Source organism: Plantactinospora endophytica, from assembly GCF_016862915.1.
GTDB lineage: Bacteria > Actinomycetota > Actinomycetes > Mycobacteriales > Micromonosporaceae > Plantactinospora > Plantactinospora endophytica.
In genome coordinates, this window is sequence record NZ_BONW01000005.1 from 1 (window position 1) to 230686 (window position 230686).

The window sequence follows — 230686 nt, forward strand, 5'->3', positions numbered from 1 at the left end:
GTCGGCCCATGGCATTTCGTGGTGTCGGGCCGGCTGCCTGGCGTCTCGCGGTGTCGGGCTGACTCGCGGCACCTCGCCGCGTCTCGCCGGGCCTGACCGTCTCTGGGAAATCTCGCCGCGACCGTCGCGGTTTGTGGATGACCTTGTCGCCAGCCCCCACACTCTGCGCCGGGGTGTCATGTGCCGTTCCGCTCGATCGGCCCGCCGGGCGATGAGTCGGCTCGTCGCACCGGTTGGCCGGCGGGAGCACGGCCGGACCGGGTGGCGGCCGGCGCGAGTAGGTATCCGTCGTCGCGGCGGACGACCAGACCCATTTGCTCCAGCAGGGAGAGCTTGCGCAGGGTGGTGCGCAGGTCGAAGCCGGTCCGCGCGGAGAGGGCGTCCGGGCCGAGTGGGCCGCGTCGCGGAACCAGTTCCAGGACCAGCGCGGACTCGTCGTCCAGGGCGTCCTGCGGCCGGGCCGGGCCACGCACCGGCGGAGCGAGGTCGGCACCGATTCGCCCGACCTCCTCCAGCACGTGTGGCACGCCGGTGACCAGCCGCGTCTCGGGGTATTCGCGGAGCAGTTCGTGTGCACCGACCGACATGGCGGAGGTTACGGGTCCGGGCACCACCATCGACGGTCGCTTCATCGCCAGGGCGCGACGCAGCGTCTGGGTGGCTCCGCTGCGGGCCGCCGCCTCCACCAGCAGGGTGCCGGCGGTGGCTGCGGCGATCACCCGATTGCGGATCAGGAACCGGGGCCGCAGCGGCTCCGCTCCGGGTGGCCATTCGCTCACCAGCAGGCCGACGTCGGCGATCCGGTCGAAGAGGGCGGTGTTGCCCATCGGATAGGGCCGGTCGACGCCGCAGGCCAGAACCGCCACGGTCAGGCCATTGGCGTTCAGCGCGCCCCGGTGCGCCGCCGCGTCGATGCCGAACGCTCCGCCGGAGACGACGGTCCAGTCCCGTTCGGCCAGCCCGTAGGCGATCTCGGTGCCGACGTGCAGCCCGTACGGGGTGGCGGCCCGGGAACCGACCACGGCCACCGAGCGTTGGAACGCCTCGCCGAGCGACGCGGCACCGCGTACCCAGAAGCAGAGCGGCGGTGCGGTCTCCTGGTCGACCCTGCGGTCGGCACTGGGCAACGTCAGCTCGTGCAGGCCCTGTAGCCGGGTCGGCCACTCGGCGTCGGCCGGCGTCACCAGGCGCGCGCCGAGCCGTTCGGTCTGCGTGGCGGCGGCGTCCGCGACCTGCCACGGGTCGCCAGCGGCCAGCCGGGCCTCGACCGTTGCCCGCAGCCGATGGTCCGGCACCTTCGCGGCGAGCAGTCGGTGCAGTGCCCCGGCCGCGCCGAACCGCTGCACGAGGCGGTACACCGCTCGGGTGCCGGGCTCGAACAGCCAGTTCAGCGCGATGCGTGCCAGCCGGTCCTCGTCCAGCCGAGCCGGGTCGCCCAGCCCGAAAATCGGCTCGACAGCCGCCTCCGGTGCTGTCTCAGCCCCGGCTGCTGCTGTCTGAGCCCCGGCTGCGGCGTCGGCATCCGGACCAGGCTGGTACGCCGGTTTGCGGCGGTCCGCCGCGACTGCCGATGGGCCGGGGGTGACGGAGTTTGGGGCTGTTGGAACAGGGCGTGCTGATCTGGTCATGTGATGCTCCCGGTGCGCAGTTGGGTCGCTTCGTCCACGTCACCGCTGTCGGGCCGGTCGCGACCGTCGAGGTCGGCGATGCTCCAGGCGACTCGGATCACCCGGTCGAAGCCACGGGCGGAGAGCGCGCCGCTGTCGAGGAGTCGGCGCAACGCGTGGGTGTCGTTCGCCGGCAACCGCCAGCGGGGCTGTCGCAGTTGCGGGCCTGGTACCTCGGCGTTGACCCGCCATCCGCCCACGGCCCAGCGGGCAGCGGCGGCGGCACGGGCCTTGCCGACCCGCTCGGCGACGACGACGGACGACTCGACGGTCTGCTCGGCGGCCATCAGCTCCGCCGCGCGTAGCGGGTTCACCGTCACCTGTAGGTCCAGCCGGTCGAGCAACGGACCGGAGAGTCGGTTGAGATAGCGGCGGCGAGCCAGCGGCGTGCACTCGCACGAGATGTCGCCGGAGGGCCTGGCGCAGGGGCAGGGGTTCGCAGCCACCACCAGTTGCACCCGGGCGGGGTACTCCGTGCCGCCTCGGGCCCGGGTCAGCACGATCCGGCCGCTCTCCAACGGCTGGCGAAGTGCCTCCAGCGTCCCCCTGGCGTATTCCGGGGCCTCGTCGAGGAAGAGCACTCCGCGATGGGCCAACGACACGGCTCCGGGCCGGGCCAGTCCCGACCCGCCGCCGACCAGCGAAGCGACGGTCGCCGTGTGGTGCGGCGCCTGGAACGGTGGCCGGCGCAGCAGTTGCCCGTCCGGGGGCAGCAGCCCGGCGATCGAGTGCAGTGCGGTGACTTCCAACGCGGCGTCGTCGTCCAGTTCCGGCAGGATCGAGGGCAGCCGCTCGGCCAGCATCGTCTTGCCCGCCCCGGGCGGGCCGAGCAGGGCCAGATGGTGGGCACCGGCGGCGGCCACCTCCACGGCGCGTCGCCCGAGCCCCTGACCGGCGACGTCGGCGAGGTCGGGGCCGGACCAGGGTGGCGCCGCACGCTGGGCCGGCGGATCGAGCAGCGGGGCGCCGTCCCGGATGAACGCCACGAGCCGGTGCAGGGTGTCGACCGCCCGGACCCGTACGCCGGGTACGACCGACGCCTCGGCGGCGTTGTCGAGGGGTACGACCACCCGGGTGATGCCGGCTCGGGCCGCCGCCGCGACCATCGGCAGTACGCCCCGGACCGGCCGGACCGTCCCGTCCAGTCCCAGTTCGCCGAGGACGGCGACCTGTTCCAGCGGAGCGAGCGGCATCTCGCCCGAGCCGCCCAGCAGGGCTGCCGCGATGGCGAGGTCGAATGCCGAGCCGTGCTTCGGAAGGGTCGCGGGCAGCAGGTTCACGGTGATCCGACGGTTCGGCCAGCGTTGCCCGGAGTTGACGATGGCCGCCCGGACCCGGTCGCGGGCCTCGTTGAGCGCGGTGTCGGGCAACCCGGACAGTACGACGGTCGGCAGGCCGGTGGCCAGGTCGGCCTCGACCTCGACGAGGTGTCCGGTCACCCCGACCAGTCCCACGCAGAGCACCTTGGCGTAACTCATCGCCGGGGCCCGGGGGAGGTGTCTCGCGGTATCGGCATGCGTTCGACCGTGCCCGGAACGGGTGCGGCGGGCAGGCCCGACGGACGGGCCTGTGGACAACCCGGCACCCTGTGGACGTCCGGACGATCAAGGGGTAACTGTGCTATGCCCGGGCAGCCCGGCCGGGTGGACCGACCCTGCGCGCGGGTCAGCCCGGCTCGACCGACCCGGCCCCGACGTCGAACGGGCGGTCGACCGCCGCCTCCAACACCACGACGGTCCGGGTGCCGGTGACCCCGTCGATGCCGAAGATCTGCTGGAGTACGCCATGGAGTGCCCCCGTGGTGGCGGTTCTGACCTTGAGCACCTTCCGTGCCCGACGTGATCACCGCGCGGTTCCATCTGGTCGACCAGCGGTTCGCCCGCTGCGACGGCGACTTCGTCGTCCAGCGCCTGCACACCGGCCTGCGCAAGGCGGAGGGCCGGTCTACTTCCCGCGCCTGCACACCGGCCTGCGCAAGGCGGAGGGCCGGTCTACTTCCCGGCCGATCGCTACCCGGTCTGGAGCGACACCCCGAACGACCGGCTGCTGCGCTGGGACGAGACGACCGGCTGCTGCGCTGGGACGAGACGACCGGGGTGGTAGGGGTGTTCCGGCAGTCTTCCGGGCATGCCAACGGCAACACGGTGGACCGGCAGGGCCCGCCTGGTCATTTGTGGGGACACCTTGGCCGAGTGCGACTTCGGCCGCTTCGACGGCATCCGGCTGGACGGTGCCGGGCGGGTCTGGGCAGCCGCCTGGGACGGGCTGCACTGTTTCCATCCGGACGGCAACCTGCTCGGCAAGCTCCTGCTGCCGACGGGGTCGCCAGCCTGACCTTCGTCGGTCCCCGTCGCAACGACCCATGCTGCGCGCCTTTGGACCCGGGTTCGTCGCGGCCTCGACCTCGCTGTAGGCCATCCGCCTCACCTGCAACGGCGCCCGCTATCCCGACTGGCCCTGCACAGGGTCGGAGTCAGGTCCGGGATCGGGCCGACCCGGGCCGGGTTCGAGGCCGGACCCTGGGTTCATCGTGGGGAGGCGGCCAGGGTACCGCCGCCTGGCTAGCTGCGGGACTGTCCCGACCCGGCCCGGTCGAGCAGTTCGTGCAGTAGGGCAACCACCTCCTCCGGTGCGAACGCCATGGCCTGCTCGCCCACCGTGACCTCGAAGCTGCATCTCGCCGGATCCGGCCCGGAGAGCACCCGTGCGAATAGCTGGACGCCGCGCTCGGCGATCATCTCCTCGCCGGCCCGCTCGACGTCCTGTTTCGACGCGGGCAGGTGGATGTGGAAGATCGGCGTCTGGGGCGGGTCGGGCCATGCCAGGGCCACCCCGTCGGCGTTGATCGCCGTCGCGAGCGTGATCGCGTGTTCCCGGAACGCCGGCATCCGGGGCAGCAGGTTGTCGAGGCCGGCGAGACCGGCCAGCGCCAGCGGCCAGGCGTCGTGGATCGCTCCGCCGAGGCGGGCACGCCACGCCGTCGCCTCGGCGACCGTCCCGGCGTCGGCGGCGAGGATGGCACCCCGGATGCCCAGCAGCGACTTGTAGAGCGAGGTGTAGACGGTGTCGAACAGCCCGGCGATCTCCGCGAACGGGCGACGGTAGTAGGTCTGCGCCTCCCACAGCCGGGCACCGTCCAGGTGGGCCGCCGCACCGCGCTCCCGGACGGCCGCTACCTGCCCGCGCAGGTCGTCCCATTCCGGCAGTTGCCCACCGATGTCCCGCTGTGGCAACTCCCAGACGACGGCGGCCAGCGGCTCGCCGACCGCCGCCAGGTCCGCCCCGGTCAGCAGACGGTGGCGGTCTCCGACCGGATGGAACCGCAGCCCGTGCACCACGTGGTAGCCGCGCTGCTCCCAGACGTCCAGGTGACTCTGCGGATGCGCGGCGAACGCGTGCCGGCCGTGCCGTTCGGCGTGGATCCGCAGGGCCACCTGCTGGGCCATCGTCCCGGTCGGGAAAAAGAGCGCCGATTCCGTACCGAGCAGGTCGGCGATCCGCCGTTCCAGCCGGGCGACCGGCGCGTCCGGGCCACCCGGGGGCGTGTCGTCGTCGACCTGATCGAGTAGTTGCCGCAGGACCGTCCGGGGCATCCGGTGGATCGGCGAGTGCAGGAAGAGGGACCGCCGGATCGGCGAGGCGCCGGTGGTGGGCGGGCGGGACTCGGAGGGAGGCATGTGGACGAGTCTCACCTTGTTGCCATCTCTTGGCAACAAGGAGATCATCGTGCTCAGAACGCGGCCCGGAGGTGCTCGACCCGAGCGGGGCCGCGCCGTGCCGGGTACACCTCGACGACGTCGAACCGGACCTGCTCCGGATGTGCACCGCTGGTCCTCAACCACTCGGCGGCCAACCCGCGCAGCCGCTGCGCCTTCCGGCCCACCACCGCGTCGGCGGCGCTGCCGAAGGTGTCACTGCGCCGGGTCTTCACCTCGCAGAAGGCGAGCACGTCGCCCTCCCAGGCGATGATGTCGATCTCGCCGTCGGCGCACCGCCAGTTGCGGGCCACCACCCGCAGGCCCGCCTCCACCAGGTGTCGTACGGCACACCGCTCGCCGTACGCGCCGACCGCCTGTCTCGCTGCTGTCATGGTTGGACCCTGGCTCTGCTGGGATGGCGGGGCAATCCCGGCAGTCCTCGGCTGTGGATATCCAGGGGTGCTGTGGACAGTCGGACGATCACGTCGTCCGGCTGCTATGAACGCCACCTGACGTCGCCGCCGCGCCGGCCGACTGGCGGGCACCCCCGCAGGTCACATACGGTGCGTGGCCGTGGAGCAGCAACCCAACTTCCCGACGGACCAGACGCCCGGCTGGCGGGCCGGCGACCGTGGTTACCCCGACCAGCAGTGGAACGGTGGCCAGGACCGCTACCCCGGTACCGCCCAAACGCCCACGCCCACGCCGACCCAGCCCGGTCCGGCATCGGACGACCGGTACGGCCTGCCCTTCGACGCCGGCACCGCGCGGTACGCCGAGCCGGCCCGTTTCGGCGTACCGCGCGGTGCCGCCACCGACGGGTACGCCGCACCGGACCCGCGCGCCGGGAACCACCTGGACGGCGGCGGGTACGGCGGCTTCGCCCCGACCGGCGTCCCGGACTCGACCCGACCGGCCCTGGAAGTGCCGTTGCCGAACTTCGGCACGGGCCCGATCGGCACGGGCCCGATCGGTACCGGCCCGATCGGTACCGGCCCGATCGGCACCGGGCCCGGCTATCCGCCTGCTGGCTGGAGCGGTGACCCGGGCGGGCAGTCGCATCCCACGGTCCAGAGCACCGCGCATCCCCTGGCGCCCGGCGTCGCCGACGTCACCGGCCGCGTGCCGATCGCGGAAGACCCCGGTCGGCTCCCGGCCGGAGCCGGGCAGGGGGCCGTGCCCACCCCGCTCGACGAGGGCCCGGGCGCGGGACGGCACGATTCCGCCACCACCGGACCGGAGGAGGGCCTGGGCGCCGGTCGGCACGACGCCGGCCCGCTCGCTGCGGCGGAGGGCTGGAGTATCGGCCGGCACGGTGCCGCGCCGGGCGAACCGGGTCAGCCGGCCCCCGCCGCGCCGGATGCCGGTCGGGCGGATTCGGCCCGGTCACCGCTGAGCGGGTACCCGATCGTGCAGCCGGGCCGCAACGCCGACCAGGCCGGCGTGCTGGACCAGCCGACCAACCTGGTGCCGCAGGTCGACGCGCGGCCCGGCGCGGGCGGCGCGGCGGTCGGTGCCGAGGCGTCGAGCCGGCACACCGAGGCGCTCGACCGGTCGGCACTGCACCGGCCGGCCGCGCCGACCGCGCCGGGGCAGCCGGTCCCGGGGCTGCCCGGCGGACTCGTCCCGCCGGCCGGCGACGGCGTGTACCGGACCCGCCGACCCGCCGTGGCCGTGGCCCTGGCCGTGCTCGCGGTGGTCTTCGAGGTGCCGGCGGTACGTCTGCTCGTCGACGGGACGCTCGGCGATCCGGTGCTGCCCTCCGCCGTGCTCTCCGGGCTCTTCCTGGTGCTGGGGCTGCCGATCTTCGCCGCCGGGCTGTACGGGCTGGTCACCAGCGCCGGTGCGCTCGCCGACCCGGTGCGGGCCTGGCTCCGGCCGCCCACCGGATATCTCACCATCGGGCTGGTGCTCTTCGTCGCGGCGGCCCTCGCCGCGGGCTGACCGGCGTGCCGCGCTCGACGGCGGTACCACCTGTGCCGGATGGCAGGGCCGGCGCCACCGGGTCCGGACCATCGTCGCCGAACATCCCGAACCGAACACCTGGGGCGAAGCGCCGTGAACAGAACGGGCATGTACCCCGAACGCACGGTCGGCCACAGCGCCCCGGACCCGACACGGCGGCCGGTACCCGACGGTCGGGTCGCCGGTCGACAGCTCGGACAGGCGCGGCCAGGCAGGGAGCACCAGGGCCAGCATTGCCGCCCGCCCGGGCTGACCGATCTGCCGGTGAGCGGTGGTGGGTGGGGGTTTGTGTGCTGCTGGGTACGGCGGGGCGTACACTTGGCGATTGGCGACCGCCTCGCGCGGTCGACCTCGCGTGCCCTCTTCACGGTCCGCCCGTGGAGCGACGGCCCCCTGGTCCCGATCTTGATCGGGTCCGCCATGGCCGGCGATCAGGCGCCAGGACGCCAGGCCGCCGGCCCGGCGTGACAACCAGGGACAGTTAGGGAGCACCCCACCATGGCCGTAGTGACCATGCGCCAGCTGCTGGAGAGCGGTGTCCACTTCGGGCACCAGACCCGGCGCTGGAACCCGAAGATGAAGCGCTTCATCTTCACCGAGCGCAACGGCATCTACATCATCGACCTGCGGCAGACCCTCGACTACATCGAGAAGGCGTACGAGTTCGTGCGCGGGACCGTCGCCGAGGGCGGCAGCATTCTCTTCGTGGGCACCAAGAAGCAGGCCCAGGAGGCGATCGCCGAGCAGGCGACCCGGGTCGGCCAGCCGTTCGTCAACCACCGCTGGCTCGGCGGCATGCTGACCAACTTCCAGACGGTCTACAAGCGGCTCCAGCGGATGAAGGAGCTGGAGGCGCTCGGCGACCTGTCCGGCACCGCGCAGGGCTACACCAAGAAGGAGACCCTGCAGCTCTCCCGCGAGAAGGACAAGCTGACCCGTACCCTGGGCGGCCTGCGGGACATGCAGAAGGTTCCGGCCGCGATCTGGGTGGTCGACACCAAGAAGGAGCACATCGCCGTCGACGAGGCCCGCAAGCTGGGCATTCCGGTGATCGCCGTGCTCGACACCAACTGCGACCCGGACGAGGTCGACTTCCCGATCCCGGGTAACGACGACGCGATCCGCTCCGCCGAGCTGCTGACCAAGGTCATCGCGGCGGCCGTCGGCGACGGCCTGATCGCCCGCTCGGGCAAGCGCCGGGGCACCGACGAGAAGCCCGAGCCGGGTGTGGTCGGCGCCGACGAGCCGCTCGCCGAGTGGGAGCGCGAGCTGATCGAGGACAACGAGAAGAAGGCGGCCGGCGAGGCCGAGCAGAAGGCCGCCGAGCCGGCGGGCGTCGCCGCCGAATGACCTTCCCGTCGGATTCCGCCGGCTGATCACCGGCCGGCGGGATCCGATCCGGTACGAGGCACCGCGGATCGCCCGCTCGGGGCGATCGGGCGATCCGCAGAAGACCACGAATCAGCCGCGTTACACACCGAAGAGAGAGTCATGTCCAACTTCACCGCCGCGGACGTCAAGAAGCTCCGGGACCTCACCGGCGCCGGCATGATGGACTGCAAGAAGGCCCTCACCGAGTCCGAGGGCGACTTCGACAAGGCTGTCGAGGTCCTGCGCGTCAAGGGCGTCAAGGACGTCGGCAAGCGGGCCGGCCGGACGGCCGCGAACGGCCTGGTGGCGCACTCCGGCAAGGCGTTGCTGGAACTCAACTGCGAGACCGACTTCGTCGCCAAGAACACCGACTTCATCGCGTTCGCGCAGCTCCTGGTCGAGCACGGTGCGCAGATCGGTGCCGCCGACGCCGAGGCGCTGCTCGGCAGCACGCTGCCGGACGGCAAGAACGTCGCCGACGCCGTACAGGAGCAGTCGGCCAAGATCGGTGAGAAGCTGGTGCTGAACCGCTTCGCCCTGGTGGACGGGACCGTCGCGGTCTACCTGCACCGCAAGGCGCAGGACCTGCCGCCGCAGGTCGGCGTGCTGGTGGAGTACACCGGCAAGGCCGACGAGGCGGCCGACGCCGACGCGCGCGGGGTCGCCATGCAGATCGCCGCGATGCGCCCGAAGTACCTCTCCCGGGACGAGGTCCCGGCCGAGACCGTCGCCTCCGAGCGGCGGATCGCCGAGCAGACCGCCCGCGAGGAGGGCAAGCCCGAGGCCGCCCTGTCCAAGATCGTCGAGGGCCGGGTCAACGCGTTCTTCAAGGACTACGTCCTGATCGAGCAGTCCTCGGTCGCCGACAACAAGAAGTCGGTCAAGCAGGTGCTGGCCGAGGCCGGCATCGAGGTGACCCGGTTCGTCCGGTTCGAGGTCGGCCAGGCCTGAGCCGGTTCCGCGAGCCCGGATCGCCGCGAGCCGGGCCTGCGGCGCAGTGACACGGACGGGAGGCCGCTGGTGTACGGAACGGACACCACGGCCTCCTCGTCACGTAGGGTCAGCAGCGGCAGGTTGGCTGAACTGGGCGCCGGCGTTCCGGCGTGGGAAAGGCGGGTCGGATGACGCAGGTTGTGAGTGACCGGACCCTGGCGGCGGACGACCCGACGGCACCGCCGCCCGGGCGGGCCCGCAGGGTGGTGCTCAAGCTGTCCGGCGAGGTCTTCGGCGGCGGGGCGATCGGCGTCGACCCGGACGTCGTCCAGGCCATCGCGCGGCAGATCGCCACCGTGGTACGCCGGGGCGTGCAGGTCTCGGTGGTGGTCGGCGGCGGGAACTTCTTCCGGGGTGCGGAGCTGCAGAAGCGCGGCATGGACCGGGCCCGGGCCGACTACATGGGCATGCTCGGCACGGTGATGAACTGCCTCGCACTCCAGGACTTCCTGGAGAAGGAGGACATCGAGACGCGGGTGCAGAGCGCGATCACGATGGCCCAGGTGGCCGAGCCGTACATTCCGTTGCGGGCCATCCGGCACCTGGAGAAGGGCCGCGTGGTGATCTTCGGCGCGGGCGCCGGGATGCCGTACTTCTCCACCGACACGGTTGCCGCCCAGCGGGCGCTGGAGATCCGCGCCGACGTGGTGCTGATGAGCAAGAACGGGGTGGACGGCGTCTACACGGCCGATCCGCGTACCGACCCGAACGCCAGCAAGCTCGACAAGATCACCTTCTCCGAGGTGCTGCGTCGCGGCCTCCGGGTCGCCGATGCCGCCGCGTTCAGCCTCTGCGAGGAGAATGGCCTGCCGATGCTGGTGTTCGGCGCCGAGGGCGACGACACCATCATCCGGGCGGTCGCCGGCGAGCCGATCGGCACGTTGATCACGACGTGAGTCGGGCAGGGGCCCGGGCCGGCGGGTGGGGGCCGGGGTGCAGTATTTCGGGAGCAGCATCCAGCAGAGGGAGGCGAGGGAGCAGGTGATCGACGACACCCTCCTCGAGGCCGAGGAGAAGATGGAGCGCGCGGTCGAGCACGCCAAGGAGGAGTTTGGCGCCATCCGTACCGGGCGGGCCACTCCGGCGATGTTCTCCAAGATCATTATCGACTACTACGGCAGTCCCACCCCGCTGACCCAGATGGCCTCCGTCGGGGTACCCGAGCCGCGGATGGCGATCATCAAGCCGTACGACGCGTCGCAGATCCAGGCGATGGAGAAGGCGATCCGCGACTCCGACCTCGGCGTGAACCCCAACAACGAGGGCAACCAGCTCCGCATCCTGCTGCCGCAGATGACCGAGGAGCGACGCCGGGACATGATTAAGGTGGCCCGGCACAAGGGTGAGGAAGCCAAGGTGGCGATCCGGAACATCCGCCGCCGGGGCAAGGAGGAACTCGACCGGATCGTCAAGGACGGCGAGGCGGGCGAGGACGAGGGCCGACGTGCCGAGAAGGAACTCGACGACCTCACCCACAAGTACGTCTCGCACGTCGACGAGTTGGTGAAACACAAGGAAACCGAGTTGCTCGAGGTCTGATGTCCCACGTCGACCCCTACGGCGGTAGCGCGGAGCCGCGTGGCTGGCAGCGGCCGGAGCAACCACCTGGCCCGGAGTGGTCCCGTGGCCCGGGGCGCCAGGACGGGCCCACGGGCCGACGGCGGCCGGCCGGCGACGACGACGCCTGGGCTCGGGCGCGGCACGGCGGTGCCGCGCCCGACGCCTATTCCGCCCCGACCGATTCCTATCCGGTCACCTCGGAGCCCCGCCCGGCCACCCCGGGGGCGTACCCGCCCCCGGTCGGCGCGTATCCGGGTGCACCGTCCCCGGCCGGACCGGCAGAGACGTATCCGGGCACGCCCGGTGGCTACCCGGGGCCGGGGACCGGTTATCCGGGACCAGGCAACGACTATCCGGGACCAGGCAACGACTATCCGGGACCAGGCAACGACTACCCGGGACCAGGGAACGGCTACCCGGAGCCCGGCAACGACTACCCGGCCGGGCCGGCCGACGGCTTCCCCGAACCTGCGAACGGCTATCCGGCGGGGCCTGCGAACGGCTATCCGCGTGGACCCGCGAACGGCTATCCGGCGGGGCCTGTGGACGGCTACCCGCCCGGACCCGCGAACGGCTATCCGTCCGGTGCGATGGACGACCGTCCGTCCGGGCCCGTGGACGACTTCCGGGGGGCGGGGGAGGGCTATCCCGACGCCGGTCGCCGGGCGGGCGGATCGACCGGGCACCGCAACGGGCACCTGGCCGAGGGCGTACCGGATCCTACGGCGGAGTGGCGTTCCGCCGAGTCGGCCGGCGACCGGCCGGGGGGCCCCGACGACGGCGTGCAGGCGTACCGGAACGGTGCCGGCCGGCGTGACGGCGGTGACCGGCGCGACGGTGACGACCTGGTCGGTGCCGGCCCCGGGGTGGATCCGCCGACCAACCCGGTCGGCTGGCCGCTCGTCGACCCGGAGCCGGAGCCGGATCCGTCCGCGCGGCGGGGCCCGGGACGGCGCCGGGCGACCCGGTCCGGCAAGCCCGCCGGCCAGTCCCGGGCCGGCCGGAACCTGCCGGCCGCGATCGGGGTCGGACTCGGGCTCGGCGCGGCGATCGTCGTCCCGCTCTTCCTGTTCCGCCCGGCCTTCCTCGCCGTGGTCGCGCTCGCGGTCGGCATCGGCATCTGGGAGATGACCCGGGCGGTACGCCCCGCCGGAATGCACCCGCCGCTCGTGCCGCTGGTCGGCGGTGGCCTGCTGATGGTCGGGCTGGCCTGGTGGGCCGGTCCGGACGCGCTCAGCCTCGGGCTGCTGGTGACGGTGCTGGCCACCATGGTCTGGCGGCTCGGCGACGGGCCGGCCGGCTACCAGCGGGACATGATCGCGGCCACCCTGATCGCGGTCTACGTGTCGTTTCTCGGCGGGTTCGCGGCCCTGCTCGCCGCCGAGCCGGCCGACGGTGAGCTGCGGGTGCTGGTCACCCTGGTCGCGGTGGTCCTCTCCGACACCGGCGGGTACGCCGCCGGGGTGGCCTTCGGCAAGCACCCGATGGCGCCCTCGGTGAGCCCGAAGAAGTCCTGGGAGGGCTTTGCCGGCTCGGTGCTGGCGGCTGCCGTGGGCAGTTCCGTGCTGCTGGCGCTCCTGCTCGACGTCGAGTTGTGGTGGGGGGCCCTGTTCGGGGTGGCGGTCTCGGTGGCGGCGGTCCTCGGCGACCTGGCCGAGTCCATGATCAAGCGGGATCTCAAGGTCAAGGACATGAGCAACCTGCTGCCGGGGCACGGCGGGCTGATGGACCGGCTGGACTCGATCCTCTTCGCGGTGCCCACCGCCTACCTACTACTGGCGATCTTCGTCCAGCCCGGCTGAGAGGTGCGATGAGGCGGCACATCCGGGGCGTCCGGCCCTGGTCACGGGTTCGGCACCTCCGGCCAGGTGCGTTGTCGCGCCGACGTGGGAGACTGGACGGGCCATGACAAGCCTGCCCTTGATCCAGATCGCGCCGGACGACCCGACCGGGTCTCCGTCGCGTCGCGCGGCGATGCCACCCCGACACCTCGCCGACCTCGACCTGTCCGGGCGGCAGGCGGCCGTCGCCGAGCTGGGCGAGCCCGCGTTCCGGGCCCGGCAGATCTCCACGCACTACTTCGGGCGGCTGGTTCGTGACCCGGCGCGGATGACGGACCTGCCCGCCGCCAGTCGGGACCGGATCGCGGCCGAGCTGCTGCCACCGCTGCTCACCCCGGTACGCGAGGTCGCCACCGACGACGGCGCGACCCGCAAGGCCCTGTGGCGGCTGCACGACGGATCGCTGGTGGAGAGCGTGTTGATGGGTTACCCGGACCGGGTCACCGTCTGCATCTCCAGCCAGGCCGGCTGCGGCATGGCCTGCCCGTTCTGCGCCACCGGTCAGGCCGGGCTGACCCGCAACCTCTCCACCGCCGAGATCGTCGACCAGGCGGTCTACCTCGCCGGGGTGGCCGCCTCCGGCGCGATCGCCGGGTCACCGTCCCGGCTGTCCCACGTGGTCTTCATGGGCATGGGCGAACCGCTGGCCAACTACGCCCGGGTGGTGGCCGCCGTACGCCGGCTGACCGCACCGGCTCCGGAGGGGCTCGGCCTCTCACAGCGGCACGTCACCGTCTCCACGGTCGGTCTGGTCCCGGCGATGCGCCGGCTGGCCGACGAGGGACTGTCGGTGACTCTTGCGTTGTCGCTGCATGCACCCGATGATGACTTGCGCGACGAACTGGTCCCGGTCAACCAGCGGTGGAAGGTTGCCGAGGTGCTGGACGCCGCATGGCACTACGCGGAGTGTACGGGGCGTCGCGTGTCCATTGAATACGCGATGATCAGAGATGTGAACGACCAGCCGTGGCGCGCTGACCTCCTCGGTCGGCTGCTGGCCGGTCGATCGACCCACGTGAACCTGATCCCGCTCAACCCGACTCCGGGGAGCCGCTGGGACGCGAGCCCGAAGCCGGTAGAGCGGGAGTTCGTCCGGCGGCTCCGCGCGGCCGGCGTCTCGACGACCGTTCGGGACACCCGGGGGCGCGAGATCGACGGTGCGTGCGGCCAACTGGCCGCCGCGGCGGTGACGCGGTGAGCGACCGGGTCGACAGGCTTAGTAGTGCCGCTTGCGGCGCCGACGCGCGTGGCGGGGCGGCGGCGTGAGCGAGCGAAGCGAGCGAGCGAACCAGGAGACATAGTGGCGAGTCAGGGTCAGCGTTTCCGGCGCAAGGCGCTCCGGCGGGGCTACAAGGTCGATGAGGTGGACACGTTCCTGGATCGTGTCGAGGCCACGCTCGCCGGTGAGCCGCTGGGCGCGCCCGTCGCCTCCCAGGAGGTGCACGACGTCGTATTCCGGGTGCGTTTCGGCGGCTACGACGAGTGGCAGGTGGACCTGCACCTCGACCGCGTCGAGCGGCAGATCGCCGAGCTGGAGGAGCGCGGCGGGAGCGGCGGAGGCAGCGGCCGGGGCGGGGATCCTCGGCTGGCCGACCGGGGCGCGCCGGACCGGATGGGTCCGCCCGACCGGCTCGGCCCGCCGGACCGGATGGGGCCACCCGATCGGATGGGTCCGCCGGACCGGATGGGTCCGCCGATGCGCGACGATCGCAGCCTGCCGCCCGGACCGTCGCGGCCGATGCCGGCGCAGGCCGGTCCGCCCAACGGCCCCAACGGTCCCTACGGCCAGTACGACGAGCCGACCGGCACCTTCGGCGGAGGCTTCGGCGGCCAGCGGGGTGGCTTCGACCAGCAGCGTGCCGGAATGGAGCCGCCGCCGCGCGGTGGGTTCGACCCGCAACGGGGTGGCTTCGAGGGGCAGCGGGGCGGCTTCGACCCGCAGCGCGGAGGCTTCGAGGGGCAGCGGGGCGGTTTCGAGTCGCAGCGTGGTGGATTCGACCCGCAGCGGGGTGGGATGGAGCCGCCGCAGCGGGGCGGGTTCGACCCGCAGCGCGGTGGTCCGCCCGAGCCCTCCCGGGGTGGCTTCGACCCGCAGCGGGGTGGGATGGAGCCGCCGCAGCGGGGTGGCTTCGAGCCGCAGCGTGGGCCGGGGGCGGGCGCGCCGCTGCCGCCGCGTACCCCTGGTGGACCGGGGGGTCCGGCCGGCGGGTTCGGGCCGGACGAGCGCTTCGACGGGTTCGACGCGGGGCGGCCCGGCAGGGCGGACATGACGGCCGAGATCCGGATGCCGGACCGGGACCTGCGCGGCCCGGGACGTGGCATGGGGGACGCCCTGCCGCCGATGCCGGCGCCGGCCGGTGGGCCGCCGCCGATGGCCGGCCCGCCGATGGGTGGTCCGCCGGCAGCCGGCCCCGGGCTCGGTGGCGGTCCGCCGCTGATGGGTCCGCCCGGTAGCGAGATGGCCCGGATCGACCACATCCGGCGCACCTTCCAGGTACGCCGGTTCGGCAGCGGCTACGACCCGGACCAGGTCGACCGGCTGTTCGAGGGGATCCTCGGCAGCATGGCGGGGCGCGGGCCGATGCCGGTCAACCCGGTGGACCTCGACACCACCCGGTTCGGTCTGGTTCCCGGCGGCTACTTCGAGGCCGAGGTCGACGCCGCCCTCAAGGAGGTCAAGGACCTGCTGCTCGGCCAGTGACCGGTCCCGCCTCGCCCGGCGGGCGGGTGCGGACAGGTGCGGCCGGCGCCGATCAGCGCCGGCCGCCGCCCGTGGCGTCGGGTCGTAAGGTCAGTCGGTTCGTGCGGTCAGGAGCGCAGGCCGTTGCGGCGCAGGATCGCGTCGCCGACGACGGCGAGGACCAGGAACGCGGCGATACCACCGAGCCAGAGCTTCTCGATGCCGCTGACCTCGTTGTTGTTGAACATCATCAGCACCAGCGCCGCCGCCGAGAGGATCGCGCCGATCCGGCCCGCCCTGCGGGGCCCCGGCTTGCGTTGGTCGGGTGACGTCACCGGCTCGCTTCCAGCCACTTTCCGGTCCTTCCTCACGATCGGATGCTGGTAAGTCTGGCATGGGCCGCCCGGCCCGCACCGCACGGGCCGGGCACTGCGCCACCGTCGCACCGTGCCTGACGGCGGGCTCCGGCGCGATCGGGTGCGCAACCCGGCGTCGCGGGTCGACCGGTACGGGGCCTCCGGTAGCGTTTGGGCGTACGCCTGTGATCGCCTGGGGCGAGGGACGAGATAGGGGGACCGTGCGGTGCGACTGACCGGTACGGGGCACGCGAGCATGCGGATCGACACCGGTGCGGGCAGCATCCTGTGCGACCCGTGGGTCAACCCGGCCTACTTCGCCTCATGGTTCCCGTTCCCGGACAATTCACAGCTCGACTGGGAGACCCTCGGCGACGTCGACTACCTCTACGTCTCGCACCTGCACCGGGACCACTTCGACGCGGCGCACCTGAAGCGCTTCATCTCGAAGAAGGCCACCGTGCTGCTGCCGGAGTACCCCACCTCCGAGTTGGAGGACGAGCTGCGGGACCTCGGCTTCACCAGCTTTCTGCGTACGAAGAGCGAGGAGGTCGTCGAGCTGGACGGCGGCCTCAAGGTGATGATCCAGGCACTCACCAGCCCCACCGACGGGCCGATCGGCGACTCCTCGCTCTGGGTGGAGTACGACGGCGTACGCCTGCTCAACCAGAACGACGCCCGCCCGACCGACCTCGGGGTCTTCGCCGAGCTGGGACACGTGCACGCGCACCTGCTCCAGTTCTCCGGCGCGATCTGGTACCCGATGGTCTACGAGCTGCCCAGCGCGGCCAAGACCGCCTTCGGCAAGCAGAAGCGGGACCGGCAGATGGACCGGACCATCCGCTACATCGACGACCTCAAGGCGTCCTGGGTCTTTCCCATCGCCGGCCCGCCGTGCTTCCTCGACGACGAACTGTGGCAGTTCAACGACATCCACGGCGACGAGGGCAACATCTTCCCCGACCAGCAGGTCTTCCTCGACCACTACAACGGGCTGGGCTACGACAACGGGGTGATCCTGCTGCCCGGCAGCGTCTCCGAGATCGGCACGGAGAGCGTGCACACCACGCACCCGGTGCCGGACGTGCGGGAGTTCTTCGACCGCAAGGAGGAGCACCTGCGGGCGTACCAGGAGCGGGCGCGGCCGGTGATCGAGGCGGCGAAGGCGTCCTGGCGGCACCCCGAGATCGACGTACTGGCCGGGATGAAGCGGCGGATCGAGCCGCTGCTGGACGAGTCGATCTACCTCGCCAAGGGGGTCGGCGGACCGGTCCGGTTCGACCTGGTCGGCTACGACGGCGAGTCCGTCGAATCGATCCTGGTGGACTTCCCCGGCAAGGAGGTCCGGCCGTACGCGGACGAGAAGGTCCGCTACCGGTTCCGTACCGAGCGGGCGCTGGTCGAGCACCTGCTGCACATCGAGGAGGTGGACTGGGTCAACTCGCTCTTTCTCTCCTGCCGCTTCTCGGCGGCCCGGATCGGCCAGTACAACGAGTTCGTCTACGCCTTCTTCAAGTGCCTCTCCGAGGAGCGCCTCCAGTACGCCGAGGGCTGGTACGACGAGCACGAGCGGAGCACCGACGCCGAGGACATCACCATCGGCGACTGGGTGGTGCAGCGGCGCTGCCCGCACCTGAAGGCGGACCTGACCCGGTTCGGCATCGTCGAGGACAACCAGCTCACCTGCCAGTTGCACGGTTGGCGGTTCGACCTGGCCAGCGGGCGCTGCCTGACCAGCGTCGGCCACTCGATCCGGGCGCACCGGGCCGACGAGGCTCCGGCCACCGTCCCGGTCGAGGCCGAGGCCGAGCCGGCCGGCTGAACCCGGCGCCACCACTGCCACGCGTCCCGGCGCCACCACTGCGCTGTCACGCGTCCCGGCGCCACCACTGCGCCGTCACGCGTCCCGGGCCGCCCGGGACCGCCGGGCCGTGCTCGGTGTGCAGGTCAACGGGATCCTGGAGACGCGTGACGGCGGGACTCAGGCGACCGGGCCGACCCGGCCGAGGTCGGTGAGGATGCGTCGGGCCGCGTTGTGTCCGGCGGCACCGATCACGCTGCCGGCGGGATGGCAACCGGCGCTGCCGGCGTACAGGCCGTCGACGCCGGTGGCGTAGGGCATCCGGTCGGTGAACGAGACCGTGTTGTCGACGTGGTGGATGTGCCCGCCGGTGATGCCGAAGTGCGCCTCGATGCCGGGCGGGGACAGCGGTACCGCGTCGGCGACCAGTTCGGTGGTGCCGGGGGCGTACCGGTCGCAGATCTCCAGCAGCCGGGCGACGTACCCGGGCAGCAACTCGTCCCAGGAGCCGTCGACCGGGGCGTACGGGACGGACTGCACGAAGAGCGCGGACGAGTGGTGTCCGGCCTCGTCGGACAACGACGGGTCGACGGTGGTGTGCAGGTACCACTCGATGGTCGGCTCGTCCGGCAGCCGGCCCGCCTGCACGTCCGCCCACATGCCGCGCAGGGCCGCCATCGGCGAGTCCCCGGCCGAGGCCGGCAGCAGGCCGCCGGAGCCGGGCAGCAGGTGGATGGTGGCGCCGAACGGGCTCGGCGAGCCCTCGGGCAGGCAGGAGAAGTCCGGCAGCCCGGCCAGCGCCAGGTTGACCTTGAGTGTGGTGCCGGTGCGCCGGACCGCTGCCATCCGTTCGGTGAGCGCGGCCGGCAGGGCGCCGTCGGGCACCAGTTCCAGCAACCGGTACGGGTCACCGGCGCCGAGTACCACCTCGGCGGCGACGCTCCGCCCGTCGGCGAGTACGACTCCGCTGGCCGCGCCGCCGTCCAGGGTGATCGCGGCGACCGGCGTACCGGTGAGGATCTTCGCTCCGGCGGCCCGGGCGGCGTCGGCGAAGGTCCGGCTGACGGTCCCCATCCCGCCTTCGACGATCATCCAGGTGCCACCCGCACCGGGCAGCCGGCACATGTTGTGGGCCAGGAAGTTGTATCCGGTACCCGGGTCGTCCGGGCCGGCGTTCAGCCCGGAGAGGCCGTCGGTGACCGCGTACATCGAGACCAGCAGTTCGGAGCGGAAGTCGAACCGGGCCAGGTAGTCGGCGACGGAGCCGCGTACCAGGTCGACGAAGACCTCGCGCAGCGCGGGCCGCACGTAGCGGTCGGCGGTCTCGGGCACCGGCAGCGGTTCGGCCAGCCAGGCCGGCGCCAGGTCGTCGCGGAGCGCGGCGAGTTCGGCCTGCATGGCGTCGTCGGCCGCCACGTCGGCCCGGGAGAAGAACCGTTCCATCTGCTGCCGGGTCGCCTCCCGGTCGGCGCCGAAGAGCAGGTACGGCGAGCCGGGGCCGCCCGGGGTGGGCAGGAAGTAGTGCGGATCGCGGCGCAGCACCGGCAGCTCGACGCCGAGCAGCCGGATCAGCTCCGGCGGCATCAGGCCGAGCAGGTACGAGCCGGTGGAGTGCCGCAGCTCGGGCACCTTCGGGAACGGGTTCTCGGTGCGGGCGGCGCCGCCGATCGTTCCGGTGGCCTCCAGCACCAGCACGTCGAGGCCGGCGCGGGCCAGCAGGATCGCGGATACCAGGCCGTTGTGGCCGGCGCCGACGATCACGACGTCGGCGCGGGAGGGTAGCTCGGCGGTCATGCTCGGCAAGCCTAGTTCGGTTGGCCGCTCGCGGTGCGGGCTTGGCCGCCGCCGACACCGGGCGTGCTGCCGATGCCGGCCTCGGTGCCGGTGGCGGGCGTGCTGCCGATGCCGGGCTCGGTGCCGATGCCGGATTCGGTGCCGGGCGTGGCGGCAGTGCCGGGCGTGGTGCCGGTGCTGGTGTGGAGTTGCTGGAGGAAGGCGGCCAGTTCCGCCTCGAAGAGCGCCTCCGGGTCGGTGACCGCCCACCGGAGCTGGGCGTAGACCTCCATAGACACCAGCCCGTACAGCATGGTCCAGCCGGAGAGCATCAGGCAGGCGACCTCGACGGGCAGCTCGGGATGCTTCTCCCGCAGCGGGGCCAGCGAGTCGGTGAGGCGGGAGTCGACCTGGCCGGCCAGCGGCACCGGGTACGGGTTCCGGCGCCAGAGTTCGACCAGCGGGGCGAGGAAGACGTGCCCGAGTCGGGCGCCCGGATCCTCGTCGTTCGCGCAGTTGTCCGGGAAGGCGTCGATGCCGGGTACCACGCTGCCGAAGACCAGGCCGAACTCGACCGGGTGCCGGACCGACCAGCACCGGAAGGCCCGGGCCGCCGTGACGAGCTGGTCGAGGGGTTCGTCGCCGGCCGTGTCGCGGGCCGCTTCGAGCTGCTCGCAGAGCTCGTCCAGCAGATCGCCGGCCAGCTCGACGATCAGGGCCTCCAGACTGGGGAAGTACCGGTAGATGGCGGGAGCGGTCATACCCATGTCGCGGGCGATGGCGCGCAGCGAGATGGCCTGCGGTCCGCCGGTCACCAACAGTCGCCGTGCCCCGTCCTTGATCTCGGAGACGGCGGCGGTGCGCAGGCGTTCCCGGCGGGTCGGTGCCGTCATCGCGAACCCCCTTGACCAAAAGAAACGCTGTTGCGATAGTAAACAGCGTTCACTCATTTGACGCCTTGTTACGGCTAAGACCTTAACGGCTGACGGGAGAGCAGGCGATGTTCGCGTGGTGGGGAAGGGCGGTGGTCCGACTCCGGTGGGCGGTGCTCGCCGCCGGCCTGGTGCTGGTCGCGGTCGGCGCGACCTGGGGGACCGGGGTGTTCGGCTCGCTGACCGGCGGAGGCTTCGAGGACCCCGGCAGCGAGTCGGTCCGGACCGACCAGCGGATCAGCGCCGAACTCGGTAACCAGGGCGCCGACCTGCTCGTCCTCTATTCCAGCGGTACCAGCACCGTGGACCAGCCGGCCTTCCGGGACCCGGTCACGGCGACCCTGGCCCGGCTCCGCCAGCATCCCGAGGTCGCCAGCGTGACGAGCTGGTACGAGACGCAGGCGCCGGCACTGCTCGCCAACGACCGGCATGCCACGTACGCGGCGGTGCAGTTGCGGGCCACCGACCCGGACGAGCAGGCCGAGGCGTACCGGGAACTGCGGCCGGCGCTGGACGCCCCCGGGATCACCACCGAGGCCGGCGGCACCGTGGCGTTCCTGGCCGAGGCGAACGAGCAGACCACCGAGGACATCACCCGGGCGGAGACGCTCTCCCTGCCGATCCTGCTGGTGCTGCTGATCCTGATCTTCCGAGGGCTGGTCGCCGCCGCCACCCCGCTGCTGGTCGGCGGGCTGGCCATCCTCGGCGCCTTCGTCGCGGTCCGGCTGCTCGGCATGGTCACCGACATCTCCGTCTTCGCCATCAACATCATCACGCTGATCGGCCTCGGCATGGCCGTCGACTACGCGCTCTTCATCGTCAGCCGGTTCCGGGAGGAACTCGCCGCCGGCCATCCGACCAGCGAGGCGATCCGGCGCACCATGAGTACCGCCGGCCGGACGGTGATGGTCTCCGGGCTCACCATCGCGACCGCGCTGGCCAGCCTGCTGATCTTCCCGCAGTCGTTCCTCCGCTCGATGGGGCTGGGCGGGATCGCCGCCGTCCTGGTCGCCATGCTTGCCTCGCTGACCGTGCTGCCGGCCCTGCTCGCGGTGCTCGGCCCGCGGATCAACGCGCTCGCCGTACGCCTGCCGTGGCGGCGCCGGACGGACCGTTCCCGGCCGGACGGCACTGCCGCCACCGGTACCGGCCCGGCCGGCGTCGGCGGCTCCGGGGCCTGGGCACGGCTGGCCCGCAGCGTGATGCGGCGCCCGGTGCTCTACCTGCTCGGCGTGGTCGCCGTGCTCGCCGTCTTCGCCGCCCCCTCGCTGCGGATGGAGGCCGGCGGCTTCGACGAGCGGGTGCTGCCCGCCGACGCGGTACCTCGGCTGGTGGCCGAGCGGATCGCGTCGGACTTCCCGGGCGGCAGCGTCGGGCCGGTCGAGGTGCTCGTCTCCGGCGCGTCGGCGGCCGAGGCACAGCGGTTCGGCGACGAGCTGAGCCGGATCTCCGGGGTCAGCGGTGTGCAGGTGACGGCGAACCGGGGGGACTCGACCCTGCTCTCGGTGACCTATCCCGGCGAGCCGACCGGCCCGGTCGCGGAACAGGTGGTCCGGGCCGTCCGGGACGTGCCGGCACCGGAGGGTGCGGAGGTGCTGGTCGGCGGGCGGCCGGCGTTCGACGTGGACCTGTTGGACAGTCTCACCTCGCGGCTGCCGTGGATGGGCCTGATCATGGCGTCGGCAACCCTGGTACTGCTCTTCCTCGCCTTCGGGTCGGTACTGCTGCCGATCAAGGCGGTGCTGATGAACCTGGTCTCGATCGGCGCGTCGTTCGGCGTGGTGGTGTGGATCTTCCAGGACGGGCACCTCGCCGACTGGCTCGACTTCACCCCGACCGGGTTCATCGAGCCGAGCAACCCGATCCTGATGCTGGCGGTGCTGTTCGGGCTCGCCACCGACTACGAGGTCTTCCTGCTCTCCCGGGTACGCGAGGAGTGGGACCGGACCGGCGACAACACCGCCTCGGTGACCGCCGGGTTGCAGTACACCGGCCGGATCATCACCGCCGCCGCGCTGCTGCTGATCGTCGTGGTCGCCGGCTTCGCCACCGGCGGCGTGGTCTTCGTCAAGCTGATCGGCATCGGGATGATCGTGGCGATCGTGGTCGACGCGACCCTGGTACGGGCACTACTGGTCCCGGCCACCATGCGACTGCTGGGCCGCTGGAACTGGTGGGCGCCCGGGCCACTCGCCCGGGTCTACCGCCGCTACGGCATCCGCGAGTCACCGACCGATCCGACCGATCCTGCTGATCCCGCTGCTCCGGCCAATGCCATCGATTCTGCCGGTCCTGTCGATCCGGCCGATTCTGCCGGTCCGGCCGACCCGACCGGTTCGCCCGGCACCGGTCCGCAGGCCGGATCACGGAAGGCGGTCGAGAGCGCCAGGCGTTGAGATCTCGGCGCCGGTCGCCGACCCGGGCGTCCGTCTGCTGCTCGGACGCCCCGATCGAGTCGTCGGCCCGGTTCGTAAATGTGCTGGCCCTCCTCGCCCCCGGGTGGCTAGCATCCGGGCCCGTGACCATCTACGAGACCGAGCGGCTGCTCGTTCGCGACTGGACGCAGGAGCCGGACGACCTGGCCCGGGTCCTCGACACGTACTCCCGGCCGGAGGTCGTCCGGTTCCTCAACGCGCCGATGTTCCCGCTGCGCGACCCGGCCGGCGCCGACGAGCTGGTACGCCGCTGGCACGCCCGCAACGCCCAGTTCGCCGCCGGGTACGGCATCTGGGCGGTGCAGCGCCGGGACGACGGCCGGGTGGTCGGCACGGTGATGCTGAAGCCGCTGCCCGGACCCGACGAGCGGGAGTTGACCGAGGACATCGAGGTCGGCTGGCACCTGCACCCCGACTCGTGGGGGCACGGCTACGCCAGCGAGGCGGCCCGGGGTGCGGTCGAGCGCGGCTTCGCTCTCGGCGTGCCGGAGATCTACGCCGTGGTGGCGCCCGGCAACGAGGCGTCGATGTCGGTCGCCCGGCGCCTCGGCATGACCTTCGTCGGCCGGCGCACCGACTGGTACGGCGGCGAGGAACTGGAGACCTTCCGACTGTCCCGGGCGTAGGGGCTGTCTCGCCCGGGCGGGCCGTGCCCGGTCGTCCGATTGGGTAGGGTGCCGCCGTGCGGATCGAATACACCACGGTGCGGGACGCCGGGTACGGGGCACTCTCAGCGGACGCCCAGGAGCGGTCGGGGAGAATGGCCCGGTGAGCTCTCCCCGTGAGATCGTCCTGCTCGGTTCCACCGGCTCGATCGGTACCCAGGCGATCGACATAGCCCGCCGCAACCCGGACCGGTTCCGGGTGGTCGCGCTCGGTGCCGGTGGCGGCAACGTGGCCCAGCTCGCCGCCCAGGCCCTCGAACTCGGCGTCGAGGCGGTCGGGGTGGCCAGAGCCTCCGCCGCCCAGGACCTGCAACTCGCCTTCTATGCCGAGGCGGCCAAGCGGGGCTGGACCAGCGGCGACTTCAAGCTTCCCAAGATCGTCGCCGGGCCGGACGCGATGACCGAGCTGGCCGAGTGGCCCTGCGACATCGTGCTCAACGGCGTCGTCGGCTCGCTCGGGCTGGCGCCGACCCTGGCCGCGCTGCGCGCCGGGCGTACCCTCGCGCTGGCCAACAAGGAGTCGCTGGTTGCCGGCGGGCCGGTGGTGCGGGCCGCGCTACAGCGGCCGGACCAGATCGTGCCGGTCGACTCCGAGCACTCGGCACTGGCCCAGTGCCTGCGCGGCGGCAGCCGGGCCGAGGTGCGCCGGCTGATCCTCACCGCCAGCGGCGGGCCGTTCCGGGGTCGGCGCCGGGACGAGTTGACCGAGGTCACACCCGAGCAGGCGCTGGCACATCCGACCTGGAACATGGGGCCGGTGGTCACGATCAACTGCGCCAACCTGGTGAACAAGGCGCTGGAAGTGATCGAGACCCACGAGCTGTTCGGGGTGCCGTACGACCAGATCGACGTCGTGGTGCACCCCCAGTCGGTGATCCACTCGATGGTCGAGTTCGTCGACGGATCGACCCTGGCCCAGGCCAGCCCGCCGGACATGCGGCTGCCGATCGCGCTCGCCCTCGGCTGGCCGGACCGGGTTCCCGACGCCGCCGCGGCGGTCGACTGGACCGCCGCGCCCACCTGGGAGTTCAGCCCGCTGGACGAGTCGGCCTTCCCCGCCGTACGGCTGGCGAAGCAGGCCGGTGCGGCCGGCCACTGCCGCCCGGCGATCTACAACGCGGCCAACGAGGAGTGCGTGGCCGCGTTCCTGGCGGGCCGGCTGCCGTTCCTCGGCATCGTCGACACGTTGCAGCGGGTGTTGGAGGCGGCCCCGGATTTTGCCGAACCGGGTAACGTCGAGGAAGTGCTCGCCGCCGAATCCTGGGCGCGGGCACACGCCCAGGAGATCATCGCGGAAGCGGTGGAAGGAGCCTGATGCTGTACCTGCTCGGGGTGGTGGCGTTCGCCCTGGGGATCCTGATCTCGGTGAGCCTGCACGAGGCCGGGCACATGCTCGTGGCCAAGCGGTTCGGGATGAAGGTGACCCGATACTTTGTCGGCTTCGGCCCCACGATCTGGTCGTTCCGCCGGGGCGAGACGGAGTACGGCCTCAAGGCGATCCCGCTCGGCGGCTTCTGCAAGATCGTCGGGATGACCCCGCAGGACGACGACGTCGACCCGGCGGACGAGCACCGGGTGATGTGGCGGTACCCGCTCTGGAAGCGGACCGCGGTGATGGCCGCCGGCTCGGTGGCGCACTTCACCCTCGCCATCGTCACGCTCTGGTTCGCCGCGATCTTCATGGGGCTGCCCAACCCGGACTACCCGACCAACACCGCCGAGATCCGCAACGAGCCGGCCCGGATCGAGCTGGCGCCCTGCGTGGTCCGGGAGAACGCGGCCAGGGCCTGCCAGCCGGGCGACCCGGCGAGCCCGGCGGCCCAGGCCAACCTGCGCAGCGGTGACGTGATCACCGCTATCGGCACCATCCCGGTGGCGAACTGGGGGCAGATGCTGGACGCGGTACGGGCGACCAAGCCGGGCCCGGCGCAGGTGACGTACCTCCGCGACGGCGCGACGCAGACCGCCCAGGTCGACCTGGCCGAGGTGCAGCGCCCGCCGCAGGACCAGGCGGACGGTCCGGTCGGCCCGGTCTCGGCGCTCGGCGTCGGCCTGGGTACTCCGGCGACGGTCACCTACAGCCCGATCGGCGCCTTCGGCGCCACCGCCGACTTCACCGGCGACATGGCGGTCAACACCGCCAAGGCGATCCAGCGGATCCCGCAGAAGGTCCCGGCGCTCTGGGCGGCGATCACCGGTGAGGAACGTGACGTCGACACCCCGATCAGTGTGGTCGGGGCGAGCCGGCTCGGTGGCGAGGCCGTCCAGCACGGCCTCTGGGAAGTCTTCGTACTGCTCTTCATCTCGCTGAACTTCTTCATCGGCGTCTTCAACCTGCTCCCGCTGCTGCCGATGGACGGCGGGCACATCGCGATCGCCTGGTTCGAGCGCGTCCGGTCCTGGCTCTTCGCCCGGTTGGGCAAGCCCGATCCCGGACGGGTCGACTATTTCAAGCTGATGCCCGTAACGTACGCCTTGATCCTGATCGGCGGCGCGTTCACGCTGCTTACCGTCACCGCCGACGTGGTCAATCCGATAACCCTGATTCAGAGGTGAGGACAGAGTGACCGCAGTCAGTCTCGGCATGCCCGCCGTACCGCCGCCGCCGCTCGCGACCCGTCGGGCCAGCCGACAGATCAAGGTCGGCTCGGTGCTGGTCGGCGGTGGGGCACCGGTGTCGGTGCAGTCGATGACCACCACGTTGACCGCAGACGTCAACGCGACGCTCCAGCAGATCGCCGAGCTGACCGCCTCCGGCTGCCAGATCGTCCGGGTCGCGGTGCCGTCCCAGGACGACGTGGAGGCGCTGCCGGCGATCGCGAAGAAGTCGCAGATCCCGGTGATCGCCGACATCCACTTCCAGCCGAAGTACGTCTTCGCGGCGATCGACGCGGGCTGTGCGGCGGTCCGGGTGAACCCGGGCAACATCCGGCAGTTCGACGACAAGGTCAAGGAGATCGCGGCGGCGGCATCGGCGGCCGGGATCCCGATCCGGATCGGGGTCAACGCCGGTTCGCTGGACAAGCGCCTGCTGGCCAAGTACGGCAAGGCCACCGCCGAGGCGCTTGTCGAGTCGGCGCTCTGGGAGTGCTCGCTCTTCGAGGAGCACGGCTTCCGGGACATCAAGATCTCGGTCAAGCACAACGACCCGGTGGTGATGATCCGGGCGTACCGGCAGCTCGCCGAGCAGTGCGACTATCCGCTGCACCTGGGGGTGACGGAGGCCGGGCCGGCGTTCCAGGGCACCATCAAGTCGTCGGTGGCCTTCGGCGCGCTGCTCGCCGAGGGGATCGGCGACACCATCCGGGTCTCGCTCTCCGCGCCGCCGGTCGAGGAGATCAAGGTCGGCAACCAGATCCTGGAGTCGCTGGGCCTGCGTGAGCGCGGCCTGGAGATCGTCTCGTGTCCCTCCTGCGGCCGGGCCCAGGTCGACGTCTACAAGCTGGCCGAGGAGGTCACCGCCGGCCTGGAAGGGCTGCCGGTGCCGCTGCGGGTGGCGGTGATGGGCTGCGTCGTGAACGGTCCCGGTGAGGCGCGGGAGGCGGACCTCGGCGTGGCCTCCGGCAACGGCAAGGGGCAGATCTTCGTCAAGGGCCAGGTGATCAAGACCGTGCCCGAGGGTCAGATCGTGGAGACCCTGATCGAGGAGGCCGTCCGGCTCGCCGACGAGATGGGCGCCGAACTGCCCGAGGAGCTGCGCGAGATGGTCAAGCCCACCGTCACGGTGCACTGACCGACGCGTCCCCGAAGACGCCGACGGCCCCGGCCGCCGGGGCGGAGATCTCCTCCGCCACCGGTACCGGGGCCGTCGATCGTTTCTCGTCCGCCGAGGTGGAGGTGGCCTCGCTGGCCGACACCACGCTCGTGCGCCACGGGTGGTTCGTCGCACCGGGGCGCCGGGTCGCGGTCACCCGCTCCCGGCGGTCGTGGCTCACTCCGACTCGGCGAGGATGGCGTACAGCTTGCGCCGGGTCTCGTCGAGCACCTGGGCGGCTCGTTCACGCTGGTCGTCAGTACCGGTCATCATCACCTGGCGCAGCGCGTTCATCGCCTGGAATCCGGCCTCCCGGATGTCGTGCCAACTGTTGATGGTGTCCTGGGCGAACTCGGCCCACGGCGGCTGTGTGGCGGCCTGGGCGGCCTCCGCCTGCCCGGCCTCGGTGAGCCCGAAGCGCCGCCGCCCGCCGCCCGACTCCTCGGTGCTGCTGGCGATCAGGCCCTCGTCCTCCAGGAGTTGCAGGGTCGGATAGATCGACCCCGGGCTCGGTCGCCAGGCGCCGCCGGTGCGCGAGTCGAGTTCCTGGATCATCTCGTAGCCGTGCATCGGCCGCTCGGTCAGCAGTGCGAGCACCGCCGCCCGGACGTTCGGCCGCCGTCCCCGGCCACCGCCGCGTCCCCGGCCACCACCCCGGCCGTGTCCGTGCCCGTGTCCGTGACCGGAACCGGGCGGCGGAAAGCCGAAGCCGCGCATTCGGGCCTCCTGCATGGCGTGGAAACCTCGGTGAAAACCCATCTGGGCCTCCTTAAGACTGTCGTTGATAGCTCAACGATATATCGGGAAACTATCGACGACAACCCGCCGATCCCGCTGCCTGATTCCCCGGAGTGACCCGGCTCACACCGACGGCGCCGGCCCGGAAGCCGGCGCCGTCAGCGGGCGGTCAGGACGCCGTACAGGTGGGGGTGGGCAGGCTGTTGGTGCCGGTCCAGCTTCCGATGAACCCGAAGGTGGTACTCGCACCGGCACCGAGCGCCCCGTTGTGTGCCACGTTCGTCGCGGTCACCGCCGCGCCGCTGCTGGTGACGTTCGCCTCCCAGGACTGGTTGACCGTCTGGCCGTTGGCGAACGTCCAGGTGACCCGCCAGCCGGTGATCGCCGCCGAGCCGGCGGTGACCCGTACGCTGCCCTGGAAGCCGCCGGTCCACTGCCCGGCGACGCTGTACGCGGCCGTACACGTCCGGCCCGACGCCGGTGGAGTGGTGGCCGGCGGGGTCGGCGGGGTGGTGGTCGGCGGAGTCGTCGGTCCACCACTGCCCCAGCCGCCGGTGGTGTCCAGCCAGGCCGCCCGCTGGAACATCCAGTCCCGCATGAACTGGACCTGCCCCGGCCAGGTCGGCGAGGTCGGGGTGACGAACGGGCCGAGCATCCGGGTGCTCAGGTTCGGCCAGCGCTGGAAGTTCCGCCCGGCGGCGGCGGTCAGCGGCGCGGTCAGCCGGTCGATCCGGGCCTGGAGCTGGGCGTTGGAGAGTACGCCCCGGCGCAGCTCCTGCCAGCGCGCCTTCACCCGGTTGACGAACGCCGGGTCCAGCAGCAGCCGCTGGAACCAGTCGTTCGCGCTCGGGCTCCGGGTCTGCTGGTGCTGCCAGCCGGCGATCTGGTCGTTCTGGAAGTAGCCGCCGACCCCGAACGTCAGGTCGAAGTCCCAGAGCGGCCCGGCGACGATCTTGCCGTCCCGGTCCTTGTGGAAGTACGCGCTGCGCAGGTACGCGTCCATGCCCCGGCTCAGTTCGTTGACGATGAGCTGGTCTACGAAGGAGTCGACGTCGATGAAGCTCGGATAGCCGGTCACCGGGTCGGCGAAGCCGGGACTGCGCAACAGGTCGTGGAACTGCTGGAGGTGCCCGCGCAGCCACTCGGCCTGGGCCGGTTGCAGCGGATCCGGGTCGACCACCTCCAGGTAGTGCCAGCAGGTCGCGTCGGCACCCTGGCAGGGCAGGGTCGGCTCCTCCGCCGCCAGCCACTCGAACTTGAAGATGTAGCCACCGGTCAGCTTCGGCAGCGTCACGTCGTCCTCGTCGAGCTGCTTCAGGTCGAGCCGGTTCTTCGAGTTCTTGATGGTCTCGACGATCAGGTACACCCCGAGGTAGTCGTTCGCGGCGACCGCCTGGGCGTCGGTGTTGACGTACACCTCGGCGAAGGCGAAGCGCGGGGCGTGCAGGCCGATGTCCTGGCCCAGGCCGTGCATGAAGGCGTCCCGGATCAGCGCCTTGTCGGTGTACGGCCCGCGCAGCACCCAGTCCGAGTCGGCCGGCATCCCCAGCAGCGGCAGGTCGACGTCGTCGTCGGCGTTGTCCCGCAACTCCAGCCGGTACGGCGTCTTCGGGAACGTCGCACTGGACTGCCCGCGCAGGTGGAAGGCACCCCGGCTGACCAGGCTCGGTGCGGCCGACAGCGAGGTCGTCCCGTTCACCGGCGAGAACTGCATGACGGCGGTGTCGACGTAGTCCCGCCCCGGTGCACCGCGCCCGTACGCGTCGAGCAGCAGGACCGGCAGGTCGTGACTGGTGTTCACCGCACGGGCGATGTACATCGCGGTGCCGGGCTCGCCGGTCGCAGTGCCGTTCAGGTACGCCTGCGCCCTGACCTGGGTGGTGCGGGTGAACCGTAACGGGGTGCCGGAGTAGACCGGCGAGGTGGCGCCGGGCGGCTGGCCGTCGGTCGAGTACCGGACCTGCGCTCCGCTCACGGTGCTGCCCAGCGCGACCGAGACCTCGCCCTGGAAGGTGCCGCTCGGCACCGAGAACGTGATGTCGCCGGTCGGGTCGGCCTGGGCCTGCGCCGTGGTGTCGGCGGTGCCGTCCGCCGGGGTGACGGCGGTGTCGGTGTCGGTGTCGCCCCGTGCCGCCGTCGGGTCGTGGGCGACCGCGACGGGCCGGCCGGCCGAGTCGTCCCGGTCCGGCGCGGGGGCCGCGGCGGGGCCCAGTGCGGCGGCGACCAGGACACCCGCCAGGTAGTAGCCGAGGGTTCGCATGATCCTCACTCCGTTCCAGAGTTGGTCGGTGGGTGGACGGCTGCGGCCACGAGGCGGGAGGCGGGCGCGCCGAGGTCGAGGTGGGACCGGTGGCCGTGGCGGACGCCGGTGTGCGGGAAGTGCCGGCGCAGGGTGCGCCGCCACGGAGCGGCGGGCAGGTCGGGGCGGAGCGCGGCCAGCCCGGTCGCGTACTTGGAGATCCGGATCGGCCGGTACCCCCGGGCCCAGAGCAGCCGGTCCACGTCCGACGCGGTCGAGCCGGTCTTGGTCTCGACCACGGCCAGGTCCGGCAGCCGGAGCGGACCGGTGTCGCCCTCCCAGGTCAGCTCGGTGTCGATGGTGACCCGACTGGCCGTCGCCGCGAGGAGGAGCGTGCTGCGCCGGTAGCGGGTGACGAGGACGGGGGCGAAGAAGCGGTCACCCAGCTCGATCGACTCCCTGGCCAGGACGTCGTCGACGAACTGCCGGCCGGGGGAGAGGCTCGTCTCGTGATCCGGCCGGTACGGCAACCGGTCCTTCACGGTGCTGCCCCGGGGGCCCTGCGTCTTCACCTCCAGCCAGCATTCGGCCGAGTCGAGATAGGTCCGGGTGCGTACCTTGAACCGGCGGCGTCGGCGCTGCGCCGTGAGCAGATAGCTGGTCAGGTCCGGGGTGTCGAAGTAGGTCGACCGGTAGCCGAACGAGCGGCGCCCGTCGATCTCCAGGGCCAGGGTGTCCGGCCGGACCTGGGTGACGACGGCCCGCGCCTCGCCGATCGGCAGCACGTACTTGCGGTCCACCCTGGTCTGCAACGCGGCGCGCTCGGTCAGCTCGGCCAGGCCGATGGGTGCGAGGTGCGCGGGTAGGGCGCAGTCGACGGCGGTCGCGGTCATCGGGCCACCCCGCCGGTGGCCACCGCCACCGGCCGGACCGCCCGCTGCACCGACGGGTGCGAGTAGCGTACGTCCACCAGGGTGGTGTCGTTGACCAGGTCGAGGCGTTGCACGCTGGCCGAGTGCACCCGGGCGCCGAGCGTCTGTTCGAGATAGGCGACCAGCGCGACGTGGTCGGTGTGGACCGAGTCGAGGAACATGCTCTGCCGTCGGTAGCTGCGGAACAGCCGGGGATGGTCGCCGACGAACATCACCACCAGGATCAGCGCCATCATGGCCGGTACCTGCCAGGCCGGGCCGCCGCCGAGCGCGGAGAGGATGCCGAGGGCCAGCGCCGAGAAGTAGTACGCCACCTCGTGCTGGTCGAGTTCGGTGGAGCGGAGCCGGATGATGGAGAGCACTCCGAAGAGCGCCAGACCGAGACCCAGGCCGGTACCGGCACTGCTGGTGCCGAGCGAACTCGCCACCGCCATCACCCCGATGTTCACCCCGAGGTACGCGGCGACGAGGTCTCGACGCCGGTGGCGTGGAAAGTAGAGCCCGAACACGAGCAGGGTCACTGCGACGATGTCCGCCGCAAAGAGGGCGAGTGGGGGCATGGGTCCTGTCCTCCTGGATGTCATCCGGTGGCCGGTGGGTAAACGGACGCCAACTACCAGGTTACATCGAAGGACATCGATCCCTAGGGACGAGTAACGCTAACAGCTTGTAACGGGTTTTATTTACGACTATCTATCTTATGGCGATGTTGTCGGCATGCGACGGCGGCTCCCACCCGGACCGTCCGGGCGGAAGCCGCCGCAGGTGCACCTGTCGGGCCGGTCGGCCCCACGTCACACCGAGCCGAAGACCGCCAGCCCCGGCAGCGCCCGGTCGCCGTAGTCGAAGAGCGCCTGGTTCTCCCAGCCGTTGCCGGAGGACGGGTTGGTCGGGTCCCAGCCGTTGCCGGCGACCGCCGTCCAGGTGGGCTCCCAGTAGAAGACCCCGAGGCCCCGCCCGTTCGGCACCGACCGGACCACGTCGAACACCGCCCGCAGCGCGTCGGCCTGACCCTGTGGGGTCGCCGGATAGCCACCGGCGGACTGCGACGACGAGTTGAAGATGTTCGGTTCGCCGTCGTCGGCGTTCAGGGTGAAGCCGTACGCGGTCTCCGCGACCAGCACCGGCCGGCCGTACCGGGAGGCGAGGTCGTTCAGGTTGGCCTGGAGACTGCCCAGCGAGCCGTGCCAGTACAGGTAGTGCGAGACGCCGATCACGTCGAACGGTACGCCCCGGGAGGTGGCCTGGTCGAACCACCAGCGGTGCTGCGAGTTGTTGCCACCCTCGGCCAGGTGCAGCATCACCTGGGTCGAACTGTTCACCGCCTTCACCGCGTTGCTGCCGGCGGTGAGCAGGGCCGCCAGGTTGGCCCAGTTGTTGCTCCGCCCGTCCGGCCAGAGCATGCCGTCGTTGATCTCGTTGCCGACCTGCACCATGTCGGCCGTCGTACCCTGCGCCTTCAGCGCGTTCAGCACGTCGTACGTGTGGTTGTAGACCGCGTCGCGGAGCTGGTTGAAGCTGTAGCCGCTCCACGCGGCGGGCTTGTTCTGCTTGCCGGGGTCGGCCCAACTGTCCGAGTAGTGGAAGTCGACCAGCAGCCGCATCCCCTGTGCCTTGATCCGGCTGGCCATGGTCAGCACCCGGGCCCGGTTGTTGTACCCGTCGGCCGGGTTCACCCAGACCTTCAGCCGGGCGTAGTTCACCCCGTTGGAGGTGAGCAGTTGCAACGGGTCCCGCTGGGTGCCGGCGGAGTCCCGGTAGACGCCGCCCCGGTCCTGACTCTTCAACAGCGTGGAGATGTCGACGCCGCGGATCTGGGCGGCCCCGCCCGGATTGCCGGTGCCGCCGCCGGTGAACTCGACGTCGTCGACGTTGATCCAGTTGCCGGCCCGGGCGTCGGAGACGATGGCGGCGGTGCACTGCCCGCCGCTGACCTGGGCGGTCACCGAGACCTGGGTCCAACTCGACGCGGTCGGGATGCTGACCCGCTGTTCGGCGCCGCCGCAGTTGCGCAGCGCCAGGTACGCGGCGACCTGGCCGCCGCCGGAGCGGACCCAGGCCCGCAGCGTGTACGACCCGTTGCCGAGCCCGGTGAGCTGCTGGTAGGTCTCCACCCGGTAGGCGCCGGAGGCCCAGTGCGACAGCCGGTAGTTGCCGGAGCGCCCACCTGCCTCGGTGAAGCTGGCGCTCTGCTGCCCGGAGCTGGACGACTCGGACCAGCCGGTAGGCGTCTGGCTGGCGCCGGACGACTCGAAGCCGGGGTTGGTGATGGTGGCGGCGGCGCGGACGGGGGACGGGGCGGGGCCGGCGACCAGGCCGGCGGCGAGCAGTACGGCGCCGAGAGCGGCGGCGGCCGTACGGAGCGGATGGGACGGACCGCTCATGGGGGTTCCTTCCGTCGAAGGGTCGGGTGGCCGGCGTACCCGCGCTGGTACGCCGACCAGCCAGGTCGGTCGCCGTCCCGCCTCGGGTACGCCGGCCTACCTGGTGCTCATCGGGCGGCGCCGCCGAGTACCCGCAGTCCGGGCAGGGCCCGGCCGGAGTAGTCGAAGAGCGCCTGGTTCTCCCAGCCGTCCCCGGAGGACGGGTCGGCCGGATCCCAGCCGGCGCCGTCGACCGCCGTCCAGGTCGGCTCCCAGTAGAAGACGCCGAGCGCACCCGGTACGGCGGCGACGGTGCTGACCATGTCGCGGATGGCGTCGGCCTGGCCCTCGGGGGTGGCCGGGTAGCCGCCGGCGGATTGCAGGGCGGCGTCGAAGATGTTCGCCTCGTGGTCGTTCTCGTCCAGCGTGAATCCGTAGCCGGTCTCCACCATCATCACCGGCTTGCCGTACCGGCTGGTCAGGTCGAGGAGGTTGGCCTGGAGCGCGCCGAGCGGGCCGTGCCAGTACGTGTAGTGCGAGACGGCGATCAGGTCGAACGGCACGCCCCGGCTGACCGCGTTGTCGAACCACCAGCGGTGGCCGCCGTTGTTGCCGCCCTCGGCGAGGTGCAGCGCGACCCGGCTGCGCGGTGAGGCGTCGGTGACCGCGGTGCTGGCGGCGGTGAGCAGCGCCGCCAGGCCGTCCCAGTTGTCCCAGCGCCCGTCCGGCCAGAGCATCCCGCCGTTGATCTCGTTGCCGACCTGCACCATGTCGGCCGGGGTGCCCTGCCGGCGCAGGCTGGACACCACGTCGTAGGTGTGGTCGTAGAGCGCCTGCCTGAGCTGCTCGAAGGGCAGCTCCGCCCAGGCGGCCGGCTTGAACTGCTTACCAGGGTCGGCCCAGGTGTCCGAGTAGTGGAAGTCGACCAGCAGGCCCATCCCGAGCGCCTTGGCCCGGCGTGCCTTGGCCAGTACGTCCGCCTTGTCGCTGAACCCGTCCGCCGGGTCGACCCAGACCTTCACCCGGGCGTAGTTGACGCCGTTGTCGCGCAGGATCCGCAGCGCGTCCCCGGGCCGCCCGGCACGGTCGCGGTAGACCGCGCCGTAGTGCTCGTTCTTGGTCAGGTGCGAGACGTCGGCTCCGGCGATCCGCAGTGCGGGGGCGTCGGCCGGCCGGGTGGCCGGGGTCAGGGTCAGGTCGTCGAAGTGCGCCCAGTCCCCGGCGTTGCCGTCCGAGACGAGGCCGACGGTGCAGTGGCCGGTGCTGACCCGGGCGGTGAGGGCCAGCTCCACCCACCACTCGCCGCCGGTGCGGGGCAGCTCGACCCGCCGGTCCGGCCCGCCGCAGCCGGTCAGCGAGACGTACGCGTCGCGCTGGCCGCCGCTGGCGCGTACCGCGACCCGGAGGGTGTGGTCGCCCCGGTGTGCTCCGGTGAGCCGCTGGTAGGTCTCCACCCGGTAGGGCTGGTCGGCCCAGTGGGTCAGTCGGCTCGCCCCGGTGCGGCCACCCGGCTCGACGAAGCTGGCGGAGCGCTGGCCGCGCGCCGACCAGCCGGTCGGCGAGCCGTCGGCGGCGGTAGCCTCGAAGCCGGGGTTCGCGACCGCCGCGCCGGTGCCGGCGGGACCGGCCCCGCCGGCCGTTGCCGCTCGCCCGAGATCGGGTACGACCACGGCGGCGACCAGCAGCAGGGCCCCGAGCGCGATCTTCCTGGTGTGCATCAGCGGACATTCCTCCTCAGTGAACCGCCGAGGCGGAACCCCGGCCCGGTCGAACCGCAGATCCAAGGCAGGATTGGGAGCGCTCACAGCCTCCAAATGCCGCCTCGGAGCTGGGAAAACAACGCATATCGGCGCTTCTCAAGAGTGATGTGCTGTGAGCGCTCACGGAACCATCACCGTGCACCGATGTCAAGAGTTGTCGATGTCAGATCCGCAGTGCGCGTACGCCGCCGGCCGGCACCCGGCACACGCCCTGGTGGACGGTGCCGTCGAGCAGGTCGGTGCCGGTCGCCGGCAGTCCCGCGTCCCGGTCGGTGTGGTTGATCGCGACCAGGAACCGGCTGCCGTCGGCACCGGCCCGGCGGACCAGTTCGACCCCGTCCGGCACCCCGTCCGGCGGGACCAGCCCGGCGTCCCGGTACGCCGCCCGGAGCACCGGGCCGAGGCCGGCGGCGGAAAGCCGGGTCGAGACGTACCAGGCGTGGCCGGCACCGAAGACGTGCCGGGTGACCGCCGGCCCACCGGCCGCCGGACCGTCCAGATAGCTCCACACCGGCACGGCGCCCTGCGGCACCACCACCTCGGCCCAGACGTCCCCGACGATCTCCGACCTCGCCACCCCCGCACCGGTGTCCACCGACGTGCCGTCGGCGTCCAGCCGGACCGTCTCGCCGGTGCGCAGCGGCAGGAACTCCTCCACGGTCAACCCGAGTAGTTCGCGCAGTGCCCCCGGATGCCCACCGGGATGCACGGCGTCGTCGGCGTCCACAATCCCGGAGAAGTACGAGACCAGCACCGTCCCGCCGCCCGCGACGTACCGGCGGAGGTTCTCCGCCGCAGCCGGCGTGGTCAGGTAGAGACTCGGTACGACGACCAGCCGGTAGCCGTCGAGAGCCCGCTCCGGGTGGGCGAAGTCCACCGTGAACCGGTCCCGCCAGAGCCGCTCGTAGTAGGCCGCCATCCGCTCCCGGTAGTCCAGGTCCGTCGACGGGCGCCAGTCCAGTTCCACCGCCCACCAGGACTCCCAGTCCCAGAGCACCGCCACCTCGGCGACCACCCGGGTGCCGCGCAGCGGTTCGAGGCCGGGCAGGTCGGCGCCGAGCGCCACCACCTCGCGCCAGACCCGGGTGTCGGTGCCGCCGTGCGGCAGCATCGCACTGTGGAACTTCTCGGCGCCGAACCGGGACGCCCGCCACTGGAAGAAGAGTGCCGACTCGGCGCCCCGGGCCAGGTGCGCGAGGCTGTTCCGGCGCAGTTCGCCGGGGCGCTTGGCGATGTTGCGGGGCTGCCAGTTCACCGCCGAGGTGGCGTGTTCCATCAGCAGCCACGGCCGGCCCCCGGCGACTCCCCGGGTCAGGTCGGCGCACATGGCCAACTCGATGTGGTTGTCGGGCTGCTCGGCCCGCAGGTAGTGGTCGTTGGAGACCACGTCCACCTCGGCCGCCCAGCGCCAGTAGTCGATCGTCTTGCAGTTGGCGATCATGAAGTTGGTGGTCACCGGCACGCCGGGGGAGAGCCGGTGCAGGATGTCCCGTTCCCGTCGGAAGTTGGCCAGGTGCGCGTCGGAGGAGAAGCGCAGGAAGTCGAGCTGCTGGGTCGGGTTGACCGAGGTCGGCGCGGCGTGCGGCGGCTCGATCTCGGCCCAGTCGCCGTACCGCTGGCCCCAGAAGGTGGTGCCCCAGGTGGCGTTCAACGTGGCCAGGTCGCCGTACCGGTCGCGCAGCCAGTCGCGGAACGCGTCCGTCGAGGTGGGGCAGTAGCAGAGCGCGTTGGCGCCGCCGTACTCGTTGTGCGAGTGCCAGAGCACCAGCGCCGGGTGGTCGGCGTAACGGCGGGCGAGCTGTTCGGTGATCCGCGCGCTGGCTTCGGCGTACGCGGGTGAGCTGGGGCAGAACGACTGCCGTGCTCCGCCGCCGAGGCGTACGCCGTGCCGGTCCACCAGGGTCGCCTCCGGATGCCGGCGGCGGAACCAGGCCGGCGGTACGGCGGTCGGGGTGGCCAGGTCGACCGCGATCCCGCCGTCGTGCAGCAGGTCGAGCAGCCGGTCGAACCAGCCGAACTCGTACCGCCGCTCGGCGGGTTCCAGCAGGGCCCAGGCGAAGATCCCGACGCTGACCAGGTTCACTCCCGCCGTACGCATCAACTCGACGTCCTCGGCCCAGACGGACTCCGGCCACTGCTCGGGGTTGTAGTCGCCGCCGTACGCCAGGCGGGCCAGCCGGGGCAGCGGCCCGGCCCGGCCTGCGAGGTCCTCGCCGGTTGCCACGAGTTGCGGGGTCTGACTCATGCGGGATCTCCGAACTGTGCGCGCTCCCAGGGATAGTCCGCATGATTGCACACGGATCTACAAGGCGGACAAGTCATTGGAGGCGACTTGACATGATCGATCGAGGGTCGAAGACTGTGAGCGCTCCCAGTTGTTTCTGGTTGATCACCAGCCGATGACACCGTGGAAACTGAGAGGTTGAGATGACCCGTACGCTCGGCGCGAAGATCCTGGCAGTGGCTCTCGGCGTCAGCCTGGTCGCTGCCTGCACCTCCACTTCGAACGACGATCCCGAGGAGCCGACCGGCCCGGTCGAGCTGACCTTCTGGTCCTGGGCGCCCAACATCGAGAAGCTGGTCGACCGGTGGAACACCGACAACCCGGAGACCAAGGTGACGCTGAGCAAGCAGGCCGGCGGAGCGGACATCGTCACCAAGCTGCTCACCGCCGCCAAGGCGGGCAACCCGCCGGACCTCGCCCAGGTCGAATACCAGGCACTGCCCACACTGGTCAGCAACGACGTACTGGCCGACATCGCCGAGCAGGCCAAACCGCTGAAGGAGAAGTTCTCCGACGGCACCTGGCGACAGGTGACCCTCGGCACCGACGCGGTGTACGCGGTTCCGCAGGACGCCGCGCCGATGATGCTCTACTACCGCGCCGACCTGTTCACGCAGTACGGGTTGACCGTGCCGGGGACCTGGGAGGAGTTCGCCCAGACCGCCCGTACGCTGCGCGGCAAGACGAAGAAGCATTTCCTGACCACCTTCTCCGCCAACGACCCGGGCTGGTTCGCCGGGCTGGCCCAGCAGGCCGGCGCGAACTGGTGGGGGATCGACGGCGAGTTCTGGAAGGTCACCGTCAACGACGCCGGCACGAGGAAGGTCGCCGACTACTGGGGCGGGCTGGTCGGCGAGGGCGTGGTCGACGGCAAGCCGATGTACACCCCGGAGTGGAACAAGGCGCTGAACGACGGCAGCCTGCTGGCCTGGCCCAGCGCCGTCTGGGCTCCGGGCGTGCTGGTCGGCAACGCACCGGCCACCAAGGGCAAGTGGGCGATGGCGCCGCTGCCACAGTGGACCGCCGGGGAGAACCGGACCGGCAACTGGGGCGGCTCCTCGACCGGCGTCACCGCGGCGTCCAAGCACAAGGCGGCGGCGGTCCGCTTCGCCACCTGGCTGAACACCGACGCCGCCGCGACGACAATGCTGGTCCGAGAGTGCGCCGTCTACCCGGCGGCCCGGGACGCCCAGTCCGGCCCGGCGCTGGCCTCGCCACCGGACTTCTTCGCCAACCAGGCCGACTTCTATCCGCTGGCCAAGCAGATCGCCGACACCGCCGCCGGAGTCACCTGGGGACCGAACGTCAACGTCACCTACGAGACGTACCAGGACGCGTTCGGCAAGGCGATCACCGGCAGGACGCCGTTCGGGGCGGCGGTCGACGCGATGCAGACCGCGACCGTCGACGACATGCGGAAGAACGGCTTCACCATCGCCGGCTGAGAACGCCGAACCGCCACTGGCTGGAGACTGCCGGACCGCCACTGGCCGAAGATCGCCGGTCCGTCGCCGGCCGAAGACCATCGGGCCGGCGACGACGACCGGCCGACCGAACGGAGAGTCGATGCCAACGGCCACCCCCGGGGTGCGCCGCCGGGGAAGGCGTACCGGGATCCCGTACGTCTTCCTCGCCCCGGCGGTGATCCTGTTCCTCGCCTTCTTCCTCGCCCCGATCGGGTACGCGGGGTACCTGAGCCTGCGCAAGGTCCGGATCTCCGGGCTGGGGCTGGGCCGGGGCTCCCGGACCGAGGTCTTCGCCGGGCTGGAGAACTACCGCAACGCGGTCACCGACTCCGAACTCTGGTCCGGCGCGTTGCGGGTGCTCGGCTACGGGGCACTGCTGGTGCCGACGATGCTCGGCCTGGCCCTGCTCTTCGCCCTGCTGCTGGACCGGCCCCGGGCCCAACTCGCCCGGTTCAGCCGTACCGCGATCTTCCTGCCGTACGCGGTGCCGGCGGTGATCGCCAGCCTGCTCTGGGGCTTCCTCTACCTGCCGGCGACCAGCCCGCTGAACGACCTGCTGGTCCGGTTCGGGCTGCCCGAGCCGGACCTGCTCGGCACCGACGCGGTCTTCTACGCGGTGGTCAACATCGCGCTCTGGGGCGGGGTCGGCTTCAACATGATCGTGCTCTACACCGCGCTCCGGGCCATCCCGCCGGAGCTGTACGAGTCGGCCCGCCTCGACGGCTGCTCCGAGATCCAGGTCGCGCTCCGGATCAAGATCCCGCTGCTCGCTCCGGCCCTGGTGATGACCACGCTGTTCACGATGATCGCCACGTTGCAGGTGTTCAGCGAGCCGATGACGCTCGCGCCGATGACCAACTCGATCTCGTCGACCTGGACCCCGCTGATGAAGATCTACCGCGACGCCTTCGCCACCGACGACCGGTACGCCGCTGCGGCCACCTCGGTGCTGGTCGCCGCGATCACCCTGGTCCTGTCGTTGGGCTTCCTGCGGCTGGTGCAGAAGCGGGCCTTCGGACAGGAGCACTGAGATGGCCGGAACCGACACCGCCACGACCGGCCGGGGCACGCTCACCGGGCAACCGGAGCGATCGGGGGCCGGAACGGGCGGCCGGCCCGACGGCCAGGGCCGGATCGCCCGGCTGGCGCCGACCGCGATCCTGCTGCTCGGGGCGTTCTACTGCCTGCTGCCGGTGGCCTGGGTACTGGTCGCCGCCAGCAAGGACGCGAGCACCCTGTTCACCAGTTCCACCTTCGCCCCCGGCGACGCGCTGGTCGACAACGTGGCCGGGCTGTCGGCGTACCGGGACGGGCTTTTCTGGCGGTGGATGCTGAACACCCTGCTCTACGCCGGGGTCGGGGCGGCACTCTCGGCGGCCGTCTCCGGGCTGAGCGGGTACACGCTGGCCAAGTTCGCGTTCCCGGGCCGGTCGGTGGTGTTCAACGTACTGCTCGCCGGGGTGCTGGTGCCGGGGATCACGCTGGCCGTGCCGCAGTACCTGCTGCTGGCGAAGGTGGGACTGACCGACACGTACTGGTCGGTGCTGCTGCCCAGCATCGTCAGCCCGTACGGCATCTACCTGGCCCGGATCTACGCGGCGGCGGCGGTACCGGACTCGGTGGTCGAGGCGGCCCGGGTCGACGGTGCGAGCGAGTTCGGCATCTTCCGCAGGGTGGCGCTGCCGATGATGGTGCCCGGCCTGATCACCGTCTTCCTGCTCCAGTTCGTGGCCATCTGGAACAACTTCCTGCTGCCGTTCATCATGCTCGCCGACGACGAGCGGTTCCCGGTCACGCTCGGCCTCTACACGCTGCTCAACCAGGGCAACACCCAGCCGGCGCTGTACCGGTTCGTGATCGCCGGCTCGCTGCTGTCGATCGTCCCGCTGGTGGCGCTCTTCCTGTCGCTGCAACGCTACTGGCGGATCGACCTGCTCTCCGGGGCCACCAAGTCGTAGCGGCGGATGTGTACAGGAAGGGGGCGAGCGGTGTCACAAGCTCCGGTGCCGCCGCCGGTGGCCGACCCGGGGACAATGACAGGGTGACCGCGCCCGATCGCAGCCGTACCCGCCGGATGAGGCCCCGCCCGACCATGGACGACGTGGCGGCGGTGGCCGGCGTCTCCCGGGGTACCGTCTCCCGGGTGCTCAACGGCGGGCACAACGTCAGCGGCCCGGCCTCGGAGGCCGTCCGGCGGGCCATCCGCAAGACCGGGTACGTGCTCAACCAGCACGCCCGGAGCCTGGTCACCCAACGCTCGGACTCGGTGGCGTTCATCCTCTCCGAGCCGCAGGACCGGCTCTTCGAGGACCCAAACTTCAACATCCTGCTCCGGGGTTGCACCCAGGAGCTGGCCGAGCACGACATCACGCTGCTGCTGACCATCGCCGGCACCCAGGAGGACCGCAAGCGCGTCGGCCGGTACGTCACCGGCGGGCACGTGGACGGCGCACTGGTGATCTCCACCCACGCCGGCAGCCCGCTGCTGGACGAGCTGGACTCCCGGGGCCTGCCGTTCGTGGCCGTCGGCCGGCCGCTCGGCCGGGACTCCGACGTCAGCTACGTCGCCGCCGACGACCGGGGCGGAGCCCGGCAGATGGTCAGCTACCTGCGCTCCCGGGGGCACCGCACGATCGGCACCATCACCGGCCCACTGGACACCTCCGGCGGGGTGGACCGGCTCGCCGGCTACCACGACGTGCTCGGCGAGACCGACCCCCGGCTGGTGGTGACCGGCGACTACACCTCCGACGGCGGCGAGGCGGCGATGGAACGGCTGCTGCGCCAGGCACCGGAGCTGGACGCCGTCTTCGTCAGCTCGGACCTGATGGCCAACGGGGCGATCGCGGCACTGCGCCGGGCCGGCAAGCGGGTACCCGACGACGTCGCGGTCGGCGGCTTCGACGACTCCAAGGTCGCCACCACCTCCGTACCGCGACTCACCACCATCCGACAGCCGTGGGCCCGGATCAGCGCCGAGATGGTACGGCTGCTCCTCGGGCACCTGGCCGGCGACTCGCACGCGGCGGTCATCCTTCCCACCGAGCTGGTGATCCGGGAGTCCGCATAACGGCCGAGGTGTCCGGACCTGCCCGGGTCGGGCACGGTGATCCGGGCCGTTCCCCGGCCGATGATCTGGCACGCTGGTAAGCGTGCTGATGGTGCCCGTACGCCAACTCGGGGAGGCCGAGCGCGGCGCGGTGGAGCGGATCCTCGACCTCGATCCCTTCGCCGCCGCACAGGTGGCCGAGCGGGTCACCGCCAACGGTCTCTCCTGGTGGCGGGCGGACGGCCGGGTGCTCGGCTACGGCACCCGGGACAACCTCGAGTCGCTCTGCTGGCTCGGCGGGCAGGTCACCCCGGTCTGCGCCGGCCGGTCCGCCATCGCCGCCTTCGCCGAGGCGCTCGGTGCCGAGGAGCGGAGCTGCTCGTCGATCGTCGGGCGGGCCGACGGGGTGCTCGGGCTCTGGGAGCGGCTCTCCGGCCGGTGGGGACCGGCCCGGGACGTACGCCCAAACCAGCCGCTGCTGGCGACCGGCACGGCGCCGCAGGTGGCGCCGGACCCCGACGTGCATCCGGTCCGGCCGGGCGAGATCGACGCGCTCTTTCCGGCGGCGGTGGCGATGTACACCGAGGAGGTGGGCGTGTCGCCGCTGGCCGAGGACGGCGGGCGGGCGTACCGGCAGCGGGTGGCCGAGCTGGTCCGGGCCCGCCGGGCGTACGCCCGGGTGGTGGACGGCCAGGTGATCTTCAAGGCCGAGCTGGCGGTCGTCACCCGGCGCACGGCGCAGATCCAGGGGGTCTGGGTCGACCCGGAGTGGCGCGGCCGGGGCATCGGAGTCGCCGCGATGGCGGCGGTGGTGCGGGACGCGTTGGCCCGGGTCGCCCCCACGGTGAGCCTCTACGTCAACGACTACAACGCGCCGGCCCGCCGGGTCTACGAGCGGTGCGGGTTCCGCTCGGTCGGCACCTTCGCCACCGTGCTCTTCTGAACTCCGACGGCCCCGCCGACCCCGCTGCCGGTCACCAGGCCCGGAGGTACTGGTCCGGAAGCTGCCCGGTCGCGCCGAGCCGCTGTGCGGCACGGTGCGGCCAGTACGGGTCGCGGAGCAGTTCCCGGCCGAGCAGCACCAGGTCGGCGTCGCCGGTCGCGACGATCGCCTCGGCGTGCTCCGGCGCGCTGATCAGCCCGACCGCGCCGGTCGGCACCCCGCTCTCCCGGCGTACCTGGGCGGCCAGCGGCACCTGGTAGCCGGGACCGAGCGGGATCTCGGCCTCCGGCACGCCGCCGCCGGAGGAGCAGTCGACCAGGTCGGCGCCGGCCTCGGCGAGCAGCTTGGCCAGCAGCACACTGTCGGCCGGGGTCCAGCCGCCCGGTACCCAGTCGGTGGCCGAGATCCGGACCAGCACCGGTACGTCGTCGCCGACCGCCGACCGGACCGCCCGGGTCACCTCGACGGCGAACCGGCTGCGTCCGGTCAGGTCACCGCCGTAGGCGTCGGTGCGGGTGTTGACCAGCGGGGAGAGGAACTCGTGCAGCAGGTAGCCGTGCGCGGCGTGGATCTCGACCGCCTGGAACCCGGCCGCCAGGGCCCGGGTCGCGGCCTGGCCGAACGCGGCCACCACCCGGTCGATGCCGGCCCGGTCCAGCGCCACCGGCGTCCGGTACGACGGCAGGAACGGTGCCGTTCCCGGGCCGACCGGGGTCCAGCCGCCCTCGGCGTCCGGCACCCCGCCCTTGACCGTCGACCACGGCCAGTACGTCGACGCCTTGCGGCCGGCGTGCGCGAGCTGCACCGCCGGCACCGCACCGTTGGCGGCGACGACGGCGGTGACCGGCCGCCAGGCGTCGACGTGTGCGTCCGACCAGAGCCCGGTGTCCCGGGGGCTGATCCGGCCCTCGGGTACGACCGCCGTCGCCTCGCTGACCACCAGCCCGACCCCGCCGACCGCCCGCGACCCCAGGTGCACCCGGTGCCAGTCGGTGGGCAGCCCGTCCAGCCCCGCCGAGTACTGGCACATCGGCGACATCGCGATCCGGTTCGGCAACGTCACGCCACGCAGCGTCAACGGGCTGAACAGCACACTCATCCTCGCTCCTCCCTACCCGCCCCACGGAAAGGGCGCCGAACCGGACCATGCCGTCGAGCCGCCGCCCCGGTACGGGCGCCGAACGGATCGTGGCCTCCCACCGCCCTTGTGGCGGGTGGCGGGAGACCACGGTCAACCTAGCGTCAGGCCGGCTGCGGGGCGGGATCGCGGTCCCGGACCGGCTGCTCGGCCGGCGGCTCCTCGTCCAGCAGTTCGCGCCGGCCGGCGGAGTCGTACGCGGCCCGGTCCAGTACGCCCTCCCGGGCGGCGACCACGGTCGGCACCAGCGCCTGCCCGGCGACGTTGGTGGCGGTGCGGATCATGTCCAGGATCGGGTCGATGGCGAGCAGCAGGCCGGCACCGGCCAGCGGCAGGCCGAGCGTGCTCAGGGTCAGCGTGAGCATCACCAGCGCGCCGGTCAGCCCGGCGGTGGCGGCCGAGCCGACCACCGAGACGAAGGCGATCAGCAGGTAGTCGAGCGGGCTCAGGCTCACCCCGAAGACCTGGGCGACGAAGATCGCGGCCAGCGCCGGGTAGATCGCGGCGCAGCCGTCCATCTTGGTGGTCGCGCCGAACGGTACGGCGAACGAGGCGTACTCGCGCGACACGCCGATCCGCTCCACCGAGCGCTGGGTCACCGGCATGGTGCCGACGGACGAGCGGGAGACGAAGGCCAACTCGATCGCGGGCCAGGTGCCGGCGTAGAAGCGCAGCGGGTTGAGCTTGCCGCCGACGATCAGCACCAGCGGGTAGACCACCAGCAGCACGATCGCGCAGCCGACGTAGACCGCGGTGGTGAACTTGGCCAGCGGCGCCAGCAGATCCCACCCGTACGCCTCGACGGCGTGGCCGATCAGGCCGAGCGTGCCGATCGGGGCGAGCCGGATCAGCCACCAGAGCGCCTTCTGGGTGATCGCCAGCAGCGCCTTGTTGAGGTTGACGAACGGCTCGGCGGCGGCGCCGACCAGCAGCGCGGCGATCCCGGCGACGACGGCCAGGAAGACGATCTGGAGCACGTTGTTCTCGACGAACGCGCCGACCGGGTTCTCCGGGATGATGCCGGTGAGGAAGTCGGTCCACGAGCCGGTCCGCTCGGGCGCCTTGGCTCCGGCGACGTCCAGGGTGACGCCCCGGCCCGGGTTGACCAGCAGGCCGAGCCCGATGCCGACGGCGACCGAGATCAGCGCGGTGATGCCGAACCAGAGCAGGGTCTTCAGCGCCAGCCGGGCGGCGTTGGCCACCCCGCGCAGGCTGACCACACTGACCACCAGGGCGGTGAAGACCAGCGGCGGCACGGCGAGCCGCAGCAACTGGACGAAGATGCCGCCGATCTCGTCGAGGGTGGTGCCGAGCCAGGAGATCTCGGCGGCCCGGGCGAGATAGCCGAGCGCGACACCGAGGACCAGACCGGCGAGGATCTGTACGGAAAATGGAATCTTGCGAATGGCGGACGTCACGGTACTCATGAATGGAGTCCTTTGTCTGGTTCCGGCGCGGCAATCTGAGCCGGGGGTACGCCGGATCGGCGGTCTGCGGTCGGCGGGAACGCGTCAGCCGCGACAGCAGCCGCTGGCCTGCAGTCGAAGGTCGACGTACAGGCGCACGGTCAGAAACCAGACATTGGTCATCGTCAAGAGACGATACGGCGCCGGAGGCGGTAATGAAAGGACGGATCTTCGTGAGGCGCCTTACAACCCACCCCGCCCCGCCGCCGTGATCGCGACAGCCGACCCGTCCCGCCGTCGCTGATCGCTACAGCCGGCCCACCTTGCCACCGCTGACCGCCGCCACAGGTGCCCGGGTCCGGCCGAGGGTGAGCGCGGTGGCCACGCCCCAGACGGCCAGGTCGAGCAGGAGCAGCCGTTCGACCGCACCCATCAGCAGGCTCCGGCCGACCAGCAGCAGGGCGAGCCCGGCGATCGCCGACAGCGGCAGCGCGACCACGGCGGCGGCGACCGCGATCCGGCGCAGCGGCCAGGCCACCCCGGTCGTAGCGGCCAGCGCCAGCATGGCGAAGACCGTGCCGGCCACTGCCGCGATGCTGGCGCCGCCGTGCACCAAGTCGGCCAGGGTCACCCGGTCGAACGGCGGCAGCGGGCAGGCCGCCCGGCAACTCACCCCGGCCGAGACCACCGTGGCGACCGCGCTCGCCACCAGCAGCCCGGTGGCCAGCCGCAGCACCGGCGGCAGGGCCAGGCCGAGCAGCAGCAGTCCACCGGCGGCGGCGAGCAGACCGATCCGGTACGGCCAGACGGTGCCGCTGTCGGAGGCGCCGGCCTCGCTGACGTAGCTGGCGAGTTCCGGGGCCGGACCGGCGAGCACCGCCAGCGTCACCGCCACCGTGCCGGCCAGGATGCAGGCCACGGCCGTCAGTGCGACCGTCGGCCGGTGGGTGCGGGTCACCGCCGTCCGAGCCGGTATGCGCGGCCGGTCCGGCGCGGGAACCGGGCGGCCGGTCGGGCGAACCAGCCATCGACGCCGGTCTTCCGGACGAACTGTGCCTGCGCCATGCGGCCAAACCTATCCCGCCGCCGGACGGCCGGTAGAAGATCCGCTTGACAGGCCCTAAAGTGTGGGTCGATCACCACGACGGCCGGGTTCGTCGGCGCTGCCTGCCCGGCTGCGGGGTCGTGGCCGACCAGCCCCTGTGCGGGCCGGAACGACGAGCTGAGGCGGATATGCGACTGCCGGACGGGCTTCCCGCGGACATCGATCTGACCCGGCCCAGCGCCGCCCGGGTCTACGACTACGTCCTCGGCGGTGCACACAACTTCGAGATCGACCGGCAGCTCGCCGAGCAGATCGCCGCGATGACACCGAACCTGGCCGAGACGATGCGGGCCGGCCGGGCGTTCCTCCGGCGGGGCGTACGGACGCTGGTCGGCGCGGGCATCGACCAGTTCCTCGACATCGGCTCGGGCATCCCCACGGTCGGCAACGTGCACGAGGTCGCCCAGCAGGCCAACCCGGCCGCCCGGATCGTCTACGTCGACATCGACCCGGTGGCGGTGGCGCACAGCCGGTCGATCCTGGCCGGCAACGAGCGCACCACTGTGCTGCACGCCGACCTGCGTGAGCCGGACCGGATCCTGGCCGAGGCCGAGAAGCTGGGTGCGATCGACTTCGGCCGCCCGGTCGCCGTACTGCTGGCCGGCGTGGTGCACTTCGTGCCGGACTCGGACGACCCGCAGCGGATCCTGGCCACCCTGCGCGCCGCCACGGTGCCCGGCAGCTACCTGCTGCTCTCCCACTCGACGCACGAGGACCAGCCCCGGGAGATGCTCGACGCGCAGCGGCTCTCCGCCCGTACGGCGACCGAGATCACCCTGCGGTCCAGGGCCGAGATCGCCGCCTTCTTCGGCGACTTCACCCTTCTCGAACCGGGCTTGGTGCACATGCCACTGTGGCGGCCGGACGAGCCCACCGACCCGGGTGAGCATCCGGAGCGGCTCGGCGCCTTCGGCGGCGTGGGCCGGCACGATCGCGGCGCGGGCTGACGGTGTCGACCTCCGTCGACGGAGCCGCCGGGAACGAGTCGCCGGTCTCCGCCGCCGACCCCGAGTCGCCCGCCTCCGCCGCCGACCCCGGGTTCGACCGCTCCGGCGCTCACCGGTACGCGGAGCAGTGGGCGCGGGCGGCGGCCCGGCACGGCTTCGTGGCGACGAGTACGGGCGAGAACCAGCGGCTGCTGCTCGCGCACACCGTACGGCTCGCCCAGGCGGTACTGGCCGAACCGTTCGCCGCCGAGGCGGGGCACGACATCGGCCGGGCCCTGGTCGAGGCCCACCTCACCGAGCCCGGGGTGCTCGACTGGTCGGTACGCGCCCTCGGTGAGCAGTTCCGCCCGCTGGTGCTGCCCACCCGCACCGAGCCGGAGACGGCCCGCCGGATCGCCGTCCTCCAGGGTGCCCTGTCGGCCGGGTTCGCCCGGGCGCTGCGCGAGCGGACGCTGGGTCAGCAGGAACGGATCGCCCAGGCCGCCTGGGAGGCCCGGGACCGGGTCGAACGGGCACTGCGGGACAGCGAGGCGCGGTTCCGGGCGGTCTTCGTCGACGCCGCGATCGGGATCGGCATCGCCGACGTCGACGGACAGATCGTCGACGTCAACCGGGCCTTCGCCGAGTTGCTCGGCTACACCGTCGACGAGCTGCGCAAGATCAACGTTTCCGCACTGTTCCATCCGGACGACGCCGCTGGGATGTGGGAGCTGTACCAGGACCTGGTCGAGGGCAAGCAGGACGCCGTACGGGTCCAGAAGCGCTACTACCGCAAGGACGGCAGCGTGGTCTGGACCGACCTCGCCGTCTCGCTGATCCGGCACGACGACGGCCGGCCCCGGTACACCGTGGCGATGGTGGAGGACATCACCGAGCGGCACGAGTTCCAGCAGCGGCTGCGCCACCAGGCGACGCACGACCCGTTGACCGGGCTGCCGAACCGTACGCTCTTCCTCGACCGGCTCGGCGAGGTCTTCGCCACCGGCGGGCCGGACGACCGGGTCGGGATCTGCTTCCTCGACCTCGACGGCTTCAAGGCGGTCAACGACAGCCTCGGCCACGACCTCGGCGACAACCTGCTCGTCACCGTGGCCCGGCGGCTCGCCGACTGCGTGGCCGGGCAGGGCCACCTGGTGGCCCGGATGGGCGGCGACGAGTTCGTGATCCTGATCGACCAGGGCGCCGGCTGCCGGGCGGTGAAGGCGGTCGCGGCCGAGGCCCTGGCCGCCGTGGCCGAGCCGGTGCAGGTCGGCGAGCACCGGCTGTCGGTGTCGGCCAGCATCGGCGTGGTCTCCGGGCCGCTCGCCACCACGTCGGTCGCCGAGCTGATGAAGGCCGCCGACGTCACCCTCTACTGGGCCAAGGCGGAGGGCCGGAACCGCTGGGTGAGCTACGACCCGGCGCGACGGTCCCGGGAGCGGACCAGGTCGGCCCTGATCGCCGGCATGGCGGCGGCGCTGCAACGGGACGAGTTCCTGATCGACTACCAGCCGATCGTGACCCTGGCCGACGGGACGATCTGCGCGGTGGAGGCGCTGGTCCGGTGGCAGCATCCGGAGCTGGGGCTGCTCGGCCCGGACGAGTTCATCGGCCTGGCCGAGGAGACCGGGCTGATCGTCGAACTCGGCCGCTGGGTGCTGGCCCGGGCCTGCGAGGCGGCCAGCCGGTGGCACCGGGAGTTCCCGGACGCCCGACTGGTGGTCAGCGTCAACCTGGCCGCCCGGCAGGCCCGTGATCCGGCCGTGGTCGGCACGGTGTCGGAGGTGCTGCGCCAGACCGACCTCCCCGCCGACCTGCTGCAACTCGAACTGACCGAGAGCGCGGTGATGGCCACCGCGGGCGAGCCGCTGCCCGCGCTGCGCAAGCTGGCCGCCCTCGGGGTACGGCTGGCGATCGACGACTTCGGCACCGGCTACTCCAACCTGGCGTACCTTCGCCGGCTGCCGATCCACAACCTCAAGCTCGCCGGCCCGTTCGTCGAGGGGATCCGGTCCAGCGACCGGCAGGGTCTGGTGGACGGCCGGATCGTCGACGCGCTGGTCCGGCTGGCGCACGCGCTGGGGCTGACGGTTACCGCCGAGGCGGTGGAGACGGTCGGCCAGGCCGACCAGCTCCGGGCGCTGGGCTGCGACGCCGCCCAGGGACGACACTTCGCGGCACCGGCACCGGAGGGCGAGATCACCCGGTGGCTGGCCGCCCGCGCGGAACGGCGCCGGGAGGGCGTGCGCTGACGGGTACCCGCCCGGTGGGTGTCGCCGAGCTGCGGGTCGACCGCGAGCTGCCGACGAAGGCCGACCGGCCCGGGGGTGGGCGGATGCGGTACCCGTCGGACCGGTAGGGCACCCTGGAGGCGTGGACATGACCGACACCGAGTCAGTGGTGACCCTCCTGTGTGGCGTGACGATCGTGATCGGCGTCTGCGGGGTGATCGTGCCGATCATCCCCGGGCTGATCCTGTGCTGGCTGGGCGTCGTGGTCTGGTCGTTCTTCGGCGACGGCGAGGGCGTCGGCCGCTGGGTGGTGCTCGGCCTGGCCACCCTGATCACGGTGCTCGGCAGCACCGTGAAATACCTCTGGCCGGGGCGGAACCTGAAACGCAGCGGGGTGCCGACGCTGTCCCTGCTGGCCGGCGGCGTACTCGGGCTGGTCGGGTTCTTCGTGGTGCCGGTGGTCGGGCTGGTGCTCGGGTTCGTGCTCGGGCTCTGGCTGGCCGAGCTGGCCCGGCTCGGTGACGCGAAGCAGGCGTGGCCGTCGACCCGGCACGCGCTGGCGGCGGTCGGGCTCGCCCTGCTTGTCGAGTTGGCCGCCGCGCTCGGCATCACCGGCATCTGGCTGGTCGGCCTCGTCCTGACCTGAGGATTCCGCGTCCGCCCGTCCGATGGCGGGGTGGATGCGGGGCGCGGAGTGGATGCGGGGCGCGGGGCGGGCGCTGGCACGACGGGCGTCGTACCCGATGAGAGAGGTGACCGCGCCCCGCGCCGCCGCGGGAGCCGGGTTGTCCGAGAACCCGGCGTCGGACCCCTGGAAGGGGCCCTCGGGTCCGGCGGTGCCGGACCGGCGCGCCGAGATCGCGCGCTGCGTCGTCCGGTCAGGCCAGGGACCCGGTGCGCCGGCATCTGCGGCGCCTGGTGGGTAACTCCTGCTGCCATGTCACGCTACGATCATGCGCCGGTCGCGCCGGGTCGGCAACGCAATTACCAGCGTCGACGCGGCGTGCGGGGCCGGCGGGCGGGCGGTTCAGCCGACCGGGATGTCCAACTCGGGTACGTGTTCGGTGGCGGCGGCCAGCACGGCGCCGGTGAGCCCGGCCGGCAGCCCGGCGCGCTCGGCCAGCCGGTCGACCGTGACCTGCTGCCGTTCGAGCAGTTCGACCGCCTTGCCGAGCAGCGACGGCTGTTCGCGGGGGCCGAGGTCGCCCGGTTCGGGATAGCCCCACTGGGCGAGCACCGCCATCCCGCGCCGGTAGGTGTGCTCCCGGTAGACGCCGAGGTCGTGGCCCCGATAGACCAGCGCCTTCAGGCTGATCCCCCAGCGCCGCTTCAGTTCGTGCAGCTTGTCGAAGTCGAGCCGGGCCGGCAGTTCGTCGCGGAGCGCCGCACTCGGCGCCAGGAACTCGGAGGCGAACGCGGTGGCCTGCCGTTCCAGGAGCTGACTGCCCGGCTCGGCGTCGTGGTGCATCAGCAGGTGGCCCAGCTCGTGCGCGGCGTCCATCCGGGACCGGGCCCGGTCGTCCTTGCCCGGGTTGAGGAAGACGAACGGACGCTGGCCGTACCAGTGGGAGAAGGCGTCGACCCGCTCGGAGACGTCCGGCAGGGCGAGCACGATCACTCCGGCGGACTCCAGCAGCCGGATCACGTGCGGTACCGGGGCCGCCCCGAGGGCGAACGCGTCCCGGGCGGTGACCGCTGCCCTGCGTACGTCGTCCGGGCCGGTCGGCTCGGCCAGCTCCAGGTGCGGCAGCCGCAGCCGGGGCAGCCGGAGCTGCCGCTCGACCACCTCCACCACCCGCCAGGCGAGTTCGCCGAACGCCTCCGCCTGGTCCCGTTCGGCCTGGCTGGTGGTCCGCAGGCTGCGGAAGTGCGCCTGACCCGAGGTGACCGGCACGCCGAAACCGGCGGCGAAGAACTCGACCGGCATCGACAGTGCCAGGGCCAGCCGGGCCAGCGCCGCCGCCGACGGGCGGGCCTGGCCCAACTCGTACTGGCTGACCGCCGCCGCCGTCACACCGACCTGTCGGGCCAGCTCGTTCTTGCGCATCCGGCGCCACCGGCGGGCCAGGGCCAGGGCGTGCGGCGAGAAGGCGGCGGCTGCCGCGGCGGCGGGTACCGGCGGTCGGAGCCGGCCCGTCACGCGGAGCGCTCGGCCGACCGGCCGGGTACGACGCCGAACCGGCGCTCCCCGGCCTCGGACCGACGCGCCTCGCCGTCGGACTGCAGGGCCAGCAGGTCCAGCTCGGGAATCGGCAGATCGGCGGTACGCGGCTGCGGCACCGTGCCCTCGACCACCGGCAGCGGCGCTCCGGCGGTGGCCGGCTCCCCGAACCAGAGGCGTACCTCGAACCAGGGGGAGCCGCTGTCCCGGTTGTCCCGGGGCAGCCCGATGTAGGCGACCGCCTCGCCGGTGACGATGTCGCCGGTGTGCGCGACCCGGATGTGCCGCTTCGGCGGCAACACACCCGCGAAGACCTCGGGGAACTGCCCCTCGTCGTCGAAGGCGAGCTGCCCGTCGCGGCTGTTCTCCACCGCGCCGCCGAGCCGGGCCTCGCTGCCCTCCCAGCGGATCGACTCGATCCCGCCCTGTAGCGAGTAGAGCCGGACGACGTAGCCGGCGCAGACGATCTCCAGCGAGTTGTCCTCGACCCGGACCACGATTCCGTCCAGGGCGTCGAACTCGGCCTTGCCGAGGTTGGTCAGGTTGCGCCACACGGTGGTGCCGAAGCTCATCGCGTCGTCGCCGAGCTCGGGCTCGTGCCGGTCGGCGGCACGCCGGTAGACCTGCTGGATCAGTCGGCCCAGCCGGCCCAGTACGCCCCGCTCGTCCAGTACGGCCACCGCGTCACCCAACAAGGTCATGCGGAAAAACCTAGCCGACACCCCGGATGATATTGCGGAAATCAAGTGCCGACACGTCGGTGATTTCCGGGCGCCTCGCCGCACGCACCGTCCTCCCGGCCGTGTTCGCGCAGGGCGAGGGAGGCGGCGAACATGCCGGCACACCGCTCCGGGACGGCGACGCGGGTCGGGATCGGTTGACGTAGATCCGCGCTCGGCGGACGATCTCGACAGAGGCGTGACGACGGTCACAGTCTCCATCCGCCCCCGGATGAAGGAGACGCCGATGAGCGCACCCGCCCAGCCGACCCGTACGCCGGGAACGGCCGAGCCCGACTCCGACGAGCAACGGTTGGCCCAACTCGGCTACCAGCAGGAACTGCGCCGGAAGCTCTCCGGCTTCTCCAACTTCGCCGTCTCGTTCTCGATCATCTCGATCCTGGCCGGCGCGATCACCTCGTACGGCATCGCGATGACCGCCGGCGGCCCGCTGGCGATCACCCTCGGCTGGCTCTTCGTCGGGGGCATGGTGACCCTGGTCGCGCTCGCGATGGCGGAGATCTGCTCGGTCTACCCGACCGCCGGGGCGCTCTACTGGTGGGCGGCGGCGCTGGCCAAGCGGAACAAGGCGGCCTGGGCCTGGTTCGTCGGCTGGTTCAACTTCCTCGGCGAGGTGGCGGTCACCGCCGCCATCGACTTCGGGGCGGCGATCACCACGTCGGCGTTCCTCAGCCTGACGTTCGACCTCGAAGTGACCCCGGAACGCACCTTCGTGGTCTTCCTGGTGATCATCGTCGCGCACGGCCTGCTGAACACCTTCGGGGTCAACCTGGTCCGGCTGCTCTCCGACGTCAGCGCCTGGTGGCACCTGGTCGGGGTGGCGATCATCGTCGGGGTGCTGGCGGTCGTGCCCGACCAGCACAAGCCGATCTCCGAGGTCTTCTTCGAGGTACGCAACGCCACCGGCTTCGACTTCTCCGGCGCGGCGGTCTACGCCGTACTGATCGGGTTGTTGATGGCGCAGTACACGTACACCGGTTACGACGCGAGCGCGCACGTCGCCGAGGAGACCCACGACGCCTCCCGGGCGGCACCCCGGGGCATCGTGATGTCGGTGGTGGTGTCGGTGGTCGCCGGCTTCTTCCTGCTGGTCGCGATCACCTGGTCGATCCGGGACTACGACGCGCAGCGGCAGACCGAGCTGGGGCTGCCGCCGGCCCAGATCTTCATCGACGCCACCGGCCACACCACGGGTACCTTCCTGCTCTTCATCTGCGTGGTGGCGCAGTTCTTCTGCGGGATGGCCTCGGTCACCGCCAACTCCCGAATGGCGTACGCGTTCAGCCGGGACGGCGCGCTGCCCGGCTCGGCGATCTGGCGCAAGGTCAACCCCCGCACCGGTACGCCGACCAACTCGATCTGGCTCTGCGTCGCCTGCTCGACCCTGCTGGTGCTGCCGTCGCTGTGGAACACCACCGCCTACCTGGCGGCCACCTCGATCGCGGTGATCGGCCTCTACATCGCGTACGTCGGGCCGGTCTTCCTGCGCCGCCGCAGCCCGGACTTCCAACCCGGTCCGTGGAACCTCGGCCGGTGGAGCCCGCTGGTCGGCTGGCTGGCGATCGGCTGGGTGGCGGTGATCTGCGTACTCTTCGTGCTGCCCACCACGTCGCCGATCACCGCGTCGACCTTCAACTACACGATCGTCGCGGTCGCGGTGGTGCTCGGCGCGGCCTGGCTCTGGTGGCTGCTGGGCGCCCGCCGCTGGTTCACCGGCCCACGCCAGAACGTGATCCCGACCGTCCCGCAGCCCGACCCCGAGGTACCCGATCCGCAGGTACCCGATCCGGCCGGGTCCGCCGGCTCGCCTCCCGAGCGGGCCGGCGCGGCGGACGGGGAGCGCGGATGACGGCCCGGACTCCGGCGCTCAGCCTGGAGGCGCTGCGGGTGGCGGTCGACAGCGGCGAGATCGACACCGTGGTGCTGGCCCTGGTCGACATGCAGGGGCGGCTCCAGGGCAAGCGGTTCCACGCGCCGTACTTCCTGACCGAGGTGGTGGCGCACGGCAGCGAGGGCTGTAACTACCTGCTCGCCGTCGACGTCGAGATGAACACCGTCGACGGGTACGCGATGTCGAGCTGGGAACGCGGCTATGGCGACTTCGCGATGGTCCCCGACCTGAGTACCCTGCGCCGGGTTCCGTGGCAGCCCGGCACCGCGATGCTGCTCGCCGACCTGCGCTGGCTCGACGGCAGCGGGGACGTACTCGCCTCGCCCCGGCAGATCCTGCGCCGCCAGCTCGACCGGCTGGCGGCGCACGGCCTGACCGCGTACGCCGGAACCGAGCTGGAGTTCGTGCTCTACCGCGACTCGTACGAGGACGCCTGGCGCCGGGGCTACCGAGAACTGACCCCGGCGAACCTCTACAACGTGGACTACTCACTGCTCGGCACCGCCCGGGTCGAGCCGCTGCTCCGGCGGATCCGGGTCGAGATGGCCGGCGCCGGGCTCACCCCGGAGAGCGCGAAGGGGGAGTGCAACCTCGGCCAGCACGAGATCGCCTTCCGCTACGCCGACGCGCTGACCTGCGCCGACAACCACGTGGTCTACAAGAACGGGACGAAGGAGATCGCCGCCCAGGAGGGCATGTCGATCACCTTCATGGCCAAGCCGAACGAGCGGGAGGGCAACTCCTGCCACATCCACTTCTCGCTGCGCGGCGCCGACGGCCGCTCGGCGCTGCTCGGCGACGGGCCGGCGGGGCTGTCGGTCACCGGGCAGCGGGTACTGGCCGGACTGCTGGCGACGATCCCCGACTTCGCCGTGCTGCTGGCGCCGAACGTCAACTCGTACAAGCGGTACCAGCCCGGCTCGTTCGCCCCGACGGCGCTGCGTTGGGGCAACGACAATCGCACCTGCGCACTCCGGCTGGTCGGACACGGCCAGGGGATGCGGGTGGAGAACCGGCTACCCGGCGCCGACGTCAACCCGTACCTGGCGATCGCGGCACTCGTGGCCGGGGCGGTACACGGAATCGAGGCGGAGCTGACCCTGGAGCCTGAGTTCGTCGGCAACGCGTACGGCGACGGGTCCGCGCCCCGGGCGCCGCGTACGCTCCGGGACGCGCTCGACCGCTGGACGGAGTCCTCGCTGGCCGTCGAGGCGTTCGGGGCCGAGGTGGTGGCGCACTACGCCAACCAGGCACGGGTGGAGTTGGCCGCCTTCGACGCGGCGGTGACGGACTGGGAGCTGCGACGTGGTTTCGAACGACTCTGACGACTCTGCCGGCTCTGACAACTCTGCCGGCTCTGACGACTCTGCCGGCTCTCACGACCCTGACGACTCTGCCGGCGCGGTCGGCGCGGTCGGTGTCACCCAGGTGGTGAATCCGGCTACCGGGCTGGTGGTGGCGACGGTGCCGCAGACCACCGCCGCCGAGGCGGAGGCGGCGATCGACCGGGCTGCGCGGGCGTACGGGTCGTGGCGGGAGGTGGCGCCGGGGGACCGGGCCCGGCTGCTGCGCCGGTTCGCCGCCGTGGTCGACGCGCACGTCGAGGAATTGGCCGAGCTGGAGGTACGCAACTCCGGGCACACCATCGGGAACGCCCGCTGGGAGGCCGGCAACGTCCGGGACGTGCTCGACTACTACGCCGGGGCGCCGGAGCGGTTGACCGGCCGGCAGATCCCGGTGCCGGGCGGACTGAACGTCACCTTCCACGAACCGCTCGGCGTGGTCGGGGTGATCGTGCCGTGGAACTTCCCGATGCCGATCGCCGGCTGGGGGTTCGCCCCGGCGCTGGCCGCCGGCAACACGGTGGTGCTCAAGCCGGCCGAGCTGACCCCGCTGACCGCGATCCGCCTCGGCGAACTAGCGCTGGAGGCCGGACTGCCGCCGGACGTGCTGACCGTGCTGCCCGGTCGGGGGAGTGTGGTGGGCGAGGCGTTCGTCGCACATCCGGCGGTCCGGAAGATCTGCTTCACCGGGTCGACCGAGGTGGGTACCCGGATCATGGCCGGCTGTGCCGCCCAGGTGAAACGGCTGACCCTGGAACTCGGCGGCAAGAGCGCCAACCTCGTCTTCGCCGACGCGGACCTGGCGCGGGCGGCGGCCACCGCGCCGTACGCGGTCTTCGACAACGCCGGGCAGGACTGTTGCGCACGGTCCCGGATCCTGGTGCAACGCCCGGTGTACGACCGCTTCCTGGAGTTGCTGGAGCCGGCCGTCCAGGCGTTCCGGGTGGAGGATCCGGCGCTGGAGACGGCCGAGATGGGTCCACTCATCTCGGCCGGGCACCGGAAGTCGGTATCGTCCTATCTAGACGGTGCCGAGGTCGCCTTCACCGGCTCCTGCCCCGAGGGCCCCGGATTCTGGCACGCCCCCACCGTCCTGCTGGCCCGGTCGCCGGCCGAGCGGCACTGGCGGGAGGAGATCTTCGGCCCGGTCGTCTCGGTGCTGCCCTTCGACGACGAGGCCGAAGCGGTGGCGCTGGCCAACGACACCGAGTACGGCCTCTCCGGCTCGATCTGGACCCAGGACGTCGGACGGGCGATCCGGGTGGCCCGAGGCGTCGAGTCCGGCAACCTAAGCGTCAACTCGCACTCGTCAGTGCGGTACTGGACGCCGTTCGGCGGGATGAAACGCTCCGGCCTGGGCCGCGAACTCGGCCCGGACGCCCTGCACGCCTTCACCGACGTCAAGAACGTCTTCCTCGCCACCGACGCCTGACGGCCGACGCAGCCCTGGGTCAGCCCTGCGCGCCCGCCCGATGATCGCAGTACGACGAGCCGACGAAGGCCCGCCACGCGCCGGTCCCGAAGCTCAGCGTGCCGCCGTCGGGGTCCTTGCTGTCTCGGACCAGTACGACCCCCGGCAGGTTGTCGGCGACCTCGACGCAGTTGCCGCCACTGCCGCCGCTGCGGGTGGACTTTCGCCAGTTCGCGTTCGTCACATCCATGGCCGCACGATCTCCTTGATCAGGTCGAGCGACTGCCCGTCCGGCAGCGCTACGTTCCGGACACTCTCCCACTTTCCCAGCAGAGCTTCCACGTCCTCGGTCCGGTCAACCACGGACCCGCCGAGCTGATTCTCCAGATGTCCGACCCAACCGCCCTCCTCGGACCGGGAGAGCACGAATGGACCGCTCAATCCGGCATGCAGGCCGACGTTGGAGGGCAGCACGTGCACGTGAATGTGCGGACGTTCGGCCATATTCAGCAGGTGGAGGAGTTGCTCGGCCATCACCTTCTCGTATCCGTTGGCGAACCGGCGCAGGGCCGTCTCCTCGACCACGGCGACAAACTGTGGCGGGTGTTCCTGGGTCAGAATCGCCTGCCTGGCCATCCGAGCAGCGACGAGGCTCTCGACCTCCTCCTCGGTGCGAGTGTCGTCCGCGCCACGCAGGATCGCGCGGGCGTAGGCGGGAGTCTGGAGGAGGCCGGGGATGAGATTCGGCTCGAAACAGCGGAGTTGCTTCGCCACGCGTTCCGCGTCCAGCCAGGGGCGGAACCAGATCGGCTCACCGTCTCGTTCCGCGAGCAGCAGCAGCGACACGAACAGGTTTCCGGTCTTGAAGATCTTGTCGGCTCGGGCCAGGTAGACGGCGTCCAGCGGGCGTTGGCCGAGTTCGACCGCCGAGACCATCGAGGCGGAGAAGTGCGCCAGCTTGCCGTACTCCTCCTGACTGAGTTCGGCGTTGACGCGCATCAACCGCAACTGGGTCCGGATGAGGTCCGCGGTGGGGATGAGCTTCTTCGACATACTTCCTCCACAGTGCTCCGGGTAGCACCGGAAATGACCGTGCCGAGAGTAGTCCTGTGGAAGCCCAGTGTCACCGGCAGAAGTGGTGGTGGAACCGGCAGAACTTCAGCGCCGCCGGTTCAGCAGATGCGGGGCGTGTTCGCGTACGGCCGCGAGGAGTTGGCGCCGGGACGGGTTCACCAGCGGGTGCCCGGCGACGTCCACCGTCGGGACGGTCTCGTTGCCGTCGGCCACCGAACGGACGAAGGCCGCCGCCTCCGGATCCCGCCAGATGTTCACCTTCCGCACCGGCAGCCGGACGAAGAGAAGCTGGAACATCAACTTCATGCAGTACGGGCACCACGGTCGCCAGTAGAGGACGACCTCGTTCCGAGACTCGCTCATCACCGTCACCCGCTCTCGTACCAGTTGCCGCCGAGCGTAGCCGGCAATCGGCTCTCGACCACCGGTCCGCCACTGGGCGAGGATGCCGGGGAACGGGTCGGACGGAGGAGCGTCGGAATGGTGATGAGTGATCGACTGGCCGGGCGGGTGGCCGTGGTGACCGGTGCCGGCAGCGGGATCGGGCTGGCCACCGTACGCCGGCTCGCCGCCGAGGGGGCCCGGGTGGTCTGCGTCGACATCGCGGCCGAGGCCGGGCAGGCCGCCGCCGACGAGGTGGAAGGTGACTTCGTGGCCTGCGACGTGGCCGACGAGGCACAGGTACGCGATCTCTTCGACCAGGTCGCGGCCCGGCACGGCCGGATCGACGTTGCCTTCAACAACGCCGGCATCTCCCCGCCGGACGACGACTCGATCCTGGAGACCGGCCTGGACGCCTGGGAGCGGGTGCTCCGGGTCAACACCACAAGCGTCTACCTCTGCTGCAAATACGTCATCCCGCACATGCTGCGTCAGGGCAAGGGCTCGATCGTCAACACCGCCTCGTTCGTCGCGCTGATGGGGGCGGCCACCTCGCAGATCGCCTACACCGCGAGCAAGGGCGGGGTACTGGCGCTGACCCGGGAACTCGGGGTGCAGTTCGCCCGGCAGGGAATCCGGGTGAACGCGCTCTGCCCGGGGCCGATCGGCACCCCGCTGCTCCGGGAACTCTTCGCCAAGGACCCGGAACGGGCCGCCCGGCGGCTGGTGCACGTACCGATGGGCCGGTTCGGCGAGCCCGACGAGATCGCCGCCGCCGTCGCCTTCCTGGCCAGCGACGACGCGTCGTTCATGACCGCCGCCCAGTTCGTGGTCGACGGGGGGATAACCGGCGCGTACGTCACCCCGCTGTGAGGTTGTCCGGTGACGTCCGGATGTCGTCCGGGTCACCGAAGCGTGAGCGCGGATGGGCGGCGACGTTAGGCTTGAGGTCATGAACGTCCGTGCGCCGTTGACCCCCGGCACGCTCTCTCCGTGGCGCCAGGTGCCGTCCCACATCGTCCGCCCCGAGTACGTCGGCAAGAAGCGGCCGAAGGAGTGGCGCGGCTCGCACGTGCAGTCCGCCGAGACGATCGAGAAGATGCGGGTCGCCGGCCGGATCGCCGCCCAGGCCACCCAGCTTGCCGGTGAGCACTGCAAGCCGGGCGTCACCACCGACGAGATCGACCGGGTGGTGCACGAGTTCCTGGTCGACCACGACGCCTACCCCTCCACCCTCGGCTACAAGGGCTTCCCCAAGTCCTGCTGCACCAGCCTCAACGAGGTGATCTGCCACGGCATCCCCGACTCGACGGTGCTGATGGACGGCGACATCATCAACGTCGACGTGACCGCGTACCTGGACGGGGTGCACGGGGACACCGACGCCACGTTCTGCGTCGGCGAGGTCGCCGAGCCGGCCCGGCTGCTGGTGGAGCGGACCCACGAGGCGATGATGCGGGGCATCCGGGCGGTCGCCCCGGGCCGGCAGATCAACGTGGTCGGCCGGGTGATCGAGTCGTACGCCAAGCGGTTCGGCTACGGCGTCGTCCGGGACTTCACCGGGCACGGCATCGGCGAGGCGTTCCACAGCGGGCTCTACGTGCCGCACTACGACAGCCCCCGGCCCACCGACGTGATGGAGCCCGGGATGACCTTCACGATCGAGCCGATGATCACCCTCGGCACCCATGAGTACGACATGTGGGACGACGGCTGGACCGTGGTCACCAAGGACCGGCGCTGGACCGCGCAGTTCGAGCACACCATCGTGGTCACCGAGGACGGCCACGAGATCCTCACGCTGCCGTGATGGAGGATTCCCACACTGCTGCCGTGCAGTGCGACCCGCACGTTGTCGTGCCGGCGGACCCGCACACGGCCGTGCCGGACGATCCGCACACTGCCGTGCCGGACGCCCGACGGGACGTCGCCCGGTGACGGACGCCGCCACCCCGGTCAGCGAACACCACCACGCCGACGTCTCCGGCGGCTGGCTGCGCCCCGCCGTCTTCGGGGCGATGGACGGCCTGGTCACCAACATCGCGTTGATCGCGGGCGTCGGCGGCGGTGGGGTAGCGCCACGCAACGTCGTACTGACCGGGTTCGCCGGGCTGGTCGCCGGGGCGATCTCGATGGGGCTCGGCGAGTACACCAGCGTGCAGTCGCAGAACGAGCAGGTCGCCGCCGAGGTCGCCAAGGAGCGCCGCGAGTTGGAGCGGAACCCGGACGGCGAGGCCCGGGAACTCGCCGACGCCTGGGTCGAACGAGGGCTGCCCCGGGACCTCGCCGAGCAGGTGGCGGACGTACTCCGGCACAACCCGGAGGAGGCGCTTCGGGTGCACGTGCAGGAGGAGTTGGGCGTCGACGCCGACGACCGGCCCAGCCCGTGGACCGCCGCCTTCTCGTCGTTCCTCTGCTTCTCGGTCGGCGCTCTGGTGCCGTTGATCACGTACCTGCTCGGCTTCTCCAGCCTCTGGCTGGCGCTGGGCGTGGGCGGTCTCGGCCTGTTCGTCGCGGGAGCGCTGGTCGCCCGGTTCACCAACCGGAAGTGGTGGGTCAGCGGCGGCCGGCAACTGCTGCTCGGCGCGGCGGCCACCGCCGCGACGTACCTGGTCGGCCGACTGATCGGCGTCGGCGTGAGCTGACCGGCGCGTCCCGAACCAGGCCCTTAGACAGCAGTACTCGTCGACCGAGCTACGCCTTGTCGGACTGGCTCGGTTCGAGTCGGAAGACCCGGATGTTCCGACCGCCGGCCCGGGTCACGTACGTCCGGTACGCCGGCCACTCGGTCACCAGCAGCGTCCAGAGCCGCTCCCGTTCCGCGCCGTCGACCAGCCGCGCCCGGACCGGTATCCGGTTGCCGTCGACGGTGATCGTGGCGGTCGGGTCGGCGAGCAGGTTGAGCGCCCAGGCGGGCTGCTCCGGGCGACCCCAGTTCGACCCGGTCACCACGTACGCGTCACCGTCCGGCACGTACAGCAGCGGGTTGCTGCGCGGGCGCCCGGACCGGCGGCCGGTGGTGGTGATCAGCAGTGATGGCACCAGGCCGAGCGCCACCACCCGGCCCCGGGTCAGTTTGGCGACCAGGCGGTCGGCCGGGACCAGTACCGGCGTGCAGGCGGCGAACCAGCGCGAGTGGCCGAGCCGGCGGACGGCCCTGCCCAGCGCGGAGACCGGTCTTCCCGAAGCGGACATCGACCCAGTGTGCCGGTTGCCCGTCCCGCCCGGAACCTCAGACCGGGCGGCGCGCCCCGTCCGGGCCGGAACTCCAGGCAGGCCACGTCAGGCCGGGCCGGAACTCCAGCCAGATCGGGTCAGGCCGGGCCGGTCCGGAACTCCGGCCAGGCCGGGTCAGGCCGGGCGGCCCGGGAACGGCACCGTGGTCGGGCTGATCCCGGCCGCCTTCCGCCACCGGGTGGCCCGGACCGCCGCGTCGGTGAGCCCGTCCAGTGCCCGGGTCCGGTCGGCACCCTCGGTCGCCGGCAACGCCGCCCGCCAGACTCCTGCGGTCCGCTCCTCCACCTCGACCGCCAGCCGGAGCGCGCCGGCCTCGTCGGTGACCGGGAACGGCAGCGCGTACGCCGGCTCGGCCCCCGGCACCGGCCCGCCCCGTTCGGTGAGCAGCAGGACGAGGGCGTCCCGCCGACTGCGGTGCGCCGCCTCGGCCGAACGGGCCTGCTCGGCGGCGGCACCCTTCAGCCGTACCCCGATCGGCCCGTACGCGTAGATCGCCGCGTGCTCGGCGGAGAGCGCCGCCGCCAGTGCCTCGGACATCAGCCCGTCCTCCCGAACGTCACGCCGCCCCGCCGGGTCACCGGCGCACCTCCGGACGGGTCGACCGGGCCGCGACACACACCGACGTCCCGGGTCGCCTCGTCCACGGTCACCGGAGCACCTCCAGGTGGGTCGCCCGGGCGGCGGCGATCGACCCGACCAGCGCGGACCGGCTGGCCGGCGCCTCGGTGCACGCCTTGGCGGCGGCCTCCCGGCCCTGCTGCTCCGCCTCCCGCAACTGGCTCAGCGCGGCGGAGGCGCTGCCCGCCCCGGGGTCGGCCGCCGGGGTCGTGGCGGCGGCGCTGGCGCTCGGCAGGGCGGTGCCGGTCACCCGGGCCAGCTCGGCGGCGTGCGCCCGGTGCGCCTCGGCCACCGGGCGGAGCCGGTCGGCCAGTTCGGGGAACGCGGTGATCGCGGCGTCGTACCGGGCGGCGAGGTCGAGGGCACCAGTGATCAACGGCGCCAGCGGGTCCGGCGGAGGCGGATCGGGCTCGTCGCCGAAGAGACCACAGCCGGTGAGCGGGCCGGTGGCACCGACCAGCGCCACCAGGGCGACTCCGCGTACCACTTCGCGCCGGGACCGCCCCGGCGCGCCGATCGTCTGCTTCGGGTTCCCGATCCGCACCCGGCAAGTCAACACCATCGGTGCCGCCGACGGGGTCGGCACGCTCGCCACGGCCGGTCGTCGGTGCGCCGATCGGGCTCTCGGGCGGCCAGCGCGTTACGCTCTGCGCAGCCGCCGGGCGCTTCAGCCCGGTGGCACACCGGTGTGGCTACCGGCCGGGGCCGGTGATCGTGAGAGAGGGGCGGAGATGACGCAGCGTGGCCGGAGCGACGGTCGGCCGAAGGCGGGCCACCGTGCTCCAGGGCGTCCACGCGAGGACTCGTCCGCGCGTCGGCTCCGGCTCCGTGCCGTGATCGAACCGGTGGTCACCGCCGCCGGCTACGACCTGGAGGACCTTTCGGTGTCCCGGGCCGGCCGGCGGTACGTGGTCCGGGCCGTGGTGGACGGCGACGGCGGGGTGAGCCTCGACGCGGTGGCGGACGTCTCCCGACTCCTCTCCAAGGCGCTCGACCAGGCAGAGGAGACCGGCGGCGACCTGGTCGCCGGGGAATACCAGCTCGAGGTCAGCTCCCCCGGAGTCGACCGGCCGCTGACCCAGCCCCGACACTGGCGACGCAACGTCGGCCGCCTGGTGAAGGTGACCGTACGGGGGCCGGGCGAGCGCCCGGAGCGGGACGGCGACGCCGGGGCGGTGCCGCCGGCACCCGGAGAGCGGCAGTTGACCGCCCGGGTGGTCGGCGCCGACGACACGCGCGTACTGCTGGAGACGGACGCCGGACCGGTCGGCTGGGCGTACCCCGACCTCGGGCCGGGCCGGGTGCAGGTGGAGTTCGGCCGGCTGGACGAGATCGCCGACGACGAGCTGACCGCCGACGGTGATGATGACGACGATGACGACGTCGGGAACGGCGACGACGAAGATGTGGAGGGCGAGGAGCGGTGAACATCGACCTCGCGGCGTTGCGCGCCCTGGAGCGCGAGCGGGAGATCCCGTTCGACACGATCCTCGCGGCGATCGAGACCGCGTTGCTGACGGCGTACCGGCACACCGAGGGAGCCCAGGCGCACGCCCGGGTCGAGATCGACCGTAAGACGGGCGCGGCCCTGGTCTACGCGCAGGAGCAGGACGACGAGGGCGCGGTGATCCGGGAGTTCGACGACACTCCGCACGACTTCGGTCGGATCGCCGCGATGACCGCCAAGCAGGTCATCCTGCAACGGCTCCGGGAGGCCACCGACGAGGTGCACTTCGGTGAGTACGCCGGCCGGGACGGTGACCTGGTCACCGGTGTGGTGCAGGCGCACGAGGCGCGCAGCGAGAAGGGCATCGTCTCGGTCGACCTGGGCAAGGTCGAGGCCGTACTGCCCCAGGCCGAGCAGGTCCCCGGCGAGCTGTACGAGCACGGCCAGCGGCTCCGCTGTGTGGTGGTGCACGTGGTCAAGGGCTTCCGTGGCCCGCAGATCACCCTTTCCCGGTCGCACCCGAACCTGGTGAAGAAGCTCTTCGCCCTGGAGGTGCCGGAGATCGCCGACGGCACCGTGGAGATCGCCGCGATCGCCCGCGAGGCCGGCCACCGCACCAAGATCGCGGTCCGTTCCACGGTGCCGGGCGTGAACGCCAAGGGCGCCTGCATCGGCCCGATGGGGCAGCGGGTCCGGGCGGTGATGAGCGAGCTGCACGGTGAGAAGATCGACATCATCGACTGGTCGGAGGATCCGGCGCAGTTCGTCGGCAACGCCCTCTCGCCGGCCAAGGCACTCCGGGTCGAGGTGGTCGACGCGGCGACGCGTACGGCCCGGGTGACCGTGCCGGATTTCCAGCTCTCGCTGGCGATCGGGCGTGAGGGGCAGAATGCCCGACTTGCTGCCCGGCTGACCGGTTGGCGGATCGACATCCGGCCCGATACGGAGCAGATGCCGACCCAGGCGCCGGCCGCCCGGCAGGGCGGTCCTGATCACGCGGCCGAGGCGGACGGAGCGATCTCGGCCGGGTAGGGGTAGACTTTCTCAGTGGTACGACGCGCGGAGCCGGAGCGCACCTGTGTGGGCTGTCGGCAACGAGCGCCGGCCGGCCAGCTGCTGCGGATCGTCGCGGTCGGCGATGAGACTGGTCACAGCCTCCGACCCGATCCGACCCGTAAGCTGCCAGGGCGGGGAGCGCACCTGCATCCCGACCCGGCATGCTTCTCGCTGGCAGTGCGGCGTCGGGCCTTCGGGCGGGCGCTGCGTATCGCTGGCGTACCCGACGCGAGTGAGTTGGCCGAGCACCTCCAAGGCGACGACAACCACGACCGGTCATCCGGCCGGGCGGGATCGACGCAACGGAACCCGAGCAAGGTAGGACGACCGACATGAGCACACGATGAAGTCCCAGAAATGACCAGGCTTCAAGTGCACGAGTGAGGTCGCTGCGGGTGCTGCCCGCACGACCTCGGAGTGAGGAGTGCAGTGGCAGGCAAGGCCCGCGTACACGAGCTGGCTAAGGAGCTCGGGGTCGAAAGCAAGACCGTTCTCGCCAAGCTGAAGGAAATGGGCGAGTTCGTCAAATCAGCGTCGAGCACCGTCGAGGCCCCCGTGGCCCGGCGACTGCGCGGCGCATTCGTCGCGTCCCCGGAACCGGCGGCACCCGCCGCCAGCCCGACGCCGCCGCCGGCACCCAAGGCGGCTCCGGCGCCGGGTGCGGGAGAGCCCAGGGTCTCCGCGAAGCCGGGACCGCCCCGGCGGCCGACGCCGCCAGCGGCGAAGCCCAAGGGGCCGGTGCCCGGTCCGCCGCAGCCGGCGGCTCCGGTCGCCAAGCCGGCGAGCGCGCACGACATCGAACTGGCCGCCGCCGAGGCGCGCGCGGCAGCGCTGAAGGCCGAGCAGGAGGCGACCGTCAAGGCCGCCCAGGCGGCTCGGCAGCAGCGCAACGACACGGTCCGGCGCGAGCCGCCGGCCGACGGTGGCCCCACGAACCGGCCGAAGCCGGGTCCGAATGCCGTTCCGCCGCGTCCGGGCACCCCGTCCGGCGCGCGTCCCGCGCCCCCCGGTGCACCGACGCCCGGCCCCGGCCGGCCCGGTGGCCGTCCGCCGGGACGCAGTGGCGGTAACAACCCGTTCGGCATCACGCCCGGCGGGCAGCGTCCGGCCGCACCGGGCGGGCCCCGACCCAACCCGGCGAACATGCCGCCCCGGCCGAGTCCGGCCTCCATGCCGCCCCGGCCGAGTCCGGCGTCGATGCCGACGCAGCGGCCCGGTCGTCCCGGCGGTGGCGGCCCCGGCCGTCCCGGTGGCGGTGGCGGTGCCGGTCGTCCCGGTGGCGGCGGTGGCGGCGGTTTCCGCGGCGGCCCCGGTGGCGGCGGCGGTGGCGGTGGCTTCCGTGGTGGTCCCGGTGGTGGTGGCGGTGCCGGTGGCGGCTACCGTGGCGGCCCCGGCGGCGGTGGCGGTGCCGGTGGCGGCGGTTACCGGGGTGGCCCCGGTGGCGGTGCGCCGGCCGGTGGTGCCGGACGTCCGGGTGGCGGCGGTCGTGGCCGTGGCGGCGGTGCCGCGGGTGCCTTCGGGCGTCCGGGCGGCAAGCCGACCCGTGGCCGCAAGTCGAAGAAGCAGCGCAGACAGGAGTTCGACAACCTGTCCGCACCGACCATGAGCTCGGGCGCCCCGCGCGGCCAGGGTCAGGTCATCCGGCTGCCTCGCGGCGCGTCGCTGTCGGACTTCGCGGACAAGATCAACGCGAACCCCGGTTCGCTGGTCCAGGAGATGTTCAACCTGGGCGAGATGGTCACCGCGACCCAGTCCGTCTCCGACGACACCCTGCTGCTGCTGGGCGAGCACCTCGGCTTCGAGGTCTCGATCGTCAGCCCGGAGGACGAGGACCGCGAGCTGCTCGCGCAGTTCAACATCGACCTGGACGCCGAGGTCGCCTCCGAGCGGCTGGTCAGCCGCCCGCCGGTGGTGACCGTCATGGGTCACGTCGACCACGGTAAGACCAAGCTGCTCGACGCGATCCGCAAGGCGAACGTGGTCGAGGGCGAGGCCGGTGGCATCACCCAGCACATCGGTGCCTACCAGGTGCACGTACCGCACGAGGGTGTGGACCGGGCGCTGACCGTCATCGACACCCCGGGTCACGAGGCGTTCACCGCCATGCGTGCCCGTGGTGCCCAGGTCACCGACATCGTGGTGCTGGTGGTCGCCGCCGACGACGGCGTCATGCCGCAGACGATCGAGGCGCTCAACCACGCCAAGGCGGCGGACGTACCGATCGTGGTGGCGGTCAACAAGATCGACAAGCCGGAGGCCAACCCGGACAAGGTCCGGCAGCAGCTCACGGAATACGGTCTGGTCGCCGAGGAGTACGGCGGCGACACCATGTTCGTCAACGTGGCGGCCAAGCCGGGCATCGGCATCGAGGAACTGCTCGAGGCGGTCCTGCTGACCGCCGACGCGTCGCTGGAGCTGACCGCTCCGATCGACGGGCCGGCCCAGGGCGTGGCGATCGAGGCACACCTGGACAAGGGTCGCGGTGCGGTGGCCACGGTGCTGGTGCAGAAGGGCACCCTGCGGGCCGGCGACTCGATCGTCGCCGGTGGGGCGCACGGCCGGGTCCGGGCCATGCTGGACGAGAACGGCAAGCCGGTCACCGAGGCCGGTCCGGCGCGTCCGGTCATGGTGCTCGGTCTGACCGCGGTGCCGGGAGCGGGTGACACCTTCCTGGCGGCCGAGGACGACCGTACGGTCCGGCAGATCGCCGAGCAGCGGCAGGCGCGGCGGCGGGCAGCCAGCTTCGCCAACTCGCACCGCCGGCCGAGCCTCGAAACCATCATGGAGCAGCTCAAGGAGGGCGAGAAGACCTCGCTCAACCTGGTGCTCAAGGGCGACGGGTCCGGCTCGGTGGAAGCGCTGGAGGACGCGCTCTTCAAGCTCGACATTCCGGCGGAGGTCCAACTGCGGATCATCCACCGGGGCGTCGGTGCCATCACGGAGAGCGACGTCATGCTGGCCAGCGCCTCGTCCGAGGCGGTCACGATCATCGGCTTCAACGTCCGGGCCTCGAACAAGGTCCGGGAGATCGCCGACCGCGAGGGCGTGGAGATCCGGTACTACACGGTCATCTACCAGGCCATCGAGGAGATCGACGCCGCGCTCAAGGGGCTGCTCAAGCCGGAGTTCGAAGAGGTCGAGCTGGGCAGCGCGGAGATCCGCGACGTCTTCCGCTCGTCCAAGATCGGAAACATCGCCGGTTGTATCGTCCGGTCCGGTGTCATCCGCCGTAACGCCAAGGCGCGGCTGCTGCGGGACGGGACGGTCGTGGCCGACAACGTCTCGATCAGCTCGCTGAAGCGGTTCAAGGACGACGCCACCGAGGTCCGCGAGGGCTTCGAGTGCGGTCTGACGTTGAGCAACTTCAACAACGTGCAGGTCGGGGACATCATCGAGACGTTCGAGATGCGCGAGAAGCCGCGCGCCTGAGCGAGTTCGATACCGGTGGCCGGGACCCGTGGGGTTCCGGCCACCGGCCTGTCCAGGGCCGGCGGTGACCGGATCTCTGCCGTCGCGCCGCCAGGGTCGGCGGGCGGTGGGGGCAGGTGCGCGGAAAGGCGGTGAGCGGCGGGGGTGCGATGGCGTACCCTTCCCGCCGTGTATACCGGAACCGCCCTGTTCGACCTGCTGCTGCCCGGAGACTCGCGCTCCCTGAAGGCCAAGCGGTCCTATGTCCGCCCCATCGTCGCCGCACTGCGCAAGTTCGAGGTCTCGGCCGCCGAGGTGGGCGCGCTGGACCTGCACGGCCGGGCCCAGATCGCGGTCGCGTTGGTCGCCTCCGAACCGGACCACGTCGGAACGGTGCTGGACGCCTGCGAGCGTCTGGTCGCCGGACGACCGGAGGTCGAGTTGCTCTCCGTACGCCGTCGGTTGCACGGCGAGGAGGACTGAAGCCCGTGCTGACCAGCGGATGCTGCCGGGATGGCCAATGGCTGACGGCGGCGGCGACGCGCCAGGATGCGCGGGTAGTGTTTCCCAGGTCGGCCGGTCCGGCCGCGACGCGGAGCGTCGCCGGTCCGGCCCGGGAGCAGGATGCCGTGGAGGTGTGGAGATGACGGACCAGGCCAAGGTGCGTCGACATGCGGAGCGCGTACGGGAGCTGGTGGCGTCGGTGGTACGCACCCAGATCAAGGACCCCCGGCTCGGCATGATCACCATTACCGACGCCCGGATCACCCCCGACCTGCGGGAGGCCACGGTCTTCTACACCGTGCTCGGTGACGCCTCCGACCAGGCAGCCACCGCCGCCGCGCTGGAGAGCGCAAAGGGGCTGCTGCGGAGCACCGTCGGCAAGGCACTGGGGCTGCGCCACTCGCCGAGCCTCAGCTTCGTACTCGACGACGTGCAGGACCAGGTCAAGCAGATCGACGAACTGCTGGCGGCGGCCCGGAGCGCCGACGCCGAGGTGCAGCGGCTGGCCGCCCAGGCGGAGTACGCGGGCGAGTCGCAGCCGTACAAGGTCGACGAGGACGACGACTCCGACGACGCCGACGAGGTGGACGAGGACCGGCCGCCGGCCGGTGGCGCCGGAGACCGTCGGTGAGCGGCGCCCTGCTCACCGACGTGTCCCCGCCGGCCGCCGAACAGCCGACCGAGGCGGAGTGGGCGGCGGCGGTCTCCGCCATCACCCGTCTGCCGGCCGACGGTCGGGTGCTGCTGATCTGTCACGTCAACCCGGACGGGGACGCGCTGGGCAGCATGCTCGGCTTCGGGCTGGGGCTGCGCCGGCTCGGCGTACGCCAGCTCCAGGCCACCTTCCCCGGCCGGCCGGAGGTGCCGGAGCCGTTCCGCGACATCCCCGGTCTCGACCTGCTGGTCCCGGCGACGGAGGCGGACCCGGATCCGGACCTGGTGATCTGCTTCGACGTCGCGGCCGTCTCCCGGCTCGGCGACCTGGCCGACCGGCTGGACCGGGCCGGGGCGGCGATCGTGCTGGACCACCACGCCTCGAACACCCGGTTCGGCGGGATCCACCTGGTCGACCCGGACGCCGCCGCCACCTCCGTGGTGGTGGAGAAGCTGCTGGTCCGGCTCGGTGTGCCGCTGGACCGGGGGATCGCCGAGTGCCTCTACATCGCGCTGGCCACCGACACCGGCTCGTTCCGGTTCGACATGACCACTCCGGCGGTGCACGAGATGGCGGCCCGGCTGCTGGCCACCGGAATCCGTCCCGGAGAGATCTCCCGGCGGATCTTCGACACCCGGCCGTTCGGCGCGGTCCGGCTCTACGGCGACGTGCTGGGGCGTACCCAGCTCGAACCGTTGGCTGCCGGTGGGCTCGGTCTGGTCTGGACGTACGCGACCCTGGACGACCTGGCCCGGCACGGGCAGCGCCCCTACACCCTGGAGCCGCTGATCGACTCGGTGCGCTGCACCGCCGAGGCGGACGTGAGCTGCGTACTCAAGCAGGTCGCCGAGGGGGAGTGGGCGGTCTCGATGCGCAGCAAGGGCCCCACGGACGTGAGCCGGGTGGCGGTGGCCCTGGGCGGTGGCGGGCATCGGCTGGCGGCCGGTTTCACCGGGTACGGGACGGCGGCCGAGGTGGTCGACGCGATCCGGGCCGAGCTGGTCCGGGGCGCGGCCGAGAGCGGGAACGGCCCGGCAGACCTGCAAGATCAGGATTAACCCGGGGTGGCGTCGCGCTTTCCGCCGGACGGCGGCGCGGGGACAATCGGCTCATGGAACAGCAGCCGGAGCTCTCCGCGGATGTGCCCCGGGCCTGGGACCGACCGGTCGTCACGGTTCCGACCCTCACTTTTCTGTCCCTGATCGGCGGGCAGTTCCCGTCGTTCTCGACACAGGCGAACGTCTACGCGATCGGCACCGGCGGGGCGCTGGTGTGGCTCGGGCTCGCCAACCGGGTGCCCCGGCGGCCCGTACCGCACCGGCTGCGCTCGGGTGCCGGCTGGTGGCTGGTACCGGTGCTGGTCTTCGGGGTCTTCGAGGCCAGCACGTTCATGCTCGGCTCCCGGGACGACTTCCCGACCTTCTCCAAGATCGCTGATCCGCTGCTGGACGATCCGCTGGTCCGCTCGGTGGCGTACTTCGGGTGGCTCTCCGCCTTCTGGGGGTTGGTCCGGCGATGAGATATCTCGCGATCGCCGGGTTCACCGTGGCGTTGCTGCTCTTCGTGGCGGTCGAGTGGGCCGCACGCCGGGAGGGCTCCCGGATCCCGACCTTCGGCGACGTCTGCGCCTACGTGATGCGGTACGAGGTCGGCCCGGTGCCGGTCGGCCGGATCGCCCTGTTCGGTTTCTGGTGGTGGATGGGCTGGCACTTCTTCGCCCGCTGAGACTTCCTGTTTCGCATCTGGGAAGGGCCCTCCCCGTCGAAGTCCGGCACGACCGTTACGGGAACCGGAGCATCGTCGGGGCCCGATCCCTGCACGGGCGCGACACAGTCCCGGTCGCCGGGGCGAACCGCCGGACCGCCCGCGCGCTGACCAGCCCGATTGCCAAGATCTGACAGCCTGTCCCGTCTCGCATGTCGGGAATGCTGCGCAGGATATGGACCTGAACGATAGCTTGGGTAAGGGAACTGAACGATACCTAGGGTTGCGGTCGCACCGGTCCCACCCGTGACCGGGTGTGGCAACCCGTCGCAGATCGCCTGCCTCCCAGGGTCAACCGACCTGGGGCTCACGCCGTCCCGGCCGCATCGTCCGGAGACCCCGGACCCGCCGTCCCGGCCGATCAGCAGGACCCCCGTCGGGGTGGACCGTGTCGTGCGGTGCCACCCACCCTGGAAGGAGCCTCTCTCATGGCCGCGAAGCCGACCAAACCCAAGCCGGAGAACACCGACGAGGCCCGCGAGCAGGCCCGTCGCGCACTGCAGATGTCGATGGACACCCGCCAGTGACCGAGTTCGGAGCCGCGTGAGGGTCAGTACCCGGCCGCCGGCCGGACCCGTCCGCACCGTTTCCGACCATCCTTCGCACCGGCCGACGAGCCGGTCAGTTCCGCCCGCACCGGCCTGCCGGACGGCTCCGACCCGTCCCGGACAGCCGGTGCGGTCGTGTGTCGGGGAAGGACGGCCCGACCAGCCTCTGCGGACTGTCGGCAGCTCCGACCGGTAGGTCGACGTTGGTATATTGCTTCCCCGACGGGGCCCGGTCGCCGGGCGGGAACTCCCGAGGTGTGACGGGGAGACGTGATGACGCAGCCGGTGCGGGTCAGCATCAGCGGACTGCGGACCCTGGGCGACGAGATCGCCGGGCACGGCACCGAGCTGAGGCGCAACCTCGCGGCGGTCCAGAGTCGACTGGTGCCGCCGGCCGGTCCCGGAGTCGACGGCTGGGTCACCCTCGACGCGACGGCCAGGGCCTCCACCGGCTGGAAGTCCTATCTCGACACGCTCGCCGGCCGGATCGAGGCCAGCGGCAAGCTGCTGACCGGTGCCGCCGACGGCTACCAGGAGGCGGAGCAGCGCTCCACCCGGCGGCTCGGCCGGGTCCGCAGGATGCCGCCGCGCGCACCGGCGGCACCGACCGCGCAGGCTCCCCGCTCCGGCTCGGTGGGCTAGCCGGCATGGCGGGGATGTCCTTCGAGATGGTGCTGCGAGCCGACCCGGAGCCGTGGCGGAAGGCGGCGGCCGACTGGGACAACCTCGGCCGATCGCTCGACGAACGGGTCGATGCCCTGGTCCGGTCGAAGAAACGGATGTCCGGGGTCTGGGAGTCCGGTCCGGCATCCACGGCGGCCGGCGCACACTGCGACAGCCTCTGCAAGGAACTCGACGCGACGTACCCGCCGGTGCTGCTGATCGCCCAGGCGCTCGCCCAGCACGGCAACACGGTCGCCGAACTGCGCGCCCGGGCCCGGGAACTCGTGGAGCAGGGCCGGGCCGCACACATCACCGTCCACCCGGACGGGTCGATGACCGCCGACCCGGCGCACACGACCGAGTCCACCGCCCGCTCGCTGTCCCACCTGGTCTCGGCCCGGGACGCGGTGCTGCGGCAGGCCGCCGAACTCGACGCGCGGACCGGGAAGATCATCGCCGAGAACATGCCGAGCGCGTCCGGCCCGACGACGGCCCAGGTGGACCGGTCGACCGTGCCGGCCAGGGGTACCGACCCGGCGGCCGTGAAGCGGTGGTGGGATTCGCTCTCCCCGGCCCAGCGCCGCTACGCCATGGCGGAATATCCGGAGCTGGTCGGGTCGCTGGACGGGGTGCCGGTGGCCAACCGGGACATCGCCAACCGGATCACGCTGGACCGGGAACTGGATGGCCGACTCGAGCGCCGGGCCGAGTTGGACGCCCGGGAGGCGCGCATCCGGAACATGGTCGAGCAGGGACGCGCCGCCGAACTCTATCCGGGCCAGCACCATCCGGGGACGCTGCTCGCGCAGCGTGAGCTCCGCGAGATCGCGGACGAGCGGGGACAAATCAACCGGACCCTGCCCGGGCTAGAGCAGATCGACGCCCGGCTGGAAAACCCGGAGAAGCCTCGGGCGTACCTGATCGGTCTCTCCACCGTGGACGACGGCCGGGCGATCGTCTCGGTCAACAACCCGGACGCCGCCGACAGCGTGCTGACGTACGTCCCCGGTGTCGGTGTGGACCTGTCGGGGACGGTCTACGGCATCGACCGGGCCGACGCGATGGCGTCGGACGCCGCCAGGGTCGATCCGAGCCGGCAGACCGCCTCTGTGTACTGGCTCGGCTACGACACTCCGAACGATGCCGTCACGAACGCCCCCTTCGCCAGCTACGCCGAGGATGGCGCGCAGGAGCTGAACCGCTTCCAGAACGGCCTGCGGCTCACCCACGAGGGGGAGCCGTCCCGCAACATCGTCCTCGGGCACAGTTACGGTTCACTGGTCGTCGGGCATGCCGCCAGCGGCACAGGGATCAACGCCAGTGGCGTGATCCTGCTCGGTGCGCCGGCGGCGGGCGTCAACTCGGCGCTCGAGTTCCGGGGAGTCACCGCAGACGAGGTGTGGGTCACCCGGGCGGCGAACGACCAGATCGCGAACAAGAGTTGGGACGGGTGGTACGGCATCGACCCGACCGAGCCGGCGTTCGGCGGACGGGTGTTCGGCAGTGACCCGGGCGACGCCGCCGACTGGACGAAGGCTCACTCGTCGTACTGGGATTTCGGGAACCTGGCCCGGGAGAACATCGCGAACATCGTGACCGGGCACCCGGACGGGGTCCGGTGACGGCCGTACCGTCGGGTGGGTGCGTCCGACGAGACCGGACCGGTGGGTCGACGTTGGTATATTGCTTGCCCAACGGGGCCCGGTCGGCCGGGTGACAGCCCCCGAGGTGTAACGGGGAGGCGGGATGACGCAGCCGGTACGGGTGAACGTGCCCGGATTGCGGACGTTGGGCGGGGAGATCGTCGGACACGGCGCCGAACTGAAACGCAACGTCACGGCGGTCGAGGGTCAACTGGTGCCACCGGGCGGACCCGGGGTCAACGGCTGGGCCACCCTCGACGCGACGGTCAAGGCTTCGGAGGGCTGGGAGTCCTATCTCAACGGGCTCGGTGGCCGGACGGAGGCGGCCGGACAGTCGCTGATCGACTCCGCCAACAACTACCAGGGCTCGGACCAGCGCGCCGGTCAGCGGCACGGCGGGATGCGGGTGGAATGAGTCGCCGGACACAATGCGTGCATCCGCCCGCCCGAGGCGGGGAGCCGTCATGGCGGGGATGACGTTCGAGATGGTGCTCAACGCCGACCCGGAGGCGTGGCGGAAGGCGGCGGCCGGCTGGGACAAGCTCGGCAGGTCGACCGACGAGCGGGCCGACGCGCTCGCCCTGTCGGCCCGGCGGCTGCCCGACGTGTGGGAGTCCGGCGCGGCGTCGCAGGCGGCGGGCGCGCACTGCGACGGGTTGCGCAAGGAACTCGACACCGCGTTCCCGCCGATCCTGCTGATCGCCCAGGCGCTCGCCCAGCACGGCACCGACGTCGCCGAACTGCGCGCCCGGGCCGAGGAACTGGTCGAGCAGGGCCGCGCCGCGCACGTCACCGTCAACCCGGACGGGTCGATGACGATGGACCCGGCGCACGCCAACGAGTGGACCGCACGGTCCATGTCCAGCCTGGTGTGGCAGCGGGACGCGCTGCTCAAGGAGGCCGCCGAGCTGGACGGCCGGACCGCGAAGACGATCGCGGAGAACACCGCGACCGCGTCCGGTACCCCGTCAGCCGCAGTGGACAAGTCCAGCGTGCCGGCCAAGGGCACCGATCCGGCCGACGTGAAGAAGTGGTGGGACTCGCTCTCCCCGGCCCAGCGCCGCTACGTGATGTCGGAGTACCCCGAGCTGATCGGGGCGCTGGACGGCGTACCGGTGGCCAATCGGGACATCGCCAACCGGATCGTGCTGGACCGGGAGCTTGACGGCTTGACCCAGCGCCGGGCCGATCTGGACGCCCGGGAGGCGCACATCCGGGCCATGGTCGAGCAGGGGCGCGGCGCGGAACTCTATCCGAACGCCGGCAACCCGGCCGGAGCCGCGTTGAGCGAACTCGAAAAGATCAAGGAAGAGCGGGAGCGGATCGACGGCAACCTGCGCGGGCTCAACAAGATCGACGATCGGCTGGAGGATCCGGGCAAGCCCCGGGCGTACCTGATCGGGCTCTCCACCGCCGACGACGGCCGGGCGATCGTCTCGGTCGGCAACCCGGACGCCGCCGACAACGTGCTGACGTACGTCCCCGGCACCGGCGCCGAGCTGTCCAAGGTGGGCGGCGACATCGACCGGGCCGACCGGATGGCCCTGGACGCCAAGCGGGTCGACCCGAGCCAGGAGACCGCCTCGCTGCTCTGGCTCGGCTACGACGCGCCGGACTCGATCGCCTGGAACGCACCGTTCGACGGCTCGGCCGAGGGCGGTGCGCCGGAACTCAACCAGTTCCAGAACGGCCTGCGGGCCACCCACGACGGCGAACCGTCCCGCAACGTCGTCCTCGGGCACAGCTACGGCTCGACGGTGATCGGGCACGCCGCCACGGGCGCCGGGATCAACGCCGACGCCGTGGTCTTCGTCGGCTCGCCCGGGGTGGACACCAACTCGGCGTCCGACCTGAAGGGTGTCCCCACCCAGGAGGTGTGGGCCACCCGGGCCGAACACGACGCCATCAAGCGGGTACCCGACTGGGACATCGCGCACGGCAACGACCCGACCCGGGAGGACTTCGGCGGCCGGGTCTTCACCAGCAATCCGGGCGACCCGGACAACGAGGGCGCGACCCACTCGGCGTACTGGGACGACGGGAACCTGGCCCGGGAGAACATCGCGTACATCGCGACCGGGCAGAACGGCAAGGTGACCTGATGGGCGCGTGGCGTCGGCGCACCGCGTTACTGGCGGCCTTCCTGGTCACCGGAGTGGCGACATCGGCATGTGGAGGAGACGACGACGTGCAGCCCACCGTCACCGCCGTACAGGCGGCCCAGCGGGTGGAGGAGATCCTCCGGGAGACCCATTCACAGCTTCCGCCGGGCGCCGAGCTGAAGCCGTTCGGCAACAGCGGCACGCTGCCCTGCGACGATCCGACCGACGGCGGTCCGGCCGGACGGGTCTTCGTCGAGCAGCAGTACGAGGTGGTCTTCCCGGGGAACTGGCCCGCCGACCAGGCGCTGCCGAAGCTGGCGGAGTACTGGCAGCAGCAGGATTACAAGATCGTCAACGATCTGCGGGACCGCAGCGACCCCCGGCTGAGCGTCGAGGACCCGGCCGACGGCTACCGGGTCAGCATCACCGTCTACAACCGCGCGCCGGGCTCGGTCGACATCTACCTGATCGGCAGCTCGCCCTGCGTCTGGCAGAACGGCACGCCGGACCCGCAGTGACCTCGGGATAGACCCGGAACACTCCAGTAACGACGGCTCCGGCCTTGACGGCGGGCGGCGGCCCTGCGCAGACTGTCGAGGTCGGTTCGAGGGGCGCTGCGACGGACCATGTCCGCCACGCTCGACCCGGCACCCTCATCGGGACAAGGGCGCCTCCAGGTGGAGGAGCCGTCGATGTCCGACCCCGTCGTGTTCCGCGCCCCGCAGGGCGTCGTCCGAGAGCTGGTCACGTACCCGATCAAGGGTTGCGCCGGGATGCCGCTCGCGCGCAGCCAGGTGACCCCGGCCGGCCTCGCCCACGACCGCAGTTTCATGGTGGTCGACCCGGCCGGGGTGTTCCGCAGCCAGCGCCGGGATCCCCGGCTGGCGCTGGTCCGCCCGATGGTCACCGCCGACGGCACCCGGCTGACGCTGCACGCGCCCGGCACCGATCCGCTGGACCTGGCGGTGGAGATCGACGCGGTACGCCGCGACGTGCTGCTGTTCGGCGCCCGATTCCGGGGCATCGACCAGGGCGAAGCGGTCGCCGGATGGCTGTCCCGGGTGCTCGGCACGCCCAGCAGGCTGGTGCGGGTGCCACCGGAGCACGACCGGGTCACCGACGGGGAGACGCCGGGCACCTCCGGTTACGCCGACAGTTGCGCGGTGCACCTGCTGTCGCTGTCCACACTGGACCTACTCAACGAGCGGCTCGTCGGGCGCGGTTCGGCGCCGGTGCCGATGGGCAGGTTCCGCCCGAACATCGTGGTGGCCGGGTGGGACGTCCCGCACACCGAGGACCGGGCCCGGCGGCTCCGGATCGGCGCCGTCGACCTCGGCTACGCCAAGCTCGCCGACCGCTGCGTGGTCACCACCGTCGACCAGCTCGCCGGGTCGAAGACCGGGCCCGAGCCGCTGCGTACCCTCGCCGACTACCGCCGGATCGACGGCAAGATCGCTTTTGGCGTCAAGTACGCGGTTGTCGCCGTGGGTGTGCTGGGTGTCGGGGACGAGGTGGCTGTCGGCCACTGGCAGGAGGCGCCCCGGACGGAGTTGGTCGGATCGATCATCCCGGCGGCGGTCGGCGGGGCGACGGCACGGGCTCGTGATCGCGGATGACAGGTACGGCGGATCCCGCGATCTCCGGGCCGGCCCGGTCGGGTAGTCCGCTGTCGCTCACCCGGTAGGAGGCGTCCGGAGTCCACATACAGGACGAATCGCCGTAGAGCTGATCGTCAGGGTGAAGGCCGGGTGACCGTGTGCCACCATGTAGAGCCTGACATCGTGAGCTGTCCCTGACCACCGCGCACCCGGATCGCCATCTCCCCCGGTTCCACCGTCGCTGAAGGACGACAATGGATCACATCCGAGGTCGAGCACGGCACACGCTCGCGCAGCACGCGTACTGGATGGTGCCGCTGGCGGTTCCGACGGTCGCCCTGACCATCGCCCTGCTCGCGCTCGGCGAATGGGGCGCGAATCTGGCACAGGTGATCGGGCTGCCGTTCGCGATCTACGCGGCGGCCAGTGCGATCTTCGCCCGGAGAGAACACGTGGCGTACCGGGCGCCGGTCAGTACCCGGCGGAAGATCGCAGTCGGAGCGCTCACGCTGCTGGTGGGCGCGGTGTTACCCGCGTTCGGCTGGTTGTGGTACGACCGGTACGCCGACGTGGACGTACGGTTCGGGTCGGCGTCCGTGCTCGGTGAAGGGGAGTCGGTCACCGTCAACCCGAAGCTCGCGAGATCGCAGTGGCGTGGCGAGCTGACCTTCACCCCCGCCCTCAGCACCGACAGCACCCCGGGCGACTGCGTTCTTCCTGCCCGACTGATGATCACGACAGTCGTCGACGGCCAGCGCATCGGGGTCACGGAGGCCCGGCACGGTGTCGAGACCGCGATCACGATCCCCGACGGTGTCGAGCAGGTGGAGTTGAACCTCCTCGTCAAAGGGCCACCCGACCAGGAGTGCGTCCTGACCGTGGCCCTCACCCACGCCGTCCTGCATCGTGTCCCGTGGTGATTGCTGGAGTAGAGGTAGAAATGGCGACCGTGAATCAGGTCAGGCGGTGGATCGGCATCCTCCTCGCCACTTCCGTCGTACTCGCGTCCGGCTGCGGTGAGGGCGAGGCCGAAGTCGATCCTGAGGAATACCTGTCCGGCATCGTGAGCATCGGCGTCAACATCGACCTTCCCGGTTGGAGCGAATACTCCAACGGTGTCTGGGACGGCTTCGACATCACGTTGGGCAACTGGCTCAGCCGCGAGATCGGCTTCGACCCGCAGTACGTCCCGCTCACCACCGACGAGCGCATGAGCCGGCTGACCGAGGCGAGTGAGATCAAGCTGGTCATCGCCAACTTCTCGATGACCGACGAGCGTCGCGAGGACATAGACTTCTCCGGGCCGTACCTCACCGACGCGCAAGGGGTCATGACCCTTGCGGGCAGCCCGGTCAGGACGCTCGACGACATCGAGAACAAGACGGTCTGCGTGACGCTCGGATCGACCGGGGAGACTCGCCTCCTGGCCGGTAAGAGGATCAATCCGTTGTCGGAGAACACGATCCAGCGCTGCGTCGATCGGGTCCGAGATGGCAGCGCGTACGCGTTCTCGACGGACCGGGTACTGCTTGACGGCATCGTCGCCCACGACCCTGGGCGGAGTCTCCGGGTCGTCCCCGACATCCGATTCGGACACGAACGGTACGGGATCGGTGTGCGGAACAACCGCCCGGGACTGTGCAACTTCCTCCGGGGAAAGCTTGCCAAGTTCATCGACGAGGAATGGGACGACACGTTCCGTAGCAAGCTTCCCGGCGTGTCGCCGAAGGACCGTAAACCGAACTCCCGGGACCTCACCCCGTGCGAGAAACCCTCGTAACGGCGACATTCGGTCCTCCCCGACCACCGAATGTCCGAAGGCGGCAGAGCTGCGGCAGCGAGCTCGCGGTCGCGCAGCCACGAGTCGGGGGAGACCACCTCCACCGCGAGCGCGGGCGCCTCGACCGGGTACGACGTCTGGTCGTGGTCGACGTCCGCGTCGGCGCGTACGACGATCAGGTCGGGCTCGGGGCGTTGTCGCGGACCGAGCACCACGGACATCCGAACACCGCTCTCCGTGGCTCACCGTCGACCGGGTAGCCAGGTCGGTGCGAGCGCTCGTGATGCTCGGGCGTACCTGCGCCAGGTCAGCAGCTACACCCGAGTGTGGGTGCCGGGCGCGGCCCGGCGGTCGACTGCGGCGGAAGGCGGACCGATTTCCGACGTTATTCCGGGTGGCATCGATACGACACCTGCGAATAACGTTGCCATGTGTCGCATTCGGGCAGCACACAGTGGCGGGCGTGCATCCGGGACGATCGGGCCGGAATTCGCGGCGCCGGCATCGTGCTCGGCGACCGGTACGTGCTGACCTGCGCGCACATCCTGCTCTCCGAGGCGCCGGGCGAGCGGGCCGGACGGCCGGACCAGGACTTCCAGGTGGAACTGGTCGGACGGGATCCCGCCGGCACGCCGGCCCGGAGTCGGGTGATCGCCGGCCGGGTGGTCGACGGCTGCTGGCGCCCGCCCCAGGACGACCGCCGGGCCGACCTGGCACTGCTCCGGCTCGCCGAGCCGCTGGCCGTAGGCACCGGCCCGATGCTGCGCCGGCTGCCGTCGAGCGCCCGCCGGGCCGTCCGGATGTTCGGCTTCCCGGCGATCGTGCCGACCGGGGTCTGGGCCCGGGCCCGGCTCGCCGGGGACGGCGGTCCGGGTGGTGAGTGGATCCAGCTCGACTCCGACCCGACCGGCCCGGCGGTCGAGCCCGGATTCAGCGGCACAGCGGTCTTCGACGAGGAGACCGACCAGGTGCTGGGGATCGTGGTCAGCTATCTCGCCGGCCGGGGCTCGGCGCTGTCCTGGATGATCCCGGTCGAGACGATCATCAGGTACCTGCCCCGGGTGCGGGAATGGGTCAGCGGCGACTCGGCGGTCGACGCCAGCTTCGCCGAGCCGACCGCCCCGGGAGCGACCGACGAGGCCGTCGTCCGGCAGCTCACCGACTTCCTCGCGCCCGGCGCCCCGCCGGACACCAGGATCATCGTCACCGCGCCGGGTTCGGCGGCGCACGCCGCCCTGCGCGACGTGGTGCTGCGGACCAGCCGGGAGTTCCGGCCCGGCGACGCCGATCGGGGCGGGCCGGTGCCGGCCGCCGCCGGAGAACCGCCGCCGGGCCGGATCGACCTGGCCCTCGACGTCTCCGGGCGGACCGCGCACGAGGTGAGCAGCCGGATCGTCAACTGGATGAACGTCGGCGCCGACCCGGAGAAGTCCCTGGCCGACAGCCTGGCCGGCGAACCGCCGGCGATGAACCTGGTGCTCGACGGTGCCGACCGGGCCGCCGATCCGCAGGCGCTGGCCGCCGAGGTGGTGCGGCCGATCGCGGAGCAGGTCGCCGGACACGAGCTCCGGCTGCTGCTGGTCTTCCACGACCAAGACGCGCCGAGCCTTCCGTACGTGGCGACCGAGCTGCTGGCGGCGCGGATCGCCGACGTCCGGGCCGCCGAACAGGCCGCCCGGGAACGGTACGCCTACGTCGCCGCCCGGGTCGCCCCGGCGCCCGTACCGTCGTTCCGGGAGCCGGCGCTGCGGCTGCGGTTGACCGCGTTGCGTGCCGCCGCCGCCCAGCCCGGCGAGACTCCGCTGCTGCCCCGGATCGAGTCCTGCCGACGCAGGGCCGACCTGGCGCTGGACGCCGCCAGGCAGGCGCGACGGGAACTGGATGCGCTGCTCGACGAACGCGACCGACTGCGGGACCGGCTCGACGGCTACCGCTCCGGCGTACCCGAGCGGCTGCGGGAGGATCCGGAGTTGACCACGCGGTACCGCGACGCCCACGAGGCGCTCTGGCGCGGGCCGGCCGAGCTGTCCGCCTGCGCCGCGTTGGTCGACCGGTACGGCGCGGCCATCCGGCGCCGGGCCGCCGAGCCGGACGACTCTGGCCCGCGCCCCCGACAGTCTGAGACACCGGGCGGGATGTCGGGCGGGGCGCGGTGACGAACAGGTGCAACCGGCCGGCCTGCGGCGGGATGGTGGACGAGACCGGCTTCTGCGACCGGTGCGGGCGACGGCCACTGCCCGGGCCGGCCGCCGAGCCGCCGCCCGTCGTACTCGGATCGACGGTGACCGGCGGCCAGTCGTGGCTGGTCGGCGGCCTGGTGCCGATGCCGGAACTCGAACTTCCCGACCCGGTCAGCCGGCTACGCGGCGACACGGAGGTGCCGGAGTCGGGCCGGTACTGCGGCCGGTGCCGCAACGAGGTCGGCCGTGGGTACGCCGGCCAGCCCGGACTGCCGGAGGGCTTCTGCGGCCAGTGCCGGACGCCGTACTCGTTCGTTCCGAAGCTGCGCCGGGGCGACCTGGTGGCCGACCAGTACGAGGTCGAGGGCTGCCTGGCCCGGGGCGGTCTCGGCTGGGTGTACCTGGCCCGGGACACCCACCTGGACGACAACCTGGTCGCGCTCAAGGGGCTGATCACCAACGACGAGGCCGCACTGCGGCTGGCGGTCGCCGAACGGCGCTTCCTCACCACCCTCGACCACCCCAACATCGTCCGGATCTTCAACGCGGTCAGCCACCGCGACCCGCAGAGCGGTGAGCAGACCGGCTACATCGTGATGGAATACCTCAACGGGCAGTCGTTGCAGGACGTCCAGGAGGCCCTGCTGGCCCGGAGCGCCGGACCGCTGCCGATCGAGCACGTGCTCGCGTACGGGCACGAGATCCTCGCGGCGCTGGAGTACCTGCACGGCCGGGGCCTGCTCTACTGCGACATGAAGCCGGCGAACGTGATCCGTTGTCCGGACCGGATCAAGGTGATCGACATCGGCGGCGTACGCCAACTCGACGACAGCACCAGCCCGGCGGTCGGCACGGACTTCTTCCAGGTTCCGCCCGAGGAGATCCGTCGGCACGGACTGACCGTCCGGTCGGACATCCACACCGTCGGCCGGACGCTTCAGGTGCTCTTCGAGGTCAGCGAGGAGGGACGCCGGGACAGGCCGGCGGGAAGCGACGCGGACCGGATCGCGTTCGGGGTGAAGTCGTTCGAGCGGCTGGTCGACCGGGCGGTCGCCGGGCACGATCACCGGTTCGCCACCGCAGCGGAGATGTCCCAGCAGCTCAAAGGGGTGCTCCGGGAACTGCTGTCGCTGCGTACCGGCCGGCCCCACCCGGTCCGGTCGGCGGTCTTCGCCCCGACCCCGGTACTGCTGGACAACGGGCTCGGTGCCGTACCCGGGCTGGACCTCTGGATCCGGGGCGAGACCGACCAACTCGACGTCGCGCCGCCCGCCCCGTCCCGGGCGGCCGGTGGCCTGCCGCCGCCGATCGTTGACCCGGACGACGACGCGGCGGACCTGCTGGCGACCGCCGGTGCGGCGGACCCACGCGGACTGATCGAGAAGTTGGCCAACTCCGGCCGGCGTTCGGCGGAAATCCAGTTCGCACTCTGCCGGGCGTACCTGGAAGCCGGCGATCCGGGCAGTGCGGCCCGGTCCCTGGACGCGGCGGCGGCCGACCTCGGTGCCCGGGCCCGGCACGACTGGCGGATCCGGTGGCACCGGGGGCTGCTCGGGCTGGCCCGCGACGACGTGGCGACGGCCGAGGTCGAGTTCGACGCCGTCTACTCCGACTGTCCGGGCGAGATCGCCCCGAAGCTCGCCCTCGGCTACTGTGCCGAGCACCTGGCCGGGTACGACCGGGCAGGGCTCTGTTACCAGGCGATCTGGCGGCGGGACCGGAGCGAGGGCAGCGCGGCGTTCGGGCTGGCCCGGCTGCGGCTGCGCGACGGCGACCGGGCCGGGGCGGTGCGGATCCTGGACGAGGTGCCGAGGGAGACCCTGCACTACGAGCGGGCCCGGGTGGCGGCGGTCCGAATCCTCTGCGGCCGGCTGCCGGTCGGCGGGCCGGCCCCGGCCGACGTCGACGAGGCGGTCCGGCGGCTGTCCGCGCTGCACCTGGACGGCGGCAACGAGACCGGGGAGGCCAGGGAGCGGATGACCGCACTGGTCCAGGCGGCGGCGCTGGGCCTGCTCCGCGACGGCACCGTGCCCGGATCGGCTTCGCTTCGCGCGGGCGCCGCCGTGCCCGGATCGGCTCCGCTTGGCGCAGGCGCCGCCGTGCCCGGGGCAGCCCCGTCGCGCGGTGGTGCCGTGGCGGGCGGGGCGAAACCGCCGCACGCGGAGGGCGCAGTGGGTGGGCTCGGCGACGGCGAAGTGCTCGGCCCGGAGTTGACCGAACACCACCTGCGGCTGCGGCTGGAACGGTCGATGCGGGTACTCGCCCGCCAGGCCCGGACGGCGGGCGACCACGGCGCGCTGGTGGACCTCGCGAACGCGGTACGACCAAGGACCCGATGGTGAGGCTCCGAGGACCAGGTGCTCCGGGGATCCGATGGTGCGGCTCCGAGGACCCGATGCTCCGGGGATCCGATGGTGAGGCTCCGAGAACCCGGTTCTCCGGGATCCGATGGTGCGGTTTCGACGAGGCGACGGTGACGGGCCGAGAGGAGGCGACGGCATGATGCCAGGGCCTGGCGGGGGCGGACCGCCACACGCCTTCGGGCTGGAGGTCGTGCAGAACCGGTACCGGTCCACCTCGGACACCGGGATGGCGGTCGTGCTCAGGGTGACGGCACGCTCCGCCGCCGCTGCGGTGGCGACACCGGCACCGACCTCGGCGGCGGTGGTGGTACTCGTCGACTGCTCCAGTTCGATGGGCTATCCACCGGCGAAGATGACGGCGGCGAAGCAGGCCACCCGGGCCGCGATCGACAGCATCCGGGACGGCAGCAGCTTCGCCATCGTCGCCGGCACCGACACCACCCGGATGGTGTACCCGGAGCGGGCGACGATGGCCGTCGCCGGGGACAGCGCCCGGGCGGCGGCGAAGCAGGCCACCGGACACCTCTACGACGGCGGTGGCACGGCGATGGGCGGCTGGCTGCGGTTGGCGGACCAGCTCCTGGCGCCGTACCCGCAGTCGGTGCGGCACGTCGTCCTGCTGACCGACGGGCGCAACGAGCACGAGACGCCGGAGTACCTGGAGGAGGTGTTGACCTCCTGCGCCGGCAACTTCGTCTGTGACGCCCGGGGCATCGGCGAGGACTGGGATCACCGGCAACTGCTCCGGATCACCTCCGTGCTGCGCGGCACGGCCGAGGCGATCGGGCACGTCGACGACCTCGCGGCCGACTTTCGGTCCATCATGGACAGAGCGATGGGCAAGCGCGTACCCGACCTGCGGATCCGGCTCACCACTGCACCCGGCGTACGGCTGCGCTCGTTGCGGCAGGAGACACCGACGCTCGCCGACCTGACCGAGCACGCGACCGTGCTGGACGAGCGGACCAGCGAGTTCTACACCGGCTCCTGGACGGGCGAGGAGAGCCGGGACTTCCTGGTGGACCTGGCGATCGGCCACCGGTACGACGGTGACCGCCCGCCGCTGGACGAGGATCTCCGGGCGGCCCGGGTCGACCTGCTCACGGCGGGCGAGCGGTGCGCCGACCCGAAGCCGATCCTGCTGCGCTGGACGGACGACCCGGTCGCGCCGACCCGGATCGAGCCGCTGGTCGCCCGGCACCTGGGGCAGGAGGAGTTGGGCGAGGCGGTGGCGGCCGGCTGCGACGCCCTGGAAGCCGGCGACCGGGAGGCTGCGGAGACACAGTTCGGGCTCGCCGTCGGGCTGGCGGAGCGGCTCGGCGACACCGAGATCCTGCACCGGCTGGCCGGCCTGGTGCACATCACCGGCGACTCCGACCACCCGGTCCGGCTCAGGGACGACTGGACCCGCAGCGCCCTGCTCCGGGCCGCGATGAGTTCGGTGATGGCCGGCTCGGGGGCACAGTGGGACGCCCGACAGCCACGGCCGGAGCCGCCGAAGCGGACCGGGCCGGACCAGGTCTGCCCGTGCGGACGCATCTCACCGCCGACCGCGTTGGCCTGCGAGTCGTGCCAACGCCCGTTCGACGGCACGGGATCCGGCGACGGCACGGGATCCGGCGACGGCACGGGATCCGGCAACGGCACGGCATCCGGCAACGGCACGGGATCTGGCGAGGGGGCGGCGTGACGGCGCCGGTGGCCGGCGACGGGACGGGACGACCGAGCACGACCCGGCGTACGCTGCTGCGCCTGCTCGGCTGTCTGCTCGGCGCGACGGTGCTGGTGCTGGCCAGCTCGCTCGCCGTCGTCTGGGGTACCCACCGCACCGCCGAGACGGTACGCACCCGGAGCCTGCCCTCGGTGATGGAGTTGTCGGCGGTCCGTACCGCCCTGGTCCGGGCCGACACGGCGGCGATCGACAGCTTCCGGACCGGGCAGGCGAGACTGGCCGGGCCCGGCGAGGAATACCAGAACCAGATCGCCGCCGCCAGCCAGAGCCTGGCCCAGGCGGCCGAGGACATCGGCTCCGCGGCCGACACCAGCAGCCGGCAGCTCCAGGTCGTCGAAGGGCTGCTGGTCCGGTACAACGACCTGGTCGGCCAGGCGTACGCGCACTACGGGAAGGACGGCCGGGACGGCCTCTCCACCGCCTACCTGTGGTACGCCTCCCGCCTGCTGCACTCCGCGGACGGCATCCTGGCCCAACTCGACAGCCTCATCGCGGCGGAGACCGCCGCCCTGGAGACGCGACTCTCGTCGGGATGGCTGAGCCCGGCCGCGACCCTGGTGTGGGTGCTGCCGGTGCTGCTCCTGCTGCTCCTGCTGGTCGGCACACAGGTCTTCCTGCGTCGGCGGTTCCGGCGGGCGGTCAACTGGGGGCTCGCCACCGCGACCGCACTGCTCGCCGTACTCGCCGCCGGCACGTCGTTCGCGCTGGTCTCGAAGGCGCAACTGGCCGACGCCGAGGAGGAACTGTCGCAGGTACGCCGGCTGTCGGGGGAGCAGTTCAGCGCTGCCGACCGGGAGGGCATGAGCGCACTGGACGGCCTCGTCACCGAGTTCTGCCCGCCGGATCGAGGATGCGACATCACCAGCGAGATCTTCCGTACCGGTCTCGGCTCGGCTGCCCCGTCGTCCCCGGCCCCGGCCCCGACGCCGGCGTCGGACCGAGCCGTGCTGGAGGGCGCGCAGGAGGTCACCGGGCAGGCGGCGGCAGCCACCAGCGCGACGTCCGGTGCCTTCGTCGTACTGCTGCTGGCGTCGCCGATCGTGTTGCTCGTCTGGTGGGGGCTGCGCCCGCGCATCGAGGAATACCGGTACCGGTCGAGATGAGGCAGCCGACGCGACGCACAATCGCCCACCTGCTCGTGCTGCCGGTGCTGGTCACGGCAGTCGGCCTCGGCGGCTGCCTCGGTCAACCCGACGAGCGGACGGTGACGGTGCTGGCCTCCTGGACCGGCGCAGAGGAGGAAAGCTTCCGCAGGGTGCTGGACCGGTTCGAGGACGAGTACGGCATCGAGGTCGACTACCAGGGCAGCCGCGCCGTACGCCAGATCCTCCTCGCCGAGGTGCAGAAGGGCACCCCGCCGGACGTCGCGGTGCTGCCGACCCTGAGCGAGATGGCGGCCTACCACCGCCGGGACGTGCTGCGACCGCTCGGCGGCGAACCCGAGTCGTCGATGAGCCGGCAGTGGCGCGAGTGGGCGCAACTGGACGACGGCGGCGAGCTGGACGTGGTACCGATCAAGGCCGACCTGAAGAGCCTCGTCTGGTACGTGCCCGGTCGGGTGCCGTTCGGTCCGGCGGACGAGCCGCAGAGCTGGGAGGCGCTGGTCGAGACCAGTCGGGCACTGGCGTCGACGGGCGCGACACCCTGGTGCCTGGGGATGAGCGCGACGCCGGGCTCCGGCTGGCCGGGTACGGACTGGATCGAGGACATCCTGCTGCACCGCTCCGGGCGGGCCGCGTACGACAGATGGTCCTCCGGTGGGCTCGCCTGGACGTCCCCGGAGATGACGGCGGCCTGGACGGCCTGGGGCGACCTGGTCAACGCTTCGGGGATGGTCCGGGGTGGTGCCGCCGCCGCGCTGCTGACCGAGTTCACCGACGCCGGCCGGCCGATGTTCACCGACCAGCCCGGCTGCCGCTTCGAACACCAGGCGTCGTTCGTGGTCGGCATCCGGGACGGTTATCCGGACGACGACCGGGGCGCCGCCGTCCGGGCGGCGGACGTGGCCCGCGCCGACTACTTTCCCTTCCCGACCTTCGGCGGTCCCGAGGCGGACGGCGCCAGCCGGCAGGGTTCGGTGGTGTCGGCCGACTTCGCCGGGCTGTTCACCGACAAGACGGCGGCGAAGGACCTGATCAGGTTCCTGGCCACGGACGAGGCGCAGGCGATCTGGCAGGGCAGCAGTGCCGGCACCTTTTTCTCGGTCAACCGGGAGGTCGGTCCGGACAGGCCCACCGCGCCGGCTGGTGACGACAGGCGGGCCGAGGTGAAATGGGAGATCGCCGAGACGCTGACGGCGGGTACGAGCCCACTGTGTCTGGACGCCTCGGACGTGATGCCGACCGCGATGGCGAACGCGTTCCAGCACGCGGTGCTGGAGTACTTGCAGTACCCGGACCGGCTCGACGCGCTGCTCGGCACCCTCGAACGGCTCCGCGCCTCCATCGGAGCGGAGGAGTGGCTACCCAGGGGCACGTGCAGCGAATCAGGTCAGTGAGGGAACCTGGCCGAACGGTGCCGTCTTCGTCTGGTCGGTGTCGAGTTCGTCGGGTCGGACTCGGGCCGCATCACATGTATTCTGCGGCTGTTTGCTCGACCTGTCGAATGAAGAGTTCAAGTTGCGGGTCGTCAAGATTCTCGTCTTGCAGCAGTGTTCCGAGAATCGCGATCTGGACAGAGAAGGCGACATCCGGCGCTATGTCATCTACGAGGTGGGTCTCCCCGAGTACCGCACGGATCATGCCCTCCATCGCAAGAGCGGGAAGGTCGGACCCGTCCTGGTAGCGCGACCGCGTCTCCCGCACGAACTCGGCGACATACTGTAGATCCTTCCCCCGGAAGCGTCGATCGACGGCGAGTGCGAAGGCTGCGCCGATGACCTGTGACCCGCCGGACCAGCCGACCTGGTCCAGTTGCTCCAGCAGAGAGTCGGCCCGTTCCCAGTCACGTCGGGCCATCGCCCGGATCAGGTCGCTCAGTTCTCTTCTCGTGTCCACGTGCCCGGAACCTCGCTATTCCTTTGCGTATCAGCTGGCTTGATCTATACATGGTGACGCTGACTATCACACCGATGGCGACGAGATGGCCTGCTGCCTCCGGGGCGTCAATCTTCTGTTGTGCGGGCGAAGAGGACGGCGGCGGCTTGGCTGTGCTCGTACACTGGGTACCTGGCGGTTTGAGAGGGCCCTTGAGGATCTTTATCGTCGTCTGAGCTACTTCGGTCGCACTCTTGCCCGCATCCTGCAGGCTCTCGACGTTCCGGCTCATCCTCCTCATGAATGCGCCGACGCCTGGGGCGCTGTCCGAGCGCTGCTCGCTCTCCCCGAGGACGCGTTCGCCCGACGGCATGGCGCCGTCGACTACGTCATGATCGGGGATCGAACCAGGAGCGATGGTGTCGAGGTAATCCTCGAAGTGTTTCCGCGCCTTGTCCAGCAGGCGGGCGATCCTGGCTGATTTCTCACCGGCCGTCTGGATGTCGGTGATTGCTTCCTCAAGCTGCGTGCGCTCGGTGCCCTGCGCTGCCTCGTGATAGTGCCGCTGGCTCTGTTCGGCGTGAGCGTTTGCGCGCATGGCAGTGACCGCAGAGGCGGCAAGGCGCTTCCGTAGGTCGAGGAGCTGGGCTACAACGTCAGCCATGCCTCCGGTCATCCGAGGGCGTGGAGATAGGTATCGGCGTGTTCGACGGCGGCGTCAACCCGCCGGATTGTCAGCTCGACCTCACGATCGAGACCGGCAAGGATCGCCAGCCCGGCCTTCGCATCGTCGTTCGCGCTGTCGTGAACCGTCAGCCTGGCGAGCCGCTCCGCAGCGGCTGCTTCGCCGGCTACCCGCTCCAGGACTTGCTTGGTTTGTCGTGCCGCATGATTGCCCTCGCGGATGGTGCGTTTGACTGCGCCGATGTTCACCGCGTTGTCCCTGTTTCAGCCCAGCACGCTGGTGTATTCGCGGGCGGCGGCGGCGCTGCCTTGGATCATCGTCGCCGCCTCGATCAGGCGCTGCTTTGTCTGCTCGGCGCGGTGGATGGCTTCGGCGATCTTGGGATGGCCGGTACCGGCGGCGACGGCCCTGAGTCGGGTGAGGACCTGTTCGGTGTTCTCGATCGCTGACCGAATCTGGTTGAGGGTGTTGTTTCCCTGGTCGGCGGCCTGGACGAGCGCGGCTTTGACTTCCTCGATGCTGGCCATGCGATCCTCCCCGAGTGCCGGCTGCGGCGGGACGGTCGGAGGTTGAGCATCCCGGGCGGCCAAGCACCCGGCCGTCACGCTCGCGTGGTCGAGCGAACACTATCCGAGACGGGCGGGCGACGCAGCCCCGCCGATCGCTATCGGTCCTAGCTGGCCTGACCGTTACTTCGCCTCGGTCACGAAGACGCCCTTGCCCTGGTGGCCGTAGACCAACCCCTCGGACTTCAGCAGGACGATCGCCATGTGTACGGCGTTGTTGCCGACGCCGTAGCTGGCTTGCAGTTGGGCCGTGGACGGCAGTTTGTCGCCTGGACCGAGCGCTCCGGACTTGATCTGTTCGCGCAGGTCGTCGGCGACACGCTGGTAGTTCGGCGTGACCATGAGTTGTTTCTTCCTGGGCGGCGGTTCTCGAATCCGTCTGACGCGCGCCGCACCGGCCCAGTAGGCGATCGAGCAAGCAGGGTGGCACCGGGTGGTGGCGTGGCTGCGGCAGAGCGCGTGCCGCAGACCGGAGCTATGCCCAGTAGTCCGGTGCCGTCATGATGTGAGCCGACTCGGGGAGATGTCGTGCAACGAACGTTCTACTGTCTGCTGGCCTGTTCCTCTGCCAACTGCTTGGCCTCGGCGAGAACCTCGTCCAGAGCGTCGTCGGACAGCCCTTCTCTGCTGAGGATCGTGTACGCCACCAGGGTCTGCACCTGACCCATCGCCTCTGGACTCATGTCGAGCTGTACCGACTCGTCGAACACTGCCCTGATCAATGACTCCGCCTCGGAGGGATCGATTGGACCTGGGCCGTCAACCGTCCCAGCCCGAAGGTCGGCGACGAACTTGATGACCTCAGCTTCGTCGTATGTTCCCTCGAAACGTCGTTCGATGGCCAGGAAGAAGAGCGCGCTCAGTAGCGCCGGCCAACCATCCCATCCTTCGGCATCCAGCCTGCGCTCGTATTCGTCGTTCGCCTCGAAGTCGCCCTTGATCAGAGTCCGCGCGAACCCGACCACGTTATCTCTTATCATCATCTTGCTTCCCTGTCCGCAGCCGTCTTTTGAGGTAGTTGATGGTGGCCCTGCCGACCAGCGCGGCGCCTAGGGCGGCTACTACAGTCGCCGAGACCGCCTCGTGTGCCGGCGGTGGTTGGACGGGGCTTGATGGAGTGGTCGGGGTTGTCGTGGAAGCAGGACCACCGGAGGGCGGACGGTCCTCTTTGATGTGCCGTAAGGCAATCTTGGTGCCCTCCTCGACCGCCTTCGTGGTCTCGGTGACGGCATCCTTGACGTCGTCGGCGCGCTTCGCGGTGCGGTCGAGGAAACTGGCGGCGCGGGTCCGGCGGTTTATCGCCTCGGCCGTCGCGCGCTCGCCATCCGGCATCGCTTCCGGTGCAGACGCGCGGGGTGACACGGTGCCCGGAGCGATTATGTTGACGTAGGCGGTGAGGTGTTCGGCGGCCTCGGATAGGAGCCGCGCGGTCTTGCCGGCCTTTTCCGCGGCAGTCCTGGTGTCTACGACCGCCTTCCGCATCGACCGGTTGTCGGTGCCCTGGGACGCTTCGGTGTAGGCGGCCTGCGCCTGTCTCGCTTCTTCCTCGGCGCGCTTGGCAGTCACGGCCGTCTCGTCGATCAGGCCGATGACGGTGCGGAACTGGGCCACAACATCGCCAACCGAGGTGCTGGCCATCAGAGCCTCGACGCGTAGTCGCTTGCGGAATCTCCGCCGGATCGCAGCAGCTCGATGACCCGCGAGGACTCCCTCAACGCCTCATGCAGCCTCGTCGTGGCTGCCTCGACCTCGCTGTGTGCACTGTCGTGCGCGGTCGTGGCAGTCAGCAACCGAGCCTCTTCGATCTGGCCCTGGACACCCTGCATCAAGGCCCCGCCGTCCTGGGCTGCCTGGTCGCCTCGGCTGATGGTCGCCTTAACTCCGGTGATGTCCATCAGGTTCGTCCCGAGTCTCTCGCAGAGTCGATCGGATCAGCCGAGCACGCTGGCGTATTCGCGGGCGGCGGTGGCGCTGCCCTGGATCATCGTCGCCGCCTCGACCAGGCGCTGCTTCGTCTGCTCGGCGCGGCCTATAGCTTCGGCGATCTTGGGATGGCCGGTACCGGCGGCGACGGCCCTGAGTCGGGTGAGGACCTGTTCGGTGTTCTCGATCGCTGACCGAATCTGGTTGAGGGTGTTGTTTCCCTGGTCGGCGGCCTGGACGAGCGCGGCTTTGACTTCCTCGATGCTGGCCATGCGATCCTCCCCGAGTGCCGGCTGCGGCGGGACGGTCGGAGGTTGAGCATCCCGGGCGGCCAACCGTTCGGCCGTCACGCTCGCGTGGTCGACCGAACACTATCCGAGAGCATGGGTCTGTGCAGCCCCGCCGACTCGGCTCGGGCTGATCCGTCTGCTACCTGCCTTCCGCGACGAAGACGCCGACGCCGTGCACGCTCTGGACCAGACCTTCGGTCCGAAGCGCGTGCATGGCGTAGCGGATCACCGCATCCGAGACGTTGTGTTCGGCCTTCAGTTGGGCGGTCGAGGGCAGCTTGTCGCCGGGCTTCAACTCCCCAGCCTTGATCTGGCTGCGGATGTGATCGGCGAGCTTCTCCCATTTGGTGGCAGGCATCGGTGCACTCCTTGGTCTCCGCCCGCCATCAGATCACGGCCGTAGTTCAGTCAGCAAGTTCGCGGTACAGCGAACTAGTTGGCTTGACTTAAGCGAACTAGTTCGCTTAGGTTCGTCCCTGCGAGTGCTCCTTGGTCTCCAACCTGCTGCTCTCGCACCTCCTGGTCGGGGCGGACGACTTTTCTTCGGGTTGTCCGTCCCGACCCCACACCCGGCCATGCACCACTGGCCGCCATGTGTGGATGTCCTGACGAGTCAAGGAGAGGTTGGTGATGTCGTGCGTCCCCTGCTTCGCCAGCTATTGGAGATCGAGCCCGAACGACCATGGCCGCCAGAGGCGGCGGATCACCGGTCGGCGGCGTATCGGCCGATGTGGCCGTCGCAGGTGCGGGCTCGCCGGTTCACCCCGGTCAGGCGCGGTCGCCGTGGCGTCGATCCGGCCGAGGTGAGGGTGTTTCTGGACCGGGTGGCCGGCGACCTGGCCTGGGCATATGCCGAGCTGGCGCGTACCCGGGAACAGAACGCCCGGATCACGGACGCGTTGCGGCGCCGGCGGTCCGGGCAGGTGGCGTCGCCGCACGAGCTGGCCGGGCGCTGATGGCCGGGCCGAGCCGCTTCGTCGTACACGTTCCGTTCACGGCGCCGGACCGGGCTGAGGCCCGGCAGTACGCCCGGATGCTGGCCCGGGTGCTCGGCCGGCTGCCGGAGGTGGACCCGGCCGAGGCCACGGTGTCCCCGGAGGACGACCAGAGTGTGCACTCCCGACTGTTCTGTGACCGGCTCCTGTCCGGTGGTCACCGCTGCGCGCTGCGGGCCGAGCACGAGGCGCCCTGCGCGGTCGTGGAGTCGGACCGGTGACCGGGGTACCGGTGGTGGTCTGTCGGGCCTGCGACGGGCTGACGTTCACCGTCGACACCTGCGTCTGCACCTACGACGGGGATCGGCTCTTCGTCGAGGGCGACCGGCCCGGGGACGGTACGGCATACCGGGACTGTCAGCTCTGCCAGGGCGTCGGCAGGGTGGCCCGGCCGTGCCGCCCCTGCGGGCAGACCGGCCGGCGGCGGGCCCAGCTCGTGCTCACGATGGCGAACGTGGACACCGGGGCGGTGGCGTCGGCGAACGTCGTACCCGGGGTGGTGGAACCGGCCCCGTGGCCCGGCGGCGGCGACTGGCACCTGCCGCTGGCGCCGCTGGTCAGGGAACTCGCGGCAGCGGTCGGCGCCGGCTCGTGGCGCGACGTGCGGATGCCGAACCGGTCGCCGGACGGGCCGGTGGTGTTCCTGCCCCGAAGGTGGAAGCCGGGCCTGCCGGAGCCGACCCGCCGCGCCCTGGAGGCGGCGGCGATCGCGGCCGAGAGCGGCTGGCCGTGGTATCTCCTGCTCGGACGTACCGCCGTCGACCCGCCCCGGGACCTCGCCGCCGACCTGGGCCGGTGGTGCCGGCTCGCCGACCTGCTCTATCTGGACCTGGTGGTCGAGGCCCGTCGCCGCCACAGCCATGCCGACGACCTGTCCTGGAGCATCCGCTACGAGATCCCGGGCGGTGCGGTGCCGGCCGAGGCGCATGGCTGGGCTGACGACCTGCCCGGCGCAATCGCGGCCACCACGCTGCACGACGCCATGTACGGCCTGATCGAACGCGGTCGCGCCGCACCCGCGCACTATCTTGCCGGGCGCGACCGGGAGTGTCCGCAGGCGCCGAGCGTCGACCTCGACCAGCTCGAACGCCGGATCGTCGCCGACTGCACCGACGTGGCCACCGGGGCGGCGACGGCCGGCGCCCAGGCGGTCTGGCGGGACGGTCGCTGGTGGCACACCAGCCTGCGGACCGCCGGCACCACCGAGACGTTCGTCGAGCGGAGCACCGGCCAGATCGCGTGCCGCCAGGCAGTCGTCCTGCGGCGTGGGTGGCAGCCGCCGGCACCGGACCACCCATCGGGTACGTCGACTGCCGCGACTGCGACCCGCACAGTCGGCTGCGGGCCTGCTCCTGCACGCTGGCCGGTCGACCTGCCGATCCGGACTGCGAGTTCTGTGCCGGCGCCGGCCGCAGCCCGTCCACGCTGCGCTGCATGACCTGTGGGGACAGCCGACGGATCCACGACGGGCTGAACGTCACCGTCACCGATCTGGCGAGCCGGGTCGTACACCTGACCTGGCGGCCGGGGGAGGCGGTGCCGGCGCCGCTGGTCGCCACGGAGCCCGGCGGCCGGCCGGTGCACCAGCTTCCCGACAACTACCGGCTCGGCGACCAGGCCGGCATTTTCGGGGTACGCCCGGAGGACCTGACCGAACTCGACGGCGGCAGTTCCCTCGACCAGGATCTCCGGTACGGCATCGTCACCCTGCCGTACGCCGGTGCCGATCCTCTGACCTGCTACCTGCACCGCGTCGGGCGGGGGCAGCCCGGCGCCCGGCTCCTCGTCGGCGCCATCCGACCCGACGTTCCGGCCCTGGCCGAACTCGTCCGACTCGTGCTCGGCCTGCGGCTGGCGGTCACCATCACCGTCACCGACCACAGCCGCAACGCCGGAGATCCCCGCCTCGTCCAGGGTGACAGGTGGGACGTCACCGTCAGCGTGCCCGGGCTGCCGGTCGCGCCCGCCGAACCGCCCACCGGGCACACCCCGGAGGCGGCGACGGCGTTCTGCCTCGAATACCTCGAAAACGCGATCGCCGGCCGCGTACCCGCCGATCCGACCGAGCCGATCGCGGTCCCGCAGACACTGCGACCGGTCACTGTCGACGATCCGACGCCGTTGCTCCGACGTCTCGCCCGAGAACATCCCGGGCAGCCGGTCGCCGTCCACTACGGCGGTGTCACCTGTCAACTCCACCTGCGGGAGCGGGACGGTCTCGTCCGGCACCTGGCCACCGCGTCGACCCTCTCGGCCGCGCTCACCGACCTCGGCCTCCAGCCAGGATGAGTCATCGGGCGGCAGGAATCCGGAACCGGTGCCGGCCGCCAGTCCCGGTTCATCGACGAGCGGCACCACACGGCGTACGACCGGCGGTACCCTGTGGCCCGTGATCGGCTCGGACACGACGACGGCGGCTCCGCAGCCGGGAACCCGCCCACCACGCCGTCGCCGTACGGTCGGGGCGGCGCTGGTGGAGGCGGTCGCCGTACTCGGCACCTCGTTGCGGCTGTTCGTCCGGCACTGGCCGGTGCTGTTCGCGCTCTTCTTCGCCGGAGCGGCGGTGCGGGAGTTCGTCGTACTGGGCGCGGTGCAGGCCAGCAAAATCAATGGCGTACTCGGACTGCTGGTGGTCATCCTCGGCCCGATCGCCACCCTGACCGCCCTGGTACTGATGCTGCGCGCCCTGCGCCCGTCACTGCCCTGGCTGGCAGCCACAACTGACGACCCGGCCCCGCCGAGCGACCCGGCCCCGACAACCGCACCAGCCCCGGCAACCGCACGGACCCCGACAACCGCACCGGCTACGGGAAATGATTCGGAGACGGGAACAGAGACGGGAACGGCGGCGGTGGCGGGTGGCCGGCCGCGTCGCCGCAGGTCGCTCCTCGATCATCTGGGCAGCGCGCTCGTGCCGTTCCTCGCCGTCTACGCCTCCTGGGGATACCTCCAGGAGGACATGGCCGAATATCTCTACCGGCTCTTCGCCGACACCTACCTCGCCGACGCCACCATCTTCACCGACCCCGCCAAGGTCGCCGAGAACGCCGAGCGCCGCATTCCGCTCAGTCTCACCGGCACGATCGTGGCGGTCGTCGCCGTCGCGGTCGTACTGCGCTGGCTGTTGAGCAGATGGCAGGAGCGGTCCCGGATGGGCTGGCTCGGCATCCCCGGCGCGTACGTCGAGGTCATCTGGATCTCCATCGTCGCCGCAACGGTCGCCCAGGCGCAGGAACCGGCGCTGCAATGGCTCCAGGACCGCCGCATCGTCGTCTGGCTGCTGGACTCCTGGCACACGGTGGTGGACCAGCTCGGGCCACTGGCCGGGCCGGTCCGGGCCGGCGGGGCGTTCCTGGCCGGCGCGGCCGGCTCGGTGCAGGTGGCCGTGGTCGTACCGCTGGCCTGGCTGGCCGTCGGCGCGGTGGTGTACGGCCATCGGCTCGCCCCGCCGGCACCGTCGCCCGCCGACCTGATGGAGCGGGCCGCCCGGCGGTGGCGGGCGATGCCCCGACCGGTACGCGCCGTCGGGGCGAATCTCGGCGGCGACCTGCGGGAGCGGTTCACGCCGATGGTGCACAGCTTCCGGCTGATCGCCCGCGCCGGTCTGGCCCCGATGCTCTTCTTCTGCCTGGCCTTCCTGCTGGCGCAGACCGCCCGCGAGTGGCTGTGGGAGGCGGAGCGGCTGCTCATCGGCGGGCAGGACCTGGCGGCGGTGTGGGTGCCGCTGTCCGGGCCACTGGCGCTGCTCAACGACGCGTTCGGCACGGTGATACTGGCCTGCCTGCTCGGTGCCGCCGTCGACCGGGTACTCCGGATACAGCCGCCGACCCCGTCCGACACGTCCGGCGAGGCGTCGGACGGAACGTCGGGCGATGCCTCGGCCGAGGCGCCGTTCGGGGACGGTCAGCCGATGGGGAACTGGGCGTAGCGCGGCATCGCACTCGCCTGGGTGATCCGCAGCGCGACCGGGGTGGCCGATCGGGGCAGCACGAAGTACGCGACCGCCTCGAACGACCGCTGTGTCTCGTCGTCCGGGCGGCAGCCGGTACGCGGTACCCGGGCGTTGAACAGCTCGGCCGGATCGGCGCTGAACAGCCGACCGTCCCGGTCCTCCAGTTGCGGCCGGCAGCCGAGCAGTGCCTCGGGGCCGGAGAGTTCGATCGCCAGGGTGGCCCGCCAGGCCCGTACGCCGGGCGGCAGGGTGAAGGGCCGGTTGCCGTACCCGGGGACGGTGGTCTCGACCACCTCGACGAGGCGGATCCGGGCACCGGAGAAGCTCACCCAGCCGTCGGCTCCGGCGGTGACCGGCTGCCGGTCCTCCGCCCGGGAGTACTGCTGGTAGCCGTCCCTGACCCCCGGCGCGAGCGCCAGCGCCATCACCGGTATCAGCAACAGCAGTCCCCAGCGGTTGCGCCGCCACCAGCCGACCGGACGGCTGGGCGTTCCCGGTCCGTCCGATGTGGAGACAGCAGGGTCGGCTGTGGAGCCGACGGAGACGGGATCGGACCCGCCGGCCCAGGGAAGGCTTGGCGCGGCGGACGGCGCCGCTGCGGCGACGCTGCTCGGTGCGACAGGCGCGCCGCTCAGTGCGACAGGCGCGGCGGTCGGTGCGGCAGGAACGGCGCTCGGCGCGACGGGCAGCGCGACGGTCGGTGCGGCATGCACAGGCGGCGGCGTGACGGGCGCGGGCTGCGGTGCGACAGGCGTGGAAGGCGGCGCGGTGGGCGGGGAGGTCGGCGGAGCCGTGGCCGGGGACGGCGGAGAGACCGGTGGTGCCGTGGTCGGGGGCGGCGCCGAGCCGGGTCGCGGGGCGGAGGGCGGAGCGGGTCGGGGGGCGTCGACCACCGGGAGGAGCGCGGTGTCGACCTCGGCGTACCGCAGGATCACCGTGTCCGGGCCGGTCCAGCGCGGCGGAGGGGCGAGTGCGTCCGCCTGCGGTGGCGGGGCCGGCGGCGAGGCGGACGGGTCCGGCCGTGGCGCGTACGGCACCGGTGGTGGTGGCTGGGTCACGGCTCCACCACCCGGGGAGCAGCCAGCTTCACCGGTTTCGGATCGCTCGCCCAACGGTCAACGGTCGCCTGGTCCACCGGAGGCAGCGGGATCTCGGCCATCTCGTCCATCCGTCGGTCGATCTGCTGTTCGGCGAAGCGGACGGAGAGCCGGGTCGCCGCGTCCCGGGGCACCTCGAAGGCGACCTCGGCCTCGACCGGTACCCCCGGTTGCAGGAGCCGGCCGGCGCTGACCAGCGCCTGCCCGAACCGGGTGGTGGCCCGGTATTCCCGGCCGCGTTGGTCCCGCAGTGCCGCGTACCCGATGGTGGTCGGCTCGTCCCGGGCGACCAGCCGGATCCGCAGGACCAGCCAGACCCCCGCGGTGTCGTGCGGCAGGCCGGTGGCGACCACCTTGGCGGTGCCCCGCACCTCGAGTACGGCCGCGTCGAAGAGCCGCGTCGAGACCGGCTCGCCGATCTGGCCCACCTGCACGAACGGCCGCTCGCGCTCGCCGGAACCGCCGCCGTTGACCGGCCGCCAGTTGGCGATGGCGCCGCCGACGGCCAGGGCCGCGACGAGCAGGGTACCCACGCCGGCCCGGCTGCCCAGCCGCTGCACCGGGCCGGGCGGCGCCCGGTGACTCGCGACGGACTCGGGATCCGGGTGCTCGGCAGGCGTGCTCATCCGGCCCGCCGGTCCTCCACCGGCACCTCGATCTCGGCGCGGCGTTCGGGGTCGAGCCACTCCATCGTGTTGCCGATCGAGTCGAGGCGGTACGTCTTGCCCCAGACCTGCACCCGTACCCGCGTCGGCACCGGCTGGCCGGCCTCCTGCTCCCAGAGGAACGCCAGCTTCTCCGGCAGGCCCGGGTTCAGGTACTTCGGCCGGCTGGCGTCGCGGAGCACCAGGACGTACCTCGGCTTCTCCGTGGCGAGCCCGTCGACACCGGTGAGCGAGACGGTGTCGCCGAAGTCGTCCCGGCTCTCGTCGTCGGTGTTCTCGACGGTCGCCAGTACCGCGAACCAGCGCCGGCCGTCGCCGAGGGTCAGGCCCGGCAGTTCGCCGACCAGCCGGCTGCCGGTGACCGTCACGTCCCACGGCCCGCCGTCGACCACCTTGCCCACCTCGACCGGCGGCGCCTCCGGCTTCGCCACCGGATCCAGCCCGCCGAACAGGCCGGATGCGGCGAGCCCGGCCACGCCCGTGCTTACTCCCAACCAGCGCAATGGAATGGCCAGCAGTCGGGCACCAAGTCCCGATCGGCCCGCGCCCGGCCCCCCGCCGTGGTTCGACACGGCTTCGGAGCATAGGCACTGGTCGCTGATCCGGCCAGTGCGACGCGGGACCGGCGGAACGGATCCGCACCCTCCCGACCCTAAGTGGGTAAGTGATGATCTGCCTTGCGTTCCTTACCGTCGCCGTGTCAGGATCGTCCGCGATGAGCCAGCCCGCCGTCCCGACCCCGGAAGCCCGCCCGACCCCGGAAGCCGCCCCGGCGCCGGAAGGCCGGCAACGGCCGGAGAGCCGACAACCGCCAGGAACTGGCCGGCCGTCGGAGCCCGGCCAGTTGTCGGGGTCCGGTCAGTCGTCGGGGTCCGGTCAGTCGTCGGAGTCCGGCCAGCCCTCGGTGGCCACCCGGTCGTCCGGGCCGGTCGACGCCTCCGCGCGGCGGATTTTCGGCCTGGCCCTGCCAGCCCTGGTGGTGCTGGCCGCCGAGCCGCTCTACGTGCTGGTCGACACCGCCGTGCTCGGGCACCTCGGGTCGGTACCGCTGGCCGCGCTCGCCGTCGGCGGACCGGTGATGACCCTGGTCGTCTGGATCGGCACGGTCACCGCGTACGGCACCACCGGGCGGGCGGCCCGCCGTTTCGGGTACGGCGACCGGACCGCCGCCGTGGCCGAGGGCGTGCAGTCGTCCTGGCTCGCCCTCGGCGCCGGACTGCTGCTCGCGGTCGCCATGCAGTTCGCGGCCGGCCCGCTGGCGCGTACCGTCGCCGGACCCGGATCCCCCGAGGTGGCCGACGGCGCGGCACTCTGGCTGCGGATCGCGGTGATCGGCGCCCCCGGGCTGCTGCTCGCGGCGGCCGGCAACGGCTGGATGCGCGGCGTGCAGGACACCCGCCGGCCGCTCTGGTTCGTGCTCGGCCCCAACCTGCTCTCCGCGCTGCTCTGCCCGCTGCTGGTCTATCCGGCCGGGCTCGGGCTGGCGGGCTCGGCGATCGCCAACGCGGTCGCGCAGACCCTCTCCGGGCTGCTCTTCGCGGGCGCGCTGGTCGCCGAGCGGGTGCCGTTGGCTCCCCGGCCCCGGGTCATCGGTCGGCAACTGGTGCTCAGCCGGGACCTGCTGATCCGGGGTGCCGCCTTTCAGGCCAGTTTCCTCTCCGCGACCACCGTGGCGGCCCGGTTCGGGGTGGCGGCGGTCGGCGCCCACCAGATCGCGCTGCAACTCTGGTTCTTCACCGCGCTGCTGCTCGACGCGCTGGCCATCGCCGCGCAGGCCCTGGTCGGCGCGGCGCTCGGTGCCGGCGACGCGGCCAGCGCCCGGCTGCTGGGCCGGCGGATCGCGATCTACGGCGGCATCTGCGGCGTCGGCTTCGCCGTGCTCATCGGTGTGGGCGCCGGGATCGTGCCGGCCTGGTTCAGCGACGACCCACACGTACGCGAACAGGCCATGGTCGCCTGGCCGTGGTTCGTCGGGATGCAGCCGCTGGCCGGGGTGGTCTTCGCGCTCGACGGAGTGTTGATCGGTGCCGGCGACGTCCGCTTCCTGCGCAACCTGACCGTGGTCAGTGGGTTCGGGGTCTTCCTGCCGGCGATCTGGCTCACCTCCGCCCTCGATCTCGGCCTCGGCGGCATCTGGGCCGGGCTCACCCTCTTCATCGTGGCCCGGCTGGTGGGGCTGCTGTTCCGGATGCGCTCCGGCCGCTGGGCCGTACTCGGCGCCACCCGGTGACACCCGCCGGACCATCAGCGGCTGCTGGACGCCGCGCCCGCTGGCCGAGCGGGCAAGCCTCCAAGCCTCCACTCCTCCGCCGACGGTGATCGTGCCCGTGCCGCTCCACCACCCCGGTCCCCGACGTCACCCGTCGACCCGTGCGGGGATCGGGCGTCCGGCGTCACCCGCTGACGCCGCGCGCCGGACCGGCACCGGCCTCTGGCACGCTGGTATCCCGTGAACCCTGACGGTCTGATCGTGGTCGACAAGCCCGGCGGCATGACGTCGCACGACGTGGTGGCGCGGATCCGCCGGCTGGCCCGGACGCGCAGGGTCGGGCACGGCGGCACGCTGGATCCGATGGCCACCGGAGTACTGGTGATCGGGGTCGGCCGGGCGACCCGGCTGCTGACGTACGTGATCGGGGCCGGCAAGAGCTACACGGCGACGATCCGGCTCGGCCAGTCGATGGTGACCGACGACGCGGAGGGCGAGGTGGTGGCGGCCACCCCGGCCGGGCACGTTCCCGACGAGGCCGTCGCCGCCGGGCTCGCCCCGCTGACCGGCGAGATCGACCAGGTACCCAGCGCGGTCAGCGCGATCAAGATCGACGGGCAGCGGGCCTACAAGCGGGTACGCGACGGCGAGCAGGTCGCCCTGGCCGCGCGCCGGGTCACCGTCTCCCGGCTCGACCTGCTCGCCATCCGCCGCCTCGACGTCCCGACGCCCACTGCTGACGGGACGGCGGGCACCGACGGGCTGGCGGTGGTGGACGTGGACGTGGCGGTGGACTGCTCGTCCGGCACGTACATCCGGGCACTGGCCCGGGACCTCGGCGCCGCGCTCGGGGTCGGCGGGCACCTGACGGCGCTGCGGCGTACCGCCGTCGGCGGGTTCACCCTCGCCGAGGCGGCGACCCTGCCGGAGTTGGAGGAACGGGCCCCCGAGGTGGTCAACCTGGGCGTCGAGGCGGCAGCCCGACGGTTCTTCCCGCAGCGGACGGCCAGCGCCGACGAGGCGAAGGTGCTCTCGCACGGCGGCCCGCTGGACCCGGCCGGCATCACCGGTCCGTACGCGGTCTTCGGCCCGGAGGGCGGTCTGATCGCTATCGTCAGCGACCGGGACGGGCGGGCGCGGGCGGAGATCGTGCTCGCCCCGGCCTGAGCGGCAACGCGGCGGTGCGACGGGGCGTCGGACAGGGCGGGCACGCGGGGCAACGACGGCACGGAAGGAAGAGAGCCAGGAATGCAGCGGTGGCGGGGGTACCACGGGGCGCCGGTCGGCTGGGGCCGGTCGGTGGTCACCATCGGGGTCTTCGACGGAATTCACCAGGGGCACCAGACGACCATCGGACACGCGGTGAAGCGCGCCCGGGACATGGGCGTGCAGTCAGTGGTGGTCACCTTCGACCCGCACCCGGCCGAGGTGGTCCGGGCCGGGTCACATCCGGCGGTACTCACCGAGCAGGCCCGCAAGGCGGAGTTGATCGAGGCGCTCGGGGTGGACGTACTCTGCGTGGTGCCGTTCACCCCGGACTTCTCCCGGCTCTCGCCGGAGGCGTTCGTGCACGACGTACTCGTCGAGCAGTTGCACGCCGCGCTGGTGGTGGTGGGGGAGAACTTCCGGTTCGGCCACCGGGCGGCCGGCGACGTGGCGCTGCTGGAGCGGCTGGGCCGCACCTTCGGCTTCGCCGTCGAGGCGGCGCCGCTGGTCGCCGACGCCGACACCGTCTACTCGTCCACCTACATCCGGGCCTGCGTGGCCGCCGGTGACGTGACCGCCGCCGCTGCGGCACTGGGCCGGCCGCACCGGCTGGAGGGGGTGGTGGTCCGGGGCGACCAGCGGGGGCGGGAGATCGGCTTCCCGACCGCCAACCTGCTCTGCCACCGGTACGCGGCGGTGCCGGCCGACGGGATCTACGCGGCCTGGCTGATCCGCCGGGGCGGTCGGGCGGGACAGGGCGCCGAACGGCTGCCCGCCGCAGTGTCGATTGGCACAAATCCGACATTCTCTGGCCGTGAGCGCCGGATCGAGGCGTACGTGCTGGACTTCTCCGGCGATCTCTACGGTGAGCGGCTCGCCCTCGACTTCGTGGCGTACCTGCGGGAGATGCGCAGTTACGACGGCATCGAGCCGCTGGTGGCGCAGATCGCGGCGGACGTCGCGCAGACCCGGGCGGCGCTGGCCTGACGGACCGGGGCCCAGCCTTCCGACCAGGGAAGATCGGATCGGCCGGCCCGACCCGGCCAGGTCCCGCGTGCCCTTGACTCGGCCGGCCCGGAACGGGCTGGTAACCTGACGGGGACGTCGGGTTACCGGCGTGGCCTCGCGTGCCTGCACGACGCCGCGGGTGCGAGGTCGCCCCGGCCCGGTCCACCGACCGGCCCGGGCGGACACGACAATCCAGGAACAGGGAGACATGGCGCTCGACCAGGAAGCCAAGGCCAAGATCCGCCAGGAGTACGCGACCGTCGAGGGTGACACCGGGTCGCCCGAGGTGCAGGTCGCGGTGCTGACCAAGCGGATCGCCGACCTCACCGAGCACCTCAAGGTGCACAAGCACGACCACCACAGCCGTCGTGGTCTGCTGCTGCTGGTGGGTCGTCGTCGGCGGCTGCTGAACTACATGCAGAAGAAGGACATCAACCGCTACCGGTCGCTCATCGAGCGGCTCGGCCTGCGGCGGTGATCTGAGCGGGGGAGCGGCCGTCCCGGTGACGGCGCGGCGGCACCGAGCCGCCGACGGCACCGACGGGCAGCCGCTCCACCCGCCCACCTCGCCACACCCATAACCAGGGGCCAGCGCGACCACCCGATGGGGAGCCGGTCGACGCACCGGTCCTCGGTAGTGGCCCCCGGGCCGGCCGGCACGTTCCGGCGCCCCGGGCGCTTCGATCGAAGACCGGTTGTCCGGGCAGCTCCTCTGGCCACGGTCCCGCACCGGCGGACACCGGCGCGGAGGGCAGCGCGGGCCCCCGATCGAAGGAGTGCTACCGCACCATGACCGAAACGTCCAACCCCAACAGCGCCGCCACGCTGGGCGCGCAACACCGTACCGCCGTGATCGACAACGGGTCGTTCGGCACCCGTGAGATCACCTTCTCCACCGGGCGGCTCGCCCGGCAGGCCGCCGGCTCCGTACTCGCCCAGCTCGGCGAGACCGTGGTCCTCTCCGCGACCACCGCGAGCAAGCACCCGAAGGAGCAGTTCGACTTCTTCCCGCTCACCGTCGACGTCGAGGAGCGGATGTACGCGGCGGGCCGGATCCCCGGCTCGTTCTTCCGCCGCGAGGGGCGGCCCAGCGAGGACGCCATCCTCACCTGCCGGCTGATCGACCGGCCGCTGCGCCCGTCGTTCGTGAAGGGCCTGCGCAACGAGGTACAGGTCGTCGAGACCGTGCTGGCGCTCGACCCGCAGCACCCGTACGACGTGGTCGCGATCAACGCCGCGTCGCTCTCCACCAAGCTCTCCGGCCTGCCGTTCTCCGGCCCGATCGGGGCGACCCGGATGGCGCACGTGGACGGCCAGTGGGTCGCCTTCCCGACCATCGAGGAGCTGTCCCGGGCCACCTTCGACATGGTGGTGGCCGGCCGGTCCCTGCCGGACGGCGACGTCGCGATCATGATGGTCGAGGCGGAGGCCACCGACCACACCGTCGCGCTGGTCGCCGGTGGCGCCCCGGCACCTACCGAGGAGGTCGTGGCGAGCGGCCTGGAGGCCGCGAAGCCGGCCATCCGGGAGCTGTGCCGGGCGCAGAGCGAGCTGGCCGAGGTGGCCGCCAAGCCGGTCGCCGACTTCCCGGTCTTCCTCGACTACAACGACGACGTCTACGAGGCGGTCGCCGGAGCGGCCCGTGGCGAGGTCGCCGAGGCGCTGAAGATCGCCGGCAAGGCGGACCGCGAAGAGGCTCTCGACCGGATCAAGGACCGGGTCGTCGAGCAGCTCGCCCCGACCTTCGAGGGCCGGGAGAAGGAGGTCAGCGCGGCGTTCCGCTCGCTGAACAAGTCCGAGGTACGCGCCCGGGTGCTCCGCGAGCAGGTCCGGATGGACGGGCGGGGGCCGCGCGACATCCGGCCGCTGACCGCCGAGATCGCGGTGCTGCCCCGGGTGCACGGGTCGGCGCTCTTCGAGCGCGGCGAGACGCAGATCCTCGGCGTCACCACGCTGAACATGCTCCGGATGGAGCAGGCGCTGGACACCCTCTCCCCGGAGAAGACCAAGCGCTACATGCACAACTACAACTTCCCGCCGTACTCGACCGGTGAGACCGGCCGGGTCGGTGCGCCGAAGCGGCGCGAGATCGGGCACGGTGCGCTGGCCGAGCGGGCACTGATCCCGGTGCTGCCCAGCCGCGAGGAGTTCCCGTACGCGATCCGCCAGGTCTCCGAGGCGCTCGGCTCGAACGGCTCGACCTCGATGGGTTCGGTCTGCGCCTCGACGCTGGCGCTGCTGAGCGCCGGTGTGCCGCTGAAGGCGCCGGTCGCCGGCATCGCGATGGGCCTGATCTCTGACGAGGTCGACGGCAAGACGCAGTACGTGACGCTCACCGACATCCTCGGTGCCGAGGACGCCTTCGGCGACATGGACTTCAAGGTCGCCGGCACCAAGGACTTCGTCACCGCGCTCCAGCTCGACACCAAGCTCGACGGCATCCCGTCGGACGTGCTGGCGGCGGCGTTGCAGCAGGCGTACGAGGCGCGGCAGGTCATCCTCGGGGTGATGCAGGACGCGATCGAGGGTCCGGCCACGATGTCGGACTACGCGCCCCGGGTCACCACGGTGAAGATCCCGGTCGACAAGATCGGCATGGTGATCGGGCCGAAGGGCCAGACCATCAACGCCATCCAGGACGAGACCGGCGCCGAGATCTCGATCGAGGACGACGGCACCATCTACGTCGGCGCGACCAACGGCCCGTCGGCCGAGGCCGCGGTCGAGCGGATCAACGCGATCGCGAACCCGACGCTGCCGAAGGTCGGCGACAAGTTCCTCGGCACGGTGGTGAAGACCGCCGCGTTCGGGGCGTTCGTCTCGCTGCTGCCCGGACGGGACGGCCTGCTGCACATCTCCAAGGTGGGCGACGGCAAGCGGGTCGAGCGGGTCGAGGACTTCCTCAACGTCGGTGACAAGATCGAGGTGCAGATCGCCGACATCGACGCCCGGGGCAAGATCTACCTGGACAAGGTGCGGCCGGAGGGCGAGGAGGCACCGGCCGAGGCGGCCGGTGGCGAGCGGCCGGCCGGCCGGGACCGGGGCGACCGGGGACCGCGCGACCGCAGCGACCGGGACCGGGGCGACCGTGGCCCGGCCCGGGGCGACCGCGAAGGCGGCGAGGGCGGCGAGGGTGGTGGCGGCGAGCCGCGCCGCCGACGCAACCGGCACAGCTGATCGACCGCGCCGCGCTGGCCTGTGTCCGCACAGGCCGGCGCGGCGCGCGCGGCATCGGCGGCCCGCCGAGTCGGGTACGCCGGCCGCACCGTGGCACGGGCGGCGTCCGCCGCGCCGTCGGCATCGAGCTAGGAGCCAGGTTCCTTGAGTCGGGCGAAACGAACGTCGGGTTCCGGTGCCGGAGCCGATGCCACCGATCCGGCGGCCCGGGCGGTGACCCGGGTGGTGGACAGCGACCCGCTCGGCGGCACCGTACGCCGTACTGTGCTGCCCAGCGGGCTGCGCGTGCTCACCGAGGCGATCCCGACGATGCGTAGCGTGTCGTTCGGCATCTGGGTGGCCGTCGGTTCCCGGGACGAGACCGGGCCGCAGTCCGGTGTCTCGCACTTCCTGGAGCACCTGCTCTTCAAGGGCACCCGCAAGCGCAGCGCGCTGGACATCTCGGCGGCGATCGAGGCGGTGGGCGGCGAGACGAACGCCTTCACCACCAAGGAATACACCTGCTACTACGCGCGGGTGCTCGACCAGGACCTGCCGCTGGCCATCGACGTGATGTGCGACCTGGTCGCCGACTCGGTGCTGGCCGCCGCCGACGTGGAGACCGAGCGCGGGGTGATCCTCGAAGAGATCGCCATGCACGACGACGAGCCCGGTGACGAGGTGCACGACCTGCTGGCCCGGGCGATCTACGGCGACCATCCGCTGGGCCGGCTCATCTCCGGCACCGAGGAGACCATCTCCCCGATGTCCCGCCGGCAGATCCAGAGCTTCTACCGGCGCCGCTACACGGCACCGTCGATCGTGATCGCCGCCGCCGGCAACCTCGAACACGGCGAGGTGGTCAAGCTGGTCCGGCAGGCGCTGCACGGGACCGTGCTGGACGGCGAGCCGGCCGCGCCGGCTCCGCTGCGCCCGGCCGATTCCCGGGTACGCACCAACCGGCCGGGCAGCGTCGTCGAGCACAAGGAGACCGAGCAGGCGCACGTGGTGCTCGGCTGCCCCGGCATCGGCCGGCTCGACGAGCGGCGGTTCGCACTCGGGGTACTCAACAACGTGCTCGGCGGCGGCATGTCGAGCCGGCTGTTCCAGGAGATCCGCGAGCGGCGGGGCCTGGCCTACTCGGTCTACTCCTACTCCAGCCAGTACGCCGACACCGGCCTCTTCGCCGTCTACGCCGGCTGCGCTCCGGGCAAGGTCGACGAGGTGCTGGAGCTGGTCCGGGCCGAGCTGGCCGAGGTCGCCGCGCACGGCATCACCGACGCCGAGCTGGCCCGGGGCAAGGGCATGGCGAAGGGCTCCTACGTGCTCAACCTGGAGGACACCGGGTCCCGGATGAGCCGGCTGGCAAAGGGCGAACTGCTCTTCGGCGACCTGCTGCCGGTCGACGCACTGCTGGCCCGGGTCGACCAGGTCAGCGCGGACGAGGTGAACACGCTCGCCGCCGACCTGCTGTCCCGACCGATGTCGCTGGCCGTGGTGGGCCCGTTCGGCACCGAGGACTTCCCCGAGGCCGCCGACTGAGCCGTTGCGCCGTCGGCTGAGCCGTTGCCCCGCCGGCTGAGTCGTTCGGGTGGGCTGTTCCGAACGGGGGGCACCCGGCGGACGTACCCCGGCGGGTGGGATAGGTTGTGCCGCGTGAGCGACGTGCGTGAACCCCAGGTTGGATCGTCCGCCGAGCCGTCTGGCCGACCGCCGGGAGAGTCTCTGCGGGTCGGGGTGCTGGGCGCTCGTGGCCGGATGGGCATCGAGGTGTGCCGGGCGGTGGACGCCGCCGAGGACCTCGAACTGGTGGCCATGGTCGACCAGGGCGACTGGCTGTTCAACGTCTCCGACGTGGGCGCCGAGGTGGTGGTCGACTTCACCACCCCGGACGCGGTGATGGACAACCTGCACTGGTGCATCGAGCAGGGCATCAACGTGGTCGTCGGCACCAGCGGCTTCACCGAGCAGCGGCTGGACCGGGTGCGTGGCTGGCTGTCCCACAAGCCCGGGGTGGGCGTGGTGATCGCGCCCAACTTCGGCATCGGGGCGGTGCTGATGATGCAGTTCGCGGCCAAGGCCGCCCGGTACTTCGAGTCCGTGGAGATCGTCGAGCAGCACCATCCGAAGAAGGTGGACGCGCCCAGCGGCACCGCCGCGCACACCGCCCGGCTGATCGCACAGGCTCGGGCCGAGGCCGGCCGGGGCGCCGTGCCGGACGCCACCACGGACGAGGTGCCGGGTGCGCGCGGTGCGGACATCGACGGGGTACGCGTGCACGCGGTCCGGGCCACCGGCCTGGTCGCGCACCAGGAGGTGCTGTTCGGTACGACCGGTGAGACGTTGACCATCCGGCACGACTCGTACGACCGGGCGTCCTTCATGCCCGGCGTGCTGCTGGCCGTGCGGTCGGTGCCGCAGCGTCCCGGGTTGACCGTCGGCATCGACTCGCTGCTCGGCTGAGTTCACGTCGCGTCGACCGCTCCGATCCGCCCGGTGGGGGTTCGAACGGGGTCCGAGCGGGAATTGTGTCCTCGCTCTCGGTCGGTGACCGAGGGCACGGTGCAGCCGGCCGTCGAGCGAGGTTCGATCAGGTGTGTGAGCAGAGAACGGCCCGGCGGGTGACGCCGTGATATGCACGCTGCCGACCCGCGAGCCGGGTCTCGTCGTCGCCGACCACGTCCCGTCGCCGGACGCGTCGGTCCAGGTCCCGGGGGCCGGCTACCGGCAGCGCTGGGCGGTGCAGGCGATGGCGGTGGCCGCCGACGACCGCCTGTTGGAGATCGGTTGTGGGCGCGGAGTGGCGGTCTCCCTGGTCGCCGACCGGCTCGTCGACGGCCGGATCGTCGCGATCGACCGGGCGGCGACGATGGCGCGGCTCGCGGCCGAACGCAACGCCCGGCACATCGGTTCGGGCAGGGCCGAGATCCGGTGCGCCGAGTTCGCGTCGGCCGACCTGCCGAACGGGTACTTCGACAAGATCTTCGCGGTGAACGTCAACCTGTTCTGGCTGGGTGCCGCGGCACGGCAGATCGATCGGATGCGAAGTCTGCTGGCCCCGGGAGGACGGCTCTACGTCTTCGGCGAGCGTCCCGTCTCCGGGCACCCGACGGCGAACCTCGGCGCGACCGAGCGGCTGCTCCGCACCCGGGGGTTCGCCACCACCAGGACGGTCGAGGTTCGCGGCCGGGGCCGGATGCTCACCTGCGTCACCGCCACGCCGACGCGCTGAGCCGTCCCACCGGTTCGACCGGTTGCTCGGGGCAGCATCCGGTCCTCGACCTTGGTCAACGCCACCAACCAGGAGGTGGCCGGCTCGGGTCGACGCGCCGGGTGACCGGTCAGTGCCGGGTGGGCGCGTGGGCGGGCCAGTTCGACGGTCGGCGGCACCGTCACCCGTCCAGGCGCACCACCCGGCCCCGGCCCGGAGCTACCGCTGCTCCGGCGTGGAGACCAGCCCGGACGGTAGGCCGGCGATGTTGGCGCGGCCGGTGCGGTCGACGGTGACGTCGACCGGGGTGCCGCCGATCCGGAGCCGACGGGCGGTGACCGCGCCGAACGGCGTACCGGCGAGGGGTTGCAGCCGGACCTGGCCGGCGGGTACGTCGGGGTAGAGGCCGACGGCGGCCTGGAGCAGTACCACGGCGGACGCCGCCGACCACGCCTGCGGACGGCAGGCGGCCGGGTACGGCATAGGTCGGGCCAGCGTCGTCCGGTCGTCGCCGCTGAACAGCTCGGGCAGCCGGTAGTCGAACGCCTCCGCCGCGCCGAGCAGACCGTCGGCGAGCCGGGCAGCCGCCTCGGGATAGCCGCTCGCGGCCAGCCCGCCGATCGCGATCGCGGTGTCGTGGGCCCAGATCGACCCGCAGTGGTAGGAGAGCGGGCTGAATCCGGCGTCCTTGGTCGACATCGTGCGCAGGCCGTAACCGCCGGCCAGGGTGTCGTCGGCGAGCAGTCCGGCGACCCGGGCCGACTCGGCCTCGTCGAGCAGGCCGGTGCCGAGCAGGTGCCCGAGGTTGCTGGTCAGCGAGTCGACCGGCCGCTTGTCCCGGTCCAGCGCCAGTGCGGGGTGGGCACCGAGCGGGCCGTCGACCCAGAACCTGGCCCGGAACCGCTCGGCGAGCCCGGCCGCGTACGCCCGCCAGCGCTCGCCACCCGGACGGTCGAACGCGTCGAGCAGGGCCGCGCCGTCCAGGGCGGCCCGGTGGGCGTAGCCCTGCACCTCGGCCAGGGCGATCGGCGGCCGGGCGAGGCTGCCGTCGCGGAACCGGACGGAGTCGTGCGAGTCCTTCCAGCCCTGGTTGGCCAGCCCCTGCCCGCTGAGGTCGAGGTACTCGACGAAGCCGTCGCCGTCCGGGTCGGCGTGTTCGGCGAGCCAGCCCAGCGCCGCCTCCAGGTGGGGGAGCAGCGGGACGATCTCCTCGTCGGGCAGGCCCCAGCGCCAGGCGTCGTGCAGCAGGCTCACCCAGAGCAGCGTGGCGTCGATGGTGCCGTAGTAGGCGGCCGGCAGCCGCAGGCCGTTGCCGACCGCGACGAACTCGTGCCGGCGCAGCTCGTGCATGATCTTGCCGGGCTCCTCGCCGGACCGCTCGTCGACCTTGTCGCCCTGCCGCCGGGCGAGCACCCGCAGCGTGCTGGCGGCGAGTTCGGTGCCGAGCGGCAGCAGCATCCGGGCCGCCCACATGCTGTCCCGGCCGAACAGGGTGAGGAACCACGGCACCCCGGCGCCGAGGAAGACCTCGTGCGGTGTGCCGGCCTCGGCGAGCCGGAGTGCCCGCAGGTCGTCCAGGGAGCGGTCGAGCAGCCGGACCAGCCGGGGGTCGTCGGCCGAGACCTCCGGCCGGGACCAGGCGGGCTCGCGGGGCGGGGTGACCACGACCGCCCGGGGGTCGTCCACCGCCAGCCGCCAGCGGAGCACGGTACGGCCGCGCGGCGGCAACTCGATCGGCCAGGTGAGCCGGCCGGTCTCCGGGTCGGCCTCGGCACCCTCGCCGCCGACCGTGACGGTGATCCCCTCGGCGGTCCAGCTCAACTGGCCGGGCTGGCCGAACTTGGCCTCCAGCGGACTGGTCGGCAGGCCGGACTTGACCGTCTCGACCGGGGCGAGGTCGCAGCCGAGGGTGAGCGTGGCGGTGCCGCGTACCGGCTCGGCGGCGGTGGAGACGACGTGGATCTCCTCGACCAGGCCACGGGGGACGACCCGGCGGACCCGGTCGACGCGTACGGTCGGGTCGGCGCCGTCGTCGCCGAGCCAGCGGGCCAGCGAGACGAACCGGGCCCCGTGCGGACCGTCCGGGCTGTTGCCGATCGCCTCCGGCTCCCGGTCGTCGATCCGGAACTCGGCCTGCCGCAGCACCCGGGCGTCGGCGTGGAAGACGCCCTGCACGCCGACGGGTCTGAGTTGCCCGTCCGCGTCGGTCAACGCGCTGGTCGGGGCCAGCACGACGCCGACAAGATCGTGTAACAGCGGTTGGAGGTGCCGGTCGGCCACAAGGAACTCCTGATCCGGGGTGGTACGCGGTGCCTTGACAGATCGTCGCGCGGGGTGCAAAGTGCGAAACATTCCAGCAACTTGAACGATCCAATACTGCCCTACTTCATTTGGATCGTTCAAGAGGGGCGACGAGGGATTCTATGGCGGAAAAAGTGACGATCGCGACAGTGGCCCGCCGGGCGCGGGTCAGTCGGCAGACCGTCTCCAACGTGCTGAACGCCCCGCACATGGTCCGGGAGGAGACCCGGGAACGGGTGCGGGAGGCGATCAGCGCGCTCGGCTACCGGGCCAACCAGGCCGCCCGGCAGATGCGTACGGGCAGGTCCCGGCTGATCGCGGTGCGGATCGAGCCGACCCGGGACGGGGTCAACGGCTCGGTACTGGACCGGTTCCTGCACGGGTTGACCGAGGCCGCCGAGGCTGCCGGCTACCGGGTGATGCTCTACACCGCCCCCGACCCCCGGGCCGAGATCGACGCGTACGACAGTCTGCTCGGCGCGTACGACCTGGACGCGTTCGTGCTCACCGGCACCGAGTACGGAGACGCCCGGACCGCCTGGCTGACCGAACGGGACGTACCGTTCGTGACCTTCGGCCGGCCCTGGGACAACCCGGCGGAGACCGCCCCGCAGGGACGTACGGCGGTGCCGGCCCGGCATCCGTGGGTCGACGTGAACGGCGCCGACGGGGTGGCCCAGGCGACCCGGCGACTGCTCGACACCGGGCACCGGCGGATCGGCTTCGTCGGCTGGCCGGCCGGCTCCGGCGTCGGCGACGACCGGCGCTCCGGCTGGCACGACACCCTGCTGACGGCCGGACTCGACCCGACCGGCCTGGACCGGGCCGCCCCGGACGGCTTCGCCCAGGGCGAGGCGGCGGCCCGGGACCTGCTCGCCTCGGCCGAGCCGCCGACCGCGATCGTCTGCGCCAGCGACTCCCTGGCACTCGGCGCGCTCCAGGCGGTCGGCGCCCCCGGCGGCTGGCCGGCCGGACCGGGGCAGCGGCCGGAGGTCGCGGTCACCGGCTTCGACGACACGCCGGTGGCCCAGGCCATCGGGCTGACCAGTGTCAGCCAGCCGCTGGCCCAGGCCGCGGCCTGCTGCGTGGACCTGCTCGCCGACGTACTCGACGGGAGCCGGCGGGGCGGCGCGGCCGGTCACCGCCGGTCGGACCCGGCGTCCAGCGGACCCGGGCAGGTGCTGCTCCGGCCGTCGCTGGTGGTGCGGCAGAGCGGCTGACGCCCGCCGCTCGCCCCGTCGGCAGCCGCCGCAGGCAGACCAGAGACCAGGAAGTTCTCACCACCGGTACACCCCGATAACCCCACCCAGGAGAGTGAGATGGCACGACGATTCCTCCGCCGGGCGACCGTGGCGGGCATCGCCGCCACGGCGCTGCTGAGTTCCGCCGCCTGCGGCAGCGGCTTCGACGACGGCGCCGAGACCAGCCAGAGCAGCGGGCCGGCCGCGTTGCAGATCCTGATCGGCTCGTCCGGCGAGGCCGAGACCAAGGCGGTGCAGGCGGCTGCCGCGAGCTGGGCCAGCGCCTCCGGGAACACCGCCACGGTCACCCCGGCGCAGGACCTCGTCCAGCAGCTCGGCCAGGCGCTGGCCGGGGACACCCCGCCGGACGTCTTCTACGTCGACGCCGGCCGGTTCGCCGACTACGCCAGCGTCGGCGCGCTCGAACCGTACGCGGACAAGCTCGCCGACGCCGGGGACTTCTACCCGAGCCTGCGTACCGCGTTCACCCGGGACGGCAAGTTCTACTGCGCCCCCAAGGACTTCTCCACGCTCGCCCTCCAGGTCAACACCGACCTGTGGAGCAAGGCCGGGCTGACCGACGCGGACATCCCGACCACCTGGGACCAGTTCACCGCGACCGCCCGCAAGCTCAAGGCGAAGGGCGTCACCCCGCTGGTCATCGGCGACACCCGGGACCGGGTCGGCGCCTTCATGAAGCAGAACGGCGGCTGGATCACCAGCCAGGACGGCAAGCAGGCCACCGCCGACACCCCGGAGAACCTCCAGGCCCTCCAGTACGTCAAGAGCCTGCTCACCGAGGGCCTGGCCCGCTACCCCAAGCAGGTCGACGCGGGCTGGGCCGGCGAGGCGTTCGGCAAGGGCTCGGCGGCGATGACGATCGAGGGCAACTGGATCAAGGGCGCGTTGCAGAACGACTTCCCGAACGTGAAGTACACCGTGCACCCGCTGCCGGCCGGGCCGAAGGGTCAGGCCACGCTCTCCTTCACCAACTGCTGGGGCATCGCGGCGAAGAGCAAGTTCAAGGAGCAGGCGGTCAAGTTCGTCGAGGCGATGATCTCGGTGGACCAGCAGATGAGCTTCGCCAAGGCGTTCGGCGTGATGCCGTCCCGGCAGGCCGCCCGGGACCAGTACACCCAGGCGTTCCCGGCCGACAAGGCGTTCATCGACGGCGCCGAGTACGCCCAGGGGCCGGTGAACGCGCCGAAGATGGACAGCGTGCTGGCCGACTTCGACACCGGCATCCAGGGGCTGGACCGGGGCGACCCGAAGGCGCTGCTGGAGCGCGTACAGAAGAACACCCAGGCCGCGCTCGGCGGCTGAACGGACCGCTGGCCCCGGCTCCGGTCGCCCCCGTACCGGACCGGGGCCAGCCCCGCCGACCCCGCCCCTGCCCCTGACCAGGATGTGAAGGAAAGGACCATGGCGACCGACGTACTGGCCGGACCGGACGGCGCCCGCCCGGCCGCGCCCGCCCCGGCACCCCGGCGCACCCGACGGCGGCGCGGGATCCGCGGCGACGAGGCGCCCGCCGGCTGGCTCTTCGTCGCGCCGGTGGTGGTGATCCTCGGGCTGTTCATGCTGCTGCCGATCCTGATGGCGCTCTGGGTGAGCCTGACCGACTGGAACGGCCAGGGCAGCCCGTTCACCTCCCGGGTGCCGCTGGTCGGGCTGGACAACTACACCGACCTGTTCACCCGGGACGGCCTGGCCCGGCAGAACTTCATGACCTCGATCCGGAACAACATCTACTACGTCGGGATCGTGGTGCCGGTGCAGACCGCGCTGGCGCTCTTCCTCGCACTGGTGGTGAACAACCGGATGCTGCGCGGCCGGGGCTTCTTCCGGGCCGCGTTCTACTTCCCGTCGGTCACCAGCTCGGTGGCGATCAGCGTCGTCTTCCTCTTCATCTTCGCCAACTCCGGTGCGGTCAACCGGCTGCTGGCGATGTTCGGCTTCGACGGCCCGCAGTGGTTCGCGGACAGCCGGGGCGTACTGCACATCCTGCTCGGCGCGGTCGGCGTGGACGAGCCGCCGGCCGCACTCACCTCCGGTGGACCCTTCGGGATGGCCTGGTGGGACTGGCTCTCCGGCCCGAGCGTGGCGATGTGCTCGATCATCGTGCTGGTGGTCTGGACCACCTCCGGCACCTTCATGCTGATGTTCCTGGCCGCGTTGCAGCAGGTACCGGAGACGTTGGAGGAGGCCAGCGAACTGGACGGGGCGACCCGGTGGCAGCGGCTGCGTTTCGTCACCCTGCCGATGCTGCGGCCGACCCTGTTCCTGGTGCTGGTGCTGGGCGTGATCGGTAGCTGGCAGGTCTTCGACCAGATCTACGTGATGAGCCAGGGCGATCCGGCGAAGACCACGCTCACCCCGGCGTACCTCTCCTACCGGACGGCGTTCCGGGACTTCGAGTACGGCACCGGGGCGGCGATCTCCTTCCTGCTGTTCCTGATCATCATCCTGCTCACCCTCGGCCAGCGCTGGCTGCTCCGGGAACGCGACTCCGGCCCACGCCCGCGCCGTCGGGCCCGCTCGCGGGCTGACCGGGCCGGGGGTCCGGGTACCGCCGAGGTCGGGCGGTCGGGTGCTGCCGAGGCTGGGCGTTCGCGTGCCGCCGAGACCGGACGGAGGTCCTGACGATGGCCGTACTCACCCAGCCCGGCTCGGGGCCGACCGTCCGCCCGCCCCGCGACGAGGAGCCGCGTACGCCGCAGCGGCGACGTCGGCGGGGCGGCAACCCGGCGGTCACCTTCGCCGGGTACGCCGTGCTGGTCTTCTTCGCGCTGGTCTTCCTCTACCCGTTCGTCATCCAACTCGGCAACGCCTTCAAGACCGAGCCGGACGCGGCGGCGAACCCGCTCTCGCCGATACCGACGGTGCTGGACCTGAGCAGCGTGCAGCGGATCTTCGAAGGTACCGACTTCCCGCTCTGGCTGGGCAACTCGACCCTGGTCACCGTCGTCGTCACGCTCGGCCGGGTCTTCTTCGCCTCGCTGGCCGGGTACGCGCTGGCCCGGCTGCGGTTCACCGGCCGACGTACGGTCTTCGCGGTGGTCGTGGCGATGATGGCGGTACCGCCGGTGGTGCTGCTGATCCCGAAGTTCCTGGTACTCAACCAGCTCGGCCTCTACAACAGCTACGCGGCGCTGATCGTGCCGGTGCTGGTCGACGCGACCGGGGTCTTCGTGATGAAGCAGTTCTTCGAGTCGATCCCGGCCAGCGTCGAGGAGGCGGCCCGGATCGACGGGGTCGGCCCGTTCCGGATGTACTGGTCGGTGGTGCTGCCGATGGCCCGGCCGGCGCTGATCACCGTCACCATCATGTCGTTCCAGGGCTCCTGGAACGAGCTGCCGCACACCCTGGTCGCGGTGCAGGATCCCGGCCTGTTCACCCTGCCCCGCGGGTTGGCCGACCTGGTCAGCGGCTCGCTCGGCAAGGGCAGCCAGTACCCGCTCAAGCTCGGCGCGGCACTGCTGGCCACCATCCCGGTGGCGATCCTCTTCGTGGTCTTCCAGCGCTACTTCGTGCGCGGCGCGAACGAGGGGGCGGAGAAGGGCTGAGCCGCAGCGCCGTCCAGCCCTGCTCCGGCTGGTCCGGTCAGCCCTGCTCCGGCTGTTCGGCGGCGGTGCCCGGCCCGGGCGCGGCCGGAGCGTCCTCCTGCTCCGGTCAGCCCTGTTCCGGCTGCTCGGCCGTGGTGCCCGGCCCGGGCGCGGCCGGAGTGTCCTCGCCGGGCGCGGCCGAGGCGTTGCCGTCGGGCGCGGCCGCAGCGTCTTCGTCGGGCTCGGCGGCGAGCGAGACGTGCAGCCGGAGTTGCGGGACGAGCAGGTCGTCGACGTCCAGGGCCCGAGCCGCCCCGTCCGGCTCCCAGCCGGCGCCGCCGAGGAACTTCCGGGTCGCGGCGTCGGCATCGAAGGCCCAGGCCACCGCCGTGTCGAAGCCGTCGGTGCGCCACAGGTCGACGCTGGCGGCGAGCAGCCGGCTGCCGTGCCCGCGCCGCCCCCACCTCGGCTCGACCAGCAGGTCCGTCACCGCGACCACGCCGTCGCCGAGCGCCTCCGCCGGCTCCTCCGGAGCCAGTGCCTGCTCGTCGGGGGGACCGGATGCGGCAAATCCCACCAGATACGATTGTTCGGCCTGCTCGACCGCGACCAGGACGCGGTGCCGTTCGGAGGGTGGCGCCTCGACCGCCGCACTCCACCGGCGAGCGAGCCACTCCTCGTCCAGGTTGTCGAGCACGTGCTTGGGCAGCATCCGCCGGTAGGCGACCCGCCAGGTCGCGAGCTGGATGCGTGCGATCTCGCCGGCGTCCGAGGGACGCGCCGGGCGGACGTACCCGAGAGCCATGAGTGGGAAGCCTACGCAGGGCAAGGGGGGCGGTAATGGCGCAGGGTGCCGGTTGGCGTACCCGGTACCAGGTGCTATTCGTGATCGCGCTGGCCGTACTGGTCGCCGGGTTCCTCTCCGTGGCGGCGGCCCGGCACGGCTTCTTCGACCTGCGGGTCTACTACGGCGCCCTGCACCACTGGGTACGCGCCGACGGCGAGATCTACGACTGGCTCAAGCCGGACAGCAAGTACGGCTTCACCTACCCGCCGTTCGCCGCGCTGGTGATGCTGCCGATGGCGTACCTGAACTGGCCCGTCGCGATGGTGATCAGCGTCACCCTGACCGCGCTGGCCAGCGGGTTGCTGATCTGGTGGCTGGTCGACCCGATCGCCCGCCGGACGGGCTGGACCCGGTGGTTCACCCTCGCCGTAGCGCTCTGCCTGGCGGCGGCCTTCGAGCCGATGCGTGAGACGGTCAACTTCGGCCAGGTCAACATGCTGCTGCTCTTCCTGGTCGGCGCCGACCTGCTCTGGCTGGTCGCCCCGGTGACCCCGTTCGGGCGGCGGCTGCCGGAGCGCTACCGGCGCTTCGCCGGGGTGGGCGTCGGGCTGGCCACCGCGATCAAACTGACCCCGGGCATCTTCATCGTCTACCTGCTGGTCACCGGCCGCTGGCGGGCGGCGCTGGTGGCCAGCGGCACCGCGGCGGCGGCGACGCTGCTGGCCGCCGGGATCGCCCCGGACGCGTCCCGGGAGTTCTGGACCAGCGCGCTGTGGGACACCGACCGGGTCGGGTCGCTGTCGTTCATCTCGAACCAGTCGTGGCAGGGCGTGGTGGCCCGGCTCGACCCGGACCATCCGAGCACGCTGCTCTGGGCGGTGCTGGTGGCGGCGACGGTGGGGGTCTGGATCTGGCGGTCCCGGGCCTCGGCAGCGGTCGGCGACGAGGCGACCGGGCTGGCGCTGACCGGTGTGGTGCAGAGCCTGGTCAGCCCGGTGACCTGGGTACACCACCTGGTCTGGCTGATCCCCGCGCTGATCCTGCTGGTCGACAACGCGTACGCCGCGCCGGCCGGCAGCGGCCGTCGACGCTGGCTGCTGCGGTTCGCGGTCTTCGCGTACCTGGTGCTGATCAGTCGACTGGTCTGGATCTGGGAGCGCCGCTTCGACGGCCTGCTCGGCTTCCTGGGCAGCAACTTCTACGTCTGGATCAGCGTCGCGCTGCTGTTCGCGCTACCGATCCGGCGGCCGGGTCAGCTCGCCGAGCCGGGCGGTGTAGCGGAGTTCGACCAGCCCAAGCGGCGGCCGTCCCCCCGTCCGTTGCAGTTCGTAGGTCGACCGCTCACCGTCCGGGACTAGTCCGGCCCGTTCGTAGAACCGGCGGGCCCGGGAGTTGTCGGCGAGGATCCAGAGCCGCAGCTCGGTACGGCCGGAGCCGGCCAACTCGGCGACCGAGGCGGCCAGCAGTTCCCGGCCCACCCCGGCGCCCCAGTGCTCGGGCCGGACGAAGATGCCGAGGATCTCGCCGTACCGGTGGTCGAGGTGGTCCGGGTCCTGGTCGACCCGGTACGGCCCGACGGTGCTGAAGCCGAGCACCCGCTCGTCGTCGGTGCGGGCCACCAGGGTCCGGAACGGGTGGTCGGGATCGGCGGTGCCGAGGTCCCGGCGGCGCTGTGCCCAGGCGGCGACGTTCAGCCGGGCGAGCACTTCGGCCGGCATGATCTCGGCGTACCCCGCCTGCCAGGTCCGGACGTGCACCTCGGCGATGGCCAGGGCGTCGTCGGGTAGTTCGGGACTGATAGCTCGCATCGGTCGGTTTTATCCGCTTTTGCTGGTCAGGTCCAGTTTTGCTAGCCAGGTCCAGCACGTCGTGTCGGACCCGTCGGCTAGGGTCGCGAGCGATGGCCGTACCCGAATCTCTGTCGCTGTCCCAGGCCCGCCGGATCGCGCTTGCCGCCCAGGGTTTCGCCGATCCGGCGCCCGGTGCCGTGCCCACCCGTCGACACCTGCGGCGGGTGGTCGATCGGCTCGGCCTGCTCCAGATGGACTCGGTAAACGTCCTGCAACGAGCTCACTACCTGCCGCTCTACAGCCGGCTCGGCCCCTATCCGACCGACCTGCTGGACCGGGCCGCCTACCGGCGCCCCCGCGACCTCTTCGAATACTGGGGACACGAGGCGTCGCTGGTCCGGGTCGACCTGCAACCCGCGCTGCGCTGGCGGATGGCCGCCGCGCAGACCGACGCCTGGGGTGGGATGCGCCGGATCGCCGTCGAGCAGCCGGAGCTGGTCGCCCGGGTCCTCGACGAGGTACGCGACGGCGGGCCGATGACCGCCGCCGAGATCGAACACGACGCGCCCCGGGAGACCGGCAACTGGGGCTGGAACTGGTCGGCGGTCAAGCGCGCCTGCGAATACCTGTTCTGGGCCGGCGAGCTGACCGCAGGCTCCCGGAACACCTCCTTTGCCCGGGTCTACGACGTGCCCGAACGGGTGCTGCCGCCGGAGGTGCTGGCGGTGCCGACCCCGGAGCCGCCGGAGGCGTACCGGCGACTGGTCGAGGTCTCCGCGCGGGCGCTCGGCGTGGCGGCCGAGCCGGACTTGCGGGACTACTTCCGGCTGCCGGTCGCCGCCGCCCGCACCGCCATCGCCGAGCTGGTCGAGGCGGGTGAGCTGCGCCCGGTGACGGTGCAGGGCTGGCGGCTGCCGGCGTATCTGCACCGGGCGGCCAGGCTGCCCCGGTGGATCAGGGCCAGCACCCTGGTCAGCCCCTTCGACCCGCTGATCTGGGAACGGTCCCGCACCGAACGGCTCTTCGGGTTCACCTACCGGATCGAGATCTACGTGCCGGCGCCGCAGCGGGTGCACGGCTACTACGTGCTGCCGTTCCTGCTCGGTGACCGGTTCGTCGCCCGGGTCGACCTGAAGGCGGACCGCAAGGCGGGCGTGCTGCTGGTCCCGGCCGCCTGGGCCGAACCCGGCACCGATCCGGTCGAGACGGCCGGGGCGCTCGCCGCCGAGCTGCACCGGCTGGCCGGCTGGCTCGGCCTGGGCGCGGTGGCGGCCCCCGTCGGCGGAGACCTCGCCGGGCCGCTCGCTGCCGCCCTCGCCGGCATGCTCGCGGTACGGTGAGACGAGCCGGCCGGCGTCCGCCGGAGCGGCTGGGCCACGGATCACGAGCGGTGGCGACCGCTGCCGTGCGGCGCCGACGACCTGGCCGTGGCGGACGAGACCGGTGACGGGTGAGGGCGGAATGACGAGCGTTGACGAGAACCGGTCCGGCGGACCCGATCCGACGCCGATCGACACCGTTTCGACCTCGGTGGCCGACACTGCCTCGACCTCGGTGGCCGACTCCGCTCCGATGACGGCGGCGGGTACTGCCCCGACCTCGGTGGCTGGTGCCGCCCCGACCTCGGTGGACGCCGTCGGTGGCTGGCCGGCCGGGGATGCGGCGCCCTATCCCGGCTATCCGGTGCCGCCCTACCAGTATCCCGAGCCCGACCGGCTGACCCGGTGGGTGAACCGGTTCCAGGCCCGGGCGCCCCGCTGGCTCGCCCCGGTCGCGGCGCTCGGCTGCATCGCCGGCGCGGTCGGCTACACCCTCTACTTCGATCCGACCCGGAGCGCGCCCGACGCGGCACCGTCCTGCATCCTCAAGCTGACCACCGGGCTCGACTGCCCGGGCTGCGGCGGCACCCGCGCCTTCTGGTACGTCCTGCACGGCGACCTGCCGGCGGCGGCCCGGCACCACATACTCTTCGTCTTCGCCCTGCCGTTCCTGCTCTACCTCTACGTCGCCTGGGCCGGGCGGCAGATGTTCGGCTGGCGACTGCCGCAGTTGGAGATCACCCCGAAGACGATCGGCATCTTCCTCGCCGCCTGGGGCGTCTTCTCGGTGCTCCGCAACCTGCCCTGGGCACCCTTCGACGCGTTCTACGTCTGAGTGCCCCAGCGGCAGACCGCCTGAACCCGACGGCGGTCCTCGGAGTCGCCCCGCTGACGCGGATCAGAAGAGGGGCGTGTTGCGGCTCAGCCACTCCACCGCCCAGGTGAGCAGGATCAGTGCGATGCCGAGCGCGGGCAGCACGAGCAGCAGCCTGCTGGTCCACCTGAGCGATCGGGCGCGGCTTTCCCGGACCTGCTCCAGCGGCAGCCTCACCACCCCGTACGGGGAACGTCCGCCCGCGTCCAGCACGACGCCGTCCTGTGACCCCGAAGGCCGGTGGTGGCTACCCATCGGAAAGCTGCTGTCCGGAAGGCGCCAGGGCCCCTTCTCGACGATCACCGTCGTGAGTGGACCGACTGCCGCCGCGTACTTCGGCCTGCCGATCGCGGTGACCGGCAGGTCCGGCCGGATCGTCACCTCCTGCCAGTCGACGTCACCGTCCCGCCCGCTGGCCGGCATCGTGGCGATGGCCGACCCTTCCAACGTTGTCCGGGCGAGCCAGGGCGTGAGGAACACCGTGCCGGTGCCGTCGGTGACCGGAACGAGTTCGGCGCCGGGGTGGAAGTCCACCCACCGCTCGACACGCTCGTCGTTGTAGGGGCGGCGGGCGTACTCGATCTGGTACCAGACGCACTCCGTTTCGGAGCGGGGTGCACGCAGCAGGTCCCGGTCGACGGAGGCGGTCCGTCCGGTAACGGCCACCGCACTGGGCAGGGACTCGCTCCGGTTGAGCTGGTCGCAGGTCGGCGACTGGAGCGAACGGAGTTGCCGGTGTTGGCGCCAGGCACCCCAGACCAGGAAGATCATCCCGCCGGGCGTACTCATCAGCACCAGGCCGGCCGGCAGCAGGACGTTCCGTACCGCCGTCACCGCCCGATCGTAGGACGTGGCGCCAACAGCCCCGGCAGGCTACGACTGTCCGGCGCGACTCGGGGAGCCGACCCGGTGCAGGGTGCCGTCCGGGTCGACGAAGGCGAACTCGCGCAGTCCGTACGGGGTGTCGCGGACCTCGCCCAGCCGTCCCTCGACCCCGGACCCGGCCCATTCGACGTGCAACGCGTCGGCGTCGGAGACGTAGAGGTAGACCGTCGACGCCGTACGGGCGGGATCGTGCTCGGCCCACTCTCCTCGTCCGTCGATCCGTCATCCCGGCCGGTGGTCACCATGCCGAGCGCAAGATCAGTCGAACAGCCGTCCCAGCAGGGCTCCCTGGCCGGCCTGGAGCACGTGTGCGGCCGTCAGCGGTATCCAGAAGCACTCGAAGCGGGTGGGTTCCTGCTGGCCGTCGTGGTCTTCCTGGCTCGGCCACCGCTCGGGTGCGGGCCCGGAAAGTTCCAGATGGAAGACGTGGCGACGCTGGATCTCGTACCGGAGCGGGGTGCCGTCGTACTCGACCTCGCCGAGCTTGCGTACGAGGCGGAAGCCGGTCAGCCCGGTCTCTTCCCGGGCCTCGCGCAGGGCCGCGTCCGCCGGGTCCTCACCGTCGCGTACGGTACCGGCCGGCACCTGGATGCCCACCTCTTCGTAGCTGTAGTCGACGTGGCGGAAGACGAGCAACCGCCCCTCGCGTACGACGTAGCAGAGCGCCTTGTCCACGACGATCTTGCGCGGATGTGGAACGACCCGATCCGCTTCGCTGGCTCCCGACGGATACACGGGCGACATTCTACCGTAACGCAGTGTGTTGCAACCCGTCCGACAGGGCACCCAGTTCGGGGTGGAGAGGGACAACTGCGGTGGTACGCGGCGGCGAGTGCACACAACCCGGGTGGTAGGCCGACCGGCAACTCCGGCATGACGACCGGTGACCAGGCAGGTACATACGCTCCGGCACGTACTCGTTTCGTCAACGAAGGGAACCTCGATGTACCTCCGTCATCTGCTTGCCGAAGCACACGTCGCGGCCCAGCCGATCGCCGCGAGTGTCACCACGATGAGCGCCGGGCGACTCGGGGCCAGCATCGGCGGGCTGCTCGGGTTGGCCGGCGTGATCGTCGGCGGGCTGGCCCTGGCCCGTCCCGCCAGTCGGCTCGGCATCGGCAACGGGCGACTCGGCGCCGCCGTGGCCCTGGTGGCAGGGCTGGTCGGCATGACGCTCGGCGGCGTCGTGGTGGCCACCTCGGACAGCGGCATCGGCACCGGCAACGGGCGGGGCGGCGCCTACGTGGCCCTGGTGGTGGGACTGGTCGCCGTCGTCCTCGGTGGACTGGCCCTGCGCCGCTCCCGCCGTACCGTCTGACCTCGCTGTTCCGTCCGACCTCGCCGCAGCGTCCGACCGGTCCAGGTCAGGCTGCCTTTCGACGGGTGCGGCAGCGGGGGCGCATCCGTCGAGGTGATCCGTACCGTGCTCGCGCCCGGGGTGCGGCACCCCCGCCTTCACCCCACCACCGGCGAGTGGGGAGTCGTCGGATCGTGGTCAGGAGCGGGTGAGCCAGCCGGGGACGGTCAGACCGGACTCGTACGCGAGGATCACCAACTGGGCCCGGTCCCGGACCTGGGTCTTGGTCATGATCCGGCTGACGTGCGTCTTCGCGGTGGCGGGGCTCAGCACCAGCCGGGCGGCGATCTCGTCGTTGGACAGGCCGGCGGCGACCAGGGCCATCACCTCGCGCTCCCGTTCGGTGAGCGCGCGGATCCACGGCCCCGGGTCCGGGTGCGTGGCCCGGCGGGCGAACTCGGAGATCAGCCGGCGGGTGATCGACGGGGCGATCAGCGCGTCACCCCGGGCCACCACCCGCAGCCCGTGGATCAGCTCCGCCGGCTCGGTGTCCTTGACCAGGAAGCCGCTCGCGCCGGCCCGCAGCGCGGCGTAGACGTACTCGTCCAGGTCGAACGTGGTCAGGATGATCACGCGGGTCTCGGGGCCGGTGGCGATCTCGCGGGTGGCGGCCAGGCCGTCCAGCCCCGGCATCCGGATGTCCATCAGGACGACGTCCGGCCGCAGCCGGCGAGCCAGCCGTACCGCCTCGGCACCGTCGGCGGCCTCGCCGACCACCTCGATGCCGTCCTCACCCTCCAGAATGGACCGGAACCCGGCGCGTACCAGCGTCTGGTCGTCGGCGAGCAGCACCCGGATCACGTCGACAGTCCTGTCGGTACCGGCTCGGGGCGCAGCGGCAGCCGGGCGCGTACCCGAAATCCGCCGTCCGGGCCCGAGCCTGTGGTCAGCGAACCGCCGAGCGCCCGGGCCCGCTCGTCCATGCCCACGATCCCGTTACCGGGCGGGCCCGCCGCCCCGGAACCGTCGTCCTCGACCTCCACCAGCAGGTCGTCGCCGTCCGGCCGGACCCGAACCAGCACGGCGGTCGCCGCCGCGTGCCGGGTCACGTTGGTGAGCGCCTCCTGGACGATCCGGTACGCCGCCAGGTCGACCTCCGGCGGCAGCGGCCGGGTCTCGGTCAGCTCGATGCGGATCTCCAACCCGGACCGCCCGGCCGTGGCGACCAACTCGCCGAGCCGGTCCAGGCCGGGCGCCGGAATGCTCACCGCCTCGCCCTCCTGCCGCAGTACGCCCAGGGTGGTCCGCAGTTCGCCGAGCATCTCCTTGCTCGCCTGCTTGATCGCGGTGAGCGCCTGCGCGGACCGTTCGGGATCCGGGCGGTGCAGTGCGGCACTGGCCTGCACGTTGATCAGCGAGAGGTGGTGACCGACCAGGTCGTGCAGCTCGCGGGCGATGCGCAGCCGCTCCTCGGTGGCCCGGTGCCGGGCTTCCTCTTCCTTGCCCTGCTCGGCCGCGAGCACCCGTGCCTGGACCTCGGCCAGGTAGGCCCGGCGGTTGCGGGTCACCCCGACGATCACCGCGACGAGCCAACCGGCGTGCAGCAGGGTTGCCCCGTTCGCGGTGTTGTCGGCCGGGTCGAAGCCGTCCGCGAGGGCGAAGGCGAGCACCGAGGCGAGACCGAGCCCGATCGCGACCGCGAGGTGTCCCTCGTCGACGACGGTGTAGAGCGCCACGACGAAGACCAGCATGATCGGCCCGGGCCGGTGCAGCAGCGCCCCGTACGCGGCGACGGCCGCCAGCGCCACGGCACCGACCGCCACCGGATAGCGTCGGCGGAGGTACAGGGCGGCAGACGATGCCAGTACGGCCAGCAGCGCCAGCGACTCGGCGGTGGTGTCGACGCCGTCCGACTGCACCAGCAGGCCGACGAGAGCGACGAGGGCGACCGTCAGCACCAGAGCGGTGTTCGCCGCCCAGCCGTGCCAGCGCCACCTCGGCATGTGCCGAAGCGTAACCCCGGCGATCGGACAGGAAAAGGAGGCAGAAGCCGGACCGCTGGGTCGCCTCCGGCCCACCGGCTCTTGACGAATCCCCGTCGGCGGCCTGGGGCTACCCGGTCCCGCCGTCGGCTAGGTCGTCGGCGCTGAATACGAGACAACCGAGGAGATTGGCCAGGACGGTCCGCTGGACGTGGGTCAGCGTGTTCACGAAGATCGCGGCGTCGATGTCCGCTTCCCGGCACGCCTCGGCGATCTCGCGGACCTTGCCGCGTGTCAGCAGCGTACGGCGGGAGAAGGGCTCGGACATCCGGGCCGCTCCGCCAGGCCGTTCCTTCCACCGGTCGGAGGCGCCCCGGCGCTGAACGTACCGGCCCACCACCCGGCTACCACGGGCTTCGGCCAGCGCGGCAAGCTCGTCGAGCCGGACCTCGTACTGCTTCTCGTTGGCCGAGAACAGACCGACGAGTACGACGTCGGCGCCGTCGAGCGGGTCGCCGAGGTTCCGGTACTGCTTCACGTTGACAGGATCGCCCCCATCCCGACCCGGGGCCAGAGACTTCCGGCGCGCTAACCGATCTTGTACGCCCGGATCACGGTCTGGGTCACCGTGTTCCCGGCGGTGTCCGTGGCACTCGCCCGCAGTGACACGTACCCCGGCTCGGCCGGATGACGTAGCACCGCCTGTCCCGCCGTCACCTCCGCCGGTGCCCAGGTGACCCCGTCGTCGTACGACACCTCCACCACCAGGTTCTCGTTGGCGCCGGCCCCCGATTCGGGCTGGGCGGTGACGGTCACCGGGATCGTCCCGGTCTGCCCCGCCGGTGTGCTGTTGTCGTTGTCGACGCGGGGCGAGAAGCGCACCGTCGACACCGGCAGCCGGACCGGTGCGTCTCCCTCGACGTGCCCCGAGCGGAAGGTCCAGGTCACGCTGACCCGGGTGGAGAGCGTCGCCGGCCCGCCCCGCTCCGCCGTCATCGTCAGCCGGTAGTCGCCGGTCTCCGGCGGCACCTCCACCGTCCCGTGCAGGCCGTCCAGCTCGGCCAGCACCTTGCCGTCCCGCTCCAGGGTGATCTGCCCGGTGGCGATCGACGAGAAGCCGGCCCGGCCGACGCCGTCGCCGTAGAGCGGGGCCTGGACGGTGAGGGTGTCGCCGAGCCGGGTCACCCACTGGTGCTCGTACGGCGGTGCCGCGACCGTCGGCCCGAACACCCCGCGACTCCACTGCTCCTGGTATGACTGCCCCGGCCGGTACGTCATCGGTGGCGCGACCAGGCTGGTCAGGTACGCCTGCTCCGCCCCGGTGCCGGTGGTCTCGTCCACCGACCGGAACCACTGGGCCCGCCCGTCGGTGTTGTAGTACTCGGTCCGGGTCGACGGCAGCGGGAACGTCATCGCGTGTGCGAAGCCGCCCATCACCGACTCGGGCAGTACCGCCCAGGCCAGTTTCCGGCCGCTGCTGTTGGACGACTCGTGTCCGTGGTCGGCCCGTACCGTCGCCAGGTCGGCGGCGGTCACCTGCCGGGTGAACCCGCTGCCCACCCGCCCCTCGTCCAGCCAGCACAGCAGGTACGCGTACGAGGAGTCGGTGGCGGCGGCCGGTGCGAAGGTGGCGGTGGTGCGGGAGACGAACCCGGCGGCGGCCTGGTCCGGCCCGACCCGGCCGACGCGCAGCCGGTCGAAGGTGCCGCCGAGGGTGCCCACCTCGACGGTACGGCCGTGCGCCAGCACGCTGGTGGCCAGTTCGGCGAAGACCTGTCGGGCGCCGCTGTTCGGCACGGTCACCGAGAGCGGTCGACCGAGCCGGGCGTCGAGGACGAGACTCCGGTCGCCGCTGACGTCAAGTTCCGGCTGGGCGAGGACGCTGGTCAGATAGGTGCCGTCGGCCGGGCTGGTGATGGCGGTCAGCGCCGAGTAGCGGCCCTTCGGCACCCGCAGGGTGGCGATGCCGTCGCCGGTGGTCGGCATCGAGATCGCCCGGGCGCTGTCCAGCCCGGCCAGCATGGTCAGGTAGCCGGTGGTCGGCTCGCCGGCCTGGCCGAGGTGGGACACCTTGACGTCGTAGCTTTCCACCTCACGGTCGACCGCCAGCGGGGTCGGCACGGCGCCACCACCATTCACGGTCGCGGTGAGCTGGCCGGTGAGCTGCCCCAACGGGCCCGTCTCGCCGGCCGTGTCGGCGGTGACGGTCGCCTCGGCGGTACCGCCGGCCGGCACGGTGACACTGGTCGGTGCGACGGCGAACATCCCGGCCGGCACAGCGGTACCGTCCGGCGCGACGGCGCGTACCCCCAGTTGCAGCGTCACCGGCGCGGTGCCGGCGTTGTGGTAGCGGACCGTGCGCCGGACGGGCGCGTCGTCGTCGTGCGGCCAGGACTGCCGGCCGAAGCTCAGGCTCGGCGGGTCGGCGGTGACCTGCTGGTCGAGCGCCCGCGCGACGTCGAGCCGGCCGGCGCCCTGGGCGAAGACGCTGAGTTCCGGGTTCGGCCGGGCGGCGGCCATCAGCGCGGCCTTCAGGTTGGCCGGCGGCAGCTCCGGCCGGCGCTGCGCGAGGATCGCGGCGGCCCCGGCGACGTGCGGGGTGGCCATCGAGGTGCCGGACATGCTGATCCCGGCGCCCACCGGCACGTCCGGCCCGGAGTCGATGCTCCGGGCGGCGACGATGTCCAGGCCGGGCGCGGTCAGGTCGGGCTTGATGGCGCCGTCGCCGACCCGAGGCCCCTGGCTGGAGAAGCCGGCGAGGCCGTCGGACTTGCTGACCGCGCCGACCGCGAGGGCCGCATCGGCGGTGGCCGGCGAGCCGACGGTACCGGCGCCGGGGATGTTGCCGGCGGCGACCACGAAGAGCGTGTCGTGTGCGTCGGTCAACTGGCCGAGCGCCTGCTCGATCGGGTCCACCACCGGAGTGTCCAGGCCGGTCAGGCTCATATTGACCACCCGCGCCCCGGACTCGGCCGCCCACTGCATGCCGGCGATGATCGCCGACTCGGCACAGCCGCCGGCCGCGCAGACCTTGCCGTCCAACAGCCGGGCGCCGGGGGCGACACCCTTGAACCGATTAGCTCCGGTACCGGCCACTGTGGAGGCTACGTGCGTGCCGTGGCCGGCGGTGTCCCGGTCGTCCTCGGCGCCGTCGGTGAAGTTGCGCTGCCCGGTCATCCGACCGGCAAGATCGGGATGGGTCTCGTCGATCCCGGTGTCCAGCACCGCGACGGTCACCCCGCTGCCGTCGAAGCCGGCGGCCCAGGCGGTCGGGGCGCCGACCTGCGGCACGCTCTCGGCCAGGGCGGGCCGGCGCAGGCCGTCGAGCCAGACGGTCCGGACGGTCGCGGCGATGGTGCGCCGGCTCGGGTCCGCCCCGGTCAGGTCGGTCCAGAAGCCGGTCAGCCCGGCCCGGTCCACCACGACGGCCTGACCGGCGACCGACGGCAGTTCGCGGACCAGTCGGGCGCCGGCGCCGACCAGCGCGCGCTGTCCCTGCACCCGGGCGTCGGCACCGGTGTACGTCACCAGCAGCGGCAGGTCACCGCGCCGGTCGTAGCCGAACTCCAGCAGGGCGGTGACGTCGAATAACCGTTCGTCAAGTCGCCCGCTGCGGACCAGGGCGAGGGCGTCGGTCGGGATCACGTGCAGCCGGTCGCCGACCCGGCGGGTCAGGAACTCGATGCCGGTCCGGCCGGGTCCCGGCTCCACGCTCGCCTTGAAGTCGGTGCTGACGCTCACCCGGTCCCCGGTGACCAGACTGACCGTCCGAGCACCCGTACCAGCCGACCGATCGGCCCCCGGCGTACCCATGGGAATGGTCGGTACGCCGAGGCCCGGCGGTCCGGCCATCGCGGCGGAGCCGACCGGCGCCCCCGGTACGGCGAACGCGAGCAGCAGGGCGAGACTCGTTACTCCCCGCGTAAGCCTTTTAAGTGGACCCATGGTGTGCCTCCCCTGGATACCGGTCATACCGGCACTTCCCACGTCGACCGAAACACATCGCCGAAGACACGGCAACATAGACGTCCATAGATTGAGATGATCGCCGGTCGACAGAACCGTCCAAGATGGACGGGTGGGTCCCGGCGGAATCGGAGCCGACCAGGGATGAGCGGGAAGGACGGGACGGTCAGTCCGCGGCGAGGGCGGCGCGGAACCGGCGCAGCACCGGAGACGGATCGTCGGCCCGCCAGGCGACCCCGGAGCTGACCTGCGGCACCGGTTGCCGGATCGGCAGGTAGGCGATCCCGTCGCCGCGCAGCAGCCGGGCGGACTCCTGCACCAGGGCGACACCGACACCGGCAGCCACCAGGGTCAACTGGGTGCCGACCCCGCTCGCCTCGTGTACCGGTCGAGGGGTGAAGCCGGCCTTCCGGCAGACCTCCAGCACCATGTCGTGCCACCGTGGACAGAGGTCGCGGGCGAGGAAGGCGAAGGACTCGGTGGCCAGGTCGGTCAGGTCGATCTCCGGCTTGCCGGCCAGCCGATGGTCGGCCGGCAGCGCCGCCACGAACGCCTCCCGGGAGAGCTGACGCAGCGCGATGTCGTCGCCCAGCCAGGTGCAGTCGAACTCGCCCAGGGTCACCACGAACGCGACGTCGACGGCGTCGTCGCGCAGCGGCTCGGCGATCGAGCCGATCGGCAGCTCGGCGAGGCTCAGGTCGACCTCGGGCGCCTCCCGCTGGAATCCGCCGAGGGTGTGCAGGAACTGTTGAGCCGAAGCGGTGGGGGTGTAGCCGATCCGCAGCCGGCCCAACTCGCCGCGCTGGGCGCGTTCGGCGACGGTCTGCGCCACCCGGGCCTGGTGCAGCGTCCGGCGGGCCTCGACCAGGAAGAGCCGGCCGGCCTCGCTGAGCGCGGTGCGGCGGCGCTGCCGGACCAGCAGGTCCGCCCCGAGTGCCGCCTCCAACCGGAGGATCTGCTGGGAGAGCGCGGGCTGCGCGATGTGCAGTCGGGCCGCCGCCCGGCCGAAGTGCAGCTCCTCGGCCACCACGACGAACGCCTCAAGCTGACGCAGCTCGAAGTTCATGCACTGACGTTATCAACTCATGCGTACTCAGTCTTTGACCGCTATCAAGCGTCGCTCCTAGCGTCGAAGCATGAGTGATCGGGAACTGAGCGGCAGGGTGGCACTGGTGACCGGCGGCACCGGCGGGATCGGCGCAACCATCGCCCGGGTGCTGTCCGAGGCCGGCGCGGCGGTGACGGTCGTCGGCCGCCGTGCCGAACTGGGTACGGCGGTGGCGGCGGAACTGGCCGACGGACTCTTCGTACCGGCCGACCTGAGCCGGCGGGAGAGCCACCATGAAGTGCTCCAGTCCACCGTCGACCGGTTCGGCGGGCTGGACATCCTGGTGAACAACGCCGCCGCGCACACGGCCGGGTTGACGCACGAGAGCACCGAGGAGGAGTTCGACCGGGTCGTCGGGCTCAACTACAAGGCGACGTACTTCCTCACCCAGGCCGCGCTGCCGCACCTGCTGAGCGGAGGTGGCGGTCGGATCGTCAACATCAGTTCCATCGGTACGACCCGGAGCTGGGCCGGCGCCTCGATCTACAACTCCTCGAAGGCGGCCCTGGACAACCTCACCCGCACCTGGGCGGTCGAGTACGGCCCGCAGGGGTTGCGGGTCAACGGTGTCAACCCGGGCATCGTGGCGGACGGGCCGATGTCGTACCCGGTGCAGGCCGCGTTCGACATCGAGGAGGACATCCTGCCGACGATCCCCGCCCGACGGCTCGCCACCGCAGCCGACGTGGCGGCGGCGACGCTCTTCCTGGCCGGCCCCGGCGCCGACTACCTCAGCGGCGTCACGATTGCGCTCGACGGCGGCCTGACGGCGTGACCCGGAGCCGCCCGGCGTGACCGGCTCGGGCTCGCTGTGCAGGTGGTGATGGCCCGTGTCGTGCGTGGGCCATCACCACGCTCGGGGTCCGGGTCACAATCGGCGGTGAACCCGCCAGGGGCCAGCTTCTACGGGGCAGGTGCCCGCGCGGACCGGTTGGTCCCAGTCGATGCGGTAGTCGTAGATCCACCGGCTCGGGTCTTCGCCCCTGCGGGCCATCCGCTTCAGCGCCGCCGCCATGATGAAATCCCGTGGGATGCGGGCCACGGGCCCGAGCCCCTTCCAGCCGCCCGTGCGGTTGCCCTGGGCGACGACCCGTTGCACCCGCTCGCGGCGAAGCCGTTCGTAGGCGGTGAAGGCGGAGCTGACGTCGGGGCTGTCACGCAGGCATTTGGCCAGGACGACGGTGTCCTCGATGGCCATCCCCGCGCCCTGACCGATCGAGGGAGCGGTGGCGTGGGCGGCGTCCCCGATGACGATCATCCGGTTGCGGTGCCACCGGGGCACCGTGGGGACGTCGTAGGTCTTCCAGGCGCTGAAAATCTTGTCGGAGGCCGCGATGAGGTCGGCAGCGGGGCCGTCGTCGTGCCGGAACAGTTCGAGCAGGTGGGCACGCCACTCCTGCGGGCTGATCGCGCTCAGCTCGGCGCGGGTGGGCTCGACCTTCCTCGCCGGGTTCGCCGCCCACCAGACCTCGCCGTCGGGATGGGTGAGGTGCATGAAGAAGGCGTACCTGCCGAAAATCGCGCACATCACGCCCGGCTCGGCGTCGGTGCGGACACCGTGTGCGTAACCGCCGGTGTTGAGCAGCCCGGAGTAGCGGACGCCGGGCGCATCTGGGTCGATGATCTCGCGGGTACGGGACCATAGCCCGTCCGCGCCGATCAGCAGGTCGCCTTCGGCCGTGCTGCCGTCGGCGAACCTCGCCAGCACCCGGTCGCCGTCGCTCTCGGCCTCGACGAGCCGCTTGCCGTACTCGATCCGCACGCCCAGTCGTTCGGCGTGCTCGCGGAGCAGCCGGTAGAGGTCGGCGCGCTTGACGGTTCTGCTGACGGTGCCGTCCGGCAGGGGCGCGCCGTACTGGAGTTCGCCGAGCTTCTTGCCTGAGCCGCTGGTAAGCGCCATCTTCGGCGTCTCGAAGCCGATCCTGCGGACGTCTATGTCGAGGGTCTGTAAGGCGTCGAGCGCGTTCACCGCGAGTGTCAGGAAGGCGCCCACGTTGTCGGCGTCGCGGTCGTAGGCCTCGTAGACGACCGATCCGATACCCGCCTTACGAAGCGCGATCGCGCTCAGCGTGCCCGCGATGCCGCCGCCCACGATCAGCGTTGTGTATGTCATACACTGACTATATGACATACACTCCTTGAGGCGGCAAGAGTGGAACGGCGAGGGTGGGGCAGAAGCGATGAAAGAAGAGCTGCCGGCAGGTCTCGGCGAGTTGTGGGCCCGACTCGACGAGCCCGAACCGGAGCCGCGAAACCGGCTGACCCTGTCCCGCGTCATCGGGGCGGCGGTGGAACTCGCCGACACCGACGGTCTCGACGCCGTTTCGATGGCCCGGGTCGCCGAGCGGCTGGGCTTCACCACGATGTCGCTCTATCGGCACGTCAAGAGTAAGAACGAGCTGCTGATGTTGATGCTGGACCGGGTTGCGGCCCTGCCCCGCACACTGGACGAACCCAGCGACGGGTGGCGCCCGGGGCTGGAGCGCTGGTGCCACGCGCAGTGGGAGATGCTGCACGCCCACCCCTGGATCGTGCACCTGCCGATCACCGGACCGCCGATCACGCCCAACCAGCTTGCCTGGACCGACCGCGCCCTGCACGCACTGCACGGCACCGGGCTCAGCGAAGCGGACAAGGCCGGGGTCGTGCTGCTGGTCGCCAGCCACATGCACACCATGGCGCGACTGAGCGCAGACCTTGGTTCGGCCGCCTCCGGCGAGTCGATCGCCGCCTACAGCGCGTTGCTCGGCGGGCTGGTCGACGGGCGGCGCTTCCCCGCGCTACGCGCCGCGATCGACGCCGGTGCCTACGACTACCCGACGGACACGCCGCAGGACGAGCGACGGCTGGACTACCAATTCGGGCTCGCCCGGATCCTGGACGGCGTAGCCGTGCTGATCCGCGCTACGGGTGAGTGAGCCGCGCCGTCATCCATGACCATCCGGGGCATCGGCGGGTCGTCGCTGGCGCCTCGTCTTTGCGGGTTGATTGGGTAACCCTCGCTGGACGGCCCACCAAACTATATGGGCGGTCCGGCGGCGGAGCGGGGTAGTCGGCGCGGAGACTGTCGAGCTGGGTGCACAGGCGGGGCACGGAAGCCGGGGTTGCCTGCGGCGTGACGCGGTTCGGGTCGCGGCGGGTGGGACCGGGTTTGGGCAGCGCGGGAGGGCGGGCGCACAAGCGGGGCAGCTCGACAGGCCCAGCGGCGGATATCCCCACCCCGCATCCGACCCGACGGCAGGAGTGATTTGCGACAGGGGTCGCCGGGCCTGGAGCGGCCTGCGGACCTCGCGGGCGACGAGGCCGCCGTGCTCGGGCGGGTTACGAATAGACGTCCTTGCGATGCCCGACCGCGTGATTGGTCAACTGGTCGTCGTCGAGGCGGTAAAGGACCCGGTAGTCGCCAACGCGCAGTCGGCGCCCGGAGTCATCACGCATCTCGGTCGAATTCTGTGGCGCGGGGTCGGAGACCAGGCCGAGGATCGCGCTCAGGACGGTCACGAAGACGTTGCGTGGCTGCCTGTGCAGCCAGACCAGCACGTCCCGGTCGATCTGAACCTTTACGTGGCCTCACCGCCGGCCCGCTCGGCCAGCAGTGCCTCCACCTCGCGAGGATCGACCCCGAGCGATTCCAGGGCCGCCGACAGAGGCACAAACTGACCCTCGGCACGAGAGCGAGCGATCGCCGCCGAGTCCCGGCGATCTCGGAACGCCTCGATCTCCTCCCACTCGTCGATCCCGATCAGGACGGCCACCGGCCGTTCGTATTTCGTGATGATGACCGGTTCCCCGGTGCGCTCGACTCCGTCCAGCACCCGACCCGCACCATCGCGGAACTCGCGCAGCGTAATCCTCGTCATGTACCGCACAGTACCATGCGGTACCGTTCGGCTGTCTGAATGACGTCGCAGCCCAGTCCTGCAGGTCAGGCCGCCCGGCGTACGTCGATGTCGCCGCTGACCGTACGCACCTCCAGGGTCAATTCGGGTCCGTCCACTCCGGACGGTGCGTTGGTCATGTCCAGCGCGTTGCGGGTGGTGCCGGAGACGGTGCTGAGGTCGAGCCAGACGCCGGTGCCGGTGCGTACGCCGACTCCCACGTCACCGGAGGCGGTGCCGATGCGTACCCGACCCTGCCGGGTCGTCCCGACGGAGACCGCCCCCGAGGCGGTCTTGATCTCGACTGCGTTGCCGGCGTCGGTGACCTGCACGTCTCCGGAGGCGAGCCGGGCCTGGAACGGACCGCCGACCTGGCGGGCGACGAGACCGCCGGAGGCGCCCTTGACTTCGAGCCGGCCGTCGACCTGGGACACCTCGATGTCACCGCTGGACGTCTCGACGTGCGCGTCCCCGGTGACGTACTCGATCTCGACGTCGCCGGAGGCGGTGCCGACGTTCAGTCCGGCGTACCGGCCCTGGCAGCGGACGTCGGCGGAGGCCACCTTGATCCGGCCGGAGCTGTCCAGTGGTACCCGGACCTGCACGCGTACCTTGCCGGAGCGGTGCCGGAACAGTCCTCGGTCCCGGTCGGGAACGATCACCGACAGGACGTCGCCGTCCAGGCCGACCTGGGTACGCGCCGCCTGCTCGCGGGACTCGGCGCTGCCGTCGTAGGGGCGTACGTCGACGGTGGCCGAGTCGCGCTCCTCGGCGACCATCTCGAACGCGCCGGCCGGGAGTTCGGCGACGACGGTGACCGGTGCGGTACGGGGAAATTCGAGCATGGCTCCTCCTGCTGTCGAAGGTGTCGGAATGGTGGTCAGGACTGGGCCCAGCCGCTGATCCGGCGGGGCCCTCGGCCGGTGCGGCCGGGCGGCGGCGGGGTGGCTCCCGGTACGGCGGCGGCGACCGCCCGGACCAGCCAGGCGTTCACCGAGACGCCCTCGGCGCCGGCGGCCCGCTCCACGGAGTCCTTCAGGCCCTCCGGCAGCCGGAGCGTGATCCGGGCGACGTCGCCGGACGGCTCGGTCGGCGGGGACGGGGGAGCGGGAGCCGGCTCGGCGGGCTGCTCGGGTGGGGCCTGGTGCACCACCAGATCGGCCTCGCGGGCGCGCAACCGGACCTCCACCGTCGGCCCGTCGAGCTTCGAGGTGATCTCTGCGGTCGCGTCGGCGAGCACTTCCAGCAGGCAGAGCCGGGCGGAGACGTCGAGCGAGCCGGCGAGCAGTTCGGCGGCCCGGCTGATCTCGGGACCGCCCGGTGCGGCGGCGGTGGCGAGGTCGCGCCGCAGCGCTGCCAGGTACGGAGCCAGATCCATGACGTCACTATGACATCACTACGACGTCATAACAAGCGGCAACCCGTCATCAAGTGACGTCAAAATGCCGTCAGGTGGCGGGGCATCGACGCCGGCAGGGGGTCGTCGGCGGACCACCCGGGGCGACTAGAGTCCGAGGAATGCCGGAGATGGTGGTCCCCCAGGTCAAGGTCATCGCGTGGACGCATTTCGAGGCGCCGGAGGACGTACCGTGGTCCACCGACGCGGACGGTGGCCAGGCCCTCGCGGAGTTCGCCGGCCGGGCCTGCTACCAGTCGTGGCGCAAGCCCAACCCGGCCACCGCGACCAACGCGGGCTATCTCACCCACATCCTGGAGAGCCAGCACCTCTCGGTGCTGGAGCACGGCACCGTGACCTTCTACTTCACCGGCGTCTCCCGCTCCTTCACCCACGAACTCGTCCGGCACCGGCACTTCTCCTACTCCCAGCTCTCCCAGCGCTACGTGCCCGAGCGCGAGGCCGCGATGGTGGAGCCCTCGGTGATCGCCGAGGACCCTGAGCTGCACAAGCGGTTCGAGGAGGCGGCCGAGGCGAGCCTGCGGGCCTACAACGACCTGCTGGAGGGGCTGGAGCGGCGCTTCGCCGACGTCGAGAACCCGACACTGCGTCGCAAGCAGGCCCGGCAGGCCGCCCGCGCGGTGCTGCCGAACGCCACCGAGACCCGGATCGTGGTGACCGGCAACTACCGCGCCTGGCGGCACTTCGTGGCGATGCGGGCCACCGAGGGTGCTGACGTCGAGATCCGCGAGCTGGCCGTCGAGTGCCTCCGGCAACTCCAGCACGTCGCGCCCAACGTCTTCGGCGACTTCACCATCAGCGCGCTACCGGACGGTACCGAGATCGCCACCAGCCCGTACGCCCAGTTGTCCTGAACCCTTCCCCGCCGGCCGGGCGGCAGCATTCCGATAGGTTGTTCGCATGACCCACCACCCTGCCAACGCCGACCGGGCGGCGCCCCGCCCGTTCGGCCGCCTGCTCACCGCGATGGTGACCCCGTTCACCCCGGACGGCTCGCTGGATCTGGACGGCGCGGCCCGTCTCGCGGCCTACCTGGTGGACGAGCAGGGCAACGACGCACTGGTCGTGAACGGGACCACCGGCGAGTCGCCGACCACCACCGACGGGGAAAAGGAACACCTGGTCCGCACCGTCGTGGAGACGGTCGGCGACCGGGCCCAGGTGGTCGCCGGGGTCGGCACCAACGACACCCGGCACACCATCGAGCTTGCCGGCGCCGCCGAGAAGGCCGGCGCGCACGGATTGCTCGTGGTCACCCCTTACTACAGCAAGCCGCCGCAGGCCGGGCTGATCCAGCACTTCACGGCGGTGGCCGACGCCACCGGACTGCCGGTGATGCTCTACGACATCCCGCACCGCAGCGGCGTCCCGATCGCCACCGAGACCCTGGTACGCCTCGCCGAGCACGACCGGATCGTCGCGGTCAAGGACGCCAAGGGCGACCTGATCGCCACCTCCTCGGTGACCAGCCGTACCGACCTCGCCTACTACTCCGGCGAGGACGCGTTGACGCTTCCCGCCCTCGCCATCGGCGGGGTCGGACTGGTCGGCACCTCCACGCACCTGACCGGGGCGCTGACAAAGCAACTGATCGAGGCGTACGACCGGGGTGCCACCGCCGAGGCGCTGGCCCTGCACCGGCGGCTGCTGCCACTGTTCACCGGCATCTTCCGTACCCAGGGCACCATCCTGGTCAAGGCGGCCCTCACCGCCCTCGGCCTGCCCGCCGGACCGGTACGTCCACCGCTGGTGGACGCCACCGCCGACGAGATCGCCCAGTTGCGGTCCGACTGCGCCGCCGCCGGTCTGGAGCTGCCGTGACAGCAGTCGAGGACACAGCGCGGGTGCGGGTCCAGGTGGGCGGACGGGAAGGCGGGGCGGCGGCATGAGTCAGCCGGGAATCGAGCTGGAGCTGCCTCCGGAGCTGCCCGAGGGTGGGCTCCGGATCGTGCCGCTGGGCGGGCTCGGCGCCATCGGGCGGAACATGACCGTCTTCGAGTACGCCGGCAAGCTGCTGATCGTCGACTGCGGGGTGCTCTTCCCCGACGTCGAGCAGCCCGGGGTCGACCTGATCCTGCCGGACTTCGCGCCGATCCTGGACCGGCTCGCCGACGTACAGGCGATCGTGCTCACGCACGGGCACGAGGACCACATCGGGGCGGTGCCCTATCTTCTCGCCCACAAACCGGACATCCCGCTGGTCGGTTCGCAGTTCACCCTCGCCCTGGTCGAGGCGAAGCTGGCCGAGCGGCGGATCGAGCCGTACACGCTGACGGTGCGGGAGGGCGGCCGGGAGCGGCTCGGCCCGTTCGAGTGCGAGTTCTTCGCGGTCAACCACTCGATCCCGGACGCGCTCGCGGTGGCGATCCGTACCCCGGCCGGGCTGGTACTGCACACCGGCGACTTCAAGATGGACCAGTTGCCGCTGGACGGCCGGATCACCGACCTGGCCGGCTTCGCCCGGCTCGGCGCCGAAGGCGTCGACCTGCTGCTCTCCGACTCGACCAACGCCGAGATCCCCGGCTTCGTCACGCCGGAGCGGGAGATCGGGCCGGTACTCGACGCGACCTTCGCCAAGGCGCGCGGCCGGATCATCGTCGCCTCCTTCGCCTCGCACGTGCATCGGGTGCAGCAGGTGCTGGACTCGGCCGCCGAGCACGACCGGAAGGTCGCCTTCATCGGCCGGTCGATGGTGCGCAACATGGGCATCGCCCGCGACCTCGGGCTGCTCCGGATCGAGCCCGGCCTCGTCGTCGGGCTGGACGAGGCGACCGCGCTGCCGCCGGACCAGATCGTGCTGATGTCGACCGGTTCGCAGGGCGAGCCGATGAGCGCGCTGGGCCGGATGGCCACCGGCGACCACCGGCACATCACGATCGCCCCCGGCGACACGGTGGTGCTGGCCAGCTCGCTGGTGCCGGGCAACGAGACCTCGGTCTACCGGGTGATCAACCGGCTCTCCCGGGCCGGCGCGACCGTGATCCACAAGGACGTCGCCAAGGTGCACGTATCCGGGCACGCCCCGGCCGGCGAACTGCTCTACCTGCTCAACGTGGTCCGGCCGAGCAACCTGATGCCGGTACACGGCGAGTGGCGGCACCTGCGCGCGCACGCCCGGCTCGGCATCGAGTCCGGGGTCGCCGCCGACCGGGTGGTGCTCTGCGAGGACGGCGACGTCGTGGACCTGGTCGAGGGGCACGCCCGGGTGGTCGGGCACGTCAAGAGCCGGTACGTCTACGTCGACGGCCTCGCCGTCGGCGACGTCGGCGAGTCGCTCCTCACCGAGCGGCGCATTCTCGGCGACGGCGGGTTCATCTCGGCCACCGTGGTGATCGACTCCGTCACCGGCAAGGTGGTCGGCGGCCCGGCCATCTCCGCCAAGGGCTTCTCGGACGACCCGGAGGCGTTCAACCCGGTGATCCCGCTGATCACCGAGGCGCTCGGCCGGGCGGCCACCGAGGGCATCACCGATCCGCACCAGTTGCAGCAGATCGTCCGCCGGACGGTCGGCCGTTGGGTGAACGACGCGTACCGGCGACGCCCGATGATCGTCCCGACGGTGGTCGAGGTCTGACCCCGCCTACCCCGTCCCCGTCCCCGTCCCCGTCCCCGTCTTCGGCCCCGGCCCTTCCGCGCCCGAGCGCGTGGAAGGGCCGTTCCGCGCGGTCGTCGGCGGCGCCCGGGGGACGCGTCCGGCGGTACCCGGGTGACGCGGACGTACCGCCGTTTCGGGTGATACGGACGCGAACCGCCTCCGGTTCAGCCGATCGGCTGTGAGATTGCCCATCACCGATTTGTTCATCGTTGGCCGGCTATCGCCCGTACCTCCCCGCGGGCTGCCCAATGGTGAAGGAGGCGATCGATGGATCGCGGACGCGCGACGCGAAGCCGGCGCGGCACGGTCGGTCGGTGGAGTACCGCACAGCGGCGGGGAATCGCGATCGGCGTGTCGGTGGCGACCGTCGCCGGTCTGGCGGCGGTCACCTGGCCGGCGCTGGCCGGAGAGGACCCGCCGGGATCGGAGCGTACGCCGGCCGGGCCGTCTCAGCAGATCGTCGACGCGTTGGCCCGGGACCTGTCGCTGACCCCGGCACAGGCACGCGCCCGGCTGGAAAGGGAGCAGTGGGCCCGTGGCACCACGCAACGGCTGCGTTCCGAACTCGGAGCCGGTTACGGCGGCACCTGGCTCGCCGCCGACGGCAACCAGTTGAACGTGGCGGTCACCGACCAGGCGGCTGCCGCCCGGGTACGCGCCGCCGGTGCCGAGCCGAAGCTGGTCAGCCGCAACGCGCGGCAGCTCGACACGGTCAAGGCGAGCCTCGACCGGATCGCCGACGAGGCCACCCCGGACGTCGCCGGCTGGTTCGTCGACGTGTCGAACAACCGCGTCGTGGTACGCGCCCAGCCCGGTAGCGAGGCGGCGGTGCAGCGGTTCGTCAGGTCCAGTGGTGCACCGGCGAACGCGGTCACGGTGGTCCCCTCGACGGAGGCGCCGGTGCCGCTGATCGACGTACGCGGCGGTGACCCGTACCTGATCGACGGCCGGGCCCGCTGCTCGATCGGCTTCTCCGTCGTCGGCGGGTTCGTCACCGCCGGCCACTGTGGAGCGGAGGGCGCCACCACCAGCAGCCCGGACGGGGTGGCCCAGGGTGTCGTCTCGGCCTCCTCGTTCCCCGGTGACGACTGGGGCGTGGTGGAGACCAACGACGAATGGGTCCCGCAGCCGGTGGTGAACGACTTCGACGGTGGCACGATCGCCGTCGCCGGTGGGCAGGAGGCGCCGGTCGGCAGCTCGATCTGCCGGTTCGGTTCGACCACCGGCGCCCGGTGCGGTGTCGTCGAGGCGCTCAACGCCACGGTCGTCTACCCGGAGGGTACGGTCACCGGGTTGACCCGGACGAACGTCTGCGCCGAGCCGGGCGACTCCGGTGGCTCGTGGATGTCCGGCGACCAGGCCCAGGGCGTCACCTCGGGTGGTTCCGGCGACTGCACGGTGGGTGGTACCACCTTCTTCCAGCCGCTGACCGAGATCCTCGACGTCAACCAGCTCACCCTGGTCACCACCGCGAACGCCCCGGGAGCGCCGCCGGCCGACCCGCCGGCCGCCACCGACCCGCCCGCGCCGACCGACCCACCGGCCGCCACCGAGCCGCCGGCCGCCACCGAGCCGCCCGCGACCGAGCCGCCCGCCGCGACCGAGCCGCCGGCCGCGAGCCCGCCGCCGGGTTCGGAGTGTGCCGAGCACAAGGCGCTGAAGACCGCCACTCTCGGCGCCGGCCGTCGGCAGGTGCAGCCCGCCGGACGGTACTTCCGGGCCGGGCACGGCCGGCAGAGCGGCTGCCTGGACGGCCCCGCCGGAGCCAACTTCGACCTGATCCTCCAGAAGTGGAGCCGGGGTGGCTGGCGGACCGTCGCCGTCTCCAACGGACCGACCGCCGACGAGCAGATCTCGTACAGCGGCAGCGCCGGGTTCTACCGCTACCGGGTCGAGTCCCGCCGTGGCGCCGGCGACTACACGCTCGGCTTCTCGGTGCGCTGAGCCGGCCGTGGGGTAGCCGACGGCACCCCGCGTGACGAGTCGAGGAACACCGGCCGGCGGGCTGAGTATCCGTACCCGGTCCGCCGGCCGCCCGGCTCGGTAGCCTTTGTCCCGGGAGGGCGGCAATGGGCTACCGGCTGTTGGTCACACTGGTTCTGACGCTGCACTTCGGCTTCCTGGCCTACCTGGTGCTCGGCGGGTTCCTCGCCTGGCGCTGGCCGAGGACGATCTGGCTGCACCTCTGTGCCGCCGCCTGGGGCGTGCTGGTGATCGCCGCCCGACTGACCTGCCCGCTGACCTACCTGGAGCACTGGGCCCGGCGGCGGGCCGGCGACCGAGGCGTCGGGCAGGGCTTCATCGACCGCTACATCGAGGGCGTGATCTACCCCGAGCGGTACGCCGTACTTGCCCAGGTGCTGGTCGCGGTGCTGGTGCTGGTCTCCTGGGCCGGCCTCGCCCTTCGGTTCAGGGCAGTGCGGCCACGGCAGCCGCGAAGGCGACTCCGGTGGCGAGGGTCGCGTTGACCAGTACGGCGAGTTGACCGGCGGCGACGCCGTGCTCCAGGTCCGTACTGACGTCGCCGGCCAGCACCAGCCCGCCCGCGCCGAGATCCTGCACGTACGCCTTCGGCAGCAGCCGGTCGTGGTTCCAGGCGTTGCAGAACTCGTACGCCTCGGCGAGCCGCTCCGCCGGCAGCCGGCGTTCGGCCGTCACCCGGGCGTGCAGGATCTCGCCCCGGTCGCCCAGCCGCTGGAACTGGATCAGTGCGCCGCCCCACCGGCCGCCGACGACGCCCGCCGGACCCAGCACGTGCGGGTCCGCCCGCTCTCGCAGCACCTCGACGATCGCCGCCACGGTCAGCGGCCCGACCACCTCGACCCGCTCCTCCCCGCCCCACGGCACCACCGTCCCGCCGTCGACCGCGGTCCCGTCGTCGCCCACCGCTGCGCCGTCGAGCGGGTTCCGGCCGTCGAGCGGCGGGACCGTCACCGCCGACTCGTTCGGTGTCGGCAACGCGTCCGCCGTCGGCGTCGACGACGCATCGGGCGTTGGCGACGCATCGAGCGTTGGCGAGGTGTCGGGGGTTGGCGAGGTGTCGGGCGTCGGCGTCGCGTCGGGCGTCGGCCACTCGTCCAGCGTCGGCGACGCGTCCGCCGTCGGCCAGTCGTCGGGCGGCGGGTCGGGGGGTAGCGGCACCGGTCCGGGTACCGGGCGCTCGGCGAGCCAGCCGGCGAGTCGGCCGGACTGGTGGCTGGTCCCGTTGCGGGCGTCGAAGCGACCGGCCAGATCCTCGGCGGTGGCCGTCAGTTCGGTGCCGAGCGCGGTGACGGTGAGGTCGGCGGCGTGCCGCTCGGCGTACCCGGGGCGGTGGATCGGCTGCCGGGCGAACCCGGCCGCACCGGCCAACCGGCAGAGCAGTGCCCCGGCGGCGGCGAACTCCAGCGCCGACGCCTCGTCGTACGGGCGGTCCAGTTCCGGCAGGTGCCGGGCGAGGATGTCCAGCCCGCGCCGGTGGTGACCGGCCAGCGCACAGAACCGCAGGTGGTCGGCGAGGAGCGGAAAGCCGGCCCGTTCCCGTCGGTGCCGGTGGTAGGCGCGGACGTGGGCGTCGCCGGCGTCGGCGTACCGCCCCAGCCGCAGGTACGCCAACTGGACGGCGCCGAGCGCCCGCTCGGGCTGGTCGGGGCAGCGGACCGTGCCGGCGAGTACCGGCGCGACGATCTCGATCGCCTCGGTCCAGCGCCCCCAGCCGGTGAGCAGTCTCGCCTGGTCGGCCGGCTCACAACCGGCGCAGCCGCCGTGCGCGTCCCGGGGCGCGTCCCGCCACCGGGCCAGCCACCGTCGGGCGGTCGACTCGGCACCGACGTGGTCGGCGATCCGGCACCGCAGCGCGTACGCCGGTCGCCGGCTGTGCCCGGCGGAGCCGAGCCGCCGCTCCAGGTCGTCCAGGGCGGCCCCGGCGCGGGCCAGCCCGATCCGGGAGGTGCCGCAGACGGCAGCCACCGCCTCGTGGTGGAAGCGGCGCAGCCGGTGCGCGTCGGCGGAGTCGACCGTCCCCGGTGCCTGGTCGGCGGCGCCGAGGCACCACTGCACCGGCGGGAGCATCCGCCACGGGTCGACCTGCTGGTGCACCTCGACCAGGGCCAGCCGGGCCGCGACGCCGAGCCGCAGGTCCCCGGCGGCGTCGGCGTACCCGACGAGCCGGTCCAGTTCCGCGACCTTGGCCGCGTCGTCCGGCCGGTCCCGGGCGTCGGCGAGTGCGGCGAGCAACTCGTCCGGGGTCACCCGGCCGCCCCGCTGGGCTGGGTCATCGACGGGATCTCCCTCTCGCGGGTCGAGCCGGCTGGCCGGGAGTGAGTTTACTCAGGGTCGCAGCTCCGCCACGGCGGCGCACATCTGTCGGCCGGTCGAGATGCCGCAGTCGAGCAACTGGTCGAGCTGCCGCACGGTGACCCCGCGCGCCAGGTCGGTGACCACCTCACCGCAGACCCGGGCACTTCCGTCGTCGTTGACGTGCACGAACGCCTTGGGCCAGAGCCGGTCCCGGTTCCAGGCGTTGCAGAACGCGTACAGCAGCGGTACGTCGTCGACGGAGAACCGGCTCGCCGCCATCGTCCGGACCTGGAGGATCGCGCCGGCCTCGCCGAGCCGGAGGAAGTAGACCAGGTTGCCGTCCCAACTGCCGACCAGGTCACCGTCCGGATCGGTGTAGCAGGTGTGGCCCCGGCCGCCGAGCACGTTGGCGAGCAGGTCGTGGGTCAGCGGTCGCAGGCGCTGCGGCCGGCCGCCGGACCGGTCCGCCGCGTCCACGAAGTCCGGTACGGGCATGCGGTTCCCTCCTGGACGGCTCCGGCTCGGCCCGGAACGGTTCGCCCGGAATGGTAGGACCGCTGCGGTCGGTACCCGGACGCCCGGGTGGCCGTCGGCGCGGGTCGCCGGGGGACGCCGGTGCGGCGCCCACCGGGTGTGATCCGTAAGGTCGCTGGTCAGACACGACCCGCAAAAGCGGGGAATCCTCAGCGCACGCCGCTAACGTGTGAACTTATGGCGGGCCGTGCCTCCTCTCAGGCGAACCGGCGCCGGAGCGGGGCGACCACCCGCACCGGCGGTACTCGGGCGGGCAACACCCGGGGACGACAGCCGGCCAAGGGCCGGGCTGCGGCCGTACGCCGGCCACCTCGGACCAGTCCGGCGGCGTTCGTCGGCCGGGCGATCGGGGCGACCTGGATGGGGCTGGCGCACAGCGTCGGCTGGGCCATGCGGGCGGCCGGGCGACAGGCGGCGACCGCCCGCGACCTCGACCCGGAACACCGCCGGGACGGCGCCGGCCTGCTCCTGCTCGGGCTGGCCATCCTCAGCGCCGTGGCGGTCTGGTTCTCCTCGGCCGGCCCGGTGGGCGGCCGACTCGCCGACACCATCCGGCTGTTCTTCGGCGCGATCTCCATCGTGCTGCCGGTGCTGCTGCTGATCGGTTCGGTCCGGCTGATGCGGGCGCCGGCCGAGCCGGAGCACCGGGGGCGGGGGCTGGTCGGCTGGACGGCGCTGATCGTCGGGACCGCCGCCCTGCTGCACATCGGGCAGCATCCGGCGAGCAACAGGGAGCGGGACTACGCCGGTGGCCTGATCGGGGCCGGTGTCGGCGGGCCGCTGGAGAGCGCGGTCAGTGCCTGGGTGGCCGTACCGGCGCTGGTGCTGCTGCTGCTGTTCGGGCTGCTGGTGGTGACCGCGACCCCGCTGAACAAGGTTCCGGAGCGGCTCGGTCTGCTGGCCGGTGCGGTGCTGGGCCGGCCGGAGTCCGACGAGGACGAGGAGGAGCCGGAGTCGGCGCGCGGCAGCGAGAACCGCCGGCCGGCACGTCGCCGTCCGATGCCCCGGCCGGAGCCGGTCGACGACGAGGCCGGGTACGAGATCGACACCCCGGCGCACGAGGATGTGCCGCTGCCACGTCGGCCGAAGGGGAAGGTACCGGCCGCCCGGAAGGCGCCGGAGCCGCCGGAGCACTCCCCGGCACCGACCCGGGCGGAGCAGTTGGCGATCACCGGGCTGGCCGGCGACTACACCCTGCCCCCGGCCAACCTGCTGCGTCCCGGCGGTGCGCCGAAGAGCCGCAGCCGGGCCAACGACGAGGTGATCGCCGCGCTGACCGGCGTCTTCGAGCAGTTCGACGTGGACGCGGCGGTCACCGGCTTCACCCGTGGCCCGACGGTCACGCGCTACGAGGTCGAGCTGGGCCACGGCGTCAAGGTGGAGCGGATCACCCAGCTCTCCCGCAACATCGCGTACGCGGTGAAGTCGCCGGACGTACGGATCCTGAGCCCGATCCCGGGCAAGAGCGCGGTCGGGGTGGAGATCCCGAACAGCGACCGGGAGGACGTGGCGCTCGGCGACGTGCTCCGCTCGCGGGCGGCGACCGGGGACCACCATCCGATGCTGGTGGCGCTCGGCAAGGACATCGAGGGCGGCTTCGTGGTCGCCAACCTCGCCAAGATGCCGCACATCCTGATCGCCGGGGCGACCGGTGCCGGCAAGTCGAGCTGCCTCAACAGCCTGCTCGTCTCCATCCTGGCCCGAGCAACCCCGGACGAGGTGCGGCTGCTGCTGATCGACCCGAAGCGGGTCGAGATGACCCACTACGAGGGGATTCCGCACCTGGTCACGCCGATCGTGACCAACCCGAAGAAGGCGGCGGACTCGCTGGACTGGGTGGTCCGCGAGATGGACATGCGCTACGACGACCTGGCCGCCGCCGGGGTACGGCACATCGACGACTACAACCGGAAGGTACGTGCCGGCCAGATCAAGCCGCCGCCCGGCAGCGAGCGGGAGATCCGGCCGTACCCGTACCTGCTGGTGATCGTGGACGAGTTGGCCGACCTGATGATGGTCGCGCCGCGCGACGTGGAGGACTCGGTCGTCCGGATCACCCAGCTCGCCCGGGCCGCCGGCATCCACCTGGTGCTGGCCACCCAGCGCCCGTCGGTCGACGTGGTGACCGGTCTGATCAAGGCGAACGTGCCGTCCCGGCTCGCCTTCGCCACCTCGTCGCTGGCCGACTCCCGGGTCATCCTGGACCAGCCGGGCGCGGAGAAGCTGATCGGCCGGGGCGACGGGCTGTTCCTGCCGATGGGCGCCTCCAAGCCGGTACGCATCCAGGGCGCCTGGGTCACCGAGGGCGAGATCGAGGACATCGTCAAGTTCTGCAAGAAGCAGCGGGAGCCGGAGTTCCGACCCGACGTGCTCACCCCGGCGCAGGACACCAAGAAGAAGGTCGACGAGGACATCGGCGACGACCTCGACCTGCTGGTGCAGGCGATCGAGCTGGTGGTCACCTCGCAGTTCGGCTCGACCTCGATGCTCCAGCGCAAGCTGCGGGTCGGGTTCGCCAAGGCCGGCCGGCTGATGGACCTGATGGAGACCCGGGGCATCGTCGGGCCGTCCGAGGGCTCGAAGGCCCGTGACGTGCTGGTCAAGCCGGACGAGCTGGAGGAGGCGCTGGCGGCGCTCCGCCCGGAGGACTGACCGGGGCGATTCGCCCTAGCCTGGGAGGGTGGCGAGTCTGGCGGACCTGGAGCCCGGCCGCGATGGCAGCCGCCGTGGCGGGGCGTCCCGGCCCTCCCGGTACCCTCGGATGGTGTCTGCCACATCCTCCTCCTCGACCGCCGGCCGCCGTGTCGCGCTGCTCACCCTCGGCTGTGCCCGTAACGAGGTCGACTCGGAGGAGTTGGCCGCCCGGCTGCACGCCGACGGCTGGCAGGTGACCACCGACGGCGAGGGCGCCGACGTGGTGCTGGTCAACACCTGCGGTTTCGTGGAGAAGGCCAAGCAGGACTCGATCCAGACGCTGCTGGCCGCCGCCGACACCGGCGCCAAGGTGGTGGCGGCCGGCTGCATGGCCGAACGGTACGGCCGGGAGCTGGCCGACGGCATGCCCGAGGCCGGCGCCGTGCTCAGCTTCGACGACTACCCCGACATCTCCGCCCGGCTGGACGAGGTGCTGGCCGGGAAGCAGATCGAGGCGCACGTCCCCCGGGACCGCCGCGAACTGCTGCCGTTGACCCCGGTGGCCCGGCGCGGCGGCGCGGTCGTGGTGCCGGGGCACGGCGACACGGCCCGCCCGGCCGGCGGCACCCTGCTGGCCGACGAGCACACCCCGGCGCACCTGCGCCCGGTGCTGCGGCACCGGCTGGACTCCGGCCCGGTCGCCTCGCTGAAACTGGCCAGCGGCTGTGACCGGCGCTGCGCCTTCTGCGCCATCCCGGCGTTCCGGGGCGCCTTCGTCTCGCGTACCCCGGACGAGCTGCTCGCCGAGGCGGAGTGGCTGGCCCGCTCCGGTGTCCGGGAGTTGGTGCTGGTCAGCGAGAACTCCACCTCGTACGGCAAGGATCTCGGCGACCCCCGGCTGCTGGAGAAGCTGCTGCCGCAGCTCGCCGCCGTCGACGGCATCGTCCGGGTGCGGGCCAGTTACCTCCAGCCGGCGGAGACCCGGCCGGGGCTGGTCGAGGTGATCGCCACCACACCGGGCGTCGCGCCCTACTTCGATCTCTCGTTCCAGCACTCCAGCGAGGCGGTACTGCGCCGGATGCGCCGGTTCGGCTCGACCGACCGGTTCCTCGAACTGCTCGCCTCGGTCCGGGAGTTCGCGCCCGACGCCGGGGCGCGGAGCAACGTCATCGTCGGTTTCCCCGGCGAGACCAAGGCGGACGTGCAGGAGTTGGAGCGGTTCCTCGGCGCTGCCCGGCTCGACGCGATCGGCGTCTTCGACTACAGCGACGAGGACGGCACCGAGGCGGCCACGCTGTCCGGCAAGGTGTCGTCGGCGACGGTCAAGCGGCGCTACGACCGGCTCTCCGCGCTCGCCGACGAGCTGTGCTCGCAGCGGGCGGAGGAGCGGCTCGGTTCCGTGGTCGAGGTGCTTGTCGACTCGGTGGACGACGGCGTGGTGGAGGGCCGGGCGGCCCACCAGGCGCCGGAGGTGGACGGCTCGACCACCCTGGTCGCCCCGGACGGCGGCGGGGTCGACCTGGCCGCGTTACGTCCCGGCGACCTGGTCCGGGCCGTTGTCACCGGGACCGAGGGCGTGGACCTGGTGGCCGTACCGGAGGAGATGGTTTCGGCGGCGCCGCGTGGGGCGGGGTGACCCGGGTGACTGTGACGGTCCTGCCGAGGGCCTGTCCGGGGTACGTCGGCGCCGTCGTGCTGACCTGGCCGACCCTGCGCGACGTCGGGACGCGGTCGTGACCGAGGCGGCGGATTCGGTACCGGCCGCAGCGGGTGTGCCGATGCCGGCCGGCGGGGGCGAGTCGGCGGCGACCGCCAAGCCGGGCACCGGGGTGGCGGCCGAGTCGACCCGGCCGGGGGCGGGCGACGACTCCGCGCCGTCCGGGCGGGTCGGTCCGGTCCCGGTGGTCAACGCGGCCAACGGGCTGACCGCGCTCCGGCTGGCGCTGGTACCCGTCTTCGTCGGGCTGGTGGTCAGCTCCGAGATGGTGCACTCCGGCTGGCGGGTGGCCGCCTGCCTGACCTTCGCGTTCGCCTCGATGACGGACCTGGTCGACGGGTGGATCGCCCGACGCTGGGCGCTGGTCACCTCGTTCGGCAAGGTGGCCGACCCGATCGCCGACAAGGCGCTGACCGGTACCGCCCTGGTTTTGTTGTCCTGGTATGACCGGATACCCTGGTGGATCACCGTACTCATCCTGGTTCGTGAGTTCGGCATCACCCTGATGCGGTTCTGGGTGATCAGGTACGGCGTCATCGCGGCCAGCCGGGGCGGCAAGGCCAAGACGGCGGTGCAGATCCTGGCCATCGTCTGGTACCTGTGGCCGGTGCCGGAGAGTGCGGCCGGTGTCGGGCCGTGGATCCTCGCCGTGGCCGTCGTGGTGACCGTGGTCACCGGGCTCGACTACGTGGTCCGGGCACTGCGGCTGCGGCGTCCGGCCCGCTGACCGGTCCGACCGGTCGGCGTCCGGCGCGTTGACCGGTCCCGACCGGGCCGCGCACCCCGCGACCGCCGCTCGACACGCCGGCACCCGGGCCCGACCGGGGACCGGGGGCGACCGTCGACATGCCGATGGCCAGGCTGGACCGGAACCCGGACACCGCCGGAGACCGGAGGAGGAGGACCGATGGACGATCCGGCACGGGCGGCCGACAGTGCGGCTGCGGCGGTCGTGCACGCGCTCGCCGACCGGGGTACCACGCTGGCGGTGGTGGAGTCGCTCACCGGTGGCCTGCTGGCTGCGGCGATCGTCGACATCGCCGGGGTCAGCAGCGTGTTCCGGGGCGGCCTGGTGACGTACGCGACCGAGTTGAAGTCGTCGCTGGCGGGGGTACCGGCCGACCTGCTCGCCGAGCGGGGTGCGGTCGACCCGGACGTGGCGGTCGCACTGGCCGAGGGCGGCCGGGCGCGCTGCGGCGCGGACTGGTGCCTGTCGACGACCGGGGTGGCCGGACCCGAGCCGCAGGACGGGAAGCCGGTCGGACTCGTCTTCGTGGCGGCGGCCGGACCGTCCGGCACCTCCGTACGGCGACTCCAGCTCAGCGGCAACCGGCTGCGGATCCGGATCGGGGCGGTCACCGGCGCCCTGCGGCTGCTCGCCGAGCGGCTGCACAGCGAGGCCGACGGCACCCCGGTCGGCGGTACCCGCTGATCCAGCCGGCCCGGTCGCGTCCGCCGGTAGGGGTGGGGTTTGGCGGCTCAGGGGCGTCCGGCGGCGTCCGAAGATCGGACCGAACGCGAAGATCGGACTGGCGGGCCGGGATGTCGTCGGCGGCGGTACCGGGTACGGTTGCGGGAAGGCTCGGGCAGTCGACGTCGCGGGTCACCGCCGAATCGTGTGGCGGGGTCGACGTGACGGCGCCGGTCCGACGTCCGGGAGGGTCTGAGCCCGCGACACGGGAGGTGCGATGGTCCTGCTACGCCGGGTGATCGGTGACGCGTTACGGGCGCGCCGGCAGGGGCAGCACCGGACCCTGCGCGAGGTTTCCTCCGCCGCCAACGTCAGCCTGGGCTACCTCTCCGAGATCGAGCGGGGCCAGAAGGAAGCGTCGAGCGAGCTGTTGGCGGCGATCTGTGACGCGCTCGGCGCCCGACTCTCCGAGCTGCTGCGGGACGTCAGCGACACCGTCGAGGTGGCCGAGGGGCTGCCCGGGGTGCTGGTGCCGGTCCAGGAGAGCCCGCTGTCGGGGCGGGACGGCGCGAAGCGCACCGAGTCCGCCGGACGGGCCGAGGAGTCCGGACGGGGCGTCTCCCGGCAGCCGGAACCGGCCCGCCAGGCAGCCACGACCGAACCGGCCCGCCAGCCTGTCGCCGCCGAACCGGTGCGCGGGGCCGAACCGGTGCACGCGGCCGAGCCCGTGCGGCAGTCCGGCAGCCCGGCCGAACCGGTCCGCCAGGCCGCCGCGGCCGAGCCGGCGCTGGCCGAGGCCACCGCCCAGTCGGGTCGGGTCGACGCGTCGCTGCACCGGCCCACCGTTGCCGACCGGGCACTGCGCAGCCTCGCCGAAAACGGCGTGCACCAGCTCGGTGCCGAGCCGGTACGGCAGATCACCGCCGACGGCACCGTCTCGGTGACGGTACGCCAGGAATCGGCGCTCAAGGCGACCCTGCGGACCACCCGCCGGATTCGTCCCACCGCCAGCCCCGAGCGCGACGTCGTCTGCGTCGGCTGACCGGGATCACCCGGTTCCCGCGCACCGGAAGGTGTGGCTCGCCGGGGGCGTACCGCGTTACGGTGGGCCCCTAGCGACGTATCCGGTGGATATCCCCCTCAGGTCGTATGCCGGGGTGGCGCGATCCTGGGACGATGGAGATCGTGTCGCGCGGGTGCCTTTCCGGACCGGCCGACACGGCCACCGGAGTGATGACACTGAGGGGATACCGGGACATGGCGAACCCGTTCGTCAAGAGCTGGCGCTACATGATGGCACTGTTCGGCGCCAAGATCGATGAGTACGCCGATCCCAAGGTGCAGATCCAGCAGGCCATCGAGGAGGCGCAGCGCCAGCACCAGGCGCTGGTCCAGCAGGCCGCCGCGGTGATCGGCAACCAGCGTCAGCTCGAGATGCGGCTGTCCCGGCAGATGTCCGAGGTCGAGCGCCTCCAGGGGATGGCCCGGCAGGCGCTGGTGCTCGCCGACCGGGCCCGGGCGGCCGGTGACGAGACCGAGGCCGGGAAGTACGAGCAGAGCGCGCAGACCGTCGCCACCCAGCTCGTCGCGGCCGAGCAGTCGACCGAGGATCTCAAGACCCTGCACGACCAGGCGATCGGTGCCGCCGCCCAGGCCCGCCGGGCGGTCGAGAACAACTCGATGATCCTCCAGCAGAAGCTCGCCGAGCGGGCCAAGCTGCTCAGCCAGCTCGAACAGGCCAAGATGCAGGAGAGCGTGGCCAAGTCGCTGGAGTCGATGTCCGCGCTCGCCGCCCCGGGCAACACCCCCTCGCTGGACGAGGTGCGGGACCGGATCGAGCGCCGCTACGCCAACGCGATGGGCCGGGCCGAGTTGGCCGGCAACTCGGTCGAGGGCCGGATGCTGGAGATCCAGAAGTCGACCCTCGACCTGGCCGGCGCGTCCCGGCTGGAGCAGATCCGGTCGAGCATGGCCGGCGAGAAGCTGGCCGGCGGTGCCGCCAACCCGGCGGTCGGGCCGGCGACTCCGGCAGCCGACCCGGCCGGGGTGGCCCGACTGGACGAGATCCGGGCCAGCCTGGGCCGGGACAAGCAGGCCGGCGGTGGCAGCAGCGCCGCCGGCTGAGCGGCCCGATCGACCGAACGCGGGGTGTGGCCGGCCGTGGCCGGCGACCATAGGGGGAGCGGCCTAGCCGGTGTGCACCGGCGGCCGTCCGGGGAGGAAGGCCGAGATGGTGGATCTGCGAGCCCGACACCTGCGCCGGCTGCGGAGCCTGCGCCGGTCGGTCCGTCGGTGGAGCGTGCTCGCGGGCGGGCTCGGCGGCGCGGCGGCGATCCTCACCCCGTACCAGGGGCTGGGGCTGCCGGACGCGGCCTGGACGGCGGCGGCCGGCGGTTCGGTGATGCTGGCGATCTGGCGGTGGGTGGACCTGCGGGCGCTGGCCGCGCAGCCGGTGCCGCCACCGCCGGAGCCGGTGAATCCGGAACAGGTCCGCGCCCGGCTGGTCGCCGCGGTCGAGCGGCTGCCCGCCGGCCGTCAGGCCCTGGCCGAGGTACGCCGGCAGCGCGCCCGGGTCGCCCTGCGCGGCTCGTCCGCCGCCGAACCGTGGGCCCGGCTGGACCGGGCTGCCATCACGATGGCCGGACTCGCCGGGCGGTTGACCGGTCCCGCCGGTCCGGCGGTGCTGGAGGCGGCGGTGGCGGAGCAGTCGCTGCGTGACCTCGCCGATCGGGTGGCCAGTGTGCACCGGGCGGTGCGGGTGGCACCGGCGGACACCCGGTCCGAGTTGGACGCCGCACACCGGCACCTGTCGGCACAGCTCGACGGTGGAGTGACGGCGTACGAGCGGCTGGTCGCGGCGGCGGCGGGCTTCGTGGCCGAGGAGGGTCGGGAGTACGACGACAACTCGTCGGTGACCCGGCTCACCGAGGCGACCGACCTGCTCCGGGGCGTGGCCGGAGGGCTGGCCGACCTGCGTTCCCGTACCGGCCCGACGCAGGCGATGTCCTGAGTCGGACCGTGGCCGTCAGGCCGGGGTACGCATCGAGACCGAGCGGCTGACCACGGACGTACCGGCGGCGTTGCCGGCCTGGATGCGGTAGTGGTAGACGGTGTCCGGCGCCAGGCCGTTGTCGGTGAACGAGCGGGCCACCCCCGGGATCGGGAAGGTGACCAGCCCGGTGCTGAAGCCGGGGCTGGTGGACCGGTGCAGGGTGAACCGGGCGACCACGCTGGTGAGCGCGACGGACCAGGTCACCACCAGGCTCGCGGTGCCCTGGCCGGCCACGCCGCCGGACGTCACGGCCAGCTCGGTCGGGGTGGCCGGCACCGCCGGGGTGACCACTGTGGAGACGTTCGACCAGGGTGACGAGGCGCCGAGATAGCAGGTACGGACCCGGTAGTAGTAGGTGGTGTCCGGGGTGACCCGGGGGTCCGGGCAGGTGCCGGTGACCGGCACGGTGCTGGTGACCAACCCGCTGGTGAAGGTCGGGTTGGTGGCCCGTTGCAGGTCGACGCTGGTGGCGAAGGACCGGTTGACCCAGCCCCGGTTGACCCGCAGCGGCGGCCCGCTGGCCACGGTGGCGACCAGCCCGGTCGGCGCCCGCAACTGCACCAGCGCGCTGCTGGTGTTCGAGTACGCCGAATGGGCGACGCTGTTCTCGGCCCGGACCCGGTAGTAGTAGGTGATCCCGGGGGTGACGGTCGAGTCGACGTACCGGTTCTCGGTGGCCGGGACGGCGAAGTGGCACAGCCCCCGGGTGAAGCCGACGTCGGTGGCCCGCTGCACCAGGCTGCCGGTGGCCGGCGGCTGGGCCGTACCGGTGTTGGCCGGGCGGCGGGCGTTGTTCGTCCAGGCGAGCACGACCGCCGGAAGCACCGTCGCCGAGCCGGGTTCCGGTCGGGCGGCCAGCCCGGTCGGTGCCGCCGGGGAGAACCGCAGCACCATCGGCCGGGCCATCTCGTGGTCGGCGTGGCCGAGCAACTGGCAGTGCCAGACGTACTCCCAACCGAAGTTGTAGGCCCGGTTGGTCACCATCGCCGGCTCACCGGTCTCCGGGTTGACCTGGGTGTACCCGTCCGACGTCCCGGTCGGTCGGCCGGGGTCGTGCAGCCGGACGCTGTCCGGAACGGTGAACGGCATCGGCTCGGGCAGGGTGGGCCGGACCGCCACCACCGTCGCCTCGAACGGGTTCATCCGGACGGTGTCCTTCCAGCCGACCTCGTTCGGCTCCGGCGGCTTGATCGCGCCGTCCCGGCCGACCCGGTTGACGAGCTGGACGTTGACGTGGTGGAAGTGGATGGCCTGGGTGTCCATCCCGTTGTGGGTGATCTTCCAGAGCTGGGTGTGATCGCCGGGGGAGCCGACCGGGGCGGCCGGATCGGAGGGGAGCAGCACCTCGGTCGGCGGGTCGATCCGGGTCAGCGGGATGGTGGTCTGGATCAGCGCGCTGGTCTTCGGCAGCTCGGTGCCGAGCAGGAAGTTCATCCGGCCGTACTCGGGGTCGAACTCGGCGACGATCGCCTTGGGGCGCAACGGCAGGGTCACCGGGTCGGTGCCGCCGTACGGGGTGAAGGTGAGCGAGGTGTCCTCGATCGGCACGTACGTGTTCCGGGGTGTGGCGGTGCCGAACGCGGCGTCGTACGCCTTCTGCGGCACGATCGGCGGGGGCTGGCTCTCCCCGTACGCCCGGGGAAGCGCGCCCCGGAGTCGCTCGGTGTCGAACGGCGGCGCCGGGGTGCCGACCACCTGGATCTGCATCAGCGTCCGGGTGTTCGGGCCGTAACCCGGGCGGGTGGTCGGCGGCCCGCCGGACGAGGTCCGGTCCGGGGCGCCGGTGTAGTGGTCGTTGCGCGGGTCGAAGCCGGGCATCGGTGCCGGACAGTCGTTGTAGAGGACCAGGTTCGAGCCGGGCGGCACGGAGGAGAAGTCGACGACCACGTCGGCGCGTTCGCCGGGGGCGAGCAGCAGGGCGTGCTCGGTGACGTTGAGCACCGTCACGTCCCGCCGGTTGTACTGGTAGTTGATCGGCTGGCTGGGCAGCACCGCCACCGCCGGCAGCAGGCCGCCCTCGGAGCCGACCTGGATCCAGTCCGGCCCGGCGGCGTTCGGGTCCGGCACCCCGCCGCACCGGCCGTCCGTCGGCCAGCTCGGCGGGAAGTCGGGGTTCGGCCGGGCAGCGACCATCGGCACCTCGCCGGAGTCGCCGTCCCGCAGCGTGCCGTCCGGCTGCCACATCGGCGCGTCCGAAGCCGCGTAGTAGAGCTGGAGGTTCAGGCTGCGGTCGTTGCAGGCGTTCAGGATCCGGAACCGGTACGCCGCCGGCCGCAGCCGCAGGTAGGGGTAGGCGGCCCCGTTGACCAGCGGGGTGTCCAGGAAGGCGTCCGGCACCGCCGACGGGGTGGGGGTGCCCGGCTGGACCGGCGGCTCCCACGGCCGCGCCACCGGATCGTAATACGGGTTCGGCGCCGCGCCGGAGGTGATCCCGGTGAACGGCGGCCAGAACCAGGGACCGTAGTCCCACCGCCCCATCGGATTCGTCCCGGACTCGTTGTACGGGTTCTGGTTCGGCATGTAGACGTGCGGGAACCAGAGACTGCCCAGCCCGCCCCAGGCCGCCACGTCCCAGCTCGGGTCCTGGGCGGCGAGCTGGGTGTCGTCGGGTACGAAGGTCCGGTCCTGGAGCACCAGGACGATCTCCTCGGCCGGCAGTACGCCGTCGTCGACCAGTTGCCGCTGCACCGGATCGTCCAGCCGGTAGAGGCCGATCTGTCCGGAGTAGACGGTGAGCCGGGCGATCCCCTCCGCCTGGTCGTGCAGCCACAGCAGCCGGCCGCTCTGCTGGTTCGGATAGTAGGCGGTGGTCGCCCCGGCGCCGGGTTCGGGCATGTCCGGCACGCTGGCGTGGCCGGCGCCGCGCGGGTACGACGTCGGCTCGCCGGCCGGCGTCGTCCACTGCGCCGGGCCGCCGTTGCTGATCCACGGGGTACGCCCACCGTGCAGATGCACGGCGGAACGGTTCTGCGGATAGCGTTCGGTGCCGCCGAGCGGGCCGGTACCGGCGCCCCGCAGCGTCGGGTCGACCGGCAGGAACAGCGCCCCCGCCTCGCCGACCGGCAACCGGTTGACGTACTTGACCCGGACCGGCCGGTCCCGCTGAGCCAGGATCAGCGGCCCGAGCAGGTACGGCCGGGGCGGCGGGGACACCGTGTTGTGCCCGGTCGGGTCGGTACCGTTGTTGAGCTGCCGGTAGCCGCGCAGCCGGGTCGGCGGCAGGTCGGGGTGCAGTTGCTGGTGGTACTCCTGCACGCCGATCTCGTAGTAGTCGCAGCCCGGATAGCTGGTGGTGTCCGGCACCGCGATCGGGATCAGGTTGCCGAGTTCGTTGGGGGTGTCGCCGGCCCGAGGCAGTGAGGTGACGAACTTCCGGATCCCGGTGCCCGGCGTCACCCGCCCGTCGCCGTCGCAGACCGGCAGCGGACTGTGGGCGAAGTTGGGTACGAATCCGAAGTAGTCCGGTGGGGCGGTCGGATCCAGGGTGGCCGCCACCGGTACCGGATCGGCACTGGTCCGGGCGGCCGGCACCACCGCTCCCGGTGCCTGGCCGGTGTCGGTCTCCCCGCTGGTCCCGTGCTGTCGTCTGGCCTGCTCCGCCCGGGCCGCCCGGCTCGCCGCGAACCTCTTGAACATGACCGCACCCCTTCCCGGGAGATCAGCTCGACGGGGACCGCTCCGTCCGCCAGCGGCCGGAGTTCCGCGCCGCCGCCGAGGTGGGCCGGCGACCTCAAGCCCGACCGGTCCGCCCCGACCCGCCCGCTAAGCTGCTGACGATCCGTAAGCAGTCAACCGCTTACGGCCAGTGTTGGATACGGTCGCCAGCTTGGTGAAAACGTTTCGAATCTCGAACTGGCACGCCCGAATGCTGCGGCTGGGTGACCGTCAGTGCGTGGGGCGGCCGGGTCCGGCGGGGAGGCGCCGGCCGGGCTCGGGCTGGCAGACCGGGCACCAGTAGGTGACCCGCTCGCCCTGGTCCTGCTTCCGGATCGTCGAGCCGCATCGGCGGCACGGCTCGGACCGCCGGCCGTAGACGTAGCTGGTCCGGCCCCGGTGCAGCGACCCGGTCGTACTCTGCGTCCAGCGTCCCCGGTTCGCCATCAGCAGCCGGTGCGCCAGGGCCACCATGCCGGGCAGATCCGGTACCTCCCGGACCGGTGTCCACGGCGACACCCCGCGCAGGAACAGCAGCTCGGACTTGTAGAGGTTGCCGATCCCGGCAAGATTGGTCTGGTCGAGCAGCGCCTCGGCGATGCTCCGGGCCGGCTGGGCGGCAAGCCGCCGTACCGCCTCGGTCGGGTCCCAGTCCGGCCCGAGGAGGTCAGGTCCGAGATGCCCGACCAGCGACGGTTCCTCGGCGGTCGGGATCAGGGCCAGATCGTGCAGGTGATAGCCGACCGCAACCGCGTCGGCCGTACGCAGTACCACCCGGATGGTATGCGCGGGCCGGGCCGCCCAGCGCTCGCCCGGGGCGTACGCCCGCCAGGCGCCGTCCATCCGCAGGTGGGAGTGCAGGGTGAGCAGCCCGTCGCCGTCCGGGACGCGCTGCACGTCGCCGTCCTGGGCGCGCAGCCTGTCGCCGTCCTGGGCGCGCAGCCCGTCGCTGTTCGGGACGCGCAAGCGCAGCAGCAGGTGCTTGCCCCGGGCGGCCGACTCCAGCACGGTGGCGCCGGTCAGGTCGGCGGTGGCCAGTTGTGGTACCCGGAAGTCGGTGGCGGTCAGCCGGTCACCGGCGAGGGCGCGGTGCAGCGCACGGGCGGTGTTCCAGACGGTGTCGCCTTCGGGCACCCGTCCATCCTCTCCCAGCCGTACCGCGTCCGGCACCGCACGCGCCGGACGATCCGCAGGTCGCCGGCCTGCCGTCACCGGCGTCGCCGGATCAGGATTGGAGATCGCGGGACAGAACGGACACCAGGTGTGGAACAGGCGTGATCCTGTTCCCCACGGACGCGCGCCCGACGCTCCTTGGCGAACCGAAGCTGACTGGACCGACCGCCACTCGCCCCTCGCCGCGATGTCCCGAACGAGCATCGTGGCTCAGAGTCACGATCGTGACTCTGAGCCACGACCCTGAAAAGAGGAATGCCTTCCCGCCGGTCAGCCGTCGCCCGACCTGCGGTCAATCGACGGCCTGGTTCGCGGCGGCGAACATCTACCGGGTCGGACCGGCCGGCCCGACCGCCGATCGTCGCCAGCGTTCGGAGACCGATCACCGGTGTACCGTCCAAGGTGGGTGGGCGCCGGAGTAGCGGCGACCGCCCCGCCACCCAGACCGCTACCTGGGAGCACAGCATGGACGCCAGCAGGCTGCCAACCATGACCGTCGGCCAGCGGATCAAGTTCCATCGAGAACGCGCTGGCAAGACGCGGGCTGTCCTCGGAGGACTCGTGGGCCGCTCGGCGGAGTGGGTGAAGGCCGTCGAGACTGGTCGGCTCCTCCCTCCCCGACTGCACATGCTCAGCCAGGTCGCGAAGGCCCTGCGCGTCGACCTGGCGGCACTGGCGACGCCGGACGAGCCGGTCGCGGTGAGCGTCGGCCCTGGCCATGCCCATCTCCCGGCGGTGCGTGAAGCGCTGAATCGGTGGCCGGTCGCACTCGACGCCGAGCCGCCGCCGCTTGACCACATCCGCGCTCGCCTCGACAGCGCGTGGCGGGCTCGCCATGCCGCGCCGGATCACCGGACCGTGGTCGGCGCACTCCTGCCGGGCCTGATCCGCGACGCCCAGCACGCCACTCGGGCGACCCGTGGCGACCAACGACGGCAGGCGCAGGCGAGCCTCGCTGACGCACTGGGCCTGACGCAGATGTTCCTGGCCTACCAGCCGGCCGGCGATCTGCTCTGGCGGACGGTTGACCGGGCGATGTTGGCCGCGCAGGAAGCGGACGATCCGCTGGCCTTGGCCGGTGCGACGTGGTTCGCGGCGGCGGCCCACCGCGACACCGGTGACTGGGACACCGCGATGGCCATCACCTTGGACACGCTGGCGGCGGTGAAGCCGGCGCTGCCCGACGCGTCCGACGATCTCTTGGCGATGTCGGGCGCCCTTCAGGTTGAGGCTGCGCTCACAGCCGCGCGATCGGGCGAGGCCGGCAGGGCGTGGCACCATCTGGACATCGCGGCGAGGGTGGCGAAACGGCTGCCGGATACCTTCTACCAACGCTGGTCCAGCTTCAGCAAGGTCATGATGGCCCCGCACGCCGTCACCGTGGAGGTCGAGTTGCGCAAGGCCGGGCAGGCGCTGCGCCACGCGGACCGGTCGGACCCCAACGCCATCCCGTCTCGGCCACGCCGAGCACGTCACCTGATCGAGGTGGCTCGCGGTCACCACCTGCGCAACGACACCGCAGCCACGGTGGGCACCCTGGACCTGGCGTACGAGACGGCCCCGGAGACGATTCGCTACAACGGACACGCGCGGTCGATCGTGCTGGAGATGATCGAGGGCTCCGGCCCCCATCGCCGCCGTGCCCACGATCTCGCCGTGAAGGTCGGCCTCGCGCACTAGGGGTACGAACCCTACCTCTTTCCGCTTTCGTCGCATCTACGTTCGGTAGTCAACTGGATGCGGCGGGGCGCCAATCTGAGCTCTGTCGCAGCCAGATCACCCGGACCGGGGCCGACGCCGTCGGTCCTGTGCCGGTGCCGATCAGGTTGAGAGTGGCGCTCCGCGACTGGATCTCCGGGGCGCCACGGCCCAGGAGGTGGTACGGCGGTGGATCCCATAGACCGATGGTGGGCCGACCTTCAGCTCGAACAGCAGCATCGCGACGGTGGCCGGTGCCCGGAGTGCGCGCCCCGGGGCGGTTGCCTGGCGCTGCTGGCCGTCGTTCGCCGTCGGGCCGACACCCAGACGACCGGCATCCGGCACGGCCTCGGGCGGCTCGGGTGATCCGGCTGGTACGGCGCTGGCTGGCCGTGGAGTGGCCGATCCCGGTCGACCGCGTCGTCGCCCGCCTGGTCCTCGGCCGGCACGCGCTGCGGGAGTGCGTCCACTGCGGGCCGGACGGCTGCCCGCTCTGGTCGTGGGCGGCCGAGGTGCACCGCCGGGAACACGCGGTCCGGGTACTGCTCGGCGGCACCCTGCCGGCCCAGGTAACGGCCGGGGACGTCCGCGCGGCGCTGGACCGGCTTCGGTGAACGGCCACGAGAGTGCCCCGGGGCTGGCCGCTGACTGGGCCTGGGCCACCATCACCAACCACGCCGAGGGCCGGCACTGCGGCGGCTGTCGGGGCACCTGGTGCCCGACCGCCGAGTGGGCGCTGTGGGTGGTCATCACCGACCGGATCGTGCCGGTCGACCGCCGGCAACTCGTCACCGTGGTGGCCCGGCAGGTGATGCTCGCGCACTGGCCGCGCACCGTGGACGGCTGCCGGCCGTGCGGACTGCCGAACTGTGGCCGGATCGAACTCGCCGGCACGTGGCTGGAGGTCGTCGGCGACGACACGGTGCCGGACAGCGTAAGAATCCTGCGGTCGACACCGACGGACGAGGAGTTGCGCCGGATCACCGGAATGGGCGGGCCTCCCAGCACACCCGATCCCTGATCAGACGGCGCCCGCAGCGCAGGTTATCTGCAATTGTGCGACCTGTCCTGGCGTCGGGCCACGACCCGGGCAGGCTGTCGGTGCGGTGAGACCGCCGGCCGCCGGCCACGGCTGTGCCCACCGGATGGGACGGCGGCGCGGAAGCGTACGCGTCCTACCGCCGTCCACCCTTCGTCAGGGCAACTCCTCGGGACGGGGCTGGCGGACCGCATCCTGGTAACGCGGGTGGCTCGCGTTGTAGATGGCGTAGTTGAGCCGGGCGTCTGCCAGGCTCAGGTCACCGTTCGGGCCGCCCCGGGGGGTGCCGGCATTCTGTTCCGTGGAACCGTCGTCGGTCCAGAAGCAGATCGGGCAGGTACCGCCGCCGGTCCGGTGCGCGCAGCACAGGCAGACGGCGACATCGATCGAGTGTTTCCCCACACCGGTAAGCATTTCACAGCAGCCCGGCACGGGCACAGTAGACAGTTTTACCATTCCGCCCGCCCCGCCGGCCGAAATTTCACACCGCGCGACACCCGAACGGACCGGTACGCCGGTCAGCCGTACCGCTTACTCCAGCCGCAGCACGTCGCCCGGGGTGACGCCGAGCAGTTCGTCCGCCCGACCGCCGTTCACCGCGACCGCCAGTTGGTCGGCCGAGTCCGGATAGACGACGAGTCCGCCGGGCGGGGCGTCGCCGAAGGTGTCGCCCCGGCCCGCCGGGTGCCCGCCGATCCGGACGACCGGGCCGAGCCGCCGAAGCGCGGAGCCGGTCGCGGCGAGCTGGACGTTGCCGAAGTGGTCGACGGTCAGTACCTCGGCCTCCAGCCAGCCGTCGCCCTCCCTGACGACGGGTTCGGGCAGCCGCAGCAGGCTTGCCGGGTCGACCGCCGGCCCGGCGTCGGCCAGCGGCGCCCCCAGCGCGAACCGGGCGGCGGCCGGGGCGAAGATGTCCCGACCGTGGAAGGTGCGCGACGGTGCGGGAAACCATTCCACACTGGTCAGCTCGACCGCCTCGGTGATCCCGCCGAGCACCGACGCGGCCCGGAGGAGCAGCCCGTTGTCCGGGCCGACCAGCAGCCCACCGGGCGTACGCAGGGCGACGCCGCGCCGCGCGGTGCCCACCCCGGGATCGACCACCGCCACGTGTACGGCCGGCGGCAGGTGCCCGACGGTCTGGGCCAGCACGGTCGCGCCCCGGGCGACGTCGCCGGCCGGCACCAGGTGGCTGACGTCGATCACCCGGACGGCCGGCGCGATCCGGGCCACCACCCCGTGGCAGGCCGCCACGAAGCCGTCGGAGAGGCCGTAGTCGGTGGTCAGGCTGAGCCATGCGTAACCGGGCACAGCCGCAACGGTAGCCCGGCCGGTGGATCGCCGTCGGCGCAGGTCAGCCCGGCGACGGGCGGTCGGGGGTGGGTCAGCCCCGGTGGGTGGGTCAGCGCTCGTCGGTGCGGTCGACGAGATCCGGGCTACCCTCGGCCGGGCCGCCGGTCGGGTCCAGCCGCAGTTCCAGTCGCAGTTCGTCGTGCAGCGGGATGCCGTCGGTGCCGACCGTCGGGATGCTCGGCTTGAGCAGCCGGGCCCGGTCCACCGCGCCCGGGTCGACGGCGACGATCCGCAGGCCGCGCCGCTGGTAGAAGCGGAGGGCGCGGAGGTTGTCGTTGCTGGTGATCAGCCAGACCCGGTCCGCCCGGTGTGCCCGCGCCGTCTCCGCCGCGCCGGCCAGCAGCGCCGTACCGACGCCGTTGCCGGAGTTGTCGGCGACGATGCTGACCACCTCCAGGGCGGTGCCGGCCAGGTGCCAGGCCAGGGTACCGAGCAGCGCCCCGGTGCCGTCGACGGCGATCAGGGTGGGCAGCTCGCGCAGGTCGTACCGGACGTCGTGGGCGATCACGTACGGGCCGCCCCACGTCCGGTCGTGCAACGCGTCCACGGCGGCCCGGTCGGCCGGCCCGGCCGGGCGTACCAGCACTTGGGACACGGGCAGCTCCTCGTTCGCGGTGGGCGGTCGGGACGGCGCTGAGTGATCGGCGCTGAGTGGTCGGCGGTGGGCGGTGGTGTCAGGCGTCGTCGGCCTTGCCGAGTCGCCAGTAGCCCATGAAGGCGACCGACTCGCGGTCGAGACCGCGCTCGGAGACGAGGTGCCGGCGCAGTGTCCGGATCACACTGGACTCGCCGGCCAGCCAGGCGTAGTGGCCGCCACCCGACAGGCCCACCGGGACCTCCCACAACTCGTCGTCCACGTCCACGGCATCGGCCGGGGCGTCCGCCGGAGCCGGTCCGTCGGCCGGGAGGAGCCGTTCGGCGGCGGCCCGGACCGCCGGAACCAGCAGGCTGCCGTGGGTCGCGCCGGACCGGGGCAGCCAGGTCACGGTCACCAGCGGCGGTGCCGGCAGATCGAGTACGTCCGCCGGCTCCGGTACCTCCAGCAGTACCTCGCCCCGGCTGTGTGCCGGCAGCCGCTCGACGATGCCGGCGATCGCCGGTACCGCCGTCTCGTCCCCGGCGAGCAGTAGCGTACGGCCGGCGAGTGCGGGCTGGAACTCGCGCCCGCCGTGGTCGCCGAGGTAGCCGTGGTCCGGACCCATCAGCACGATCCGGTCACCCGGGGCGGCGGCCAGCGCCCAGCGGGCGGCCGGCCCGTGTGCGCCGTACGGGCCGCCGTCGGGATGCAGCACGATGTCGACGTCGACCTCGCGGACCTCCCGGCGTACCGCCCGGGTGGTGTAGGTGCGGAACGGGTTGCGCAGTTCGGTGGGGAGGGCGCGCCAGCGCGGGTACCAGTCGGTGCCGTCCGGCAGGTGCCGGAAGCCGTGTACCGGGATCGGGAAGACGAGTTTGATCCGCTGGTCGTACCCGGGGTCGGCGAACGTGTCGAAGTCGTCCCCGGTGAAGGTCACCCGGAGGAAGCACGGGGTCAGCCGCTGCACCCGGGCGACCTCGGCCGGGAAGAGCCGCCACGGGGCGACGAGCGACGGGGCGGTGGAAACCTCGGTCATCGGGCCAACCTCTCGGTACGCGACGCCCGGCGGACTCGACGCGCCCGGCGTGTCGTTAGGTTAGCCTAACCTGGCTCGAAAGTCAGTGCTTGATCGGGTCCGGAACCGTCCCCGGCGCTGCGGTGACCCGCTCGTCCCAGTCGATCCGGTAGTCGAACTGCCAGGCCATCCGCTCCGGCTTGACGAACCGCATGGCCAGCGGCATCAGCAGGTCCCGCAGCAGTCGGCCGACCGGCCCGGCCGCCTTGTCCCGGTTGGTACGCGCACCTGCCGCGATGACCCGCTCCACCCGCGACCGGCGCAGTTGCTCGTACGCGCCGAACGCCGCCGGATGCGGCAGATCGCGCAGGCAGCGGGCGAGCTGCACGGCGCTCTCCACGGCGAGCGAGGCGCCCTGGCCGGAACTGCTGGACGGGGCGTGCGCCGCGTCGCCGACGAGTACCGAGCGACCCCGGCTCCAGACCGGCACGCTGGGCAGATCCTCCATCGGGCCGACGACCAGCAACTCCTCCGGTGCGGTCCGGCGCAACAGCGACAGCGCCGGCGTACGGTCGTCGTCGGCGAACGCCTCGCGCAGCACCGCCAGCCACCGCTCGGGGCTGGTCTGCCGCGCCTCGGCCGCAGTCAGCGGAGCCCGGTGCGGCAGGTTGACGAACCAGCCGCCGCTACCGTCGTCGAGGACCTGGTAGCCGAGGAAGGCCCGCTTGCCGAAGACCATGTGCATCTTGTCGTCGGTCGGGGCCAGTCCGGTCTCGGCGAGCTGTGCGCCGAAGCTGACCAGGCCGGTGTAGCGCGGTCGGGGCGCTGCCGGGTCGAGCAGCGCACGGGTGGCGGACCGCAGGCCGTCGGCACCGACCAGGACGTCGGCGCTGGCCCGCGTACCGTCGGAGAAGTGCGCCGTGACGGCGTCCGCCGTCTCGGTGATGTCCACCAGCCGGCGGCCGTGCTCGATCCGGACGCCCCGGCGGGTCGCCTCGGCGTAGAGCGCCCGGTAGAGGTCGGGCCGCCAGACGAACAACATCTGTGGCAGGCCGGGCGGGCTGCCGAACTCGGCGAGCCGCCGGCCGGTCGCGTTCTGGATCACCATTCCCGCCATCGGTACGCCGACCTCGCCGACGACCGCGTCGGCGTCGAGCACGGCGAGCGCGTTCAGTCCGTTGGGTGCGATGCTCAGGCCGCCACCGATCCCGTCGGCAGTGTCCCGGTGGGCCTCGTACACGACGGCCTCGATGCCGGCCCGGTGCAACGCCATCGCGGCCACCGGTCCGGCGATACCGCCGCCGATGACCAGCGCGGTACGGGTGCTCTGCGTCATGATCTCCTCTTTCGTTCCCGGGCTCGTTCCTGGGTTCGTTCCCGGGCTCGTGTCTCGGGTGGCTCACGGGGTGGGCTCGCCGTGGAACTCGGCCCACAGCCGGCTCCAGCCGGTCGCCGGGTCGGTGATCTGGCCGAGAAGCCGTTCGACGAACGACGACTCCGCCTCCAGCAGCGCGAGCCGGTATTCCTCCTCGACCAGGAACAGCCCTGGTACGCCCCCGGCCAGCGCCCCGTCGACCAGGGCGCGGATCTCGGTGCGTTGTGTGGCGAGCAGTTCCAGCCGGCGGCGCAACAGCGGGATCACCTCGCTGGGCGGCAGCGCCCCGATCAGCGACAGCGCGGCGACGAACTGCGGGTACTCGTGTCGGGGCTGCTCGACGAGGTCGTGCAGCCAGTCGCGTAACTCGGCCCGGCCGGCGTCGGTCAGCGCGTACACCGTGCGTTCCGGACGCTGCCCCTCGCGGTTGGTCTCCTGCGCCGCGATGAAGCCGGCCCTGGCCAGTTGCTGGACCACCATGTAGAGCGAGCCGTGGTTGAACTTGATGCTGCGGTCGTCGCCGTTGTCGCGCAACGTTCGACTCAACTCGTACGGGTGCATCGGTCGCTGGCTCAGGTAGGAGAGCACGGCGAGCCCGAGCAGGTTGCCGACCTTCCGTTTCGTGGTCATTCACGTCTCCGCGTCAGGACGCGGGCTGCTGACACGGCCCGCGTCGAGCTGCGCGGCGGTCAGCCGAAGTGCGCCGGGTCGGCCACGCTGGGCGGCCGGCCCTCGCGGTGCGCCCGCCGCAGGTCGCCCCAGTATTCCCGGGAGAACATCGCGGTCAGCACGGCGAGGCCGCTCCGTCGGGTCCGCACCTCGGCGTGTCGGAGTGTCCCGGTGAGCACGATCCGCCGGTCGCCGGTCACCTGCGGCCGTTCCGGATCCGTCACCCGGGACCGGCCGCTCCGGCGCAGGTCCCAGTCGTCGATCGTGGCGTCGTCCGGTACGAGCAGGGTCAGTGTGGCGTGCTCCAGGTCGGTGGTGATCCGGATGTCGCCGGCCGGGATCCGTGGCGACCGCAGGTCGAGTATGGCGACGCCACGGTGTGCGCGTACCTCGAACTCGCGGCTGGTCGTCCAGTGGCCGAGCCGCTTGGTCACGGTGCGTTGGGCGGAGATTCGGACCGGGGTGTCGGTGCTGGTCTGTGTGGTGGACATGTGGGTGCTGCCTCTCCGTCTCGGGCGGCCTAGTTGATGGCCAGCTCTAACTATCCAGCACTGAATAGTCAGTGTCAACTATTCTGCGGACACGCGGAGGCGCCGACCTGCGGGTCATGGCCGGGTGATGTTGCCGGCGGAGGTGTCCGGCCCGGTCAGCCGCGCAGCCGCAGGCCGCGTGGGGTGGTGCGGAAACCGGCGGCGGTGAGCGCCTCACGCAGCGGCGACGCGTGCACCGAGGCACCGTCGGCGCGTTCCACCGCCAGCGCGCCGAGCGCGCCGGAGCCGACAGCCGAGGCGAGCGCCTGGGCGGCGTCGGCCAGTTGCCCGGGATCGTCCACGAAGGAGAGCAGGGTCCGGCCGCCGCGCTCGACGTAGAGCACGAGTTCCCCGCCGACCAGCACCACCAGGGCACCCGCCTTCCGGCCCGCCCGGTGCCCGGTCGCCGTACCGCCGGCTCTGGCGCCGGTCGGCGTGCTGCCCGCTCTTGTGCCGGTCGGGGTGCTGCCCGCTCTTGTGCCGGTCGGGGTGCTGCCGGCTGCCGGGCCGGTCGGGGCGGTGGGCCGGGTGTGCAGCGTGCCGCCGGTCGGGCGGTTGTCGCCGAGCGTGCCGTCGCCGGAGTCGACCACCCGGGCCGGCCAGGGCAGTGCCGCGCCGTACGGGTTGGCCGGGTCGGTGGCGGCCAGCACCCGGGCTCCGCCGGACCGACGGCGCAACTCGTCGGGCTCGGTGAGCGCCCGCAGCCGGTCCACCGCGCCGGGTACGGCGAACTGGGCGGCGCCGAGCCCTTCCACGAAGTACCCCCGGCGGGCCGCTCCGCGCTCCTCCAGCGCGGCCAGCACCGGATAGACGGCGGCGAAGCCCCCGGAGACCCCCTCGGCGACCACCGCGCCCCGGGTCACCACCCCGTGCCGTTCCAGCAGTACGTCAGCGAGCGCGGCAGCCCGTCGGGTCGGGTCGGTGTCCCGGTCGGGGAGCCGGGACCAGCGCCCGGCAACCGTCGGCGGCCCACCCCGGGCCGGCAGCGCCGCTCGGCCCGGCCGCCGGTAACGGGTGCGCGGCGCGCTGGTACGCGGCCGGTGCGCGCCCCCGCCGCCGAGCGCGGCACGCAGCGGCGCCAGGGTGTCGTTGGTCAACCAGCCGGCCCAGACCAGCTCCCACAACGCCTCGACCAGCGTCGCGTCGTCGACCGGTCCGGCGGCGGAACCCACACCCCACCCGTCGGCGCCGGCACCGACGCCCCGCTCGTCGGTGGCCGGACCGACGGTCCGCGCCCCGTCGGTGGTCGGACCGATGCCGCGCGCACCATCGACGGTCGGGCCTGTGCTCGGTGCCCCGTCGACCGTCGGGCCGGTGAGCCGCCCGGCGGTGGCGATCCGTTCGGCCAGGGATCGGAAGAACAGCGCCTGGCCGTCGCCGAGTGCGGCCAGCACCGCCTCGTGCAGCGGGGTCAGCGCCAGCGCCTCGTCCGGCGGCGGCAGCAGCAGGGCGGCGGTGTCGGCGTAGGCCAGCGTGACCCAGCCGTCGCCCCGGCCGATCGCGCCGGACCCGGCCCACACCACCTCGCCACTGGCACAGAGTTCGTCGAGGTAGGCCGGCGAGTAGTCGGCCACCCGGCCGGGCAGGACCAGGCTCTCCAGCGCGGACGCCGGCACGGCCGCACCCTGCAACTGCTCGACCACGGCGGCGACCGCCTCGACGCCCCGGGCCGCCGCGCCGACCTGCTGCCAGCGGGGCAGGAAGGTGGCCAGCGCCTGGGCCGGTACCGGCTCGATCTCCCGGCGCAACGCCGCCAGGGAACGGCGGCGGAGCAGCCGCAGCACCTCCGCGTCGCACCACTCGGGGCCGGCGCCGGTCGGCGAGAACTCGCCGGAGACCACCCGCCCGTCGGCGCCGAGCCGGCGCAGCGTCTGTTCCACCACGAAGACCCCGAGCCCGAACCGGGCCGCACAGGTGGTCGCGGCGAAGGGACCGGAGGTCCGGGCGTACCGGGCGACGAGGTCGCCGAGCGGGTCGGCGACCGGTTCCAGGTACGCCTGCGGTACGCCCACCGGCAGGGCCACGCCGAGCGCGTCGGCGTACCGGCCGGCGTCCTCGACACCGATCCAGCGCTCCTGCCCGGCGACCCGTACCCGGAGGATCCGCCGGGCGTCGGCCAGCCCGGTCAACCAGTCCGGCGCGACCCCGCGCTCGGTCAGCTCGGCATCGGAGAGGTCACCGAGTAGCCGGAGCAACTCGACGACGTCCTCGGCGTCCCGGGCCCGACGCTGGTCGGTCAGCCACCGCAACTGTCGCTCGGTCTCGGCCACCACCCCGGGATCGAGCAACTCCCGCAGGTCGACCCGGCCGAGCAGCTCGCCGAGCAGAGCCGAGTCCAGCGCCAGCGCGGCGGCCCGCCGCTCGGCCAGCGGGGCGTCGCCCTCGTAGAGGAACGCGCCGACGTACCCGAAGAGCAGCGAACGGGCGAACGGCGACGGCCGGGGCGTCTCCACCTCGACCAGCCGGACCTTGCGGGCCGCCACCTCGCGCATCAGCGCCACCAGGCCGGGCAGGTCGAAGACGTCCTGGAGGCACTCCCGGGCCGCCTCCAGGGTGATCGGGAAGTCGGCGTATTCCCGGGCGACGTCGAGCAGTTGGGCGGCCCGCTGGCGCTGCTGCCAGAGCGGCTGGCGACGGCGCGGATCGCGACGGGGCAGCAGCAGGGCGCGGGCGGCACACTCCCGGAACCGGGCGGCGAACAGCGCCGACCCGCCCACCGACTCCTCGACCAGGGCGGCGATCTCGTCCGGGTCGAAGGCCACCAGCTCGGCGCCGGGCGGGTCGTCGGCGGTGTCGGGCAGCCGGACGACGATGCCGTCGTCGGAGGGTACGACCTGGGCGTCCACGCCGTAGCGTTCGGCGAGCCGGCGGGCGATGGCCAGCGCCCACGGGCCGTTGACCCGGGCGCCGAGCACGCAGTGCACCGCCAGCCGCCAGTCGCCCAGCTCGTCGCGGAAGCGCTCCACCAGCACCGTCCGGTCGTCCGGCACCGATCGGGTGGCGTCCTGCTGCTCGCGCAGGTACGCCACCAGGTTGCCGGCGGCCCAGTCGTCCAGTCCGCCGGACCGCAGCGCGGTGCGGGCCGCCTCGTCGTCGGCCCGGACCAGTCCGCGCAGCCGGCTGCCGAGCGCCCGGCCCAGCTCGACCGGCCGGCCGAGCTGGTCGCCCTTCCAGAACGGCATCCGGGCCGCCTGGCCGGGGGCGGGCGAGACCAGCACCCGGTCCGGGGTGATGTCCTCGATCCGCCAGGACGACGAGCCGAGCAGGAAGACGTCGCCGACCCGGGACTCGTAGACCATCTCCTCGTCCAGCTCACCGACCCGGGCAGCGCGCTCGGCGCCGGCCAGGAAGACCCCGAACAGTCCCCGGTCGGGGATGGTGCCGCCGCTGGTCACCGCCAGCCGCTGCGCGCCCGGTCGACCGGTGAGCAGGTCGGCGGCCCGGTCCCAGACCAGCCGGGGACGCAGCTCGGCGAAGGCGGTCGACGGATAGCGCCCGGAGAGCATGTCGAGTACGGCGTGCAGGGCCGAGTCGGGCAGCTCGGCGAAGGGCGCGGCGCGACGGACCAGGGCGGTGAGGTCGCCGAGCCGCCACTCGTCCAGGGCGACCATCGCGACGATCTGCTGGGCGAGCACGTCCAGCGGGTTGCGCGGATAGTGCAGCTCCTCGATGGCGCCGTCGGTCATCCGTTCCGCCACCACCGCGCAGGAGAGCAGGTCGCCCCGGTGCTTGGGGAAGACGACTCCCCGGGAGACCGCGCCCACCTGGTGCCCGGCCCGGCCGACCCGTTGCAGTCCGGCGGCGACGCTCGGCGGCGCCTCGATCTGCACGACCAGGTCGACGGCGCCCATGTCGATGCCCAGTTCGAGGCTGGAGGTGGCGACCACCGCCGGCAACTGGCCGGACTTGAGCGCCTCCTCGATGTGCCTGCGCTCCTCCCGGGAGACGCTGCCGTGGTGTGCCCGGGCGATCACCGGCGCCGCTCCGCCCGCCGCACCGGACTGCGCCATGATCTCCGCCGGCAGCCGGGGCGGCGTTGCCGGCCGGAGCGGCCCGGGGCGCTCGCGGTCGGCCCTGGTCGCGGGGTCGGGGGCCAGCTCGGCCTCGTCGGCGGCCAGCTCGTTGAGCCGGGCACAGAGCCGTTCCGCCCCGCGCCGGGAGTTGGTGAAGACGATTGTCGACCGGTGCGACCGGACCAGTGCGTAGACCCGCTCCTCGACCGCCGGCCAGATCGACGCCCGGCGGGGTGTGCCCGGCTCGTCGTCCGGCGCCTCCTGCTCGTCGAGCCGGGTCATGTCCTCGACCGGCACCTGCACGCTGACCTCGATGGTCTTGGCGGTCTCCGGCTGGACGACGGTCACCGGTCGGGCGCCGCCGAGGAAGCGTGCGGTGGCGTCGATCGGGCGCACGGTGGCGGAGAGCCCGATCCGCTGTGCCGGGGCGGGGAGCAGGGCGTCCAGCCGCTCCAGGGAGAGCGCCAGGTGGGCGCCGCGCTTGGTGCCGGCCACCGCGTGCACCTCGTCCACGATCACCGTCTGCACCCCGCGCAGCGAGTCCCGGGCGGCGGAGGTGAGCAGCAGGAACAGCGACTCCGGTGTGGTGATCAGGATGTCCGGCGGGGTACGCGCGAACGCCCGGCGCTCGTCGGCCGGGGTGTCCCCGGTCCGCATCCCGACGGTGATCTCGGGCGGCGGGAGGTCCAGCCGGGCCGCCGCCTGCCGGATCCCGGTGAGCGGAGCGCGCAAGTTACGTTCGACGTCGACGGCGAGCGCCTTCAGCGGGCTGACGTAGAGCACCCGGCAGCGTTGCCGGGGATCGGCCGGGACCGGCTCGCGGGCCAGCCGGTCCAGCGACCAGAGGAAGGCCGCCAGGGTCTTGCCGGAGCCGGTCGGTGCGACCACCAGGGCGTTGCGGCCGGCACCCACCGCCCGCCAGGCCCCGGCCTGGGCATCGGTGGGTGCGGCGAAGGCGGCGGCGAACCACTCCCGGGTCGCCGCGCCGAACGTCGCCAGCACATCGCTCACCGACCCATGGTGCCCGGTCGGTCCGACAGGTTCACCGGAACGGATGTCCGCATGCCCGGTTGATCGTTGTTTTCGCCTGAGATGAGGGCTAAGTCTCACTTAACTGCTTGCGAATGATGTGCAACCTACAGTAACTTCTCCGAAACCCAAGCTCGGCACAAGGGGGTCCGGATGACCAGCGTCCCGCGCGACGTCCCGGCCGCCACGGACGTGCTGACCCGTCGGGTCGAGACCTACCTGACCGTGGCGCGGGCCAAGCTGCGCGGCAACGACCTCGATCTCGCCGAGCGGCTCGCCGACTCCCTGCGACAACTCGTCGCCGCCACCGCCACCGCCAGCGCGGCGGACCGGGCCCGGGTCCGGGCCGCCGTGCACGCACTGGTGCTGCGCCGCGAGGCGCACGGACGGGTGCTGCCCCGGCGCTCCCTCGCCACCGCCCAGCAGGTGATCAACCAGGTGGTCCGGCAGCTCGGCCGCGCCGACCTGGCGGTGCCGTCCACACCGGACGTCTCCGGCGACACCGCCGGGCCGACACCTGCCGCCGGCAACGCCACCCCCGCCGTCTGCGACCGGGATCCCACGCACCCGGTCGACTCGCCGTGCACCGTCGGGTGACAACCGGCACCGCCTTCCGGCCGGCCTGACCGGCTGGTCCTGAAACGTCGACTCGCCGTGCACCGTCGGGTGACAACCGCCGTCCTCGGCCAGGCCCGGCCTGGCGGGTAGACCGCCGAGCCACCGCCGGCCCCGGCACGTCCGAAGCCGCGGCACCGCCCTCCGGACGGCCTGACCGGCGCCGCCGAGCGGCGCGCATGATCGCCGACCCGCGCCCCACTCGGGTGGATTCGGGCAATTCTCCGCGTCGGGCCGGAACTGTGTCGTCTGATCTGTCTGGGTCCACGTCCTCGGGCCGGGCCATGCCGACACCTTCCTGGAGTACGGATGCTGATGCTGCTGGCGCTGCACCTGGTGGCTGCGGCGCTGGCACCCGCGTTGGTGCGCCTGTGGGGCCGGTGGGCCTTTCTGCCGCTGGCGCTCGCCCCGGCCGCCGCGTTCGGCTGGGCGCTCGGGTACGCCGGCACGATCGGCAACGGCACGCCGGTCGTCGAGACGTACCGGTGGGTGCCGGAACTCGGCCTCGACCTGGCGCTCCGGGTCGGCACCCTGTCCTGGCTGCTGGTCCTACTGGTCGGCGGGATCGGCGCGCTGGTACTCGTCTACTGCGTCCGCTACTTCGCCGCCGGTGAGCCCGACCTCGGCCGGTTCGCCGCCGCGTTCGTCGGCTTCGCCGGTGCCATGCTCGGCGTGGTGGTCGCCGACGACCTGCTGCTGCTCTACATCTTCTGGGAGCTGACCAGCGTCTTCTCCTACCTGCTGATCGCACACCACTGCGAGCAGCCGGCCAGCCGGCGCGCGGCGACGCAGGCGCTGCTGGTGACCACCCTCGGCGGCCTGGTGATGCTGATCGGCTTCGTCATGCTCGGCCAGCACGCCGGCACGTACCGGTGGTCGGAGATCGCGGCCCGGCCACCGCCGTCCGGCGGCTATCTCGGGCTCGCGGTGGTGCTGATCCTCATCGGCGCGTTGAGCAAGTCGGCAATCTTCCCGACCAGCTTCTGGCTGCCGGCCGCGATGGCCGCACCGACCCCGGTCAGCGCCTACCTGCACGCCGCCGCGATGGTGAAGGCCGGCGTCTACCTGGTCGCCATGCTCGCCCCGGCGTACGCGGACGTCGGCCCGTGGCGCCCGCTCGTCTACGTCGCCGGGGTCGTCACCATGCTGGCCGGTGCCTGGGCGGCGCTGCGCCAGGTCGACCTGAAGTTGCTGCTGGCGTACGGCACGGTCAGCCGGCTCGGGCTGCTGGTCGTACTCCTCGGGACCGGCACCCCGGACGCCGCGCTCGCCGGCGCCGCGATGCTGCTCGGGCACGCGCTGTTCAAGGCGGCCCTGTTCCTGGTGGTCGGGATCGTCGACCGGCGGGCCGGCACCCGGGACCTGACCGTGCTGTCCGGGCTGTGGCGGCGGATGCCGCTGGTCTGCGTCGCCGCCGTCCTCGCGGCGGCGTCGATGGCCGGAGTGCCACCGCTGTTCGGGTTCGTCACCAAGGAGGCGGCCTTCGCGGCGCTCGCCGACGATCCGCTGCTGCTCGCCGCGCTGCTGCTCAGCGCGACGCTCAGCACCGCCTACGCCACCCGGTTCGTCTGGGGCGCCTTCGCCGACCGGCCGGGCGCGGAACCGACCCCGACCCGGCCGGTCGAGGCCGTCCTGCTCGCCCCGGCCGGTCTGCTCGCGGTCGCCGGGCTGGTCCTGGGCGTACTGGCCGGGGCGGTGGGCGGGGCGCTCGCCGGATATCCCCGGATCTTCGGGACGATCGATCACCACCTGACGCTTCTGCCGGCGCCGGGGCTCGCCCTCGGGCTGTCGCTGCTGGCCCTCGTCGCCGGCCTGCTGCTCTTCGCGCTGCGTGGGCCGGTCGGCGCGGTGCAGGCCCGGCTGCGGGCGCCGGTGGACGGGGACAGTGTGTACCAGGCGCTGAGCCGAGGGCTGGACCGGTTCGCCGTACTGCTCACCGGCGCGACCCAGCGCGGTTCGCTGCCGCAGTACCTCGGCATCATCCTGCTGGCCGTGGTCCTGGTGCTCGGCGGCGCGCTGCTGCGCGGCCCGCGGCCGGAGCGGATCGGCGGCTGGGACAACCCGCTCCAGGCGGTCGTCGGGGCGGTGCTGGTGGTCGCGGCGGTGCTCACCGTACGGGCCCGGCGGCGGCTCGCCGCGGTGATCCTGGTCGGGGTCACCGGCTACTGCACCGCGATGCTCTTCGTGCTGCACGGAGCGCCCGACCTGGCGCTGGCCCAGTTCCTGGCGGAGACCGTCACCATCGTGGTCTTCGTACTGGTGCTGCGCAGGCTGCCGGCCCGGTTCTCGGTACGGCCGTTGCGGCGCAGCCGCTGGGCGCGGCTCGCCCTCGGGGTGGCGGTCGGGGTCGTGGTCGCCGGAACGGCCCTGGCCGCGACCGAGGCGCGGCGGGCACCGCCGGTCTCGGCCGAGTTCCCCGGGCCGGCGCGCTCCTTCGGGTACGGCCGCAACATCGTCAACGTGACCCTTGTGGACATCCGGGCCTGGGACACCATGGGCGAGATCGCGGTGCTGGTGGTGGCGGCGACCGGGGTGGCCAGCCTGATCTTCCAGCGTCGACGTGGCCCGGAGCGGCCCCGACGCGGTGACCTGCCCCCGCCGCCCGGGGCTGAGCGGGTCTGGCTGCGGGCCGGCCCGACCCTGCGGACCCGGCACCGCTCGATCGTCTTCGAGGTGGTCGTCCGGCTGATCTTCCACACGGTCGTGCTCTTCTCCATCTTCCTGCTCTTCGCCGGCCACAACGCCCCCGGCGGTGGTTTCGTCGGCGGTCTGGTGGCCGGGCTCGCGCTCGCGGTCCGTTACCTTGCCGGTGGCCGGCACGAACTCGACCAGGCGGCCCCGGTCGACGCCGGGGTGGTACTCGGCGTCGGCCTCTTCGTGGCGGTCGGCACCGGTCTGCTGGCCATGTCGACAGGTGGGGAGGTGCTGCGCAGCACGCTGCTGAAGCCGGAGCTGCCGCTGGTCGGCGACGTGCACCTGGTCACCTCGATCTTTTCGACATCGGCGTCTACCTGGTCGTGGTCGGCCTGGTGCTGGACGTCCTGCGCAGTCTCGGCGCGGAGGTGGACCGGCAGATCGAGGTGGAGGACGAGCCGACGACCGGGCTGCGTACCGACCGACCGGCGGGCCCGGCCCAGCAGGCGGCGACGGCATCGGCGCCGTCGGCGGGCGCGGCCGGGCCTGACTTCGGGTCGGCCGGTGCGGGCGGCACGGACTCCGGGGCGGACGGGACCGGTTCCGGGGCGGCCGGGGCGGAGGGGCGAGGATGAGGCCCAACCTGATCCTCGCGCTGGTTGTCGGGGTGCTGTTCGGCGCCGGGGTCGTCCTGCTGCTGGAGCGCAGCCTCAGCCGGGTGCTGATCGGCATCATCCTGCTCAGCAACGGCGGCAACCTGCTGCTCCTGTTGGGCGGCCGGGCGGGCGGGGCACCGATCCTCGGGATCACGCCGGAGTCGGAGATGAGTGATCCGTTGGCCCAGGCGATGGTGCTGACCGCCATCGTGATCACGCTCGGGCTGACCGCGTTCCTGCTGGCGATGGCGTACCGGAGTTGGCAGTTGACCGGGCACGACGAGGTACGCGACGACCCGGAGGACCGCCGGATCGTGCGCCGTGCGCAGCGGCGCGAACTCGCCGGCCCGGACGACAACACCGGCGAGGGGCCGTGGGTGCCACCCGGCGGCGTGTTGGGCACCGACCCGGAGCAGGTCGATCCGGAGCCGGCACCGCGCCGGTTGGACGGCGAGGCGGACGGGCGATGAGGTACCTGGTACCGCTGCCGGTGGTCGTTCCGCTGTTCGGCGCCGCGCTCACCCTGGTGCTGGCCCGCCGCCCGATGGCGCAGCGGGTGGGCAGTGTCACCGTCCTGGTGGTCACCCTCGTCGTCGCCGTCCTGCTGCTCTGGCAGGCGCACTGGGCAACCCCGCTGGTGGTGCACATCGGCGGCTGGCCGACACCGCTGGGGATCGTGCTGGTCGCCGACCAGTTGGCCGCGTTGATGCTGGTGGTCTCGGCGGCGGTGACGCTCTGCGTGCTGCTCTACTCGATCGGCGAGGACCAGGCGGATCCCGGCGAGCACGCCCCGGTGGTCATCTACCACCCGACCTATCTGGTGATGACCGCCGGCGTGACGAACTCGTTCCTCTCCGGTGACCTGTTCAGTCTCTTCGTCGGCTTCGAGATCGTGCTCGCGGCCAGCTACGTGCTGCTCACCCTCGGCGGCACCGAGGAGCGGATCCGGGCCGGCACCACGTACGTCGTGGTCGGCATCGTCTCGTCGATGATCTTCCTCACCTCGATCGGCCTGGTGTACGCGTCCACCGGAACGCTGAACCTCGCCCAACTGGTCGGCCGGCTGGACGCCCTGCCGGCGGACCTGCGGCTGGCGCTGCACGGCGTACTCCTGCTCGCCTTCGGTATCAAGGCGGCGGTCTTCCCGCTGGCGGCCTGGCTTCCGGACAGCTATCCGACCGCGCCGGCCCCGGTGACAGCGGTCTTCGCCGGCCTGCTGACCAAGATCGGCATCTACGCGATCATCCGCACCGAGACGCTGCTCTTCCCGGACGGCCGCGCCGCAGACCTGCTGCTGGTACTCGCCATGCTCACCATGCTGGTCGGCATCCTGGGCGCCGTCGCCCAGTCCGACATCAAGCGGCTGCTGTCGTTCACCCTGGTCAGCCACATCGGATACCTGCTCTTCGGGGTGGCGCTGACCTCCGGCCCCGGGCTGGCGGCGGCGATCTTCTACGTGGTGCACCACATCACCGTGCAGACCACACTCTTCCTGGCGGCCGGGCTGGTCGAGCGGCGGACCGGCAGCACCCACCTGGACCGGATCGGCGGGCTGGCCCGAATCGCCCCGCTGCTCGGCGTGCTGTTCCTGGTACCGGCGCTGAACCTCGCCGGCATCCCGCCGTTCTCCGGGTTCCTCGGCAAGCTGGGCCTGTTCCAGGCCGGCGTGTCGGCCGGCGGCGTGCTGCCCTGGCTGCTGGTCGTGGCCGGCGTGCTGACCAGCCTGCTCACCCTCTACGCGACGACGAAGGTCTGGAACCTGGCGTTCTGGCGTCCCGTCCGGCTGGAAGACCCGGAGGCGCCGGCCCGGCTGCCCCGGCTGATGGTCGGCGCCACGACGGTACTGGTGCTGCTCGGGGTGGGGTTGACGGTGGCCGCCGGTCCACTCTTCGGGGTCAGCGCGGAGGCAGCGGACGACCTGCGGCAACGCACCCCGTACGTGCGGGCGGTCTTCCCGGGCAGCCCACCGTGACCGGCGACGTCCGGCCGGACGGTCCGGCTGTGTCCCGCCGGGTCGGGGCGGGCTGGCGGGCGCTGCGGCGCCGGCTGCCGCAGCGGCGGCGCTGGCGGGACCACCTGTTCACCGTCGGCTGGCTGGTCGCGGTCTGGAGCCTGCTCTGGGGCGAGTTCACCTGGGGCAACCTGCTCGGCGGTGCGGTGGTGGCCGTGGTGATCCTGGTCTTCCTGCCGCTGCCCCGGGTGACCTTCGGCGGCCGGCTCCGGCCCCTGGCGCTGGCCGAGTTCGTCGGGCGGTTCGTCGCCGAACTGGTCGTCGCGAGCGTGCACGTCGGCTGGGTCGCGGTACGCCCCGGCCGCAGTCGACTCCGGAACGCGATCATCGCCGTCCGGCTGCGGGTGCGTACCGACCTCAACCTGGCGCTGACCGCCGAGGTGCTGTCACTGGTCCCCGGCACGCTCATCGTGGAGGCGGACCGGGCGGCCGGCACGCTCTACGTGCACGTGCTGGACGTCCGGGGCGCCGAGGACCTGACCCGGAGCCGGGACCGCGTACTGGCGCTGGAGGCCCGCCTCGTCCGCAGCGTCGGGTCCGACGCGGAACTGCGGATGGTCTCCGCACCCACCACCACAACAACCACCGAACCGGGAGGCTCCCCGTGACCGTCGTCGTCATCATCGTCGCCGTCCTGCTGTCGATCGCGGCGACGCTGGCCCTGGCCCGCGTCGTACGCGGCCCGGCGCTGCTGGACCGGGTGGTCGCGGCCGAGGTGCTGATCTCGATCATGATCGGGGCGCTCGGCGCCGAGGCGGCCGTCAACCGGCACGCCACCACCCTGCCGATCCTGCTCGTACTCAGCTCGCTGGGCTTCGTCGGCTCGGTGGCCCTGGTGCGGTTCGCCGCCGGGGAGGAGGCGTGACCGGGGGCGACGTGCTGGACGTGCTGGTCGGGGTCTGCCTGGTCCTCGGCGGACTGCTGAGCCTGGTCGCCGGGATCGGCCTGGTCCGGTTCCCGGACGTGCTCAGCCGGACGCACGCGGCGACCAAACCGCAGGTGCTCGGCGTACTGCTGATCCTGCTGGCGCTGGCGGTCAGTATGCGCAACGGGGCGGACCTGGCCACGCTGGTGCTGATCGGCGGGTTCCAGCTCGGCACCGCACCGCTCGCGGCCCAGATGATCGGCCGGGCGGCGTACCGGACCGGGCGGGTCCACCAGGAGTCGCTGGTCGTCGACGAACTCGCCGAGCACAAGGCCGGCGCCGACCGCCCCGACTGAGCCGGGAACGGGGTATCCCGACCGGCCCGCCCGCGCCGGCCGACGCCGCCCCGCCAAGCGGTATCCCGAGCGTCCTGCTCGCGCCGGCCGACGCCGCCCGCCAACTCGAAACGGTGTGACCGGCGCCCGTTGACATTCAGCAGCGTCAGGGCAGGTCGGTGGGGAAGGCCATGGTGCCGGTCATTCCGACGGCGCCGGGCAGCCGGGTGTCCTGGCGCAGGAACTGCACCACCACCGGTACCGGCGAGCGGACCACGCAGCCGAACCGCCGGCCGAGCACGATCGCCTCGGGGTCGACCAGGTCGTTGAGGCGTACGTGCCGGACCCGCCGGGCGCCGATCCGGACCGGGTACGGGCCGACCGGCTCCCGGTCCTCGTAGTAGACGGTGATCTCCAGCGCGGCCGGCTCGTCCCCGGTGTTCAGCACGCACAACTGGTCGAAGCTGGTGAACTCCGGCTCGTCACCACTGCTCGGAAAGGGGATCCGGCCACCCGGAACCACCCAGACCCGCGCGCCGAGCCCGGCCATCAGCCGTCCCTCAGCAGCGCGGCGAGGTCGGGGGTCAGGAAGACCTCGTCCGGGTCGAGCCGGCGGCGGACGTCCTGGAACCTGTCCCACTGTGGATAGACCCCGCGCAGCCCGTCGGCGGTGAGCGAGTGTTTCTTGCCCCAGTGCGGGCGCCCGTCGTACTGCCGGAACACCGCCTCGACGTCCTTGAAGTACTCCTCGTGCGGCAGCGCGTTGTTCTGTAGGCAGGCGATGGTCGTGGTGGTCCGGCCGTACGCCGGACTGAGCCAGATGTCGTCCTCGGCACAGGTACGCACCAGCACCCGCCAGGCCACCCCGGTACGGTGCCGGTCCAGGATGCGGCGCCGGATCTCGGTGAAGCAGGCGTGGAACGCCTCCGACGGGATGGCGTACTCGATCTCGTCGAAGCGCAGCTCACGGTGCCGGGGAATGGTCCGGTGACTCGGACCGGTCTCGGTGGTCCGGGGCTCGCCGGCCGGGCTGAACTCCGGCTCCTCGCCCCGCAGGTTGAGGGTACGGATCTGCGTGGTGTCCGTCCGTGGGTACCAGTAGAAGTCCATGTTCCGGTTCTGCCGCTGCAACTGGTGCAGGTGGTCCAGCGTCCAGGCGATCGACGAACACCAGTTCCGGCGCCGCAGGTGGTAGGTGGGGGTGAGCCGCAGCGTCAGCGTGGTCAGCACGCCGAGCGCGCCGAGGGAGAGCTGGACGGCCGGCAGCAGGTCCCGGTTCTGCCGCTCGGAGATCTCCAGCACCTCTCCGGTGCCGCTGACCAGCCGGGCCCCGGCGACCTGGGTGGAGAGGTTGCCGAAGGCGAGGCCGGTGCCGTGCGTACCCGTGGCGGTGGCACCGGCGATCGACTGCACGTCGACGTCACCGAGGTTGTCCATCGCCAACCCGGCCTCGTAGAGCGCCTCGCCCAGCTCGCCCAACGGCACCCCGGCGCCGACGGTGGCCAGGTGCGGGTCGTCGTGCCGGCGTACGGTCCGGGGCAGCCCGGCGAGGCTGACCAGTACGTCGTCGGTCCGCACCAGTGGGCTCGACGAGTGACCGGAGCCGACCGGCCGGAGCTTGGTCGAGGTGTGCCGGGCCCGCTCGACCAGGGCCCGGACCGCGTCCTCGTCCGGTGGCGTGGCGTACTCGCGCGGGGTGAACCGGAGGCTCCCCGACCAGTTGTGCCACTCCCGCCCCAACACGGCCTCCTGCCCCCGGCTGTCCGGCTCTGCTCGGCTTGTCCGGCTGGCGGCCAGCCGGACGGTGCGGTCCCGCACCAGGGCGGTACGGATCGGGACACGCGTCTCTACCCGGTGCGCCTCCCGGGAAACGGCAGGTCAGCCTCCCGGGAAACAGCGGGTCGGTCTTCCGGAGAACGGCAGGTCGGTCTTCGGGAGAACGGCAGGTCAGTCTTCCGGGAAACGGCAGGTCAGTCTTCCGGGAAACGGCAGGTCACGACGGGTGGTGGTTGTCCAGGCAGTGCTCAGCCGGGGTCGGTAGGATGACCTGGTGATCGACTCAACTGTCCAGGAGGGCAGCTGTAGCCAGCCGGGTCGGACCCGGCATTCCTCGCACCAGCCGCCACGACGGGGAGCGCTGAGCCCCTCGTGTTGATCGCGCTCGGTCTCCTTCTCATCGTTCTGCTCACCGTGGCGACGGGCTACTTCGTCGCCCAGGAATTCGGATATGTCGCCGTCGACCGGGGCAAACTGCGCCAGCTCGCCGAGGACGGCGACGTCGCGGCGCAACGCGCCCTCACGGTCACCGGCCGGCTCTCCTTCATGCTCTCCGGAGCCCAACTCGGGATCACCGTCACCGCCCTGCTGGTCGGTTACGTCGCCGAGCCGTTCCTCGGTGACGGCCTGGCCGACCTGCTCGGCGTGGCCGGCGTCTCGGCTGCGGTCAGTACGCCGATCTCGGTCGCGCTGGCCCTGGTGATCGCCACCGTCGTGCAGATGGTCTTCGGCGAACTCGCGCCGAAGAACCTCGCCATCGTCCGGGCCGAGGCACTGGCCCGGGGACTGAGCCGCTCGACCCTGATCTACCTGGCCGTCGCCGGCCCGCTGATCCGGCTCTTCGACGCCGCCGCCACCCGGCTGCTGCGCCGGGTCGGCATCGAGCCGGTCGAGGAACTGCCCAGCGGCGCCACGCCGGAGGACCTGGAACAGATCATCGCCGAGTCGCGCCAGGAGGGGCACCTCGACGCTGAGATGTCCACCCTGCTCGACCGTGGTCTCGACTTCCGGCAGCTCACCGCCGCCGAGGCGATGGTGCCCCGGGTGGACGTGCACACCCTGCGCGCCGACGACCCGGTGAGCCGACTGGTCGAGTTGCTCGACACCGGGCACTCGCGCTTCCCGGTGCGCGGCGCCGAGGGGGTGGACGACGTGGTCGGCGTGGTCGGCATCTCCGACGTACTCGGGGTGCCGCCGGCGGAGCGGGGCAGCACCCCGGTGGAGGCGGTCGCCGTACCCCCGTTGCTGGTGCCGGCGACGCTGCCGCTGCCGACGGTGCTGGACCGGCTCCGCGCCGGGCACCGGCAGCTCGCCTGCGTGGTCGACGAGTACGGCGGGTTCGCCGGGGTGATCACCCTGGAGGACATCGCCGAGGAACTGGTCGGGCCGATCCGGGACGAGGACGATCCGCCCGAGCGGGCCCCGGTGCGCCAGGCCGACGGCTCCTGGGTGGTGCCGGCCCGCTGGCGGATCGACGAGGTCGCCGACAGCACCGGGATCACCCTGCCCGAGGCACCCGAGTACGACACCCTCTCCGGCCTGGTGATGCGGGAGTTGGGCCGGATCCCCGAGGTCGGCGACCGGCTGGAGATCCGGCTCTCCGCCGAGGGGGAGCCGGACCAGGAGGCGACGCTGCCCCGGGCGCACGTCGAGGTGCTGGCGGTGGACCGGCACGTCGCCGACTCGGTCCGGCTCCGGGTGCTGGTGCCGCACGGCGGAGCGGAGCGGAGCGCATGAGCGCCACCTGGGCGTTGCTGATCTCCCTGTTGCTGCTCGCGCTGAACGGCTTCTTCGTGGCCGCCGAGTTCGCCCTGCTGGCCTCGAAGCGCTATCGGCTGGAGCAGGCCGCCGCCTCCGGTGGCCGGGCCGCGAAGGCGGCCCTGGACGGGGTACGCGAGCTGACCCTGATGCTGGCCGGTGCCCAGTTCGGCATCACCGTCTGCACGCTCGGGCTGGGCGCGCTCGCCGAACCGGCGATCGAGCACCTGCTCAGTCCGGCGCTGCACGCGGTCGGCCTGCCGAACACGGCCAGCCACGTGATCGCGCTGGTCTTCGCGCTGGCCCTGGTCACCTTCCTGCACCTGGTGGTCGGCGAGATGGCTCCGAAGTCGTGGGCGATCACCGACCCGGAGCGCTCCGCGCTGCTGCTGGCGCTGCCGTTCCGGGCCTTCGCCCGGGTGGCCCGGCCGGTGCTCTCCGCGCTGAACGGGCTGGCCAACGTCACGCTGCGGCTGGCCAAGGTACGCCCCGAGGAGCAGTTGGCGGTGGCGCACGGGCCGGAGGAACTGCGGATGCTGCTGCAACAGTCCCGCGAGCACGGCCTGCTCGCCGCCGACCAGCACGAGATGCTGACCAGCATGCTCGAACTCCAGGGCACCACGGTCGCCCAGGTGATGGAGCCGGTCGAGACGATCGTCTCGGTACGCCCCGACGACTCCGCCGAGCGGATCGAGGAGGTGTGCCGGTCCAGCGGCCGGTCCCGGCTGGCCGTCTTCGAGGCGCCGGGCGAGGTGGCCGGGCTGGTGCACGTCCGGGAGGCGGTCCGGGCGACCACGGCCGGCCGGCCGGCGACGGCCCGGCAGTTGATGACCGTGCCGTTCACCCTGGAGGCGACGGCGACGGTCACCGAGGCGGTGGCCGCGATGCGGGCCGAGCAGGTGCAGTTGGCGCTGGTCAGCAACGGTGCCGGCGCGGGCCGGCCGATCGGCTTCGTCGCGCTGGAAGACCTGCTGGAAGAGGTCATCGGCGAGTTCGACGACGAGACCGACCCGATCCCTCGGGGCCGCCGACTGCGCTGAGCGTCCGCCGCGCCGCGCCCCGCCCCGCCTGCCGCTGCCGCTGCCGCCGCTGCGGGCGCCGGGCGGGTGCGGCGGGCGGGCTCGACTACGCCGGGCGGCGGGCAGGCCGGCTCGAACACGCCGGGCGGGCACGGGAGGAGGCGACGGTGGGCTTCGGGGGACTTCCACCGGGTTCGGGACTGACCGTGCGGACCACGCTGACCAATCCGAGTACCCGGCCGGGGTTGTCGCTGCCCGGCCGGGTCACCGTCACCGCCGGCCGGTCGCCGGTGACGGTGGACGGGGTGACCCTCGGCCTGGTCACCCGGGTCGAGCCGGCCGGCGGCGAGGTGGAGTACCTGCCGGTGGAGTTCCACCGGGTACCGGCCGCCGGGGCGTTCGGGCTGGCGCCCGACGAGCGCCGGATCCTCGACTTCGGCGTACCGGTGCCGTGGGAGACACCGGTGACGGTGGTCAACGGCCACTGCTGGCTCAACCTGCGGATGGGGCTGCGGGCCGAGGTCGCGGTCAGCCCGCTGCTGGACCGGGGCGACCTGCGGCCGGTGTACGTGCACCCGCTGCCCGCCCAGGCCGGGGTGCTCGACGCCCTTACCGAGTTGGGCTTCGAGTTGCGGCAGGTCGGGCTGCTCGCCGAGCGGCTGCCCGGGATCGACCAGCGGTTGCCGTTCCACCAGAAGATCGCGTACTGGGCGGCACCGCTCTACGGCGGTCCGTTCAGCGAGCTGGAGGTGACCTTCTTCGCCGACCCGTACCGGGTGGAGGTGATCTTCGCGCTGGACCGCCGGGTCGCGCTGGCCGGTGCCGGGCACCTGAGCTTCAGCCGGTTCCGGGTGGCCCACCAGGGCGCGGCGGAACTCGACTGGATCACGGTGGTGGACAGTTGGCTCCGGTACGCCGTGCAGCGGCACTCGGCCACCGCCGCCGGCTACCAGGTACGGACGGAACGCCGTCCCTCGCCGCCGCCCCGGCCCACCGACCCCGACCAGTCGCATCCCGGCCCGTCCGGCACCGACACCCGGGACAGCGACCCGGCCGGCGAGGAGCCCCACGGATCGGCGCCGGCCGCCGGCCACGATCCGAACCGGGGGCTACGGCCGATCGGCGGCGGCGAGGGCGGGATCGGCGGCGGTGCGGGCGGTGCCGCCGGTGGGGGCGGTGGCGGCGGAACGTGAGCGCTTCGGACCGTGCCGGTGGACCGGGGGAGTTCGGCCGGCACGGGCGGTGGCAGCGGTGCGGGAGGGGCTGCGGACCGTGCGGGTGGAACGGGGCTCAGCCGGCGCTGGCGGTGGCCAGCTTGATGCCGAAGCCGAGGAAGAGTGCCCCGATCCCGGTGGTCACCCCGGCGGCCAGCCGCCGACGCTGGCGGAACTGCGCGGCCAGGTAGGTGCCGGTGAAGATCAGCACGGTCAGGTAGATCACGCTGGCGACCTGGGCGATCGCACCGAGCAGCAGGAACGACAGCGCCGGGTAGGGGTACGCCGGATCGACGAACTGGATGAAGAAGGAGATGAAGAAGAGGATCGCCTTCGGATTCAGCAGGCTGATCACCGCCGCCCGCCGGAACGGCCGGTCGGCCTTCGCCGGCCGGGTGTCGACCAGCGGCGCCACCGTCGGATCGTTCCGGCTCCGCCAGCGCCGCCACGCCCCACGCAGCATCATCAGGCCGACGTAGCCCAGGTAGGCCGCGCCGACGTACTTGATCACCATGAAGATCGGCGGGTACGCCGTGAGCAGTGAGGCCACCCCGGCGGCGGAGAGCACCATCAGCACCGTGTCGCCGAGGAACACCCCGGCGGCGGCCCGGTAGCCGGCGCGTACCCCGGTCTTCGCGGCGGTGGTCAGCACGTAGAGCGAGTTGGGTCCGGGCAGCAGGATGATGGCTACCGTGCCCAGCACGTACGTCCAGATGTCGGTGATCCCCAGCACGCCGGTCATCATCACCCCGCCCGCACCGCAGCGCGAAGCCTTTCCCGCAGCCTGACCTGTGCTTTCGGCCACTCGTCGACGATCATCGAATACTGCACGGTGTCCCGCCACGAGCCGTCCGGACGCTGCCGGTGCCGGCGGAGCACCGCCTCCCGGGTGGCGCCGAGCCGCTCGATGGCGCGCTGCGAGCGCTCGTTGCGGAGGTCGGTGTGCCAGACCACCCGCTCCGCGCCGAGTTCCTCGAAGGCCCGGGTCAGCAGCAGCAGCTTGGCCTCGGTGTTCACCCCGGTACGCCACCAGGGCCGGCCGAGGAAGGTGTGCCCGATCGCCACCGACCGGTGCTCGGGGTTGACCTCGTAGTAGGAGGTGGAGCCGAGCACCTCGCCGGTGACCGCGTCGAGCTGCACCCACGGCACCCGCTCGCCCCGCTGGTGGGCGTCCAGTGCGTCGCGGACGATCGGAGCGAGCCCGGCCGGGTCGCTCGGCTGGGCGGCACTGAGGTGGGTCCAGACGTCGGGGTCGCGGGTCGCCGCGTACAGGGCGTCGACGTGGGACTCGGACAGTGCTTCGAGCCGGACGTGGGTGCCGGCCATCGGCACCGGAGCGTGCCAGGGGGAGCGGTCGGGGCGCAGGTACGCCGGCAGCGGGGCGGTCACCCCGTCGTCCGGCTCGGGCCGTCCGGCGACGGTACGCAGCGGCAGCACGCCGGCCCAGTGCGGCAGGTCGTAGTCGGCGGGCTCGTCGCGTACGCCACCGGTGCGGGCCCGCACCGAGACCTCGTGCAACGGCAGCGCCAGTACGGCGGTCTCGGCCAGCTCCCGGCGGGTCGGTGGGCGACTGTCGGCGGCCCGGCCCCGGCCGACCTTCTCGACCAGCGCCGTCAGCACGGTCCGCTTCTCCGCCTCGTCGGCGACCAGATGTGCGCTGCCGTGCGCGACAAGCGAGCGGTAGTTGGCGCTGTGGTGGAACTGGGAGCGGCCGTACACCAACCCGTCGAGCTGGGTCACCGCGACGCAGACCGGCAGCCCGGCGTCGCCCCGGGCGGCCAGCAGCGGCCGGCTGCCGGTCGAGCCGTGCAGGTAGAGCGTGTCGCCGATCCGCACGTGCAGGGTGGGCAGGATCCGGGGTTCACCGTCCACAGTGAACCCCAGGTGGCAGTGGTACGCCTCGTCGAGCAGGTCGTGCGCGGCGTCGCGCCGGTAGTCCATCTTCGACCGGTCCCGGCTGGCGACGGTCCGCCGAGTCTGCGGATAGCTCCCGGCCGCACCGCTCGACTGCGACCCGGTCTGCGTTTGCGTCTGCGTCCCGGTCTGCGTTTGCGTCTGCGTCCCGGTCTGCGTTTGCGTGTGCGTCCCGGTCTGCGGCTGCGACTGCATCCCGGCCTGCGGCTGCGACTGCATCCCGGCCTGCATCTGTGTCCCGGTCTGCGGCTGTGGCGCAGTTTGCGGCTGTGGCGCGGTCTGCGGCTGGATTCGCGGCTCGGTCTGTGGCTGGATGTGCGGCTGCGTGTGCGTCTGGATCTGCTCGGCCATCTCGCGCCTGCCCTTTTGTTATAGTACAATCCTGAAACTGTGACAGCACATTATCAGATCGCCGGTACGACGGCAGCCGAGATAGCGGCCAGCGTCGAGGCCGGGGTCCGGACCGGCGACCTGCCGGCCGGGGCCGCGCTGCCCGCCGTCCGGGCGCTCGCCCAGGATCTCGGGGTCAGCCCGGGGACGGTCGCCAAGGCGTACCAGGGGCTGCGGCAACGCGGCATGGTGGAGACCGCCGGCCGCAACGGCACCCGGATCCGCCCGAAGCCCCCGGTCACCGGCCGCCGGGCCGCGCTGCGGCTGCCCGCGCCGCCCGGCGCGCTCGACCTCTCGGTCGGCGAACCCGACCCCGGGCTGCTTCCGCCGATCGGCGCCCACCTGGCCGCGCTGGCCCGCTCCGCCGGTGCCTCGGTCAACTACGGGGGCGGCGGCGTGCTGCCCGAACTCGTCGAGGCGGCCCGGGAGCGGCTGACCGCCGACGGGGTGCCGGCCGGGGCGGTGACGGTGACCGGCGGCGCGTCGGACGGCATCGAGCGGCTGCTGGTCAGCAACCTGAGCCCCGGCGACGCGGTCGCGATCGAGGACCCTGGCTGGGCCAACACCATCGACCTGGTCGCCACGCTCGGGCTGCGGGCGGTGCCGATGCCGGTCGACGACGCCGGCCCCACCCCGACCGGGCTGCGGGCCGCGCTGGCCGCCGGAGTCCGGGCGGTGCTGGTGACCAGCCGGGCGCAGAACCCGACCGGGGCGGTGGTCACCGCCGAGCGGGCGGCGGCGCTGCGGACCGTGCTGGCCGGGCATCCCGACGTACTGCTGATCGAGGACGACCACGCCGCCGAGCTATCCGTCGAGCCGCTGCACACCCTGGCCGGCGCCACCCGGAGCTGGGCCTTCGTCCGGTCGGCGAGCAAGCCGTACGGGCCGGATCTGCGGATCGCCGTGCTCGCCGGGGACGAGGTGACGGTGGCCCGGGTGGCGGGGCGGCTCCGGGTCTGCTCCGGCTGGGTCTCCACGCTGCTGCAACGGCTCACCCTCGCGCTGTGGCAGGACCCGGCGGTCACCGAGCGGATCGCGCTGGCCCGGGCCAGCTACGCCGAACGGGTCGCCGCACTGTGTGCCGCGCTCGCCGAGCGCGGGCTGACCGGGCACGGGCGTACCGGAATCAACGTCTGGTTGCCGGTGCCCGACGAGACCCGGGCGGTCGCGGTGCTGCGTGACGCCGGCTACGTGGTGGCGCCGGGCTCGCTGTTCCGGTTGGCCAGCGGGCCGGGTATCCGGATCACCGTCAGCCCGCTCGTCGAGGCCGACATCGCGCCGCTGGCCGACGCGCTGGCCCTGGCCGCCGCCCCCGCCACCCCGGCCACCCTCAGCGCCTGACCACCCAGACGCCACCCGCCGCCCGCCGCCCGCCGCCCGGTGCCCAGTGCTCGCCGCCCGGTGTCCGGTGTCCGGTGGCGCCAAGATTCTTGGCGAGAAACGGCTCGCGGCGAACCAGAAATCGCCAAGAATCTTGGCGCCCGCCGTGCCGGGCGCGCCGAGCGCGTGATCGCGGGGGTTCGGGGTAGAACATGCGCTATGCCTGAGACGGAGACCGCTCCCGGAGCGCAGGAGTTCATCCCACCTGGTGCCGACACCCTGGCCGAGCTGCGCGCCGCCGCCAGCGGTTGCCAGGGCTGCGAGCTGCACCGGGACGCCACCCAGACGGTCTTCGGCCGGGGTGACGAGCACGCCCGGGTGGTCTTCGTCGGCGAGCAGCCCGGCGACGTCGAGGACCAGAAGGGGCTGCCGTTCGTCGGGCCGGCCGGGCACCTGCTGCGGCGGGCCGTCGACGAGGCCGGCATCGACCCGGCACACCTCTACATCACCAACGCGGTAAAGCACTTCCGGTTCGAGATGCGCGGCAAGCGACGGCTGCACAAGACCCCGGACCGGGTACACATCGTCGCCTGCCGGCCCTGGCTGGTCGCCGAGTTCGCCCGGCTGCACCCGGAGGTCGTGGTGGTACTCGGTGCGACGGCGGCCAAGGCCCTGCTCGGCCCGTCGTTCCGGGTCACCCAGTCCCGGGGCGTACTGCTGCCCTGGCCCGAGTCGGCGCAGCGCCCGCAGGACTTCGCCAAGGTGCCGGTCGGGCCGACCGGTGAACGCGAGACCGTGGCGCCGACCCGGCTCGTCGCCACCATCCACCCGTCCGCGGTGCTCCGCGCCGACGACCGGGACGCCGCGTACGCCGGCCTGGTCGCCGACCTGACGGTGGTGGCCGGTGCGCTCGGCTGACCCGCGACGGCCGGTGGTGCTGGTGGCCGATGCGCTCGGCTGACCCGGGACGCCCGGTGGTGCTGGTGGCCGGCGCGTTCGGCTGACCCGGGACGACCGGTGGTGCCGGCCCGGTGTGGCAGGCCGGCACCACCGGGTGGCGTCAGAGCCGTTGGAGTTGGGTGACCACCATCGCGACGGCGAAGAAGCCGTAGAAGCCGATCGCCACCAGCATGCCGCCGAGTCGCCAGCCGCGTAGCCGGATCGCGGTCGGCAGCTCCCGGATGTTGAGCCGGACCAGCAGGATCGAGTAGAGCAGGGTGACCACCGAGGCCGCGCAGGTGGAGATGATCAGCAGCCCGAGCGGTTGGCTGAAGCCGGCGAGCAGGATGACCGAGCCGAGCACGATCTCGGCCCAGACCACCGCGAGATAGAGCCGGGCCTCGGTCCACCGAGTGGAGGTGGCGAGATAGTTGCGCCGGAGGAAGTCGCTGGCCACCCGGCCGATCACGTCCAGCAGCCCCATCGCGGCGGCCCAGAGCGAGACCACGGCGATCGCGAAGAAGAGCAGCTTGAGCCAGGTACCCACCGCGGCGGCGAGCAACTCGCCCTCGATCCGCAGGAACGACGGGTCGTTCTTCAGGTCGTCCCGGCCGAAGAGGGTCTCGTAGGCGAGCAGGCACATGATCGTGATGGTCACGAAGCAGACCAGCGCGAAGGTGAAGAAGTGCTCGATGTTGGCGCGCCTCCACCAGGTCGCCCAGCGGGCCAGGCTCGGCTCGTCCTGCGGGAAGGCGTACCGGTCGGCGCCGGCGGCCTCCTCCTGACCGGTGATCGGGGAGATCAGCCGGGGTACGTGCGCGCCCATCCCGTACCGCTTGTCGCGGATCCAGTTGCTCAGCACCAGGTTGTGCACCCCGCCCGCCCCGGCGGCCCCGATGGCGCTGAGCAGCAGGGTGAAGGTGATCCCGGCCGGGATCTGCCCGAACCCGAGGACCGTCTCCGACGCCCCCTCGCCCCAGGTGCCGAGCGAGACAACGAAGACCACCACCACGGCCAGGAAGAAGAGCGTGAGCGCCACCTTGACCATCTCGACCCGCTCGACGGTCCGGTAGATCACCTTGGAGACCGAGAGCAGTACGCCGATGGCGACGAGTACGCCCACCGTGATCCAGACGGTGTTCCCGCCGCCGACCAGGTAGGTGAAGACGGCGGAGCCGCTGGTGGCCCAGCCCGGCCAGACGTACTGGAAGGCTCCGGCGAGGCAGATGACGATGCCCCAGCCCTTCCACCAGCGGGAGAACCCGGCGACCACGGTCTGCCCGCTGGCCAGCGTGTACCGCTCGATCTCCATGTTGATGACGAACTGGACGGCGAGGGTGGCGATGGCCAGCCAGAGCAGGCCGAGCCCGCCCAGCGCGGTCAGGTAGGGCCAGAGGATGAGTTCCCCGGCGGCCATCCCGATGCCGACCGCCACCACGCCGGGGCCGACCATCCGGCGCAGCGGCATCGGTTCGGGCAGTTCGCGGGTGACCGGGTCGTCGGGGGGTACGGCGGTGTCGGGGGTGGTCGCCTGTCGGCTCATCGGGTACTCCGGGGGTGGTGTGGGGGTGTGGGGGAGCGGACCGTCCCGGTGGGACGGCCGGTGGTGCGGCGGCGCCGTGCGGGGTGACCACGCGGCGCCGGTTCAGGTGGCGGGTCGGGCCCGCCCGGCGAGCAGCAGGTCGAGGTGGCGCAGCATCCGGCCGGTGTCCGGGGTACGGCCGGTGAAGAGCGCGAACGCGGCGGCGGCCTGGAAGACGCACATGCCGGTACCGCCGATCGCGCGCAGCCCGGCCGCCCGGGCGGCGGCGAGCAGTTCGGTCTCCACCGGCATGTAGATGACGTCCAGCACCCAGAGGCCGGGATGCAGCAGCTCGACCGGCAGCGGTACGCCCGGATGCGCCCGCATCCCGACCGGGCTGGTGTTGACCAGCCCGTCGGCGGCGCCGACGGCGGCCGGCAGCTCCGCCGGGCCGGCCACCGCGATCCGTTCGGTGTCGAACCGCAGGCTCAGGGTCTCGGCGAGCAGGCCGCGCCGGTCCGGGTCGGGGTCGACCACGGTGAGGTGCCCGACGCCGGCCTCCAACTGGGCGTACGCGCAGGCGGCGCCGGCACCGCCGGCCCCGAGTTGCACGACCCGGCCGGTGGCGGCACCGGGCAGCCCGAGCCGGAACGACTCGGTGAACCCGTAGGCGTCGGTGTTGTGGCCGATCCGGCGCCCGTCCCGGAAGACGACCGTGTTGACCGCGCCGATGTCGTCGGCCGGTGGGGCGAGCCGGTCCAGCAGCTCGATCACCTGTTGCTTGAACGGATGCGTGACGTTCAGTCCGGCGAACCCGGCCGCCTCGGCGTCGTCCAGCAGCCGGCGCAGCTCGGTCGGGGTCTCCGGCCGGTCGACGTCGAGCAGCGCGTACGACAGGTCGAGGTCGTGGTGCCGGCCCTCGGCCTCGTGCAGTGCCGGCGACAGCGACGTGCCGATGCCCGCTCCGATCAACCCGTAGCGGCAGGTCCGCATGGTGCTCCCGTCCTGGTCCGGTGGCGGCGGTCAGCCCGCGCGACGCCAGCGCCGGTGCGGCCCGGACCGCCGGGTCGTGCCGTCGACCGGGTACCGGCGTCAGCTAATGTACGAACTGGTACGTTAGTTATCCGCCTCGGTGTCGGGCCTGTCAAGGGCCTGCCGGAGGCACCGGCGCACACTGGTCCGATGGCGGACATCCGGGAGGACGAGGCGATGACTCTGCGGGCGGCACCGGACACCGAGGCGCGACCCGACCGGGCCGAGGCGCCGGAGGCCGGAGCACGGCCCGGTCGGCGTACGGTGCCGGAGGTCGAGCGGCGGCGGGACGCGGAACGTACCCGGGCCGACATCATCGACGTCGCCACCGACGAGTTCGCCAACCGGGGCTACAGCGGTGCCCGGGTCGACGAGATCGCGGCCCGGACCCGCACCACCAAACGGATGATCTACTACTACTTCGGCGGCAAGGAGCAGCTCTACCTCGCCGTCCTGGAGCGCGCCTACGGCGAGATCCGGGCCGCCGAACGGAGCGTCGACGTCGACCACCTGGAGCCGGTGGCCGCGATCCGGCGCCTCGCCGAGGTCACCTTCGACCACCACGAGGCGCATCCGGCGTTCATCAAGCTGGTCGGGGTGGAGAACGCCCAGCAGGCCGAGCACATGACCCACGTCGCCCGGCTGGTCGACCTGAACAGTTCCGCCGTGGACCTGCTCAGCGGCGTACTGGAGCGCGGGCAGCGGGCCGGGACGTTCCGCTCCGACGTGGACGCACTCGACGTACACATGATGATCAGCGCCTTCTGTTTCTTCCGGGTCGCCAACCGGCACACCTTCGCCGCGCTGTTCGACCGGGACCTGCTCGCCCCCACCAGCCGCCAGCACTACCGGACCATGCTCGCCGAGATGGTCATCGGCTACCTCCGCCGCCGCTGACCGCGCGTCCCCGGCGAGCCGCCGCTGACCGTGCGTCCCGGTGAGACGGCGCCGGCCGCGCGTCCCGGCGAGCCGTCGCCGACCGTGGGCCGGCACGCCGCCGCCGACCGCACCCCAGGGAGGGCACGCCATGACCAACAGCCACCGTCCCGTCCCGACGCCGCCGCGTCCGACTGACCCGGGCCGGGAGCTGCGCCGGTCCGTGGCGACCGTCTGCCTCTCCGGCACCCTCGGGGACAAGCTCGCCGCCGCCGCGGCGGCCGGGTTCGACGGCATCGAGCTGTTCGAGAACGACCTGGTGGTCTCGGCCTGGTCACCGGCCGAGGTACGCGCCCGCTGCGCCGACCTCGGGCTCACCGTCGAGCTGTACCAACCGTTCCGGGACTTCGAGGCGGTCCCGGCCGATCTGCTGCGCGCCAACCTGACCCGGGCCGAGCACAAGTTCGACGTGCTGGCCGACCTCGGCGCCGACACCCTGCTGGTCTGCTCCTCGGTGGCACCGGCGGCGGTGGACGACGACGCGCTCGCCGCCGAACAGCTCCGGCTGCTGGCCGACCGGGCCGCCGCCCGGGGGATCCGGATCGCCTACGAGGCCCTGGCCTGGGGGCGGCACGTCTCCACCTGGGACCACGCCTGGCGGATCGTCGACCGGGCCGACCATCCGGCGCTCGGGATCTGCCTGGACTCGTTCCACGTGCTGTCCCGGGAGGTCGACCCGGCCGGCATCGCCGGCATCCCGCCCGGGAAGATCTTCTTCCTGCAACTCGCCGACGCGCCGCACCTGCGGATGGACGTCCTGCAGTGGAGTCGACACCACCGGCTCTTCCCCGGGCAGGGCGCGTTCGACCTGGCGGGCTTCGTCCGGCTGGTGCTCTCCGCCGGGTACGCCGGACCGCTCTCCCTGGAGGTCTTCAACGACGTCTTCCGGCAGTCCGATCCGGCCCGTACCGCCGTCGACGCGATGCGCTCCCTGGTCCACCTCGAGGACGGCCTGCACCAGGCCGAACGGCCGGACCTGCGGTTCCGACGGCTGCCGGCGGCACCCGGGCTGACCGGGTACGCCTTCACCGAGTTCGCCGTCGACGGCCGGTCCGGCCCGGTCCTCCAGGACGTGCTGCGGGGACTCGGCTTCACGCACACCGGGCAGCACCGCTCCAAGCCGGTACAGCTCTGGGAGCAGGGCGACTGCCGGGTGGTGCTGAACAGTGCGGTGACCCGCCCGCAGGCGTCCGGTACGGCCGCGATCAGCGCGTTCGCGCTGACCACCGCGGATCCGCACCGGGGCGTCGACCGGGCCGGGGCGCTGCACGCGCCGGTACTGCCCCGGCGCCGTGGCCCGGCCGAGGCGGAGCTGGCGGCGGTCGCCGCCCCGGACGGCACCTCGGTCTTCCTCGCCGAACCCGACGACGGCTGGCGGGCCGACTTCCTGCCGACCGGCAACGAGGTCGCCGGGGAGGCCGGACTCGTCGGCACCGACCATCTCGGCCTGACCCAGCCCTTCGACCACTTCGACGAGGCCGGCCTCTTCTACCGCTCGGTGCTCGGGCTGCGCCGGCTCGGCACCGAGGAGTACGCGGCACCGTTCGGGTTGATGCGGTCCCGTGGCTTCACCGATCCGGATCGCACGGTCCGGCTCGCCCTCACCGTCGCCGTACTCCGACGTGGCGACTGGGCGCCGTCGGTGGCCGATCCGCAGCACGTCGCCTTCGGCACCGACGACATCTTCGGCACCGCCGCCGCGCTCGACCGGCTCGGCGCCGACACGCTGAAGATTTCCGACAACTACTACGCCGATCTGGTCGCCCGGTTCGGTCTCGACGAGGAGACGGTGGCGCGACTGCGCCGGTACGGCATCCTCTACGACCGTGACCCGGGCGGCGGCGAGCTGCTGCACCTCTACACGCCGGTCTACGGCGGCCGGATCTTCTTCGAGGTGCTGCAACGCCGGGCCGGTTACGACGGCTTCGGCGACGCCAACGCGCCGGTCCGGATGGCGGCACACCGGCACCAGCGACTCGCCGAAACCTGACCGCCGCCCGCACCGGATCGGCCCGCGTATCGTCCTGATCTTTGAGCCGGCACCAGTTTGAGCCGGCACCAGCGACTCGCCGAAACCTGACCGCCGCCCGGGGTACCCGCCGACCGGCCCGAAGCCGACCGCGCCGAGCCGCGCCGAGGTCCGGGTGCCGGTCGGCGCCGAGCGGCAGGGATCCGGTGCGGACGATTTGGTCCACCGGGTGTGCGGGGTGCCGGCGGTCCGGCCGGAGTCCGAGCGCGGCGGGGATGTGCCCACCCGGGTCGCCGGGGCAGACTGACCGGCATGGAACAGCACCTCTACGAGCCCGTGCACGAGGAGTTCCGGGAGCTGTGCCGGGCGTTCCTGGCCCGCGAGGCGGTGCCGCACCACGACCGGTGGGAGGCCGACGGCATCGTCGACCGGGAGGTCTGGCGTAGGGCCGGTGCCGCCGGCCTGCTCGGGACGGACATCTCCGAGGAGTACGGCGGTGGCGGCCAACGCGACTTCCGGTTCAACGCCGTACTCGTCGAGGAGGTCGTCGGCAGCGGCTGTTCCGGCCTCGGGTTCGGGCTGCACAACGACGTGGTCGCGCCGTACCTGAGCGAGCTGGGCACGGAGGAGCAGCAGGCCCGCTGGCTGCCCGGCTTCTGCTCCGGCGAGCTGGTCACCGCGATCGCGATGAGCGAGCCGGGCGCCGGCTCCGACCTGGCCGGCATCCGCACCACCGCCACCCGGGACGGCGACGACTACGTCCTGTCCGGACAGAAGACGTTCATCACCAACGGCGAACTGGCCGACCTCGTCCTGGTGGTGGCGAAGACCGCGCCGGAGCGGGGCGCGCACGGCGTGAGCCTGCTGGTGGTCGAGCGCGGCACGCCCGGGTTCACCCGGGGACGGCGGCTGGCCAAGGTCGGGCTGAAGGCCAACGACACCGCCGAGCTGTTCTTCGACGACTGCCGGGTACCGGCGGCGAACCTGCTCGGTACGGAGAACAAGGGCTTCTACCACCTGATGGCGAACCTGCCCCGGGAGCGGCTCGGCATCGCGGTCGCGGCGGTCGCCGCCGCCGAGCGGCTGCTCGCGGTCACCCTCGAACACGCCCGGTCCCGCCAGGCGTTCGGTCAGCCGATCGGCGCGTTCCAGCACAACCGGTTCCTGCTCGCCGAGCTGGACACCGAGATCACCATCGCCCGTACCTTCCTGAACCACTGCGTCGCCGAGTTCAACGCGGGCCGGCTGTCGGCGGTGGACGCGGCGAAGGTCAAGTGGTGGACCACCGAGTTGCAGAACCGGGTCGCCGACCGCTGTGTGCAACTGCACGGCGGCTACGGCTACATGCTGGAGTACCCGGTCGCACGGGCCTGGCTGGACAGCCGGGTGCAGACCATCTACGGCGGCACCACCGAGATCATGAAGGAGATCATCGGCCGGGACCTCGGCCTCTGAGGAACTTCCGGCCGGACCACGCCGGTGCCGAGGACCCGCCGGACGGGGAGCCCGAACCGTGCCGAGGACCCGTCGGACGGGAGCCCGAACCGTCCCGAGGACCTGCCGGACGGAAGCTCGGCCGTCCCGAGACCTGCCGGACGGGAGTCGGCCGGCGGCGAGGTCGGCGCGCTACGCCGTCGGCGAATCGGGGTTGAACCGACCCGGACGCCGTGCTTCGATCCGCAGGTAAGGATGGCTCCGGTCTACCGCTCCTTGCGGCGGGCCGGCGCCTCCCGCCCGGTGGTGGCGGGCCCGGACGGGGACGGGAGCGGCTGACGTGACGACGGAACTGACCACCGGAGTCGACGGCCGACCCGCCGCGACGCCGCCGGTCGACGTACCCCGGCTCCAGCGGCGCACGCTGCTGCTGCTCTGCCTCACCCAGATCATCGGCGGCACCGGGATGACCATCGGGATGACGGTCGGCGTGCTGCTCGCCGCCCGGCTCGGCGGCACCGCGATCTCGGGTCTGGTGCAGAGCGCCTCGGTGGTCGGCGGTGCGCTGCTCGCCGTACCGGTGAGCCGGATCATGCGCAGCGGTGGTCGGCGGCCGGGACTGGTCGCCGCGTACCTGGTCGGTGCGGTGGGCGGGGTCCTGATCATCCTGGCGGCGGTCACCGGCTGGGTACCGCTGCTCTTCCTCGGCGCGCTGCTCTTCGGCGGCGGTACGACCGCCGGGCTCCAGGCCCGGTACGCCGCAGTCGACCTGGCCGAGCCGACCCGTCGGGGGCGGCACCTGTCGATCGCCGTCTGGGCCACCACCGTCGGTGCGGTGACCGCGCCGAACCTGGCCGCGCCGGCCGACCGGGCGCTGGCCTGGACCGGGGTACCCGTGCTGGCCGGCCCGTTCGTCTTCAGTGTGCTCGCCTTCGTGCTGGCTGCCGGCGTACTCGTGGTGTTCCTGCGGCCCGACCCGCTGCTGACCGCGCGCCGGCTCGCGGCCCCGGCACCCGACGCGGCGCCGGCCGTCGACACTGCCGGGGCGGCTGCTCCCGCCGACCGGGACGACGGCCTGCGCGGGGCGCTGCGGGTGGTCCGCGACCTGCCGGCCGCCCGGCTCGGCATCTCCGCCGTCGCGATGGGACACCTGGTGATGGTCGGGGTGATGGTGATGACCCCGGTACGCCTCGGCGAGTGGCACTCCGACGCCCACCTGCTCCGGGTGGTCGGTCTCGTGCTCAGCCTGCACATCGCCGGGATGTTCGCGCTCGCCCCGGTGGTCGGCTGGCTCACCGACCGGGTCGGGCGGCGGGCGGTGATCCTCGGCGGGCTCGGCCTGCTGCTCGCCGCCTGCGCGGTCGCCGGGACCGCCGGGCACGACACCGTGCGGATCTCGATCGGGCTCACTCTGCTCGGCCTGGGCTGGTCCGGCACGATGGTGGCCGGCTCGACCCTGCTGTCGGAGTCGGTACCGGTGTCGGTGCGCCCGGCGGTGCAGGGGCTCTCCGACCTGACCATGGGGCTGGCCGGGGCGCTCGCCGGGGCGCTGAGCGGGTTTGTCATCCAGGTTGCCGGCTATCCGGTGCTGAACCTGCTGGCGGCGGTCGCCGTGGTACCGCTGCTGGCGCTAGCGTTGCGGACGGCCCTGCCACGGGTACGGGCCGGGGCGTGAGGCCGGGCCGGGTGCCCGGGGCGGAAGGGGAGAGTGGTCCGTGCGGCTGACAGACTTCTGGGCGCGGCTGGAGCAGGCGTTCGGTCCGGGGTACGCCGGCAGCATCGCCGCCGACCAGGTGTTGCCGCAGTTGGACGGCCGGACCATCCGGCAGGCGCTGGAGGCCGGCGAGGAGACCGTGGTGGTGTGGCGGGCGGTCTGCGCGGCGTACCCGGACCGGGTGCCGGCTCGGCTACGCTGAGGCACCGATCGACGTGCGTCTCTCGGTGATCGACTAGGCACTTACGGTAGTTTGGCGTGTCGTGTGCCGAGTCGTACACCTGTTCGGCTATTGTCCACAGCGAGGCGCCCGTCCACAGGTCGCGGCCAGCCGGCTGTTTTCTGTCGGACCGAGCGCCTAGCGTGTGCGCGTGACGAAAAGCTCAGCGAAGCAGCCGGCGAAGGCAGGGGTGGCGACCATGGCGGCAGGGCCTGACCGGGAGAAGGCACTCGACCTTGCTCTCGCTCAGATCGACAAGCAGTTCGGCAAGGGCTCGGTGATGCGGCTGGGGGAGCGGCCGGTCATCCAGACCGCCGTGATCCCGACCAGCTCCATCGCGCTCGACGTGGCGCTCGGCGTGGGCGGTCTGCCGCGCGGCCGGGTCGTCGAGATCTACGGCCCGGAGAGCAGCGGTAAGACCACCGTCGCGCTGCACGCGGTGGCCAACGCGCAGAAGGCCGGCGGCATCGCCGCGTTCATCGACGCCGAGCACGCCCTCGACCCGGAATACGCGAAGGCGCTGGGCGTCGACACCGACGCGATGCTGGTCTCCCAGCCCGACACCGGTGAGCAGGCGCTGGAGATCGCCGACATGCTGATCCGGTCCGGCGCGCTCGACATCATCGTGATCGACTCGGTCGCCGCGCTGGTGCCGCGCGCCGAGATCGAGGGCGAGATGGGCGACAGCCACGTCGGTCTCCAGGCCCGGCTGATGAGCCAGGCGCTGCGGAAGATCACCGGTGTGCTCAGCCACACCGGCACCACCGCGATCTTCATCAACCAGCTCCGCGAGAAGATCGGAGTCATGTTCGGCTCGCCCGAGACCACCACCGGTGGCCGGGCGCTGAAGTTCTACGCCTCGGTCCGGCTCGACGTGCGGCGGATCGAGAGCCTCAAGGACGGCACCGACGTGGTCGGCAACCGGACCCGGGTCAAGGTGGTGAAGAACAAGGTCGCGGCACCGTTCAAGCAGGCCGAGTTCGACATCATGTACGGCAAGGGCATCTCCCGGGAGGGCTCGCTGATCGACGTCGGCGTCGAGCAGTCGATCATCCGTAAGTCCGGCGCCTGGTACACCTACGACGGGGACCAGCTCGGTCAGGGCAAGGAGAAGGCCCGCGAGTTCCTCCGGGAGAACCCGGACGTGGCGGCCGAGATCGAGAAGAAGATCCTGGAGAAGCTCGGCGTCGGGGTGGCCGCCGGCACGGACGCGGCCGGCGGGCCGGAGCTGCCGCCGGTGGACTTCTGACGGTCGACCGAGTCCACATCGACGTGGCAGGACGACGTGGTGCCCGTACGGGCCGGGGCTGGGATGCCGCCCCGTCGGCCCGTACGGGCGGCAGTGGCACGGGCCGGCGGGGCCGGGGCCGTTCCGATGGTTCGGCTGCCTCCTCCGGGCGGTGGCCGGCCGGAGCGGCCCGGCCGGGCGACGAATCCGACGAGTCGACGCCGACCCCGGCGCCGCCCCGCGACGAGGCGGAACAGGCCCGGGAGATCTGCCTGCGCCAACTCGCCGTGCGGCCACGCACCCGGGCCGAGCTGGCCACCGCGCTGACCCGGCGGGGCATCTCCGAAGAGGTGGCCGCCCAGGTGCTGGACCGCTACGACGAGGTCGGCATCATCGACGACGCCGCCTTCGCCCGGGCCTGGGTCAGCAGCCGGCATCAGGGCCGGGGGCTGGCCCGCCGGGCGCTCGCCAACGAGCTGCGCCAGCGGGGCGTGGACGCCGACGTCGCCACCGAGGCGCTCGGCGAGCTGGACGAGTCGACCGAGGCCGAGACGGCCAGGTCACTTGTCGACCGCAAACTCCGGACGGCCACCGGCTCGCCGGAGGCGGTCTTCCGGCGGCTGGTCGGAATGCTGGCCCGCAAGGGCTATCCGCCAGGGGTGGCGATCCGGGCGGTCAAGGACGCGTTGGCCGAGCGGGATGCCGAGGCGGCGGAGTTCGCCGACCAGATCGACGCCGACGCGTTGGCCGAAGCCGGGTCGGATCCGGAGCGGGACGCTCTCTAGGACCGCGCCGCGTTCGCCTACCGCCGGAGGGCTCCGGAGCAGCGTGGGAGCGCTCTCCCGCCGACCGGCCGATCCACCTCGGAGCGACCGCAGGGCGAGTCGGATTCCGGACTCGCCCCCTTATGCCCACCCCGAAATCAGCTTCCAGTGAGCGTACGATCGCCGTACGTCAGCCACCCGGCCGGATCATGAGTTTCTTGACCGAATGCCCCATCGCGACCTAGCCTCGCCTTAGACGAGTTTTCCCGACCATCGCAGGCTAAGCGCACAACATAGATCGCGTAACAGTACGGCATCACTTCGGCCAGCTCATCGGCCAGATATTTCGATCACCGGACGGGCCGGTCCGGTGATCTTAGTACCAGCACCCGGTCGTCGGCGGTGTCCCCGGGGGGCACTGCCCGGTGGCCGTACCCTCGGTCAGCCGCCTCGGTCGGGCGTCGTGACAGTCGAAGGGCACGCCTCACCCACGGGCGTAGCCCCTCCGGCGCAGGACGGCAAAGGGGAGGCGGCCATGACCAAGCGGGCCAGAGTCAGCAGCGGGTACCGGCGGACCGAGGCGCCGGCATGAGCGAGCCGAGCGAGCCACGCGGGCGAACCAGCCAGTCACGCGGGCGAATCAGCCAGTCCGGTACGGCTGTGCCTCGTCGGGGAACGCGGCGCGGTGGAGTGCCGGCATGAGCGCCCTCGAATGGGCCCTGCTGGCCGCGATCGTCGGGCTGGCCGCGCTGGTGCTCGTCGCGATCAGCCTGGGCGCCCGGGCCCTGCGCCGGATCGGCACCGTGGCCGGCACACCTCCGGCGGACGATCCGGCGTTCGTCGCCGAGAAGGACCGCCAGGAACAGTCGCTCGCGGCGTTGCGTACGGCGGCGAACGAGGCGTCGTCGAGCGTCGACACGGCCAAGTCGGCCGCCGCCTCGGCCCGCGCCGACGCCGCCGCTGCCAAGGCCGAGGCGAGTGCGGCCCGGGCCGAGGCGCAGCGGGTGCTGGACGCCGCCCGGGCCGAGGCCGACACGGTGCTGGAGCGGGCACACCGGCAGGCCGAGGCGGATGCCGAGCAGGTACGCGCGGCGGCCCGGCGCAGCGGCGAACGGGAGATCTCGCTGCTCGCCTCCACCACCCGTGAGCAGGCGGCGGAGGTGGAGCGGCGGGCCCAGCGGATGGACGAGCGGGAGCGGCTGCACACCGAGGAGGTCGAGCGGCTCGCCGAGCGGGAGCGCCGGTTGACCGCCTCGGCCGCCGAGCTGGCGGCCCGGAAGGCGGCACTGGTCGCCCGGGAGGCGGCGCTGGCCGAGGCGGAGGAGCAGCGGAAGAAGGAGCTTGAGCGGATCGCCGGGCTGACCGCCGAGACCGCCCGGGCCGAGCTGGTGGAGGCGATCGAGGGACAGGCGAAGCGGGAGGCCGCAATCCTGGTCCGGGACATCGAGTCCGACGCGCGGAACACGGCCGAGCAGCGGGCCCGGCACATCGTGGTCGACGCCATCCAGCGGGTGGCGAGCGAGCAGACCGCCGAGAGCGTTGTCAGTGTGCTGCACCTGCCCGGTGACGAGATGAAGGGCCGGATCATCGGCCGGGAGGGCCGCAACATCCGGGCCTTCGAATCGGTCACCGGAGTCAACCTGATCATCGACGACACACCCGAAGCGGTGCTGCTCTCCTGCTTCGACCCGGTACGCCGGGAGATCGGCCGGCTCACCCTGGAGAAGCTGGTGCTGGACGGCCGGATCCATCCGCACCGGATCGAGGAGGTCTTCGAGACCGCCAAGCACGAGGTGGAGCGGCTCTGTCAACGGGCCGCCGAGGACGCCCTGGTCGAGGTGGGCATCACCGAGATCCACCCGGAGATGGTCAGCCTGCTGGGCCGGCTCCGCTATCGGACGTCGTACGGGCAGAACGTGCTCAAGCACCTGGTCGAGACCGCGCACATCGCCGGGATCATGGCCGCCGAGCTGCGCCTGGACGCGCCGATGATCAAGCGGTGCGCGTTCCTGCACGACATCGGCAAGGCGCTCACGCACGAGGTGGAGGGGAGCCACGCGCTGATCGGCGCCGACCTGGCCCGCAAGTACGGCGAGGTCGAGGAGGTCGTGCACGCGATCGAGGCGCACCACAACGAGGTACAGCCGCAGACCATCGAGGCGGTGTTGACCCAGGCGTCGGACGCCTGCTCCGGCGGCCGGCCCGGCGCCCGGCGGGAGAGCCTGGAGGCGTACGTCAAGCGGCTGGAGCGGATCGAGGAGATCGCCGCCGGCAAGTCGGGCGTGGAGAAGGTCTTCGCGATGCAGGCGGGTCGGGAGATCCGGGTGATGGTGAAGCCGGACGACGTCGATGAGATCGGCGCGGCGGTGCTGGCCCGGGACGTGGCGAAGCAGATCGAGGAGGAGCTGACCTATCCGGGGCAGATCCGGGTCACCGTGGTACGCGAGTCCCGGGTCACCGAGATCGCCCGCTGACGCGCCGACCCGACGAACGGCGAACGCCGGTCACCACCGCAAGGTGGTGACCGGCGTTCTTTGTGCCGCTCGTGCTCCGCTAGCTGGCGGCTGCGCTGGAGTCGGCCTGCGCCATCACCGACGGCGGGGCGGCCTGGGTCGGCAGGGCACGGGTCTTGCGGGCCCGCGCCATCCGGCGCTGCGCGTACTCGGCGAGCTTGGAGAGCAGGTAGTTGACCAGGATGTAGATGGCGCCGACCACCGCGTACACCTGGATCGGGTTCTCCAGGTTGTCGATGATGAACCGGCTGACCCGGAGCACTTCCTCGTAGCTGATGATGAAGCCGAGCGAGGTGTCCTTGAGTACCACGATGAGCTGGCTGATCAGGGCCGGCAGCATGATCCGGAACGCCTGCGGCAGCAGGATCATCCGGGTGGTCTGGAACGAGGTGAGGCCGACCGCCTGGGCCGCCTCCCGCTGCCCGCCGGGCAGGCCCTCCATCCCGGAGCGCAGGATCTCGCCGATCACCACGCCGTTGTAGATGGTCAGGCCGATCACCAGGTACCACAGGATGTCGCCGAGGTCGACGCCCAGGTCCGGCAGGGCGCTGGCGACGAAGAAGATGGTGATCACGACCGGCAGGCCGCGGAAGATCTCCACGCAGAACCGGGTGACCGCGTTGAGTACCCAGCCGAGCCCGCGCAGCGACCACGCGGCCGGGGTCGGCAGTCCGACGAACTGCCGCTGCTTGAGCGTCTTGAGCTGGATCCGGAGTACGGCCAGCGCCGTACCGAAGATCAGCGAGCTGACGATCGCCAGCCCGGCCGCGGTGAGGGTGGCGATGAAGCCTTCCCGCAGCCGTGCCCAGACCAGCGAGAAGACCTCGTTGTTGGGGTCGATCAGCGGACCCCACTTCTCCATCGTGAACTGGCCGTTCTCGTCGAGCGGCCGGTAGACGAGGAAGTATCCGACGACGGCGATGCCGACGACGGCGAGCAGGCTCACGATCAGGGTGACCCGGCGGGCGCGCGGCCCGGGTGCGTCGTAGAGCACCGTCTGCTGCTGGCTCATGCCTGCACTCCGCTTCGCTCCGCGCCCATGAAGTCTGCTTCCCGGGTGTCCACCGTGCTCATCGGGCCGCCACCGCCCGGCGCCGCTCGATGCGGTCGAGGAGGATGCCCAGCGGCACGGTCATCACGAGGAACCCGATCGAAACTCCGATGAAGACCGGGATGATCGGCTCGCCGAGCGCGCTGGTGAGGTTCTGCGCCGAGTTGGAGAGGTCACCGATCACGCCGAAGAAGCCGGCGAGCGCCGAGTTCTTGATCATCGCGATGATGACCGAGCCGAGTGGTACCACCGCCGACTTCCAGGCCTGCGGCAGTACGACGTACCGCAGGTTCTGCCCGAAGGTGAGCCCGATGGCCCGGGCCGCCTCGGCCTGTCCCGGCGGTACGGCGTTGATGCCGCTGCGGATCGCCTCGCAGACGAACGCGGCGGTGTAGAGGGCCAGCGCGATCACGGCGAACCGGAAGTACGGCAGGTCGATGCCGAGCCGGGAGAAGATGCTGGTGAGCCCCGGGATGCGGAGGAAGTCGGCGTTCGAGCCGAGCGCCGGCAACCCGAAGGCGGCGAAGAACATCACGATGGTCAGCGGACTGTTGCGGAACACCGTCACGTACGCGGTACCGATCCAGCGCAGCGGCGGGACCGGGGAGATCCGCATGACCGCGACCAGGGTGCCCACCAGCAGGGCACCGGTCGCGGCGAGGATACAGAGCTGGAAGGTGAGCCAGAACCCTCCGGCGAAGACGTCGAAGTGGTCGACGAGCACACTCACGGGCACGCCTCTCTCATGGTCACCTTCCAGCTCCTACCTAACTATCTGATCCGTCCGTCGACGCCGGTGTCCGTCAGTACCGGTTGACGGCCGGGCCCTGCGGGACGGTCGAGTCGAACTTGCCCGCGGTGTCCTGCCAGGCCTTCGCGTACCGGCCGTCGGTGTAGATCTTCTCCAGCGTGGCGTTGATGAACTCGCGGAACGCGGTGTCGCCCTTCTTGACGCCGATCCCGTACGGCTCCTCGGTGAACTTCTCGCCGGCCAGCTTGAACTTGCCCTCGCTCTTGGCCACGTAGCCGAGCAGGATGACGTTGTCCGTGGTGACCGCGTCGACCTGCTTGTTGGTCAGCGCGTCGACGCACTTCTGGTAGCCGTCGAAGAGCACCAGCTGGGCGCCGGGGCTGGCCGGGTTGGCCAGGTACTTCTTGATGTTGTCGCCCGGGGTCGAACCCTGCACCGAGCAGACCTTCTTGTCGCCGGCCTTGAACGAGTCCGGGCCGGTGATGGAGCTGTCGTCGGCGCGGATCATGATGTGCTGCCCGGCGACGTAGTACGGACCGGCGAAGTCGATCCGCTCCTTGCGCTTGTCGTTGATGGTGTACGTCGCCACCACGATGTCGGCCTTGCCCTGCTCCAGGACCTCTTCCCGGACCGCGGACGGGGTCTCGATGTACTCGACCTTGTCCTCGGCGATGCCGAGCTCACCGGCGATGATCTTGCCGATCTCGACGTCGAAGCCGGCCGGCTTGTTGTCCAGGCCCTTGAGGCCGAAGCCCGGCTGGTCGAACTTGGTGCCGATGATGATCTTCTGGGCCTTGTTCAGCCGCTCCATCGTGGAGCCGGCCTCGAAGGTCTTGCTGCCGGCACCGGTGTCCCCGCCGTCCCCGTCGTCACCGCCGCAGGCGGCCACGGTGAAGGCCAGTGCCGCGACCGCGGCAACCGCCGCCACTCGCGTCATTCGCATTGCTCTCTCCTTCTTCGACGGAGCGGTCAGACCCGGTGGGGCAGTCCGCTCCACTGTGGATACCTAGTGGGTGAGGATTTTGGACAGAAAGTCCTTGGCCCGCTCGCTGCGCGGGTTGGCGAAGAACTCGTCCGGCGCGGCGTCCTCGACGAGCTGGCCGTCGGCCATGAAGATGACCCGGTTGGCCGCGTGCCGGGCGAAGCCCATCTCGTGGGTCACCACCACCATCGTCATGCCGTCCCGGGCCAGCGAGGTCATCACGTCCAGCACCTCGCCGACCATCTCCGGGTCGAGGGCGCTGGTGGGCTCGTCGAAGAGCATCGCCTTGGGCTGCATGGCCAGGGCGCGGGCGATCGCCGCCCGCTGCTGCTGCCCGCCGGAGAGCTGGGCCGGATACTTCTCGGCCTGGTTGGCGATGCCGACCCGCTCCAGCAGCTTCATCGCCCGGTCCCGGGCGGCGGCGGGCTTCTCCTTGCGGACTTTGACCGGACCCAGCGTGACGTTCTCGAGGATCGTCTTGTGCGCGAAGAGGTTGAACGACTGGAAGACCATCCCGACCTCGCTGCGCAGCCGGGCCAGGGCCTTGCCCTCGGCCGGCAGCGGCCGGTCGTCGAAGGTGATCGTCCCGGAGTTGATCGGCTCGAGCCGGTTGATCGCCCGGCAGAGCGTCGACTTGCCGGAACCGGAGGGCCCGATCACCACCACGACCTCGCCACGGGCCACCGACAGGTTGACGTCCTGCAACACGTGCAGCGGGCCAAACCACTTGTTGACCCCGTCAAGCCTGATGAGCGGTTCGCCGGTCGTCGTCCCACCGGCCACCTCGACCGCCTCAGTCCGCTCGGTCATGCCCCCACCTGTCTTGTCCATGATCTGTCGCACCGGATTCCGGCTGAATCGGTGACGCAACTCTAGGGGACCTGACGTGCTGGAATGTAATCGAGTTCATCACGGGGCGATAACAGCAGCGACAATGATCGCGACTGTCCGCTAAGGTCCGTCAACTCTGAGTAGCCGCGCGGTGACGCCGTGTCTTCTCGTGGTGGTCGGTCGGTCACCGGAACCGGGCGACCGGGTCGTCCCGGGAAGAAAACTGGCGGAGGCGTACGGGAATCGAACCCGCCCGACCGAGCTGCTCGGTCGCATCGGTTTTGAAGACCGTGAGGACCACCAGGCACCTGCCCGCCTCCAGGTCGGACTATAACCGCGCCGGAACTGTCCGGTGCCCGACCCCGGTGGTCCGAACAGACCACGCTGGGTGAGCGTGTCGGGCAAGCTGCGCCGGCAGGGTGGTGGCCTCCGACTACAATAGGTAGTCAAGGGTCGTCTATTTCGGCGGATATGGTCACAGACCGGTAACTTAGCCGCTCTCGACCCGGTGTGCCCGGCACCATCGTGGGTGAGGCCGTTACATTCAGGCACCACGGTGCCCGGCCCGACGGGGGATGCCCGACCGAGACCCGGCATCCAGCCACGACCGAGTACGGCGAGGAGGCGGCAATGATCGAGCTGTGGAACTGGAGGACCGAGGGGCGGGTCGCCGCCTCGGAGATCCGCCTCGCGCTTGCCGACGCGCTCGACGTACCGGTGCTGCCGCTGGGCGGGGTCGACCTGGCCCGGGTGCCGTCCGGCGCGCTGCTGGTCGACGTCTGGCACCGCTCCGGCGACTTCCCGACCTCCGTCGACTGCTACGGGGTGCCGGCCGAACTGCCCGAGGTGGGCGCCGTCGCGGCGTTCGCCCGCCGGCTGGGCCGGGCCTGCCTGCTGCCGGACGACACCCTCGACGCCGGCCGGCACCTGCTGGTCGCGGCGGACGGCACCATCCGGCCGGTGCACCACGAGGTGCGGGACACCGAGGACGGCGAAATCCTCTCCGAGCAGCGGCTCTGCACCGTGCTCAGCCCGCGCTGCCGGGGCTGGTCGCCCTGTCAGCGGTCGCGCTGGGTTCCGGACTCGGTCATCCCGGCGCTCGCCGCGGCCTGACCGTCCGCCGCCGGCTGGCCGGACCCCTTCACCACGAGCTGGTCGAGCAGGGTCCGGGTCGCCTCGGCCACGGCGGCCACCGCCGCGTGGAAGGCCGCCGCGTTGTGCGCCGCCGGGGCGCGGAAACCCGAGATCTTGCGGACGTACTGCAACGCCGCCGCCTCGATGTCCGTCTCGGTGACGACCTCGGCGTACGGCTGGCGCAGGGTCTTGATGCTCCGGCACATGGCACTACCTTCCCGTCGGTGGGGGCTGGACGTCCCAGGGGATCTGGCTTCCCGGGTGCTGCGGATACTCTGTCACTGTCATGACTACCGCAGCCCTCGGCAGCCCGCGTACCTATCAGGTACGCACCTACGGCTGCCAGATGAACGTGCACGACTCCGAGCGGATCTCCGGACTTCTGGAGCAGGCCGGCTACGTCCAGGCGGCCGACTCCGACGATCCGGACGTGGTGGTCTTCAACACCTGTGCCGTACGCGAGAACGCCGACAACCGCCTCTACGGCAACCTCGGCCACCTGCGTCCGGTCAAGGACAAGCGCCCCGACATGCAGATCGCGGTCGGCGGCTGCCTGGCCCAGAAGGACCGGGGCGAGATCGTCCGCCGGGCGCCCTGGGTCGACGTGGTCTTCGGCACCCACAACATCGGCTCGCTGCCGGTGCTGCTGGAGCGGGCCCGGCACAACTCCGCCGCCGAGGTGGAGATCCTGGAGTCGCTGGAGGTCTTCCCCTCCACCCTGCCGACCCGGCGCGAGTCGACGTACGCCGGCTGGGTGTCGATCTCGGTGGGCTGCAACAACACCTGCACCTTCTGCATCGTGCCGGCGCTGCGCGGCAAGGAGAAGGACCGCCGGCCCGGCGACATCCTGGCCGAGGTACGCGCCCTGGTCGCCGAGGGTGTGCTGGAGGTCACCCTGCTCGGCCAGAACGTGAACTCCTACGGGGTGGAGTTCGGTGACCGGCTCGCCTTCGGCAAGCTGCTCCGGGCCACCGGGGAGATCGACGGGCTGGAGCGGGTCCGGTTCACCAGCCCGCATCCGAAGGACTTCACCGACGACGTGATCGCCGCGATGGCCGAGACGCCGAACGTCTGCCACTCGCTGCACATGCCGTTGCAGTCCGGCTCCGACGACGTGCTCCGGGCGATGCGCCGGTCCTACCGCGCCGAGCGTTACCTCGGGATCATCGAGAAGGTCCGGGCGGCGATGCCGGACGCGGCGATCACCACCGACATCATCGTGGGCTTCCCCGGCGAGACCGAGGCCGACTTCGCCCGCACCCTGGACGTGGTCCGGGAGGCGAGGTTCGCCTCCGCGTTCACCTTCCAGTACTCGAAACGCCCGGGCACGCCGGCCGCCACCATGCCCGACCAACTGCCCAAGCAGGTGGTCCAGGAGCGTTACGAGCGGCTGATCGCGGCGGTCGAGGAGATCACCTGGGCGGAGAACCGCAAGCTCGTCGGCACCCCGGTCGAGGTACTGGTCGCGGTTGGTGAGGGGCGCAAGGACGAGCGCACCGGACGGCTCTCCGGCCGGGCCCGGGACGGTCGGCTGGTGCACTTCGCCGCCGGGTCGTACGAGGGGAAGATCCGGCCGGGCGACATCGTGCAGACCACGATCAGCTACGCCGCACCGCACCACCTGAACGCCGACGGCGAGCCGCTGGCCCACCGGCGTACCCGGGCCGGGGATGCCGCCGAGGCGGGCCGGGCACCGCGTACCGGTGGGGTGTCGCTCGGGTTGCCCACGGTCGGGGTGCCGCCGCCGTTGCCGGCCTCCGCCGGGGCCTGCGACCGCTGACGTCCGTCCGGCCGGGCCGGCCGTAGCGGACTTACCCGTACCCGGTCCCCAACGGACCTTCCCCCTGAACCGCGCGACCACGCGCGCCTCGACGTCCGCCCGCGACGACGAGGGACCGGAAGGCCGGAGAGAAGGTCAACCGGAAGACGCCGCCCGGCATGCCGGGCGGCGTCGACAGTGGTCCGATTCGGGAGCACCGACCGGGACCAGGCGATGCCCGCCCCGGGGTCGGCTCAGCTCGCCTGCTCCGCCAACTCCAGGAACCGCCGCTTGGCGGCGAGGGCCTGCTCGGCCTCGCGGATCCGCTTCGCGTCACCGGCCGTCTTGGCCCGGGCCAGCCGCTGCTCCGCCTCGGCGACCTGGTCGCGCATCTGCGCCAGCAGCGGGTTGGCCGACGGCTCGGTCCGCCGCCACGCGGAATCCATCGCCTGGCGGACCTTCTCGTCCACCACCCGCAGCCGCCGATCCAGGTTGGCCGCCGCCTCCCGGGGCACCCGGCCCGCCTCGTGCCACTGGCCCTGGATCTCCCGCAGCTTCGCCTGCGCGCCGCGCGGGTCGCCCTCGACGTCGAGCCCCTCCGCCTCGGCGAGCAGCGCCTGCTTGCGCTCCAGGTTGCCCCGCTGCTCGGCGTCCCGGGCGGAGAAGACCTCGCTACGCCGGGAGAAGAAACCGTCCTGCGCGCCCCGGAAGCGTTCCCAGAGCCGCTCCTCGGCCTCCTTCGAGGCGCGCGGCGCGGCCTTCCACTGTGCCATCAGCTCCCGGAGCCGGTTGGCGGTCGCCGCCCAGTCCGTCGAGTCGGCCAGCGACTCGGCCTCGACGACCAACTCCTCCTTGGCCGCCTGGGCCTGCTTGCGCTGCGCGTCCAGGGTGGCGAAATGCGCCCCCCGGCGCCGGGTGAAGCCGTCCCGGGCAGCGGCGAACCGCTTCCACAACTCGCCGTCGGTCTTCTTGTCGACGCCGCGGATGGTCTTCCACTCGTCGAGGATCTCCTTGAGCCGGTCGCCCGCGGTCTTCCAGCCGGTCGACTCCGCGGCCAGCTTCTCCGCCTCCTCGACCAGGGTGGTCTTCCGGGTGACCGCCTCGGCCCGGGCGGTCTCCCGGGCGGCCCGGGCCTCGCCGGCCTTCCCCTCGGCCAGGGTGGCCAGTCGCTCCAGCCGGGCGGCGAGCGCGTCGATGTCACCGACGACGTGCGCCTCGGCGAGCGACGCGCGCAGCCGCCGGATGGTGGCGAGCGACCCCGACGGATCCGCCGCCCCCGAATTGAGCCGGGCCTCGGTCAGGTCGACCTCGGTGACCAGGTCGGCGAAGCGGCGGGCGAAGTGGGCCAGACCTTCCTCCGGGGCACCGGCCTGCCAGGAACCGACCACACGCTCGCCCTCGGCCGTCTTGACGTAGACGTTCCCGTCCGCATCCACCCGTCCAAAGGCAGTCCAGTCACTCATGAGCCCATCCTCGTTCTCCCGGCGCTGCCGGGGATGGGGGTCCCCGGCGGTCGCCGCCACGGCGCAGCGAAGTTTCTCCCGGCATTGTCACAGGTCCAACCCGGTCCGCGTCGAGCGCCTATCGTCGACCGTGACCATACGGTGTCCTAGACCGCACTCGGATCGGCTGGCCTTCGGGTGTAAGGTTCGCTGCCCGCTACGGTGGTGGCGTGCCACTGGTCGCCGCCGCCGTCTGCCCACATCCGCCGATGATCGTTCCGGAACTCGCCGGGTCGGCGGCCGGTGAGCTGGATGATCTCCGTCTCGCCTGCACCGAGGCGGTCACCCGGCTGCTGGCGACCGGGCCGGACGTCGTACTGGTGCTGGGGGGCGGGGAGCGGACCGTCCGGCACGGACCGGCCGACGGCGGCAGCCTGCGGCCGTACGGGCTGGATCGGGTGCTGCGGCTGGGGCCCGGTGACGAACCGACCGACGGGATCGAACTTCCGCTCAGTGTGCTGATCGGTGCCTGGCTGCTGGACCGGGCCGGTGTGGTGACGCCCCGCCGGGGACAGAGCGTCGACACCGACGCCCCGGTCGACGAGTGCCGGCGGATCGGCGCCGAACTGGTCGGCGATCCGGCGGAGCGGGTCGCGCTGCTGGTGCTCGGCGACGGGTCGGCCTGCCGGGGCGAGCGGTCACCCGGGTACGCCGACCCGCGTGCCGAGCCCTACGACGACCGGGTCGCCACGGCACTGCGTACCGCCGACGGACCGGCCCTGCTCGGGCTGGACCCGGAGCTGTCGGCCCGGCTCCGGGTCGCCGGCCGGGCCCCGTGGCAGGTGCTCGCCGCAGCGGTGGCAAGCAGCGCCACAGCCTGGCACGGCGACCTCTCCTACTACGCGGCGCCCTACGGCGTCAGCTACTTCGTGGCCAACTGGACGCCCACCGGGTCGGCCGGGCCGTCCGGTCCCGACGAGCGCGCCGGGGAGCCGGCGTGACCGGGCGCGGCCGGGTCGTCGCGGTCGTCGGCCCCACCGCCACCGGCAAGTCGGGACTCGGCGTCGAACTGGCCCGGGCCCTCGACGGCGAGGTGGTGAACGCCGACTCGATGCAGCTCTATCGCGGAATGGACATCGGCACCGCCAAGCTGAGCCTGGCCGAGCAGGACGGCGTACCGCACCATCTGCTGGACATCTGGGCGGTCACCGAACCGGCGAGTGTGGCGGCGTACCAGGAACTGGCCCGGGCGGCGGTCGACGACATCCTCGGCCGGGGCCGGGTACCGCTGCTGGTCGGCGGCTCCGGACTGTACGTGCGGGCGGTGCTCGACGAGTTCGAGTTCCCCGGCACCGATCCGTTGGTACGGGCCCGGCTGGAAGCCGAACTGGCCGCCTCGGGCCCGGCACCGCTGTACGCCCGGCTGCGCGCCGCCGACCCGGTGGCGGCGGAGAACATCCTGCCCGGCAACGGGCGGCGCATCGTCCGGGCGCTCGAAGTGATCGAGCTGACCGGGGCACCGTTCACCGCCTCGCTGCCCCGGCCGGTCCCGTACTACGACGCCGTCCAGCTCGGCGTCGACCGGGAGACCGCCGAACTGGACGAGCGGATCGCCGTACGGGTGGACCGGATGTGGGCGGACGGCCTGGTCGCCGAGACCACCGCCCTGGCGGCGCGGGGCCTGCGGGACGGCCGGACGGCCGGCCGGGCGCTCGGCTACCAGCAGGTGCTCCGGCAGCTCGACGGCGAGATCTCCGAGCCGGAGGCGCGGGCCGACACGGTCCGGGCGACCCGGCGGTTCGTCCGACGGCAGCGTTCCTGGTTCCGCCGCGACCCCCGGATCCACTGGTTGGACGGGGCCCGACCCGACCTGGTCGAAGCGGCGCTCGCCCTGCTCACCGACCCGGCCGAGGTCAAGGGCTCCGGTGCGACCGACCCGGCACACCGGGCGGGTTGACCCGGGCCGGGCGGCGCCCTCCGGCCGTCGCGCCTCGAAGCGTTTGCGCTGGTCCGAGACGTCTCCTGGGGCGAGGCAGGTCTTTCGGGGTGGGGCACGTCTGGTGGGACGGAGTGGGTTGCTGAGTTGGGAGTAGTTGGTCGGGGTGGGACGGAGTCGGGTCGAGGGTGCCGGGCGGGGCGGGCGGAGTCAGGTCGAGGGTGCCGGGCGGGGCGGCGGCGGCTCGGGGGATGATGGAGGGGTGCGGTTCACCAAGGGCCACGGCACCGGTAACGACTTCGTGCTCCTGCCCGACCCAGACGGCCAACTCGACCTGACCCCGTCGACCGTGGCGGCGCTCTGCGACCGCCGACGCGGCATCGGCGCGGACGGCGTACTGCGGGTGGTGCGGGCGGCCAAACATCCGGACGCCGTCGGGTACGCCGGTACGGCCGAGTGGTTCATGGACTACTGGAACGCCGACGGATCCCTCGCCGAGATGTGCGGCAACGGCACGCGGGTCTTCACCCACTACCTTCTCGTCAACGGGCTCGCGGAGCCGGTCGACGGCGGCCTGCCGATCGCCACCCGGTCCGGAGTGGTACGCGCCGAGGTGACGGCCGGGGAGATCTCGGTGGATCTGGGCGCCCCCAGGATCACCGGTGGTGCCGTGGCCACCCTCGGTGGACTCACCCTGGCCGGTACCGCCGTGGACTGCGGCAACCCGCACCTGGTCTGCGTACTGCCGGCCAGCATCGAGCTGGCGGGACTGGACCTGACCCGGGCACCCGGTTTCGACCCGGCGGCCTTCCCGACCGGGGTGAACGTCGAGTTCGTCACTTCCGCCGAGCCGGTCGACGGCGCCGACGCGCACGTACGGATGCGGGTCTACGAGCGTGGCTCGGCGGAGACCCTCTCCTGCGGCTCCGGCGCCTGCGCGGTGGCGGCGGTGGCGTTGCGCGACGCCGGGCGTACCGCTGGGGTGGTGGCGGTGGACGTGCCCGGCGGCCGGCTGACGGTGACGCTGGACGGCGAGAGCTGCTGGCTCGCCGGCCCGGCCGTCCTGGTCGCGCACGGCGAGATCGACCTGCCGGTGCTCACCGGCTGACCGGTTCGCCGACGGTCTGCGAGCCACCCGAGCCGGTTCCCGAGATGTCAGGGCGACTTCCGGGTTCGAGCCACGCGGGCAGTCTCCAGATCACCTGAGCCCGTCTTCGGGCCGCGCGGGCAGTTTCCAGATCACCTGAGCCCGTCTTCGGGCCGCGCGAGCCGGTCCGAGCGCTTCCGGGCCCGGCCGCCGCCGCAGGGCGGCGACCGGGTCTGCGGTCAGCTCGACAGTGGGCTGGCCGGGGCGGCGGCCTCGGCGGCGATCTCGGGCAGGTCGGCCGGGCCGGGGTCCGCGGCCGGCGGGGGAGCGGGGTGCTGCGCGGCGGCCCGGACGGCGGCGGCCACCGCCGGTGCCACCCGGGAGTCGAAGACGCTCGGCACGATGACGGTTCGGTTGATCTTGTCCGTGCCCACCACGTCGGCGATGGCCCGGGCAGCCGCGATCGCCATCTCCTCGGTGAACTCCTCGGCGTGCGCGTCCAGCATGCCGCGGAAGACGCCCGGGAAGGCGAGCACGTTGTTGATCTGGTTGGGCTGGTCGGACCGGCCGGTGGCGACCACCGCCGCGTGCCTGCGGGCCTCCCTCGGGTCCACCTCCGGGTCCGGGTTGGCCAGCGCGAAGACGATCGCGTCGGGGGCCATCGTGGCGATGTCGTCGCCGGTGAGCAGGTTGGGGGCGCTGACCCCGATGAAAACATCCGCGCCGCGCAGGGCCGCCTTGAGGTCGCCGGAGAAGTCGTCCCGGTTGGTGTTCTCGGCCAACCACTGCCAGGCCGAGTTCAGCCCGTCCAGGCCGCGGTGCAGGGGGCCCTGGCGGTCGTACGCGATGATGTCGCCGACGCCCTGCCGGAGCAGCAACTTCATGATCGCCGTACCGGCGGCACCGGCGCCGGAGACGACCACCCGGACGTCGGTGAGCTTCTTGCCGACCACCCGCAGCGCGTTGGTGAGCGCCGCGAGTACCACGATCGCGGTGCCGTGCTGGTCGTCGTGGAAGACCGGGATGTCGAGCAGTTCGCGCAACCGGTTCTCGATCTCGAAGCAGCGCGGCGCGGCGATGTCCTCCAGGTTGATCCCGCCGTACTGCGGTGCGATCGCCCGGACGATCGAGACGATCTCGTCCGGGTCCTGGGTGTCCAGCACCACCGGCCAGGCGTCCACCCCGCCGAACCGCTTGAAGAGCGCCGCCTTGCCCTCCATCACCGGAAGCGCCGCCGCCGGACCGATGTTGCCCAGTCCGAGTACGGCCGACCCGTCCGTCACCACCGCGACGGTGTTCCGCTTGATGGTCAGCCGGCGGGCGTCGGCGGGGTTCTCCGCGATCGCCAGGCAGACCCGGGCGACCCCCGGGGTGTACGCGCGGGAGAGCTCGTCCCGGTTGCGCAGCGCGACCTTCGGGGAGACCTCGATCTTGCCGCCGAGGTGCAGCAGGAAGGTCCGGTCGGAGACCTTGCGGACGTCCACCCCGTCCAGCGCGGTCAGTGCCTCCACCACCTGGTCGGCGTGGTTCGCGTCGGCGGTGTCGCAGGTCAGGTCGACGACCACCGTGGTCGGGTCGGAGTCGACCACGTCGAGCGCGGTGACGATGGCGCCGGCCTCACCGACGCAGGTGGTCAGCCGGCCGATGGCCGAGGCGTCCGCCGTTACGCTGATCCGGATGGTGATCGAGAATCCGGCACTCGGCAGTCGGGTGATCGCCACGTGGTCCTCCGTCGTCTTCCCGCGGCCTCGCTGCCGCCGTCAGCATCTTCCCTGCTGGTCCGGACCCGCCGTCGGCCGGCCCGGTCCCCGTCGCCACTCGGCGACCCGGACCACCCTAGGCCCGGTCGACATGGCCACCGACGCCAGCCCGTCCGGTTGCCGCCGCCGTCTCACCTTTTCCGATCGCCATCCCACTTCCGCGAGGGCGGACGGGACCGTCCGTCGGCCGGTTCCGGGGCTTGCCGGCGGTCTCGGTCTCGGGGAGGGCATCGGCGGGACGCGGCCGGAGCGTGCGATCCGTGCCGGAGCGGAATTTTGGCCGGGCGAAGGCCGTTGACCTTTCCGGTGGCCGTGACCGGCCTCGGTGGCGGATGATCCGCGCTGCTGCTCGGCCCGTTCCTGGCACTGGACCGGGGGCTGGAGGAGGCGGCGCAGGTCTCCGGACGGGCGAGCTGCGTAGGTGGCGAATCGCCCCGGGCCGGGCGTGCAGGCCAGCGAGTTCACCCCGGGAGCCGGCCCGGACGGCCGGACCGATATATAGCGGGTGCGCCTGACCGGCGCGCGTGTCACGATTGATTGCCACCGGCGCGCACAGCGTAACCAATGCGACGACAAGCCGCAGAGCGCGCAGAAGGTGTGCGCAGCACAGTTGGCGAGACAGGGTCGAACGTCCCGACGGCCGCCGGGTAACCGCCGGAGGACCGGCTCGGTGGCGGACCGACCAGGAGCAGCGGGAGCAGGAGGAACGGCTTGCGAGACCAGGAAAGCTTCGTTCGGCTGGCGGACGAGGACCTTGACGCCATCGTCATCGATGGCGACGTCACCACCGGCGAGCTGGAGCTGGAGGACCGCCAGGCGCTCCGGCGGGTCGCGGGCCTCTCCACCGAGCTGGCCGACGTCACCGAGGTCGAATACCGGCAGCTCCGGCTGGAGCGGGTGGTCCTGGTCGGGGTCTGGACGGACGGCACGGTGACCGACGCGGAGAACTCCCTCGCGGAGCTTGCCGCGCTGGCCGAGACCGCCGGCTCGCAGGTGCTGGAGGGCCTGATCCAGCGGCGCAGCCGGCCGGATCCGGCCACCTACATCGGGCGGGGCAAGGTCGACGACCTCGGCTCGGTGGTGCTGGCGTCCGGTGCGGACACGGTGATCTGCGACGGTGAGCTGTCCCCGTCCCAGCTCCGCAACCTGGAGCAGCGGACCAAGGTCAAGGTGGTCGACCGGACCGCCCTGATCCTCGACATCTTCGCCCAGCACGCCAAGAGCCGGGAGGGTAAGGCGCAGGTCGAGCTGGCCCAGCTCGAATACCTGCTGCCCCGGCTGCGCGGTTGGGGTGAGAGCCTGTCCCGGCAGGCCGGCGGTAGCGGCCGGGGCGGCGGCGCCGGTGGCGGCGTGGGGCTGCGTGGTCCCGGTGAGACCAAGCTGGAGACCGACCGGCGGCGGATCCGGATCCGCATCTCCCGGCTCCGCCGCGAGATCAAGAACATGCGGACCGCCCGGCTCACCAAGCGGGCCCGCCGGGCCCGCAACGGCGTGCCAGCGGTGGCGATCGCCGGCTACACCAACGCCGGCAAGTCCAGCCTGCTCAACCGGCTGACCAACGCCGGGGTACTGGTCGAGGACGCCCTCTTCGCCACGCTGGACCCGACGACCCGCCGGGCGTACGCGGCCGACGGGCGGATCTACACCCTGGCCGACACTGTCGGATTCGTCCGGCACCTGCCGCACCAGATCGTCGAGGCGTTCCGCTCCACGCTCGAGGAGGTGGCCGACGCCGACCTCGTGGTGCACGTGGTGGACGGGGCGCACCCCGACCCCGAGGAGCAGGTCCGGGCGGTACGCGAGGTGCTGGCCGAGGTCGGCGCCGACAAGCTCCCCGAGTTGCTGGTGGTCAACAAGACCGACGCGGCGGACGAGGAGACCCTGCTCCGGCTGAAGCGGGAGTGGCCGGAGGCGGTGTTCGCCTCGGCGCGTACCGGCGGCGGGGTCGAGGAGGTCCGGGCGGCCATCGAGGCCCGGCTGCCCCGGCCGGCGGTGGAGGTTCGCGCGGTGCTGCCGTACGACCGGGGGGACCTGGTCGCCCGGGTACACCGCCGGGGCGAGGTGCTCGGCACGGCGCACCTGCCGGAGGGGACGAAACTGCACGTACGGGTGGACGAGGCGCTGGCCGCCGAGTTGGCACCGTACCGGGAGGTAGTGGCATGACCGGCCGCACCGTTGACCGGTGACGGAGGGTTGATCACGCCGCCTCCCCGGGAGGCGGCATCCGCATGCGACACTGGGCGGATGCGGCGAGTCCTCTCCATGGTGCTGGTTGCCTCCGGCGTGCTCGGGTCGAGCCTGGGCCTGCTCGGAGCCAGTCTCGGTTTCGGAGCTGTCGCGGCCTCCGCCGCTGCCGGCAAGAAGGTCTGCACCATCACCGACGAGCGGATGACGGAACTCTCCGGCATCCTCGCTACGTCGAGTGGTTACGTCGTGATCAACGACGGGAGCGACAACCCCGACCGGGAACGGGTCTTCCTGCTGGACACCAAGTGCAAGCTGAAGAAGGCCGTCCAGTACGCCAGCAATCCGCGCGACCCGGAGGATCTCGCCCTCTCGCCCGACGGCAAGACGGTCTGGATCGCCGACATCGGTGACAACGACACCGAGCGGCGGTCCAGCGTCGTGCTCTGGAGCATGCCGCTGACCGGCGCCACCAAGCCGGTACTGCACCGGCTCGCCTTTCCCGGCAACAAGCGGCACGACGCCGAGGCGCTGCTGATCGGGGCGGACAACGTTCCGTTGATCATCACCAAGTCGACCGGCAAGGCGGAGATCTACCGCCCGACCGGGGCGCTGGTCAAGAACAACGACGACGGGGTGCCGCTGGAGAAGGCGGGCGAGATCACCCTGCCGAAGTCCACCACGCCCAACCCGTTCGGTGGGGCGGGCCGGGTGACGATCACCGGGGCGGCCCGCTCGCCGGACGGCAGCCGGGTAGCGCTGCGGACGTACGCGGACGCGTTCGAGTGGGACGTCGAGGGCGACGACCTGGTGAAGTCCCTGACCACCGGGAAGCCTCGGATGACGCCGCTGGCCGACCCGTTCGGCGAGGGGATCGCCTACACGCCCGACGGGAAGAGCTTCCTGACCGTCTCCGACGTCGACTCGCTCGGCGAGGACCAGGACGTGACGGTGCTCAGCTACGCCCCGGCCAAGGTGGCGGCCCCGGCAGCGGTCGGTGGGGCGGGGGCCGATGCGAAGAAGTCCGAGAAGTCCTGGACGGACTCGCTGACCCTGGACGACATCACGTACCTGATCGCCGCCGTGGGGGTGATCGGCGCCCTGCTGGTCGGGCTCGGGATCTTCGGGATCGTGCGGGCGCGCCGCCGGGGGCGGGAGGACGGCCTGGGCGCCACCGGCCCGGACGGTGACGACAACGATCCGAGGGCCGGCCGGGAGGCGATGCCCGGTGACGACCGGGACGGGTCCGGCGGCCGGCGCCCCGGTTACGACGACGACTCCAACTGGGGTCCGGGTTCGCAGCGCTCCGGCGGGTACGACGACGACGGCTACCGCTCCGACCGCCCGGCCGAGGACTTCCAGCCGGCCGGTCGGGGCAGGCCGGCGGGTGGCGTCTACGGCGGCGGTGGGAAGCCGGCCAGCGGCGCCGTCTACGGCGGCCAGCCGGCCGGCGGTGGCGTGTACGGCGGAGGCGGTCGACCCCAGGGCGGTGGTCGACCCCAGGGCGGTGGCGGCCGGCCGCAAGGCGGTGGTGGTGGTCGGCCCCAGGGTGGCGATCGACCGCAGGGCGGCGGTGGCGGCCGGCCGCAGGGCGGTGGCGTCTACGGCGGAGCTCCCGCCGGTGCCGGCGGCGCTCCGGGCGGCGGTGGCCGGCCCCGGGCCGGAGGTGGCGGCGGTGGTGGCCGGCCCCGGGCGGGCGGTGGTGGTGGCGGTGTCTACGGCGGCCAGCCGTCCGGCAACGGGAACGGTCGGGGTGGTCGACCCGGACCGGACGACCAGTGGGGCGACCAGCGTGGCGGGCCGCCGCCACGGACCGGTCAGGGCACCGGGTCACGTGGCGGCGGACCTCGCGGCGGCCAGTACGGCCAGCCCCGGAAGCGTTCCGGCGGACATCCCGACGACCACGACTACCGCTGAACGGATCGCCGTATCAGCCGCCGGCCCGGCGGCTGATACGGATCGCCGGATGCGCCCCCGGCGCCGGCCTCTCCATCGCCGCTGTCGCCTACCCCGTCCGGTGACCGGGCGACGGGCTCAGATCCGGCGGAGTACCGCGACCACCCGGCCCATGATGGTGGCGCTGTCCCCGGGGATCGGGTCGAAGGCGGAGTTCGCCGGCATCAGCCAGACGTGCCCGTCCCGGCGCCGGTAGGTCTTGACCGTCGCCTCGCCGTCGAGCATCGCCGCGACGATCTCCCCGGAGTTCGCGGTCGGCTGCTGGCGGACCACGACCCAGTCGCCGTCGCAGATCGCCGCGTCGAGCATCGAGTCGCCCTTGACCTGGAGCATGAAGACCTCGCCCTCGCCGACCAGCTCGCGGGGCAGCGGGAAGATGTCCTCGACGGCCTGCTCGGCGAGGATCGGGCCACCGGCGGCGATCCGACCGAGCAGTGGCACGTAGGCCGGGGTGGGGCGCTGGGCGCGGGCGGTCTCGTCGTCGATCATCTCGCTCGGTGGGCGTACGTCGACGGCGCGGGGGCGGTTCGGGTCGCGCCGGAGGAAGCCCTTCCGCTCCAACTCCTTGAGCTGGTAGGCCACGCTCGACGGGGAGACCAGCCCGACCGCCTCGCCGATCTCCCGGACGCTGGGCGGGTAGCCGTAGCGCTCCACCCAGTCCCGGATGAACTCCAGGATCCGCCGCTGCCGGGCGGTGAGGTCGGCGGTGACCAGGTCGGGGAAGGCGCTCACCACCGGAGTGACCGCCCGCAGCGCGGGGGCACCCTCCCGGGGCCGCGGGCCGGCCGTACGGCGGCTGGCCCGACTGCCTGGTGCGACGCTCTTCTGGGGCTTCTGCCGGCTCGTCCGGTCGTCGGTCGACACGTCGTCCTCCTGATGGCGGTGGGGGTGCCTTGGCGGCTCGTGGTGCGGCGTGGGCTCGGCGCCGTTACCGCGATCGCCGCGGTCCCGGTGTCGATGTTCAAAACCGTATAGGTGAGATCACACAGTTTCAAACATCTGTACGACATTCGGCGCGGCGTGTCGGCTCCGACAGCTCGACATCGAACGCCTGTTCTGATAAACCATCGTACGTCCGTTCGTTCGAACTCCTGTTCGATCTTGGAGGTCACGATGGGTGCGACGGGGTTTCCGAGGGCTTCCCGGGGCGGTGGGCGACTGCGGCTGACCCGGCGGGGACGGCTGGTCGTCACCGTGCTCCTGCTGCTCCTCGTCGCCGGCCTGGCGGCGGTGCTGTCGCCGGCCTCCCGGGCCGCGGACCCGCCCGGAGCGCCCGAGACGGCGGTGGTCCAACCCGGCGACACGCTCTGGTCGGTCGCCGAGCGGCACCGACCCGGCCAGCGACCGTTCGCCGTGATCGACGAGATCCGCCGCCTCAACGGGCTGGACGACCACACGGTGCACGCCGGGCAGCGGCTGGTCCTGCCGGCGGAGCGGTAGGTCCAAGAGGCTGCCTTCGGCCGGGTCGCAGCAGCCGTCGTACCGGTGACGCGGCGGGAAGATTTGCGCGGCACGCCACGCCCCGTTCAACTTGACCTCGGCTCGTCGGCGGCATACGGTCGAACCCTAGATGTAGTAGTGACAAGCGTGTAAGTAGACTAGAAGTTGGGGTTCCACTACCCGCAGCTCTCAGGTACACCAACATCGCGGGAGCCACTGACGGTGGCTGGCCCGGCGGTGTCGGCTGCCTGTGGGCCGGTCCGCCTTGCCGGTGGGCCGCGCGCGAGGTGGTCACGGCGGTGTGAAGGAGGTCGGTGATGCGGTGTCCGTACTGCCGGCACGCCGACTCCCGGGTGGTCGACTCGCGGGAGGCCGATGACGGCCAGTTGATCCGCCGTCGGCGGGCCTGCCCGGAGTGCGGCAAGCGGTTCACCACGGTCGAGGAGCCAGTGCTCGCGGTCGTCAAGCGGAGCGGGGTCACCGAGCCGTTCAGCCGGACGAAGATCATCGGCGGGGTACGCAAGGCGTGCCAGGGCCGCCCGGTGGACGACGACGCGATCGCCCTGCTGGCCCAGCGGGTGGAGGAGACGGTCCGGGCCAAGGGCGCGGCCGAGATCCCCAGTCACGACGTGGGGCTCGCCATCCTGGGTCCACTGCGCGAACTGGACGAGGTGGCCTACCTCCGCTTCGCCAGCGTTTACCGATCGTTCGAATCGTTGGACGACTTCGAACGGGAGATCGACACGCTGCGGGCGGCGGCGATGGCCCGGAGCCGGTCGGCGGACGGCGTCGGGGCCGTCCAGCCGGCGGGCGAGCCGGCCAGCTAGTTCTTTCCGGTAACAAGATCAGCGATTGCCGTACGACGGGAAGAGTCGTGCGTGCGTAAGGGGGCGGAGAAGATGTCGGGGGAAGGTGTGACAGCAAGTAGGTCACGGACCCGGGCGGCGGCGACGGCCGGCCTGAAGGTCGAGCGCGTCTGGACCACCGAGGGTGTGCACCCGTACGACGAGGTGGCCTGGGAGCGCCGGGACGTCGTGATGACGAACTGGCGGGACGGCTCGATCAACTTCGAGCAGCGCGGCGTCGAGTTCCCGGAGTCGTGGAGCGTCAACGCGGCCAACATCGTCACCACGAAGTACTTCCGGGGCGCGGTCGGCACCGCGGAGCGGGAGTGGTCGCTCAAGCAGCTCATCGACCGGGTGGTGAAGACGTACCGGGTGGCGGGGGAGCAGCACGGCTACTTCGCCGGCCCGGCCGACGCGGAGATCTTCGAGCACGAGCTGACCTGGATGCTGCTGCACCAGGTGTTCAGCTTCAACTCGCCGGTCTGGTTCAACGTCGGCACCGCGTCGCCGCAGCAGGTGAGCGCGTGTTTCATCCTGGCCGTCGACGACTCGATGGACTCGATCCTGGACTGGTACAAGGAGGAGGGGCTGATCTTCAAGGGCGGCTCCGGCTCCGGGGTCAACCTGTCCCGGATCCGTTCCTCCAAGGAGCTGCTCTCCAGCGGCGGCACCGCCTCCGGTCCGGTCAGCTTCATGCGCGGCGCCGACGCCAGCGCCGGCACCATCAAGTCCGGCGGCGCCACCCGGCGGGCCGCGAAGATGGTCATCCTGGACGTCGACCACCCGGACGTCGAGGAGTTCGTGCTCACCAAGGCGCGTGAGGAGCACAAGATCCGCGCGCTGCGGGACGCCGGGTTCGACATGGACCTCGGCGGCTCCGACATCGTCAGCGTGCAGTACCAGAACGCCAACAACTCGGTCCGGGTCTCCGACGAGTTCATGCGGGCGGTGCAGGACGGCGGCAAGTTCGACCTGCGCGGCCGGCTGGACGGCGCGGTGATCGAGACCATCGACGCCAAGGGGCTGTTCCGGACCATCTCCCAGGCCGCCTGGGAGTGCGCCGACCCCGGCCTCCAGTACGACGACACGATCAACGACTGGCACACCTGCCCGGAGACCGGCCGGATCACCGCCAGCAACCCGTGCTCGGAGTACCTGCACCTGGACAACTCCTCGTGCAACCTGGCCTCGCTCAACCTGATGAAGTTCCTCCGCGCCGACGGCGGGTTCGAGGTCGCCAAGTTCGTCAGGTCGGTCGAGCTGGTCATCACCGCGATGGACATCTCGATCTGCTTCGCCGACTTCCCGACCGAGAAGATCGGCGAGACCACCCGGGCGTACCGGCAGCTCGGCATCGGGTACGCCAACCTCGGCGCGCTGCTGATGGCGACCGGCCACCCGTACGACTCGGAGAGCGGACGGTCGGTGGCCGCCGCGATCACCTCGCTGATGACCGGTACCGCGTACCGCCGCTCGGCCGAGCTGGCCGGCGTGGTCGGCGCCTACGACGGGTACGCCCGCAACGCCGAGCCGCACAAGCGGGTGATGCGCAAGCACGCCGCCGCCAACGACGCGATCAAGCCGACCGGCACCGTCGCCACCGAGATCGTCCGGGAGGCCACCAAGCAGTGGACCCAGGGCAACAAGATCGGTGACAAGTCCGGCTGGCGCAACGCCCAGGCGTCGGTGCTCGCCCCGACCGGCACCATCGGGCTGATGATGGACTGCGACACCACCGGTGTCGAGCCGGACCTGGCCCTGGTCAAGTTCAAGAAGCTGGTCGGCGGCGGCTCGATGCAGATCGTCAACCAGACCGTGCCGCGCGCCCTGCGCAGCCTCGGCTACCCCGAGGAGCAGGTCGAGGCGATCGTCGAGCACATCTCCGAGCAGGGCCACGTCGTCGACGCGCCCGGGCTCAAGCCGGAGCACTACGCCGTCTTCGACTGCGCGATGGGTCAGCGCTCGATCGCCCCGATGGGGCACGTCCGGATGATGGCGGCGGTGCAGCCGTTCATCTCCGGTGCGATCTCCAAGACGGTCAACATGCCAGAGTCGGCCACCGTCGAGGAGGTCGAGGAGATCTACTTCGAGGGCTGGAAGCTCGGCCTGAAGGCGCTGGCGATCTACCGGGACAACTGCAAGGTCGGCCAGCCGCTCTCCGCCGCCAAGAAGGAGCCGGAGAAGGCGGTCGCGCCGGCCCAGGTGGAGAAGACGGTCGAGAAGGTCGTCGAGTACCGGCCGGTGCGCAAGCGGCTGCCGAAGAAGCGTCCCTCCGAGACGGTGTCGTTCTCGGTCGGCGGGGCCGAGGGCTACCTCACCGCGTCGTCGTACCCGGACGACGGGCTCGGCGAGGTCTTCCTCAAGATGTCGAAGCAGGGCTCGACGCTGGCCGGGGTGATGGACGCCTTCTCGGTGGCCATCTCGATCGGCCTGCAGTACGGAGTGCCGCTGGAGACGTACGTCAGCAAGTTCACCAACATGCGGTTCGAGCCGGCCGGGATGACCGACGACCCGGACATCCGGATGGCCGCCTCGGTGATGGACTACATCTTCCGCCGGCTGGCCCTGGACTTCCTGCCCTACGAGCGCCGGGCCGAGCTGGGCATCTTCACCGCCAAGGAGCGTGCCGCGCAGTTGCGGGCCGAGGCCGAGGCGGAGAGCGCGGTCGACCTGGCCGCGATGGCGGCGTCTGCACCGGTGGAGACGGCCAAGCCGGAGCCGACTTCGGAGCAGCAGGTCGAGGTGGTGACGGAACGGCCGGCGCCGAAGGTCGGCTCCTCCACCGAGTTGCTGGAGGCGGTGCTCGGCACGGCGGCGGACGCCCCGCTCTGCTTCACCTGCGGCACCAAGATGCGCCCCGCCGGTAGCTGCTACGTCTGCGAGGGCTGCGGCTCGACCTCGGGTTGCAGCTAACCGGCTGACACTGGGGCCGCTGCCGGCTGAGGATCTGGCCTGCGGTGCCCAGCGACGGCTGATGCATCGAACGACGGCCGAACCGTACGACGGCTGACGCGAACGACGGCGACCGCCCGAACTCCGCAGGGGGTTCGGGCGGTCGCCGTCGCAGCTCCATCGTGAGCAGCGATACACCGCCGGTGGCGGCCGTCGGCGTAACTCCGCTGGGATCATCGGAAGATGACGATCGCCACGACGTACGTCGAGTTCGGCATACGTGAGGCGCAGGGCGTGTCGCCCGCGTACGAGCGCCTCTCGCTCGCGGTCTCCCGCGACGACGAACTGCTCGCCCTGATCGGTACGCTGCCGGCGGCCAAGCGGCAGCCGAACCTGCTGTTCAGCGTCGTACGGCTGCTCGGCGGTCCGGTCGAGGATCCGGCGGCGTTCCACGACTACGTGCTGGCGAACTGGGCGGTGATCGCGGCGGAGCTGCGGAACCGGGCCACCCAGACCAACGAGGCCGGCCGGTGTGCGGTGCTGCTGCCGGTGCTCGCCGCGCTGCCGCAGCCGCTCGCGCTGCTGGAGGTAGGTGCCTCCGCCGGTCTCTGCCTCTATCCCGACCGCTACGCCTACCGCTACGGCGACCAGCTCCTCGGCACCGGCGACCCGGTGCTCGACTGCGCGGCCACCGGGCTGACGCCGCCGGACCGGCTGCCCGAGGTGGTGTGGCGGGCCGGCCTGGACCTGAACCCGCTGGACGTCTCCGATCCCGCCGACGTCGGCTGGCTGGACGCCGTCATCTGGCCGGAACACGCGCACCGGCGGGACCGGCTGCGCGCAGCGGCGGCCGTCGCCGTCGCCGAGCCGCCGCTGCTCGTCCGGGGCGATCTGGTGGCGGACCTGCCCGCGCTCGCCGCGCAGGCGCCGGCCGGCGCGACCCTGGTGGTCTTCCACAGCTCGGTGCTCTACCAGGTGCCGGCGCCGCGCCGGGACGCCTTCGTCGAGGTGGTACGCGGCCTGCCCGGTCACTGGATCGCGAACGAGGCTCCCGAGGTGCTGGCGTACAACGGGTTGCCGGAGCCGCCGAGCGGAGCCCTGCACAACGTGCTCGCGTTGGACGGCACGCCGCTCGCCTGGACCCGGGGGCACGGACAGTCGATCGTCTGGTTCGGCCGGTCTCTTCCGACCGCCACCGTGTCGTAGGGTCGGCGCGATGGACGGTACCGGCAACGTGGCGAGCCGCTCCACCGCGATGGACGGTATGCGTCGGCGGGCGGAGGAGCGGCGTCTGCCGTTGGCGCCCCGACCGCTCGACCGGCCGCACCCGTCCCGGCTCGCGCCGACGCACCCGGAGCGGGCGCGGATCCTCGCCGCACATTCCGCCGCACTCGCGGCCGGCGAGGCCGGCTATCCCGACCCGGAGACCGGGCTGTTCGTGCTCACCGCCGGTTTCCTGGCCCGGCGCGGTACCTGCTGCGGACGCGGCTGCCGGCACTGCCCGTACGTTGACGACCCGTACCTCCCGGACCCGGTGCCGCCGCCCGACTGACTCGTACCGTCCCGGCGGCGGTCCGGCGCGGCCCGGCCGCTCGCTCGCTTGACGGAAGCGCGGGAGTGGGGAGCGGGAGCGCGGGGAGCGGGGTTTCGCCGGACGGCCCGAACCCGTACGGTGTCCGACGGACTCCCCGGCGCTCAGGCCGGGTCGGTGGGAGGTACGACGTGCGCGGACGACTCTGCCTGATTGGCGCCGGTTTGCTGCTGCTCGCCGGCTGTGCCGAGGAGGCCGCGCCGCCGCAGTCGCCCGCCCCGGCGCCGAAGGTGGTACGGCTGCCCGCGTCGGCGGCCGGCGGTGCCTGCCAACTGCTCGAATATCCGGCGGTCGAGCAGTCCATCGGCACCCTGTTCGAGGTGGCGGCGGCGAGCCGGCACGGCAAGACCGACACCTGCGTGCTGCGTGGGGAGGCGGAGCCCCGCCCCGAACTCACGCTGTCGGTGACCCCGACCACCGTCGACGCGTCGATCTTCGCCGACGAGGTGGTCCCGAGCGGTGGGAAGAGCGTGAAGGGGCTGGGCAAGGCCGCCTACCGCGCCACGGCGGCGCCGACGAAGAGTGCCGGAAGCTCCGTCGAGATCGGCTGGCTCGCCGGCAACGGCCGCCTGTTCAACCTCCGCTTCACGTTCCCGACCGGGCAGGACCAGGACCAGGCCGACGCCCTCGCGCCCAAGCTGGTCAACCTGGCGAAGAAGATCGACACGAGCAGCCTCTGAACCCTGCCGCCGCGACACCGGCCGGCGAGACGAGCCGGAAGAGGTCAGTGCGCGGCGACGAAGACCCGGGAGGCGACCTCCCGAGGCAGCCGGACCTTGTCGCCGGAGCGGTCGATGGTGACACCGTCACGTTCCTGGGCGACCGTCACCGTCGCACCCGGGTCCACTCCGGCGGCGTGCAACTGCCGCAGCACGTCGCCGTCCTTCTGGACGCTCTCACAGATCCGTCGGACCACGACGGGGCCGCTCAGGCCGGGGAAGGCGAGGTTCCGTTCGGCCTCGCTGACCATCTCGACCGGGACGTCGGGGTTGGTGACCAGCGCCTCAAGCCCCGGGATCGGGTTGCCGTACGGCGAACGGGTGGGCCGGTCGAGCAGCTCGTAGACCTTCTTCTCCACCGAGTCGCTCATCACGTGCTCCCAGCGGCAGGCTTCCTCGTGAGCCTCCTCGTAGGGCATCCCGATCACGTTGACGAGCAGGAGTTCGGCCAGCCGGTGCTTACGCATCACGGAGATCGCCTGCGTCCGACCGAGCGCGGTGAGCTGGAGGTGGCGGTCGTCCTCGACGGTCAGCAGACCGTCACGCTCCATCCGGGCGACGGTCTGGCTGACCGTCGGACCACTCTGGCGCAGCCGCTCGGCGATCCGGGCACGCAGCGGCGGCACACCCTCTTCTTCCAGCTCAAGGATGGTGCGCAGGTACATCTCGGTGGTGTCGACAAGGTCGTTCACGTCAGTGGTCCTCCCGGTCACGATGGTACCTCGCGGCACCGATAATCACCGTCGCCGAGCCGGGCGGTTCCGCCCCGGATGGTGTTGACTGGACGGCGTGTCCGTACCGGATGACCTCCTCGTCGACGTGACCGGGCTCGCCGCCGAACTGGCGTCGACCGAGCCGCCGGCCGTACTCGACGTCCGCTGGCGGCTCGTCGGGCCGCCCGGCCGCACCGACTATCTGGCCGGGCACCTGCCCGGCGCGGTCTTCGTCGATCTGGACGCCGAACTGTCCGGACCGCCCGGGGCGGGCGGCCGGCATCCGCTGCCCGACCCGGCGGCGTTGCAGCGGGTGCTCCGGGCCGCCGGCGTCCGCACCGGCCGCCCGGTGGTGGTCTACGACGGCGGCGACGGGATGGCGGCGGCCCGGGCCTGGTGGACGCTGCGCTGGGCCGGGCACCGGCAGGTCCGGGTACTCGACGGCGGCTTCCCCGCGTGGGCCGGGGCCGGGCTGCCCGTGGTCACCGAGGCGCCGTCGCCGACGCCGGGTGACATGACCGTACGGCCGGGCGGGATGCCGGTGCTCGACGCCGGCTCGGCCGCCGAGGTGGCGTCGGACGGTGTGCTGGTCGACGTCCGGGCGGCGGCGCGCTACCGGGGCGAGAGCGAGCCGGTCGACCCGGTGGCCGGGCACATTCCCGGCGCGGTGAACGTGCCGGCCACCGACTACGTCGGCGTGGACGGCCTGCTTCCGGCCGCGGATTCGCTCCGGGCGCGGTTCGCCGAGGTGGGCGTCCGGCCCGGGGTACGCGTCGGCGCGTACTGCGGCTCCGGGGTCACTGCCGCGCAGGCGGTACTCGTCCTGCACCGGGCCGGCTATCCCGAGGCGGCTCTCTACGTCGGCTCGTGGAGCCACTGGATCACCGACCCCGACCGTCCGGTGGCGACCGGCGCCGAACCCGGCGACCCGGCGTAGGGCGTTTCTCTCTCCCCCCGCTCGGGCGGCGCGCGGGGCGCTCCGGAGAACGCGGTCGCGGGTGCTCGCTGGGGCGACGTGCGACGATGAACAACATGTCGGACGACACGGTGGTGGTCTGGGACGAGAGTCTGCTGACGTACGACCTGGGCGACCACCCGCTCGACCCGGTACGGGTGGAGCTGACCATGGCCCTGGCCCGGGAACTCGGCGTACTGGACCGCCCCGGCGTACGCCTGGTGGCGCCCACTCCGGCCGACGACGCGGCACTGGCCCGGGTACACCGTCCGGACTACCTGGACGCGGTCCGGGCGGCCCCGCACGATCCGCTCTTCTCCGGGTACGGTCTCGGCACCACGGACAACCCGATCTTCGACGGGATGCACGAGTCCAGCGCGCTGGTCGCCGGAGCCAGTCTGGCGGCGGCCGAGGCGGTCTGGCGGGGCGAGGCCCGCCGGGCGGTCAACGTGGCCGGCGGCCTGCACCACGCCATGCCGAGCCGGGCGGCCGGATTCTGCGTCTACAACGATCCGGCGGTGGCCATCGCCCGGCTGCTCGACCTCGGCGCCGAACGGGTGGCCTACGTGGACGTCGACGTGCACCACGGCGACGGGGTGCAGCAGATCTTCTACACCGATCCCCGGGTGCTGACGATCAGCCTGCACGAGACGCCGTTGGCGCTGTTCCCCGGCACCGGCTTCTCGGACGAGACCGGCGGCCCGGGAGCCGAGGGGAGCGCGGTCAACCTGCCGCTGCCGCCCGGCACCGGTGACGCGGGATGGCTGCGGGGCTTCCACGCCACCGTCCCGGCGATGCTGCGCGCGTTCCGGCCGCAGATCCTGGTCACCCAGTGCGGCGCGGACAGTCATCGGCTGGATCCGTTGGCGGACCTTCGGTTGAGCGTCGACGGCCAGCGGGCGAGCTATCTGGCGCTGCGGGCGCTCGCCGACGAGCTCTGTGACGGGCGCTGGCTGGCCACCGGCGGCGGCGGGTACGCGCTGGTCGAGGTGGTGCCCCGGGCCTGGACCCACCTGCTCGCGGTGGCCACCGGTGAACCGATCGTGCCGGCCGCGCTGACTCCGCCGGCCTGGCGGGCGCTGGCTCGGGAGCGCCGCCCCGAACGGGACGTGCCGCTGCGGATGACCGACGACGCGGACGGCTCGTACGAGCCGTGGCAGCCGACCGGCGAACCGGACGCGGTGGACCGGGCGATCATGGCGACCCGCAAGGCGGTCTTCCCGCTGCACGACCTCGACCCGCAGGATCCCGCACTCTGATCCCCCAGGCGGTCTTCGACCCCTCGGCGCTCCGGACCCGGCTACCCGCCCAGGAGTCACTACTCGCCGTCGAGCCCTGTCGCAAAATAGTCTCGAATTAGCGTCGCAAAACTGTCTCACTATTGCTCGCCGCACCGCCGCACCGCCGCACCGCCGCACCGCCGCACCGCCGCAGTGCAGCTCTGTTGTTCTGCCGCTCTGTCGTTCGTCGCGGTGTTGCTCGGCTGCTACTGCGGTGGGTGTGCCGGGTCGGGGGACCGCAGGTGCCGGTAGAGCGTGGCCCGGGAGACGCCCAGGCTCGCGGCGATCTGGTCCACCGTGTGCAGGCCGGCGGCGTGCATCGCCCGAGCCGCCCGTACCTGCTCGGCGCTGAGCCCGGGTGGTCGGCCGGCCCGTCGGCGACGCCCCGGCCGACCATGGTCCGGGCCGACGCGCGGGCCACCGCCCAGCCCGGAAGCCGAGCGGAGTTGTCGGCTGTCCGGGCGGTCGGAAGGCGCACCCGCCCCGCCGGCCTCCGTCGCCACTCGGCTCGCCCCCGTCGGGGCTGCCGGGACCGCTGCGACCGCACCCGCCGCCGTCG

At 72.2% G+C, this 230686-nt stretch carries 205 protein-coding genes, 1 tRNA gene, 7 pseudogenes and 1 riboswitch (1 of these 214 cut by a window edge); of the genes and pseudogenes, 127 read left to right on the plus strand and 86 right to left on the minus strand.

What is annotated here, in order from left to right:
* Positions 1–176: 176 nt before the first annotated feature.
* From Pen02_RS07385 to Pen02_RS07395, 3 genes are all read right to left on the minus strand, one after another.
* On the minus strand, positions 177–1448 hold the full coding sequence (locus Pen02_RS07385) for a DNA-processing protein DprA (RefSeq protein WP_239140310.1): 1272 nt from the start codon (positions 1446–1448) through the stop codon (positions 177–179).
* A 176-nt stretch (positions 1449–1624) separates the two neighbouring features.
* Positions 1625–3145 carry a YifB family Mg chelatase-like AAA ATPase gene (locus tag Pen02_RS07390; RefSeq protein ID WP_203865187.1) on the minus strand — a complete coding sequence of 507 codons (1521 nt, stop codon included), beginning with the start codon at positions 3143–3145 and terminating at the stop codon, positions 1625–1627.
* Between the two features lie 187 nt (positions 3146–3332).
* The gene (locus tag Pen02_RS07395) at positions 3333–3491 is read right to left on the minus strand and encodes a hypothetical protein (protein WP_203865188.1); all 159 of its coding nucleotides are present in this window, start codon (positions 3489–3491) and stop codon (positions 3333–3335) included.
* Between the two features lie 5 nt (positions 3492–3496).
* Between Pen02_RS07395 and Pen02_RS07400 the strand changes: the two are divergent.
* Positions 3497–4128, plus strand: a pseudogene (locus tag Pen02_RS07400) (SMP-30/gluconolactonase/LRE family protein); the annotation flags it as partial.
* 100 nt (positions 4129–4228) lie between these two features.
* Here the strand turns inward: Pen02_RS07400 and Pen02_RS07405 are convergent.
* On the minus strand, positions 4229–5344 hold the full coding sequence (locus Pen02_RS07405; protein WP_203865189.1) for a threonine aldolase family protein: 1116 nt from the start codon (positions 5342–5344) through the stop codon (positions 4229–4231).
* 53 nt (positions 5345–5397) lie between these two features.
* Complete coding sequence (locus Pen02_RS07410) at positions 5398–5757, minus strand: YraN family protein (RefSeq protein ID WP_203865190.1); 360 nt, start codon at positions 5755–5757, stop codon at positions 5398–5400.
* Between the two features lie 181 nt (positions 5758–5938).
* Here Pen02_RS07410 and Pen02_RS07415 point away from each other — a divergent pair, with 181 nt between their 5' ends.
* The 8 genes from Pen02_RS07415 to Pen02_RS07450 all read left to right on the plus strand — a co-directional run bounded on the left by Pen02_RS07415 (position 5939) and on the right by Pen02_RS07450 (position 15796).
* Positions 5939–7309, plus strand: coding sequence for a hypothetical protein (locus tag Pen02_RS07415; RefSeq protein WP_203865191.1), 1371 nt, complete (start codon positions 5939–5941; stop codon positions 7307–7309).
* 519 nt (positions 7310–7828) lie between these two features.
* Entirely contained in the window at positions 7829–8680 is an 852-nt protein-coding gene (gene rpsB / locus Pen02_RS07420) for a 30S ribosomal protein S2 (protein ID WP_203865192.1), read from the plus strand.
* Positions 8681–8821: 141 nt separating this feature from the next.
* Positions 8822–9652 carry a translation elongation factor Ts gene (tsf, locus tag Pen02_RS07425; RefSeq protein WP_203865193.1) on the plus strand — a complete coding sequence of 277 codons (831 nt, stop codon included), beginning with the start codon at positions 8822–8824 and terminating at the stop codon, positions 9650–9652.
* A 170-nt stretch (positions 9653–9822) separates the two neighbouring features.
* Positions 9823–10590, plus strand: coding sequence for a UMP kinase (gene pyrH, locus Pen02_RS07430; protein ID WP_239140216.1), 768 nt, complete (start codon positions 9823–9825; stop codon positions 10588–10590).
* An 85-nt stretch (positions 10591–10675) separates the two neighbouring features.
* Positions 10676–11233: a ribosome recycling factor gene (frr, locus tag Pen02_RS07435; protein WP_203865475.1), complete on the plus strand. Its 558-nt coding sequence runs from the start codon at positions 10676–10678 to the stop codon at positions 11231–11233.
* A 563-nt stretch (positions 11234–11796) separates the two neighbouring features.
* Positions 11797–13056 carry a phosphatidate cytidylyltransferase gene (locus Pen02_RS07440; RefSeq protein WP_372445589.1) on the plus strand — a complete coding sequence of 420 codons (1260 nt, stop codon included), beginning with the start codon at positions 11797–11799 and terminating at the stop codon, positions 13054–13056.
* 103 nt (positions 13057–13159) lie between these two features.
* The gene (gene rlmN / locus Pen02_RS07445; protein WP_203865194.1) at positions 13160–14293 is read left to right on the plus strand and encodes a dual-specificity RNA methyltransferase RlmN; all 1134 of its coding nucleotides are present in this window, start codon (positions 13160–13162) and stop codon (positions 14291–14293) included.
* 102 nt (positions 14294–14395) lie between these two features.
* Positions 14396–15796 carry a DivIVA domain-containing protein gene (locus Pen02_RS07450; protein WP_203865195.1) on the plus strand — a complete coding sequence of 467 codons (1401 nt, stop codon included), beginning with the start codon at positions 14396–14398 and terminating at the stop codon, positions 15794–15796.
* 107 nt (positions 15797–15903) lie between these two features.
* Here Pen02_RS07450 and Pen02_RS07455 read toward each other — a convergent pair whose 3' ends face one another.
* Positions 15904–16128, minus strand: a complete 225-nt coding sequence (locus Pen02_RS07455) for a hypothetical protein (protein WP_203865196.1) — start codon at positions 16126–16128, stop codon at positions 15904–15906.
* Positions 16129–16357: 229 nt separating this feature from the next.
* Here Pen02_RS07455 and Pen02_RS07460 point away from each other — a divergent pair, with 229 nt between their 5' ends.
* On the plus strand, positions 16358–17953 hold the full coding sequence (locus tag Pen02_RS07460) for a Rieske 2Fe-2S domain-containing protein (RefSeq protein ID WP_203865197.1): 1596 nt from the start codon (positions 16358–16360) through the stop codon (positions 17951–17953).
* Positions 17954–18112: 159 nt separating this feature from the next.
* Here Pen02_RS07460 and Pen02_RS07465 read toward each other — a convergent pair whose 3' ends face one another.
* Positions 18113–19726 (minus strand): phytoene desaturase family protein, encoded by a 1614-nt coding sequence (locus Pen02_RS07465; protein ID WP_203865198.1) that lies wholly within the window; start codon positions 19724–19726, stop codon positions 18113–18115.
* Positions 19727–19737: 11 nt separating this feature from the next.
* Positions 19738–20598 (minus strand): TetR/AcrR family transcriptional regulator, encoded by an 861-nt coding sequence (locus Pen02_RS07470; RefSeq protein ID WP_203865199.1) that lies wholly within the window; start codon positions 20596–20598, stop codon positions 19738–19740.
* A 131-nt stretch (positions 20599–20729) separates the two neighbouring features.
* On the opposite strand from Pen02_RS07470, the gene Pen02_RS07475 reads away from it, so the two are divergent.
* From Pen02_RS07475 to ispG, 5 genes are all read left to right on the plus strand, one after another.
* Positions 20730–23033 carry an MMPL family transporter gene (locus tag Pen02_RS07475; protein WP_239140218.1) on the plus strand — a complete coding sequence of 768 codons (2304 nt, stop codon included), beginning with the start codon at positions 20730–20732 and terminating at the stop codon, positions 23031–23033.
* Between the two features lie 122 nt (positions 23034–23155).
* Positions 23156–23698: a GNAT family N-acetyltransferase gene (locus tag Pen02_RS07480; RefSeq protein WP_203865201.1), complete on the plus strand. Its 543-nt coding sequence runs from the start codon at positions 23156–23158 to the stop codon at positions 23696–23698.
* A gap of 142 nt (positions 23699–23840) precedes the next feature.
* Positions 23841–25052, plus strand: a complete 1212-nt coding sequence (gene dxr / locus Pen02_RS07485) for a 1-deoxy-D-xylulose-5-phosphate reductoisomerase (protein WP_203865202.1) — start codon at positions 23841–23843, stop codon at positions 25050–25052.
* Positions 25052–26293 (plus strand): M50 family metallopeptidase, encoded by a 1242-nt coding sequence (locus tag Pen02_RS07490; RefSeq protein WP_203865203.1) that lies wholly within the window; start codon positions 25052–25054, stop codon positions 26291–26293. The genes dxr and Pen02_RS07490 overlap by 1 nt, the downstream gene beginning before the upstream one ends.
* Before the next feature lie 7 nt (positions 26294–26300).
* A complete protein-coding gene (gene ispG, locus Pen02_RS07495; protein WP_203865204.1) occupies positions 26301–27470 on the plus strand; it encodes a flavodoxin-dependent (E)-4-hydroxy-3-methylbut-2-enyl-diphosphate synthase in 1170 nt (389 codons plus the stop codon).
* Here ispG and Pen02_RS07500 read toward each other — a convergent pair.
* The 9 genes and pseudogenes from Pen02_RS07500 to Pen02_RS07535 all read right to left on the minus strand — a co-directional run bounded on the left by Pen02_RS07500 (position 27457) and on the right by Pen02_RS07535 (position 37768).
* On the minus strand, positions 27457–27672 hold the full coding sequence (locus Pen02_RS07500) for a hypothetical protein (RefSeq protein WP_203865205.1): 216 nt from the start codon (positions 27670–27672) through the stop codon (positions 27457–27459). The genes ispG and Pen02_RS07500 overlap by 14 nt on opposite strands.
* Positions 27669–28250 carry a PadR family transcriptional regulator gene (locus tag Pen02_RS07505; RefSeq protein WP_203865206.1) on the minus strand — a complete coding sequence of 194 codons (582 nt, stop codon included), beginning with the start codon at positions 28248–28250 and terminating at the stop codon, positions 27669–27671. Before Pen02_RS07505 ends, Pen02_RS07500 begins: the two co-directional genes overlap by 4 nt.
* A gap of 148 nt (positions 28251–28398) precedes the next feature.
* Positions 28399–30048, minus strand: coding sequence for a CotH kinase family protein (locus Pen02_RS42480; protein WP_307837704.1), 1650 nt, complete (start codon positions 30046–30048; stop codon positions 28399–28401).
* A 24-nt stretch (positions 30049–30072) separates the two neighbouring features.
* A pseudogene (locus tag Pen02_RS42485) lies at positions 30073–30489 on the minus strand (chitobiase/beta-hexosaminidase C-terminal domain-containing protein); the annotation flags it as partial.
* A gap of 5 nt (positions 30490–30494) precedes the next feature.
* A complete protein-coding gene (locus Pen02_RS07515; RefSeq protein WP_203865208.1) occupies positions 30495–31361 on the minus strand; it encodes a polyphosphate polymerase domain-containing protein in 867 nt (288 codons plus the stop codon).
* Positions 31358–31960, minus strand: coding sequence for a DUF4956 domain-containing protein (locus Pen02_RS07520; protein WP_203865209.1), 603 nt, complete (start codon positions 31958–31960; stop codon positions 31358–31360). The genes Pen02_RS07515 and Pen02_RS07520 overlap by 4 nt, the downstream gene beginning before the upstream one ends.
* Before the next feature lie 234 nt (positions 31961–32194).
* Positions 32195–33784, minus strand: coding sequence for a glycoside hydrolase family 53 protein (locus Pen02_RS07525; protein ID WP_203865210.1), 1590 nt, complete (start codon positions 33782–33784; stop codon positions 32195–32197).
* A 107-nt stretch (positions 33785–33891) separates the two neighbouring features.
* Positions 33892–35481: a glycoside hydrolase family 53 protein gene (locus Pen02_RS07530; RefSeq protein ID WP_203865211.1), complete on the minus strand. Its 1590-nt coding sequence runs from the start codon at positions 35479–35481 to the stop codon at positions 33892–33894.
* Positions 35482–35686: 205 nt separating this feature from the next.
* Positions 35687–37768: a beta-galactosidase gene (locus Pen02_RS07535; protein ID WP_203865212.1), complete on the minus strand. Its 2082-nt coding sequence runs from the start codon at positions 37766–37768 to the stop codon at positions 35687–35689.
* 182 nt (positions 37769–37950) lie between these two features.
* Here Pen02_RS07535 and Pen02_RS07540 point away from each other — a divergent pair, with 182 nt between their 5' ends.
* From Pen02_RS07540 to Pen02_RS07560, 5 genes are all read left to right on the plus strand, one after another.
* A complete protein-coding gene (locus Pen02_RS07540; protein WP_203865213.1) occupies positions 37951–39252 on the plus strand; it encodes an ABC transporter substrate-binding protein in 1302 nt (433 codons plus the stop codon).
* Between the two features lie 121 nt (positions 39253–39373).
* Positions 39374–40303, plus strand: coding sequence for a carbohydrate ABC transporter permease (locus Pen02_RS07545; RefSeq protein WP_203865214.1), 930 nt, complete (start codon positions 39374–39376; stop codon positions 40301–40303).
* 1 nt (position 40304) lies between these two features.
* Positions 40305–41231, plus strand: coding sequence for a carbohydrate ABC transporter permease (locus Pen02_RS07550; protein ID WP_203865215.1), 927 nt, complete (start codon positions 40305–40307; stop codon positions 41229–41231).
* Between the two features lie 83 nt (positions 41232–41314).
* A complete protein-coding gene (locus tag Pen02_RS07555; RefSeq protein ID WP_203865216.1) occupies positions 41315–42343 on the plus strand; it encodes a LacI family DNA-binding transcriptional regulator in 1029 nt (342 codons plus the stop codon).
* 82 nt (positions 42344–42425) lie between these two features.
* Complete coding sequence (locus tag Pen02_RS07560) at positions 42426–43265, plus strand: GNAT family N-acetyltransferase (protein WP_203865217.1); 840 nt, start codon at positions 42426–42428, stop codon at positions 43263–43265.
* A gap of 31 nt (positions 43266–43296) precedes the next feature.
* On the opposite strand, the gene Pen02_RS07565 is transcribed toward Pen02_RS07560, so the two are convergent.
* The 3 genes from Pen02_RS07565 to Pen02_RS07575 form a co-directional block, all read right to left on the minus strand.
* Positions 43297–44364, minus strand: a complete 1068-nt coding sequence (locus Pen02_RS07565) for an NADH:flavin oxidoreductase/NADH oxidase (RefSeq protein WP_203865218.1) — start codon at positions 44362–44364, stop codon at positions 43297–43299.
* A 143-nt stretch (positions 44365–44507) separates the two neighbouring features.
* Positions 44508–45809 carry a dicarboxylate/amino acid:cation symporter gene (locus tag Pen02_RS07570; RefSeq protein ID WP_203865477.1) on the minus strand — a complete coding sequence of 434 codons (1302 nt, stop codon included), beginning with the start codon at positions 45807–45809 and terminating at the stop codon, positions 44508–44510.
* 307 nt (positions 45810–46116) lie between these two features.
* Complete coding sequence (locus Pen02_RS07575) at positions 46117–46767, minus strand: DUF998 domain-containing protein (protein WP_203865219.1); 651 nt, start codon at positions 46765–46767, stop codon at positions 46117–46119.
* A gap of 275 nt (positions 46768–47042) precedes the next feature.
* Here Pen02_RS07575 and Pen02_RS07580 point away from each other — a divergent pair, with 275 nt between their 5' ends.
* The 3 genes from Pen02_RS07580 to Pen02_RS07590 all read left to right on the plus strand — a co-directional run bounded on the left by Pen02_RS07580 (position 47043) and on the right by Pen02_RS07590 (position 50717).
* Positions 47043–47861 (plus strand): SAM-dependent methyltransferase, encoded by an 819-nt coding sequence (locus Pen02_RS07580; protein WP_203865220.1) that lies wholly within the window; start codon positions 47043–47045, stop codon positions 47859–47861.
* Between the two features lie 2 nt (positions 47862–47863).
* Entirely contained in the window at positions 47864–50092 is a 2229-nt protein-coding gene (locus Pen02_RS07585; protein WP_203865221.1) for a putative bifunctional diguanylate cyclase/phosphodiesterase, read from the plus strand.
* 127 nt (positions 50093–50219) lie between these two features.
* The gene (locus tag Pen02_RS07590; protein WP_307837701.1) at positions 50220–50717 is read left to right on the plus strand and encodes a DUF456 domain-containing protein; all 498 of its coding nucleotides are present in this window, start codon (positions 50220–50222) and stop codon (positions 50715–50717) included.
* A gap of 381 nt (positions 50718–51098) precedes the next feature.
* Here Pen02_RS07590 and Pen02_RS07595 read toward each other — a convergent pair whose 3' ends face one another.
* Both Pen02_RS07595 and Pen02_RS07600 read right to left on the minus strand, forming a co-directional pair.
* The gene (locus tag Pen02_RS07595) at positions 51099–52211 is read right to left on the minus strand and encodes an XRE family transcriptional regulator (RefSeq protein ID WP_203865223.1); all 1113 of its coding nucleotides are present in this window, start codon (positions 52209–52211) and stop codon (positions 51099–51101) included.
* Positions 52208–52933 carry a hypothetical protein gene (locus Pen02_RS07600; RefSeq protein ID WP_203865224.1) on the minus strand — a complete coding sequence of 242 codons (726 nt, stop codon included), beginning with the start codon at positions 52931–52933 and terminating at the stop codon, positions 52208–52210. The genes Pen02_RS07595 and Pen02_RS07600 overlap by 4 nt, the downstream gene beginning before the upstream one ends.
* A 265-nt stretch (positions 52934–53198) precedes the next feature.
* Here Pen02_RS07600 and Pen02_RS07605 point away from each other — a divergent pair, with 265 nt between their 5' ends.
* The 3 genes from Pen02_RS07605 to Pen02_RS07615 all read left to right on the plus strand — a co-directional run bounded on the left by Pen02_RS07605 (position 53199) and on the right by Pen02_RS07615 (position 57638).
* A complete protein-coding gene (locus Pen02_RS07605; RefSeq protein ID WP_203865225.1) occupies positions 53199–54821 on the plus strand; it encodes an amino acid permease in 1623 nt (540 codons plus the stop codon).
* The gene (locus tag Pen02_RS07610; protein WP_203865226.1) at positions 54818–56188 is read left to right on the plus strand and encodes a glutamine synthetase family protein; all 1371 of its coding nucleotides are present in this window, start codon (positions 54818–54820) and stop codon (positions 56186–56188) included. The genes Pen02_RS07605 and Pen02_RS07610 overlap by 4 nt, the downstream gene beginning before the upstream one ends.
* A gap of 103 nt (positions 56189–56291) precedes the next feature.
* Positions 56292–57638 (plus strand): aldehyde dehydrogenase family protein, encoded by a 1347-nt coding sequence (locus Pen02_RS07615; RefSeq protein WP_203865227.1) that lies wholly within the window; start codon positions 56292–56294, stop codon positions 57636–57638.
* Between the two features lie 19 nt (positions 57639–57657).
* Here Pen02_RS07615 and Pen02_RS07620 read toward each other — a convergent pair whose 3' ends face one another.
* The 3 genes from Pen02_RS07620 to Pen02_RS07630 form a co-directional block, all read right to left on the minus strand.
* Positions 57658–57867: a DUF397 domain-containing protein gene (locus Pen02_RS07620; protein ID WP_203865228.1), complete on the minus strand. Its 210-nt coding sequence runs from the start codon at positions 57865–57867 to the stop codon at positions 57658–57660.
* Complete coding sequence (locus Pen02_RS07625) at positions 57858–58670, minus strand: DUF5753 domain-containing protein (protein WP_203865229.1); 813 nt, start codon at positions 58668–58670, stop codon at positions 57858–57860. Before Pen02_RS07625 ends, Pen02_RS07620 begins: the two co-directional genes overlap by 10 nt.
* 105 nt (positions 58671–58775) lie before the next feature.
* The gene (locus Pen02_RS07630; protein ID WP_203865230.1) at positions 58776–59054 is read right to left on the minus strand and encodes a glutaredoxin domain-containing protein; all 279 of its coding nucleotides are present in this window, start codon (positions 59052–59054) and stop codon (positions 58776–58778) included.
* A gap of 123 nt (positions 59055–59177) precedes the next feature.
* On the opposite strand from Pen02_RS07630, the gene Pen02_RS07635 reads away from it, so the two are divergent.
* The 4 genes from Pen02_RS07635 (at position 59178) to Pen02_RS07645 (ending at position 61717) form a co-directional block, all read left to right on the plus strand.
* Positions 59178–59945 (plus strand): 3-oxoacyl-ACP reductase, encoded by a 768-nt coding sequence (locus tag Pen02_RS07635; RefSeq protein ID WP_203865231.1) that lies wholly within the window; start codon positions 59178–59180, stop codon positions 59943–59945.
* 79 nt (positions 59946–60024) lie between these two features.
* Entirely contained in the window at positions 60025–60882 is an 858-nt protein-coding gene (map, locus tag Pen02_RS07640) for a type I methionyl aminopeptidase (protein ID WP_203865232.1), read from the plus strand.
* Entirely contained in the window at positions 60882–61010 is a 129-nt protein-coding gene (locus Pen02_RS42490) for a hypothetical protein (protein WP_275413560.1), read from the plus strand. Before map ends, Pen02_RS42490 begins: the two co-directional genes overlap by 1 nt.
* On the plus strand, positions 61007–61717 hold the full coding sequence (locus Pen02_RS07645; protein ID WP_203865233.1) for a VIT1/CCC1 transporter family protein: 711 nt from the start codon (positions 61007–61009) through the stop codon (positions 61715–61717). Before Pen02_RS42490 ends, Pen02_RS07645 begins: the two co-directional genes overlap by 4 nt.
* A 49-nt stretch (positions 61718–61766) precedes the next feature.
* Here the strand turns inward: Pen02_RS07645 and Pen02_RS07650 are convergent, their stop codons facing one another.
* The 3 genes from Pen02_RS07650 to Pen02_RS07660 form a co-directional block, all read right to left on the minus strand.
* The gene (locus Pen02_RS07650; protein ID WP_203865234.1) at positions 61767–62267 is read right to left on the minus strand and encodes a nitroreductase/quinone reductase family protein; all 501 of its coding nucleotides are present in this window, start codon (positions 62265–62267) and stop codon (positions 61767–61769) included.
* Positions 62268–62423: 156 nt separating this feature from the next.
* Positions 62424–62846 (minus strand): ferritin-like domain-containing protein, encoded by a 423-nt coding sequence (locus Pen02_RS07655; RefSeq protein ID WP_203865235.1) that lies wholly within the window; start codon positions 62844–62846, stop codon positions 62424–62426.
* Positions 62847–62955: 109 nt separating this feature from the next.
* A complete protein-coding gene (locus Pen02_RS07660; protein ID WP_203865478.1) occupies positions 62956–63414 on the minus strand; it encodes a hypothetical protein in 459 nt (152 codons plus the stop codon).
* 244 nt (positions 63415–63658) lie between these two features.
* Here Pen02_RS07660 and rimP point away from each other — a divergent pair, with 244 nt between their 5' ends.
* The 22 genes from rimP to Pen02_RS07775 all read left to right on the plus strand — a co-directional run bounded on the left by rimP (position 63659) and on the right by Pen02_RS07775 (position 88867).
* The gene (gene rimP, locus Pen02_RS07665; RefSeq protein WP_203865236.1) at positions 63659–64354 is read left to right on the plus strand and encodes a ribosome maturation factor RimP; all 696 of its coding nucleotides are present in this window, start codon (positions 63659–63661) and stop codon (positions 64352–64354) included.
* Complete coding sequence (gene nusA / locus Pen02_RS07670; RefSeq protein WP_203865237.1) at positions 64351–65406, plus strand: transcription termination factor NusA; 1056 nt, start codon at positions 64351–64353, stop codon at positions 65404–65406. Before rimP ends, nusA begins: the two co-directional genes overlap by 4 nt.
* Positions 65407–65454: 48 nt before the next feature.
* Complete coding sequence (locus Pen02_RS07675) at positions 65455–65766, plus strand: YlxR family protein (RefSeq protein WP_239140313.1); 312 nt, start codon at positions 65455–65457, stop codon at positions 65764–65766.
* A gap of 93 nt (positions 65767–65859) precedes the next feature.
* The gene (infB, locus tag Pen02_RS07680; RefSeq protein ID WP_203865239.1) at positions 65860–68859 is read left to right on the plus strand and encodes a translation initiation factor IF-2; all 3000 of its coding nucleotides are present in this window, start codon (positions 65860–65862) and stop codon (positions 68857–68859) included.
* Between the two features lie 168 nt (positions 68860–69027).
* Positions 69028–69321: a DUF503 domain-containing protein gene (locus tag Pen02_RS07685; RefSeq protein ID WP_203865240.1), complete on the plus strand. Its 294-nt coding sequence runs from the start codon at positions 69028–69030 to the stop codon at positions 69319–69321.
* Positions 69322–69481: 160 nt separating this feature from the next.
* Positions 69482–69973 carry a 30S ribosome-binding factor RbfA gene (rbfA, locus tag Pen02_RS07690; RefSeq protein ID WP_203865241.1) on the plus strand — a complete coding sequence of 164 codons (492 nt, stop codon included), beginning with the start codon at positions 69482–69484 and terminating at the stop codon, positions 69971–69973.
* A 20-nt stretch (positions 69974–69993) separates the two neighbouring features.
* On the plus strand, positions 69994–71055 hold the full coding sequence (locus Pen02_RS07695; protein ID WP_203865479.1) for a DHH family phosphoesterase: 1062 nt from the start codon (positions 69994–69996) through the stop codon (positions 71053–71055).
* 53 nt (positions 71056–71108) lie between these two features.
* Complete coding sequence (locus Pen02_RS07700; protein ID WP_203865242.1) at positions 71109–71516, plus strand: hypothetical protein; 408 nt, start codon at positions 71109–71111, stop codon at positions 71514–71516.
* On the plus strand, positions 71513–71722 hold the full coding sequence (locus tag Pen02_RS07705; RefSeq protein WP_203865243.1) for a DUF6186 family protein: 210 nt from the start codon (positions 71513–71515) through the stop codon (positions 71720–71722). The genes Pen02_RS07700 and Pen02_RS07705 overlap by 4 nt, the downstream gene beginning before the upstream one ends.
* Positions 71723–72582: 860 nt before the next feature.
* Positions 72583–72951, plus strand: a complete 369-nt coding sequence (locus tag Pen02_RS07710) for a WXG100 family type VII secretion target (RefSeq protein ID WP_203865244.1) — start codon at positions 72583–72585, stop codon at positions 72949–72951.
* 5 nt (positions 72952–72956) lie between these two features.
* On the plus strand, positions 72957–74594 hold the full coding sequence (locus tag Pen02_RS07715) for an alpha/beta hydrolase (RefSeq protein ID WP_203865245.1): 1638 nt from the start codon (positions 72957–72959) through the stop codon (positions 74592–74594).
* Between the two features lie 124 nt (positions 74595–74718).
* On the plus strand, positions 74719–75030 hold the full coding sequence (locus Pen02_RS07720; RefSeq protein ID WP_203865246.1) for a hypothetical protein: 312 nt from the start codon (positions 74719–74721) through the stop codon (positions 75028–75030).
* Positions 75031–75079: 49 nt separating this feature from the next.
* A complete protein-coding gene (locus Pen02_RS07725) occupies positions 75080–76717 on the plus strand; it encodes an alpha/beta hydrolase (RefSeq protein WP_203865247.1) in 1638 nt (545 codons plus the stop codon).
* A complete protein-coding gene (locus tag Pen02_RS07730; protein WP_203865248.1) occupies positions 76717–77235 on the plus strand; it encodes a hypothetical protein in 519 nt (172 codons plus the stop codon). Before Pen02_RS07725 ends, Pen02_RS07730 begins: the two co-directional genes overlap by 1 nt.
* 82 nt (positions 77236–77317) lie before the next feature.
* Positions 77318–77397: riboswitch (S-adenosyl-L-homocysteine riboswitch) on the plus strand.
* Positions 77398–77409: 12 nt separating this feature from the next.
* A complete protein-coding gene (locus Pen02_RS07735) occupies positions 77410–78333 on the plus strand; it encodes an MOSC domain-containing protein (protein ID WP_203865249.1) in 924 nt (307 codons plus the stop codon).
* 236 nt (positions 78334–78569) lie between these two features.
* Positions 78570–79235, plus strand: a complete 666-nt coding sequence (locus Pen02_RS07740) for a hypothetical protein (RefSeq protein WP_203865250.1) — start codon at positions 78570–78572, stop codon at positions 79233–79235.
* Complete coding sequence (locus tag Pen02_RS07745) at positions 79232–80095, plus strand: transporter substrate-binding domain-containing protein (protein ID WP_203865251.1); 864 nt, start codon at positions 79232–79234, stop codon at positions 80093–80095. The genes Pen02_RS07740 and Pen02_RS07745 overlap by 4 nt, the downstream gene beginning before the upstream one ends.
* A 431-nt stretch (positions 80096–80526) precedes the next feature.
* Entirely contained in the window at positions 80527–82251 is a 1725-nt protein-coding gene (locus tag Pen02_RS07755) for a S1 family peptidase (RefSeq protein WP_203865252.1), read from the plus strand.
* On the plus strand, positions 82248–84617 hold the full coding sequence (locus tag Pen02_RS07760; protein WP_203865253.1) for a serine/threonine-protein kinase: 2370 nt from the start codon (positions 82248–82250) through the stop codon (positions 84615–84617). Before Pen02_RS07755 ends, Pen02_RS07760 begins: the two co-directional genes overlap by 4 nt.
* Before the next feature lie 157 nt (positions 84618–84774).
* Positions 84775–86328 (plus strand): vWA domain-containing protein, encoded by a 1554-nt coding sequence (locus Pen02_RS07765; RefSeq protein ID WP_203865254.1) that lies wholly within the window; start codon positions 84775–84777, stop codon positions 86326–86328.
* Positions 86325–87473 (plus strand): GlnX family signal transduction membrane protein, encoded by a 1149-nt coding sequence (locus tag Pen02_RS07770; protein WP_203865255.1) that lies wholly within the window; start codon positions 86325–86327, stop codon positions 87471–87473. Before Pen02_RS07765 ends, Pen02_RS07770 begins: the two co-directional genes overlap by 4 nt.
* Entirely contained in the window at positions 87470–88867 is a 1398-nt protein-coding gene (locus tag Pen02_RS07775; protein WP_203865256.1) for an ABC transporter substrate-binding protein, read from the plus strand. The genes Pen02_RS07770 and Pen02_RS07775 overlap by 4 nt, the downstream gene beginning before the upstream one ends.
* A gap of 70 nt (positions 88868–88937) precedes the next feature.
* On the opposite strand, the gene Pen02_RS07780 is transcribed toward Pen02_RS07775, so the two are convergent.
* The 10 genes from Pen02_RS07780 to Pen02_RS07825 all read right to left on the minus strand — a co-directional run bounded on the left by Pen02_RS07780 (position 88938) and on the right by Pen02_RS07825 (position 93167).
* Positions 88938–89366, minus strand: coding sequence for a hypothetical protein (locus tag Pen02_RS07780; protein ID WP_239140220.1), 429 nt, complete (start codon positions 89364–89366; stop codon positions 88938–88940).
* Complete coding sequence (locus Pen02_RS07785) at positions 89314–90009, minus strand: hypothetical protein (protein ID WP_203865257.1); 696 nt, start codon at positions 90007–90009, stop codon at positions 89314–89316. The genes Pen02_RS07780 and Pen02_RS07785 overlap by 53 nt, the downstream gene beginning before the upstream one ends.
* A gap of 8 nt (positions 90010–90017) precedes the next feature.
* Complete coding sequence (locus tag Pen02_RS07790; RefSeq protein WP_203865258.1) at positions 90018–90278, minus strand: hypothetical protein; 261 nt, start codon at positions 90276–90278, stop codon at positions 90018–90020.
* A gap of 15 nt (positions 90279–90293) precedes the next feature.
* A complete protein-coding gene (locus Pen02_RS07795; protein WP_203865259.1) occupies positions 90294–90557 on the minus strand; it encodes a hypothetical protein in 264 nt (87 codons plus the stop codon).
* A 162-nt stretch (positions 90558–90719) separates the two neighbouring features.
* Entirely contained in the window at positions 90720–90938 is a 219-nt protein-coding gene (locus tag Pen02_RS07800; RefSeq protein ID WP_203865260.1) for a winged helix-turn-helix domain-containing protein, read from the minus strand.
* A 200-nt stretch (positions 90939–91138) separates the two neighbouring features.
* Positions 91139–91579, minus strand: coding sequence for a hypothetical protein (locus tag Pen02_RS07805; RefSeq protein ID WP_203865261.1), 441 nt, complete (start codon positions 91577–91579; stop codon positions 91139–91141).
* Positions 91563–92234, minus strand: coding sequence for a hypothetical protein (locus tag Pen02_RS07810; RefSeq protein ID WP_203865262.1), 672 nt, complete (start codon positions 92232–92234; stop codon positions 91563–91565). The genes Pen02_RS07805 and Pen02_RS07810 overlap by 17 nt, the downstream gene beginning before the upstream one ends.
* The gene (locus Pen02_RS07815; RefSeq protein WP_203865263.1) at positions 92234–92491 is read right to left on the minus strand and encodes a hypothetical protein; all 258 of its coding nucleotides are present in this window, start codon (positions 92489–92491) and stop codon (positions 92234–92236) included. The genes Pen02_RS07810 and Pen02_RS07815 overlap by 1 nt, the downstream gene beginning before the upstream one ends.
* A 36-nt stretch (positions 92492–92527) precedes the next feature.
* Positions 92528–92791, minus strand: coding sequence for a hypothetical protein (locus tag Pen02_RS07820; RefSeq protein WP_203865264.1), 264 nt, complete (start codon positions 92789–92791; stop codon positions 92528–92530).
* Between the two features lie 157 nt (positions 92792–92948).
* Positions 92949–93167: a winged helix-turn-helix domain-containing protein gene (locus Pen02_RS07825; protein WP_203865265.1), complete on the minus strand. Its 219-nt coding sequence runs from the start codon at positions 93165–93167 to the stop codon at positions 92949–92951.
* A 370-nt stretch (positions 93168–93537) separates the two neighbouring features.
* On the opposite strand from Pen02_RS07825, the gene Pen02_RS07830 reads away from it, so the two are divergent.
* The 5 genes from Pen02_RS07830 to Pen02_RS07850 all read left to right on the plus strand — a co-directional run bounded on the left by Pen02_RS07830 (position 93538) and on the right by Pen02_RS07850 (position 97732).
* Entirely contained in the window at positions 93538–93765 is a 228-nt protein-coding gene (locus tag Pen02_RS07830; RefSeq protein WP_372445583.1) for a DivIVA domain-containing protein, read from the plus strand.
* Positions 93765–94025 (plus strand): hypothetical protein, encoded by a 261-nt coding sequence (locus Pen02_RS07835; protein ID WP_203865267.1) that lies wholly within the window; start codon positions 93765–93767, stop codon positions 94023–94025. Before Pen02_RS07830 ends, Pen02_RS07835 begins: the two co-directional genes overlap by 1 nt.
* Positions 94022–95242, plus strand: a complete 1221-nt coding sequence (locus Pen02_RS07840; RefSeq protein WP_203865268.1) for a hypothetical protein — start codon at positions 94022–94024, stop codon at positions 95240–95242. Before Pen02_RS07835 ends, Pen02_RS07840 begins: the two co-directional genes overlap by 4 nt.
* Positions 95239–96093 carry a hypothetical protein gene (locus Pen02_RS07845; protein ID WP_203865269.1) on the plus strand — a complete coding sequence of 285 codons (855 nt, stop codon included), beginning with the start codon at positions 95239–95241 and terminating at the stop codon, positions 96091–96093. Before Pen02_RS07840 ends, Pen02_RS07845 begins: the two co-directional genes overlap by 4 nt.
* A gap of 100 nt (positions 96094–96193) precedes the next feature.
* The gene (locus Pen02_RS07850; RefSeq protein WP_203865270.1) at positions 96194–97732 is read left to right on the plus strand and encodes a hypothetical protein; all 1539 of its coding nucleotides are present in this window, start codon (positions 96194–96196) and stop codon (positions 97730–97732) included.
* On the opposite strand, the gene Pen02_RS07855 is transcribed toward Pen02_RS07850, so the two are convergent.
* The 3 genes from Pen02_RS07855 to Pen02_RS07865 form a co-directional block, all read right to left on the minus strand.
* Positions 97708–98196, minus strand: coding sequence for a hypothetical protein (locus Pen02_RS07855; protein WP_203865271.1), 489 nt, complete (start codon positions 98194–98196; stop codon positions 97708–97710). The genes Pen02_RS07850 and Pen02_RS07855 overlap by 25 nt on opposite strands.
* 614 nt (positions 98197–98810) lie before the next feature.
* On the minus strand, positions 98811–99479 hold the full coding sequence (locus tag Pen02_RS07860; protein ID WP_203865272.1) for a DUF4352 domain-containing protein: 669 nt from the start codon (positions 99477–99479) through the stop codon (positions 98811–98813).
* On the minus strand, positions 99476–100012 hold the full coding sequence (locus Pen02_RS07865; protein WP_203865273.1) for a hypothetical protein: 537 nt from the start codon (positions 100010–100012) through the stop codon (positions 99476–99478). The genes Pen02_RS07860 and Pen02_RS07865 overlap by 4 nt, the downstream gene beginning before the upstream one ends.
* A 410-nt stretch (positions 100013–100422) precedes the next feature.
* Between Pen02_RS07865 and Pen02_RS07870 the strand changes: the two genes are divergently transcribed.
* From Pen02_RS07870 to Pen02_RS07905, 8 genes are all read left to right on the plus strand, one after another.
* Positions 100423–101748 (plus strand): MATE family efflux transporter, encoded by a 1326-nt coding sequence (locus tag Pen02_RS07870; RefSeq protein WP_203865274.1) that lies wholly within the window; start codon positions 100423–100425, stop codon positions 101746–101748.
* 219 nt (positions 101749–101967) lie between these two features.
* A complete protein-coding gene (truB, locus tag Pen02_RS07875; RefSeq protein ID WP_203865275.1) occupies positions 101968–102894 on the plus strand; it encodes a tRNA pseudouridine(55) synthase TruB in 927 nt (308 codons plus the stop codon).
* Between the two features lie 81 nt (positions 102895–102975).
* Positions 102976–103920: a bifunctional riboflavin kinase/FAD synthetase gene (locus tag Pen02_RS07880; RefSeq protein WP_203865276.1), complete on the plus strand. Its 945-nt coding sequence runs from the start codon at positions 102976–102978 to the stop codon at positions 103918–103920.
* Positions 103921–104149: 229 nt separating this feature from the next.
* The gene (gene rpsO / locus Pen02_RS07885) at positions 104150–104419 is read left to right on the plus strand and encodes a 30S ribosomal protein S15 (RefSeq protein ID WP_091553995.1); all 270 of its coding nucleotides are present in this window, start codon (positions 104150–104152) and stop codon (positions 104417–104419) included.
* 311 nt (positions 104420–104730) lie between these two features.
* Positions 104731–107118 carry a polyribonucleotide nucleotidyltransferase gene (locus tag Pen02_RS07890; protein WP_203865277.1) on the plus strand — a complete coding sequence of 796 codons (2388 nt, stop codon included), beginning with the start codon at positions 104731–104733 and terminating at the stop codon, positions 107116–107118.
* 144 nt (positions 107119–107262) lie between these two features.
* Complete coding sequence (locus tag Pen02_RS07895) at positions 107263–108639, plus strand: M16 family metallopeptidase (protein WP_203865278.1); 1377 nt, start codon at positions 107263–107265, stop codon at positions 108637–108639.
* Between the two features lie 183 nt (positions 108640–108822).
* Positions 108823–109560, plus strand: a complete 738-nt coding sequence (dapB, locus tag Pen02_RS07900; protein WP_372445590.1) for a 4-hydroxy-tetrahydrodipicolinate reductase — start codon at positions 108823–108825, stop codon at positions 109558–109560.
* A 166-nt stretch (positions 109561–109726) separates the two neighbouring features.
* Complete coding sequence (locus Pen02_RS07905) at positions 109727–110329, plus strand: class I SAM-dependent methyltransferase (protein ID WP_203865280.1); 603 nt, start codon at positions 109727–109729, stop codon at positions 110327–110329.
* Between the two features lie 198 nt (positions 110330–110527).
* Here Pen02_RS07905 and Pen02_RS07910 read toward each other — a convergent pair whose 3' ends face one another.
* Positions 110528–112588: a glycogen debranching N-terminal domain-containing protein gene (locus tag Pen02_RS07910; RefSeq protein WP_203865281.1), complete on the minus strand. Its 2061-nt coding sequence runs from the start codon at positions 112586–112588 to the stop codon at positions 110528–110530.
* 155 nt (positions 112589–112743) lie between these two features.
* Between Pen02_RS07910 and Pen02_RS07915 the strand changes: the two genes are divergently transcribed.
* From Pen02_RS07915 to Pen02_RS07930, 4 genes are all read left to right on the plus strand, one after another.
* On the plus strand, positions 112744–113829 hold the full coding sequence (locus Pen02_RS07915) for a substrate-binding domain-containing protein (RefSeq protein WP_239140226.1): 1086 nt from the start codon (positions 112744–112746) through the stop codon (positions 113827–113829).
* A gap of 99 nt (positions 113830–113928) precedes the next feature.
* Positions 113929–115173 carry a sugar ABC transporter substrate-binding protein gene (locus Pen02_RS07920; RefSeq protein ID WP_203865283.1) on the plus strand — a complete coding sequence of 415 codons (1245 nt, stop codon included), beginning with the start codon at positions 113929–113931 and terminating at the stop codon, positions 115171–115173.
* Between the two features lie 99 nt (positions 115174–115272).
* The gene (locus tag Pen02_RS07925) at positions 115273–116493 is read left to right on the plus strand and encodes a carbohydrate ABC transporter permease (protein ID WP_203865284.1); all 1221 of its coding nucleotides are present in this window, start codon (positions 115273–115275) and stop codon (positions 116491–116493) included.
* 2 nt (positions 116494–116495) lie between these two features.
* Entirely contained in the window at positions 116496–117416 is a 921-nt protein-coding gene (locus Pen02_RS07930; RefSeq protein ID WP_203865285.1) for a carbohydrate ABC transporter permease, read from the plus strand.
* Positions 117417–117633: 217 nt separating this feature from the next.
* Here the strand turns inward: Pen02_RS07930 and Pen02_RS07935 are convergent.
* Positions 117634–118200, minus strand: a pseudogene (locus tag Pen02_RS07935) (GNAT family N-acetyltransferase); the annotation flags it as partial.
* Between the two features lie 35 nt (positions 118201–118235).
* Between Pen02_RS07935 and Pen02_RS07940 the strand changes: the two are divergent.
* Positions 118236–119540, plus strand: a complete 1305-nt coding sequence (locus Pen02_RS07940) for a glycosyltransferase 87 family protein (protein ID WP_239140235.1) — start codon at positions 118236–118238, stop codon at positions 119538–119540.
* Between the two features lie 9 nt (positions 119541–119549).
* Here Pen02_RS07940 and Pen02_RS41610 read toward each other — a convergent pair.
* A pseudogene (locus tag Pen02_RS41610) lies at positions 119550–119990 on the minus strand (GNAT family N-acetyltransferase); the annotation flags it as partial.
* Positions 119991–120082: 92 nt separating this feature from the next.
* Between Pen02_RS41610 and Pen02_RS07950 the strand changes: the two are divergent.
* Positions 120083–121312 (plus strand): winged helix-turn-helix domain-containing protein, encoded by a 1230-nt coding sequence (locus tag Pen02_RS07950; RefSeq protein ID WP_203865288.1) that lies wholly within the window; start codon positions 120083–120085, stop codon positions 121310–121312.
* 232 nt (positions 121313–121544) lie between these two features.
* The gene (locus Pen02_RS07955) at positions 121545–122126 is read left to right on the plus strand and encodes a DUF2752 domain-containing protein (protein WP_203865481.1); all 582 of its coding nucleotides are present in this window, start codon (positions 121545–121547) and stop codon (positions 122124–122126) included.
* A gap of 63 nt (positions 122127–122189) precedes the next feature.
* Here the strand turns inward: Pen02_RS07955 and Pen02_RS07960 are convergent, their stop codons facing one another.
* The 3 genes from Pen02_RS07960 to Pen02_RS07970 form a co-directional block, all read right to left on the minus strand.
* A complete protein-coding gene (locus Pen02_RS07960) occupies positions 122190–122999 on the minus strand; it encodes a hypothetical protein (protein ID WP_203865289.1) in 810 nt (269 codons plus the stop codon).
* A 39-nt stretch (positions 123000–123038) separates the two neighbouring features.
* Positions 123039–123185, minus strand: coding sequence for a VOC family protein (locus Pen02_RS07965; protein ID WP_203865290.1), 147 nt, complete (start codon positions 123183–123185; stop codon positions 123039–123041).
* Between the two features lie 123 nt (positions 123186–123308).
* Positions 123309–123731 (minus strand): NUDIX hydrolase, encoded by a 423-nt coding sequence (locus Pen02_RS07970; protein ID WP_372445591.1) that lies wholly within the window; start codon positions 123729–123731, stop codon positions 123309–123311.
* A gap of 262 nt (positions 123732–123993) precedes the next feature.
* On the opposite strand from Pen02_RS07970, the gene Pen02_RS07975 reads away from it, so the two are divergent.
* Positions 123994–124368 (plus strand): DUF6223 family protein, encoded by a 375-nt coding sequence (locus Pen02_RS07975; RefSeq protein ID WP_203865292.1) that lies wholly within the window; start codon positions 123994–123996, stop codon positions 124366–124368.
* Positions 124369–124545: 177 nt separating this feature from the next.
* On the opposite strand, the gene Pen02_RS07980 is transcribed toward Pen02_RS07975, so the two are convergent.
* The 5 genes from Pen02_RS07980 to Pen02_RS08000 all read right to left on the minus strand — a co-directional run bounded on the left by Pen02_RS07980 (position 124546) and on the right by Pen02_RS08000 (position 131361).
* Positions 124546–125208 (minus strand): response regulator transcription factor, encoded by a 663-nt coding sequence (locus Pen02_RS07980; protein WP_203865293.1) that lies wholly within the window; start codon positions 125206–125208, stop codon positions 124546–124548.
* On the minus strand, positions 125205–126350 hold the full coding sequence (locus Pen02_RS07985) for a sensor histidine kinase (protein ID WP_203865294.1): 1146 nt from the start codon (positions 126348–126350) through the stop codon (positions 125205–125207). The genes Pen02_RS07980 and Pen02_RS07985 overlap by 4 nt, the downstream gene beginning before the upstream one ends.
* A gap of 109 nt (positions 126351–126459) precedes the next feature.
* A complete protein-coding gene (locus Pen02_RS07990; protein ID WP_203865295.1) occupies positions 126460–126867 on the minus strand; it encodes an HflX-like GTP-binding protein in 408 nt (135 codons plus the stop codon).
* Between the two features lie 50 nt (positions 126868–126917).
* Complete coding sequence (locus Pen02_RS07995; RefSeq protein ID WP_203865296.1) at positions 126918–130274, minus strand: S8 family serine peptidase; 3357 nt, start codon at positions 130272–130274, stop codon at positions 126918–126920.
* A 187-nt stretch (positions 130275–130461) separates the two neighbouring features.
* Positions 130462–131361 (minus strand): LysR family transcriptional regulator, encoded by a 900-nt coding sequence (locus Pen02_RS08000; protein ID WP_203865297.1) that lies wholly within the window; start codon positions 131359–131361, stop codon positions 130462–130464.
* A 70-nt stretch (positions 131362–131431) separates the two neighbouring features.
* On the opposite strand from Pen02_RS08000, the gene Pen02_RS08005 reads away from it, so the two are divergent.
* Positions 131432–132178, plus strand: coding sequence for an SDR family NAD(P)-dependent oxidoreductase (locus tag Pen02_RS08005; RefSeq protein WP_203865298.1), 747 nt, complete (start codon positions 131432–131434; stop codon positions 132176–132178).
* Between the two features lie 93 nt (positions 132179–132271).
* Here Pen02_RS08005 and Pen02_RS08010 read toward each other — a convergent pair whose 3' ends face one another.
* Positions 132272–133516 (minus strand): FAD-dependent monooxygenase, encoded by a 1245-nt coding sequence (locus Pen02_RS08010; protein ID WP_203865299.1) that lies wholly within the window; start codon positions 133514–133516, stop codon positions 132272–132274.
* Between the two features lie 67 nt (positions 133517–133583).
* Here Pen02_RS08010 and Pen02_RS08015 point away from each other — a divergent pair, with 67 nt between their 5' ends.
* Positions 133584–134321, plus strand: a complete 738-nt coding sequence (locus Pen02_RS08015; RefSeq protein ID WP_203865300.1) for a TetR/AcrR family transcriptional regulator — start codon at positions 133584–133586, stop codon at positions 134319–134321.
* Positions 134322–134724: 403 nt separating this feature from the next.
* On the opposite strand, the gene Pen02_RS08020 is transcribed toward Pen02_RS08015, so the two are convergent.
* The 4 genes from Pen02_RS08020 to Pen02_RS08035 all read right to left on the minus strand — a co-directional run bounded on the left by Pen02_RS08020 (position 134725) and on the right by Pen02_RS08035 (position 136659).
* Positions 134725–134943: a type II toxin-antitoxin system RelE family toxin gene (locus Pen02_RS08020; RefSeq protein ID WP_239140246.1), complete on the minus strand. Its 219-nt coding sequence runs from the start codon at positions 134941–134943 to the stop codon at positions 134725–134727.
* A gap of 20 nt (positions 134944–134963) precedes the next feature.
* Positions 134964–135263, minus strand: coding sequence for a type II toxin-antitoxin system Phd/YefM family antitoxin (locus tag Pen02_RS08025; RefSeq protein ID WP_203865483.1), 300 nt, complete (start codon positions 135261–135263; stop codon positions 134964–134966).
* Positions 135264–135328: 65 nt separating this feature from the next.
* Positions 135329–136126 (minus strand): DUF4097 family beta strand repeat-containing protein, encoded by a 798-nt coding sequence (locus Pen02_RS08030; protein WP_203865301.1) that lies wholly within the window; start codon positions 136124–136126, stop codon positions 135329–135331.
* Between the two features lie 35 nt (positions 136127–136161).
* Positions 136162–136659 carry a hypothetical protein gene (locus Pen02_RS08035; RefSeq protein WP_203865302.1) on the minus strand — a complete coding sequence of 166 codons (498 nt, stop codon included), beginning with the start codon at positions 136657–136659 and terminating at the stop codon, positions 136162–136164.
* Positions 136660–136808: 149 nt separating this feature from the next.
* Here Pen02_RS08035 and thyX point away from each other — a divergent pair, with 149 nt between their 5' ends.
* The 5 genes from thyX to Pen02_RS08060 all read left to right on the plus strand — a co-directional run bounded on the left by thyX (position 136809) and on the right by Pen02_RS08060 (position 142761).
* A complete protein-coding gene (gene thyX, locus Pen02_RS08040) occupies positions 136809–137552 on the plus strand; it encodes an FAD-dependent thymidylate synthase (RefSeq protein ID WP_203865484.1) in 744 nt (247 codons plus the stop codon).
* A gap of 46 nt (positions 137553–137598) precedes the next feature.
* Entirely contained in the window at positions 137599–138519 is a 921-nt protein-coding gene (gene dapA, locus Pen02_RS08045; protein ID WP_203865303.1) for a 4-hydroxy-tetrahydrodipicolinate synthase, read from the plus strand.
* A 64-nt stretch (positions 138520–138583) separates the two neighbouring features.
* On the plus strand, positions 138584–140272 hold the full coding sequence (locus tag Pen02_RS08050) for a ribonuclease J (RefSeq protein WP_203865304.1): 1689 nt from the start codon (positions 138584–138586) through the stop codon (positions 140270–140272).
* 288 nt (positions 140273–140560) lie between these two features.
* Complete coding sequence (locus Pen02_RS08055; RefSeq protein WP_203865305.1) at positions 140561–142237, plus strand: S1 family peptidase; 1677 nt, start codon at positions 140561–140563, stop codon at positions 142235–142237.
* Between the two features lie 125 nt (positions 142238–142362).
* Positions 142363–142761 carry a DUF2784 domain-containing protein gene (locus Pen02_RS08060; protein ID WP_203865306.1) on the plus strand — a complete coding sequence of 133 codons (399 nt, stop codon included), beginning with the start codon at positions 142363–142365 and terminating at the stop codon, positions 142759–142761.
* On the opposite strand, the gene Pen02_RS42780 is transcribed toward Pen02_RS08060, so the two are convergent.
* Both Pen02_RS42780 and Pen02_RS08070 read right to left on the minus strand, forming a co-directional pair.
* A complete protein-coding gene (locus tag Pen02_RS42780) occupies positions 142703–144523 on the minus strand; it encodes a type III secretion system chaperone family protein (RefSeq protein ID WP_307837702.1) in 1821 nt (606 codons plus the stop codon). The two genes, Pen02_RS08060 and Pen02_RS42780, sit on opposite strands and share 59 nt — an antisense overlap.
* A gap of 78 nt (positions 144524–144601) precedes the next feature.
* Positions 144602–145066, minus strand: coding sequence for a type III secretion system chaperone family protein (locus Pen02_RS08070; protein WP_203865307.1), 465 nt, complete (start codon positions 145064–145066; stop codon positions 144602–144604).
* 216 nt (positions 145067–145282) lie between these two features.
* Between Pen02_RS08070 and Pen02_RS08075 the strand changes: the two genes are divergently transcribed.
* The 7 genes and pseudogenes from Pen02_RS08075 (at position 145283) to pspM (ending at position 153877) form a co-directional block, all read left to right on the plus strand.
* A complete protein-coding gene (locus Pen02_RS08075; protein WP_203865308.1) occupies positions 145283–147757 on the plus strand; it encodes a DNA translocase FtsK in 2475 nt (824 codons plus the stop codon).
* Between the two features lie 109 nt (positions 147758–147866).
* Complete coding sequence (gene rimO / locus Pen02_RS08080; RefSeq protein WP_203865309.1) at positions 147867–149375, plus strand: 30S ribosomal protein S12 methylthiotransferase RimO; 1509 nt, start codon at positions 147867–147869, stop codon at positions 149373–149375.
* A 97-nt stretch (positions 149376–149472) separates the two neighbouring features.
* Entirely contained in the window at positions 149473–150183 is a 711-nt protein-coding gene (gene pgsA / locus Pen02_RS08085; protein ID WP_239140248.1) for a CDP-diacylglycerol--glycerol-3-phosphate 3-phosphatidyltransferase, read from the plus strand.
* A gap of 180 nt (positions 150184–150363) precedes the next feature.
* Positions 150364–150888: a CinA family protein gene (locus Pen02_RS08090; protein WP_203865310.1), complete on the plus strand. Its 525-nt coding sequence runs from the start codon at positions 150364–150366 to the stop codon at positions 150886–150888.
* 256 nt (positions 150889–151144) lie between these two features.
* Positions 151145–151418: pseudogene (locus Pen02_RS08095) on the plus strand (helix-turn-helix domain-containing protein); the annotation flags it as partial.
* Positions 151419–152124: 706 nt separating this feature from the next.
* Positions 152125–152991 carry a PspA/IM30 family protein gene (locus Pen02_RS08105; RefSeq protein WP_203865311.1) on the plus strand — a complete coding sequence of 289 codons (867 nt, stop codon included), beginning with the start codon at positions 152125–152127 and terminating at the stop codon, positions 152989–152991.
* Positions 152992–153097: 106 nt separating this feature from the next.
* Positions 153098–153877, plus strand: a complete 780-nt coding sequence (gene pspM / locus Pen02_RS08110; protein WP_203865312.1) for a phage shock envelope stress response protein PspM — start codon at positions 153098–153100, stop codon at positions 153875–153877.
* A 15-nt stretch (positions 153878–153892) separates the two neighbouring features.
* Here pspM and Pen02_RS08115 read toward each other — a convergent pair whose 3' ends face one another.
* A complete protein-coding gene (locus Pen02_RS08115) occupies positions 153893–157555 on the minus strand; it encodes a multicopper oxidase domain-containing protein (RefSeq protein ID WP_203865313.1) in 3663 nt (1220 codons plus the stop codon).
* A gap of 249 nt (positions 157556–157804) precedes the next feature.
* Positions 157805–158707, minus strand: coding sequence for a DNA-formamidopyrimidine glycosylase family protein (locus Pen02_RS08120; protein WP_203865314.1), 903 nt, complete (start codon positions 158705–158707; stop codon positions 157805–157807).
* A 504-nt stretch (positions 158708–159211) separates the two neighbouring features.
* Between Pen02_RS08120 and Pen02_RS08125 the strand changes: the two genes are divergently transcribed.
* The 4 genes from Pen02_RS08125 to Pen02_RS08140 all read left to right on the plus strand — a co-directional run bounded on the left by Pen02_RS08125 (position 159212) and on the right by Pen02_RS08140 (position 161465).
* Complete coding sequence (locus tag Pen02_RS08125; RefSeq protein WP_203865315.1) at positions 159212–160426, plus strand: helix-turn-helix domain-containing protein; 1215 nt, start codon at positions 159212–159214, stop codon at positions 160424–160426.
* 207 nt (positions 160427–160633) lie between these two features.
* The gene (locus Pen02_RS08130) at positions 160634–160810 is read left to right on the plus strand and encodes a hypothetical protein (RefSeq protein ID WP_203865316.1); all 177 of its coding nucleotides are present in this window, start codon (positions 160634–160636) and stop codon (positions 160808–160810) included.
* Positions 160807–161058, plus strand: a complete 252-nt coding sequence (locus Pen02_RS08135; RefSeq protein ID WP_203865317.1) for a hypothetical protein — start codon at positions 160807–160809, stop codon at positions 161056–161058. The genes Pen02_RS08130 and Pen02_RS08135 overlap by 4 nt, the downstream gene beginning before the upstream one ends.
* On the plus strand, positions 161055–161465 hold the full coding sequence (locus Pen02_RS08140) for a hypothetical protein (protein ID WP_203865318.1): 411 nt from the start codon (positions 161055–161057) through the stop codon (positions 161463–161465). The genes Pen02_RS08135 and Pen02_RS08140 overlap by 4 nt, the downstream gene beginning before the upstream one ends.
* Positions 161466–161639: 174 nt before the next feature.
* Here Pen02_RS08140 and Pen02_RS08145 read toward each other — a convergent pair whose 3' ends face one another.
* The 8 genes from Pen02_RS08145 to Pen02_RS08180 all read right to left on the minus strand — a co-directional run bounded on the left by Pen02_RS08145 (position 161640) and on the right by Pen02_RS08180 (position 172014).
* Complete coding sequence (locus Pen02_RS08145) at positions 161640–161885, minus strand: CPCC family cysteine-rich protein (RefSeq protein ID WP_239140250.1); 246 nt, start codon at positions 161883–161885, stop codon at positions 161640–161642.
* Between the two features lie 129 nt (positions 161886–162014).
* Positions 162015–162791 carry an SAM hydrolase/SAM-dependent halogenase family protein gene (locus Pen02_RS08150; protein ID WP_203865320.1) on the minus strand — a complete coding sequence of 259 codons (777 nt, stop codon included), beginning with the start codon at positions 162789–162791 and terminating at the stop codon, positions 162015–162017.
* Positions 162792–162882: 91 nt separating this feature from the next.
* Positions 162883–163428 (minus strand): GNAT family N-acetyltransferase, encoded by a 546-nt coding sequence (locus tag Pen02_RS08155; RefSeq protein WP_203865321.1) that lies wholly within the window; start codon positions 163426–163428, stop codon positions 162883–162885.
* Positions 163429–163507: 79 nt separating this feature from the next.
* Positions 163508–164446 carry a siderophore-interacting protein gene (locus tag Pen02_RS08160; protein WP_203865322.1) on the minus strand — a complete coding sequence of 313 codons (939 nt, stop codon included), beginning with the start codon at positions 164444–164446 and terminating at the stop codon, positions 163508–163510.
* A gap of 82 nt (positions 164447–164528) precedes the next feature.
* On the minus strand, positions 164529–165761 hold the full coding sequence (locus tag Pen02_RS08165) for an FAD-dependent oxidoreductase (protein ID WP_203865323.1): 1233 nt from the start codon (positions 165759–165761) through the stop codon (positions 164529–164531).
* 63 nt (positions 165762–165824) lie between these two features.
* A complete protein-coding gene (locus tag Pen02_RS08170) occupies positions 165825–166430 on the minus strand; it encodes a PadR family transcriptional regulator (protein WP_203865324.1) in 606 nt (201 codons plus the stop codon).
* Positions 166431–166489: 59 nt separating this feature from the next.
* Positions 166490–166960 (minus strand): hypothetical protein, encoded by a 471-nt coding sequence (locus tag Pen02_RS08175; RefSeq protein WP_203865325.1) that lies wholly within the window; start codon positions 166958–166960, stop codon positions 166490–166492.
* A gap of 155 nt (positions 166961–167115) precedes the next feature.
* The gene (locus tag Pen02_RS08180) at positions 167116–172014 is read right to left on the minus strand and encodes an ATP-dependent helicase (protein ID WP_372445592.1); all 4899 of its coding nucleotides are present in this window, start codon (positions 172012–172014) and stop codon (positions 167116–167118) included.
* 180 nt (positions 172015–172194) lie between these two features.
* Here Pen02_RS08180 and Pen02_RS08185 point away from each other — a divergent pair.
* The 7 genes and pseudogenes from Pen02_RS08185 to mnhG all read left to right on the plus strand — a co-directional run.
* Positions 172195–172530, plus strand: a pseudogene (locus Pen02_RS08185) (hypothetical protein); the annotation flags it as partial.
* Between the two features lie 441 nt (positions 172531–172971).
* A pseudogene (locus Pen02_RS08190) lies at positions 172972–175590 on the plus strand (Na+/H+ antiporter subunit A); the annotation flags it as partial.
* Positions 175591–175921: 331 nt separating this feature from the next.
* Positions 175922–176416: a Na(+)/H(+) antiporter subunit C gene (locus tag Pen02_RS08195; protein ID WP_203865326.1), complete on the plus strand. Its 495-nt coding sequence runs from the start codon at positions 175922–175924 to the stop codon at positions 176414–176416.
* Complete coding sequence (locus Pen02_RS08200; protein WP_203865327.1) at positions 176413–177918, plus strand: Na+/H+ antiporter subunit D; 1506 nt, start codon at positions 176413–176415, stop codon at positions 177916–177918. Before Pen02_RS08195 ends, Pen02_RS08200 begins: the two co-directional genes overlap by 4 nt.
* Positions 177915–178565 carry a Na+/H+ antiporter subunit E gene (locus tag Pen02_RS08205; protein WP_372445584.1) on the plus strand — a complete coding sequence of 217 codons (651 nt, stop codon included), beginning with the start codon at positions 177915–177917 and terminating at the stop codon, positions 178563–178565. The genes Pen02_RS08200 and Pen02_RS08205 overlap by 4 nt, the downstream gene beginning before the upstream one ends.
* Positions 178562–178822: an MrpF/PhaF family protein gene (locus Pen02_RS08210; protein WP_203865328.1), complete on the plus strand. Its 261-nt coding sequence runs from the start codon at positions 178562–178564 to the stop codon at positions 178820–178822. The genes Pen02_RS08205 and Pen02_RS08210 overlap by 4 nt, the downstream gene beginning before the upstream one ends.
* Positions 178819–179178 (plus strand): monovalent cation/H(+) antiporter subunit G, encoded by a 360-nt coding sequence (mnhG, locus tag Pen02_RS08215; RefSeq protein ID WP_239140252.1) that lies wholly within the window; start codon positions 178819–178821, stop codon positions 179176–179178. The genes Pen02_RS08210 and mnhG overlap by 4 nt, the downstream gene beginning before the upstream one ends.
* Positions 179179–179323: 145 nt before the next feature.
* On the opposite strand, the gene Pen02_RS08220 is transcribed toward mnhG, so the two are convergent.
* Positions 179324–179707: a sensory rhodopsin transducer gene (locus Pen02_RS08220; protein WP_203865329.1), complete on the minus strand. Its 384-nt coding sequence runs from the start codon at positions 179705–179707 to the stop codon at positions 179324–179326.
* Complete coding sequence (locus Pen02_RS08225) at positions 179707–180897, minus strand: D-arabinono-1,4-lactone oxidase (RefSeq protein WP_203865330.1); 1191 nt, start codon at positions 180895–180897, stop codon at positions 179707–179709. The genes Pen02_RS08220 and Pen02_RS08225 overlap by 1 nt, the downstream gene beginning before the upstream one ends.
* Before the next feature lie 408 nt (positions 180898–181305).
* Here Pen02_RS08225 and Pen02_RS08230 point away from each other — a divergent pair, with 408 nt between their 5' ends.
* The 3 genes from Pen02_RS08230 (at position 181306) to Pen02_RS08240 (ending at position 184903) form a co-directional block, all read left to right on the plus strand.
* Entirely contained in the window at positions 181306–182670 is a 1365-nt protein-coding gene (locus Pen02_RS08230) for a hemolysin family protein (RefSeq protein ID WP_203865331.1), read from the plus strand.
* Positions 182667–183731 (plus strand): hemolysin family protein, encoded by a 1065-nt coding sequence (locus tag Pen02_RS08235; RefSeq protein ID WP_203865332.1) that lies wholly within the window; start codon positions 182667–182669, stop codon positions 183729–183731. The genes Pen02_RS08230 and Pen02_RS08235 overlap by 4 nt, the downstream gene beginning before the upstream one ends.
* 146 nt (positions 183732–183877) lie before the next feature.
* Entirely contained in the window at positions 183878–184903 is a 1026-nt protein-coding gene (locus tag Pen02_RS08240) for a sporulation protein (protein ID WP_203865333.1), read from the plus strand.
* Between the two features lie 97 nt (positions 184904–185000).
* Here Pen02_RS08240 and leuE read toward each other — a convergent pair whose 3' ends face one another.
* Positions 185001–185669, minus strand: coding sequence for a leucine efflux protein LeuE (gene leuE / locus Pen02_RS08245; protein WP_203865489.1), 669 nt, complete (start codon positions 185667–185669; stop codon positions 185001–185003).
* Positions 185669–186865: a bifunctional pyridoxamine 5'-phosphate oxidase family protein/GNAT family N-acetyltransferase gene (locus Pen02_RS08250; RefSeq protein ID WP_239140254.1), complete on the minus strand. Its 1197-nt coding sequence runs from the start codon at positions 186863–186865 to the stop codon at positions 185669–185671. Before Pen02_RS08250 ends, leuE begins: the two co-directional genes overlap by 1 nt.
* A gap of 138 nt (positions 186866–187003) precedes the next feature.
* Between Pen02_RS08250 and Pen02_RS08255 the strand changes: the two genes are divergently transcribed.
* The 3 genes from Pen02_RS08255 to Pen02_RS08265 all read left to right on the plus strand — a co-directional run bounded on the left by Pen02_RS08255 (position 187004) and on the right by Pen02_RS08265 (position 189466).
* Positions 187004–187213 carry a hypothetical protein gene (locus tag Pen02_RS08255; protein WP_203865528.1) on the plus strand — a complete coding sequence of 70 codons (210 nt, stop codon included), beginning with the start codon at positions 187004–187006 and terminating at the stop codon, positions 187211–187213.
* Positions 187214–187228: 15 nt separating this feature from the next.
* Positions 187229–188569 carry an aminotransferase class I/II-fold pyridoxal phosphate-dependent enzyme gene (locus Pen02_RS08260; RefSeq protein WP_203865334.1) on the plus strand — a complete coding sequence of 447 codons (1341 nt, stop codon included), beginning with the start codon at positions 187229–187231 and terminating at the stop codon, positions 188567–188569.
* A gap of 198 nt (positions 188570–188767) precedes the next feature.
* Positions 188768–189466, plus strand: a complete 699-nt coding sequence (locus Pen02_RS08265; protein ID WP_203865335.1) for a UdgX family uracil-DNA binding protein — start codon at positions 188768–188770, stop codon at positions 189464–189466.
* A gap of 142 nt (positions 189467–189608) precedes the next feature.
* Here the strand turns inward: Pen02_RS08265 and Pen02_RS08270 are convergent, their stop codons facing one another.
* Entirely contained in the window at positions 189609–191030 is a 1422-nt protein-coding gene (locus tag Pen02_RS08270; protein WP_203865336.1) for an Nramp family divalent metal transporter, read from the minus strand.
* A 102-nt stretch (positions 191031–191132) separates the two neighbouring features.
* Positions 191133–192002 carry a shikimate dehydrogenase gene (locus tag Pen02_RS08275; RefSeq protein ID WP_203865337.1) on the minus strand — a complete coding sequence of 290 codons (870 nt, stop codon included), beginning with the start codon at positions 192000–192002 and terminating at the stop codon, positions 191133–191135.
* Between the two features lie 189 nt (positions 192003–192191).
* On the opposite strand from Pen02_RS08275, the gene Pen02_RS08280 reads away from it, so the two are divergent.
* The 8 genes from Pen02_RS08280 (at position 192192) to rny (ending at position 202780) form a co-directional block, all read left to right on the plus strand.
* Positions 192192–192938, plus strand: a complete 747-nt coding sequence (locus tag Pen02_RS08280) for a TetR/AcrR family transcriptional regulator (RefSeq protein WP_239140255.1) — start codon at positions 192192–192194, stop codon at positions 192936–192938.
* 130 nt (positions 192939–193068) lie between these two features.
* Positions 193069–194967 carry a bifunctional sugar phosphate isomerase/epimerase/4-hydroxyphenylpyruvate dioxygenase family protein gene (locus Pen02_RS08285; protein WP_239140257.1) on the plus strand — a complete coding sequence of 633 codons (1899 nt, stop codon included), beginning with the start codon at positions 193069–193071 and terminating at the stop codon, positions 194965–194967.
* Between the two features lie 291 nt (positions 194968–195258).
* On the plus strand, positions 195259–196401 hold the full coding sequence (locus Pen02_RS08290; protein WP_203865338.1) for an acyl-CoA dehydrogenase family protein: 1143 nt from the start codon (positions 195259–195261) through the stop codon (positions 196399–196401).
* Between the two features lie 319 nt (positions 196402–196720).
* A complete protein-coding gene (locus Pen02_RS08295) occupies positions 196721–198055 on the plus strand; it encodes an MFS transporter (protein ID WP_372445585.1) in 1335 nt (444 codons plus the stop codon).
* A gap of 40 nt (positions 198056–198095) precedes the next feature.
* The gene (locus tag Pen02_RS08300; protein ID WP_203865339.1) at positions 198096–198296 is read left to right on the plus strand and encodes a DUF3046 domain-containing protein; all 201 of its coding nucleotides are present in this window, start codon (positions 198096–198098) and stop codon (positions 198294–198296) included.
* A gap of 217 nt (positions 198297–198513) precedes the next feature.
* Positions 198514–199563 carry a recombinase RecA gene (recA, locus tag Pen02_RS08305; protein ID WP_203865494.1) on the plus strand — a complete coding sequence of 350 codons (1050 nt, stop codon included), beginning with the start codon at positions 198514–198516 and terminating at the stop codon, positions 199561–199563.
* A gap of 23 nt (positions 199564–199586) precedes the next feature.
* A complete protein-coding gene (locus tag Pen02_RS08310) occupies positions 199587–200327 on the plus strand; it encodes a regulatory protein RecX (RefSeq protein WP_203865340.1) in 741 nt (246 codons plus the stop codon).
* 677 nt (positions 200328–201004) lie between these two features.
* Positions 201005–202780: a ribonuclease Y gene (gene rny, locus Pen02_RS08315; protein WP_203865341.1), complete on the plus strand. Its 1776-nt coding sequence runs from the start codon at positions 201005–201007 to the stop codon at positions 202778–202780.
* 79 nt (positions 202781–202859) lie between these two features.
* On the opposite strand, the gene Pen02_RS08320 is transcribed toward rny, so the two are convergent.
* From Pen02_RS08320 to Pen02_RS08340, 5 genes are all read right to left on the minus strand, one after another.
* Complete coding sequence (locus tag Pen02_RS08320; protein WP_203865342.1) at positions 202860–203831, minus strand: amino acid ABC transporter permease; 972 nt, start codon at positions 203829–203831, stop codon at positions 202860–202862.
* 58 nt (positions 203832–203889) lie between these two features.
* Positions 203890–204600, minus strand: coding sequence for an amino acid ABC transporter permease (locus Pen02_RS08325; RefSeq protein ID WP_203865343.1), 711 nt, complete (start codon positions 204598–204600; stop codon positions 203890–203892).
* 73 nt (positions 204601–204673) lie between these two features.
* Positions 204674–205564, minus strand: coding sequence for a glutamate ABC transporter substrate-binding protein (locus Pen02_RS08330; RefSeq protein ID WP_203865344.1), 891 nt, complete (start codon positions 205562–205564; stop codon positions 204674–204676).
* A 63-nt stretch (positions 205565–205627) separates the two neighbouring features.
* Positions 205628–206413, minus strand: coding sequence for an amino acid ABC transporter ATP-binding protein (locus Pen02_RS08335; RefSeq protein WP_203865345.1), 786 nt, complete (start codon positions 206411–206413; stop codon positions 205628–205630).
* A gap of 245 nt (positions 206414–206658) precedes the next feature.
* Positions 206659–206754, minus strand: a tRNA-Sec gene (locus tag Pen02_RS08340).
* Between the two features lie 310 nt (positions 206755–207064).
* On the opposite strand from Pen02_RS08340, the gene Pen02_RS08345 reads away from it, so the two are divergent.
* Positions 207065–207547 carry a hypothetical protein gene (locus Pen02_RS08345; RefSeq protein WP_203865346.1) on the plus strand — a complete coding sequence of 161 codons (483 nt, stop codon included), beginning with the start codon at positions 207065–207067 and terminating at the stop codon, positions 207545–207547.
* Here the strand turns inward: Pen02_RS08345 and Pen02_RS08350 are convergent.
* Positions 207493–207774 carry a DUF2277 family protein gene (locus Pen02_RS08350; RefSeq protein WP_203865347.1) on the minus strand — a complete coding sequence of 94 codons (282 nt, stop codon included), beginning with the start codon at positions 207772–207774 and terminating at the stop codon, positions 207493–207495. The two genes, Pen02_RS08345 and Pen02_RS08350, sit on opposite strands and share 55 nt — an antisense overlap.
* Before the next feature lie 80 nt (positions 207775–207854).
* Here Pen02_RS08350 and miaB point away from each other — a divergent pair, with 80 nt between their 5' ends.
* Positions 207855–209348 carry a tRNA (N6-isopentenyl adenosine(37)-C2)-methylthiotransferase MiaB gene (gene miaB, locus Pen02_RS08355; RefSeq protein WP_203865348.1) on the plus strand — a complete coding sequence of 498 codons (1494 nt, stop codon included), beginning with the start codon at positions 207855–207857 and terminating at the stop codon, positions 209346–209348.
* A 233-nt stretch (positions 209349–209581) separates the two neighbouring features.
* On the opposite strand, the gene Pen02_RS08360 is transcribed toward miaB, so the two are convergent.
* A complete protein-coding gene (locus tag Pen02_RS08360) occupies positions 209582–210790 on the minus strand; it encodes a DUF349 domain-containing protein (protein ID WP_203865349.1) in 1209 nt (402 codons plus the stop codon).
* 248 nt (positions 210791–211038) lie between these two features.
* Here Pen02_RS08360 and Pen02_RS08365 point away from each other — a divergent pair, with 248 nt between their 5' ends.
* The 3 genes from Pen02_RS08365 (at position 211039) to dapF (ending at position 213813) form a co-directional block, all read left to right on the plus strand.
* Positions 211039–211770 (plus strand): class III extradiol ring-cleavage dioxygenase family protein, encoded by a 732-nt coding sequence (locus Pen02_RS08365; protein WP_203865495.1) that lies wholly within the window; start codon positions 211039–211041, stop codon positions 211768–211770.
* Complete coding sequence (gene miaA, locus Pen02_RS08370) at positions 211767–212726, plus strand: tRNA (adenosine(37)-N6)-dimethylallyltransferase MiaA (RefSeq protein WP_239140259.1); 960 nt, start codon at positions 211767–211769, stop codon at positions 212724–212726. The genes Pen02_RS08365 and miaA overlap by 4 nt, the downstream gene beginning before the upstream one ends.
* 241 nt (positions 212727–212967) lie before the next feature.
* A complete protein-coding gene (gene dapF / locus Pen02_RS08375; protein WP_203865350.1) occupies positions 212968–213813 on the plus strand; it encodes a diaminopimelate epimerase in 846 nt (281 codons plus the stop codon).
* A gap of 218 nt (positions 213814–214031) precedes the next feature.
* On the opposite strand, the gene Pen02_RS08380 is transcribed toward dapF, so the two are convergent.
* The gene (locus Pen02_RS08380) at positions 214032–215513 is read right to left on the minus strand and encodes an NAD-dependent malic enzyme (RefSeq protein ID WP_203865351.1); all 1482 of its coding nucleotides are present in this window, start codon (positions 215511–215513) and stop codon (positions 214032–214034) included.
* Positions 215514–216263: 750 nt separating this feature from the next.
* On the opposite strand from Pen02_RS08380, the gene hflX reads away from it, so the two are divergent.
* Positions 216264–217715, plus strand: coding sequence for a GTPase HflX (gene hflX, locus Pen02_RS08385; RefSeq protein ID WP_203865352.1), 1452 nt, complete (start codon positions 216264–216266; stop codon positions 217713–217715).
* Between the two features lie 81 nt (positions 217716–217796).
* On the plus strand, positions 217797–219653 hold the full coding sequence (locus Pen02_RS08390) for a hypothetical protein (RefSeq protein ID WP_203865353.1): 1857 nt from the start codon (positions 217797–217799) through the stop codon (positions 219651–219653).
* Between the two features lie 117 nt (positions 219654–219770).
* Here Pen02_RS08390 and lexA read toward each other — a convergent pair whose 3' ends face one another.
* A complete protein-coding gene (lexA, locus tag Pen02_RS08395) occupies positions 219771–220556 on the minus strand; it encodes a transcriptional repressor LexA (RefSeq protein ID WP_203865354.1) in 786 nt (261 codons plus the stop codon).
* A 249-nt stretch (positions 220557–220805) separates the two neighbouring features.
* Here lexA and Pen02_RS08400 point away from each other — a divergent pair, with 249 nt between their 5' ends.
* From Pen02_RS08400 to Pen02_RS08425, 6 genes are all read left to right on the plus strand, one after another.
* Positions 220806–221132, plus strand: coding sequence for a LysM peptidoglycan-binding domain-containing protein (locus Pen02_RS08400; protein WP_239140261.1), 327 nt, complete (start codon positions 220806–220808; stop codon positions 221130–221132).
* A 317-nt stretch (positions 221133–221449) separates the two neighbouring features.
* Positions 221450–221959, plus strand: coding sequence for a transcriptional regulator NrdR (gene nrdR / locus Pen02_RS08405; protein WP_203865355.1), 510 nt, complete (start codon positions 221450–221452; stop codon positions 221957–221959).
* A 72-nt stretch (positions 221960–222031) separates the two neighbouring features.
* Complete coding sequence (locus tag Pen02_RS08410; RefSeq protein ID WP_203865498.1) at positions 222032–224890, plus strand: vitamin B12-dependent ribonucleotide reductase; 2859 nt, start codon at positions 222032–222034, stop codon at positions 224888–224890.
* Between the two features lie 222 nt (positions 224891–225112).
* Positions 225113–226075: a DUF2332 domain-containing protein gene (locus Pen02_RS08415; protein WP_203865356.1), complete on the plus strand. Its 963-nt coding sequence runs from the start codon at positions 225113–225115 to the stop codon at positions 226073–226075.
* Positions 226076–226133: 58 nt separating this feature from the next.
* Positions 226134–226421, plus strand: a complete 288-nt coding sequence (locus Pen02_RS08420; RefSeq protein WP_203865499.1) for a C1orf53 family protein — start codon at positions 226134–226136, stop codon at positions 226419–226421.
* A 170-nt stretch (positions 226422–226591) separates the two neighbouring features.
* Positions 226592–227140, plus strand: a complete 549-nt coding sequence (locus Pen02_RS08425; RefSeq protein ID WP_203865357.1) for a hypothetical protein — start codon at positions 226592–226594, stop codon at positions 227138–227140.
* A gap of 44 nt (positions 227141–227184) precedes the next feature.
* On the opposite strand, the gene Pen02_RS08430 is transcribed toward Pen02_RS08425, so the two are convergent.
* Entirely contained in the window at positions 227185–227871 is a 687-nt protein-coding gene (locus Pen02_RS08430) for an iron-dependent transcriptional repressor DtxR (protein WP_203865358.1), read from the minus strand.
* Between the two features lie 97 nt (positions 227872–227968).
* On the opposite strand from Pen02_RS08430, the gene Pen02_RS08435 reads away from it, so the two are divergent.
* Entirely contained in the window at positions 227969–228829 is an 861-nt protein-coding gene (locus tag Pen02_RS08435; RefSeq protein WP_203865359.1) for a sulfurtransferase, read from the plus strand.
* Between the two features lie 95 nt (positions 228830–228924).
* On the plus strand, positions 228925–230106 hold the full coding sequence (locus Pen02_RS08440; protein ID WP_203865500.1) for an acetoin utilization protein AcuC: 1182 nt from the start codon (positions 228925–228927) through the stop codon (positions 230104–230106).
* 227 nt (positions 230107–230333) lie between these two features.
* Here Pen02_RS08440 and Pen02_RS08445 read toward each other — a convergent pair whose 3' ends face one another.
* On the minus strand, positions 230334–230686 hold the final stretch of the coding sequence (locus tag Pen02_RS08445) for a TetR family transcriptional regulator (RefSeq protein ID WP_203865360.1). 583 nt of this gene lie beyond the right edge of the window; 353 of the gene's 936 nt are visible here — the last part of the coding sequence; the start codon falls outside the window, past its right edge — the gene reads right to left on this strand; it ends in the stop codon at positions 230334–230336.

What these genes read in the sequence shown, in the direction of transcription:
- Pen02_RS07390 (WP_203865187.1), bottom strand. Translation starts at nt 3,145, where the DNA reads ATGAGTTACGCCAAGGTGCTCTGCGTGGGACTGGTCGGGGTGACCGGA.
- Pen02_RS07405 (WP_203865189.1), bottom strand. Translation starts at nt 5,344, where the DNA reads ATGCCTCCCTCCGAGTCCCGCCCGCCCACCACCGGCGCCTCGCCGATC.
- Pen02_RS07410 (WP_203865190.1), bottom strand. Translation starts at nt 5,757, where the DNA reads ATGACAGCAGCGAGACAGGCGGTCGGCGCGTACGGCGAGCGGTGTGCC.
- rpsB (WP_203865192.1), top strand. Translation starts at nt 7,829, where the DNA reads ATGGCCGTAGTGACCATGCGCCAGCTGCTGGAGAGCGGTGTCCACTTC.
- tsf (WP_203865193.1), top strand. Translation starts at nt 8,822, where the DNA reads ATGTCCAACTTCACCGCCGCGGACGTCAAGAAGCTCCGGGACCTCACC.
- pyrH (WP_239140216.1), top strand. Translation starts at nt 9,823, where the DNA reads ATGACGCAGGTTGTGAGTGACCGGACCCTGGCGGCGGACGACCCGACG.
- rlmN (WP_203865194.1), top strand. Translation starts at nt 13,160, where the DNA reads ATGACAAGCCTGCCCTTGATCCAGATCGCGCCGGACGACCCGACCGGG.
- Pen02_RS07465 (WP_203865198.1), bottom strand. Translation starts at nt 19,726, where the DNA reads ATGACCGCCGAGCTACCCTCCCGCGCCGACGTCGTGATCGTCGGCGCC.
- Pen02_RS07470 (WP_203865199.1), bottom strand. Translation starts at nt 20,598, where the DNA reads ATGACGGCACCGACCCGCCGGGAACGCCTGCGCACCGCCGCCGTCTCC.
- Pen02_RS07490 (WP_203865203.1), top strand. Translation starts at nt 25,052, where the DNA reads ATGCTGTACCTGCTCGGGGTGGTGGCGTTCGCCCTGGGGATCCTGATC.
- Pen02_RS07505 (WP_203865206.1), bottom strand. Translation starts at nt 28,250, where the DNA reads ATGGGTTTTCACCGAGGTTTCCACGCCATGCAGGAGGCCCGAATGCGC.
- Pen02_RS42480 (WP_307837704.1), bottom strand. Translation starts at nt 30,048, where the DNA reads ATGTACATCGCCCGTGCGGTGAACACCAGTCACGACCTGCCGGTCCTG.
- Pen02_RS07515 (WP_203865208.1), bottom strand. Translation starts at nt 31,361, where the DNA reads ATGACCGCGACCGCCGTCGACTGCGCCCTACCCGCGCACCTCGCACCC.
- Pen02_RS07520 (WP_203865209.1), bottom strand. Translation starts at nt 31,960, where the DNA reads ATGCCCCCACTCGCCCTCTTTGCGGCGGACATCGTCGCAGTGACCCTG.
- Pen02_RS07525 (WP_203865210.1), bottom strand. Translation starts at nt 33,784, where the DNA reads ATGAGCGGTCCGTCCCATCCGCTCCGTACGGCCGCCGCCGCTCTCGGC.
- Pen02_RS07530 (WP_203865211.1), bottom strand. Translation starts at nt 35,481, where the DNA reads ATGCACACCAGGAAGATCGCGCTCGGGGCCCTGCTGCTGGTCGCCGCC.
- Pen02_RS07535 (WP_203865212.1), bottom strand. Translation starts at nt 37,768, where the DNA reads ATGAGTCAGACCCCGCAACTCGTGGCAACCGGCGAGGACCTCGCAGGC.
- Pen02_RS07540 (WP_203865213.1), top strand. Translation starts at nt 37,951, where the DNA reads ATGACCCGTACGCTCGGCGCGAAGATCCTGGCAGTGGCTCTCGGCGTC.
- Pen02_RS07545 (WP_203865214.1), top strand. Translation starts at nt 39,374, where the DNA reads ATGCCAACGGCCACCCCCGGGGTGCGCCGCCGGGGAAGGCGTACCGGG.
- Pen02_RS07550 (WP_203865215.1), top strand. Translation starts at nt 40,305, where the DNA reads ATGGCCGGAACCGACACCGCCACGACCGGCCGGGGCACGCTCACCGGG.
- Pen02_RS07565 (WP_203865218.1), bottom strand. Translation starts at nt 44,364, where the DNA reads ATGAGTGTGCTGTTCAGCCCGTTGACGCTGCGTGGCGTGACGTTGCCG.
- Pen02_RS07580 (WP_203865220.1), top strand. Translation starts at nt 47,043, where the DNA reads ATGCGACTGCCGGACGGGCTTCCCGCGGACATCGATCTGACCCGGCCC.
- Pen02_RS07590 (WP_307837701.1), top strand. Translation starts at nt 50,220, where the DNA reads ATGACCGACACCGAGTCAGTGGTGACCCTCCTGTGTGGCGTGACGATC.
- Pen02_RS07600 (WP_203865224.1), bottom strand. Translation starts at nt 52,933, where the DNA reads ATGACCTTGTTGGGTGACGCGGTGGCCGTACTGGACGAGCGGGGCGTA.
- Pen02_RS07605 (WP_203865225.1), top strand. Translation starts at nt 53,199, where the DNA reads ATGAGCGCACCCGCCCAGCCGACCCGTACGCCGGGAACGGCCGAGCCC.
- Pen02_RS07610 (WP_203865226.1), top strand. Translation starts at nt 54,818, where the DNA reads ATGACGGCCCGGACTCCGGCGCTCAGCCTGGAGGCGCTGCGGGTGGCG.
- Pen02_RS07620 (WP_203865228.1), bottom strand. Translation starts at nt 57,867, where the DNA reads ATGGATGTGACGAACGCGAACTGGCGAAAGTCCACCCGCAGCGGCGGC.
- Pen02_RS07625 (WP_203865229.1), bottom strand. Translation starts at nt 58,670, where the DNA reads ATGTCGAAGAAGCTCATCCCCACCGCGGACCTCATCCGGACCCAGTTG.
- Pen02_RS07630 (WP_203865230.1), bottom strand. Translation starts at nt 59,054, where the DNA reads ATGAGCGAGTCTCGGAACGAGGTCGTCCTCTACTGGCGACCGTGGTGC.
- Pen02_RS07635 (WP_203865231.1), top strand. Translation starts at nt 59,178, where the DNA reads ATGAGTGATCGACTGGCCGGGCGGGTGGCCGTGGTGACCGGTGCCGGC.
- map (WP_203865232.1), top strand. Translation starts at nt 60,025, where the DNA reads ATGAACGTCCGTGCGCCGTTGACCCCCGGCACGCTCTCTCCGTGGCGC.
- Pen02_RS42490 (WP_275413560.1), top strand. Translation starts at nt 60,882, where the DNA reads ATGGAGGATTCCCACACTGCTGCCGTGCAGTGCGACCCGCACGTTGTC.
- Pen02_RS07650 (WP_203865234.1), bottom strand. Translation starts at nt 62,267, where the DNA reads ATGTCCGCTTCGGGAAGACCGGTCTCCGCGCTGGGCAGGGCCGTCCGC.
- Pen02_RS07655 (WP_203865235.1), bottom strand. Translation starts at nt 62,846, where the DNA reads ATGTCCGAGGCACTGGCGGCGGCGCTCTCCGCCGAGCACGCGGCGATC.
- rimP (WP_203865236.1), top strand. Translation starts at nt 63,659, where the DNA reads ATGACGCAGCGTGGCCGGAGCGACGGTCGGCCGAAGGCGGGCCACCGT.
- rbfA (WP_203865241.1), top strand. Translation starts at nt 69,482, where the DNA reads ATGACGGACCAGGCCAAGGTGCGTCGACATGCGGAGCGCGTACGGGAG.
- Pen02_RS07700 (WP_203865242.1), top strand. Translation starts at nt 71,109, where the DNA reads ATGGAACAGCAGCCGGAGCTCTCCGCGGATGTGCCCCGGGCCTGGGAC.
- Pen02_RS07705 (WP_203865243.1), top strand. Translation starts at nt 71,513, where the DNA reads ATGAGATATCTCGCGATCGCCGGGTTCACCGTGGCGTTGCTGCTCTTC.
- Pen02_RS07710 (WP_203865244.1), top strand. Translation starts at nt 72,583, where the DNA reads ATGACGCAGCCGGTGCGGGTCAGCATCAGCGGACTGCGGACCCTGGGC.
- Pen02_RS07715 (WP_203865245.1), top strand. Translation starts at nt 72,957, where the DNA reads ATGGCGGGGATGTCCTTCGAGATGGTGCTGCGAGCCGACCCGGAGCCG.
- Pen02_RS07720 (WP_203865246.1), top strand. Translation starts at nt 74,719, where the DNA reads ATGACGCAGCCGGTACGGGTGAACGTGCCCGGATTGCGGACGTTGGGC.
- Pen02_RS07725 (WP_203865247.1), top strand. Translation starts at nt 75,080, where the DNA reads ATGGCGGGGATGACGTTCGAGATGGTGCTCAACGCCGACCCGGAGGCG.
- Pen02_RS07730 (WP_203865248.1), top strand. Translation starts at nt 76,717, where the DNA reads ATGGGCGCGTGGCGTCGGCGCACCGCGTTACTGGCGGCCTTCCTGGTC.
- Pen02_RS07735 (WP_203865249.1), top strand. Translation starts at nt 77,410, where the DNA reads ATGTCCGACCCCGTCGTGTTCCGCGCCCCGCAGGGCGTCGTCCGAGAG.
- Pen02_RS07740 (WP_203865250.1), top strand. Translation starts at nt 78,570, where the DNA reads ATGGATCACATCCGAGGTCGAGCACGGCACACGCTCGCGCAGCACGCG.
- Pen02_RS07765 (WP_203865254.1), top strand. Translation starts at nt 84,775, where the DNA reads ATGATGCCAGGGCCTGGCGGGGGCGGACCGCCACACGCCTTCGGGCTG.
- Pen02_RS07775 (WP_203865256.1), top strand. Translation starts at nt 87,470, where the DNA reads ATGAGGCAGCCGACGCGACGCACAATCGCCCACCTGCTCGTGCTGCCG.
- Pen02_RS07785 (WP_203865257.1), bottom strand. Translation starts at nt 90,009, where the DNA reads ATGGCTGACGTTGTAGCCCAGCTCCTCGACCTACGGAAGCGCCTTGCC.
- Pen02_RS07795 (WP_203865259.1), bottom strand. Translation starts at nt 90,557, where the DNA reads ATGGCCAGCATCGAGGAAGTCAAAGCCGCGCTCGTCCAGGCCGCCGAC.
- Pen02_RS07800 (WP_203865260.1), bottom strand. Translation starts at nt 90,938, where the DNA reads ATGGTCACGCCGAACTACCAGCGTGTCGCCGACGACCTGCGCGAACAG.
- Pen02_RS07805 (WP_203865261.1), bottom strand. Translation starts at nt 91,579, where the DNA reads ATGATGATAAGAGATAACGTGGTCGGGTTCGCGCGGACTCTGATCAAG.
- Pen02_RS07810 (WP_203865262.1), bottom strand. Translation starts at nt 92,234, where the DNA reads ATGGCCAGCACCTCGGTTGGCGATGTTGTGGCCCAGTTCCGCACCGTC.
- Pen02_RS07815 (WP_203865263.1), bottom strand. Translation starts at nt 92,491, where the DNA reads ATGGACATCACCGGAGTTAAGGCGACCATCAGCCGAGGCGACCAGGCA.
- Pen02_RS07820 (WP_203865264.1), bottom strand. Translation starts at nt 92,791, where the DNA reads ATGGCCAGCATCGAGGAAGTCAAAGCCGCGCTCGTCCAGGCCGCCGAC.
- Pen02_RS07825 (WP_203865265.1), bottom strand. Translation starts at nt 93,167, where the DNA reads ATGCCTGCCACCAAATGGGAGAAGCTCGCCGATCACATCCGCAGCCAG.
- Pen02_RS07830 (WP_372445583.1), top strand. Translation starts at nt 93,538, where the DNA reads ATGTGGCCGTCGCAGGTGCGGGCTCGCCGGTTCACCCCGGTCAGGCGC.
- Pen02_RS07835 (WP_203865267.1), top strand. Translation starts at nt 93,765, where the DNA reads ATGGCCGGGCCGAGCCGCTTCGTCGTACACGTTCCGTTCACGGCGCCG.
- Pen02_RS07845 (WP_203865269.1), top strand. Translation starts at nt 95,239, where the DNA reads ATGACCTGTGGGGACAGCCGACGGATCCACGACGGGCTGAACGTCACC.
- Pen02_RS07860 (WP_203865272.1), bottom strand. Translation starts at nt 99,479, where the DNA reads ATGAGCACGCCTGCCGAGCACCCGGATCCCGAGTCCGTCGCGAGTCAC.
- Pen02_RS07880 (WP_203865276.1), top strand. Translation starts at nt 102,976, where the DNA reads ATGCAGCGGTGGCGGGGGTACCACGGGGCGCCGGTCGGCTGGGGCCGG.
- rpsO (WP_091553995.1), top strand. Translation starts at nt 104,150, where the DNA reads ATGGCGCTCGACCAGGAAGCCAAGGCCAAGATCCGCCAGGAGTACGCG.
- Pen02_RS07890 (WP_203865277.1), top strand. Translation starts at nt 104,731, where the DNA reads ATGACCGAAACGTCCAACCCCAACAGCGCCGCCACGCTGGGCGCGCAA.
- Pen02_RS07920 (WP_203865283.1), top strand. Translation starts at nt 113,929, where the DNA reads ATGGCACGACGATTCCTCCGCCGGGCGACCGTGGCGGGCATCGCCGCC.
- Pen02_RS07925 (WP_203865284.1), top strand. Translation starts at nt 115,273, where the DNA reads ATGGCGACCGACGTACTGGCCGGACCGGACGGCGCCCGCCCGGCCGCG.
- Pen02_RS07930 (WP_203865285.1), top strand. Translation starts at nt 116,496, where the DNA reads ATGGCCGTACTCACCCAGCCCGGCTCGGGGCCGACCGTCCGCCCGCCC.
- Pen02_RS07940 (WP_239140235.1), top strand. Translation starts at nt 118,236, where the DNA reads ATGGCGCAGGGTGCCGGTTGGCGTACCCGGTACCAGGTGCTATTCGTG.
- Pen02_RS07950 (WP_203865288.1), top strand. Translation starts at nt 120,083, where the DNA reads ATGGCCGTACCCGAATCTCTGTCGCTGTCCCAGGCCCGCCGGATCGCG.
- Pen02_RS07955 (WP_203865481.1), top strand. Translation starts at nt 121,545, where the DNA reads ATGACGGCGGCGGGTACTGCCCCGACCTCGGTGGCTGGTGCCGCCCCG.
- Pen02_RS07975 (WP_203865292.1), top strand. Translation starts at nt 123,994, where the DNA reads ATGTACCTCCGTCATCTGCTTGCCGAAGCACACGTCGCGGCCCAGCCG.
- Pen02_RS07985 (WP_203865294.1), bottom strand. Translation starts at nt 126,350, where the DNA reads ATGCCGAGGTGGCGCTGGCACGGCTGGGCGGCGAACACCGCTCTGGTG.
- Pen02_RS07995 (WP_203865296.1), bottom strand. Translation starts at nt 130,274, where the DNA reads ATGGGTCCACTTAAAAGGCTTACGCGGGGAGTAACGAGTCTCGCCCTG.
- Pen02_RS08000 (WP_203865297.1), bottom strand. Translation starts at nt 131,361, where the DNA reads ATGAACTTCGAGCTGCGTCAGCTTGAGGCGTTCGTCGTGGTGGCCGAG.
- Pen02_RS08005 (WP_203865298.1), top strand. Translation starts at nt 131,432, where the DNA reads ATGAGTGATCGGGAACTGAGCGGCAGGGTGGCACTGGTGACCGGCGGC.
- Pen02_RS08010 (WP_203865299.1), bottom strand. Translation starts at nt 133,516, where the DNA reads ATGACATACACAACGCTGATCGTGGGCGGCGGCATCGCGGGCACGCTG.
- Pen02_RS08015 (WP_203865300.1), top strand. Translation starts at nt 133,584, where the DNA reads ATGAAAGAAGAGCTGCCGGCAGGTCTCGGCGAGTTGTGGGCCCGACTC.
- Pen02_RS08025 (WP_203865483.1), bottom strand. Translation starts at nt 135,263, where the DNA reads ATGACGAGGATTACGCTGCGCGAGTTCCGCGATGGTGCGGGTCGGGTG.
- Pen02_RS08030 (WP_203865301.1), bottom strand. Translation starts at nt 136,126, where the DNA reads ATGCTCGAATTTCCCCGTACCGCACCGGTCACCGTCGTCGCCGAACTC.
- Pen02_RS08035 (WP_203865302.1), bottom strand. Translation starts at nt 136,659, where the DNA reads ATGGATCTGGCTCCGTACCTGGCAGCGCTGCGGCGCGACCTCGCCACC.
- thyX (WP_203865484.1), top strand. Translation starts at nt 136,809, where the DNA reads ATGGTGGTCCCCCAGGTCAAGGTCATCGCGTGGACGCATTTCGAGGCG.
- dapA (WP_203865303.1), top strand. Translation starts at nt 137,599, where the DNA reads ATGACCCACCACCCTGCCAACGCCGACCGGGCGGCGCCCCGCCCGTTC.
- Pen02_RS08050 (WP_203865304.1), top strand. Translation starts at nt 138,584, where the DNA reads ATGAGTCAGCCGGGAATCGAGCTGGAGCTGCCTCCGGAGCTGCCCGAG.
- Pen02_RS08055 (WP_203865305.1), top strand. Translation starts at nt 140,561, where the DNA reads ATGGATCGCGGACGCGCGACGCGAAGCCGGCGCGGCACGGTCGGTCGG.
- Pen02_RS08060 (WP_203865306.1), top strand. Translation starts at nt 142,363, where the DNA reads ATGGGCTACCGGCTGTTGGTCACACTGGTTCTGACGCTGCACTTCGGC.
- Pen02_RS08070 (WP_203865307.1), bottom strand. Translation starts at nt 145,066, where the DNA reads ATGCCCGTACCGGACTTCGTGGACGCGGCGGACCGGTCCGGCGGCCGG.
- Pen02_RS08075 (WP_203865308.1), top strand. Translation starts at nt 145,283, where the DNA reads ATGGCGGGCCGTGCCTCCTCTCAGGCGAACCGGCGCCGGAGCGGGGCG.
- rimO (WP_203865309.1), top strand. Translation starts at nt 147,867, where the DNA reads ATGGTGTCTGCCACATCCTCCTCCTCGACCGCCGGCCGCCGTGTCGCG.
- Pen02_RS08090 (WP_203865310.1), top strand. Translation starts at nt 150,364, where the DNA reads ATGGACGATCCGGCACGGGCGGCCGACAGTGCGGCTGCGGCGGTCGTG.
- Pen02_RS08105 (WP_203865311.1), top strand. Translation starts at nt 152,125, where the DNA reads ATGGCGAACCCGTTCGTCAAGAGCTGGCGCTACATGATGGCACTGTTC.
- pspM (WP_203865312.1), top strand. Translation starts at nt 153,098, where the DNA reads ATGGTGGATCTGCGAGCCCGACACCTGCGCCGGCTGCGGAGCCTGCGC.
- Pen02_RS08115 (WP_203865313.1), bottom strand. Translation starts at nt 157,555, where the DNA reads ATGTTCAAGAGGTTCGCGGCGAGCCGGGCGGCCCGGGCGGAGCAGGCC.
- Pen02_RS08125 (WP_203865315.1), top strand. Translation starts at nt 159,212, where the DNA reads ATGGACGCCAGCAGGCTGCCAACCATGACCGTCGGCCAGCGGATCAAG.
- Pen02_RS08160 (WP_203865322.1), bottom strand. Translation starts at nt 164,446, where the DNA reads ATGACCGAGGTTTCCACCGCCCCGTCGCTCGTCGCCCCGTGGCGGCTC.
- Pen02_RS08165 (WP_203865323.1), bottom strand. Translation starts at nt 165,761, where the DNA reads ATGACGCAGAGCACCCGTACCGCGCTGGTCATCGGCGGCGGTATCGCC.
- Pen02_RS08170 (WP_203865324.1), bottom strand. Translation starts at nt 166,430, where the DNA reads ATGACCACGAAACGGAAGGTCGGCAACCTGCTCGGGCTCGCCGTGCTC.
- Pen02_RS08175 (WP_203865325.1), bottom strand. Translation starts at nt 166,960, where the DNA reads ATGTCCACCACACAGACCAGCACCGACACCCCGGTCCGAATCTCCGCC.
- Pen02_RS08195 (WP_203865326.1), top strand. Translation starts at nt 175,922, where the DNA reads ATGAGGCCCAACCTGATCCTCGCGCTGGTTGTCGGGGTGCTGTTCGGC.
- Pen02_RS08200 (WP_203865327.1), top strand. Translation starts at nt 176,413, where the DNA reads ATGAGGTACCTGGTACCGCTGCCGGTGGTCGTTCCGCTGTTCGGCGCC.
- Pen02_RS08220 (WP_203865329.1), bottom strand. Translation starts at nt 179,707, where the DNA reads ATGGCCGGGCTCGGCGCGCGGGTCTGGGTGGTTCCGGGTGGCCGGATC.
- Pen02_RS08235 (WP_203865332.1), top strand. Translation starts at nt 182,667, where the DNA reads ATGAGCGCCACCTGGGCGTTGCTGATCTCCCTGTTGCTGCTCGCGCTG.
- leuE (WP_203865489.1), bottom strand. Translation starts at nt 185,669, where the DNA reads ATGATGACCGGCGTGCTGGGGATCACCGACATCTGGACGTACGTGCTG.
- Pen02_RS08250 (WP_239140254.1), bottom strand. Translation starts at nt 186,865, where the DNA reads ATGGACTACCGGCGCGACGCCGCGCACGACCTGCTCGACGAGGCGTAC.
- Pen02_RS08265 (WP_203865335.1), top strand. Translation starts at nt 188,768, where the DNA reads ATGCCTGAGACGGAGACCGCTCCCGGAGCGCAGGAGTTCATCCCACCT.
- Pen02_RS08270 (WP_203865336.1), bottom strand. Translation starts at nt 191,030, where the DNA reads ATGAGCCGACAGGCGACCACCCCCGACACCGCCGTACCCCCCGACGAC.
- Pen02_RS08275 (WP_203865337.1), bottom strand. Translation starts at nt 192,002, where the DNA reads ATGCGGACCTGCCGCTACGGGTTGATCGGAGCGGGCATCGGCACGTCG.
- Pen02_RS08280 (WP_239140255.1), top strand. Translation starts at nt 192,192, where the DNA reads ATGGCGGACATCCGGGAGGACGAGGCGATGACTCTGCGGGCGGCACCG.
- Pen02_RS08285 (WP_239140257.1), top strand. Translation starts at nt 193,069, where the DNA reads ATGACCAACAGCCACCGTCCCGTCCCGACGCCGCCGCGTCCGACTGAC.
- Pen02_RS08290 (WP_203865338.1), top strand. Translation starts at nt 195,259, where the DNA reads ATGGAACAGCACCTCTACGAGCCCGTGCACGAGGAGTTCCGGGAGCTG.
- recA (WP_203865494.1), top strand. Translation starts at nt 198,514, where the DNA reads ATGGCGGCAGGGCCTGACCGGGAGAAGGCACTCGACCTTGCTCTCGCT.
- rny (WP_203865341.1), top strand. Translation starts at nt 201,005, where the DNA reads ATGAGCGCCCTCGAATGGGCCCTGCTGGCCGCGATCGTCGGGCTGGCC.
- Pen02_RS08320 (WP_203865342.1), bottom strand. Translation starts at nt 203,831, where the DNA reads ATGAGCCAGCAGCAGACGGTGCTCTACGACGCACCCGGGCCGCGCGCC.
- Pen02_RS08330 (WP_203865344.1), bottom strand. Translation starts at nt 205,564, where the DNA reads ATGCGAATGACGCGAGTGGCGGCGGTTGCCGCGGTCGCGGCACTGGCC.
- Pen02_RS08335 (WP_203865345.1), bottom strand. Translation starts at nt 206,413, where the DNA reads ATGACCGAGCGGACTGAGGCGGTCGAGGTGGCCGGTGGGACGACGACC.
- Pen02_RS08345 (WP_203865346.1), top strand. Translation starts at nt 207,065, where the DNA reads ATGATCGAGCTGTGGAACTGGAGGACCGAGGGGCGGGTCGCCGCCTCG.
- Pen02_RS08350 (WP_203865347.1), bottom strand. Translation starts at nt 207,774, where the DNA reads ATGTGCCGGAGCATCAAGACCCTGCGCCAGCCGTACGCCGAGGTCGTC.
- miaB (WP_203865348.1), top strand. Translation starts at nt 207,855, where the DNA reads ATGACTACCGCAGCCCTCGGCAGCCCGCGTACCTATCAGGTACGCACC.
- Pen02_RS08360 (WP_203865349.1), bottom strand. Translation starts at nt 210,790, where the DNA reads ATGAGTGACTGGACTGCCTTTGGACGGGTGGATGCGGACGGGAACGTC.
- Pen02_RS08365 (WP_203865495.1), top strand. Translation starts at nt 211,039, where the DNA reads ATGATCGTTCCGGAACTCGCCGGGTCGGCGGCCGGTGAGCTGGATGAT.
- Pen02_RS08390 (WP_203865353.1), top strand. Translation starts at nt 217,797, where the DNA reads ATGCGGCGAGTCCTCTCCATGGTGCTGGTTGCCTCCGGCGTGCTCGGG.
- Pen02_RS08400 (WP_239140261.1), top strand. Translation starts at nt 220,806, where the DNA reads ATGGGTGCGACGGGGTTTCCGAGGGCTTCCCGGGGCGGTGGGCGACTG.
- nrdR (WP_203865355.1), top strand. Translation starts at nt 221,450, where the DNA reads ATGCGGTGTCCGTACTGCCGGCACGCCGACTCCCGGGTGGTCGACTCG.
- Pen02_RS08410 (WP_203865498.1), top strand. Translation starts at nt 222,032, where the DNA reads ATGTCGGGGGAAGGTGTGACAGCAAGTAGGTCACGGACCCGGGCGGCG.
- Pen02_RS08415 (WP_203865356.1), top strand. Translation starts at nt 225,113, where the DNA reads ATGACGATCGCCACGACGTACGTCGAGTTCGGCATACGTGAGGCGCAG.
- Pen02_RS08420 (WP_203865499.1), top strand. Translation starts at nt 226,134, where the DNA reads ATGCGTCGGCGGGCGGAGGAGCGGCGTCTGCCGTTGGCGCCCCGACCG.
- Pen02_RS08440 (WP_203865500.1), top strand. Translation starts at nt 228,925, where the DNA reads ATGTCGGACGACACGGTGGTGGTCTGGGACGAGAGTCTGCTGACGTAC.